Annotated in this window: 221 protein-coding genes and 4 tRNA genes (1 of these 225 cut by a window edge); 86 read left to right on the top strand and 139 right to left on the bottom strand. The window is 58.7% G+C overall.

Going from position 1 to position 218,623, the window contains the following annotated elements; all coding sequences use genetic code 11:
- The first annotated feature begins 98 nt into the window (after positions 1-98).
- Positions 99-1,013 carry an ankyrin repeat domain-containing protein gene (locus tag ACR0ER_RS03735; RefSeq protein ID WP_480767777.1) on the top strand — a complete coding sequence of 305 codons (915 nt, stop codon included), beginning with the start codon at positions 99-101 and terminating at the stop codon, positions 1,011-1,013.
- A 255-nt stretch (positions 1,014-1,268) separates the two neighbouring features.
- Here the strand turns inward: ACR0ER_RS03735 and ACR0ER_RS03730 are convergent, their stop codons facing one another.
- From ACR0ER_RS03730 to ACR0ER_RS03715, 4 genes are all read right to left on the bottom strand, one after another.
- On the bottom strand, positions 1,269-2,408 hold the full coding sequence (locus ACR0ER_RS03730; RefSeq protein WP_480767776.1) for a hypothetical protein: 1,140 nt from the start codon (positions 2,406-2,408) through the stop codon (positions 1,269-1,271).
- Positions 2,392-2,706: a hypothetical protein gene (locus ACR0ER_RS03725; RefSeq protein WP_480767775.1), complete on the bottom strand. Its 315-nt coding sequence runs from the start codon at positions 2,704-2,706 to the stop codon at positions 2,392-2,394. Before ACR0ER_RS03725 ends, ACR0ER_RS03730 begins: the two co-directional genes overlap by 17 nt.
- 510 nt (positions 2,707-3,216) lie before the next feature.
- A complete protein-coding gene (locus ACR0ER_RS03720) occupies positions 3,217-3,567 on the bottom strand; it encodes a cupin domain-containing protein (protein ID WP_480767774.1) in 351 nt (116 codons plus the stop codon).
- 230 nt (positions 3,568-3,797) lie between these two features.
- Entirely contained in the window at positions 3,798-4,214 is a 417-nt protein-coding gene (locus ACR0ER_RS03715) for a MerR family transcriptional regulator (RefSeq protein WP_480767773.1), read from the bottom strand.
- 74 nt (positions 4,215-4,288) lie between these two features.
- Between ACR0ER_RS03715 and ACR0ER_RS03710 the strand changes: the two genes are divergently transcribed.
- A complete protein-coding gene (locus tag ACR0ER_RS03710) occupies positions 4,289-4,933 on the top strand; it encodes a cation efflux transmembrane domain-containing protein (RefSeq protein ID WP_480767772.1) in 645 nt (214 codons plus the stop codon).
- Between the two features lie 249 nt (positions 4,934-5,182).
- On the opposite strand, the gene ACR0ER_RS03705 is transcribed toward ACR0ER_RS03710, so the two are convergent.
- The 3 genes from ACR0ER_RS03705 to ACR0ER_RS03695 form a co-directional block, all read right to left on the bottom strand.
- Positions 5,183-6,535 carry a leishmanolysin-related zinc metalloendopeptidase gene (locus ACR0ER_RS03705; protein WP_480767771.1) on the bottom strand — a complete coding sequence of 451 codons (1,353 nt, stop codon included), beginning with the start codon at positions 6,533-6,535 and terminating at the stop codon, positions 5,183-5,185.
- A 275-nt stretch (positions 6,536-6,810) separates the two neighbouring features.
- A complete protein-coding gene (locus ACR0ER_RS03700) occupies positions 6,811-7,518 on the bottom strand; it encodes an IS6 family transposase (RefSeq protein ID WP_480767770.1) in 708 nt (235 codons plus the stop codon).
- A gap of 130 nt (positions 7,519-7,648) precedes the next feature.
- Complete coding sequence (locus ACR0ER_RS03695) at positions 7,649-8,539, bottom strand: LysR family transcriptional regulator (RefSeq protein WP_480767769.1); 891 nt, start codon at positions 8,537-8,539, stop codon at positions 7,649-7,651.
- 109 nt (positions 8,540-8,648) lie between these two features.
- Here ACR0ER_RS03695 and gstA point away from each other — a divergent pair, with 109 nt between their 5' ends.
- Genes gstA through ACR0ER_RS03675 form a run of 4 tightly spaced genes read left to right on the top strand, consistent with a single transcriptional unit; the run spans position 8,649 to position 10,818 of the window.
- On the top strand, positions 8,649-9,260 hold the full coding sequence (gene gstA, locus ACR0ER_RS03690) for a glutathione transferase GstA (RefSeq protein WP_170335053.1): 612 nt from the start codon (positions 8,649-8,651) through the stop codon (positions 9,258-9,260).
- On the top strand, positions 9,257-9,637 hold the full coding sequence (locus ACR0ER_RS03685; protein WP_480767768.1) for a nuclear transport factor 2 family protein: 381 nt from the start codon (positions 9,257-9,259) through the stop codon (positions 9,635-9,637). The genes gstA and ACR0ER_RS03685 overlap by 4 nt, the downstream gene beginning before the upstream one ends.
- Positions 9,638-9,640: 3 nt before the next feature.
- Positions 9,641-9,862: a tautomerase family protein gene (locus tag ACR0ER_RS03680; protein WP_170335057.1), complete on the top strand. Its 222-nt coding sequence runs from the start codon at positions 9,641-9,643 to the stop codon at positions 9,860-9,862.
- Entirely contained in the window at positions 9,859-10,818 is a 960-nt protein-coding gene (locus ACR0ER_RS03675; protein WP_480767767.1) for an NAD(P)H-dependent flavin oxidoreductase, read from the top strand. The genes ACR0ER_RS03680 and ACR0ER_RS03675 overlap by 4 nt, the downstream gene beginning before the upstream one ends.
- 90 nt (positions 10,819-10,908) lie before the next feature.
- Here the strand turns inward: ACR0ER_RS03675 and ACR0ER_RS03670 are convergent, their stop codons facing one another.
- On the bottom strand, positions 10,909-11,616 hold the full coding sequence (locus tag ACR0ER_RS03670) for an IS6 family transposase (RefSeq protein WP_480767766.1): 708 nt from the start codon (positions 11,614-11,616) through the stop codon (positions 10,909-10,911).
- On the opposite strand from ACR0ER_RS03670, the gene ACR0ER_RS03665 reads away from it, so the two are divergent.
- On the top strand, positions 11,615-11,932 hold the full coding sequence (locus ACR0ER_RS03665) for a DUF3604 domain-containing protein (protein WP_480767765.1): 318 nt from the start codon (positions 11,615-11,617) through the stop codon (positions 11,930-11,932). The two genes, ACR0ER_RS03670 and ACR0ER_RS03665, sit on opposite strands and share 2 nt — an antisense overlap.
- Before the next feature lie 258 nt (positions 11,933-12,190).
- Positions 12,191-13,528, top strand: a complete 1,338-nt coding sequence (locus ACR0ER_RS03660) for an alpha/beta fold hydrolase (RefSeq protein WP_480767764.1) — start codon at positions 12,191-12,193, stop codon at positions 13,526-13,528.
- A gap of 202 nt (positions 13,529-13,730) precedes the next feature.
- Here ACR0ER_RS03660 and terL read toward each other — a convergent pair whose 3' ends face one another.
- The 3 genes from terL to ACR0ER_RS03645 are packed head-to-tail and all read right to left on the bottom strand — an operon-like array spanning position 13,731 to position 17,014.
- Positions 13,731-15,209 carry a phage terminase large subunit gene (terL, locus tag ACR0ER_RS03655; RefSeq protein WP_480767763.1) on the bottom strand — a complete coding sequence of 493 codons (1,479 nt, stop codon included), beginning with the start codon at positions 15,207-15,209 and terminating at the stop codon, positions 13,731-13,733.
- Entirely contained in the window at positions 15,196-15,627 is a 432-nt protein-coding gene (locus ACR0ER_RS03650; RefSeq protein WP_480767762.1) for a DUF5681 domain-containing protein, read from the bottom strand. Before ACR0ER_RS03650 ends, terL begins: the two co-directional genes overlap by 14 nt.
- Positions 15,620-17,014, bottom strand: coding sequence for a site-specific DNA-methyltransferase (locus tag ACR0ER_RS03645; RefSeq protein WP_480767761.1), 1,395 nt, complete (start codon positions 17,012-17,014; stop codon positions 15,620-15,622). Before ACR0ER_RS03645 ends, ACR0ER_RS03650 begins: the two co-directional genes overlap by 8 nt.
- 458 nt (positions 17,015-17,472) lie before the next feature.
- Between ACR0ER_RS03645 and ACR0ER_RS03640 the strand changes: the two genes are divergently transcribed.
- The 3 genes from ACR0ER_RS03640 to ACR0ER_RS03630 are packed head-to-tail and all read left to right on the top strand — an operon-like array spanning position 17,473 to position 19,792.
- Positions 17,473-17,703: a DUF3489 domain-containing protein gene (locus ACR0ER_RS03640; protein WP_480767760.1), complete on the top strand. Its 231-nt coding sequence runs from the start codon at positions 17,473-17,475 to the stop codon at positions 17,701-17,703.
- Positions 17,700-18,116: a DUF2924 domain-containing protein gene (locus tag ACR0ER_RS03635; RefSeq protein WP_480767759.1), complete on the top strand. Its 417-nt coding sequence runs from the start codon at positions 17,700-17,702 to the stop codon at positions 18,114-18,116. The genes ACR0ER_RS03640 and ACR0ER_RS03635 overlap by 4 nt, the downstream gene beginning before the upstream one ends.
- Complete coding sequence (locus tag ACR0ER_RS03630) at positions 18,113-19,792, top strand: recombinase family protein (protein WP_480767758.1); 1,680 nt, start codon at positions 18,113-18,115, stop codon at positions 19,790-19,792. The genes ACR0ER_RS03635 and ACR0ER_RS03630 overlap by 4 nt, the downstream gene beginning before the upstream one ends.
- 375 nt (positions 19,793-20,167) lie before the next feature.
- Here ACR0ER_RS03630 and ACR0ER_RS03625 read toward each other — a convergent pair.
- Positions 20,168-20,257: transfer RNA gene (locus tag ACR0ER_RS03625), tRNA-Ser, on the bottom strand.
- A gap of 200 nt (positions 20,258-20,457) precedes the next feature.
- Between ACR0ER_RS03625 and ACR0ER_RS03620 the strand changes: the two genes are divergently transcribed.
- From ACR0ER_RS03620 to ACR0ER_RS03585, 8 genes are all read left to right on the top strand, one after another.
- Positions 20,458-21,816, top strand: a complete 1,359-nt coding sequence (locus ACR0ER_RS03620; RefSeq protein WP_480767757.1) for an SPOR domain-containing protein — start codon at positions 20,458-20,460, stop codon at positions 21,814-21,816.
- 17 nt (positions 21,817-21,833) lie between these two features.
- A complete protein-coding gene (locus ACR0ER_RS03615) occupies positions 21,834-23,000 on the top strand; it encodes a D-alanyl-D-alanine carboxypeptidase family protein (protein WP_480767756.1) in 1,167 nt (388 codons plus the stop codon).
- Positions 22,997-23,620: a dTMP kinase gene (tmk, locus tag ACR0ER_RS03610; protein ID WP_480767755.1), complete on the top strand. Its 624-nt coding sequence runs from the start codon at positions 22,997-22,999 to the stop codon at positions 23,618-23,620. The genes ACR0ER_RS03615 and tmk overlap by 4 nt, the downstream gene beginning before the upstream one ends.
- A 10-nt stretch (positions 23,621-23,630) precedes the next feature.
- Complete coding sequence (locus tag ACR0ER_RS03605; RefSeq protein WP_480767754.1) at positions 23,631-24,752, top strand: DNA polymerase III subunit delta'; 1,122 nt, start codon at positions 23,631-23,633, stop codon at positions 24,750-24,752.
- On the top strand, positions 24,749-25,555 hold the full coding sequence (locus ACR0ER_RS03600; RefSeq protein WP_480767753.1) for a TatD family hydrolase: 807 nt from the start codon (positions 24,749-24,751) through the stop codon (positions 25,553-25,555). The genes ACR0ER_RS03605 and ACR0ER_RS03600 overlap by 4 nt, the downstream gene beginning before the upstream one ends.
- The gene (locus ACR0ER_RS03595; protein ID WP_480767752.1) at positions 25,552-26,349 is read left to right on the top strand and encodes an MBL fold metallo-hydrolase; all 798 of its coding nucleotides are present in this window, start codon (positions 25,552-25,554) and stop codon (positions 26,347-26,349) included. The genes ACR0ER_RS03600 and ACR0ER_RS03595 overlap by 4 nt, the downstream gene beginning before the upstream one ends.
- Before the next feature lie 42 nt (positions 26,350-26,391).
- A complete protein-coding gene (locus ACR0ER_RS03590; RefSeq protein ID WP_480767751.1) occupies positions 26,392-27,324 on the top strand; it encodes an AEC family transporter in 933 nt (310 codons plus the stop codon).
- Between the two features lie 71 nt (positions 27,325-27,395).
- Complete coding sequence (locus tag ACR0ER_RS03585) at positions 27,396-28,094, top strand: CbiX/SirB N-terminal domain-containing protein (RefSeq protein WP_480767750.1); 699 nt, start codon at positions 27,396-27,398, stop codon at positions 28,092-28,094.
- A 66-nt stretch (positions 28,095-28,160) separates the two neighbouring features.
- Here the strand turns inward: ACR0ER_RS03585 and ACR0ER_RS03580 are convergent, their stop codons facing one another.
- The 5 genes from ACR0ER_RS03580 to ACR0ER_RS03560 all read right to left on the bottom strand — a co-directional run bounded on the left by ACR0ER_RS03580 (position 28,161) and on the right by ACR0ER_RS03560 (position 32,538).
- A complete protein-coding gene (locus ACR0ER_RS03580; protein ID WP_480767749.1) occupies positions 28,161-29,150 on the bottom strand; it encodes a GGDEF domain-containing protein in 990 nt (329 codons plus the stop codon).
- Positions 29,147-29,734 carry a heme NO-binding domain-containing protein gene (locus ACR0ER_RS03575; protein WP_480767748.1) on the bottom strand — a complete coding sequence of 196 codons (588 nt, stop codon included), beginning with the start codon at positions 29,732-29,734 and terminating at the stop codon, positions 29,147-29,149. Before ACR0ER_RS03575 ends, ACR0ER_RS03580 begins: the two co-directional genes overlap by 4 nt.
- Positions 29,735-29,855: 121 nt before the next feature.
- Positions 29,856-31,415, bottom strand: coding sequence for a trimethylamine methyltransferase family protein (locus ACR0ER_RS03570; protein ID WP_480767747.1), 1,560 nt, complete (start codon positions 31,413-31,415; stop codon positions 29,856-29,858).
- Between the two features lie 120 nt (positions 31,416-31,535).
- Positions 31,536-32,228 (bottom strand): HAD family hydrolase, encoded by a 693-nt coding sequence (locus ACR0ER_RS03565; protein ID WP_480767746.1) that lies wholly within the window; start codon positions 32,226-32,228, stop codon positions 31,536-31,538.
- A gap of 25 nt (positions 32,229-32,253) precedes the next feature.
- Positions 32,254-32,538 carry a DUF3572 domain-containing protein gene (locus ACR0ER_RS03560; protein WP_480767745.1) on the bottom strand — a complete coding sequence of 95 codons (285 nt, stop codon included), beginning with the start codon at positions 32,536-32,538 and terminating at the stop codon, positions 32,254-32,256.
- An 87-nt stretch (positions 32,539-32,625) separates the two neighbouring features.
- Here ACR0ER_RS03560 and ACR0ER_RS03555 point away from each other — a divergent pair, with 87 nt between their 5' ends.
- Positions 32,626-34,035 (top strand): diguanylate cyclase, encoded by a 1,410-nt coding sequence (locus ACR0ER_RS03555; RefSeq protein ID WP_480767744.1) that lies wholly within the window; start codon positions 32,626-32,628, stop codon positions 34,033-34,035.
- Here ACR0ER_RS03555 and ACR0ER_RS03550 read toward each other — a convergent pair.
- Genes ACR0ER_RS03550 through ACR0ER_RS03535 form a run of 4 tightly spaced genes read right to left on the bottom strand, consistent with a single transcriptional unit; the run spans position 34,032 to position 35,930 of the window.
- Positions 34,032-34,505, bottom strand: a complete 474-nt coding sequence (locus ACR0ER_RS03550; RefSeq protein ID WP_480767743.1) for a periplasmic heavy metal sensor — start codon at positions 34,503-34,505, stop codon at positions 34,032-34,034. The two genes, ACR0ER_RS03555 and ACR0ER_RS03550, sit on opposite strands and share 4 nt — an antisense overlap.
- Positions 34,502-34,852: a hypothetical protein gene (locus ACR0ER_RS03545; protein ID WP_480767742.1), complete on the bottom strand. Its 351-nt coding sequence runs from the start codon at positions 34,850-34,852 to the stop codon at positions 34,502-34,504. The genes ACR0ER_RS03550 and ACR0ER_RS03545 overlap by 4 nt, the downstream gene beginning before the upstream one ends.
- The gene (locus tag ACR0ER_RS03540) at positions 34,845-35,456 is read right to left on the bottom strand and encodes an RNA polymerase sigma factor (protein ID WP_480767741.1); all 612 of its coding nucleotides are present in this window, start codon (positions 35,454-35,456) and stop codon (positions 34,845-34,847) included. The genes ACR0ER_RS03545 and ACR0ER_RS03540 overlap by 8 nt, the downstream gene beginning before the upstream one ends.
- Before the next feature lie 6 nt (positions 35,457-35,462).
- Complete coding sequence (locus ACR0ER_RS03535; protein ID WP_480767740.1) at positions 35,463-35,930, bottom strand: EF-hand domain-containing protein; 468 nt, start codon at positions 35,928-35,930, stop codon at positions 35,463-35,465.
- A 201-nt stretch (positions 35,931-36,131) separates the two neighbouring features.
- Between ACR0ER_RS03535 and ACR0ER_RS03530 the strand changes: the two genes are divergently transcribed.
- Both ACR0ER_RS03530 and ACR0ER_RS03525 read left to right on the top strand, forming a co-directional pair.
- A complete protein-coding gene (locus ACR0ER_RS03530) occupies positions 36,132-36,527 on the top strand; it encodes a DUF983 domain-containing protein (protein ID WP_480767739.1) in 396 nt (131 codons plus the stop codon).
- A gap of 28 nt (positions 36,528-36,555) precedes the next feature.
- Positions 36,556-37,257, top strand: a complete 702-nt coding sequence (locus tag ACR0ER_RS03525; RefSeq protein WP_170331419.1) for an NUDIX hydrolase — start codon at positions 36,556-36,558, stop codon at positions 37,255-37,257.
- 3 nt (positions 37,258-37,260) lie between these two features.
- Here ACR0ER_RS03525 and ACR0ER_RS03520 read toward each other — a convergent pair whose 3' ends face one another.
- The 30 genes from ACR0ER_RS03520 to ACR0ER_RS03375 form a co-directional block, all read right to left on the bottom strand.
- Positions 37,261-38,928, bottom strand: a complete 1,668-nt coding sequence (locus tag ACR0ER_RS03520) for a ribonuclease J (protein WP_480767738.1) — start codon at positions 38,926-38,928, stop codon at positions 37,261-37,263.
- Positions 38,925-39,704, bottom strand: coding sequence for a type III pantothenate kinase (locus tag ACR0ER_RS03515; RefSeq protein ID WP_170331423.1), 780 nt, complete (start codon positions 39,702-39,704; stop codon positions 38,925-38,927). The genes ACR0ER_RS03520 and ACR0ER_RS03515 overlap by 4 nt, the downstream gene beginning before the upstream one ends.
- Positions 39,705-39,715: 11 nt before the next feature.
- Positions 39,716-40,465, bottom strand: coding sequence for a biotin--[acetyl-CoA-carboxylase] ligase (locus ACR0ER_RS03510; protein ID WP_170325661.1), 750 nt, complete (start codon positions 40,463-40,465; stop codon positions 39,716-39,718).
- 54 nt (positions 40,466-40,519) lie between these two features.
- A complete protein-coding gene (gene nuoN, locus ACR0ER_RS03505; RefSeq protein WP_480767737.1) occupies positions 40,520-41,962 on the bottom strand; it encodes an NADH-quinone oxidoreductase subunit NuoN in 1,443 nt (480 codons plus the stop codon).
- Positions 41,963-41,977: 15 nt separating this feature from the next.
- Positions 41,978-43,522 carry an NADH-quinone oxidoreductase subunit M gene (locus tag ACR0ER_RS03500; RefSeq protein WP_170331431.1) on the bottom strand — a complete coding sequence of 515 codons (1,545 nt, stop codon included), beginning with the start codon at positions 43,520-43,522 and terminating at the stop codon, positions 41,978-41,980.
- Positions 43,522-45,693, bottom strand: coding sequence for an NADH-quinone oxidoreductase subunit L (gene nuoL, locus ACR0ER_RS03495; protein ID WP_480767736.1), 2,172 nt, complete (start codon positions 45,691-45,693; stop codon positions 43,522-43,524). Before nuoL ends, ACR0ER_RS03500 begins: the two co-directional genes overlap by 1 nt.
- A gap of 6 nt (positions 45,694-45,699) precedes the next feature.
- Positions 45,700-46,005 (bottom strand): NADH-quinone oxidoreductase subunit NuoK, encoded by a 306-nt coding sequence (nuoK, locus tag ACR0ER_RS03490; RefSeq protein ID WP_005984024.1) that lies wholly within the window; start codon positions 46,003-46,005, stop codon positions 45,700-45,702.
- Between the two features lie 4 nt (positions 46,006-46,009).
- Entirely contained in the window at positions 46,010-46,612 is a 603-nt protein-coding gene (locus ACR0ER_RS03485) for an NADH-quinone oxidoreductase subunit J (RefSeq protein WP_480767735.1), read from the bottom strand.
- Complete coding sequence (locus ACR0ER_RS03480; protein WP_170331437.1) at positions 46,609-47,019, bottom strand: carboxymuconolactone decarboxylase family protein; 411 nt, start codon at positions 47,017-47,019, stop codon at positions 46,609-46,611. The genes ACR0ER_RS03485 and ACR0ER_RS03480 overlap by 4 nt, the downstream gene beginning before the upstream one ends.
- Positions 47,016-47,510: an NADH-quinone oxidoreductase subunit NuoI gene (nuoI, locus tag ACR0ER_RS03475; RefSeq protein WP_170331439.1), complete on the bottom strand. Its 495-nt coding sequence runs from the start codon at positions 47,508-47,510 to the stop codon at positions 47,016-47,018. Before nuoI ends, ACR0ER_RS03480 begins: the two co-directional genes overlap by 4 nt.
- Positions 47,511-47,512: 2 nt before the next feature.
- On the bottom strand, positions 47,513-48,550 hold the full coding sequence (gene nuoH, locus ACR0ER_RS03470; protein WP_170325669.1) for an NADH-quinone oxidoreductase subunit NuoH: 1,038 nt from the start codon (positions 48,548-48,550) through the stop codon (positions 47,513-47,515).
- A gap of 204 nt (positions 48,551-48,754) precedes the next feature.
- Complete coding sequence (gene nuoG, locus ACR0ER_RS03465; protein WP_480767734.1) at positions 48,755-50,776, bottom strand: NADH-quinone oxidoreductase subunit NuoG; 2,022 nt, start codon at positions 50,774-50,776, stop codon at positions 48,755-48,757.
- A 3-nt stretch (positions 50,777-50,779) separates the two neighbouring features.
- Positions 50,780-51,184 carry a DUF5333 domain-containing protein gene (locus ACR0ER_RS03460; protein ID WP_480767733.1) on the bottom strand — a complete coding sequence of 135 codons (405 nt, stop codon included), beginning with the start codon at positions 51,182-51,184 and terminating at the stop codon, positions 50,780-50,782.
- A gap of 493 nt (positions 51,185-51,677) precedes the next feature.
- Positions 51,678-52,094, bottom strand: coding sequence for an MAPEG family protein (locus ACR0ER_RS03455; protein ID WP_480767732.1), 417 nt, complete (start codon positions 52,092-52,094; stop codon positions 51,678-51,680).
- A 5-nt stretch (positions 52,095-52,099) separates the two neighbouring features.
- On the bottom strand, positions 52,100-53,398 hold the full coding sequence (gene nuoF / locus ACR0ER_RS03450; RefSeq protein WP_321254057.1) for an NADH-quinone oxidoreductase subunit NuoF: 1,299 nt from the start codon (positions 53,396-53,398) through the stop codon (positions 52,100-52,102).
- 12 nt (positions 53,399-53,410) lie between these two features.
- Positions 53,411-53,632, bottom strand: a complete 222-nt coding sequence (locus tag ACR0ER_RS03445) for a DUF5337 domain-containing protein (RefSeq protein ID WP_170331956.1) — start codon at positions 53,630-53,632, stop codon at positions 53,411-53,413.
- A 33-nt stretch (positions 53,633-53,665) separates the two neighbouring features.
- The gene (nuoE, locus tag ACR0ER_RS03440) at positions 53,666-54,784 is read right to left on the bottom strand and encodes an NADH-quinone oxidoreductase subunit NuoE (RefSeq protein ID WP_480767731.1); all 1,119 of its coding nucleotides are present in this window, start codon (positions 54,782-54,784) and stop codon (positions 53,666-53,668) included.
- Positions 54,784-56,007 carry an NADH-quinone oxidoreductase subunit D gene (locus ACR0ER_RS03435; protein WP_480767730.1) on the bottom strand — a complete coding sequence of 408 codons (1,224 nt, stop codon included), beginning with the start codon at positions 56,005-56,007 and terminating at the stop codon, positions 54,784-54,786. Before ACR0ER_RS03435 ends, nuoE begins: the two co-directional genes overlap by 1 nt.
- On the bottom strand, positions 56,007-56,132 hold the full coding sequence (locus ACR0ER_RS03430) for a hypothetical protein (RefSeq protein ID WP_302479620.1): 126 nt from the start codon (positions 56,130-56,132) through the stop codon (positions 56,007-56,009). The genes ACR0ER_RS03435 and ACR0ER_RS03430 overlap by 1 nt, the downstream gene beginning before the upstream one ends.
- A 1-nt stretch (position 56,133) precedes the next feature.
- Positions 56,134-56,310, bottom strand: a complete 177-nt coding sequence (locus ACR0ER_RS03425) for a hypothetical protein (protein ID WP_170325676.1) — start codon at positions 56,308-56,310, stop codon at positions 56,134-56,136.
- Between the two features lie 5 nt (positions 56,311-56,315).
- Positions 56,316-56,915 carry an NADH-quinone oxidoreductase subunit C gene (locus ACR0ER_RS03420; RefSeq protein ID WP_170325677.1) on the bottom strand — a complete coding sequence of 200 codons (600 nt, stop codon included), beginning with the start codon at positions 56,913-56,915 and terminating at the stop codon, positions 56,316-56,318.
- A gap of 11 nt (positions 56,916-56,926) precedes the next feature.
- Positions 56,927-57,460: a NuoB/complex I 20 kDa subunit family protein gene (locus ACR0ER_RS03415; protein ID WP_480767729.1), complete on the bottom strand. Its 534-nt coding sequence runs from the start codon at positions 57,458-57,460 to the stop codon at positions 56,927-56,929.
- Entirely contained in the window at positions 57,451-57,816 is a 366-nt protein-coding gene (locus ACR0ER_RS03410) for an NADH-quinone oxidoreductase subunit A (protein WP_170331458.1), read from the bottom strand. The genes ACR0ER_RS03415 and ACR0ER_RS03410 overlap by 10 nt, the downstream gene beginning before the upstream one ends.
- Before the next feature lie 188 nt (positions 57,817-58,004).
- The gene (locus ACR0ER_RS03405) at positions 58,005-58,793 is read right to left on the bottom strand and encodes a crotonase/enoyl-CoA hydratase family protein (protein WP_480767728.1); all 789 of its coding nucleotides are present in this window, start codon (positions 58,791-58,793) and stop codon (positions 58,005-58,007) included.
- Positions 58,794-58,799: 6 nt separating this feature from the next.
- Positions 58,800-59,654, bottom strand: coding sequence for a hydroxymethylglutaryl-CoA lyase (locus ACR0ER_RS03400; RefSeq protein ID WP_480767727.1), 855 nt, complete (start codon positions 59,652-59,654; stop codon positions 58,800-58,802).
- Positions 59,655-59,726: 72 nt separating this feature from the next.
- Positions 59,727-61,655: an acetyl/propionyl/methylcrotonyl-CoA carboxylase subunit alpha gene (locus ACR0ER_RS03395; RefSeq protein ID WP_480767726.1), complete on the bottom strand. Its 1,929-nt coding sequence runs from the start codon at positions 61,653-61,655 to the stop codon at positions 59,727-59,729.
- A gap of 3 nt (positions 61,656-61,658) precedes the next feature.
- The gene (locus ACR0ER_RS03390; protein ID WP_480767725.1) at positions 61,659-62,084 is read right to left on the bottom strand and encodes an ASCH domain-containing protein; all 426 of its coding nucleotides are present in this window, start codon (positions 62,082-62,084) and stop codon (positions 61,659-61,661) included.
- Positions 62,084-63,688: a carboxyl transferase domain-containing protein gene (locus tag ACR0ER_RS03385; RefSeq protein ID WP_480767724.1), complete on the bottom strand. Its 1,605-nt coding sequence runs from the start codon at positions 63,686-63,688 to the stop codon at positions 62,084-62,086. Before ACR0ER_RS03385 ends, ACR0ER_RS03390 begins: the two co-directional genes overlap by 1 nt.
- Positions 63,685-64,263: a hypothetical protein gene (locus ACR0ER_RS03380; RefSeq protein ID WP_480767723.1), complete on the bottom strand. Its 579-nt coding sequence runs from the start codon at positions 64,261-64,263 to the stop codon at positions 63,685-63,687. The genes ACR0ER_RS03385 and ACR0ER_RS03380 overlap by 4 nt, the downstream gene beginning before the upstream one ends.
- Positions 64,260-65,786, bottom strand: a complete 1,527-nt coding sequence (locus ACR0ER_RS03375) for an AMP-binding protein (protein WP_480767722.1) — start codon at positions 65,784-65,786, stop codon at positions 64,260-64,262. The genes ACR0ER_RS03380 and ACR0ER_RS03375 overlap by 4 nt, the downstream gene beginning before the upstream one ends.
- Positions 65,787-65,922: 136 nt before the next feature.
- On the opposite strand from ACR0ER_RS03375, the gene ACR0ER_RS03370 reads away from it, so the two are divergent.
- The gene (locus tag ACR0ER_RS03370; protein WP_480767783.1) at positions 65,923-66,522 is read left to right on the top strand and encodes an OmpW/AlkL family protein; all 600 of its coding nucleotides are present in this window, start codon (positions 65,923-65,925) and stop codon (positions 66,520-66,522) included.
- Positions 66,523-66,572: 50 nt separating this feature from the next.
- Here the strand turns inward: ACR0ER_RS03370 and ACR0ER_RS03365 are convergent, their stop codons facing one another.
- From ACR0ER_RS03365 to ACR0ER_RS03355, 3 genes are all read right to left on the bottom strand, one after another.
- Positions 66,573-67,736 carry an isovaleryl-CoA dehydrogenase gene (locus ACR0ER_RS03365; protein WP_480767721.1) on the bottom strand — a complete coding sequence of 388 codons (1,164 nt, stop codon included), beginning with the start codon at positions 67,734-67,736 and terminating at the stop codon, positions 66,573-66,575.
- Between the two features lie 165 nt (positions 67,737-67,901).
- Positions 67,902-69,092 carry a DegT/DnrJ/EryC1/StrS family aminotransferase gene (locus ACR0ER_RS03360; protein WP_480767720.1) on the bottom strand — a complete coding sequence of 397 codons (1,191 nt, stop codon included), beginning with the start codon at positions 69,090-69,092 and terminating at the stop codon, positions 67,902-67,904.
- A 39-nt stretch (positions 69,093-69,131) separates the two neighbouring features.
- Positions 69,132-69,803 (bottom strand): HAD-IA family hydrolase, encoded by a 672-nt coding sequence (locus ACR0ER_RS03355; RefSeq protein WP_480767719.1) that lies wholly within the window; start codon positions 69,801-69,803, stop codon positions 69,132-69,134.
- A gap of 134 nt (positions 69,804-69,937) precedes the next feature.
- On the opposite strand from ACR0ER_RS03355, the gene glmU reads away from it, so the two are divergent.
- Genes glmU through ACR0ER_RS03335 form a run of 4 tightly spaced genes read left to right on the top strand, consistent with a single transcriptional unit; the run spans position 69,938 to position 74,351 of the window.
- Positions 69,938-71,293, top strand: coding sequence for a bifunctional UDP-N-acetylglucosamine diphosphorylase/glucosamine-1-phosphate N-acetyltransferase GlmU (gene glmU / locus ACR0ER_RS03350; protein WP_480767718.1), 1,356 nt, complete (start codon positions 69,938-69,940; stop codon positions 71,291-71,293).
- A 3-nt stretch (positions 71,294-71,296) separates the two neighbouring features.
- Entirely contained in the window at positions 71,297-73,117 is a 1,821-nt protein-coding gene (gene glmS / locus ACR0ER_RS03345) for a glutamine--fructose-6-phosphate transaminase (isomerizing) (protein ID WP_480767717.1), read from the top strand.
- A 3-nt stretch (positions 73,118-73,120) separates the two neighbouring features.
- Complete coding sequence (locus ACR0ER_RS03340) at positions 73,121-73,660, top strand: pyridoxamine 5'-phosphate oxidase family protein (protein WP_480767716.1); 540 nt, start codon at positions 73,121-73,123, stop codon at positions 73,658-73,660.
- Positions 73,661-73,664: 4 nt separating this feature from the next.
- On the top strand, positions 73,665-74,351 hold the full coding sequence (locus ACR0ER_RS03335) for a DNA alkylation repair protein (RefSeq protein WP_480767715.1): 687 nt from the start codon (positions 73,665-73,667) through the stop codon (positions 74,349-74,351).
- On the opposite strand, the gene ACR0ER_RS03330 is transcribed toward ACR0ER_RS03335, so the two are convergent.
- Positions 74,339-74,755, bottom strand: coding sequence for a hypothetical protein (locus tag ACR0ER_RS03330; protein WP_480767714.1), 417 nt, complete (start codon positions 74,753-74,755; stop codon positions 74,339-74,341). The two genes, ACR0ER_RS03335 and ACR0ER_RS03330, sit on opposite strands and share 13 nt — an antisense overlap.
- A gap of 90 nt (positions 74,756-74,845) precedes the next feature.
- Here ACR0ER_RS03330 and moaA point away from each other — a divergent pair, with 90 nt between their 5' ends.
- On the top strand, positions 74,846-75,853 hold the full coding sequence (gene moaA, locus ACR0ER_RS03325; RefSeq protein WP_480767782.1) for a GTP 3',8-cyclase MoaA: 1,008 nt from the start codon (positions 74,846-74,848) through the stop codon (positions 75,851-75,853).
- Position 75,854: 1 nt separating this feature from the next.
- Positions 75,855-77,177, top strand: coding sequence for a 3-deoxy-D-manno-octulosonic acid transferase (locus ACR0ER_RS03320; RefSeq protein WP_480767713.1), 1,323 nt, complete (start codon positions 75,855-75,857; stop codon positions 77,175-77,177).
- A gap of 42 nt (positions 77,178-77,219) precedes the next feature.
- Here the strand turns inward: ACR0ER_RS03320 and ACR0ER_RS03315 are convergent, their stop codons facing one another.
- The 7 genes from ACR0ER_RS03315 to ACR0ER_RS03285 all read right to left on the bottom strand — a co-directional run bounded on the left by ACR0ER_RS03315 (position 77,220) and on the right by ACR0ER_RS03285 (position 85,096).
- The gene (locus ACR0ER_RS03315) at positions 77,220-78,383 is read right to left on the bottom strand and encodes a M20 aminoacylase family protein (RefSeq protein WP_480767712.1); all 1,164 of its coding nucleotides are present in this window, start codon (positions 78,381-78,383) and stop codon (positions 77,220-77,222) included.
- A gap of 57 nt (positions 78,384-78,440) precedes the next feature.
- Positions 78,441-79,583 (bottom strand): MFS transporter, encoded by a 1,143-nt coding sequence (locus tag ACR0ER_RS03310; RefSeq protein WP_480767711.1) that lies wholly within the window; start codon positions 79,581-79,583, stop codon positions 78,441-78,443.
- Positions 79,584-79,652: 69 nt separating this feature from the next.
- Positions 79,653-80,930 carry a DUF3422 family protein gene (locus ACR0ER_RS03305; protein ID WP_480767710.1) on the bottom strand — a complete coding sequence of 426 codons (1,278 nt, stop codon included), beginning with the start codon at positions 80,928-80,930 and terminating at the stop codon, positions 79,653-79,655.
- A gap of 106 nt (positions 80,931-81,036) precedes the next feature.
- Positions 81,037-81,393 (bottom strand): VOC family protein, encoded by a 357-nt coding sequence (locus ACR0ER_RS03300; protein WP_480767709.1) that lies wholly within the window; start codon positions 81,391-81,393, stop codon positions 81,037-81,039.
- A gap of 84 nt (positions 81,394-81,477) precedes the next feature.
- Positions 81,478-82,932, bottom strand: a complete 1,455-nt coding sequence (locus ACR0ER_RS03295; RefSeq protein ID WP_480767708.1) for an NAD(P)(+) transhydrogenase (Re/Si-specific) subunit beta — start codon at positions 82,930-82,932, stop codon at positions 81,478-81,480.
- A gap of 13 nt (positions 82,933-82,945) precedes the next feature.
- Positions 82,946-84,517 carry a Re/Si-specific NAD(P)(+) transhydrogenase subunit alpha gene (locus ACR0ER_RS03290; protein ID WP_480767707.1) on the bottom strand — a complete coding sequence of 524 codons (1,572 nt, stop codon included), beginning with the start codon at positions 84,515-84,517 and terminating at the stop codon, positions 82,946-82,948.
- A gap of 129 nt (positions 84,518-84,646) precedes the next feature.
- Entirely contained in the window at positions 84,647-85,096 is a 450-nt protein-coding gene (locus tag ACR0ER_RS03285) for a methyltransferase family protein (protein ID WP_480767706.1), read from the bottom strand.
- Between the two features lie 172 nt (positions 85,097-85,268).
- Here ACR0ER_RS03285 and kynU point away from each other — a divergent pair, with 172 nt between their 5' ends.
- Positions 85,269-86,462, top strand: coding sequence for a kynureninase (gene kynU / locus ACR0ER_RS03280; protein ID WP_480767705.1), 1,194 nt, complete (start codon positions 85,269-85,271; stop codon positions 86,460-86,462).
- Here the strand turns inward: kynU and ACR0ER_RS03275 are convergent.
- Positions 86,455-87,033, bottom strand: coding sequence for a TetR/AcrR family transcriptional regulator (locus ACR0ER_RS03275; protein ID WP_480767704.1), 579 nt, complete (start codon positions 87,031-87,033; stop codon positions 86,455-86,457). The two genes, kynU and ACR0ER_RS03275, sit on opposite strands and share 8 nt — an antisense overlap.
- 99 nt (positions 87,034-87,132) lie before the next feature.
- On the opposite strand from ACR0ER_RS03275, the gene ACR0ER_RS03270 reads away from it, so the two are divergent.
- On the top strand, positions 87,133-87,597 hold the full coding sequence (locus tag ACR0ER_RS03270) for a (2Fe-2S)-binding protein (RefSeq protein WP_480767703.1): 465 nt from the start codon (positions 87,133-87,135) through the stop codon (positions 87,595-87,597).
- A 3-nt stretch (positions 87,598-87,600) separates the two neighbouring features.
- Positions 87,601-89,841, top strand: a complete 2,241-nt coding sequence (locus tag ACR0ER_RS03265) for a xanthine dehydrogenase family protein molybdopterin-binding subunit (protein ID WP_480767702.1) — start codon at positions 87,601-87,603, stop codon at positions 89,839-89,841.
- A 45-nt stretch (positions 89,842-89,886) separates the two neighbouring features.
- Here the strand turns inward: ACR0ER_RS03265 and ACR0ER_RS03260 are convergent, their stop codons facing one another.
- From ACR0ER_RS03260 to ACR0ER_RS03250, 3 genes are all read right to left on the bottom strand, one after another.
- Entirely contained in the window at positions 89,887-90,666 is a 780-nt protein-coding gene (locus ACR0ER_RS03260; protein WP_170331510.1) for a gamma-glutamyl-gamma-aminobutyrate hydrolase family protein, read from the bottom strand.
- Positions 90,667-90,884: 218 nt separating this feature from the next.
- Positions 90,885-91,310: a GlcG/HbpS family heme-binding protein gene (locus ACR0ER_RS03255; RefSeq protein ID WP_480767701.1), complete on the bottom strand. Its 426-nt coding sequence runs from the start codon at positions 91,308-91,310 to the stop codon at positions 90,885-90,887.
- 24 nt (positions 91,311-91,334) lie between these two features.
- Entirely contained in the window at positions 91,335-93,467 is a 2,133-nt protein-coding gene (locus ACR0ER_RS03250; protein WP_480767700.1) for a malate synthase G, read from the bottom strand.
- A gap of 204 nt (positions 93,468-93,671) precedes the next feature.
- On the opposite strand from ACR0ER_RS03250, the gene pepN reads away from it, so the two are divergent.
- The 5 genes from pepN to ACR0ER_RS03225 all read left to right on the top strand — a co-directional run bounded on the left by pepN (position 93,672) and on the right by ACR0ER_RS03225 (position 100,169).
- Positions 93,672-96,224 (top strand): aminopeptidase N, encoded by a 2,553-nt coding sequence (gene pepN, locus ACR0ER_RS03245; RefSeq protein ID WP_480767699.1) that lies wholly within the window; start codon positions 93,672-93,674, stop codon positions 96,222-96,224.
- Positions 96,221-96,649 carry a hypothetical protein gene (locus ACR0ER_RS03240; protein WP_480767698.1) on the top strand — a complete coding sequence of 143 codons (429 nt, stop codon included), beginning with the start codon at positions 96,221-96,223 and terminating at the stop codon, positions 96,647-96,649. The genes pepN and ACR0ER_RS03240 overlap by 4 nt, the downstream gene beginning before the upstream one ends.
- A 197-nt stretch (positions 96,650-96,846) precedes the next feature.
- Positions 96,847-98,040, top strand: a complete 1,194-nt coding sequence (locus ACR0ER_RS03235) for a hypothetical protein (RefSeq protein ID WP_480767697.1) — start codon at positions 96,847-96,849, stop codon at positions 98,038-98,040.
- A gap of 70 nt (positions 98,041-98,110) precedes the next feature.
- The gene (gene gatB / locus ACR0ER_RS03230) at positions 98,111-99,622 is read left to right on the top strand and encodes an Asp-tRNA(Asn)/Glu-tRNA(Gln) amidotransferase subunit GatB (RefSeq protein WP_480767696.1); all 1,512 of its coding nucleotides are present in this window, start codon (positions 98,111-98,113) and stop codon (positions 99,620-99,622) included.
- 142 nt (positions 99,623-99,764) lie between these two features.
- Positions 99,765-100,169 (top strand): DUF4177 domain-containing protein, encoded by a 405-nt coding sequence (locus tag ACR0ER_RS03225; RefSeq protein WP_480767695.1) that lies wholly within the window; start codon positions 99,765-99,767, stop codon positions 100,167-100,169.
- A 156-nt stretch (positions 100,170-100,325) separates the two neighbouring features.
- Here ACR0ER_RS03225 and ACR0ER_RS03220 read toward each other — a convergent pair whose 3' ends face one another.
- Positions 100,326-100,580: a BolA family protein gene (locus ACR0ER_RS03220; protein ID WP_480767694.1), complete on the bottom strand. Its 255-nt coding sequence runs from the start codon at positions 100,578-100,580 to the stop codon at positions 100,326-100,328.
- Between the two features lie 107 nt (positions 100,581-100,687).
- Between ACR0ER_RS03220 and ACR0ER_RS03215 the strand changes: the two genes are divergently transcribed.
- The 4 genes from ACR0ER_RS03215 to cobS all read left to right on the top strand — a co-directional run bounded on the left by ACR0ER_RS03215 (position 100,688) and on the right by cobS (position 104,042).
- Complete coding sequence (locus tag ACR0ER_RS03215; protein WP_170331529.1) at positions 100,688-101,314, top strand: J domain-containing protein; 627 nt, start codon at positions 100,688-100,690, stop codon at positions 101,312-101,314.
- A gap of 85 nt (positions 101,315-101,399) precedes the next feature.
- Positions 101,400-102,176, top strand: a complete 777-nt coding sequence (locus ACR0ER_RS03210) for a hypothetical protein (RefSeq protein ID WP_480767693.1) — start codon at positions 101,400-101,402, stop codon at positions 102,174-102,176.
- Between the two features lie 128 nt (positions 102,177-102,304).
- Entirely contained in the window at positions 102,305-102,910 is a 606-nt protein-coding gene (locus ACR0ER_RS03205) for a methyltransferase family protein (protein WP_480767692.1), read from the top strand.
- Positions 102,911-103,055: 145 nt separating this feature from the next.
- Positions 103,056-104,042 (top strand): cobaltochelatase subunit CobS, encoded by a 987-nt coding sequence (cobS, locus tag ACR0ER_RS03200; RefSeq protein WP_170331535.1) that lies wholly within the window; start codon positions 103,056-103,058, stop codon positions 104,040-104,042.
- Between the two features lie 395 nt (positions 104,043-104,437).
- Here the strand turns inward: cobS and ACR0ER_RS03195 are convergent, their stop codons facing one another.
- A complete protein-coding gene (locus ACR0ER_RS03195) occupies positions 104,438-105,211 on the bottom strand; it encodes a DUF2272 domain-containing protein (protein WP_480767691.1) in 774 nt (257 codons plus the stop codon).
- Positions 105,212-105,359: 148 nt separating this feature from the next.
- On the opposite strand from ACR0ER_RS03195, the gene cobT reads away from it, so the two are divergent.
- The 5 genes from cobT (at position 105,360) to ACR0ER_RS03170 (ending at position 111,983) form a co-directional block, all read left to right on the top strand.
- Positions 105,360-107,237, top strand: a complete 1,878-nt coding sequence (gene cobT, locus ACR0ER_RS03190; protein WP_480767690.1) for a cobaltochelatase subunit CobT — start codon at positions 105,360-105,362, stop codon at positions 107,235-107,237.
- Positions 107,238-107,310: 73 nt separating this feature from the next.
- A complete protein-coding gene (locus ACR0ER_RS03185; RefSeq protein WP_480767689.1) occupies positions 107,311-109,092 on the top strand; it encodes an aminopeptidase P family protein in 1,782 nt (593 codons plus the stop codon).
- A gap of 59 nt (positions 109,093-109,151) precedes the next feature.
- The gene (locus tag ACR0ER_RS03180) at positions 109,152-109,493 is read left to right on the top strand and encodes a DUF427 domain-containing protein (protein ID WP_480767688.1); all 342 of its coding nucleotides are present in this window, start codon (positions 109,152-109,154) and stop codon (positions 109,491-109,493) included.
- A 274-nt stretch (positions 109,494-109,767) separates the two neighbouring features.
- Positions 109,768-110,247 carry a DUF995 domain-containing protein gene (locus ACR0ER_RS03175; protein ID WP_480767687.1) on the top strand — a complete coding sequence of 160 codons (480 nt, stop codon included), beginning with the start codon at positions 109,768-109,770 and terminating at the stop codon, positions 110,245-110,247.
- Between the two features lie 368 nt (positions 110,248-110,615).
- Positions 110,616-111,983 carry a DUF3179 domain-containing protein gene (locus ACR0ER_RS03170; RefSeq protein ID WP_480767686.1) on the top strand — a complete coding sequence of 456 codons (1,368 nt, stop codon included), beginning with the start codon at positions 110,616-110,618 and terminating at the stop codon, positions 111,981-111,983.
- Here the strand turns inward: ACR0ER_RS03170 and ACR0ER_RS03165 are convergent.
- From ACR0ER_RS03165 to ACR0ER_RS03085, 17 genes are all read right to left on the bottom strand, one after another.
- Positions 111,980-113,665 (bottom strand): chloride channel protein, encoded by a 1,686-nt coding sequence (locus ACR0ER_RS03165; RefSeq protein WP_480767685.1) that lies wholly within the window; start codon positions 113,663-113,665, stop codon positions 111,980-111,982. The two genes, ACR0ER_RS03170 and ACR0ER_RS03165, sit on opposite strands and share 4 nt — an antisense overlap.
- Before the next feature lie 89 nt (positions 113,666-113,754).
- On the bottom strand, positions 113,755-115,404 hold the full coding sequence (gene recN / locus ACR0ER_RS03160) for a DNA repair protein RecN (RefSeq protein WP_480767684.1): 1,650 nt from the start codon (positions 115,402-115,404) through the stop codon (positions 113,755-113,757).
- Positions 115,405-115,439: 35 nt separating this feature from the next.
- Positions 115,440-116,282 (bottom strand): outer membrane protein assembly factor BamD, encoded by an 843-nt coding sequence (locus ACR0ER_RS03155; RefSeq protein WP_170331552.1) that lies wholly within the window; start codon positions 116,280-116,282, stop codon positions 115,440-115,442.
- Positions 116,283-116,409: 127 nt separating this feature from the next.
- On the bottom strand, positions 116,410-117,330 hold the full coding sequence (gene lpxC / locus ACR0ER_RS03150; protein ID WP_480767683.1) for a UDP-3-O-acyl-N-acetylglucosamine deacetylase: 921 nt from the start codon (positions 117,328-117,330) through the stop codon (positions 116,410-116,412).
- Between the two features lie 213 nt (positions 117,331-117,543).
- Positions 117,544-119,166 (bottom strand): cell division protein FtsZ, encoded by a 1,623-nt coding sequence (gene ftsZ / locus ACR0ER_RS03145; RefSeq protein ID WP_480767682.1) that lies wholly within the window; start codon positions 119,164-119,166, stop codon positions 117,544-117,546.
- Between the two features lie 349 nt (positions 119,167-119,515).
- Complete coding sequence (locus tag ACR0ER_RS03140; protein WP_480767681.1) at positions 119,516-119,932, bottom strand: hypothetical protein; 417 nt, start codon at positions 119,930-119,932, stop codon at positions 119,516-119,518.
- The gene (ftsA, locus tag ACR0ER_RS03135) at positions 119,919-121,253 is read right to left on the bottom strand and encodes a cell division protein FtsA (protein ID WP_480767680.1); all 1,335 of its coding nucleotides are present in this window, start codon (positions 121,251-121,253) and stop codon (positions 119,919-119,921) included. The genes ACR0ER_RS03140 and ftsA overlap by 14 nt, the downstream gene beginning before the upstream one ends.
- Positions 121,254-121,261: 8 nt before the next feature.
- Entirely contained in the window at positions 121,262-122,263 is a 1,002-nt protein-coding gene (locus tag ACR0ER_RS03130) for a cell division protein FtsQ/DivIB (RefSeq protein ID WP_480767679.1), read from the bottom strand.
- The gene (locus tag ACR0ER_RS03125; RefSeq protein ID WP_480767678.1) at positions 122,251-123,168 is read right to left on the bottom strand and encodes a D-alanine--D-alanine ligase; all 918 of its coding nucleotides are present in this window, start codon (positions 123,166-123,168) and stop codon (positions 122,251-122,253) included. The genes ACR0ER_RS03130 and ACR0ER_RS03125 overlap by 13 nt, the downstream gene beginning before the upstream one ends.
- A 107-nt stretch (positions 123,169-123,275) precedes the next feature.
- Entirely contained in the window at positions 123,276-124,202 is a 927-nt protein-coding gene (gene murB, locus ACR0ER_RS03120; RefSeq protein ID WP_480767677.1) for a UDP-N-acetylmuramate dehydrogenase, read from the bottom strand.
- Positions 124,199-124,492 carry a hypothetical protein gene (locus ACR0ER_RS03115; protein WP_480767676.1) on the bottom strand — a complete coding sequence of 98 codons (294 nt, stop codon included), beginning with the start codon at positions 124,490-124,492 and terminating at the stop codon, positions 124,199-124,201. The genes murB and ACR0ER_RS03115 overlap by 4 nt, the downstream gene beginning before the upstream one ends.
- 24 nt (positions 124,493-124,516) lie before the next feature.
- Positions 124,517-124,783: a DUF2484 family protein gene (locus ACR0ER_RS03110; protein WP_170331566.1), complete on the bottom strand. Its 267-nt coding sequence runs from the start codon at positions 124,781-124,783 to the stop codon at positions 124,517-124,519.
- Positions 124,780-125,013 carry a DUF2484 family protein gene (locus ACR0ER_RS03105; RefSeq protein WP_480767675.1) on the bottom strand — a complete coding sequence of 78 codons (234 nt, stop codon included), beginning with the start codon at positions 125,011-125,013 and terminating at the stop codon, positions 124,780-124,782. The genes ACR0ER_RS03110 and ACR0ER_RS03105 overlap by 4 nt, the downstream gene beginning before the upstream one ends.
- 79 nt (positions 125,014-125,092) lie before the next feature.
- Positions 125,093-126,502 carry a UDP-N-acetylmuramate--L-alanine ligase gene (gene murC / locus ACR0ER_RS03100; RefSeq protein ID WP_480767674.1) on the bottom strand — a complete coding sequence of 470 codons (1,410 nt, stop codon included), beginning with the start codon at positions 126,500-126,502 and terminating at the stop codon, positions 125,093-125,095.
- Positions 126,499-127,596, bottom strand: coding sequence for a UDP-N-acetylglucosamine--N-acetylmuramyl-(pentapeptide) pyrophosphoryl-undecaprenol N-acetylglucosamine transferase (locus ACR0ER_RS03095; RefSeq protein ID WP_480767673.1), 1,098 nt, complete (start codon positions 127,594-127,596; stop codon positions 126,499-126,501). Before ACR0ER_RS03095 ends, murC begins: the two co-directional genes overlap by 4 nt.
- Positions 127,596-128,759, bottom strand: a complete 1,164-nt coding sequence (gene ftsW, locus ACR0ER_RS03090) for a putative lipid II flippase FtsW (RefSeq protein WP_170325742.1) — start codon at positions 128,757-128,759, stop codon at positions 127,596-127,598. Before ftsW ends, ACR0ER_RS03095 begins: the two co-directional genes overlap by 1 nt.
- 168 nt (positions 128,760-128,927) lie before the next feature.
- On the bottom strand, positions 128,928-129,221 hold the full coding sequence (locus ACR0ER_RS03085; RefSeq protein ID WP_170331574.1) for an antibiotic biosynthesis monooxygenase family protein: 294 nt from the start codon (positions 129,219-129,221) through the stop codon (positions 128,928-128,930).
- A gap of 124 nt (positions 129,222-129,345) precedes the next feature.
- Here ACR0ER_RS03085 and ACR0ER_RS03080 point away from each other — a divergent pair, with 124 nt between their 5' ends.
- The gene (locus ACR0ER_RS03080) at positions 129,346-130,524 is read left to right on the top strand and encodes a BaiN/RdsA family NAD(P)/FAD-dependent oxidoreductase (protein ID WP_480767781.1); all 1,179 of its coding nucleotides are present in this window, start codon (positions 129,346-129,348) and stop codon (positions 130,522-130,524) included.
- On the opposite strand, the gene ACR0ER_RS03075 is transcribed toward ACR0ER_RS03080, so the two are convergent.
- The 9 genes from ACR0ER_RS03075 to mraZ all read right to left on the bottom strand — a co-directional run bounded on the left by ACR0ER_RS03075 (position 130,521) and on the right by mraZ (position 140,203).
- On the bottom strand, positions 130,521-130,895 hold the full coding sequence (locus ACR0ER_RS03075; RefSeq protein WP_480767672.1) for a glycine zipper family protein: 375 nt from the start codon (positions 130,893-130,895) through the stop codon (positions 130,521-130,523). The two genes, ACR0ER_RS03080 and ACR0ER_RS03075, sit on opposite strands and share 4 nt — an antisense overlap.
- Positions 130,896-131,000: 105 nt before the next feature.
- Positions 131,001-132,401 (bottom strand): UDP-N-acetylmuramoyl-L-alanine--D-glutamate ligase, encoded by a 1,401-nt coding sequence (murD, locus tag ACR0ER_RS03070; RefSeq protein ID WP_480767671.1) that lies wholly within the window; start codon positions 132,399-132,401, stop codon positions 131,001-131,003.
- A 150-nt stretch (positions 132,402-132,551) separates the two neighbouring features.
- A complete protein-coding gene (gene mraY, locus ACR0ER_RS03065; RefSeq protein WP_480767670.1) occupies positions 132,552-133,634 on the bottom strand; it encodes a phospho-N-acetylmuramoyl-pentapeptide-transferase in 1,083 nt (360 codons plus the stop codon).
- Between the two features lie 24 nt (positions 133,635-133,658).
- Positions 133,659-135,053, bottom strand: a complete 1,395-nt coding sequence (locus ACR0ER_RS03060) for a UDP-N-acetylmuramoyl-tripeptide--D-alanyl-D-alanine ligase (protein WP_480767669.1) — start codon at positions 135,051-135,053, stop codon at positions 133,659-133,661.
- The gene (locus ACR0ER_RS03055; RefSeq protein WP_480767668.1) at positions 135,050-136,531 is read right to left on the bottom strand and encodes a UDP-N-acetylmuramoyl-L-alanyl-D-glutamate--2,6-diaminopimelate ligase; all 1,482 of its coding nucleotides are present in this window, start codon (positions 136,529-136,531) and stop codon (positions 135,050-135,052) included. The genes ACR0ER_RS03060 and ACR0ER_RS03055 overlap by 4 nt, the downstream gene beginning before the upstream one ends.
- A gap of 22 nt (positions 136,532-136,553) precedes the next feature.
- Positions 136,554-138,341: a peptidoglycan D,D-transpeptidase FtsI family protein gene (locus ACR0ER_RS03050; RefSeq protein WP_480767667.1), complete on the bottom strand. Its 1,788-nt coding sequence runs from the start codon at positions 138,339-138,341 to the stop codon at positions 136,554-136,556.
- A complete protein-coding gene (ftsL, locus tag ACR0ER_RS03045) occupies positions 138,338-138,706 on the bottom strand; it encodes a cell division protein FtsL (RefSeq protein WP_170331589.1) in 369 nt (122 codons plus the stop codon). Before ftsL ends, ACR0ER_RS03050 begins: the two co-directional genes overlap by 4 nt.
- Positions 138,703-139,695 carry a 16S rRNA (cytosine(1402)-N(4))-methyltransferase RsmH gene (gene rsmH / locus ACR0ER_RS03040; protein WP_480767666.1) on the bottom strand — a complete coding sequence of 331 codons (993 nt, stop codon included), beginning with the start codon at positions 139,693-139,695 and terminating at the stop codon, positions 138,703-138,705. The genes ftsL and rsmH overlap by 4 nt, the downstream gene beginning before the upstream one ends.
- 4 nt (positions 139,696-139,699) lie before the next feature.
- Complete coding sequence (gene mraZ / locus ACR0ER_RS03035) at positions 139,700-140,203, bottom strand: division/cell wall cluster transcriptional repressor MraZ (protein WP_170331592.1); 504 nt, start codon at positions 140,201-140,203, stop codon at positions 139,700-139,702.
- Between the two features lie 907 nt (positions 140,204-141,110).
- Here mraZ and ACR0ER_RS03030 point away from each other — a divergent pair.
- A complete protein-coding gene (locus tag ACR0ER_RS03030; RefSeq protein ID WP_480767665.1) occupies positions 141,111-141,335 on the top strand; it encodes a DUF1127 domain-containing protein in 225 nt (74 codons plus the stop codon).
- Positions 141,336-141,714: 379 nt separating this feature from the next.
- Positions 141,715-142,005, top strand: a complete 291-nt coding sequence (locus ACR0ER_RS03025; protein ID WP_170331595.1) for a DUF1330 domain-containing protein — start codon at positions 141,715-141,717, stop codon at positions 142,003-142,005.
- Here ACR0ER_RS03025 and ACR0ER_RS03020 read toward each other — a convergent pair.
- Positions 142,002-144,620 (bottom strand): ATP-dependent helicase, encoded by a 2,619-nt coding sequence (locus ACR0ER_RS03020; RefSeq protein WP_480767664.1) that lies wholly within the window; start codon positions 144,618-144,620, stop codon positions 142,002-142,004. The genes ACR0ER_RS03025 and ACR0ER_RS03020 overlap by 4 nt on opposite strands.
- A 265-nt stretch (positions 144,621-144,885) precedes the next feature.
- Here ACR0ER_RS03020 and ACR0ER_RS03015 point away from each other — a divergent pair, with 265 nt between their 5' ends.
- The 3 genes from ACR0ER_RS03015 (at position 144,886) to ACR0ER_RS03005 (ending at position 150,067) form a co-directional block, all read left to right on the top strand.
- Positions 144,886-146,043, top strand: coding sequence for an alpha-hydroxy acid oxidase (locus ACR0ER_RS03015; protein WP_480767663.1), 1,158 nt, complete (start codon positions 144,886-144,888; stop codon positions 146,041-146,043).
- Positions 146,044-146,168: 125 nt separating this feature from the next.
- Positions 146,169-149,606: a pyruvate carboxylase gene (locus ACR0ER_RS03010; protein WP_480767662.1), complete on the top strand. Its 3,438-nt coding sequence runs from the start codon at positions 146,169-146,171 to the stop codon at positions 149,604-149,606.
- Between the two features lie 77 nt (positions 149,607-149,683).
- Positions 149,684-150,067, top strand: a complete 384-nt coding sequence (locus ACR0ER_RS03005; protein WP_480767661.1) for an MAPEG family protein — start codon at positions 149,684-149,686, stop codon at positions 150,065-150,067.
- Between the two features lie 14 nt (positions 150,068-150,081).
- On the opposite strand, the gene ACR0ER_RS03000 is transcribed toward ACR0ER_RS03005, so the two are convergent.
- Entirely contained in the window at positions 150,082-150,234 is a 153-nt protein-coding gene (locus ACR0ER_RS03000; RefSeq protein ID WP_480767660.1) for a hypothetical protein, read from the bottom strand.
- A 148-nt stretch (positions 150,235-150,382) separates the two neighbouring features.
- Between ACR0ER_RS03000 and ACR0ER_RS02995 the strand changes: the two genes are divergently transcribed.
- From ACR0ER_RS02995 to ACR0ER_RS02980, 4 genes are all read left to right on the top strand, one after another.
- A tRNA-Gly gene (locus ACR0ER_RS02995) sits at positions 150,383-150,457 on the top strand.
- A 34-nt stretch (positions 150,458-150,491) separates the two neighbouring features.
- Positions 150,492-150,566 (top strand) — tRNA-Gly (locus tag ACR0ER_RS02990).
- 81 nt (positions 150,567-150,647) lie between these two features.
- A complete protein-coding gene (locus ACR0ER_RS02985; RefSeq protein ID WP_480767659.1) occupies positions 150,648-151,508 on the top strand; it encodes a GNAT family N-acetyltransferase in 861 nt (286 codons plus the stop codon).
- 64 nt (positions 151,509-151,572) lie between these two features.
- Positions 151,573-152,172, top strand: coding sequence for a hypothetical protein (locus ACR0ER_RS02980; protein ID WP_480767658.1), 600 nt, complete (start codon positions 151,573-151,575; stop codon positions 152,170-152,172).
- Position 152,173: 1 nt separating this feature from the next.
- Here ACR0ER_RS02980 and ACR0ER_RS02975 read toward each other — a convergent pair whose 3' ends face one another.
- Positions 152,174-152,413, bottom strand: a complete 240-nt coding sequence (locus ACR0ER_RS02975; RefSeq protein ID WP_170331970.1) for an Lrp/AsnC family transcriptional regulator — start codon at positions 152,411-152,413, stop codon at positions 152,174-152,176.
- Positions 152,414-152,567: 154 nt separating this feature from the next.
- On the opposite strand from ACR0ER_RS02975, the gene hisB reads away from it, so the two are divergent.
- Positions 152,568-153,155 carry an imidazoleglycerol-phosphate dehydratase HisB gene (gene hisB, locus ACR0ER_RS02970; protein ID WP_480767657.1) on the top strand — a complete coding sequence of 196 codons (588 nt, stop codon included), beginning with the start codon at positions 152,568-152,570 and terminating at the stop codon, positions 153,153-153,155.
- The gene (hisH, locus tag ACR0ER_RS02965) at positions 153,156-153,794 is read left to right on the top strand and encodes an imidazole glycerol phosphate synthase subunit HisH (protein WP_480767656.1); all 639 of its coding nucleotides are present in this window, start codon (positions 153,156-153,158) and stop codon (positions 153,792-153,794) included.
- A 3-nt stretch (positions 153,795-153,797) separates the two neighbouring features.
- On the opposite strand, the gene ACR0ER_RS02960 is transcribed toward hisH, so the two are convergent.
- A complete protein-coding gene (locus tag ACR0ER_RS02960) occupies positions 153,798-154,196 on the bottom strand; it encodes a DUF2147 domain-containing protein (protein ID WP_480767655.1) in 399 nt (132 codons plus the stop codon).
- Between the two features lie 134 nt (positions 154,197-154,330).
- On the opposite strand from ACR0ER_RS02960, the gene hisA reads away from it, so the two are divergent.
- A complete protein-coding gene (gene hisA / locus ACR0ER_RS02955; protein WP_480767654.1) occupies positions 154,331-155,053 on the top strand; it encodes a 1-(5-phosphoribosyl)-5-[(5-phosphoribosylamino)methylideneamino]imidazole-4-carboxamide isomerase in 723 nt (240 codons plus the stop codon).
- Between the two features lie 3 nt (positions 155,054-155,056).
- Here the strand turns inward: hisA and ACR0ER_RS02950 are convergent, their stop codons facing one another.
- Complete coding sequence (locus tag ACR0ER_RS02950; protein ID WP_170331608.1) at positions 155,057-155,428, bottom strand: hypothetical protein; 372 nt, start codon at positions 155,426-155,428, stop codon at positions 155,057-155,059.
- A 105-nt stretch (positions 155,429-155,533) separates the two neighbouring features.
- Positions 155,534-155,980 (bottom strand): DUF302 domain-containing protein, encoded by a 447-nt coding sequence (locus tag ACR0ER_RS02945; RefSeq protein ID WP_480767653.1) that lies wholly within the window; start codon positions 155,978-155,980, stop codon positions 155,534-155,536.
- A gap of 243 nt (positions 155,981-156,223) precedes the next feature.
- Between ACR0ER_RS02945 and ACR0ER_RS02940 the strand changes: the two genes are divergently transcribed.
- The 5 genes from ACR0ER_RS02940 to ACR0ER_RS02920 all read left to right on the top strand — a co-directional run bounded on the left by ACR0ER_RS02940 (position 156,224) and on the right by ACR0ER_RS02920 (position 160,259).
- Positions 156,224-157,687 carry a hypothetical protein gene (locus tag ACR0ER_RS02940; protein WP_480767652.1) on the top strand — a complete coding sequence of 488 codons (1,464 nt, stop codon included), beginning with the start codon at positions 156,224-156,226 and terminating at the stop codon, positions 157,685-157,687.
- A 112-nt stretch (positions 157,688-157,799) separates the two neighbouring features.
- The gene (locus ACR0ER_RS02935; protein ID WP_480767651.1) at positions 157,800-158,441 is read left to right on the top strand and encodes a spermidine synthase; all 642 of its coding nucleotides are present in this window, start codon (positions 157,800-157,802) and stop codon (positions 158,439-158,441) included.
- Positions 158,442-158,544: 103 nt separating this feature from the next.
- Positions 158,545-159,306 carry an imidazole glycerol phosphate synthase subunit HisF gene (gene hisF, locus ACR0ER_RS02930; RefSeq protein WP_480767650.1) on the top strand — a complete coding sequence of 254 codons (762 nt, stop codon included), beginning with the start codon at positions 158,545-158,547 and terminating at the stop codon, positions 159,304-159,306.
- A complete protein-coding gene (locus tag ACR0ER_RS02925; RefSeq protein WP_480767649.1) occupies positions 159,303-159,620 on the top strand; it encodes a phosphoribosyl-ATP diphosphatase in 318 nt (105 codons plus the stop codon). Before hisF ends, ACR0ER_RS02925 begins: the two co-directional genes overlap by 4 nt.
- A gap of 72 nt (positions 159,621-159,692) precedes the next feature.
- On the top strand, positions 159,693-160,259 hold the full coding sequence (locus ACR0ER_RS02920; RefSeq protein WP_480767648.1) for a hypothetical protein: 567 nt from the start codon (positions 159,693-159,695) through the stop codon (positions 160,257-160,259).
- Here ACR0ER_RS02920 and ACR0ER_RS02915 read toward each other — a convergent pair.
- The 4 genes from ACR0ER_RS02915 to rlmB all read right to left on the bottom strand — a co-directional run bounded on the left by ACR0ER_RS02915 (position 160,256) and on the right by rlmB (position 162,549).
- Entirely contained in the window at positions 160,256-160,726 is a 471-nt protein-coding gene (locus tag ACR0ER_RS02915) for a CoA-binding protein (RefSeq protein ID WP_480767647.1), read from the bottom strand. The genes ACR0ER_RS02920 and ACR0ER_RS02915 overlap by 4 nt on opposite strands.
- 198 nt (positions 160,727-160,924) lie before the next feature.
- A complete protein-coding gene (locus ACR0ER_RS02910; protein ID WP_480767646.1) occupies positions 160,925-161,377 on the bottom strand; it encodes a YHS domain-containing (seleno)protein in 453 nt (150 codons plus the stop codon).
- Positions 161,378-161,483: 106 nt separating this feature from the next.
- The gene (locus tag ACR0ER_RS02905) at positions 161,484-161,795 is read right to left on the bottom strand and encodes a hypothetical protein (protein WP_480767645.1); all 312 of its coding nucleotides are present in this window, start codon (positions 161,793-161,795) and stop codon (positions 161,484-161,486) included.
- Positions 161,776-162,549: a 23S rRNA (guanosine(2251)-2'-O)-methyltransferase RlmB gene (rlmB, locus tag ACR0ER_RS02900; protein ID WP_480767644.1), complete on the bottom strand. Its 774-nt coding sequence runs from the start codon at positions 162,547-162,549 to the stop codon at positions 161,776-161,778. Before rlmB ends, ACR0ER_RS02905 begins: the two co-directional genes overlap by 20 nt.
- 116 nt (positions 162,550-162,665) lie before the next feature.
- Here rlmB and ACR0ER_RS02895 point away from each other — a divergent pair.
- Positions 162,666-162,749: transfer RNA gene (locus tag ACR0ER_RS02895), tRNA-Tyr, on the top strand.
- A 34-nt stretch (positions 162,750-162,783) separates the two neighbouring features.
- Here ACR0ER_RS02895 and ACR0ER_RS02890 read toward each other — a convergent pair.
- From ACR0ER_RS02890 to ACR0ER_RS02875, 4 genes are all read right to left on the bottom strand, one after another.
- Positions 162,784-163,902 (bottom strand): alanine racemase, encoded by a 1,119-nt coding sequence (locus ACR0ER_RS02890; protein WP_480767643.1) that lies wholly within the window; start codon positions 163,900-163,902, stop codon positions 162,784-162,786.
- Positions 163,899-165,146: a D-arabinono-1,4-lactone oxidase gene (locus ACR0ER_RS02885; RefSeq protein WP_480767642.1), complete on the bottom strand. Its 1,248-nt coding sequence runs from the start codon at positions 165,144-165,146 to the stop codon at positions 163,899-163,901. The genes ACR0ER_RS02890 and ACR0ER_RS02885 overlap by 4 nt, the downstream gene beginning before the upstream one ends.
- An 87-nt stretch (positions 165,147-165,233) precedes the next feature.
- Positions 165,234-165,755, bottom strand: coding sequence for a DUF2478 domain-containing protein (locus ACR0ER_RS02880; RefSeq protein WP_480767641.1), 522 nt, complete (start codon positions 165,753-165,755; stop codon positions 165,234-165,236).
- A gap of 71 nt (positions 165,756-165,826) precedes the next feature.
- Positions 165,827-166,492, bottom strand: coding sequence for an NnrU family protein (locus ACR0ER_RS02875; RefSeq protein WP_480767640.1), 666 nt, complete (start codon positions 166,490-166,492; stop codon positions 165,827-165,829).
- Between the two features lie 150 nt (positions 166,493-166,642).
- Between ACR0ER_RS02875 and ACR0ER_RS02870 the strand changes: the two genes are divergently transcribed.
- A complete protein-coding gene (locus ACR0ER_RS02870) occupies positions 166,643-167,305 on the top strand; it encodes a DNA-3-methyladenine glycosylase I (protein WP_480767639.1) in 663 nt (220 codons plus the stop codon).
- 58 nt (positions 167,306-167,363) lie between these two features.
- Entirely contained in the window at positions 167,364-168,032 is a 669-nt protein-coding gene (locus tag ACR0ER_RS02865; RefSeq protein ID WP_480767638.1) for a hypothetical protein, read from the top strand.
- 3 nt (positions 168,033-168,035) lie between these two features.
- Here the strand turns inward: ACR0ER_RS02865 and ACR0ER_RS02860 are convergent, their stop codons facing one another.
- The gene (locus ACR0ER_RS02860; RefSeq protein ID WP_170331637.1) at positions 168,036-168,440 is read right to left on the bottom strand and encodes a c-type cytochrome; all 405 of its coding nucleotides are present in this window, start codon (positions 168,438-168,440) and stop codon (positions 168,036-168,038) included.
- Positions 168,441-168,532: 92 nt separating this feature from the next.
- On the opposite strand from ACR0ER_RS02860, the gene ACR0ER_RS02855 reads away from it, so the two are divergent.
- Positions 168,533-168,970 carry a DMT family transporter gene (locus tag ACR0ER_RS02855; protein WP_170331639.1) on the top strand — a complete coding sequence of 146 codons (438 nt, stop codon included), beginning with the start codon at positions 168,533-168,535 and terminating at the stop codon, positions 168,968-168,970.
- Here the strand turns inward: ACR0ER_RS02855 and ACR0ER_RS02850 are convergent.
- Together ACR0ER_RS02850 and ACR0ER_RS02845 are read right to left on the bottom strand one after the other, a co-directional pair.
- Positions 168,954-169,640 (bottom strand): ABC transporter ATP-binding protein, encoded by a 687-nt coding sequence (locus ACR0ER_RS02850; RefSeq protein ID WP_480767637.1) that lies wholly within the window; start codon positions 169,638-169,640, stop codon positions 168,954-168,956. The two genes, ACR0ER_RS02855 and ACR0ER_RS02850, sit on opposite strands and share 17 nt — an antisense overlap.
- Positions 169,633-170,928 (bottom strand): lipoprotein-releasing ABC transporter permease subunit, encoded by a 1,296-nt coding sequence (locus tag ACR0ER_RS02845; protein WP_480767636.1) that lies wholly within the window; start codon positions 170,926-170,928, stop codon positions 169,633-169,635. Before ACR0ER_RS02845 ends, ACR0ER_RS02850 begins: the two co-directional genes overlap by 8 nt.
- Positions 170,929-171,312: 384 nt before the next feature.
- On the opposite strand from ACR0ER_RS02845, the gene ACR0ER_RS02840 reads away from it, so the two are divergent.
- Positions 171,313-171,672: a hypothetical protein gene (locus ACR0ER_RS02840; protein ID WP_480767635.1), complete on the top strand. Its 360-nt coding sequence runs from the start codon at positions 171,313-171,315 to the stop codon at positions 171,670-171,672.
- Positions 171,673-172,532: 860 nt separating this feature from the next.
- Here the strand turns inward: ACR0ER_RS02840 and proS are convergent.
- Positions 172,533-173,879 (bottom strand): proline--tRNA ligase, encoded by a 1,347-nt coding sequence (gene proS, locus ACR0ER_RS02835; RefSeq protein WP_170331647.1) that lies wholly within the window; start codon positions 173,877-173,879, stop codon positions 172,533-172,535.
- A gap of 169 nt (positions 173,880-174,048) precedes the next feature.
- On the opposite strand from proS, the gene ACR0ER_RS02830 reads away from it, so the two are divergent.
- The 5 genes from ACR0ER_RS02830 to ACR0ER_RS02810 all read left to right on the top strand — a co-directional run bounded on the left by ACR0ER_RS02830 (position 174,049) and on the right by ACR0ER_RS02810 (position 179,835).
- Positions 174,049-175,413, top strand: a complete 1,365-nt coding sequence (locus tag ACR0ER_RS02830; RefSeq protein ID WP_480767634.1) for an FAD-dependent oxidoreductase — start codon at positions 174,049-174,051, stop codon at positions 175,411-175,413.
- Positions 175,413-176,387 carry an isopenicillin N synthase family dioxygenase gene (locus ACR0ER_RS02825; RefSeq protein ID WP_480767633.1) on the top strand — a complete coding sequence of 325 codons (975 nt, stop codon included), beginning with the start codon at positions 175,413-175,415 and terminating at the stop codon, positions 176,385-176,387. Before ACR0ER_RS02830 ends, ACR0ER_RS02825 begins: the two co-directional genes overlap by 1 nt.
- A gap of 90 nt (positions 176,388-176,477) precedes the next feature.
- Positions 176,478-177,551, top strand: a complete 1,074-nt coding sequence (locus tag ACR0ER_RS02820; RefSeq protein ID WP_170331653.1) for an AI-2E family transporter — start codon at positions 176,478-176,480, stop codon at positions 177,549-177,551.
- Positions 177,552-178,241, top strand: coding sequence for an HdaA/DnaA family protein (locus tag ACR0ER_RS02815; RefSeq protein WP_480767632.1), 690 nt, complete (start codon positions 177,552-177,554; stop codon positions 178,239-178,241).
- Positions 178,242-178,290: 49 nt separating this feature from the next.
- Positions 178,291-179,835 (top strand): Ppx/GppA family phosphatase, encoded by a 1,545-nt coding sequence (locus ACR0ER_RS02810; RefSeq protein ID WP_480767780.1) that lies wholly within the window; start codon positions 178,291-178,293, stop codon positions 179,833-179,835.
- A 3-nt stretch (positions 179,836-179,838) separates the two neighbouring features.
- Here ACR0ER_RS02810 and ACR0ER_RS02805 read toward each other — a convergent pair whose 3' ends face one another.
- The 7 genes from ACR0ER_RS02805 to ACR0ER_RS02775 all read right to left on the bottom strand — a co-directional run bounded on the left by ACR0ER_RS02805 (position 179,839) and on the right by ACR0ER_RS02775 (position 186,087).
- Entirely contained in the window at positions 179,839-180,213 is a 375-nt protein-coding gene (locus ACR0ER_RS02805; RefSeq protein WP_480767631.1) for a hypothetical protein, read from the bottom strand.
- A 37-nt stretch (positions 180,214-180,250) separates the two neighbouring features.
- On the bottom strand, positions 180,251-181,228 hold the full coding sequence (locus tag ACR0ER_RS02800; protein WP_480767630.1) for an endonuclease/exonuclease/phosphatase family protein: 978 nt from the start codon (positions 181,226-181,228) through the stop codon (positions 180,251-180,253).
- A 4-nt stretch (positions 181,229-181,232) separates the two neighbouring features.
- Positions 181,233-181,913 (bottom strand): TerB family tellurite resistance protein, encoded by a 681-nt coding sequence (locus ACR0ER_RS02795; RefSeq protein ID WP_480767629.1) that lies wholly within the window; start codon positions 181,911-181,913, stop codon positions 181,233-181,235.
- Positions 181,914-181,955: 42 nt separating this feature from the next.
- Positions 181,956-182,447 (bottom strand): N-acetyltransferase family protein, encoded by a 492-nt coding sequence (locus ACR0ER_RS02790; RefSeq protein ID WP_480767628.1) that lies wholly within the window; start codon positions 182,445-182,447, stop codon positions 181,956-181,958.
- Positions 182,444-183,046, bottom strand: a complete 603-nt coding sequence (locus tag ACR0ER_RS02785) for a VOC family protein (protein WP_480767627.1) — start codon at positions 183,044-183,046, stop codon at positions 182,444-182,446. Before ACR0ER_RS02785 ends, ACR0ER_RS02790 begins: the two co-directional genes overlap by 4 nt.
- Before the next feature lie 102 nt (positions 183,047-183,148).
- Entirely contained in the window at positions 183,149-185,275 is a 2,127-nt protein-coding gene (gene scpA / locus ACR0ER_RS02780; protein WP_170331666.1) for a methylmalonyl-CoA mutase, read from the bottom strand.
- 26 nt (positions 185,276-185,301) lie between these two features.
- The gene (locus ACR0ER_RS02775) at positions 185,302-186,087 is read right to left on the bottom strand and encodes a hypothetical protein (RefSeq protein WP_480767626.1); all 786 of its coding nucleotides are present in this window, start codon (positions 186,085-186,087) and stop codon (positions 185,302-185,304) included.
- A gap of 131 nt (positions 186,088-186,218) precedes the next feature.
- Here ACR0ER_RS02775 and ACR0ER_RS02770 point away from each other — a divergent pair, with 131 nt between their 5' ends.
- The gene (locus tag ACR0ER_RS02770; protein WP_480767625.1) at positions 186,219-186,665 is read left to right on the top strand and encodes a DUF4174 domain-containing protein; all 447 of its coding nucleotides are present in this window, start codon (positions 186,219-186,221) and stop codon (positions 186,663-186,665) included.
- Positions 186,666-186,741: 76 nt separating this feature from the next.
- On the opposite strand, the gene ACR0ER_RS02765 is transcribed toward ACR0ER_RS02770, so the two are convergent.
- Both ACR0ER_RS02765 and ACR0ER_RS02760 read right to left on the bottom strand, forming a co-directional pair.
- Positions 186,742-188,787: an acetyl-CoA carboxylase biotin carboxylase subunit gene (locus ACR0ER_RS02765; protein WP_480767624.1), complete on the bottom strand. Its 2,046-nt coding sequence runs from the start codon at positions 188,785-188,787 to the stop codon at positions 186,742-186,744.
- Between the two features lie 114 nt (positions 188,788-188,901).
- Positions 188,902-189,105 carry a hypothetical protein gene (locus tag ACR0ER_RS02760; protein WP_480767623.1) on the bottom strand — a complete coding sequence of 68 codons (204 nt, stop codon included), beginning with the start codon at positions 189,103-189,105 and terminating at the stop codon, positions 188,902-188,904.
- Positions 189,106-189,308: 203 nt separating this feature from the next.
- Between ACR0ER_RS02760 and ACR0ER_RS02755 the strand changes: the two genes are divergently transcribed.
- Together ACR0ER_RS02755 and ACR0ER_RS02750 are read left to right on the top strand one after the other, a co-directional pair.
- Positions 189,309-189,659, top strand: a complete 351-nt coding sequence (locus ACR0ER_RS02755) for a hypothetical protein (protein ID WP_480767622.1) — start codon at positions 189,309-189,311, stop codon at positions 189,657-189,659.
- Positions 189,660-189,755: 96 nt separating this feature from the next.
- Positions 189,756-190,907: a DcaP family trimeric outer membrane transporter gene (locus ACR0ER_RS02750; protein WP_480767621.1), complete on the top strand. Its 1,152-nt coding sequence runs from the start codon at positions 189,756-189,758 to the stop codon at positions 190,905-190,907.
- Positions 190,908-190,994: 87 nt separating this feature from the next.
- Here the strand turns inward: ACR0ER_RS02750 and ACR0ER_RS02745 are convergent, their stop codons facing one another.
- From ACR0ER_RS02745 to ACR0ER_RS02735, 3 genes are all read right to left on the bottom strand, one after another.
- Positions 190,995-191,348 (bottom strand): alpha-amylase family protein, encoded by a 354-nt coding sequence (locus ACR0ER_RS02745; RefSeq protein WP_170325801.1) that lies wholly within the window; start codon positions 191,346-191,348, stop codon positions 190,995-190,997.
- Between the two features lie 133 nt (positions 191,349-191,481).
- A complete protein-coding gene (locus tag ACR0ER_RS02740) occupies positions 191,482-191,967 on the bottom strand; it encodes a DUF6497 family protein (RefSeq protein ID WP_480767620.1) in 486 nt (161 codons plus the stop codon).
- 98 nt (positions 191,968-192,065) lie between these two features.
- Positions 192,066-193,598, bottom strand: a complete 1,533-nt coding sequence (locus tag ACR0ER_RS02735) for an acyl-CoA carboxylase subunit beta (RefSeq protein WP_480767619.1) — start codon at positions 193,596-193,598, stop codon at positions 192,066-192,068.
- 183 nt (positions 193,599-193,781) lie between these two features.
- On the opposite strand from ACR0ER_RS02735, the gene ACR0ER_RS02730 reads away from it, so the two are divergent.
- Together ACR0ER_RS02730 and ACR0ER_RS02725 are read left to right on the top strand one after the other, a co-directional pair.
- Positions 193,782-194,987 (top strand): multidrug effflux MFS transporter, encoded by a 1,206-nt coding sequence (locus ACR0ER_RS02730; RefSeq protein ID WP_480767618.1) that lies wholly within the window; start codon positions 193,782-193,784, stop codon positions 194,985-194,987.
- A gap of 65 nt (positions 194,988-195,052) precedes the next feature.
- Positions 195,053-196,450 carry a helix-turn-helix domain-containing protein gene (locus ACR0ER_RS02725; RefSeq protein ID WP_480767617.1) on the top strand — a complete coding sequence of 466 codons (1,398 nt, stop codon included), beginning with the start codon at positions 195,053-195,055 and terminating at the stop codon, positions 196,448-196,450.
- Positions 196,451-196,505: 55 nt separating this feature from the next.
- On the opposite strand, the gene ACR0ER_RS02720 is transcribed toward ACR0ER_RS02725, so the two are convergent.
- The 6 genes from ACR0ER_RS02720 to ACR0ER_RS02695 all read right to left on the bottom strand — a co-directional run bounded on the left by ACR0ER_RS02720 (position 196,506) and on the right by ACR0ER_RS02695 (position 202,273).
- Positions 196,506-196,745, bottom strand: a complete 240-nt coding sequence (locus ACR0ER_RS02720) for an HP1242/YdcH family protein (RefSeq protein WP_170325806.1) — start codon at positions 196,743-196,745, stop codon at positions 196,506-196,508.
- Between the two features lie 78 nt (positions 196,746-196,823).
- Entirely contained in the window at positions 196,824-198,482 is a 1,659-nt protein-coding gene (betA, locus tag ACR0ER_RS02715; protein WP_480767616.1) for a choline dehydrogenase, read from the bottom strand.
- 74 nt (positions 198,483-198,556) lie between these two features.
- Positions 198,557-200,065 carry a choline-sulfatase gene (gene betC / locus ACR0ER_RS02710; protein ID WP_480767615.1) on the bottom strand — a complete coding sequence of 503 codons (1,509 nt, stop codon included), beginning with the start codon at positions 200,063-200,065 and terminating at the stop codon, positions 198,557-198,559.
- On the bottom strand, positions 200,062-200,634 hold the full coding sequence (betI, locus tag ACR0ER_RS02705; RefSeq protein ID WP_480767614.1) for a choline-binding transcriptional repressor BetI: 573 nt from the start codon (positions 200,632-200,634) through the stop codon (positions 200,062-200,064). The genes betC and betI overlap by 4 nt, the downstream gene beginning before the upstream one ends.
- A 90-nt stretch (positions 200,635-200,724) precedes the next feature.
- The gene (locus ACR0ER_RS02700; RefSeq protein WP_480767613.1) at positions 200,725-201,633 is read right to left on the bottom strand and encodes a DMT family transporter; all 909 of its coding nucleotides are present in this window, start codon (positions 201,631-201,633) and stop codon (positions 200,725-200,727) included.
- Positions 201,634-201,673: 40 nt separating this feature from the next.
- Positions 201,674-202,273 carry a LysE/ArgO family amino acid transporter gene (locus ACR0ER_RS02695; protein WP_480767612.1) on the bottom strand — a complete coding sequence of 200 codons (600 nt, stop codon included), beginning with the start codon at positions 202,271-202,273 and terminating at the stop codon, positions 201,674-201,676.
- A gap of 87 nt (positions 202,274-202,360) precedes the next feature.
- Here ACR0ER_RS02695 and ACR0ER_RS02690 point away from each other — a divergent pair, with 87 nt between their 5' ends.
- Positions 202,361-203,245, top strand: coding sequence for a LysR family transcriptional regulator ArgP (locus ACR0ER_RS02690; protein ID WP_480767611.1), 885 nt, complete (start codon positions 202,361-202,363; stop codon positions 203,243-203,245).
- 15 nt (positions 203,246-203,260) lie between these two features.
- On the opposite strand, the gene ACR0ER_RS02685 is transcribed toward ACR0ER_RS02690, so the two are convergent.
- Together ACR0ER_RS02685 and ACR0ER_RS02680 are read right to left on the bottom strand one after the other, a co-directional pair.
- Complete coding sequence (locus ACR0ER_RS02685) at positions 203,261-204,535, bottom strand: permease (RefSeq protein WP_480767610.1); 1,275 nt, start codon at positions 204,533-204,535, stop codon at positions 203,261-203,263.
- Positions 204,536-204,660: 125 nt separating this feature from the next.
- Positions 204,661-205,401 carry a YebC/PmpR family DNA-binding transcriptional regulator gene (locus ACR0ER_RS02680; protein WP_480767609.1) on the bottom strand — a complete coding sequence of 247 codons (741 nt, stop codon included), beginning with the start codon at positions 205,399-205,401 and terminating at the stop codon, positions 204,661-204,663.
- A 110-nt stretch (positions 205,402-205,511) separates the two neighbouring features.
- On the opposite strand from ACR0ER_RS02680, the gene ACR0ER_RS02675 reads away from it, so the two are divergent.
- The 4 genes from ACR0ER_RS02675 to ACR0ER_RS02660 all read left to right on the top strand — a co-directional run bounded on the left by ACR0ER_RS02675 (position 205,512) and on the right by ACR0ER_RS02660 (position 210,638).
- Positions 205,512-207,284: an SLC13 family permease gene (locus tag ACR0ER_RS02675; RefSeq protein ID WP_170331704.1), complete on the top strand. Its 1,773-nt coding sequence runs from the start codon at positions 205,512-205,514 to the stop codon at positions 207,282-207,284.
- A 16-nt stretch (positions 207,285-207,300) separates the two neighbouring features.
- A complete protein-coding gene (locus ACR0ER_RS02670; RefSeq protein WP_480767608.1) occupies positions 207,301-208,035 on the top strand; it encodes a glutamine amidotransferase in 735 nt (244 codons plus the stop codon).
- A gap of 72 nt (positions 208,036-208,107) precedes the next feature.
- Positions 208,108-208,965 (top strand): bile acid:sodium symporter family protein, encoded by an 858-nt coding sequence (locus ACR0ER_RS02665; protein ID WP_480767607.1) that lies wholly within the window; start codon positions 208,108-208,110, stop codon positions 208,963-208,965.
- 11 nt (positions 208,966-208,976) lie between these two features.
- Positions 208,977-210,638, top strand: coding sequence for an FAD-binding dehydrogenase (locus tag ACR0ER_RS02660; protein WP_480767606.1), 1,662 nt, complete (start codon positions 208,977-208,979; stop codon positions 210,636-210,638).
- A 10-nt stretch (positions 210,639-210,648) separates the two neighbouring features.
- Here the strand turns inward: ACR0ER_RS02660 and ACR0ER_RS02655 are convergent, their stop codons facing one another.
- The 3 genes from ACR0ER_RS02655 to ACR0ER_RS02645 form a co-directional block, all read right to left on the bottom strand.
- Complete coding sequence (locus tag ACR0ER_RS02655) at positions 210,649-211,389, bottom strand: YbaY family lipoprotein (RefSeq protein WP_480767605.1); 741 nt, start codon at positions 211,387-211,389, stop codon at positions 210,649-210,651.
- Between the two features lie 95 nt (positions 211,390-211,484).
- Complete coding sequence (locus ACR0ER_RS02650) at positions 211,485-213,263, bottom strand: SLC13 family permease (RefSeq protein ID WP_480767604.1); 1,779 nt, start codon at positions 213,261-213,263, stop codon at positions 211,485-211,487.
- Positions 213,264-213,343: 80 nt separating this feature from the next.
- Positions 213,344-214,159 (bottom strand): TIGR00282 family metallophosphoesterase, encoded by an 816-nt coding sequence (locus ACR0ER_RS02645; RefSeq protein WP_480767603.1) that lies wholly within the window; start codon positions 214,157-214,159, stop codon positions 213,344-213,346.
- Between the two features lie 89 nt (positions 214,160-214,248).
- On the opposite strand from ACR0ER_RS02645, the gene ACR0ER_RS02640 reads away from it, so the two are divergent.
- The gene (locus ACR0ER_RS02640; protein ID WP_480767602.1) at positions 214,249-214,482 is read left to right on the top strand and encodes a putative hemolysin; all 234 of its coding nucleotides are present in this window, start codon (positions 214,249-214,251) and stop codon (positions 214,480-214,482) included.
- Between the two features lie 5 nt (positions 214,483-214,487).
- Here ACR0ER_RS02640 and ACR0ER_RS02635 read toward each other — a convergent pair whose 3' ends face one another.
- Positions 214,488-215,051 (bottom strand): 5-formyltetrahydrofolate cyclo-ligase, encoded by a 564-nt coding sequence (locus tag ACR0ER_RS02635; RefSeq protein ID WP_480767601.1) that lies wholly within the window; start codon positions 215,049-215,051, stop codon positions 214,488-214,490.
- Positions 215,048-216,442: a magnesium transporter gene (gene mgtE, locus ACR0ER_RS02630; protein ID WP_480767600.1), complete on the bottom strand. Its 1,395-nt coding sequence runs from the start codon at positions 216,440-216,442 to the stop codon at positions 215,048-215,050. The genes ACR0ER_RS02635 and mgtE overlap by 4 nt, the downstream gene beginning before the upstream one ends.
- Before the next feature lie 140 nt (positions 216,443-216,582).
- Between mgtE and guaD the strand changes: the two genes are divergently transcribed.
- The gene (guaD, locus tag ACR0ER_RS02625) at positions 216,583-217,872 is read left to right on the top strand and encodes a guanine deaminase (RefSeq protein ID WP_480767599.1); all 1,290 of its coding nucleotides are present in this window, start codon (positions 216,583-216,585) and stop codon (positions 217,870-217,872) included.
- 88 nt (positions 217,873-217,960) lie between these two features.
- Here the strand turns inward: guaD and ACR0ER_RS02620 are convergent, their stop codons facing one another.
- Positions 217,961-218,443 (bottom strand): DUF995 domain-containing protein, encoded by a 483-nt coding sequence (locus tag ACR0ER_RS02620; protein WP_480767598.1) that lies wholly within the window; start codon positions 218,441-218,443, stop codon positions 217,961-217,963.
- A gap of 143 nt (positions 218,444-218,586) precedes the next feature.
- Positions 218,587-218,623 carry the 3' portion of an 8-oxoguanine deaminase gene (locus tag ACR0ER_RS02615; protein ID WP_480767597.1) on the bottom strand. It continues 1,298 nt past the right edge of the window, so 37 of the gene's 1,335 nt are visible here — the last part of the coding sequence; its start codon lies off the right edge, out of view; it ends in the stop codon at positions 218,587-218,589.

Raw genomic sequence — 218,623 nt, 5'->3', positions numbered from 1 at the left:
CACTTGAACTTAGACGCCTGTCCAGCACCAAAAATCGACTAATATAGGCAATTATGGTAGGCTGTTGTCATTCATTCTAAGTCACCGGGAGAAGCAACATGTCTTGCAATCCTTTGTGCAGTGCCGCTGTAGCACTAGTTTTTTTGGCTACCTTTTGTGAACCCGCGAATGCATCTCCACTTATCGACGCGGCTCTCGACGGCGATTTGGCCAAAGTTGAAAGCCTGTTGAACGAGGGCTCAGATGTAAACGTGAAAACGGTTGCTACCCCGCTATACTTTGCGTCTCAAAGAGGCCACTTCGATGTCGTCAAATTGCTCGTAGATAGTGGTGCGGACGTCGATATCGTAACTGATTTTGGAACAGCCCTACAAATCGCCGCTCGAGGCAACAAAATCGAAATAGTTGAACTTCTTCTAAAGAGCGGGGCGGACCCTAATATCTCTGGTGGTGCAAAACACTTCACACCTCTTCATGACGCCGCTGAACGGGGTGCACTGGAAGCCGCACAATTGCTTCTAGCGAATGGCGCGGACATCAACAGTCGTGCTCAATGGGACCAACCACCGATACACTTGGCTGCATTCAAAGAGCGCACTGAAATGGTTTCTTTCCTTCAGGAACACGGAGCAGCGCCACTTTCAGTTGAACCTCTAAAGGACGGCGAACTCGCCACCGCAGATATTGAACAAGGCCGTGCTCGGGTGCTTGCATGTAAATACTGTCATGCAGTCGAAAAAGAAGAAGAAACCAAAGGCCCCGCTCCCGGACCGCATCTATGGAATATTGTTGGCCGGGAAAGAGGCGGTGTTCCGGGCTATCCCTATTCTGAAGCGATGAAAGCCCTAGACGGAACATGGACGTTTGAAGAGTTAAATCGGTTTTTGGCAGATCCAACGGGTAACGTGCCCGGTACGAATATGGGGCATGGACACGAGAACGACAGAAATATGAGGGTGGCTGTCATTGCCTATCTGCGCACTCAAAGCGACGACCCATTGCCCTTGGAATAATCGCTAACGTTGTTAGAAATCGAATGTCTGTTTCGTCCCGCTTAGCTGTCATAAACCATTGAGAATCGCGCGCCGCAGCGCCGCAAATCCGCTCTGAGCCCAAAGCAGACATGTTAGTCCCGCGTAAGCTTTGTTTTGGTGACCCCCAAAGAGGTGATAGTGCCATCCAACTAGTGGGTCAGTTTCAATCCAACGGGAGACCGGTACTGTCGAAATAGCGTCTAAATCCTTGCCTTCGGGCCTCTAACTTTACGTTCAGCCGTTACTTGCAAATTCGTCTTCCGCCTCTCCACCGGGGGTTTGATCTAATTCTTCCGGTTCTCCATCAACATCATCGTCCTCCTGGCCGTCGGCATAAACGCTTCCGTCATCCGAAATGCCAAGTGTGGATTTTACCGATTCTTCATCGGGATTGGAGGCACGGACCGCGCCGAGGACGCGGTCTTGCTGTTCCTCCGCGACGATTTTGTCCTCAGAAAAGTCGCCTTTGTAATGTCCCAACAAACTGACTTCCGCGTCATGCACCGCCTCCGCAGCCGCCAACTGATCGTCCGTCGGTTGCCCTATCGTATTTCCGTCCTCATCTGTTGTTAAGTCGTGCGCATCTTTCACCGCTTGTGCGGTTTCCAAGTCTTCAGGCGCAATCGTACCGGGAGTGGACGCCTCATCGGCAAGAACCTGTTCAGCTTCCTCCAGCGTCATTGGAGCCGTGTCCAAATAATCATACGCAGCAGTAATTTCCTTCACTTCTTCAGGGCTCAAGTCGTAATCTTCACCCATGACATGATTGAAATTTGCGTCGGCCGCGGCAAGGCCAGCGGCCAGGCTCACCGGCCCTGTACCTTTCGCATACTGTCCGTTCGCGATATGCGCGAGTTTTGCATTTACACTGGAGTTAATGGCACCATTCAGTTTGCCGAGGTTACGCGGGGCAAGCGTGCCATCATCAAGGAGTTTTGCTTTTCTGCTTGGTGGTCTCGGGGATTGCGCGACACTCGCTTTACTTGTTCGTGTCGTGGTGGTCCGTGCCTTGTTCCCTTTGAATAGACCTTTGACACCGTTTTGCTTCAGGTTACGGCCCAAGGCCTGAAAGTCTTCCTTCACTGCCCGACCCAAACGACTGCCGCTCTTTGACTTATGACTTTTGCTGGCAGACTTCGTTCTTGTCCCGTTTAGCGTTTTGTCGGAACCCCATCCCTTTTTGGCACCTTTATCACCGCCGTTGGCGTCCTTTCCGCCGCCGTTACCTCCACCTTTTCCGCCGCCGTTACCTCCACCTTTTCCGTTACCATTTTTTGCGTATGCGTAATCGGTGGCGAAAACGGTCACGATTGGCGCGACTACAAATGCAGACAATACGAGTGCGGAGACGCTCACTTTAAGGAAGTTCAACACGGCAGAAATCCTTTTCACTTAGAGAAATACGGGTCAGCAGTGGTGTACAAATGCTGTCCTTAAGAATTTTGCTCAAACAGGGCCAGAATGTGGCAGATTCCCGACTTTCAGGAGTTGTTATTTTTAATCTAACATTAACAGCTTTGCCTTTGCCTTTGCCTTTGCCTTTGCCTTTGCCTTTGCCTTTGCCTTTGCCTTTGCCTTTGCCTTTGCCTTTGCCTTTAAAAGAATCACCTGGAAACATAAGACTGTTAACAATAGTAATAATTTTAATGCTTTTGTCTCCAGAAGAGATCAAAAAAACCGCTAAAACGGAAATTATTGGAGCGTTAACATTCGGTTAATGTGAGATCTGAAAAAGAATAAGTAGTTTTTTTTACGAGTTGACTATGGTTAAGCTAAGCAAAAGGGAGCTATTCCCGCCTTTAAACGACACCGAGGCCGAAACACTTGCCCCGGACAAGAATAGCTCCCTAAAACCCACGATAAGAAGGGCTATATTTGCTGCCCCAATATTGTTGTATTTTCTTCTAATGGCCTTTTTTCTAAATAGAGCGTCTTCCGAAAGCTATATATCGATCCCGTGGTAGATGAAGGCTTTTGCCCTGGGATAGACAATGAGGGTCCGCGCTATCAGACGAGACGGAGAAAGATAGTTCTGTTCGTCCACTCCGCCTGCTGAGCAATCATTCAATTGGTTCCGGAGCTCTGCGCCGCAGCAAACGGCAGCTTTGTCCACAAAGTGGACATTCAAGCAAATTGCAACGAACGTCTGCTACGCGAACTTTCCTGCCGTTGGCTCTTTGGGTTACTCGGCGATCATGAAGTATTTGTGCAACGTATCCGTAATCTCCCAGATACATTTTGCTCCCTTGGAGATAAAAAACGTATCCCCGGCAGAAAATGTGTGCGGTGTACCTTCATCATCGGTGATTGTTACAGAGCCAGAAATAACCGTCATAAGCTCGTTCACCGGATAAGCATCAATTTCTTCACGGCACGGGGCGCATTTCCAAACCCCTGACGAAATTCCCGAATTTTCATCCAGATGGGCGTAGCGGATAAGTTCCGTCGTGTCGCTTGTTGTAAACGCCTCTTTCGGCACAAGATCAGAAGGTTCAAGCCGATCTACCGCAGGATTTAATCTGTGAATACCCATGGAACTTTTCCCCCGCATTTTTCTGATGTTGAATCCAATAAATCGTTAGTAGTGTAACCGCCGCGTTATTTTGGTCAATTCGAGCTCTGCACCTAGCCAGAAAACAATGTCCGTAACTGGGCTCAGAGCGGACCTGCGGCGCTGCAGCGCCCGATTTTCAATAGTTTATGACCGCTAAGCGGGACAAAGCTACCGCTCGGAATTACTGAATGGGTTTCAGCTTTCGAGGGTCAGTGATCTCGACCACACAGATCATGGTCTGCTAGCGAAGCCAGGACGTAACAGTCTTCTGCCACACCACGGCCGTCACATCCCTGTGCGATACGCTTCAGCTCTTTCTCTAGCGCCCTCAGTCGTTTGATCTTTGCCCGCACATCGGACAACTGACCTTCGGCGATCTGGGTGGCGGCTTCGCACGACCGATCCGGGTGGTTTTGTAACTCGATCAGTAATGAGATCGCTTCGATAGAGAAGCCAAGATCACGCGCGTGACGGATGAAGCTGAGGCGTTCCAGTCCCTCGCGCGTGTAACGCCTCTGGTTGCCAGTTGTGCGTTCCGGTGCAGCCAGAAGACCCATTTCTTCGTAGTAGCGAATGGTGGGCACCTTGACCTTAGTCCGCTTTGAAAGCTCGCCAATTGAGAACATGAAAAACACCTCTTGAATCTCTAGTCACTAGAGACACTACATTAGAACTGAAGCGATTCTGAAGAGGTTTCGAGATGGTAGGATGTTGCGGCAACGACGTGAAATTCGACGGGATGTCGAACGAGTACAAACGTCGGCTTTGGATCGTCATTGCGTTGAACGCGACGATGTTTGTCGTCGAAATGACCGCCGGACACTACGCGAAGTCTCAGGCACTTCAAGCCGACGCGCTCGACTTCCTTGGGGACGCACTGACTTATGGTATTTCCCTCGCTGTAATCGGTGCGTCTATCCGCGCTCGAACGAATGCAGCTTTTGCAAAGGGGATCAGCCTCTTTCTGATGGGCGCGTGGGTGTTCGGCTCCACTGTCTACCGTGTTTTCTATGTTGGTGTTCCAGAAGCCGAGATCATGGGGATCATCGGCGCACTCGCTCTCGTTACAAACCTTGCGAGCGTGTTCTTGCTTGTCAGCTATAAGGATGGAGACGCCAACGTGCGATCAGTCTGGCTATGCTCGCGGAACGATGCCATCGGCAACGTCGCTGTCATGATTGCCGCGTTGGGCGTCTGGGGTACCGCAACGGGCTGGCCCGACCTCATTGTCGCTGCGATCATGGCGAGCCTGTTCTTGTCATCTTCTTACCAGATTATCCGACAGGCACTTGAGGAACGGCGCGAGGACGCTGTGCATGAAAATGGGACAGCACCGACAAGCTGACATTCGCTGTGGGGAGCGCACCGCGTAGATTTGGGCTCAGAGCGGACTTGTGGCGCTGCAGCGCCCGATTTTCAATGGTTTATGACCGCTAAGCGGACAAAGCAACCATTAGTAACATTTACGCAGCTAAACGGATAAGGGGCTGTATACTAACCAGCTTTGGCTATCACAATGTGCTGCGAACTTGGCTTCCAAGAAAACAGAAGCACCAGAACTAACTGGCACCGCTGTGAATTAACTTGATGCTGTTCAAGCTGTAAGAAAACCGTCGTACCAGGACATCAGATCGATTCCGTCGCCCGTAGCGTTTGAGCCATTCAGAGCAGCCAGTTCGCCTTCCCATCCGGCAGCGAGTTCATAGATCCCAAGGTCTTCTAGAGACGCGAGCGAAAAGTCTGCCAGATACATGGTGTCGGTCTGTTCAACGATCCCGGTCATTAGCTCGGCATCCAGGGCTGCCTCGTCCCAATGACCTCCGGAAGTGCCGCGCCCGCCACCGCCTTCCACCGGAATATTATCTCCATACAAAGTCGTAGCTTCTGTACCAGTGTATACAAGATTGCCCTTCGACTTAGTTGTCAAATCGTTGCCCGCAACATCCCAAAGGGTACCAAATCCCAGCGCATGGATCATCTCGTGAAGTATCGTGTCATCAAGCACGCCGAGTGCATCGAGAGAGGCCGCATCGGCAAGGTCGATGGAAAGGGTGGCGCCAGCCGGTGTTTCAGCCGTACCATTGCCGTCCCAGTCGTTTGCTGCGTAAATATTTGCCGATGCAACCTCTCCACCCAGCGCACCGGTTTCAAGTTTGACTTCGACATAGAGGTCATCAAGCACAAACTCCGTACCATCTGATTTCAAGCCGTTGTCATCGTCCGTAAAGCCATATGCGATGACAGAAGAAAGAAATTCCGCTGCCGCTTCGACATAGCCTTGTATGTTTGTCGCAATCGAAGTGTTCCAATCCGACCCGTTTCCCACAAATTCGATCTGAAAATTAAACGGATCACTTGTGCCGCGATTGGTATCTACAGTGATTGTATCGTCGAACCCAGTATCGAGAGTGCCCGAAGTGTAGGCAGCTTCTACAGTGCTGCCGCCGCCGCCTCCATCACCACCACCATCATCGCCGCCGCCGCCGCCCGGTCGACCACCACCGCCACCGCCGCTGCCACCACCGCCGAAGGGATTGCCCATGTTGAACTCTTGGTAGTCAACGAAGGTTGCGTCGGAGCCTACACTGGTTTGGCTTTCGAAGGCAGTGGGCTGAAGGAGTGCGCGCAACGCCTGACCATCTGCCGGCGTAACCGGTTCAAGCCCTTTGCGAGCATCAGCCTGCTCAAAGATATCAAGGCCATCTCTGCCTTCACCATCAGAGCTGCCGACTGGATTGCCCGTGTCGAACACTTGGTTGTCATCGATGGAGTTCTCACTAGCATGATTTTCAGCGGCGGTGGGCTGAAGGAGTGCGCGCAACGTCTGGCCGTCTGCCGGCGTAACCGGCTCGGGTCCGTCGGGAGCGTCAGTCTGCTCCAAGATAAATTGATCAATGGCATTAAAGAAGTCGTCAAACAGAATTCGATCAGAACGTTTTGCGTGCATATTGGCTATCTCCGAATTGAAGCCCCCACCAATACATCTGATTATTAGAATAAAATAACGTGCTTTAATGTGTGTTTAATATGCCGTTAATGTCTAGTTTATGTATTGAACGGTAGCTCTTTAACCAAGCCGTCGCACAATCCTACCCCTGTAAAGGCATAAAATGGGCTCGGTGCGGACATACGAAGTTCACGACAAGGAGCGAATGCCGGCTGTGCGGACGGTGCTGTCAGACGAATTCGAACCAGTCTCTGGTGGGCCAGTGACGCTGTCCTTTATCCCATGCCAAGTTCGCGCCACTCGGCGAGAGCGGCGCTACGTGTCAGCTTGAAGGTGTCTCGGCTAGTGAGAGATCGTTCCTGGTTGAAGTGGTTGTAAATGGAGGAATGAACGGCGGCAAACTTCTGCAAACTTCGCATGCGCCTGAAACGCTGCATGGCGCGTTCGCGTCGTCGGAAAGGAAGGTGCGAATTCTCAACCCGATTGTTGAGCCACCTGCCCGTCTGCTGCTTTTCGGTAGCACCAAGCTCTCTGAGAGCGGCCCGATACGATGCGAAGCGGTCCGTGACGACGTTTTCCGCGTTACCGTGCCGCTTCATCAATTTTTTGAGGAATTTCAGTGCTGCAACTTTGTTTCGTCGCTTGGTGACAACTGCTTCCAGCACTTCACCTTCGTGATCTACTGCACGCCACAGATAATGTCGCTTGCCATTCACCTTCACAAAGACCTCGTCGACGTGCCACTTCCATTTCGAGTATGCACGAAGTTGCTGAACACGTTTCCGTCTAATCTCAGCGGCAAACATCGGGCCAAACCTGTTCCACCAAAAGCGGACAGTTTCGTGGCTCACGTCGATGCCGCGCTCGTGCAGCAGATCTTCGACATTCCGAAGCGAGAGTGGAAACCGAATATACAGCATCACCGCAAGGCGGATGATCTCGGGGCTGGTTTTAAAGTATTTGAAAGAGGCAGGATTGGTCATGGGCAAAAGCTACGCACACCCCTGCCCCGCTCAAGCAAAGTTCTTCTGACAAGACCTCTGGGGAAGCGTCTTTTGCCTCAATATGATAGCGGATGACCTCAGTTGAAGAGGATCAGCTGTCCTAGGCAACTCATGCCTCAGGCCGACTTGGTAGCCCGATTTTGTTCCAAAGCTCATCGGCAACAACGCCTATTGCCTGGTCCCTGCGCCTCATCTTGAAGATCATGGTCCGGCGCAGTGGGAACCCTTCCAAGTTCAGGGAAAGCAAAATCCCCGACCGCCGCTCCTCCTCCGTCATATGATCGGGCAAGCCGCCCCAGCCAAGGCCGGCGAGGATCACTTTTTTCTTGGCCGTGAGGTCCGAGACCGTCCATTTCAGGCCCCCTGACAGCAGATCGCGGCTCTGTTCATGCGCGGTGCCGCCTGTGCCCGCCGTAATCACCTGCACATGGCTTTGCATCTCAGTTGTCGATATTGCGCGGGAACCGGTCGGTAGGTTCAGATCGGGGCTGGCCACTGGCCGGATTGTCACCTCCGCGACCGGTACCGCCTCCACGTCGTTCAGTGGCACCCCTTCAAGCGATGCAAGCGCGATATCCGCTTTACCCTCCATTAGCCGTGCGATCGGGCCGCCCATCATCTCCATACGCAGCCGAAGGTGAGTTGCGGGATGACGCCGACCGGTGTCGGCAAGCGCTGGTAGAAAAGTATCCAAATCCATTGTTGCGCTGACGGCAATTGTCAGTTCAGGCTCTTCTCGGGCGCGCAACCGAGCAGCGGTGCTTCTGAGCCCCTGCATCTGCCGCAACACCCGAGAGGCTTCTCGGTAGAAGACCTCGCCGGCCGGTGTGAGCGAAGGCCGGTAAGCTTCGCGGCTGAACAGTTCCAGCTCCAACTCCTCTTCCAATTGGCGGATGGTGTGGCTTATGGCGGATTGTGATTTGTGGAGGCGCTCAGCCGCACCGCGGAAGGTGCCGGTTGAGACTATGGCCTCCAGTGCAATGAGTTGGTCGTGTTTCATAGGCTCTCAACATGATCGATTTTTTTGATCATAATAGTGAAAAGACAATATTATCAATCAATCGTATCACCGGGTAGTCAGATGGCATCGCTCAACAAAGGAGACTGTCATGAAACTCTACTACAAGCCCGGCGCGTGCCCGCTGGCCAGCCATATCGCCCTATATGAAACCGGTCGCCCGTTTGAAATCGAAGCCGTGGACACTGCGGCAGGCCAAACTGAAAGCGGTGCTGACTATCATACGATCAACCCCAAAGGATACGTTCCGGCTCTGGGGTTGGACGACGGTAGCGTCCTCACCGAAGGAGCGGCTGTTCTTCAATATATCGCGGACAGATATCCCGAAGCGGGTCTGGCGCCGGTAGCCGGCACCTTGGCCCGAGCCCGGATGCAGGAACAGCTCAACTGGATTGGCTCCGAGTTGCACAAGGCCTTCGGCCCGCTGTTCCGCGATGGCACGTCCGAGGCTGACAAAGATGCGGCGCGCACCGCTGTTGCGGGCAAGTTCGACCTGATCGAAGCGCAGCTGGAGGATGGCCGAGAGTGGCTGGTTTCGAACCAGTTCTCGGTAGCTGACGCATACCTTTTCGTGGTCGCGAACTGGGCGAATTTCACCGGCATCGACCTGTCTCGTTGGTCCCGGCTGGCGGCGTTTGTAAGTCGCGGTGCTGCCCGTCCGTCTGCTCAGGCCGCGATGCGTGCCGAGGGGTTGATCCAATGACGCCCGCCGACCACAAAAAGGTCGGCGAACTGATGGAGGTCTATTTCGAAGGCCTCCATCAGGCCGATAGCACCATGTTGCGCAGAGTGTTCCATCCGCAGTTGGCTTATGTCTGTGCCACAGAAGGCGATGAACTGAATCTGGATCTCGAGACTTATATGGGCCGCGTGGACGGGCGTGAACCGCCAGCCAGGCGTGGTGACCCGCGCGAGGAGAAGGTTCTGGAGATCGCATTTGCCAGCGACAGGTTAGCCCGTGTCAGCGCCCGGATGACCATGATGGGGCGGGATTTCCATGACCTGCTGACCCTTGTTCGCTACGGCACAGAATGGCGCATCGTAGCAAAAGTGTTTTCCTATGTTCCGCGAAAGGACTGACCGATGCCATATGTGAATATCAAAGTCACCCGCGAAGGCGGCCCTGACGGCACCGGCCCGAGTGCCGATCAAAAAGCGCAGCTGATAATTGGGGTCACAGACCTTCTGCAAAACGTACTGGACAAGAACCCGGCCACAACCTTTGTGGTAATTGACGAGGTCCCGTTGGAAGACTGGGGCGTTGGCGGCCTGCCAGTGCAAGAGTATCGAAAGCAGACGCAATGAAGACGCGGCTGACAAAGGCGCTGGGGATCACCTGCCCGGTGATCCAGGCACCAATGGCATTTGCTGCGGGCGGCGCACTGGCCAGCGCCGTCTCCCGCGCAGGCGGTTTGGGCATGATTGGGGGCGCCTACGGTGATGCCGTCTGGATCGGCCAACAGTTCGATATCGCTGCGGATGCCCGCGTGGGCTGTGGGCTGATTACATGGAAGCTCGCGGAGCGGCCGCACCTGCTCGGCCGGGTGCTGGCGCGTAATCCAGCTGCGCTGTTTCTGTCATTTGGCAATCCGGCACCATTCGCTCCGGCGATCAAGGACGCCGGTGTGCCGCTGATCTGCCAGGTCCAGACCCTGCGCGATGCGCGGCAGGCGCTGGATTGCGGCGCGGACATCATTGTCGCCCAGGGGGCGGAAGCTGGCGGCCATGGCGAGGCACGCGGCACATTTGCTCTGGTTCCCGAGATCGCCGATGAGATCGCGCGCCAAAACAGCGAGGCGCTGCTCTGTGCTGCTGGCGGTATCACGGACGGGCGTGGCCTGGCGGCGGCCCTTATGCTTGGGGCAGATGGAGCGGTGATCGGTACGCGGTTCTGGGCCTCGAACGAAGCGCTGGTGCATCCGCATATTCTTAAACGAGCGATGGCCGCGACAGGTGACGACACGATCCGCACGCGGGTGGTGGACGTGATCCGTGGTTACGACTGGCCCGGCCGGTACAATGGCCGCGTTCTGCGCAACCCGTTCATTCAGAAATGGTACGGCTCAGAAGACGCCTTGAAGATGGAAGCGGGCGTTGAAGCGGCAGTATGGGCGGCAGCTCAGGAAACCGGGGATATTGATGTTGCAACCGCCTTTGCAGGCGAGGGCATCGGTCTGATCAGTTCCGCGGCACCCGCCGGCGATATTCTGGCGAATCTCATGGCGGACGCGCATCGGTGTCTGGCTGGGGCGGCTGCATAGCATGGGGATCTGGGAAGAGCCAGAAACACTTGAGCTGGGTGCTGTCAGACGAATTCGAGCCAGTCTCTGGTAGGCCAGTGAAGCTGTCCTTTATCCCATGCCAAGTTCGCGCCACTCGGCGAGAGCGGCGCTACGTGTCAGCTTGAAGGTGTCTCGGCTAGTGAGAGATCGTTCCTGGTTGAAGTGGTTGTAAATGGAGGAATGAACGGCGGCAAACTTCTGCAAACTTCGCATGCGCCTGAAACGCTGCATGGCGCGTTCGCGTCGTCGGAAAGGAAGGTGCGAATTCTCAACCCGATTGTTGAGCCACCTGCCCGTCTGCTGCTTTTCGGTAGCACCAAGCTCTCTGAGAGCGGCCCGATACGATGCGAAGCGGTCCGTGACGACGTTTTCCGCGTTACCGTGTCGGTTCATCAATTTCTTGAGGAATTTCAGTGCTGCAACTTTGTTTCGTCGCTTGGTGACAACTGCTTCCAGCACTTCACCTTCGTGATCTACTGCACGCCACAGATAATGTCGCTTGCCATTCACCTTCACAAAGACCTCGTCGACGTGCCACTTCCATTTCGAGTATGCACGAAGTTGCTGAACACGTTTCCGTCTAATCTCAGCGGCAAACATCGGGCCAAACCTGTTCCACCAAAAGCGGACAGTTTCGTGGCTCACGTCGATGCCGCGCTCGTGCAGCAGATCTTCGACATTCCGAAGCGAGAGTGGAAACCGAATATACAGCATCACCGCAAGGCGGATGATCTCGGGGCTGGTTTTAAAGTATTTGAAAGAGGCAGGATTGGTCATGGGCAAAAGCTACGCACACCCTGCCCCGCTCAAGCAAAGTTCTTCTGACAAGACCTCCGTAGGAACCACCGTCGACCTCTCGATCCCATCTTGGACCAACACAATTGGAGCCTCTGAGCTGGGAACCGTGTGGGAAGACCCAGATTTCGATCCTTCGGAAAGCGCATTTTATTATGCCCGGGTTATAGAAATTCCGACCCCTCGCTGGACGGCGTATGATGCAGTGAAGTTCGGAATAGACATGCCGGATGGCGTCCAATTAATAACGCAGGAACGCGCCTACACTTCGCCGATTTGGTACTCGCCACAACAATAGTTCGATTTACGATGTCCATCCGGTATGGGCTCGATGCGGTCATTGACTGCACTCGGCATGAGCGGCTGCTTCGCCGGAAATGCAGACCTCCGGTTTTTACCTGATTATTACAATCCTTGCATGACGCACGTTGCGCTCAACTAAAGAGATCATTGACCGATAGGCCAATCGAACTTCAATATGATCATGCGCTGGCTCCGTCGGAACCACATTGAAAACACGGCGGAGTATTGGCCAGAGAACGACTGGGAGGGGCGCATGACTGCCAATGTGGAGACCCTTTTCACCGAAAGCGACGGGCTATCCATCGCCTATCAAGTTTGGGGCGATGGGCCGCGCAATCTTGTGTTGGTCCCCGGAATGATTTCGCATCTGGAAGCGTCCATGGAAAATCCGGGCTACCTGCAGTGGATGTCAGCTCTCAGCTCGGTGGGAAGATTGGTGACCTTCGACAAACGCGGCAACGGCATGTCAGACCGCATTCAGGGGACACCAACCCTTGAAGAGCGCGTCATGGATATAGAGGCTGTGATGGATGTCACTGAAATGACCTCAGCCACGGTCATTGCTTTCTCCGAGGGGGCTTCACTTGCCTGTGTCTATGCCGCGATGCGCCCCGAGCGCGTTGAACGTCTGGCTTTGTGCGGCGGGTACGCTCAAGGTCGTCTTACTCGCGGTTACCTGACCCCTGAAAGCCTTAAAATCGCGTTGAAGCAGTTTCGCGAGAATTGGGGGAAGCTTTATAAACCTCACCCATTCTCGGCTTTTGGCCCAAGTGAGGACGATGCTGAAGCTCAGGAAGCATGGGCGCATTTCCAAAGGATGAGCGCGACCCCTATTACAGTCGCCAACCTGTTCGAATTGGCTACCCGGATAGATATCCGGGAATTGCTGCCTTCTATTTCACAACCCACTTTGGTCATACATCGCGAATTTGAAGAACCCAACGGGGCTGATTGCGCCAAGGATTTTCTGCGTTTGATGCCATCCACCGAATACAAAACCATACCCGGCCACGAGCATGTGCCATGGGAAGGCGACGTGGACAGCTATGCGGCTGCAATCGTCGAGTTTGTCACCGGCGAAGCATCGGCGACGATCCAACCCAAGCGCACCCTTGCTACCGTTCTGTTCTCAGATCTCGTCGCGTCCACCTCACAACAAGCACGTATCGGTGATGAGAATTGGCGCGACCTTATGAACCGCCACGATGACGTCTGCGCAAACCAGATCTCTCGATACGGTGGTCATCTGGTGAAATTCACCGGCGACGGCGTGCTGGCGACGTTCAGTTCTCCTACAAGTGCGCTGGCCTGCGCTGGTTCTTTACGTGAAGCATTGTCTGCAATCGACCTTAACGCACGCTTCGGCGCTCACACAGGTGAGATTGAAATTCGCGGCGAGGATATCAGCGGCCTTGGCGTGGTCATAGCCGCTCGGGTGATGGGCCAAGCCGAGGAAGGACAGGTTTTGGCCTCCGATCTCACGCGGCAACTGATGCTTGGTGCGCCGTTCGAGTTTCAAGACTGCGGTGAGCACGAGTTGAAAGGCGTTCCAAATTCTTGGAGACTGCACGCGGTCAGCCCTACGAACTAAACAACTCGGAACGCTGGCCTTGCCTACTGGTCTTTACCACGGAATCCGATTGTCGGCTTAGGGCTCGAAGCAGTCATCCGACAGCTATAGCCAAAAGACTGGTTTGCGGATGCGAGCAGTCATTGAGGCCGCTCGCAGGATAGATAGAGGTGACCACCTTTGAAGCACGGCTCGATACGTCCTCAAGCTTTACTAAGAGACTCTACCGTCGCCTAACCCTCTCTCGATTACGCTCCCGACGATCGATGTTGATCTGGTGATCACGACCAAGGGCCCGGTAGAAGCCCAGACCTTTGGACCAGTTCAGGAATTGCGAGACGCTGTCGACCTGATCATCGTTGCGCCCACGCGGAAAGGATTGCAGCTCGCGTTTGAATGCCACCAGCCAGGGCGCATCAATTGGCAACTTTACCTTGCCCTCCTCTACCGGTGCACATGCTGACTGGAACCGGGTTTCCTTATCCTTGTCAGGCTTAATGCGTTCGTACCGGCGACGATCGTCAAAGAACAACTCGTCAAAGAGTGGTTTTCCACTTGCCGCATCTTCGATAAGAACGCGGTCGGGATCCCAGCGGTCGACAAGGTTCAATGCCCTGGACTTCAGGTCCGTGTAGTCCACCTGCCCTCGCCAAACGTCAAGAAGGAACCACGCGTTTTCGCGGAAGCCCCAGGTCGTACAGACCGAGAAGTCGGACCGGGGATCCGCAGACATGCCCGTATCCCAGCTCTGAACGACCAGTTGGAACCAGCGACGATCATCGATGGTTTCGTAAGTACCGAACCACTCCCAGCGCAAGGGTGATCCATCCGGTGCAATTGGGTTCTGCTGATACTGGCAATTGAACACGGCCGCGCCCATTTCGCGACGCTTGGTATCCAACGTTTGCTGATCCAGGCGCGACGGACACAGAAGATCACCCGGTTTGCGGCGCATGACATTTCCGCGCCCAAGAGGCACCGTCTCATGTTCTTCAGCGATGGCGGGCAAGTTCAGATGCCGATAGGTTCCGCGTTCGAGCAGGTAACCCGGCGGATCCATCTCGTGCAACCGCTGCGCAACCATGACGACGCGCCCTTCGGCCGGGTTGTCAAAGCGCGACAACAAGGTTCCCTCAATGAACTCCTGCGCCTTGACCAGTTCGGCTTCGGAGCCGGCATCACCCGCCTTCAGCAGATCATCAATGATGATGTAATCAGCGCCATGACCGGTGACAGAACTGCCGATGGAGACAGCCTTACGGCTGCCTCCCTTTGTGGTTCGGATTTCTTCTGAGGTGTTGCCCTTTTTAGCCAAAACCGTTTCAGGGAACATTTCCCGGTACCAGCGTGCGGACATGACCCGTCGACAATCTTCGGAATGTTTGCGCGCCAGATCCAGCCCATAGCTGGCAACGATGATCTTGGCGCTGGGGTTATGACCGAGAAGATGGGCAACATATGCGACGGCAACGGTGACAGATTTCAGGCACCGGGGCGGGATGTTGATGATCAACCGCTTGTTTTCGCCTTGGCGAACGTTGTCCAACTCATGGCACATGGCCCGCACATGCCAAGCCGGATCAAAGCTGCGGTCATTCCCCTGGTGCAGCGTGTCAAACACACGCCAAACAAAGGGAAAGAAGTTGTCCCGGCAAACCTCGCGAGCGGCTTGCAGGACCATTTTAGGATCAGGAGCCGTCATCTTCCACCTCCCCATCTTCGGGATCACCATCACCGTGCAGTTGGCTGGAAAAGAAGTCCCGGAGGATATCGAAGTCGACACCGTCCGGCTCAAGCGCACGGGCGCTTTCTTGCGCGTCCATTTCACTTGTGTCGAACAGATCTGCGTCCAGCTTCAGCAGCGCCATCAACATTTTCGTGTCGCCCTTCAACGCGCTGGCCGTGACCCGCTTGGCAATCGCCTCCGCCTTGGAGATCCGAGTTTCGTGGTCGCCTTCGCGGACCGTAATCTTGGCTTCCAATTCGCGTTTCAGGCTGGCATTCACGCCCTTAGCACCTTTCGGCCGCCCTTTTGGATTGCCAGAACGGCCTTTCTTGAACTGGGTCGCTTTGGGCGGCTTGCCGTAGCCCACCTCGTAGTCCTTCGTATCGTCAGACATGATCCGCCTCCTGCTCTGAGGTGGCGTCTACGACTGCAGAGCGCGCATCGAACGTTTGCCCCGAGACAGCATGCAGCGCTCTTTCACCAGTCATGTCTTGCCAACGACGGATGGCGACATCGACATAAGCCGGGTCGAGCTCAACCAGCCGCGCCTGGCGCCCGGTTTTCTCTGCCGCCAGCAACGTCGCGCCGGAACCGCCAAAGGCGTCCAGCACGACATCGCCGCGATGGCTCACATCCATGATGGCATCTGCCACCAAAGCTGTTGGCTTCACCGTGGGATGATCAGCAAGATCCGCTTCGCGCCCTGCCCCAAAGCTGTTCACCCCTGCGCAATCCCAAACATTGGTCCGGTTGCGCCCATGTTTGCCCAGTTCGACATTGTTGATATGCGGCGCGCCCGGTTTCTTGAAGATCGGCACCAGTTCGTGCTTGGAGCGGTAAAGGCTGCCCATCCCTCCGTTGGTCTTGTTCCAGACGCAGAGATTGATGAGATCAAATCCGCATGTCTTGCCGGCGGCAATCAACTCTTCAATATGACGCCAGTCCATGCAAATCATTGCGATGCCCCCGTTCGGCAGGCAGTCGAACAAATGGTTGATCGCGTCTGTGAGGAAGCCTCGGAAATCGCTGTCCGACATTTCTCCTGACGCCATGGCAAACTCGCGGTGATCGTTACCGGCACCACAGCGGACATGCCCATTGACCGGCACGTTATATGGGGGATCGGTGAAGACCATCTGCGGGGTCTCGCCTTTCAGCAAGGTGTCGTAGCTCTGGGCTTGCAGGGCATCCCCGCAGAAGATGCGATGATCTCCGAGAATCCAGAGGTCGCCTGGCTGCGCAATTGCAGGTGCCGCAGGGTCCGGGGTGTCGACAGTTTCTGCTTCAGTCTCCGCAGCCCCGCCCGCGCCGTTGATTATAATGTCGATTTCGGGTGTTTCGAACCCGGTGATGTCCAGATCAAAGTCCAGCTCGCCATCAAGGCTGAGATCCATCAGCTCGGCAAACTCAATCTGGAGAGCCGCTTCGTTCCAGTCGGACAATTCCGCCAGCTTGTTATCCGCAATGCGCAGAGCCCGCACTTCTGCGTCTGACAGATGATCGGCCACAACGGTCGGTACGGTCTTCAATCCAAGAGCCTTGGCGGCCTCATAGCGGCCATGACCGGCGATGATTGTGCCCGCAACATCCACAAGGATCGGAGTGACAAAGCCAAACTGAGCCACCGAAGCCTTCAGCTTGTCGATATTCTTGGCCGCGTGCACCCGATTGTTATTGGCGTAGGGCTTGATCTGGCTGATCCGGGATTGGACGACTTTGTCCGCCATCCAGATCGGCGTATTGGACGCCTGAAGGTCGCTGTGTGTTTTCTTGGCAGGCATAACCGCCTCCTTTTGCGTGACGCCGCGAGGACGTCGAGATGGAGGGATCGCGCTGGAAAATCGGAGAGAGCACAAATCGCAACTCCCCGGACCAATCGATCCGAGACGTTGCTCCTTTGAATGCTCTCTGCGGAAACCTGTGTTTCCAATGAGTGCTGCCTGCGGGAGCAGTTTCCCGCCCTGATAGTCTGGGCGATTGAGCCAAATGTAGGTGTCATCAATACGAGACGCAACCCCTAAACCAAAAGTAACCAAATCGTAACCAATTAAGATTGTTGACGAATAATCGGGTGTGCGGCAGCATCGCTCCGCAAAACATACCCCTCCTGGGATTGCCCCAGAAAGAGCTGGACTGTTGTTGCCAACCACGCATCACTGGACCCACGCCCGAGCCATTCGGGCGCTCCTCAGTACCGGGGTTCGGCATCTCGTTGACCCAAGATCAGAGGAGACAGTTCATGGCCAAGCGGAAGCAAACCAAAATTGACAAGGTGCAAGCATTGTTGCGCCGACCGGGTGGCGCAAGTCTTGAGGCGCTCTGCAAAACAACAGGTTGGCAATCTCATTCGGTCCGAGCGGCTCTAAGCGGTCTGCGGAAGAAAGGCGTCGCAATTGAACGACGCGCATCCGACAAACCAGATGGTTCTTCCACCTATCACCTGACGGTGGGAGCAGGAGAAGAGTCATGACGAAGACTGGCGATGTCGCAGATCTGGCCGCCATGGGTCGATCGGATCTGGTCACGCTTTGGCAGCAACTGTTTGATCAACCCACACCCGCCATGCTCAGCCAACCCTTCCTGCGCCGTTTTATCGCCTTTGAGATGCAGTCCCGCCGTCATGGCGGGTTGTCTCGACAAGTCAAAGCCAAGCTGGAAAAAGGGTCTGAGAAGAAGTCCCGGCCTTCCCGCCCTGCCCTTAAACCCGGGGGACGCCTGCTGCGCGAGTGGAACGGCGTGACCCATATGGTCGATGTGACAGGGGATGGTTTTACCTGGAACGGTCGGTCCTATCGCTCGCTCTCGGCCATCGCCAGGGAGATTACCGGCGCGCATTGGTCGGGGCCGCGTTTCTTCGGACTCACCGGCAAGGGGGCCAAATGAACCCGCGCCGCAAAATCCGATGCGCGATCTACACACGCAAGTCGTCAGAAGATGGGTTGGATCAAGACTTCAATTCCTTGGACGCGCAATATGAGGCCTGCGTGGCTTATGTCGCCAGCCAGCGACACGAAGGTTGGACCCTGCTGCCCGAGCGCTACGACGACGGTGGGCTGTCCGGTGGCACACTCGAGCGCCCCGCCCTGCAACGCCTGCTGGAAGAGATAGATGCAGGTCGCATCGACATGGTTGTGGTCTACAAGATCGACCGGCTGACCCGCTCGCTCGCCGACTTCTCCAAGCTCGTCGAACGGCTGGAACAGGCGAACTGTTCTTTTGTGTCCGTCACACAAGCATTCAACACCTCCTCATCCATGGGTCGATTGACCCTGAATGTGCTGTTGTCCTTTGCTCAGTTTGAACGGGAAGTCACCGCCGAACGTATTCGCGACAAGATTGCAGCGTCGAAGAAAAAGGGGCTTTGGATGGGTGGCAACCTGCCTCTGGGCTATGATCGCCATCCCGATCCAAAAGCAAGAACGCTGGTGGTGAATGAAGAGGAGGCCAGAACGGTCCGGCATCTCTTTGGGCTTTATGACGAGCTGGGTTGCCTGCGCAAAGTAGAAGAACGGGCAACGGCAGAAGGGCTGCGGTCAAAACGGGTTGTTCGGGCGGATGGCAGCGTGAAAGGGGATTGTCCGCTGTCACGCGGTCAGATCTATTATCTGCTGAGCAACCAGGTTTATCTCGGCAAAATCCGCCACAAGGATAAGATCTGGGACGGACAACATCCGGCGATCATCGACCAGGGCATCTGGGACCGGGTGCAGGAAAAAATGCGACAGGCCTCCAACCGCTCGCGGGCACGCGGCGGCTCCGATGCGCGCCAACACTCCACTGCCCCCGGGTCCTGGCTCACCGGTTTGCTGCAGGACGAAACTGGTGATCGGTTGACGCCAACCCACACCACGCGCAAAGGCCGACGGTTGCGCTATTACGTCTCCAATCGCCTAATTTCGGGCGGCAAGGATACCTCCGGCTGGCGACTGCCCGGCCTCGCGCTAGAAAATGCTGTCATTGATGTCATCGTCAGACATCTGCAAGACGCCGCAATCACACATCGAGTTCTGGCGCAGCCGGAGGCCGGGTCAGCGGAGGCGGTTCAGGCTTCGGTTGCGGATTTAGTGACCCGGCTTCAACGCCAAGCCGGTCAGGTCGGCGCTGCTCTTCTGGCTAAAGGCAAAATTGCACGAGGACAGATCGACCTCGAATTTAACCCCAAAACTCTGGCAAGCGCACTTGGCATTGCTGCTGACCATCTGCACCCGGATCTCACTCACGTCACCGCATCCTTCGATCTACGCCGCCGCGGCGTCGAGGCCAAGGTCATCGCCGGAGATATGGCACCCCAACCTGATCCCCACCTCCGGTCCATGCTGATCCGCGCCTATGGCTGGGCCCGAGATCTGAAAGCCGGGGTTCAACTGATGGAAATTGCGCGGCGGGAAAGCGTCCCCGGCGCCTTCATCCGCACCCGTGCTCAGCTCGCCTTTCTCTCCCCGAAGATTCAGGCAGCGATTCTCGACGGCACCCAGCCGCCCGAACTCACGCTCAAGCGTCTGGTCAGTGTGACCCACCCCCTTGACTGGGCTGAACAGGAATGCCTGTTCGGCTTTTGATAGCTCCAGATCCTGCGTCCCTGATACAAGGCTCGCCCTCCCTGATCTGGCGGAACAATTCCCTGTTCCCACGTGAAAATTCCCTGTTCCACCTTTTAGGGAATTTGCATCATAAGCCTCTGAAAAACATGCAGTTCTGGCATGAGACATGAGGGAACTCAGACCCGTTTTGCGAAAATTCCCTGTAAATTGCCGCTTATCAGGGAAATCCAATCCAAAGCGACCCCGCCAAAGTGCGGCACTGAGATTGCGACCGGAATTGCGCTCTGAGTGTACGATCTGCTCCGTCTCTGATTGAAAGCGCACGCGTCAACGCGCGGGAATTGCGGCACAATTCCGGGTCAGAAAACACAACTGAAGTGAGACAGGTATGAGTGGCGGGGAGACAGGGATTCGAACCCTGGGGACGCTCTCACGCCCAACGGTTTTCAAGACCGCCGCATTCGACCACTCTGCCACCTCCCCGCGTGAGGCCGGGTCTAAGGCCAACGCGAACTGGTGGCAAGAGCAAATAGGGAAATCTTGCCGAAGCGCGTGCGGCGGTCTTTCCATGACACTTTGCCCACGTTATGCTTTGCGAGAAAGACCGCAGCAGGCCGGCAACACAGAACCGGCGATCGGCAGCGGGGCCCAGAAAAAAGCCCCATCAGGCAAGGGACGATAAAATGAAACGAGCGACTGAGACACGCGCAAAAACGCGATCGGTGGCGGTGCTGGCCGTGGCATTGGCGGCCTTGGCCGGTTGTGAGGAAGGTTTGTCCCCTGACAAAGCTTCGGAAGACGCCCAAAGTGGTGACACCCAAGCCGATGACAAAGTTGAACTGTTCCCAGACTACACAGACAATTCAGGTGATTCCGTCGAAGCGCCTGACGCTTTTAACGTGGTTGAAGCCGGTCTATGGGACGGTCGTCCATCCTTGGGTGGTATCTGGGTTGCCCACCCAGACGTAACCCAGCCTGAGCGTGTAGTGATCAAAAACACAACCAACAACAAGACCATCACTGGCGCCCTGTTCCGACGGGAAAGAAATCTGCCAGGGCCAGCGTTGCAGCTTTCCTCGGCAGCCGCCGAGAAACTGGGCATCCTGGCTGGTGCCCCTACGAAAGTCGAAGTTACCGCCCTGCGGCGTAAACCGGTTGAGGAAAAAGAACCGGCAGAAACTGGGGAAGTTGAAACCGCAGACAACGCGCCTTCAGATGACAACACCAAGTCGCAAGAGACCGCCGACAATGCCTCAGCGGATGGTGAAGAGAAACCTGCGAAGCGAAAGTGGTGGCAAAAGAAAGAAACAGTTGCAGCCGCGGGTGTAGCTACCGCGGCCACTGCAGCAACGGCAGATACTGCAACTGAGGCGGCGGAAGAAACCGTCGAAGCAACGCCTCAGGCAACCACTTCCCCATCCCTGTCTGATGCAGAAGTGACGCAGCCCAAGGAAAAGCCGGCCAAGCGAAAATGGTGGCAGAAAAAAGAACCTGTCGCGGCAGCAGGCGTAACTGGTGCTGCAGTTGCGGCAACATCAGATACTACCGCTGAAGCGACGGCTGAGGCCGCGGAAGAAGTCGTTGAATCGACAACTCTGACGACACCGTCCCCAACTCTGTCGGATCCGGAGGTTGCGCCACCCAAGGAAAAACCCGCCAAGCGGAAATGGTGGCAAAAGAAAGACCCCGACGCCATTACCGAAACGCCGCTGGAGCCCGTCGCAGGCGCAACCGCAGCCATTGACGCTGCAGACCCCACCCCAGTCGTTGCAACCGCCGCAGCGTCTCAGGAAAAAGCCCCGCGCTCTCTGACTAAGCCGTATGTTCAGGTCGGAACTTTCAATGTCCAAGCCAACGCAAAGAGCGCGGTCTCAAAGATTGAACGGAACGGAATGGCCGCTGATATTCGTGAACTGAACACTGGCGACAAAACGGTTTGGCGCGTACTGGTTGGCCCGGCAGCAACTCGTTCTGAACGCAAAGCAATTCAAAGCGACGTTAAGGACCTTGGCTTTACCGACGCGTTTACCGTCAAAAACTGAAACAACGGAGGCCTTTAATGCTGTCCTCACTGCGATCATCTGTTTTGACCCTCGGGCTTGCGCTTTTTGCCCTGCCCGCCCATGCCTTTGATACACAGGCCCGCGCGGCCTATGTGATGGATCAGACGACTGGAACGATCCTTTTATCCAAAGAGGCGGATCAACCGCTTCCGCCCGCGTCGATGTCCAAGTTGATGACGCTCTATGTGGCGTTCGAGGCATTGCGCGATGGCCGGTTGACACTGGACGAAACACTACCGGTTTCGGAACACGCGATGAGCTATGGCGGCTCGACCATGTTTCTGAACACGCAGGACCGGGTCCGAGTCGAGGATCTGCTGCGCGGCATCATCGTTTTGTCAGGCAACGACGCTTGCGTGGTGATCGCCGAAGCGCTCAGCCCCGACGGGACCGAGGCTGGATTTGCCCGCTACATGACCCAGCGTGCCAAACAGATGGGCATGGACAACTCGAACTTCGCGAATTCCAATGGCTGGCCTGCAGCGGGTCACATGATGTCGGTACATGACCTTGCGGTATTGGCGGACCGGCTAATTTCCGATTTTCCGGAATATTATCCTCTGTTCGCCGAGGAAGTTTTTGAATTCGATGGCCGCGCACCGTCGAACAAACGTAACCGCAACCCGCTGCTAAAATTGGGCATCGGTGCTGATGGATTGAAAACCGGCCACACGCAAGAGGCCGGGTATGGCCTTGTCGGCTCGGCCAAGCAAGGCGACCGCCGGGTGATCTTTGTTCTAACAGGCCTCGACAGCACCGCCCGCCGCGCAGAGGAGGCTGAGGCCGTGGTTAACTGGTCGTTTCGAAATTTTGTCGAGAGGACAGTTGCCAACGCGGACACGCCGATAGCACAGGCCAAGATCTGGATGGGGGCAAAAAAGACAGTAGATCTGGTTCCTGAAGAGGATCTGACCCTGCTGTTCCCTGTGCTGGGCGACAAGAATATCGAGGCCGAAGTTGTTTACGAAGGTCCTGTCAACGCACCAGTTGAAAAGGGTCAGCAATTAGCTGAGCTGGTTATCAAGCCAGAAGGTCTGCCGGAAATCCGTCGCCCTTTGGTTGCCGCTGAAGCCGTTCCGAGCGGGGGGTTCGTTGTCCGAATGCTGACAGTGGGCGGTATCGTTGTGACCGATGTGATCGGCAATCCCTTGGACGCGTTTTGACGAGCCCCGGGTTGTTTCTGACCTTTGAAGGCATTGACGGATCGGGCAAATCCTCGCAGGCGAGAATGCTTGCGGATCGCTTGCGGGATCTGGGCCGTGAAGTCGTTCTGACGCGTGAACCCGGCGGATCGGTTGGGGCTGAGGAAATCCGTCGTCTGGTTTTGGAAGGCGACCCCGATCGTTGGTCGGCCGAAACGGAACTGCTGCTGTTCACCGCCGCCCGGCGCGACCATCTGGAACGCACCATCGAACCGGCCCTGGCTGCGGGCAAAGTGGTGATCTGCGACCGTTTCGCCGACAGCACCCGCATGTATCAGGGTCTGTCGCGCGGCAACCTGCGCGCAGTGGTTGACCAGTTGCATAGTCTGATGATTGGGCGCGAACCTGACCTGACCCTGCTGATCGACATGGACCCACAAACCGGCCTGACCCGCGCCAAGGGGCGGCAAGGCACTGAGGAACGGTTCGAGGATTTCGGTGTAGATCTGCAGGAGAAGATGCGCGCAGGCTTTCTGGCGCTGGCCGATGAGTTCGCGGACCGTTTCCGGGTGATCGACGGCAACCGGGACATGGACAGCGTTGCACAGGATGTGACAGAAATCGTCCTGCAAGCACTGTGACAGGCAATAGATGAGCGACGACACCCCAATCCCGGATCAGGCCCCCGGAGCCCCGCATCCGCGTGAAACCCAGCACCTGTTCGGACAGGCTGAGGCCGAGCACGCGTTTCTGAGCGCCTATACCTCGGACCGGCTGCACCATGGCTGGCTTCTGATCGGCCCGCGCGGGGTGGGTAAGGCAACGCTGGCCTGGCGGATCGCCCGGTTCTTGCTGGCAACGCCTCCGGTCGAAGAGGATGGGTTGTTCGGCGCCCCGCCGCCGCCCGAGTCGCTGGAGATTGATCCCGACCATCCCGTCGCCCACCGTATTCTGGCCGGGGCCGAGCCGGGCCTTGCCGCCATCACCCGCTCACTCAACGATCAGGGGCGGTTGCGCAACGAAATCGTTGTTGATGACATCCGCAAGCTTGGGAAATTCTTCGGCCTGTCCTCGGCTGATGGCGGGCGTCGGGTGGTCATCGTGGATTCCGCGGATGAAATGAATGTCAGCGCGGCCAACGCCCTGTTGAAAATGCTCGAAGAACCACCCGCGCGTACGACGTTGCTGCTGATCTCGCACCAACCGTCGCGCCTGTTGCCGACGATCCGGTCGCGCTGTCGTACTTTGCGCCTGTCTCCCCTCGGCCCCGAGGATATGCAAGCTGCGCTCTCGCAAACCGGTGCGGAATTGACCGGAAAAACAGACCACCTAGCCGCACTGGCCGCCGGGTCCGTGGGCAATGCGGTTCGACTAATCAATCTGGGCGGGCTGGAGATTTACGCCGAACTGATCGCAATTCTGGGTACCCTGCCCCGCATGGATCGCCAACGTGCGTTGAAGCTGGCCGAGGCCGCCGCTCAGCGCGGTGCAGCCGACCGGTTTGAATTGTTGCTCACGCTGATCGATGTCGCTTTGTCCCGCCTCGCCCTGACCGGTGCTACCGGCACACCACCATCGCCAGAGGCCGCCCCGAAGGAAGCCGAAACGCTGGTGCGCCTGTCCTCATCTCAGCATCAAGCCCGCCAATGGGCCGAGGTCGCGGCGACAATCACAGCCCGCGCGCGACATGGTCAGGCGGTGAACCTTGACCCTGCCGCTCTGGTCCTAGATACGGTGTTCAAGATACAGGAAACCGCCGGTCAGAGCAGATGAGCGACACGCCCCAGATTACCGACAGCCATTGCCATCTGGACTTCCCCGATTTCGAGGGGCAACTGGACCAGATCGTCGCCAACGCCGCCGAGGCGGGCGTGACCCGTATGGTCACGATCTGCACGCGCCTGCGCAACGAACCCACCGTCCGCGCCATTGCCGAAGCCCACTCGCCCGTCTTCTATGCCGCCGGCACCCACCCCATGAGCGCAGCGGATGAACCGATGGCGACCGCCGACGAACTGGTCGCTCTGGCACAGCATCCCAAGTTCGTGGGCATCGGCGAAACCGGGCTGGATTACCACTACACCGCCGACAGCGCCGACGTGCAGAAGCAATCGCTGCGCGTCCATATCGAGGCCGCGCAACGCACCGGCCTGCCTCTGATCATCCACGCCCGCGCGGCAGATGATGACATGGCGCGCATACTGGCCGAAGAACACCGCAACGCGCCTTACTCCTGCGTCATGCATTGCTTTTCGTCCTCGGCGGAACTGGCCAAAGCCGCACTGGATCTGGGTTTTTACCTGTCCATGTCCGGCATTGCCGCTTTCCCCAAAAGCCAAGAGTTGCGCGATATCTTCGCCGCCGCTCCGGTTGACCGCGTGCTGGTGGAAACCGACGCACCCTATCTGGCGCCACCGCCCTATCGCGGCAAACGCAACGAACCGGCCTATACCGCCCACACCGCCCGCAAGGGGGCCGAGGTGTTCGGCATGGACTACGCCGATTTCGCCGCCCAGACCCAGGCCAATTTCGACCGGCTGTTCACCAAAGCCGCGACCTACAAGGCGGCCGCATGACCGAGCTGCGCTGCACCATCCTAGGCTGCGGCTCTTCCGGCGGCGTGCCACGGCTGGGCGGGCATTGGGGCGAGTGTGACCCGAACAACCCCCGAAACGTCCGCCGCCGGTGTTCGATGCTGGTGGAACGCGACGGGCCCGAGGGCACCACATCCGTCCTGATCGACACCACGCCAGACATGCGTAGCCAATTGCTAAGCACCGGAACCGGGCGGCTGGACGGAGTGGTCTATACGCACAGCCACGCGGACCACGTGCACGGCATCGACGATCTGCGCATGATCGTCTTTAATATGAAGGCGCGTGTTCCCGTTTGGGCCGATGGCGACACCCAAAATGATCTGTTGGGGCGGTTCGGATATGCGTTCATTCAGCCCGACAGCTCTCCGTACCCGCCGATCTTGGACCTGAAAACCATCGACCGCCCGTTCGAAATCGACGGCCCTGGTGGCCCGATCCCGCTTCATCCGTTCAAGGTCAACCACGGGTCAATCGACTCTCTGGGGTTCAAGATGGGCAAGCTGGTCTATCTGCCGGATGTGGCCGAATTCTACGACGGCTCCTGGGCCCTGATGGAAGGACTGGATTGTCTGATCATCGACGCCCTGCGCAGATCGCCGCACCCCACCCATGCGCATCTGGAAAAGACGCTGGGTTGGATTGACCAGTTGAAACCCAAACGCGCGGTGCTGACCAACATGCATATCGACCTCGACTATGCCACGGTCGAGGCTGAAACTCCCGACTACGTCACTCCTGCCTATGATGGCATGGTGATCCGTCAGGCTTTGTAAGACGCTGCGGACGCGGCCTGCGATATCCCTCAGGGTGGCAAGATGCTGCAAAGCCTGATCGACGTCATTCTGCCGGTTTTTCTGGTTATCGGAGCGGGATACGCCGCGACATCATTGGGGTATTTCAAAGAGGTCCATGTGGACGGGCTGATGAAGTTCACCCAAGGCTTCGCGATCCCCTGCTTGCTGTTTCTCGCCATCGCGCATCTGGACCTGAGCAGCAGTTTCGACCCCCGACTTCTGGCCAGTTTTTATACAGCCGCGGCGCTTTGTTTCACCGCTGGCCTGTTCGGCGCCCGCCTGATCTTTCGCCGCGACTGGGAGGATTGCGTCGCCATAGGGTTCTGTTGCCTGTTCTCGAACTCGGTCCTGCTGGGCCTGCCGATTACTGAACGCGCCTACGGGCCCGGAAACCTGTCCGGCAACTATGCGATCATCGCCTTCCACGCGCCGTTTTGCTATGCCGTCGGCATCACCGTGATGGAGGTGGTCCGCAACCGTGGCAATGGCGGCGGGCTTATGGTGCGGTCGGTTCTAACAGCGATGTTCCGCAACGCCCTGATCCTTGGTATCGCGCTAGGTTTTGTCGTCAACTTGTCCGGGGTCGGCGTGCCCTCGGTAGTGGACGAGGCGCTTGGCCTCATAACCCGCGCCGCTCTGCCCGGCGCCCTGTTTGCACTGGGCGGCGTGCTGGTCAAATACAAGCCCGAAGGTGACTTGCGCGCGATTGCCTATGTCTGCGCCATTTCGCTGATGCTGCACCCCAGCCTCGTTTGGTTTTTCGGATCGTCGGTTGGTCTGCCGCAGGACCTGTTCCGCTCGGGCGTGCTGAACGCAGCAATGGCGCCGGGGTTTAACGCCTATATCTTCGCCAACATGTATGGCCGGGCCAAACGGGTTGCGGCCTCATCTGTGTTGGTCGGGACAGCGGTTTCCATCCTGTCAGTCTGGTTCTGGCTGACACTTTTAGGCTGACCTCGGAACGGTTTGGATTGACTTTGTTGCGACAGGGAACACCTATCGGGAAAGCAGACAGGATCAAGTAAATGCCCCACGCCCTAATCGTCGCCCATGGCCAGCCGTCCGCCCCGATCCCGGCTGATCAAGCGTTGGCCGCTTATGCCGCCGAGGTGGCTGCCTTGTGTGATGGCGTGACTGTGCGTTCTGCCACGCTGGCTGCTCCGGGCGTTTTCGAAAAGCGCGTGGCAGAGCTGACCGATGACGCCGTGATCTATCCGCTTTTCATGGCCAAGGGCTGGTTTGTCACCAGCGCCCTGCCCAAGCGTCTGTCCGGGCGAAACCTGCGCATTCTGGATCCGTTGGGTGTTGACCCGGACCTGCCGAGACTGGTTGCAGCGGCACTGCGTGACACGTTGAACGAAAACCAATGGACCGCAGGGGAGACCGATCTGGTGCTGGCCGCCCATGGATCCGGCCGCAGCCGTAACCCCTCAGTCGTGGCCCGCGCCTTTGCAACTGATCTGGCGCAGCACCTGGCTTTCAAATCGACGCGTCTGGGGTTCGTCGAAGAGCCCCCCTCTATTGCCGAAGCCGCCGCGGGCCTGTCTGATCAGGCCTTGTGCCTGCCGTATTTTGCCTGCCATGGCGGCCATGTGATTGATGATGTTCCGCAAGAACTGAACGCGGCTGCGTTCCAAGGCCATGTGATGCCCGTGGTTGGAGAATTGCCCCGGATCAAGCAGCATATTGCAACCACCCTGTCCCGCCTATTCCACGAGACCTGATCGTCCGGGCATCCGCGGATTTTGACATAGCCGGAGTTAGATCGATCACCCCGGAAGAGGCACTTCCTAGCGCTGCCCCACAAGCGCAGAATAGAGGCAGTGACGGGACCTGCCTTTCCTTTTGGCCTCGTACAAGGCCAAGTCCGCCGCATTCAGGATTTCGGCGACTTTGGGGGGCTTGAACTGAGTGGACAATGCGGTTCCGATGCTGGCGGAAATCCGGCAGGTGTTCTTCTCGAACACCATCGGCGTTTGCAATCGGTCGATCAGACGCGCCGCAATTGCGGAAAGAATAACTTCGTCCGACAGATCTTTGAATATAATCACAAACTCATCCCCGCCGATGCGCGCCACCGTGTCGTCATTGCGGGTTTCCTCAACCATGATACGGGCGGCCTGCTGCAGCACATAGTCCCCCGCAGCGTGCCCATACTGATCATTGACCGACTTGAAGAAGTCCAGATCCAGATGCATCAGCGCAAACGGTGAACTCCCGGAAACCAAATGCCCCAGCAACACGTCCATCGCCCGCCGGTTCTTCAACCCGGTCAACATGTCGGTAAAGGCTTGCTCCTCAGCCGCCAGCATAGCCCCCTGCAGCCGCAGGTTCAACGACCGCGAGGCCTCCATCGCGGCGGACTTGGCCTCAACCAGATACAGCAGCTCGATGGCAAGATCGGTGCCCGAGAAATCCGCGCTGGTCAGGGCATAGTCGCGCACCGCATCCAGAATCGAGATGCCAAAGGACAGGTTGATAACCGTGCCGTTTCCCTGCGGCAGAGGGGCGATCAGCCCTTTCAACGCTGTGCGCGGGGTGTCGTGAAGCTTGAGGTGCAGCTTGGCTCCGGCCAGCGTCATAAGCCCCAACAACGTCGTCACGGCACGTGGCCGCACCAGTTCAAAGACGTCCAGAAAACCTTTCCCGGCCATCGGCTGATCGGGGCGCAATTTCTGCAATGTCGGTCCTACACGTTTTATCTGCCCGTCTTCGTCCACTAGAACAAACATCGGGCATAGCGTTTCCAGAAGCGCCGACAGATCACTGGTATCCATCATGTTTTTCGCGCCCCCAGATCGAAATGACGCCCCTCGGCAAATGCGCTTTCGACAAGAACAATCGAAATGACCTCAGCCTCGCCCTCCTGCCCGTCATGCGACAGCATCGCCAAAGCTCCGTAATCATCGGCCATTGCACGCAGGACACCGACCATCACGCTGGAATAGCCGGGCAGACCTGGATGGCAGAACAGCTTATATTCCGTTGGCACCTTCTCTCTCAGCTCAAGTGCGGGCAGGTTGAGGTCGGAAACGGCCAGCAGCACCCGATCGGACAGATCGTCCAGCGAGTGCAGGAATTCGACATAACTGACACCGCCAAAGCGCAGCAGCCGCCGCAGATCCTCCATGTTCGGTTGAGAAACCAGATAGGTTCCCAGATCCTCAAGGATTTCGGCGCGCGGGCGGTTCAGGTCTGCACAAAGCGCGTTCAGAACCCGAACGGTCATGTCATCGTCGTAGACCAGCATGGCCTCGAACTCGACAAAGCCGAGTTCGGCGGCCTCGGTCACGCGCAGCCAGCAAGATTGCCCGTAAGTCGCGCAAACAAAAGACTGTACCGCCCGATTGATCAGACCATGCATGAGATGTCCCAGATTGGTTTCTGTGCCAATCTGACCTGACAATCCTTAACAAAACCCCAAGATAGCTGGTGAGATACCGACAATCCGTTGGAGTCTCACGGCGGAAACCATTGACCAAAACCTAGAAATCGGTGGGTGCCCCACCTTCGGCCTTTCGTCGTGCAACAAACTCAGCAAGCTCTTCACGGATGCCTTCATCCATTGGCGGAGGCTCAAAGCTGGTGATGATTTCCTTGAACATGTGATGCGCCCGTTCAGCGGTCCAGATACCGCCCGCTACGTTCCATCCTTCGTAGTTTCTCCAATCGCTGAGGAAGGGTTGGTAAAACGCCGTGGTGTAACGGTCCTGCGTGTGCTGAACGCCGAAGAAATGGCCGTCATTGCCAACCGCGCGGATCGCCTCAAGGGCAATCTCGTCTGGCCCTGTCGCAGTGACTTCCGGCTGCATATAGCGTTGGATTTGCTGTAGGATTTCGCAGTCCATGATGAACTTCTCGGGGCTGGCGATCAGCCCGCCCTCTAGCCAGCCCGCCGCATGATAGACCATGTTGGTGCCCGACTGAACGGCAGCCCAAAGAGAGTTCGACGTCTCCCACACCGACTGCCCGTCAGGTACGTTGGCGGCACACACTCCCGACGACCGCATCGGCAGGCCGTAGTACCGCGCCATCTGCCCGGTCATCTGGGTCGACCGCATATATTCCGGCGTGCCAAAGGCCGGAGCCCCGGACTTCATGTCCACATTCGACGTAAACGTCCCGATCACGCAGGGAATCCCCGGGCGGACATATTGGAATAGGGCAATCGCACACAGTGCCTCGGCCAGAGATTGCGCAACGGCCCCGGCCATCGTCACCGGCGCCATCGCCCCAGCCAAGGTGAACGGAGTCACCACGATCGCCTGCCCCCGTCGTGCCAGACGCAGACAGCCGTCGATCATCGGATGATCGTGCTTCAGCGGTGAGGTCGAGTTGATGTTGGTGTACATCCGCGGTGTGGCCTCGAACTCTTCATGGCTCAGGCCGCCCGCGATTCTGACCATCTCCATCACGTCTTCGACGCGTTCCTTGCCTAGCGAATAGGCGTGCATCGCCTTGTCTGTCAGGGTCAGCTTGTCATAGAGGACGTCCAGATGCCGGATGCTGGCGTGGATATCGACCGGCTCGACCGGATAGCCCCCGGCAAAGTGGATACAATTGAAATACTGCGTCAGTTTCAGCAGATTCCGACACCTCTCACGATTGCCGGGAACCTTGGTGCCGATTTCCATGTCCCAGTAGTTCGGCGGAGACGACACGTTGCCGAACACCATGGTCCGACCTCCGATTTCAATCGTCCGGTCGGGGTTGCGCGGCGTGATGGTAAAACGTGACGGTGCCTTGGCCACCATCTCCATGACGAACTCGCGGCCCATGCGGACATTGTCGCCATCGATGGTGCACCCAGCCTGGCGCAGGATGCCGATGGCCTCTTCGTTGTAGAACTCGATCCCGATCTCTTCGAGGATACGCATGGCCCCTTCATGGATCGCGTCGATTCCGGCCTGATCCAGTGGTTCGGTCGGTTTGTCGACATTGACTGGAGGGTTCCACGGCATCTGGTCGATGACCGCGCTGCCTCTGCGCTCGGCGGCACCGGCCCGTCCCCCACTGCGACGTCTGCGCGTTTTCGTGTCAGCCATTTGATCCTCCGGAACTTGCTTAATCCTATGCAAGCCCCGAAGGAGGGTGTCTGGCCGCTCTGTCTGCGACAGTCTATGTCGGTTTCTTATCCCGTATCGCCGAAATTGACCGACGTGCGATCAGTTTTTGGACAGCCAGTCAGGAATGTGCCCGATATCAGGCAGCACCACATCCGCCATCGGCGCCAGCGCTTCGGCCGGAGCCAGCCCTGTCAGAACACCGATCGTGGTCATCCCCGCGGCCCGTCCGGCTTGTAGATCATGCAGGCTGTCACCGACCATGGCCACCTGTTCCGGGTCCACACCCACATGAGCCGCAAAGGCCAGCAATTGACCGGGACCGGGCTTGAACCCGTGGCCACTGTCATAACCTGCGACAAAATCGAAATGATCGCGAATCCCGACTGAGGCCAGATGCTGCAGCGCAGGCATCTCTCCGTCATTCGTTGCCACGCCCAGCTTCAGACCAGCCTGCCGCAATTTGTCGAGAAAAGGGTCCAACGGAACCGCCTGCGCCTGTGGGGCCGCGGCCGATTCGGCGTTCAACACATCGATCAACTCGTCCTGCGTCATGTCCGGCAGATGCGGGGCGAGGACCTCGGCGATTTCCTCAACGGTGCCCGCGATGACGATGCTGTCTTCGGAATAGGTTACCTGCTCCAGATCGAACCCGATAAGCCGACCCAGTTCGGCGGCGCGTGCGTGGTCACCTCCGGCCAGACGCAGCACGATGTTGCGCCCGAACGCGCCCCAGGTATTGGCAAAATCAAACAAAGTTCCGTCCTTGTCGAACAGGATCGCGTCGATGGGCATTGAATGCTCCTGCAAGGTTGTTGGATCAGGTCCAGTGAACGTCGGCACCACCGGACAACACCGCACGGGCCTGACCGGGGTGATCATAGGGCACGGAGTTGGCGTCACAGAAAGCGATCACCCACGAATCGTCAAGCATAAGAAATTCCAGTATCGATCCCAAAAACTCCGGTTCGCCTGCCCGGTCGCGCAGGTCCTGCACCGAAGCACCGGTAGACCCCAGAAAAACCGGCAGTAATTCGTCGTTACCCACCAGCCAGCCCAACACCTTGAGCGCCAGTGTTTCTGCAGACTGGGCGGAGAGTGACATAAAATTGCCCCGGATCAGGTCACGGAAAGGGTTTGTTAACCAGACTCATAAACACTTTGGCAACGCATGCAATCAATGGTGACTGATATGTCCGTGCAGGGAACCATCCTTGTCCTCGACGGGACCTCGACCAATCGCATCATGCTGAAAGTCCAACTGACGGCAGCATGGTACCACGTCGTACAGGGCGAACGGCTGCAGGGCCTTGCCGGCCTGTTGCGGCGCGCCAAGCCCGATCTGGTGCTGACGTCTCAGGCCTTGCCGGATGGGACGGCGGTGGATGTCAAAAGGCTGGTTCAGGCAGATCCGGACCTGATCGGAGTGCCGGTGGTTGCGATCGCGCCGCAAAACGACAAGGCCGCCCGGTTGCAAGCCCTGGCGGATGGGTTAGACGATGTTCTGGTGCACCCGTTCAAAGACACGTTCCTGCTGGCGAGGGTGCGCAGCCTGTTGCGCGCGCGGGCCGAGACGCAGGATCTGCACGTCGAATCCGGCTCGCATCCCATGGGCTTTGCGGAACCCGGTGCCGCGCCCTTCATGCCCCCGAAAGCGGCCCGTGTGGCCATTCTGACGCAGACTGCACGGACCGGAGCGTTGTGGCAAAACGCCCTGTCGAAACGCACCCGGCACAGCCTGTCGGCGCACACCTCGACAAACCTGCAGGGCGTTTTGTCCGGGCCTGTGCCGGATGCCATCATCTTTGAAATCAGCGCAAATCCCTCGGGCCTGAATCTGCTGGCTGATCTGAAATCCCGCAGCACCACCCGACATACGGTTCTGATCGGCGTTCTTGCTGAGGACAATGCCGCACTGGCGTCAGAGGCGTTGGACCGTGGTGCCGATGCGATCTGCTTGGACGGATTCTGCACGGAAGAGGCGTTGTTGCGTCTGGAGAGCCAGATCAAGCGCAAAACCCAGCTGGACCAGATGCGTGCCTCGTTGCGCCGCGGGCTAGTCGAGTCCTGGGTGGACCCCCTGACAGGGTTGCACAATCGCCGCTATGCGATGCGTGCAATGGATCAGATCGCTCATCAGTCCACGCGCACCGGAAAAGGCTTTGCAGTGATGCTGGCCGATCTGGACCACTTCAAGACCATTAACGATAAATTCGGCCATACAAGCGGAGATCTGGTGCTAATCAAAGCGGCCAAACGGTTGAAACAGACCTTCGGTGCCGCCGGTTTCATTGCCCGGATCGGTGGGGAAGAGTTCATGATCGGCCTGTCGGAAACCACGCAGGCCCATGCCCTCAAACTGGCCCGTAGTCTGTGTGATTGCATCCGTGATAGGCCTTTCGACCTCCCGGACAGCGCTGTCCCCATCCCGGTCACGATCAGCATCGGGCTGATCGCAACCCAGCCTAATGGAACCTCACCGCCGCATCAGCCAGCGGGGCTGGAAGGGTTGATCAAATCGGCTGACACAGCCCTTTACGCTGCCAAGACCGCCGGACGTAATCAGGTTCGAGTCCGGCAAATCGCAGCCTGCGGCGATTAGTCCTTGTGCTTACGACCGTGGCGTTTGCGCTGCACCACTTCTTGCAGACGGTCCGCGTAATCCTGACGTTCGGCATCAGTCATCGCGGTGATGCGATCCAGCCATTCCTCCTGCAACGCGCCTTGTAACTCAGCCATGGCCTGCGCCTGTTGCTGCAGCAACGCCTGCACAACCGCGGGATCAAATGGCTCCGCCCGTAATGCGGCCTCAAGCGCGGCGAAGTCCTGCGACCGGAGTTTCGCGCCTTTCACATGCCGTTCGGACAACTCTCCGCGCAAGGCTTTCCGATCTTCTTTGGGCAGCGCTCGATAAATCGCGGGGCCAAACCCCGGAGGTGCCTTGCCGTGATCCCCGCCCTTGACCCGGTACACCGTACCCAAGGCAACCCCGGCCACCAACAGGTTCAGCGCCAGCGATACGGTCAACAGGACCGTTACCCATCGTCTTTTGGGCTTGGCATTATCGCTCATTCGGCGTCCTCCAGAAATGTTGTGTCCAGGCCGAGGTCGGCGACTACAAAGCTGGTCTCTTGCGGGTAGATGATCGTCGCCGGGTCGGGCAGAAAACCCGGTGCCGACAGACCGATCCAAACACCCGCCGCGCTGGCGGCAACCAGCCCACCCATGCTCTGCCAACCTCCAATCCCATCCAGTATCCGCGCCCAGATCGAACGCGGCGGTGCTGCGGGTTTCAGCCGGGCCAGACGCACTTCTTCGGCGTCCGTAAGAATGCGAACCGCCAGATCGTCGGGCAGTTCGGGTCGGGTTTGCCGTGCTTGGGCAAACAACTGATTCAGGTCCATGTCGTTGTCAGCCATCTTCGTACCCCAGCTCATCCTGTCGCTCGACCATTATCGCCATCAGAACACGTTTTCCGCGCGCGATCAGGCTTTCCACCGCTTCTGTCGAAACACCCATGATCCCGGCAATTTCGGGGTTGGGCAATTCCTCGATATGCCGCAAGATCACCGCCTGCCGCTGACGATCCGGCAATTGCGCCAGCGCAGCCTGCAGCGCGTCTTTGCGCGCCGCGTCCTGCAATCGATCCACCGCGCTGAGTTCGCCGTCTTCGGGTTCGGGCACATCGTCCAAACTGTCCGGGCGTTTTTTGCGCTTTATGTCCACACACAGGTTCAGCGTCACGCGGTAAAGCCAGGTTGACACCTTGGCCTGCCCCGGTACCCAGTTCGGTGCCATCTGCCACAGCCGCATCATCGCATCCTGAGTCACGTCTTCGGCTTCGGCCCGGTTGCCCAGCATCCGCATAGCCACCGACAAACACCGCGGAGCCAGCCGATCCGTCAATTCGCGGGCTGCGACAGCATCGCCCTTGGCAAACTGCCGCAGCAAAACATCGTCCGAATATTCCACGGTGCCAGACGCGCCGCGGAGTTCGTGCGGTGGGGAGGTCAGGTCCTCCATCCTTCATCAGCTGTCGTCAGAGCCCGCCTTGCCGTGCTTTTTGTGCTTTCGGCCCATCCGCTCTTTTGCATCAGCATATTCCTGTTCCGAAATCGTACCGCTGTTATCCGCGTCGATATGGTCAAACATCTTGCCAGCGCGACGCGGTTTGGGCAACTCGTCCTCGCTCAGAAAACCATCCTTGTTGGCGTCATGTCTTTCGAACATGTTGGTCACGCGGTCATTGGTTTTCTTTTGCGCCGCAGCCTGCATTTCTTCGACGCTCAACTGACCATCGCCATCCGAGTCGGCCTCGGTGAATCGCTGCGTTCGATGGGCCTCCATCTCTTCCTTGGTCAGTTGGCCGTCACCATTTGCGTCCAACTCCTGAAAGCTCACAGGTTCGCGATCTTTCGGCCCAGCCGCCAGAACCGAGGTGCCTGTGACTGCAACGGCCGTGATCAGGATGGCCGGAATGAATTTCGCGCTTTTCATATCGTTTTCCCTTTGTTTTGCGGCCCCATCGCCGCTGCTCACATAGGTTCAAACGGAATGGCACGCGGGTTCCGTCGCGAAAAAATCAAAAATTTTGGATGGCACATCGCCGTCGCCCTAAGTCACAAAGCGCCGCACCCCCCTTTTCTGCGAAGCAAAACAAGCGCATTATCCTGCGCAATCGAACGCGCGAGTTTCAAAATGACAGATCAGACGATCAACACCACGACCGAGGATGACCGTCCAACACGTCCTGCTTTGATCAAAGGGTTTCGTGGCCGTTGCCCGAAATGCGGCGAGGGCAAGCTGTTGCACGGCTACCTTAAGGTCAACGATAGCTGCAGCAATTGCGGGCAAGAGCTGTTTCACCATCGGGCAGATGACGGCCCGGCCTACCTGACCATTCTGCTGGTCGGGCACCTGCTGGCCCCGGCGCTGCATGTGACATATGTCGAGTTCCGCCCCGAGCCTCTGACCATGTTCCTGATCTTTGCCATCGGATGTACGGCCCTGTCGCTGTTCCTGCTGCCCCGGTTGAAAGGCGCTATGATCGCCTATCAGTGGGCGCGTCGGATGCACGGGTTCGAAAAAGCGTAATGACCCGCGCGTACAGGCAAATCATCTTATGACAGAAGACAAATCAGCAATACGAAACGCAGCGACGGTCATCGTCCTGCGGGACCGTTTGACCGAGCCATCGATCTTGATGGGGCAGCGCGGCGCAAAAGCCGTGTTCATGCCCAACAAATTCGTGTTCCCCGGCGGTGCTGTTGATGCGGCGGATCGGGACATTCGCCTGGCCGCACCCATGCCCGAGCTTTGCCGCGAACGGCTGGACGAAAAGTCCGAACCTGGGCTTCAGACTGCGCTGGCAGCGGCGGCGATCCGCGAGTTGTGGGAAGAAACCGGGCTGATACTGGGTGAGCCCGGCACTTGGGGCAGTTTGGTGCCTGAGGACTGGCAGGGCTTTGCCTCCATGGGCTACCGTCCTTCGGCTGACGCTCTGCAATTCGTTTTCCGCGCAGTGACACCGCCGGGCCGCCCGCGCCGGTTCGACGCGAGGTTCTTTTTGGTCGATGCCAGCGCGATTCAAGGCGATTTGGACGATTTCAGCCGCGCCTCGGATGAGCTATCCCACTTGCAATGGGTCCCGCTCGACCGCGCACGCGATCTGGACTTGCCGTTTATCACAGAGGTGGTTCTGGCCGAAATAGCGGCCCGGGTGTCAAACCCCGAGCCGCCTGCGACCGTGCCCCTCTACCTGCACACCGAGGAACAAAGCCTGTTCCTGCAGCTCAAAGGCTATCCGATGCCAGACGCGGACTAGGCGTCACTTCATCCGGCTGATCACCGTCGTTACTTCGGGCTTTTTGCCAATCTCGGCCTTGGCCGTCTGACGCACGATGCGGCGCATGGCTTCTTCCAGCTTGTCATCGTCGCGCAGAGTTTTGGCATCGGCGCGCATCAGAAACTGGTTCAGGTCCTCTTCCAACACCTCGACCAGCGCGGCCTTCGAAGTTCCGATCTCGGGCAAACCCATCGTGTCGCACCACGGCTCACCCAGCGGCTCGTCTTCTTCGTCCAGTATGACAGTGACCGTCACGTGCCCATTCAGGGCCATACGAATACGATCCCGTACGATTCCGTCCAGCGCGCCAACCTTGACGGTCCCGTCCAGATAAGTGCGCCCGGTTTCGATATAATCTACCACTTTGGGTTCGTTGCCAGTCAGGTCCAGCATCGTGCCGTTCACGGCCAGAATGCCGGTCCGACCACGAGCTTCGGCCAGCTTGGCATGCTCGCGCAGATGACGGTGTTCCCCATGCATCGGGATCACCATCTGCGGGTCGATCAGCGCGTGAACCCTCTCAAGATCAGGACGGTTGGCGTGTCCGGACACGTGGTACAGGCCCGAACTGTCGTCAACGACGTCCACGCCCTTTTCGCTGAGCTGGTTGATTATGAAGATCACACCGCGTTCGTTGCCAGGGATGGTTTTGGACGAAAACAGGAACAGATCGCCCTCTTTCAGTTCAATCCCGCGATATTTGCCGCGTGCCAGTTGCGCGCTGGCGGCACGGCGCTCGCCCTGACTGCCAGTCACGATCAGCATAAGGTTCTGGCGCGGCAGCTCTACCGCCTCTTCAGCGCTGACTACTTTGGGAAAATCCGAAAGGATACCGGTTTCGGTGGCCGCTTCGATCATCCGCCGCATGGCACGACCCAACAACACAACCGAACGCCCAGCCCGCGCGCCCGCCTCGGCCAGTGTCTTCACACGTGCCACATTCGAAGCAAAGGTGGTCGCGACCACCATGCCCTCGGCGCTTTCGACCAGCTTAGTAATCTCGGGGCCAACCTCGGATTCCGAGCGGCCCGCGTGGGGCGAAAACACGTTGGTGCTGTCACAGACCAGCGCCTTGACGCCAGATTTGGCAATCTCCGCCCACAGATCAGGATCGAACGGTTCACCGACCACCGGGTTCGTGTCCAATTTGAAGTCCCCGGAATGCACAATCCGGCCTTCGGGCGTGTCGATCACAAGCGCGGCACTTTCGGGAATGGAATGCGAAACCGGCAGAAAACCCACTTTAAAGGGGCCAACCGAAATCTGCTCGGGCCAAGCTGAAACCGTCTGAACCGCGTCCTCGGGGTGGCCATGTTCTTCCATCTTGCGGCGCGCGATATTGGCTGTGAAGGCGCGCGCAAAAACCTGCGCGCCCAAGGCCTCATAGCAATGCGCAACCGCGCCCACGTGGTCCTCATGCGCGTGGGTGACGAACACGGCCTCCAACCGGTCTGCGCGTTCTTGCAGCCACGAGATATCGGCATGGATCAGATCAACACCGGGCGTTGTATCCATGTCCGGAAAAGTCACCCCGAGATCGACGAGGATCAGCCGTTCCTGCCCCGGCTTGCCGTAACCATAAACATAGGCGTTCATGCCAATTTCGCCGGCACCGCCCAGCGGCAGATAGATCAGTCGTTCACTGCTCATGTCGAGCCATTTTCCTTGTTATAGCGATGGATCACGGTCAGACCGTGCATCGTCAGATCGTCTTCGATCGCGTCAAACCCGACATCCGCCTGATCGAACAAAGGCGCAAGCCCGCCGGTGCCGACAACTTTCATCGGCATCCCGTATTCCTCTTTGATCCGGGCAATCAGCCCCTCGATCAAGCCGGAGTAGCCCCAATACACGCCAGATTGAATGCAGCCAACCGTGTTTGTGCCGATCACCTTTTCCGGGCGGGTGATGTCGATATGCGGCAAGGCCGCCGCACCTTGGTGCAGCGCCTCGAGGCTGAGGTTCACGCCCGGCGCGATGATGCCGCCGACATAGGCCCCATCCGAGGCGACCACGTCAAAGTTAGTCGCTGTCCCGAAATCGACAACCACAACGTCACCGCCGTGGCGGTCAAACGCGCCAACGGCGTTGGCCAAACGATCGGGTCCGGGAATGGTCCCCTCGTCAATGCGCGGTGCCACGGGCAGCAGACATTCCGGCTTGCCAACAACCAGCGGGCGGCAACCAAAGAAGCGGTCGGCAAAGATACGCAAGTTGAAGACTACGCGCGGCACAGTCGAGGCGATCACGACATCGGTGATGTCCGCGTCAATTCCGTAGTGTTTCACCAGCGTCGAATACCAGGTGAAATAGGCGTCCGCCGTGCGGGAATGGTGGGTCGAGGTGCGCAGCGTGCACAGGAACTGCTCGCCATCCCAGATCGAGAAAACGGTGTTGGTGTTGCCGCAGTCAATTGCCAGAAGCATCTGCGCCTCCTTCAGAAAAACACGTCCGCCGCGGGAATGCTGACGCGGCCCTTGGCGGTCTTTAGGACAAGGTTGCCGTTCGAGTCCACGGTTTCAAAGGTTCCCACCGTCTCTGAGGTTGAGGTGCGGGCGGTGATCACCTCGCCCAACTTGGCGGCGCGGGACAGCCATGCGGTGCGGATCGGCTCGAACCCGTAGGTGACGAATTGAGTTTCATACCTTGCATAGGCTGCGGCCAGTTCGGTCAGAAAATCCTCGGGGATAACGGCCGCACCAGTTTCCGACAGCAGAGACACAGGACGCACGGCGCTTTGTTCTACCGCATAGGCCGGGGGCGCCTCAGAGAGGTTCACGCCGATGCCAATGGCCAGATGGGACAGCTCTCTCCCCTGACCGGTGCTTTCCAGCAGGATACCGGCCAGCTTGCCGCCGTTCAGTAGCACATCATTTGGCCATTTCAGGGACAGCCCCGCCGCCCGCCCTGTGACCGCAACGCAGGCGTCAAACAACGCCAGCGCCGCTACAAAACTGCGCAGCGCCGCCTGTTCCGGATTCCCCTGCGGGCGCATCAACAGGGTCGCTGCCAAATTACCTTTAGGATTGGCCCATGCCCTGCCCCGCCGACCGCGTGCCGCGGTCTGGTGGTGCGCCATGATCCAGACCGGACCCGGCGCCGTTGGGGCAAGCCGGGCGGCCTCGTTCAGGGTGCTGTCGACCTCCTGCACGATGTGCAGTCCGTATCCTTGGGGCCAATCGGTCATGGCAAAAAGGCCCGGTCCGTTGACCGAGCCTCCTGCGATTGGATGTCCGACACGTCAGTTGACAAGCGTTGCCGCCGCGGCTGCTGCCGCGCCTTCGATGCCGAACTGATAGAACACGCCAACCAGCATCAGCGCGGCCGACCCCATCAGGGCGACCCACAGTACCGGCGTGGAACGTGTTTCGATCGGATCTTCGTTCTCTTCCCCGAAATACATGTAGAACACGATCCGCAGGTAATAGAACGCACCGATCACAGACGCGATGGCCGAGACGATGACCAGTCCGGTCAGCCCCGCGCCGATACCGGCCTGCCAGACGCCGAACTTGGCGAAAAAGCCCAGCATAGGCGGTACGCCCGCAAGGCTGAACATCAGAATCAGCACAGCCAGCGCCTTGCCGGGATCGCGCTTGGAATACTGTCGCAGCGCGTCGATATCAGTGACGGGTTTGCCGTCACGCTCCATCATCAGGATGAAGGCGAAGGTGCCGATATTCATGGTCACGTAGATCGCCAGATACATAAGCATCGCCTTGATGCCCAGCTCCGTACCCGCCGCTAGGCCAATCAGCGCATAGCCCATATGGGCAATCGACGAAAATGCCATCAGCCGCTTGATGTTGCGCTGGCCAATCGCGGCAACCGCGCCCAGCAGCATCGACAACACGGACAGCAGCACGATCACCTGCTGCCAGTCCTTGATCACGCCGCCAAAGGCGTCGTGCATCAGACGGGCGAACAGGGCCATCGCCGCCACTTTTGGGGCGGTGGCAAAGAAGGCGGTGATCGGCGTGGGCGAGCCTTCGTAGACGTCCGGCGTCCACATGTGGAACGGCACAGCCGAGACCTTGAACGCCAGACCCGAGATCAGGAAGATCAGGCCGAACAGCAGGCCAACCGAAATCTCTCCGTGATGAACGGTCTGGATGATGCCCGAGAACAGTGTGGTTCCGGTAAAGCCATAGACCAGCGACGCGCCATACAGCAGCAGACCCGAGCTGAGTGCGCCCAGCACAAAGTACTTCAGACCGGCTTCGGTCGATTTCGCGCTGTCGCGGCGCAGGGCGGCCACGACGTAAAGGGACAGCGACTGCAGTTCCAACCCCATATACAGCGACATCAGGTCACCGGCGCTGACCATCATCATCATGCCCACGGCGGCCAGAGCCACCAGCAGCGGGTATTCGAACCGCAGCAAACCGCGACGCGACATGTAGTCTTGGCTCATCACCAGAACGGCTGCAGCGGACAGCAGGATCGCAACCTTGGCAAAGCGCGAGAACCCGTCGTCGATGAACATGCCGTTGAAGGCCACGTTGACGCCGTCGCCATTGGTGGCAATCCAGATGGCCAGCAGTGCCATCAGGCCAGCGGTCGACCACACAAGGATCGGCGCCAGCCCGTCTTTCACCGTATAGACAGCCCCGATCAGAGCGGCCATCGCATATACGGCAAGAACGATCTCTGGCAGGATTATTGTCAGATCAGCCTGGATCATGTCTCCAAAGCCCCCTTAATGCGAAGCGGCCGTCTGGGTCACGGCTTCAGCCGCGGCCAGAGCCGTGTCATAGTTCGAAATCAGTGCAGCGGTCGAGTTGCCGATCACATCCGTTACCAGCGACGGATAGACGCCCAGCAGGATCGTCATCACGATCAGCGGTGCGAAAATCAGCCGCTCGCGCGAGCTCATGTCCGTCATCGCCTTGAGGCTTTCCTTGATCAGGTCGCCGAATACCACGCGGCGGTACAGCCACAGCGCGTAAGCCGCCGAGAAGATCACACCAGTCGCCGCCACTGCAGTCACCCAGGTGTTGACCTGGAACGCGCCCATCAGGGTCAGGAATTCACCAATAAAGCCAGAGGTGCCCGGCAGGCCAACATTGGCCATGGTAAACAGCATGAAGACCAGCGCGTATGCGGGCATTCGGATCACCAGACCACCGTATGCGTCGATATCCCGGGTGTGCATCCGGTCATAGATCACACCGACACACAGGAAGAGCGCGGCCGAAATGAACCCGTGGCTGAGCATCTGGAAGATCGCGCCATCGATACCCTGCTGGTTCGCCGCAAAGATACCCATCGTCACAAAGCCCATATGCGCGACCGAGGAATATGCGATCAGCTTTTTCATATCTTCCTGCACCAGCGCCACCAGCGAGGTGTAGACCACGGCGATGGCCGACATCCACAACACCAGATCGGTCATCACCGCCGAGCCCACAGGGAACATCGGCAGGCTGAACCGCAGGAAGCCATAGCCGCCCATCTTCAACAGGATCGCCGCCAGCACAACCGAACCCGCAGTCGGCGCCTGCACGTGCGCATCGGGCAACCAAGTGTGCACCGGCCACATCGGCATCTTCACCGCAAACGAGGCAAAGAATGCCAAGAACATCAGCGTCTGCATCCCGCCGACGATATAGAAGCCAAGAACACTGAAACCTTCGGACGAGAAATGGTGGCTCATCAGAGCTTCGATGTCAGTAGTGCCCGCGTCCGCATACATGGCAACCATCGCCACCAGCATCAGCACCGAGCCGAGGAAGGTGTAGAGGAAGAACTTGAAGCTGGCGTAGATGCGATCCTTGCCGCCCCAGATGCCGATGATCAGGAACATCGGGATCAGGCCTGCCTCGAAGAACAGGTAGAACAGCACCAGATCCAACGCCATGAACACGCCCAGCATCAGCGTTTCCAGCAGCAGGAAGGCGATCATGTATTCCTTGACGCGGTCGGTGACCTGCCAGCTGGCCAGAATGGTCAGGGGCATGATGAAGGTGGTCAGCAGCACGAACAGAACGCTGATGCCGTCTACGCCCATCTTGTATTTCAGGCCCAGCAGCCACTCACCTTCTTCCACCATCTGGAAGCCGGTATTGGACGGATCAAAGCCCGTATAGATGCCGATCGAGACCAGGAACGTCACCGTTGTTGCCACCAGCGCGACCCATTTCGCATTGCGCTGCGCGGCCACGTCATCTCCATGCAGGAACAGGGCAAGAATGCCTGCCGCCACTGCGGGGATGAAGGTGACGATGGAGAGGATATTATCCATTAGTGTGCGCCTCCGCCGATCGACATCCAGGTGACAAGGGCGGCGATGCCCAGAACCATCCAGAAGGCGTAAGTAAAGATGTAGCCCGTCTGCGCCTTGCCTGCGAGGCGGGTGAAGAAGGGAACAACGCCCATGGCGACACCGTTCAGGAAGCCGTCGATAGTGTTTCCATCGCCGCGTTTCCACAGGAATCGGCCAAGCGCCACAGTGGGTTTGACGAAAATCGCGTCATAGATTTCGTCAAAGTACCACTTGTTCAGCAGGAACAGGTAAAGCGGTCGCTGGTTCTGCGCCAGACGTCCCGGCAGAGACGGGTTCACGATATAGAACCAGTAGGCCATGACGAAACCCAGCACCATCGCCACGAAGGGCGAGACCTTGACCCACTTCGGAGCCGCGTGTGCATCATCCAGAATGTGGTTGTCAGGTGCGATATAGAGCGCTCCCTCGCCCGGCTTGCCTGCGAAGGCGTAGTGATGATCGCCACCATGCGCGGCCTTGTCGCCATGCGCGTCATCCTCACCATGGGCAGCGTCAGCATGTGCTGCGTCATCAGCATGAGTAGCCGACGCGTGGTCGTCCTCTGCATGGGCCGTATCCGCCTGACCGTGATCACCGGCCTCTGCGTGCTCGGACGCTTCGGCAACTGGAATGCCATAGAACTTGCCGACCTTGTCCGCATGGCCAAAGAAGTTGCCGTACCAGATCATGCCAGCAAAGACCGCACCCAGAGACAGAACGCCCAGCGGCACGAGCATCACCATCGGGCTTTCCTGCGCGTGGTCATGCGTATGCTGATCGCCACGCGGCTTACCGTAGAAGGTCAGGAAGATCAGACGCCAGCTGTAGAACGAGGTGAACGCAGCCGCGATCACCAGCAGCCAGAAGCCATAGGCCGAGCCGCCCGCATAAGCGCTCTCGATGATGGCGTCCTTAGACAGGAACCCGGCGAACCCGATAGTCGTCAGCGGAATGCCGACACCGGTGATCGCCAGCGTACCAATCATCATCGCCCAGAAGGTATAGGGGATTTTCTTCCGCAGACCGCCGTATTCGGTCATCTCCTGCTCGTGGTGCATGGCGTGGATCACCGAGCCGGCGCCAAGGAACAGCAGCGCCTTGAAGAACGCGTGCGTGAACAGGTGGAACATCGCGGCCGAGTACATGCCAACACCCGCAGCAACGAACATATAGCCCAGCTGCGAACAGGTCGAATAAGCAATGACGCGCTTGATGTCGGTCTGAACCAGACCCACGGTCGCGGCAAAGAATGCAGTCGAGGCACCCAGCACTGTGATGAACCCGGTCGCGCCCGGCGCGAACTCCATCAGCGGCGACATGCGGCAGACCAGGAATACACCTGCGGTCACCATGGTCGCAGCGTGGATCAAGGCGGACACAGGCGTCGGACCTTCCATCGCGTCGGGCAACCATGTGTGCAGGATCAGCTGCGCCGACTTACCCATCGCGCCGATGAACAGCAGCACACAGATCACCTCGATGGCGGTCCACTCACCCCACAGGAAGTGCAGCTGCGTATCCGCCAACTGCGGCGCCGAGGCAAAGATATCTGAGAAGTTGATGCTGTCGGTCAGGAAGAACAGCGCAAAAATGCCCAGAGCAAACCCAAAGTCGCCAACCCGGTTTACTACGAATGCTTTGATCGCAGCGGCGTTGGCCGATGGTTTGCGATAGTAGAAACCGATCAGCAGATAGGACGCGACGCCCACGCCCTCCCAGCCAAAGAACATCTGCACCAAGTTGTCCGCTGTCACCAGCATCAGCATGGCGAATGTGAAGAAGGACAAATAGGCAAAGAAGCGCGGCTTATAGCTTTCGCCTTCGCGCCATTGCGGATCATGATCCATATAGCCAAAGGAATACAGGTGTACGAGTGCGGAAACGGTCGTCACCACGATCAGCATGATCGCGGTCAGCCGGTCCAGGCGCACGGCCCAGCTTGTCGACAACGAGCCGCTCTCGATCCAGCGCATGATCTCTACTTGCTGGGTCACCCCGTCAAAGGTGAAGAACACAATCCACGATAGCAGACATGCCAGAAACAGCAGGCCTGTGGCGGTCCACATTGCGGCCTTTTCACCGATGAAGCGCCAGCCAAAGCCGCAGATCAGTGCGCCCACAAGCGGGGCAAAGAGGATGGTGGTTTCCATATTCCCTTACCCCTTCATCATGTTGACGTCTTCAACCGCGATGGTGCCACGGTTGCGGAAGAAACAGACCAGAATGGCCAGCCCGATCGCCGCCTCGGCCGCTGCAACGGTCAGCACGAACAGCGTAAACACCTGACCGACCAGATCGCCGAGGAAGCTTGAAAACGCCACGAGGTTAATATTCACCGCCAACAGCATCAGTTCGATGCTCATCAGCAGGATGATGACGTTCTTGCGGTTCAGGAAGAGACCGAAGATGCCGATGACGAACAGCGTCGCCGCGACCGTAAGATAGTGTTCAAGTCCGATCATCGTCTCAAAGTCCCTGCCCCGGTTTTACGTCCTTCAGTTCCATCGCCTTGGCCGGGTCGCGCATCATCTGGCCGACGATGTCCTGACGCTTAATGTCACGACGGTGGCGCAGGGTCAGCACGATGGCTCCGATCATCGCCACCAGCAGGATCAGGCCCGCCAGTTGGAACAGAAGGAAGTATTGATCATAAAGAATGACGCCGAGCGCCTCGGTGTTGTGGCGATCCGCTGGAACCGGCTGTGCCAGATTGGCTGCCGCTCCCTGCGCGCTGTCCCAGGCCCCGAAGGCCATGACGAACTGCATCAGGATGACCAGACCGATCAGCAGGGCTAGCGGCATATAGCGCGCCATCTCAGCCTTGAGCTCAGCAAAATCCACATCCAGCATCATCACGACAAAGAGGAACAGAACCGCGACCGCGCCCACGTAGACGATGATCAGCAGCATCGCCACGAACTCGGCCCCCAGCAACACGAACAGCCCTGCCGAGGACAGGAACGACAAGATCAGCCACAGCACCGAGTGCACCGGCTGGCGGCTGATCACCGTGAACAGCCCGCCAGTGATGGCGCTGATGGCAAACAGATAGAAGGCAAAGACGGTCATTGATCCTCATCCTCGTTGTCGCCCATGACCTCTTGCGCCAGATCCAGCGCACGGGTCATGGCCGGGATGCCGGCAAAGACCGACATCTGACCGATCGTTTCCACGATCTCTTGTTTCTTTGCGCCAGCTTCCAGCGCGTGACGCACGGTCTGACGAACCGCCGAGTCCGCTTGCGCGCCCTGGCAGGTCAGACCGGCCAACGTCAGCAGCAAGCGGGTTTTGGCATCCAGACCGTCCTTGTTGACGGCGTTGCCGAACATCATCTCCATGACCTCTTTGGGCATGGTCGGCCATAGCGCCTCGAACCCTTTGGGCGAGAAGCTTTCCATCGCCGGGTTCATCGCCTTGGCCATGTCCTGAGCTTGCTTCATCATCAGCTCGAACGGATTTGTCGGCGTGTCACTCATCGGTACGGCGCGTCCATTTCCAGATTGCGGGCGATTTCGGCTTCCCAGCGTTCGCCGTTGTCCAGCAGTTTTTCCTTGTCATAGAACAACTCTTCGCGGGTTTCAGTGGCGAATTCGAAGTTCGGTCCTTCGACGATGGCATCGACCGGGCAAGCCTCTTGGCAGAAGCCGCAATAGATGCACTTGGTCATGTCGATGTCATAGCGCGTGGTGCGGCGGCTGCCATCTTCGCGTGGTTCAGCGTCGATGGTGATCGCTTGCGCCGGGCAGACCGCTTCGCACAGTTTGCAGGCGATGCAGCGTTCTTCTCCGTTCGGGTAACGGCGAAGAGCATGTTCGCCCCGGAAACGCGGGGAAAGAGGGCCCTTTTCGTGCGGGTAGTTCACAGTGGCCTTGGGCGCGAAGAAATACTTCAGCCCCAGCTTCATGCCGACCCAGAAGTCCTGCAGAAGGAAGTACTTGGCAGCGCGGGTATAGTCGATTTGCGTCATGATCAGCCTCCTACGCTCCAACGCGCGAACGCGCCCCAGAACCAGTCGAATTTCGCCGCAAAGGCCACGAAGACCACCCAGACCAGTGAGAACGGCAGGAACACTTTCCAACCCAGCCGCATCAGCTGGTCATAGCGGTAACGGGGCGTGATTGCCTTGACCATCGCGAAGATGAAGAAGAAGAAAGCCATCTTCGCGACCATCCACAGCACGCCATCAGGCAGGCCCGGGATCGGCGACAGCCAGCCGCCAAAGAACAGCAGCGAGGTCAGCGCGCACATCAGGAAGATGGCGATGTATTCACCGGCCATGAACAGCAGGAAAGGTGTGGCCGAGTATTCGACCTGATACCCGGCAACCAGTTCCGATTCCGCTTCGGGCAAGTCAAACGGAGGCCGGTTGGTTTCGGCCAGCGCCGAGATGAAGAACAGGAACACCATCGGAAAATGCGGCAGCCAGTACCAGCTGAAGAAGCCGAACGACCCATCCTGCGCACGGACGATGTCACCAAAATTCATCGAACCGGTTGAGATGATCACACCAATGATGATCAGGCCGATCGAGACCTCATAGGAAATCATCTGTGCCGCAGACCGCAGCGAGCCGAGGAACGGGTACTTTGAGTTCGACGCCCAACCGCCCATAATCACGCCATAAACTTCCAATGAAGACACGGCGAAGACATAGAGAATAGCGACGTTGATATCCGACAGCACCCAGCCATCGTTGAACGGGATCACCGCCCAAGCGATCATCGCCAGCACGAAGGAAGTTAACGGCGCCAGCATAAAGACCGTGCGGTCTGCACCGGCCGGGATCACAACCTCTTTGACCACGTATTTCAGCGCATCCGCCACCGATTGCAGCAGGCCATAGACGCCAACCACGTTGGGTCCGCGGCGCATCTGAACAGCCGCCCAGATCTTGCGGTCGCCATAAACAAGGAACAACAGCGAGATCATCACAAACGCAACGACAGCAAGCACTTGCGCCAGAATGATGATGGCTATTCCGCCTGGGGTGTTAAAGAAATCAGCCATTGGTCCTCACACCGTGGGTATTCCGTTTTCCGCGAGCGAAGCAAAGGCCTTGTGCCTGCGCAAACTGCGGCTGGGTCGGCGCGTTGGTGTAAACAGCATCTGCTGCCATTGCGCCACCCTTAATCTTGGGTTTCACACACAAATCAGGCGCGGCGAACTGCCACCCGGCAGCCGCTTTTACCTGCGATATGAAACAGCTCTGGTTCATTCCGCTGCAATCTTCTCGGATTTGCGGGCCTGTGCCTGCGCCGATAGCTCGGCCATCAGCTGCGAAGCCCGCGCAATCGGGTTGGTCAGATAGAAATCCTTGACCGTGTTTCGGAAGGTCGCTTTGCCCAGAGGGCCTGCGTCCAGCGCCTGAAACTCGTTCTGGGCCACTTCGTCAATGCGAGCCAGATGCGGAACTGCCTCGATCAATGCAGTGCGCAGTTGCGCAAGCGAGTCGAAGGGCAGTGTTGCGCCCAGTTCAGCTGAAAGCGCCCGCAGGATGGCCCAGTTTTCCTTGGCCTCACCCGGTGCAAACCCGGCGCGCATCGCCAGTTGCGGGCGGCCTTCTGTGTTCACAAACAGGCCGTTTTCTTCGGTATATGCCGCACCCGGCAGGATCACATCGGCGCGGTGTGCGCCCCGGTCGCCGTGGCTGCCCTGATAGATCACAAAGGCACCCTCGCCGATTTCGACCTCATCCGCGCCGAGGTTATAGATCACGTCCGCCGCGCTGACGGCGTCCATGCCGCCTTCGTTGGTGGCATCCACATCCATTGCACCAACGCGTGAAGCAGCAGTATGCAAAACGATCAGACCACTTTCGGTATTGGTCGCAATGGTTTGCGCAGCAGCCAGAACCGCAGCGCCATCCGCCTCTTGCAATGCGCCCTGCCCGACGATGACCAGTGAGCGTTTGCCCTTGATCTCATCATCGCCGCCCATGTCGACAACCTTCTGCAGCGCCGCGCGGTCGTCACCCATGTGGTGGTATTCGTAGGTCAGATCCACCACCGGACCGACCAGAGCGACCTCGGCCCCATGTGCCCAAGCCTTGCGGATACGGGCGTTCAGAACCGGTGCTTCGTTGCGCGGGTTGGTTCCGATCAGCAGGATAAGCTCGGCGCCATCGATGTCCTCAATGGCGGCGGTCCCGGCATAGGCACCTCGATTGCCAGTAGGCAGCTTGGCACCATCGGTACGGCATTCGACAACACCACCCTGCCCTTCGATCATCTGTTTCAGCGCAAACGCGGCTTCAACCGGGGCCAGATCGCCCACAATCCCGGCAGGCTTCTCAGCGCCTTTCAGCGCCTCGGCGGCTTTGGTCAACGCCTCGGGCCACGAAGCCGGGCGCAGTTTGCCGTTTTCGCGGACATAAGGCTTGTCCAGACGCTGACGACGCAGGCCGTCCCAGACAAAGCGGGTCTTGTCGCTGATCCACTCTTCGTTCACGCCGTCATGGTTGCGCGGCAGGAACCGCATCACTTCGCGCCCCTTGGTATCCACGCGGATGTTCGATCCCAGAGCATCCATCACATCGATGCTCTCGGTCTTGGTCAGTTCCCACGGGCGCGCGGTGAAGGCGTACGGCTTCGAGGTCAGCGCGCCAACCGGACACAGGTCGATGATGTTGCCCTGCATGTTCGAGTCGAGCGTCTGGTTCAGATACGAGGTGATCTCGGCATCCTCACCACGCCCGGTCTGGCCCATCTGGGTGATCCCGGCGACCTCGGTGGTAAAGCGTACACAGCGGGTGCAGCTGATGCAGCGGGTCATTGCGGTGCCGACCAGCGGCCCCAGATCAAGATCGTCCACCGCGCGCTTTGCTTCCTTGAAGCGCGAGCCCGACAGACCATAAGCCATTGCCTGATCCTGCAGGTCACACTCGCCACCCTGATCACAGATCGGGCAGTCCAGCGGGTGGTTGATGAGCAGGAACTCCATCACCCCTTCGCGGGCCTTCTTGACCATGGGCGAGTTTGTCTTGACCACCGGGGCCTGCCCCTCCGGCCCCGGACGCAGATCACGCACCTGCATGGCGCAAGAGGCCGCGGGTTTCGGCGGGCCGCCCACAACCTCAACCAGACACATCCGGCAGTTGCCAGCAATCGACAGACGTTCGTGATAGCAGAAGCGCGGGACTTCGACGCCGGCCTCTTCACAGGCCTGGATCAGGGTCATCGCACCATCGACTTCAATTTCCTGCCCGTCGATATTCACTTTGCGGAGGTCAGACATGGTCTAGTTCGCCCTCAAATACACGCCAATGGCGCTGTTTCTTTCGATTTCCTTCCGCCCCAACGTGCAGAAAGAGTTCGGATTTTCATAAGTGACACCGTTTTGCGCCAGATACGCTTCGCCCTTGGCGCGCATCCGGTCCTTTTCGGTATCGGAATCCACGTAGGCCCGGATTTCAGTGTCCGAGTACCCCAGATTGTTCGCCTTGGATTTCAGGCCCCACATCACACCAATCGCTTTCAGGCGCCGTCCACTGATCGACGGGCAATACTCTGAGATCTCGTTTGCGATAGCGATGTAGTAGAGTTCGTCGTCGATCTCTTTGACTTCGCGCAAGGGCGGTTTTGCCTCGGCGATGGTTGGCAGGGTCAGACCCAACATCAGGGCGAGCGTTTTCATACCAGACATGACAATTCCTTTCGTCTTGGGTTTCCCAAGACGAAGGTTGGCCGGGGTGCTATGCAATAACATCCCCTGCGTCACGGCTTGATATGCAAAAACATTCGTCATGGCCGTTGGCAGGTTCCCACAAATGTCAGTTTGTCGTCGCTGATACGCAAGTTCTGTGGCTCGGTATCCGGACCAACTTTCCAAACGATTCTGGAAGAGCCAAAATTCTTGATGCAGAATTTGGTGCCCTCAAACCGCCCGGCTTCCCGCGCGCCGTCCAACGAAGCAGAGACACCATTCACAACGACTGTGAAGTCAGCGGGTGATACTTTTTTATCGACAGGTTTTGCCTTTGCGCGAAACGACTGACCGTCAAACTGAACCCGATTTTCGGACGGAGTGGCAATCCCGCAGGCCGAAACCGCCGCAAGCCCGAAAACTGCACTCAGGAAGGCAACACGGCTGTTAAGGTGCCTGAGGCCGAACGTCCTATATTTTCCCCACGCCATCATCAGAACGCCGCCACCAGTGCCATAAGGCCCATGACAAACATGTTGGCCCAGCCAACGACATAAAGAACCGACCGCAAACCACTGTGAGGTTGACCGATACCGCGAATATGCACGAACAGCATTACCAGACGCGCCAACAACGCGATCGAGGCTAGCAGGTTCACCCAAAACGGGCTAACACCTATCAGGATCGCCGCGACTGTCACCGTCAGGTAAGCCGGTAGCGTCTCGGTTCCGTTCAAGTAGGCCCGGTTCAAACGATAGGCCCTGTCGGAATAATCCTGCTCGGGCGTGGCCCCTGGGGCCAATCCCTTACCCTGCTTGGCCAGAGCCGAAAACGGGGCCAAGAACAGCACGACGAGGGTGAATACCACCACCGACGCGACTGCATGGCTGTATTCTGCGAAAACCTCCATCTGGCTCACTCCGCCGCCATTGCGCCCATGCGACCCGACTTCTGCGCCTTGATGCGATCTTCGATCTCTTCACGGAAGTTGCGGATCAGGCCCTGGATCGGCCAGGCAGCTGCATCGCCGAGCGCGCAGATCGTGTGGCCTTCGACCTGTTTGGTCACGTCGAACAGCATGTCGATCTCTTCCAGCTCAGCTTCACCGCGCACGAGGCGATCCATCACACGCATCATCCAGCCGGTGCCTTCGCGGCATGGTGTGCACTGACCGCAGCTTTCGTGCTTGTAGAACTTCGACAGACGCCAGATCGCCTTGATGATGTCAGTGGATTTGTCCATCACAATCACTGCAGCCGTACCCAGACCCGAGCCCAAATCGTTGCGTAAATGGTCGAAGTCCATGATCGCGTCGCGCATGTTTTCTCCGCGCACACACGGCACCGACGAGCCGCCCGGGATCACCGCCAGAAGATTGTCCCAGCCACCACGAATGCCGCCGCAATGGGTCTCGATCAGTTGCTCAAAGGGGATCGACATCGCCTCTTCAACGACGCAGGGGTTGTTCACGTGGCCAGAGATTGCAAACAGCTTGGTGCCTGCGTTGTTCTGGCGACCAAAGCCCGCGAACCAATCGGCGCCACGGCGCAGGATGGTGGGTACAACGGCGATGGATTCAACGTTGTTCACTGTGGTCGGGCAACCATAAAGCCCTGCGCCCGCCGGGAACGGAGGCTTCATCCGCGGCATACCCTTCTTGCCTTCAAGGCTTTCGATCAGGGCGGTTTCCTCACCGCAGATATAAGCTCCAGCACCGTGATGCAGGAACAGATCGAAATCCCATCCCGAACCAGCAGCGTTCTTGCCCAAAAGACCTGCGTCATAGGCTTCATCAATCGCAGCCTGAAGTGCTTCACGCTCGCGGATGTATTCACCGCGCAAGTAAATATAGCAGGTATGCGCATTCATCGCGAAAGAGGCGATCAGGCAGCCTTCGATCAGCGTATGCGGGTCATGGCGCATGATCTCCCGGTCTTTACAAGTGCCGGGCTCGGATTCATCCGCGTTCACAACCAAGTAAGCCGGACGACCGTCGCTTTCCTTCGGCATGAACGACCATTTCAGACCGGTTGGAAAGCCCGCACCACCGCGGCCCCGCAGACCGGAGTCCTTCATCGTTTGGATGATCCAGTCACGGCCCTTTTCGATCAGGCCAGCAGTGCCGTCCCAATGCCCCCGGGCCTGCGCGCCCTTCAGCGTGCGCTCGTGCATCCCGTAGATGTTGGTAAAGATCCGGTCCTGATCCTTCAGCATCGCGTGTTACCTTCAGCTGTCCTGACGCATGCGCCAGAGTTGAAATATGTTGACGCCCGCATAGATAAATCCTGCCAGAGCGGCGAGATCGAAAAACAGCGCATGGCGCGCCGTCAGTCCCATTGCGGGGCCGATGAACATGTTCATGGCAAGCCAGATCACCATCGTCACAGCGATGACGATGCCGATATGTCGTCCCTTTCGGGCTATGGCCTGTTCCTTGTCCTTGTCCATCTCACCTTGGATGCCCCGGATGGGCACCGTCGTTTAGTCTTCGTATGTGCCGTCTTCCTTGGCGCGTTTGGCGAATTCGGTTTCTTGACCCGCCGCAAGCTTGGCCGCTTGTTCGATCCAGCCATCGCGTTCGATGCGACCTTTGAACTTCAGACGTGCATCTACCCACGCCACCTGCTCGGGCGTCCATGCCGCGATCTGGTCATAGTGGTAGAAACCCAGTTCGTTCAGCGTTTCTTCCAGCTTCGGCCCCACGCCTTTCAGCATCTTGAGGTCATCCGGCTTGCCATCCCGCGCCTCGGTCAGCGTTTCAGGCTGGTCTTCCTTGGCCTCTTCCGGTTCCGGTTTGGCTTTGGCCTCTGCGGCCTGCTTCACAGCCGGTTTCGGCGTTTCTGGCGCTTTCGGAGGTTTCGCCGCGGTCGAGGCACCGGCCTGCTTGCCATCCTTGCCCAGCCAAGGGGTCAGGATCGGAACCTCGGTTCCGTCAATCCGCTTGACCGTGTCGCTCAGATCCGTCGCCAGTTCGACGCTTGCGTTGTACTGAGGCTTCCCGGCTTCGTATTCAGCAAGACTGCTCAGACCTTTCAGCGGTTCCGCCGCATAGCGCCCGTTCTGCGGACCCGGCGTCGGCACTTTGCCCGCCGCCAGATCGTCGACAATCTTGCCAAAACTCTCGGCGGTCAGGTCTTCGTAATAGTCCTTTCCGATCTGCGCCATCGGAGCATTGGTGCAGGAGCCGAGGCATTCCACCTCTTCCCAGCTCAGCTTGCCATCAGCGGACAATTCATGCGGCTTGGTCGCAATCTTTTCCTTGCAGACTGCGATCAGGTCTTCTGCCCCGCAGATCATGCAGGACGTGGTGCCACAAACCTGAATATGCGCCACCGAACCAACCGGCTGCAGTTGGAACATGAAGTAGAACGACGCAACTTCAAGCACGCGGATATAGGCCATGCCCAGCATGTCGGCGACAGATTCAATCGCCGGACGGCTTAGCCAGCCCTCTTGTTCCTGCGCGCGCCACAGCAGCGGGATAACCGCGCTGGCCTGACGGCCCTCGGGGTATTTGGTAATCTGCGCTTCGGCCCATTGCTGGTTGGCAGCAGTAAAGGCAAAGCTTTCGGGTTGTTCGGGATGAAGACGGCGGAGCATTAGCGGTCAATCTCTCCAAATACGACGTCCATGGTGCCGATGATGGCGGCGACGTCGGCCAGTTGGTGCCCTCCGGCGACGTGGTCCATGGCTTGCAGGTGCAGGAACCCCGGCGCGCGCAGTTTGGCACGGTAGGGTTTGTTGGTACCGTCGGCGACCAGATAGACGCCGAACTCGCCCTTGGGGGCCTCGACGGCGGCATAGACTTCGCCAGCGGGCACATGGAAGCCTTCGGTATACAGTTTGAAGTGATGGATCAGGCTTTCCATCGAGGTCTTCATGTCCGAGCGTTTTGGCGGGGTGATCTTGCCACGAGCCAGAACATCGCCGGGGCAGTCGCGCAGCTTGGCGATGGCCTGACGGATGATGTGCAGCGACTGGCGCATTTCTTCCATGCGGACGAGGTAACGGTCATAGCAGTCGCCGTTCTTACCAACCGGGATCTGGAATTCGAATTCGTCATAGCATTCATAGGGCTGAGCGCGGCGCAGGTCCCATGCCAGACCCGATCCGCGCACCATCACGCCCGAGAAGCCGTATTTCTGGATATCATCCTCGGTCACAACGCCAATATCGGCGTTACGCTGTTTGAAGATGCGGTTTTCGGTCAGCAGGCCGTCGATATCATCCAGAACGGCAGGGAACTCGTGGCTCCACGATTCAATATCGTCCAGTAGTTCCGGCGGCAGGTCCTGATGCACACCACCGGGGCGGAAATAGGCGGCGTGCAGACGCGCACCACAGGCACGCTCATAGAACACCATCAGTTTTTCGCGTTCCTCGAAGCCCCAAAGCGGCGGGGTAAGCGCGCCCACGTCCATCGCCTGCGTCGTTACGTTCAGCAAGTGGTTCAGGATGCGGCCGATCTCGGAATACAAAACCCGGATCAGCGAGCCCCGGCGCGGCACCTCAACCCCGGTCAGCTTTTCGATGGCCAGACACCAGGCATGTTCCTGGTTCATCGGCGCCACGTAATCCAGACGGTCGAAATACGGCAGGTTCTGCAGATACGTCCGGCTTTCCATCAGCTTTTCGGTGCCACGGTGCAGCAGGCCGATATGCGGATCGCAACGCTCGACGATTTCACCGTCCAACTCAAGCACAAGGCGCAAAACTCCGTGCGCCGCAGGGTGTTGCGGGCCGAAGTTGATGTTGAAGTTGCGGATCTTCTGTTCTCCGCTCAGCGCGTCCGTGCTGCCGTCATCGTATCTTGAGCCGTCCATCAACGCCCTCGTTTGTTCTTTTTCGCCTCGGCCCGGACCCGGACCTTTTCGGCTTCGGCCGCCTTGGCAGCGGCCCCTGCAAGCAAGACGCCCAATGCGCCCAGAATGATCAGTTCGCCCATCATGTCAGCGTCGCTCCATCTCTTGCAGCTTCATCGCCATCATCCATAACAGGACAATCACGACCGGAGAGATGATGCATGCAAACGCCCAGTTCTTGTTGATCCCGAAATGCGGCAGCAGCTTGGTCATCGGTACGACCGTCGCCACCACCAGAACAATCCAGATCAGGAACTCAAACATGATGACTACTCCTGTTTTTCATCCCCCGGCAGAATGTAATTCGCACCTTCCCATGGGGACATGAAATCGAATTGCCGGTATTCCTGCACCAGGCTGACCGGCTCGTAGACCACGCGCTTTTGCGCCTCGTCATAACGCACTTCGGTATAGCCGGTGGTTGGGAAATCCTTGCGCAACGGATGGCCGCGGAAACCATAGTCGGTCAGGATGCGCCGCAGGTCGGGGTGGCCCGAGAACAGGATGCCGAACATATCGAACACCTCACGCTCGAACCAGTTGGCCGAGGGGTGTACATCCACGATCGACGGCACCATGTCTTCCTCGCGGATCGACACACGCAGGCGGATACGCTGGTTCTGGTACATTGACAGGAAATGGTAAACCACATCGAACCGCTTGGCGCGTTCGGGGTAATCCACACCGGTGATGTCCACCAGGGTCGAGAACTTGCAGTTTTGATCAGACCGCAGAAATTCCACGAATTCCACGATGTTCGAAGGGGCCACATCGACGTTCAGCTCACCATGGGTCACATCCCAGGACAGAACACAATCGGCCCGTTTCAGTTCCAGCTGGGCGCCGAGTTCCTTGAGTGCTTCGCTCATCTGCCCTCTCCTCAGCGTACAATGGTGCCGGTGCGGCGGATTTTGCGTTGCAGCTGCATCAGGCCATACAGCAACGCCTCAGCCGTCGGAGGGCAACCGGGCACGTAGATATCCACCGGAACAACCCGGTCACAGCCGCGCACCACAGAATAGGAATAGTGATAGTAGCCACCGCCATTTGCGCAGGACCCCATCGAGATCACATAGCGCGGCTCGGGCATCTGGTCGTAAACCTTGCGCAGCGCCGGGGCCATCTTGTTGGTCAGCGTGCCGGCCACAATCATCACGTCCGACTGACGCGGGGACGCCCGCGGGGCGATGCCAAACCGTTCCGCGTCGTAACGCGGCATCGAGGTGTGCATCATCTCAACCGCGCAGCAGGCCAGACCGAAGGTCATCCAGTGCAGCGAACCGGTACGCGCCCAGTTGATGATGTCCTCGGTCGAGGTCAGCAGGAAGCCTTTGTCCTGCAGCTCGGCATTCAGGGCCTGGGTGGCGACTTCGTTATCGACGCCAGCGGTGTTTGCACCCGTCATCACTCCCATTCCAAGGCCCCTTTCTTCCATTCATAGGCAAAGCCGATGGTCAGCACCGCCAGGAACACCATCATGGACCAGAAACCCACGTCGCTGATGTCCTTGAAGCCGACGGCCCACGGGAACAGGAATGCGATTTCCAGATCGAAGATGATGAAGAGAATCGAAACCAGATAGAATCGGACGTCGAATTTCATCCGCGCATCGTCGAAGGCGTTGAATCCGCACTCATATGCGCTGACCTTTTCAGGGTCGGGATTGCGGACGGCTACTACCACAGCAGCCAGAATCAGTACGATTCCAAGGCCCACGGCAACGGCCAGAAACACCAGAATCGGGAGGTACTCCCGCAGCAGGTCTTCCACGAATAGCTCCTTTCCTGCGCATACCCCCCAGGGACGCGCCGTCAATTGGCGTGTTGACTGGACATTCTCTATCCGCGCCGGGTCAGAGGGTCAACCGAACACAAACGCGCAGGGGCTTAATATTCCACTTGCTTCCACAAATGGAAAAAATGGCCTTTTAGCGAATCTGTTTTTGCGCTGGCGAGGCGCTAAACCTGAGTTTTCCATGCAGGTTTTCGTTTGTCGAAAAAGGCGCCGATGCCTTCGCGTGCCTCTTCGGTTTCCCATCTTTCGACCAGCGCCCGGATCGTTTGGTCAATCACGGCGTCGTCAATGCGCGGGCCCAGCGCCTGTACAAGATCCTTGGCTGAGGCCACGGCCCCCGGCGCGCAGGACAGGTAGGGCTGGACTTCGGCCTCAACGGCATCGCCAAGACCGGCAGCAGGAACGGCTTTCGCCAATAGTCCGAGGTCCACGGCCTCAGCCGCGTCGAACACCCGGGCCGACATGAACACGCGCCGCGCCCTGGCCTCGCCCATGCGGGCAATGACATAGGGGCCAATGGTTGCCGGAATCAGACCCAGCCTTGTTTCGGTTAGCGCCATCTTTATCCCGTCTGCACCAATCGCCACATCACAAACCGCCGTCAGTCCGATCCCGCCGCCGAAGGCATTGCCTTGAAGCGCCCCAATCAAAGGTTTGGGCATCGTATTTAGAGCCTGCAGCATCTCGGCCAGCTTGCGGGCCTCGACAAAGCGGGTTTCTGGGTCCGCGGCCATCTGGGCCTGCATCCAGCCAAGATCGGCTCCGGCACAAAAGCTTTTACCTGCACCGGTCAGAACCACGACCCGGACCGTCTCGTCCGCCCCCAACTGCGTCGCCGCCTCTGTCAGCTCGGAAATCATCTGCGCCGACATCGCGTTGTGTTTTTCCGGACGGTTGAGCGTCAGTGTCGCCACACCGCGTGCATCCCGCGTCACCGAGATTGTTTCGAACATCGCCCTTTACTCCGCTCGCATTGCTCGGGCCATCTGTGCGGCCTCTTCGACAACTGCCAGATCAATCCCAGTCTGATATCCAAGCCGCTCAAGATGCGCGATAACGGCCTCGGTCGCGACATTGCCAGAGGCACCCGGCGCGTAAGGACAGCCGCCCAACCCACCAACAGCCGAGTCGAAGGTCCGGACGCCCAACGCAAGCGCCGCATCGATATTGTCGATGGCGCGGCCATTGGTGTCATGGAAGTGGCCCGCCAACCGAGTGACCGGCACCCGCTCGCGCACGGCCAGAAGCATATGCGCGATAGTATCCGGCGTTCCCTGCCCGATAGTGTCGCCCAGTGAGACCTCATAGCAGCCCAGCGCGAACAGCCGGTCCGCAACCTCGGCCACCTTCTCGGGCGAGGTCGGGCCGTCATAGGGGCAATCGGTCACGCAAGAGACATACCCGCGCACGGGCAGATCAATATGGCGGGCAGCCTCGAGGATCGGAGTGAACCGATCGATGGATTCTTCAATCGTGGCGTTAATATTAGCCTTCGAAAACCCCTCAGAGGCCGAGGCAAATACCGCAATCTCATCTGCCTTGGCAGCCAGCGCGTCTTCATACCCGCGCATGTTCGGCGTCAGCGCAGCGTAGCGCACCCCGTCCGCCCGGTTGATCCCAGCCAGAACCTCAGCACTGCCCGCCATCTGCGGGACCCATTTGGGAGAGACGAAACTGGCCACTTCGATCCGATTGAACCCGGTGCGGCTGAGGCAGTCGATCAGGGCCACCTTCTCGGCCACAGGAATTTCACGCTGTTCGTTTTGCAGGCCATCGCGTGGACCTACCTCGAAAATCTCGACCCGCTCATCCATTACAGCGTTCCTCCCGGTTTCGTTTCCAACATGTTGACCCGACTGTGCCACGCGAAGTGGCGCAGGAACAGGCTACTCCTCTTCCAACCGGACCAAGGCGGCGCCAGCCTCAACCTGCGCACCGTCGTCAGTCAGCACCTCGGCCACTATCCCATCACGGGCAGCCAGCAGCGAATGCTCCATCTTCATGGCCTCCAAGATGGCCAATCGATCCCCTTCTTTCACCACCTGCCCAACCGCGGCAAACACCGCTTTCACCAGCCCCGGCATGGGGGCTTCGATCACATTGGTATCGCCAGCGGCGCTGGTGTCACGGTCCAGAGGGTCGACGACATCGAAAGCTCGCCCATAGTTCTCAAACACGGTGATCCGTGCCCCAGACACCGAGACGCGCGGCATGGGCACTCCCCCGATTGACCAGTCCCCACCGCTGCGTTCCGCGATCACCGTTTCCTCACCGACCTGCCATACCTGCCGGTTTGGACCTTCAACCTGCACATCCAGATCAATCATCTCGTCGGCCATCAACTGCACGGCACGATGCAATGGTGCCCACAGAGAGAACCCTGTCTCATCAGAAGTCTCGACCAGCCCCAGCGCGGTCATCGCGGCGGCCACGCATGTTGCGGCAGGGGCTGGTGCGTCCTGTGACAGCCCGTCCAAGTCCCGGCCGATCAGTCCGGTATCCACATCCCCTGCAGCAAATCCCTGATGCCTGGTCAGCGCGCCAAGAAAAGCCAGATTGGTCACAGTGCCCGCCACTTCGGTCTGTTGCAGGGCGCGGTGAAGCTGCTCCAACGCAACTGCGCGTGTCGGACCGTGGACGATGACCTTTGCAATCATCGGGTCATACCACGGGCTGATCGTGTCACCGGCGCGCACGCCGCTGTCAGCCCGGCAGGCGCGCGGGAACTGCAGATGCGTCAGGGTGCCGGTCGCAGGCAGGAATCCCTTTGGCACGTCCTCAGCATAAAGCCGGGCCTCAAAAGCATGGCCATTGATTACCAAGTTGTCCTGCGATTTCGGCAACGTCTCACCCGAGGCGACCCGCAATTGCCATTCAACCAGATCAACGCCAGTGATTGCCTCAGTGACCGGATGTTCGACCTGCAAGCGGGTATTCATCTCCATGAACCAGAAACGATCCGGGCGCAGCCCGTCCGAAGCATCTACGATGAATTCAACCGTCCCTGCCCCTTTGTAGCCAATCGCCTCAGCCGCGCGTACGCCCGCCTGCCCCATCGCCTCGCGCATCTCGGGCGTCATGCCGGGGGCCGGAGCTTCTTCGATCACTTTTTGGTGCCGCCGTTGCAGCGAGCAGTCGCGTTCGAACAGATGTACGGCATGGGTGCCGTCGCCAAATACCTGCACCTCGATATGGCGGGGTTTGGCGACGAATTTCTCGACCAAGACTGCGTCGTTGCCAAAGGCAGTGCGAGCCTCGCTGCGTGCGCTGTCCAGAGCCGAGGCAAAATCCTCGGGACGTTCGACCAGACGCATCCCCTTGCCGCCACCTCCAGCCACGGCCTTGATCAGGACCGGATAGCCGATCGTGTCCGCCGCCCCGGCCAGATGCTCGGGGTCCTGATTGTCTCCGTGATAACCGGGCACGACGGGCACGCCCGCCTGCTCCATCACCACCTTGGCTGCGTCCTTAAGGCCCATCTGACGGATCGCATCCGCAGAGGGGCCGATAAAGGTCAGACCCGCAGACTCCACCGCGTCCACGAATTCGGGGTTTTCGGACAGAAAACCGTAACCCGGATGGATCGCCTGCGCGCCCGTTTCCAGCGCGGCTTGAATGATCACGTCACCTTTCAGGTAACTCTCTGCAGGGGCCGCCGCACCGATAGGCACGGCCTCATCCGCCATCTGCACATGCTTAGCCGTAGCATCCGCGTCCGAGCAAACCGCAACACAGGCCACCCCCATCTTTTGAGCGGTTTCCATCACGCGACAGGCGATCTCACCCCGGTTGGCAATCAGGATTTTGTTAAACATGTCTTACCCCTCAACTGCCAAATCTTCGACAAGATGGAACCGCTCGCATAGCAGCTCCATCTCAGGATCAAACCCGCCATTGCGTTCGAAATACCTGCGGTGATCCTCGCGCCATCCTTCAAGGGTTTCATTCTCGCCCTCCGCCAGAGCAAAATCCTCAGTTATATCGCAGAACCGGCAGATCGTGACCTCGAGTGTTTCGATCACCACAGCCGGACTGTCGTCCCATTCCAAAGCGATATCGCGCCGTCCGACAACCGGTGTTTCGGGGCTCCCTTCAGGATAATCGCGCAGCGCACCACAAGTTGCTGTTTTCTTACGCGAGCGAACCAACCCGAGCAGTTCGGCGCTCATCTTCGCACTGTCACCAAATTTGAAGGTTTGCGCGCCGGGGTAGCGGTCTAGCACATCTTTCAAAACCATGCTCATTACATCCTGAACACGCCGAAGCGTGTCTCCTCAATCGGGGCGTTCAGCGCTGCGCTCAGCGATAGCGCCAGCACATCGCGGCTTTTGCGCGGATCGATGATGCCATCGTCCCACAACCGGGCTGAGGCATAGAGCGGATGGGACTGCTCCTCGAACGTCTCCAGCGTCGGGCGCTTGAACTCAGCCTCTTCTTCGGCGGACCACGTGCCGCCTTGCCGTTCGATCCCGTCACGTTTGACGGTGGCCAGAACGCCCGCAGCCTGTTCACCACCCATCACGGAAATCCGCGAGTTCGGCCAGGTCCATAAGAACCGCGGCTGATAAGCCCGCCCCGACATGCCGTAGTTACCGGCCCCGAAGGAGCCGCCGACCAGCATGGTAACCTTCGGCACATTTGTCGTCGCGACAGCCGTCACCATCTTGGCCCCATGCCGCGCGATACCTTCGTTTTCGTATTTCCGACCGACCATGAAACCCGTGATGTTCTGCAGAAAAACGAGCGGGATTCGACGCTGAGAACACAGCTCGACAAAATGCGCGCCCTTCTGCGCCGACTCGGAAAACAACACGCCATTGTTCGCGATGAATCCGATCGGGCAACCTTTAACATGGGCGAAACCAGTTACCAGTGTCTCGCCGAACCGAGGCTTGAATTCGTCAAAACGGGAGCCATCGACCAGGCGCGCGATCACCTCGCGAATATCATAGGGCGTGCGCAGATCGGCAGGAACCACACCAAGGATTTCATCGGGATCATAAGCCGGATCTTCGGGGCTAGCCCAATCGACCGTCTGCGGTTTGCGCAGGTTCAGCGACCCGACCGCCCGGCGTGCCAAGGCTAGCGCGTGGGCGTCATCCTCGGCCAGATAATCCGCCACGCCGGACAGGCGGGTATGGACATCGCCGCCCCCCAGATCCTCGGCGCTGACGACCTCACCCGTCGCGGCCTTGACCAGAGGCGGCCCGGCCAGAAAGATCGTGCCCTGTTCTTTCACGATGATCGTCACGTCCGACATCGCGGGCACATAAGCCCCGCCCGCCGTACAGGACCCCATCACCACCGCGATCTGAGCAATCCCCTTCGCGCTCATCCGCGCCTGATTATAGAAGATGCGGCCAAAGTGGTCGCGGTCGGGGAAGACCTCGTCCTGATTGGGCAGGTTCGCGCCGCCGCTGTCGACCAGATAGATGCAGGGCAGATGGTTTTCCTCGGCAATCTCCTGCGCGCGGAGGTGTTTCTTGACGGTCATCGGATAGTAAGTGCCGCCCTTCACGGTAGCGTCGTTGCACACCACCATGACCTCACGCCCCTGCACCCGGCCAATGCCCGCGATGACCCCGGCACAGGGGGCGACATCGCCATACATCCCATGCGCCGCCGTCGCGCCGATTTCGAGAAACGGAGACCCCGGATCGAGCAGGTTCGCCACCCTACGGCGCGGCAGCATCTTGCCCCGAGATTCATGCCGCGCGCGGGATTTCTCGCCACCGCCCATACGAGCCGCTTCGGCAGCGGCTGAGATTCGAGCAAGCGCATCGAGATGGGCGGTTCGGTTTGCCTTGAAGCCCTCGGAGGTAGATATGGCTTTAGATGTGAGTTTCATGCGCGCAGCATCCTTTTCAGTCTCGCGGGCAATTGTCGGCGTGTTCGGGTGGTTTTGAAAACCGTCGGCAGCTTCCTGTCGAACCAATGGCGCCAAGGGTGAGTTGCTGGGGTTCTTCCGCCCAGCACCTCAAGCATCGCCACGACATGTTCGCGGTCATAAAACCAAAGCAATCGACCAGAATAACTAAGTTGAAAATATGCGTCCTGAGGCCAACGGATCTTGGTTTTTCTGGGCGTATGGCAGCTGTCGCAGATTGAAGTTCCAAACAAAGAATTGAGGAGATGCCGATAAATTCCTATGGGATAAAGAGAATTCGACGAATGAACGTCATAACCGCCGAGGCCAATGTAAGTAAGGGTGTGTTCGCGATGCCAGTTCGCGTATTTGCGATTGGGCCGATCAGCTTTCACGACCATGACGTCTTTACCCAGCGTTTCACCAGAAGACTTCTTTGTCATGACATCCAACTCTGCTGGTACAAAGCGCGCAGGTGTTTGGCAGTTCGGGCATCCGATTATCACGGTCTTGGGGAAGTTCGCCGTATCGCGCGCAAAATCAAAGGAAGACGTCATTTTGCAACCTCTCTCGCCGCACGCACCTTCAGTTCCTTCCGGATCACTTTCCCGGTCACCGTCATCGGCAACTCCTCCAAGAATGCCACCTCACGAGGATAGGAATACTGCGCCAGACGGTCCTTGACCCAGTCCTGCAGTTCCTGCCCCGTGGCCTCGGCCCCCGACTTCAGCACCACATAGGCCTTCACAATCTCGGTCCTCAGCGGATCGGGTTTGCCGACCACGCCCACCGTTGCCACTGCCGGGTGGGTCAGCAGGCAATCCTCAATCTCGGCGGGGCCGATGCGGTATCCGGCTGAGGTGATCACGTCATCATCGCGACCGACAAAGCGCAGATAGTCGCCCTCCCACACGCCGCGGTCTCCGGTGATCAGCCAGTCGCCGCGGAACTTCTCGGCCGTTGCCTCGGGCCGGCTCCAGTATTCCAGCAGCATCGAGGCCGATCCGCGTCGGATGGCAACGTCGCCCTCCTCGTTGGTCGGCTGGCCGTCTTCGTCGATCACCGCCACCTCATGTCCGGGCACCGGTTTGCCGATACAGCCGGGCCGCACCGGGAAATCCTCAGCGCAGGACGACACGACCATGTTGCATTCGGTTTGGCCGTAGAACTCGTTGATTGTCAGGCCAAACGCCTTTTTTCCCCATGCCAGCATTTCGGCCCCCAATGGTTCGCCACCAGAGGCGACGGACCGCAGGCCGGTGATGTTCTGATCCGCCGCCTTCAGCATTCGAAGGGCCGTAGGCGGGAAGAACACGTTGCGCACCCCGCCGCGCGCAATCACATCGGCGCAGGCTTCGGGCGTGAACTTCTCAAGCCGCGCCGCGACCACGGGGATGCCCAGCGCCAGGCCTGGCATCAGCACGTCAAACAGCCCTCCGATCCAGGCCCAATCAGCTGGTGTCCACAGGCAGTCACCGTCCCGCAAATGATTATGGCTGATCGAAACACCCGGCAGGTGCCCGGTCAAAACCCGGTGCCCATGCAATGCACCCTTCGGGCTGCCGGTCGTACCCGAGGTATAAATCAAGACCGCCGGGTCCTCGGGACCGGTATCGGCAAAGGGTAGCGGATTATCGGACGGTGCAATCTGATCGACCCGTATCGGTTCCGCCAGATCGCCCAGCAATGCTGCGCCTTCCTCATCCGTCAGCACCACCTCTGCCCCCGCATCCCCAACACGAGAAGCCAGCGCATCGCGCTTAAACAGCTTGAATAGTGGCACCGAAATTGCACCAAGCTTCCAGATCGCCAGATGGGCTGCGGCGCACCACGGCGACTGACTGAGCAAAACCCCCACACGGACTTGTGGCCGAACCTGTTTTTGCAACGCCCGCGCTATCCCGTCGGTCATGCGCCCAAGCTGGCCGTATGTGACCACATCGTTGGAACCTGCAGTCAGGTCAAAGATGGCGATAGTATCGCTGGGATGCGCCAGGCATTGACGCGCCATGTTGAGCCGGCTGGGGATCTCCCAGCCCCCCGATTCCCGCATACCCGGTATGTCACCAACGGGACGCATGCGCAAAACCCCCTGTTTTCATGACATTTTTCGACCGGCCACACTTTGTCAGGCTCGCAGGAATTTGATGCAGATCAGAGTTGACGGCGCCGTTGTCCGGCAAAACCGCCCCATCAACAAACCCAAAGGCCATAATATGACCAAAACACTCGCCGCTTTGACGCTCTCCACCGCGCTTGTCGCGCTTTCCGCCCCCGCAATGGCCCAGAACAAAGGTGACTGGACCCTTGGTATTGGTGTTGGCTACCTTGATCCGAAATCCGACAATGGCACTGCCCTTGGCCTGGATGTCGATGTCGATGCGGACACTCGCCCGATCTTTACGGCTGAGTATTTCATCCAAGACAACCTGGGTATCGAACTGCTCGCTGCCACACCGTTTAAACATGACATTACCTTGGGCGGAAGCCTCGACATTGGTAGCGTCAAGCATCTGCCGCCCACCTTGTCTCTGAACTACCATTTCCCAACCAACAGCGTCTGGAAACCTTATGTTGGTGCGGGCTTGAACTACACCATCTTCTTCGATGAAGACTTGCCCGGGCTTGAAATCGAAAACTCCCTCGGTGTCGCCGTACAAGCTGGTTTGGACTACATGGTCACCGAAAACGGCGCCATCCGTCTGAACGTGCGCTGGTTCGATATCGACTCTGATGTCAAGCTGAACGGGACCAAGATCGGCGAGGCCGAGATCGACCCTTGGCTGGTTGGCGTATCCTACGTTCATCGCTTCTGATCCTTTGAAAGAACGCCCCGCGGCTCCCTCGTCTGCGGGGCGTTTTTCCGTCACAGCATTTCGCTCATTAGTTCCCGGCCGATCAGCATCCGGCGAATTTCGCTGGTTCCCGCACCGATCTCCATCAGCTTGGCATCTCGGAAAATCCGGCTGACCGCGGAATCCGACAGGAACCCGGCCCCACCCATCGCCTGCACCGCCTGATGCGCTTGTGTCATCGCCTGTTCCGAGGCGTAAAGACAGCACGCCGCCGCGTCCTGACGGGTCACGTCCCCCCTATCACAGGCCTTGGCAACCTCGTACACATAGGCGCGCGCGGAATTCATCGCGGTGTACATGTCTGCGATCTTGCCCTGCATCAGTTGAAAGCTGCCGATCGGCTTGCCGAATTGCTTGCGTTCGGCGAGATAGGGCATGATCTCATCCAGGCAGGCCGCCATGATGCCCGTTCCGATCCCGGCCAACACGACGCGTTCATAGTCCAGCCCCGACATCAGCACCGCCACGCCCTTGCCCTCTTCGCCCAGCACGTTTTCGAACGGCACTTCGACGTCTTCGAAAATCAATTCAGCCGTGTTCGATCCGCGCATCCCCAGCTTGTCGAAATGAGGCGAGGTCGAGAATCCCTTCATCTCTTTCTCGATCAGAAAGGCCGTGATTCCTTTTGATCCCGCCTCCGGGTCCGTCTTGGCATAGACGACCAAAGTATCCGCGTCCGGCCCGTTGGTGATCCAGTACTTGTTGCCGTTCAGCCGGTAATGATCGTTGCGCTTTTCCGCGCGCAGTTTCATCGACACCACGTCAGATCCCGCTGATGCCTCGGACATCGCCAAAGCACCCACATGATCGCCTGAGATCAGGCGCGGCAGATACTTCGCCTTCTGCTCATCGGTTCCATTCAGCTTGATCTGGTTGACGCACAGATTCGAATGCGCCCCGTAAGACAGCGAAACCGAGGCAGAGGCCCGCGCCACCTCCTCGACCGCAACAGTATGGGCCAGGTATGACATCCCCGCCCCGCCGTATTCCTCAGACACCGTGATCCCAAGCAACCCGAGATCACCCATCTCTTTCCACAACTCATTGGGAAAAGTGTTGGATTTGTCGACCTCGGCCGCCATCGGCCTGACCCGATCCTGCGCCCAGCGATGCACCATCTCACGCAGGGCATTCACGTCTTCGCCCAGATCAAATTGCATTGTGGCCGTGAACATACGCGATCTCCTCCTTCGCATAAATGAACACATGTTCAATAAACTGATATCAGCCGGATTGCATCTGGTCAACGACCCTGATCGACTCGACCACCCAAAATGCGGACAGCCGCCCCAAAGGGCGGCTGTCAAAAAGAGCGTGCACCGCAGGTGCACTCAATTGGATTAGGATTGATAGACCGCGCCAACCTCGGACCGGATGATGCGCGCAATCAGGTGGCAATCCTCCAACGAAAAAGTCAGTGGCACACGCATGTCTATAATACCGGCCAGAATGCGATCACTGGCTGGCATAGGCACACTGTCTGCATAGCGCCAACTGTCATAGCGGGACGTAAAACCGGTTGGCTCTGCTCTGCCAAACCATTTGAGCTCCACCCCACGCACGGCACAACGTCGGATCACCTCGGCAATGCGCTCCGGCGACCAGTCAAGCAACAGAAATTGGATCGACGACCCTACATAGGTTTCTTCCTCGGGGCGCTCGACAATGGTCAGGCCCGGCGTTCCGCACAATCCTGCCGCAATCTCATCGTATCGCTCATTCCAGCGCTGAACCTGCCGATCCAAATCCCTCAGTTGCGGACGCAGAATAGCAGCACGCAGGTTGTCCATGCGACCAGACACATTCGGAGTGGTATACTTGATGCGTTCAAACACCTCCGGTCCCGGCGCAGCCAAGTGGCGTTCATACAGCATGTAAGACCCCGATAGCATCGTCGCCTTGGCCGCCAATTCTTCGTCGTCGGTGATCAGCAAACCGCCCTCACCGGAATTGACGTGCTTGTAGGTCTGACAGGAATAACACCCGATTGCCCCCTGCCGACCGGAAAGCTGCCCGCGCCACTCTGCACCCATCGTATGGGCGCAATCCTCGATCACCATGACACCTGCGGCATCGCACATCTGCATCAGCCGATCCATGTCACACAGATGCCCGCGCATATGGCTGAGCATCAGCACCCGCGCCTGATCCAGCTTGGCCTCGAGATCGTCCAGATCAATGGTTAGGCTCTCGGTCACGCCCACAAAGATCGGGCGCGCACCGACCGAGGCAATCGCCCCTGGGACCGGTGCCAGCGTGAAGGCGTTCGTCAGCACCGGATCGCCGGGCTGCACCCCGACCGCCCGCAACGCCGTCGCCAGTGCATAGCCCCCAGACGACACCGCCAGACAGTATTTTGCCCCCATCTGCGCCGCGAATTCTTGCTCCAACAGAGCGGTCTCCCCCAGCTCTCCGTGGGCGACGTTGTAACGATGTAGTCGCCCGTGGCGCAGCACGGCCATCGCCGCCTCAATCGCCTCTTCGGGGATGGGTTCCTGCTGGGTGAAGCTGCCAGTAAATGTCTCGGTCATAAGCTTGTTCTGACGCTGCACGGGTCGAGGGTCAAGGGATCACGCCGCCGCACCGATCAGCTCTTCAACCACCGAATGCAGATCATCGAAGTGATGCAGCAAGGCTTCGGGCTCCAACGCGGCCATGTCATCGCCGGACGGGCCGAATGTTACCAGAACCGAGGGAACACCTGCCGCACGCGCCGTGTTACGGTCGGTATCGGAATCTCCGATCAGCACACACAGATCCGGATGCCCACCCGCCCGGCGCGCGGCTTCACGCAAAGGCTCCGGGTCCGGCTTGCGCACCGGAAGCGAGTCTGCGCCGATCAGAGAGGCAAACGCATCCCGCACCCCCATCTGGGTCAGCAACTGATGGGCCAGTGCCTCGGGCTTGTTGGTGCAGATGCCAACGCCATAACCGGCAGATCGCAAAACCTCGACCGCGTCCAGTGCGCCGGGATAGAACTGCGTATGGGTGTCGATGGCCTGCGAATACGCATCGAGCAGTGTCGGGTAATAGGCGTGGACAGTCTCTTCGTCATAAGCACCGACCCGCTTCAACCCATGCGTCAGCATCATCCGACCGCCCCGCAACGCAACCGCCGCGTCCTGCCCATCCACCAACACATCTCCGTGCCCCATCTGCCGAAAACAGTGGTTCGCCGCGGCCAGCAAATCACCAGACGTATCGGCCAGAGTTCCGTCCAGATCGAAGATTACCGTGCGCATTGTGCCTCCTGCCTCGGCGGGTTTTTGCCGTGTCGTGTTGCAAACGGCAATCTTGTTTGATGGCTGAACCGCTTGCGCCTTTGACCTCAGCGGATAAAACGGACGGCAACAAAACACAAAGAGAAATCGATTTCATGAGCATTGCCCTTGTCATCCTTGCCGCCGGAAAAGGCACCAGGATGCATTCGGATATCCCCAAAGTTCTGCACCCTATTGCCCAAACCCCCATGCTGGTTCACGCCATGCGCGCCGGGGCTAGCCTATTACCGGAACGCACTGTGATTGTAGCCGGGCACGGTGCGGAAGCAGTTGAGAAAGTCGCAATCGCAGAGGACGAATCCGCAATCGTTGTCCGCCAGGAAGAACAACTGGGCACCGCCCATGCTGTCATGCAGGCATGCGATGCTCTGTCCGATTTCGAAGGCAACGTCATCGTTTTGTATGGCGACACACCTTTTATCGAACCCGATACCCTACAACGCATGATCGAAGCCCGCGCTTCACACGATCTGGTGATGCTGGGGTTCGACATTGCCCAAGTGCAACCCCGGTACGGCCGTCTAATTATGGATGGTGACAAGTTGGTAAAGGTCGTCGAATATAAGGAAGCCGATGAAGAACAGCGGGCTATTCGCTTCACCAACAGCGGTCTGCTGACTTGTGATGCCAAGCTGTTGTTCGATCTTATTGACCAGGTCAGCAATGAAAATGCGTCAGGTGAATTTTATCTCACTGAAATTGTAGCCATAGCCAATGCAAGAGGCCTGACAGCAACTGCTATCAAATGCGACGAATCCGAAACTCTTGGCGTGGACTCGCGGGCTGATCTGGCTGCAGCGGATGCCGAATTTCAGAGCCGCGCCCGCGCCAATCTTTTGGAGCTTGGTGTCACACTTATGGCCCCCGAAACCGTTTATCTGGCAGCCGACACTGTCATTGGTAGAGATACGGTAATTGAACCCAATGTTGTCTTTGGCCCCGGCGTTACAATCGAAAGCGGCGCAACGATCCGGTCTTTTTCTTATTTTGAAGACTGCCACGTCAGTCGCGGTGCGATCGTAGGTCCCTTTGCCCGCCTGCGCCCCGGTGCCGAACTGGGTGAAAACACGCGCATAGGGAATTTTGTCGAGATCAAAAACTCAGAAATCGGCGAAGGTGCCAAGGTCAATCATCTCAGCTATGTCGGTGATGCCTCGGTAGGTGCAACCTCGAATATTGGCGCAGGCACAATTACCTGCAATTACGACGGCGTATTGAAGCACCGTACGGTCATTGGAGAGAATGTCTTTGTTGGATCAAATACCTTGATGGTGGCACCAGTTTCTCTGGGCAATGGTGCGATGACGGCGGCGGGAACTGTTGTGACGCGCGACGTTGAACCCAATGCATTGGCCATGGGTCGTGCACGGCAAGAGAACAAGCCGGGTTATGCAAAAAAATTGGTTGAAATGTTGAAGGCGAAAAAAGCGCGCAAAGATAAAGGAGCTTAATTCATGTGTGGTATTGTAGGTGTACTGGGACAGCATGAAGCCGCCCCAATTCTGGTCGAGGCTTTGAAACGACTGGAATATCGCGGGTATGACAGCGCTGGCATCGCGACCATTGACAATGGTGCTCTAGGGCGACGCCGGGCCGTAGGCAAACTGGTGAATCTAAGCGATCTTCTGGTACATAACCCGCTGCGCGGAAAGTCCGGGATCGGGCACACTCGTTGGGCAACCCACGGCGCACCCTCGGTCACGAACGCACACCCTCACAAAGCTGGCCCTGTGGCAGTCGTACATAACGGCATCGTCGAGAATTACCGCGAGTTGCGGGCGGAACTAGCTGAACACGGCGTTGATTTCGTTACTGAAACGGACACCGAAACCGTGGCTTTGATGGCCGAGCACTACCTTAACAGTGGATTTTCAGCTGTAGACGCAGCTTTTAAGACAATCGACCGCCTCCAGGGCGCCTTTGCGCTTGCCTTTCTTTTCGATGGGCAGGACGACCTGATTGTTGCTGCCCGCAAAGGCTCACCTCTCGCCATCGGGCATGGGGATGGCGAAATGTTCGTGGGCTCGGACGCGATTGCTCTGGCACCGCTGACCGACCGCATAACCTATCTTGAAGAAGGCGACCGGGCGGTGCTGACCCGCACATCGCTGGAAATCCGCAACGAGGCCGGAGAGTTGGCCAACCGCGAAACCCGCAAAATCAAACTGGATCAGACGCGGGCCGACAAGGGCGGTCACAAGCACTTCATGGCCAAGGAGATTGCCGAGCAACCCGTGGTGGTGGCCGAAGCGATCCGGTCCTACCTGCCCACCGGTGCGAGCAAAGTCGTCCTGCCCGGTGAGTTGGACTTCGCCAAGCTTGACCGCCTGACCATGGTTGCCTGTGGCACCGCCTTTTATGCCTGTCTGACCGCAAAATACTGGTTCGAACAACTGGCTAAGATTCCCGTCGAAGTCGATATCGCCAGCGAGTTCCGCTATCGCGAACCTCCGATCCCCGACCGCACGGCAGCATTGTTCGTCAGCCAGTCGGGCGAAACCGCGGATACGCTGGCCGCTCTGCGCTATTGCGAAGGCAAAGCTGACAAAATCGTATCAGTTGTCAATGTTCCTGAAAGCTCGATCGCGCGGGAAAGCGATCTGGCTCTGCCGATCCACGCTGGGGTTGAGATCGGTGTGGCTTCGACTAAGGCCTTCACCTGCCAGCTGAGCGTTTTGCTGATGCTGGCACTCAAGGCCGCAGCGGACCGGGGAACCATGACCGACGAAGAACTGGCTGATCACTCAGCTGCGCTGCGCGGGCTGCCGACGGCCCTCAACGCTGCGCTAGATCAGAACCGGGCCATCAAGAAATCCGCCCAACGCCTGTCTGAGGCGCGCGACGTGCTGTTTCTGGGCCGCGGCCTGATGTACCCGCTGGCCATGGAAGGCGCGCTGAAACTCAAGGAAATCAGCTATATCCACGCCGAAGGTTATGCATCAGGCGAACTAAAACACGGCCCCATAGCCTTGATCGACAAGCATATGCCCGTGATCGTCATGGCCCCACGCGATGCGGTTTTCGACAAGACCGTTTCGAACATGCAAGAGGTGATGGCACGCAAGGGCAAGGTCATTCTGATCTCGGACGATGAAGGCATTGCCGACGCCAAAGACGGTGTTTGGAGCACGATCCGAATGCCCCACATCCACGCAAGCCTTGCCCCGATCCTTTATTCGGTTCCAGCGCAGTTGCTGGCCTATCATACGGCGGTGGCCAAGGGCACGGATGTGGACCAGCCACGCAATCTGGCGAAATCCGTCACGGTGGAGTGAAGCATGGCCAAGCAATTCCCGGAACTGGATGAAACCCAGCGCAAGTTCATCGCAGATCAGCACATCTTTTTCGTCGGCACCGCAGCGCTTGACGGGCGGGTGAACATCTCACCCAAGGGGATGGATTCGCTGCGTGTTCTGGGGTCGAACCGGATTGTCTGGATGAACCTGACCGGCAGCGGCAATGAAACCGCCGGGCACTTGCTGGAAACCAATCGCATGACGCTGATGTGGTGCTCCTTCACCATCCGCCCTCTGATCCTGCGCACCTATGGAACCGCGCGCACCTTGCACGTGGGGGACGCGGGCTGGGATGAGCTGGCCGATCTATTCCCAGACCACCGCAGCGCGCGGCAGATCTATGATCTGCAGATCGATCTGGTTCAGACTTCTTGCGGCTATGCGGTGCCATTCATGGAGTATCAGTCCGATCGGGACACTATGCAGAAATGGGTGGACGGCAAGTCGGACGACGATATCCGCGCCTATTGGGTGGAAAAGAATCAGCAGACCATCGACGGCAAACCGACCCGCGCCGAATAGTTCGATGCTTGACGCCTATCTCGATCAGATCAAGGCCCATGCGGATGCCGAGCGCGCCGAGCAGATGGCGGCCTATCACAAGGCAGATCGTCCTTATCTGGGCGTCGGAAACCCGGTGCTGAATGACCTCACCAAAGCGTGGCGTCAGGAACTGGACGTGGCTGCGCGCGTGGAACTTGCAGATGCACTCTGGCAGACCAACATCCACGAGGGCCGTCTGGCCGCCGCCAAACTTCTGACGCAGGCCCGCATTCGCCCAGATGACGCGGTCTGGGAGCTTTTGCAAAGCTGGCTGCCTGATTTCGATGCCTGGGCGGTGGCCGATCACGCCTGCATGGCTATGCAGAAACGCCTGTCAGCCGATCCGTCCCGGCTGGATCAGGTCGAACTCTGGACGACGTCCGATCACATGTGGACGCGGCGCGCGGCACTGGTGGCCACACTACCGTGGACGAAGCAGAACCACCCCAAACCCGACGATCTGGCGCGGCGCGACCGTATCCTTGGCTGGGCGGCGGGCTATGTCCCTGACCGTGATTGGTTCATCCAGAAGGCCATTGCATGGTGGCTGCGTGAATTGTCGAAACACGACCCGGATCGCGTGATTGCCTTTCTGGCCTCACATGGCGAGGTAATGAAACCATTTGCTCGCCGCGAGGCCGGAAAGTTCCTGAAAGATCAGTTGGAATAGACCTCAAGCTCAACCAACTCATCGAACGGCAGCAACAAGGCCCGCATCGCGTCCAGTGACAACCTGCTGCCGCCACCCTCCGGCCCCGGCGCGGGAACCAGCGTGATATAGGCCTGCGACCCGGTCTTCGGGACGACCACGCGGCCGGTGAACTCGGTATCGACCAGCGGCGTTTGCAGCCAACGGCCCGGCGTCGTCGGGTCACCCAACCCGGCAATGGTGGTCTTTGCCCCGACCCAACCGGCGGCAGTGGCCGGCAAGGGTTCCGGCTCAACTGATGTTTCGACCACAACCTCTTCGGCCTCAGCGGATTTTTCTTCACCCCCGAAAACACGGTCTGTCGTAGATCGCACGGTGTCGCATCCCGCGACCAGAACGCACAAAGTCAAAAGCTCATATCTCATGCCGACAGCCTACCGCCCTGCGCGCATCTGTACCAGCGCAAAGGAAACTTCGCCCTTGTCGCAGACATGTCCCGGCTTTACCTATATCGCATGACTGCTCCGCTTATCGACCCGTTCGCCCGTGCGATTACCTATCTCCGCGTCTCCGTCACGGACCGCTGCGATTTCCGCTGTGTGTACTGCATGTCCGAGGACATGAAGTTCCTGCCGAAGAAAGACCTGCTGACGCTGGAAGAGCTGGACCGGATGTGCACCACCTTCGTGAAAATGGGTGTTGAGAAACTGCGCATCACCGGTGGCGAACCCCTTGTACGCCGCAATATCATGACTTTTTTCAATAGCATGACCCGGCATCTGGACAGCGGCGCGTTGAAAGAACTGACGCTGACCACCAATGGGTCACAGCTGCACCGCTTTGCCGAGGATCTCTATGCAGCGGGCGTGCGGCGGGTGAATATCTCGCTGGATACGCTGGACGAAGACAAATTTGCCCAGATCACCCGCTGGGGTCGCTTGAAGCAGGTGTTGAACGGTATCGACGCGGCGCAAAAGGCCGGGTTGCGGATCAAGATCAACGCGGTGGCTCTGAAGGGCTTCAACGAAGAAGAACTGCCCGCCATCACGAAATGGTGTGCCGAACGTGACATGGATCTGACTTGGATCGAGGTCATGCCCATGGGCGATATCGGCAACGAGGATCGGTTGGACCAATACTGGTCACTGAAAGACGTGCGCAAGGAATACGAAAACCACTATTCCGTGACCGATCTGGCCGAACGCACCGGTGGCCCAGCGCGCTATGTACGGCTGGAGGAGACCGGCCAAAAAATCGGTTTCATCACGCCGCTGTCGCATAACTTCTGCGAAAGCTGCAACCGCGTGCGCCTGACCTGCACCGGTGAGTTGTTCATGTGCCTCGGCCAAGAGGATATGGCCGACTTGCGCGGAGCTCTGCGTGATCATCCCGACACCGAGCAACCGCTTGAGGATGCGATCCGCGCCGCGATCACCCTCAAGCCCAAGGGCCACGATTTCGACTATTCCCGTCAGGCGGTTGATGGCCAGATGAGCCGTCACATGAGCCACACAGGCGGCTGACGTGCCGGATCAACCGGGTCGGTCGACGCTGCTCTATCACCTGTATTGCGGCCTGACCTCTGTTGCAGGCCCACTGGTCTGGCGCACGGTGCGAAAAAAGCTGCGGGCCGCCGATGTTCCCGCAATCCGACAGCAAGAACGCCTGGGCCACGCCAGCCTGCCCCGCCCCGACGGGCGTCTGATCTGGTTCCACGCGGCCAGTGTCGGCGAAACCTTGTCGGTGATCAGCCTGATCAAACGGCTAGGTGAGCGTCTACCCGATGCCGAGTTTCTGATCACCTCGGGCACGCCCACTTCGGCCGCACTGATCGAAAAACGTATGCCGCCCCGCGCGCGCCACCAATACCCGCCCCTTGATATGCCCGGCCCTGTCCGGCGCTTTCTGGATCATTGGCGCCCCGATGCCGGTATCTTTGTCGAAAGCGAAATCTGGCCGCGCCTGATCGTCGAAGGCGCGACACGCGGCATCCCTTTGGCCCTGCTGAACGCGCGACTATCGGACAAATCCGTCGAGGGCTGGAAGAAACGCCACGAAACGGCCCGCTTCATTCTCGACCATTTCCGCTTGTTCCTGACCCAGAATGACAAGACCGCAGCAAACCTGATCGACATGGGCGCACGCGCGGAACGCGTTCAGCCCGGCACGAACCTCAAGGCAATGTCCGACCCGCTGCCCGTGGATGAACCCACGCTATCGGACATCCGCGCACAGATCGGGGACCGCCCCGTCTGGATCGCAAGTTCCACCCATGCGGGGGAAGAGGGGATCGTTCTGGCCGCCCATGCGGAACTACTCAAACGCTGGCCCGATCTGCTGTTGCTTCTGATTCCGCGCCACCCCGAGCGCCGCAACGACGTGGCCGCGCTGATTGAGCAAGCTGGACAAAACACAGCGCTCCGATCAGCCGGAGATCAGATCACCGAGGAAACGCAAGTCTACGTAGCTGACACTCTGGGCGAGACCGGCACATGGTACGCTCTCTGCCCTATCGTGTTTCTGGGCGGATCCCTGAAAGAGATCGGCGGTCACAACCCGTTCGAGCCTGCCCAAGCCGGAGCCGCCGTGATCACCGGCCCGGGCTATTTCAACTTTGCTGAAACCTTTGCGCCCCTCATCGAAACCGGAGGAGCGCTGCAAGTCCAATCCGTCACAGACCTAGCCGCCGCCGTAGCAACCTGGCTGTCGGACCAAAACGCCTTGGATACGGCACGCAACGCTGCAAAGTCCTGCGTAAACACTCAAAAATCCGCTTTGGATGCAATCGTCGAAACGCTCTGCACCCAACTCAGCCTGTCTGACCGGGATCCATCTTCATCTGGCTAAAAATATCCCGGGGGTTCGGGGGCAGAGCCCCCGTCCTGCCCTTCAAGCAGCAGGCATCCGCTGTTCCACGATCCCGGCCCACCAACTGCACCCGGCCGGAATAGCCTCATCGTTGAAATTGTATTCAGGGTGATGCACCGCCGCCGTGTCGCCATTGCCGACCAGAATATACGCCCCCGGGCGCTCCTCGAGCATGAAGGCAAAATCCTCGCCCCCCATGATCAACGGTGCCTCATCACAGTTACCCGATACGGACCGCGCGACATCTGCGGCGAAATCGGTCTGCTCATCGCTGTTCACCATCACCGGATAGCCTCGGTAATATGTCACCTCCGCAGCCCCACCAAAGGTCGCGGCCACACCGTTGCAGATTTCTTTTATGCGCTTTTCAGCCAGATCGCGCATCTCTCGGCTCATCGTGCGAACAGTCCCTTTCAAATGCACCGTTTGCGGGATCACGTTGAAGGCGGTGGACGAGGTCTCAAACGACGTCACTGAAACCACAACCTGATCCACCGGATCTGCATTGCGCGCGGCAACCGTCTGCAGCGCCAGCACCGCCTGTGCGGCCATCACTGTGGTATCGACAGTCTCATGAGGCTTGGCTGCGTGACCACCCTTGCCTTCGAAGGTAATGTCGAACTGATCGGTGGCAGCAAAAAACGCGCCCGGACGAATGGCAAAACTGCCCACGGGCCGACCGGGCCAGTTATGCATACCGTAAACTTCCTGAATGCCCCAGCGGTCCATCATGCCATCTTCACACATCTCACGACCACCGCCGCCGCCCTCTTCCGCTGGCTGGAAGATTACCACAACCGTCCCATCGAAATTCCGCGTCTCCGAGAGGTATTTCGCCGCCCCCAGCAACATCGCCGTATGCCCATCATGGCCACAAGCGTGCATCGCACCCTCGGTCTTTGAGGCATAGTCCAGCCCCGTCGCCTCAAGGATCGGCAGCGCATCCATATCCGCCCGCAATCCGATCACCTTGCCGCTGGTATCAACCTTGCCCTTGATGACACCGACAACACCGGTGCGGCCAATGCCCGTTACAACCTCGTCACAGCCGAACTCCTTCAGCTTGTCTGCGACCAGCGCACTTGTGCGATGCGTTTCAAACAGGATTTCGGGGTTTGCATGAATGTCGCGGCGCCATTCGGTGATTTCGCCCTGCAACTCGGCGAAGCGATTTTTGATCGGCATGGTCATCTCCCATTTTGTTCTTGTGACCGAGGTTCACCCCGGCGTGCATTTTTGGCGTCAATCCAAAGGCGCAGGCCGCAGCGCGCCTGCTAAGAGGACAATCAGAATGGCCAAAGGCAGCAAAGCCGTGAACGCCAGTCGTAATGTAAGCATCTCTGCCAGAAACCCAATAAGCGGCGGGCCAATCAGCAGCCCTCCGTAACCGAGTGTCGCCACACTGGCGATGGCCTGCCCAGGCGGTACGTGCGGATCACTGGCGGCCCGGCTAAAGGCCAGCGGCATGATTACGGCATAACCAACGCCCATCAGGGCAAAGCCTGCTAGCGCCAGCCCAGAGCTCGCCGCCGACACAACGCCAAACACACCCAACGCCGCGCAAACGCCTCCGAAACGGGCGGTGGCAACGGGGCCAAAGCGCGCAATGACAAAGCCCCCGGCCAACCGGAATGCCACCATTGTCACCGAAAACACAGCATACCCAAGGGCTGCGACGCTTTCCGCCGCTCCGGTCACATCGCGCAGGAAAATCGCGCTCCAATCTGCCACGGCGCCTTCACCCAGCGCCCCACACAGGGCGGTAAAGCCCACAAGGATCAGCGCGCCAGAGGGCAAGGCAAAAACAGCGCCCCCGTGGTGCGTTGCCTTGCGGGACGACCAGCGTACCCAGGACAGGGCCAGCGCCAGAGCCACAACGACACCACCGGCCAGCAAGAAGTGCTGCATCACCGTCAGCCCCATCTGCACCGCACCATATCCGCTGAGCGCGCCCAGCCCGGCCCCAAGGCTCCACATCGCGTGGAACGAGGACATGACGGGCTTGCGGTAGGCCTGTTCCACCTCGGCAGCCCAGGCGTTCATCGCCACGTCCATCGAGCCATGAAAGGCCCCGAAAACAAACAGGAACGTCGCCAGCGTCCAGAACCCACCCGCCATGGCCAGCAGGATCAGCGACAGCGTATAGAGAACCGCAATGACCCGCGTCAGCGCAACGGCACCAAACCGGTCGGTTAACCGCCCTGTCACCGGAAAGGAACACACTGCCCCCGCGGCCATAAACAACAGGCCATAGCCCAGCGCCTCATGCGTCAGGTCCAATCGGTCGCGCACGGCGGGGATACGAGACGCCCAGATGCCGAAAAGCGCACCGTTGAGGATGAACATGGCAGCCACGGCCCGCCACGCGGCCACAAGTCCGATCACCGGGTTTCCTTCGCAGACAGCGTCACTCGCCCCTGTTCTACAGGCTGCGTGCAGATTGGCAAATGCAGATCATTCCAGCCGTTTGCGGATTTGTCGGACCGCGAGCCAAACCGCCAGAACTACCGGGATCGTCACCGCGGCAGTCAACATCCCCTTACTGATCCCAGCTTTGGTCAACGGGTACAGCACATAACTGGCCAGCGAGACCGCATAATAACTGATTGCCACGACCGAGAGCCCCTCGACCGTGTGCTGCAAACGCAGAGCCAGATCGGCGCGGCGATCCATGCTTTCCAACAGCGCCTGATTCTGCGCGCTACGTTCCACGTCTACCCGCGTTCGCAACAGTTCCCCGGCCCGAATGGCCCGGTCGGACAGTGCCTGCAGGCGACGTTCCGTGGCCTTCACTGTGCGCATGGCAGGATCGTAACGGCGCATCATGAAATCGGCAAAGCTCTGACGCCCCTCGAACCTCTCTTCCCTAAGCACCTCGATCCGCTGGTTCACAATCGCTTCATATGCACCCGTAGCCCCAAAACGGAACGAGCACTGGGCCGAGAGGGTTTCAAGCTCGGTCGAGGTAGACAGAAGATCGGGCAGCAATTGATCCGGATGGGCCGAGTTGTCGGTCATCTGCCCCATCAACCCGGTTAGCCTGCTGTCCAACTCGCCGATGCGGGGCGTCAGTTGTTTGACCCGCGCGAACCCCAGCATTGACATCGCCTTGTAGGTCTCGATCTCACACAGGCGCTGAATAATACGCCCGGTCCTGCGCCGCCCAGAACCCTTGGTCACAAACAGCGCAAACCGCATGTGACCAGCCGGATCGATGCGGAAGTCGCAAGCGCAAATAGCCGCGTCGTCCAGAACGCGCGCCACAGCCAGGCTTTCGGGCTCGAACCAATCCGCCAAAGCCGCCTGAACCGAGTCATCCTCTCGCCGTTCGACCACTCGGATCATCGCCGAGGTCACTCTCTGGCCGGGGCTGGCCATCAACCAATCAGGCGGAAACACCTCGAAATCAGCCGGGTTAAAAGGCCGGTCACTGACGTTTTGCGTGATCGCGGTGTAGGTCACGAACTCGGTATGCTGTTCCCATTTCAACCAATGGCGACCGATCTGTCCTGCGTAGTGAGTGGCCTGAGGTTGAGGGTGTTGCGCGCCATGCCGATCCAACAGGTTGATCAGATGGGCCAGATCCTCATCCCGATCCCGTGCTGCCGCGGCCTCGGGCTTTTTGATTGCCAGAAAGGCCACGGTGCACGGCGTTCCTGCGACTGGAAAAGGGCGCGCGTGCAGCTCATTGGCCAAAGCATAGCGCAGGGGATGGTCGTCGATGGGCGTCATACAGGGCTCCGATTCATCCCGGCACTATACGGGACATCGGAAATACATCAATTCTCTTTTTATTTCATATACTTACATGAATACAAAAGTATACACTTCTGCTATGTCATTGATTTGGCTGCCACAGCTCGATCGGATTGCCCTCAGGGTCGTGAATGCGGGCGAACTTTCCAACCTCACTGTCCCATTCCTCTCGGGTTTCAACCGTGATCCCGGCGGCCTGCAATTGTGTGATCATGGCGACCAGATCATCGACACGGAAATTGATCATCCATTGTTGCTCGGCTCGTCCAAAATACTCGGTATCCTGCGCGAATGGGGCAAAAACCGTGTACCCCTCACGCTGTTTCCAGGGCACCGGGTCGTAGTGATTGACGCCAAGGTGCGTTTCGTACCACTTGCTCAACGCCTCAGGATCACGGGCGCGAAAAAACACGCCGCCTATGCCGTTCACTTTCTCCATAATTCACCTCCTGCACCCACAGCCTACAGCAAAACGAAAAAAGGCGCCCGGGTGGGGCGCCTTTGATGTTGGTTGCAGCCTTGATCAGTCGATCATCGGTAGCAGCTTGTCCAGCGATTGCTTGGCATCGCCGTAGAACATGCGGGTGTTCTCTTTGAAGAACAGCGGGTTTTCGATGCCCGAATACCCGGTGCCCTGACCACGTTTCGATACAAACACCTGCTTGGCCTTCCAGCATTCCAGAACCGGCATGCCGGCGATGGGGCTGTTGGGGTCTTCCTGTGCTGCAGGGTTCACGATGTCGTTCGACCCGATCACGATAGCCACATCCGTATCCGGGAAGTCGTCGTTGATCTCGTCCATTTCCAGAACAATGTCGTACGGCACCTTCGCCTCGGCCAGCAGCACGTTCATGTGACCCGGCAGACGACCGGCAACAGGGTGGATCGCAAAGCGCACCTCTTTGCCCTTGGCACGCAGTTTGCGGACCAGTTCACTGACCGATTGCTGTGCCTGCGCCACCGCCATGCCGTAGCCCGGGATGATGATCACGCTGTCGGCGTCGTTCAAAGCTGCGGCAACGCCGTCGGCGTCGATGGCAACCTGCTCACCTTCCACGGCCATCTGCTCACCCTGTGGGCCACCAAAGCCGCCCAGGATCACGCTGACAAAGTGACGGTTCATCGCTTTACACATGATGTAGGACAGGATGGCACCGGACGAGCCCACCAGCGCACCAACCACGATCAGCAGGTCGTTGCCCAGCGAGAAGCCGATAGCCGCCGCGGCCCAGCCCGAGTAGCTGTTCAGCATCGACACAACCACCGGCATGTCGGCACCACCGATGCCCATGATCAGGTGATAACCGATGAAAAGCGCGGCCAGCGTCATCAGGAACAGCGGGAAGAAGCCGCCCGATGCGGTGTACCAGATCAGGCAAATCAGCGAGAGACCAGCCGCCGCTGCATTCAGCGCATGGCCGCCCGGCAGCTTGGTCGCCGCCGAGGTCACCTTACCGGCCAGCTTGCCATAAGCCACGACCGACCCGGTAAAGGTAATCGCACCGATGAAGATGCCCAGGAACAGTTCGACATGCAGGATCGCCAGTTCGGCGGATGTCTTCTTGGCGATCAGCTTGGCGAAAGCGCCCAGATCGCTCAGGTTCGCCTCTTTCGCGCTGTCGGCAATAGCCATGACCTGCGCCACGTTGCCGATTTCAAAATGTGCGTTGAAGCCCACGAATACAGCCGCCAGACCGACCAGCGAGTGCATCGCGGCCACAAGCTGCGGCATCTCGGTCATCTGCACGCGTTGCGCAACATATTGACCGATCAGACCGCCGCCGATGATCAGCAGCAGCGACAGCAGCCACAGGCCCGAACCCGGACCAACCAGCGTGGCAAAGACCGCCAGCGCCATACCGACGATGCCATACCAGACCGCACGCTTGGCGCTTTCCTGGTTCGACAGACCGCCGAGCGAAAGGATGAACAGAACAGCCGCAACAACATAGGCGGCAGTAGTGAAGCCAAATTCCATGTGCCCGGCCTCCTTAAGATTTCTGGAACATGGCGAGCATGCGCCGGGTTACGAGGAAGCCGCCGAAGATGTTGATCCCGGCCATGAAGACAGACAGCGCCGCCAGCAGAATGACCAGGAACGATCCCGACCCGATCTGCATCAAAGCCCCAACGATAATGATCGACGAGATCGCGTTGGTGATCGCCATCAGCGGAGTGTGCAAGCTGTGCGAGACGTTCCAGATCACCTGGAAGCCCACAAAGATCGCCAGCACGAAAACGATGAAGTGCTGCATGAAGCTAGCCGGAGCGATCAGCCCCACCAACAGCATCAGCGCGCCACCTACACCCAGCAGGGTGAACTGCTGCTTGGTCTGCGCTTTGAAGGCCGCGATTTCTTGCGCCTTTTTCTCTTCTGGGGTCAGTTCTTTGACTTCCGGTTTTTTCTGCGCCGCGATTGCCTGCACTTTCGGCGGCGGCGGCGGGAAGGTGATCTCGCCCTCATGGGTCACGGTCGCGCCGCGGATCACGTCATCTTCCATGTCGTGATTGATCTGACCATCTTTGTCTGGGGTCAGGTCAGTCATCATGTGGCGGATGTTGGTCGCGTACAAAGACGAAGACTGCGCCGCCATCCGGCTGGGGAAGTCGGTATAGCCGATGATGGTCACGCCATTGTCGGTCACGATCTTCTCATCAGGTACGGTCAGCTTGCAGTTGCCGCCTTTTTCCGCCGCAAGATCCACGATGACCGAGCCGGGCTTCATGCTTTCGACCATGTCCTTGGTCCAAAGCTCGGGCGCTTCGCGGTTGGGGATCAGCGCGGTGGTGATGACGATGTCCATCTCGGGCGCCAATTCACGGAACTTGGCCAGCTGCGCATTGCGGAATTCTTCGGACTGAACCGAGGCGTAACCGCCGGTCGCTGCGCCATCCTGCTGGTCTTCTTCAAAGTCCAGATAGACGAACTCAGCCCCCATGGATTCGACCTGCTCGGCCACCTCCGGGCGCACGTCGAAGGCGTAGGTGATCGCACCCAGCGAAGTCGAGGTCCCGATCGCTGCCAGGCCAGCCACACCGGCGCCGACGATCAACACCTTGGCGGGCGGCACCTTACCGGCCGCCGTCACCTGACCCGTGAAGAACCGACCAAAGTTATTACCTGCCTCGATCACCGCGCGGTAACCGGCGATGTTGGCCATCGAGGACAGAGCGTCCATCTTCTGGGCACGCGAAATCCGCGGCACCATCTCCATCGCGATGACGTTTGCACCCTTGGACTTCGCCAGTTCCATCCCTTCTTCATTGCCCGCCGGGTTGAAGAATGAAATCAAGGTCTTGCCTTTGGTCAGACGCTTCAGCTCGGTCTCAGTCGGGATCCGAACTTTGGCGATGATGTCAGAGTTTTTCCACAGCGACGCAGCGGTTTTTACGATCTCGACGCCTGCGGCCTCATAGGCCTCGTCCGAGAAGCCAGCAGCAGCACCAGCCCCTTTTTCGATGGCGCATTCATAGCCCAGTTTCTGCAACTGCACGGCCGAATCCGGGGTCATCGCGACCCGGTTTTCACCGTCCAGTATTTCCTTTGGTGTGCCTATCTTCACTGGCAGTCCCCCTAATTCTCACTCGATCCGAGCGCGTGGTCGGTTATGTTCGTTCAGCAAACATGTATCCTGCGCAACATTATTTCGCAAGCGCAGCAATCGTTACGTGGTGTCATGATCTTGGCCATTCTAAATCCACCGGCGAGTCTTACGTTCGTACCGGGCGAAATCCGCGCGAAACGTACGGCGCAGGCGGTCTTCTTCCGGCAGGATGAAGCGGCGTTCCAACACCCATACGAAGACGGGAACCAAAACCAGAGACAGCACTGCATCAAACCGCAGAACCAGACCGGCCAGGATCAGAACATCACCCACGTAGATCGGGTTGCGACTGCGGGTGTAGATGCCTGATTGCACCAGCGACGAAGGCGTTTCGTGTGGAATGACCGTTGTTTTGTGGCGGCGAAATTCGACAATTGCCAGCACCGCAAACAGGATACCGCCCCCGATCAGGATGCCGCTCAGCAGGTCTGTCAGGCTGCTGTCCAAGGACAGCCCCAGTGAAAAATGGCGCGCCTGAAGCCAGGCCAGCAAAGCAAACCCAACAAGCCAGACAGGCGGTATGTCGATCCGGCGCATGTTCCTTCCCCGCAGTTGACGAAACGTAAAGCTGTGTCGCTTCTGGGCGCTTTCCTATCGCTTTCGGAACAGATTGGCAAAAGCTCAGTATGTCGCATCAATGGACAGGCAATTGCGGATCGGATAGGCCGAAGACAACCACCGCACCGTGACACAAACGGATGAGCTCCAGATGACCGATTTTGCCGCGACCAAAGCCATGTTCGATTTGCCCGAGGGCGTCATTTACCTTGACGGTAACTCGTTGGGTCCGCTACCACGCGCCGCCAGCGACCGGGTGAATGACATGCTGGTAAAGGAATGGGGTCAGATGCTGATCACCGGCTGGAACAAGGCCGGGTGGATGGCGCTGCCGACCGGGTTGGGCGACCGTATCGGTCGGTTGATCGGCGCAGAGCCCGGCACGGTCGTGACCGGCGACACGCTGTCGATCAAAGTGTATCAAGCCGTGGCCTCGGCCCTGGAACTGTGCCCGGATCGCAAGGTCGTACTGTCGGACAGTGGCAACTTCCCGTCCGACCTGTATATGGTGGATGGCCTGTTGCGCTCGCTTGGGCCGGATTACGAGTTGCGGGTTGTCGCACCCGAGGACGTGGCCGCTCACATCACCGAAGACGTAGCCGTCCTGATGCTGACTGAGGTCGATTACCGCAGCGGCCGGATGCACGGCATGAAAGCGCTGACCGAACTGGCCCATGCCAACGGGACGGTGACCGTCTGGGATCTGGCCCATTCCGCAGGCGCAATTCCGGTGGACTTGTCCGGTTGTAATGTCGATTTCGCCGTCGGCTGCACGTACAAGTACCTTAACGGAGGCCCCGGCGCGCCTGCCTTCATCTACATAGCCCCGCGTTTGGCGGACCGCGTACGCCCCGCCCTGTCCGGCTGGTTGGGGCACGAAGCCCCCTTCGCCTTTGATCTGGACTATCGCCCCGGCAGCGGGATCGAGCGGATGCGGGTCGGAACCCCTCCGATCATCCAAATGACCGCTTTTTCAGCAGCAATGGATATCTGGGACATGGCCGACATGGCGGATGTGCGCGCCAAGTCTATCGACCTGACCGAGTTGTTCATCGCCCGCGTCGAAGCCTCCTGCCCCGAGCTGGAACTGGCCAGCCCGCGCGACCCGAACCAGCGTGGCAGTCAGGTGTCTTTTCGTTTCCCCGACGGATACGCCGCCATGCAGGCCTTGATTGCCCGCGGCGTGATCGGAGATTTTCGCGCACCCGATATCATGCGGTTTGGCTTCACGCCGCTTTATATAGACGAACAGGATGTGGAACGCGCCGTCGAAATCCTGACTGACATCATGCAGAACCGTTTGTGGGACGCACCGGAATACAAGGTGCGCCAGCGGGTTACTTGACCTCCAACCCCGCTCCGATCAGCGCCGCAACCTGCGCGACTTGCTGTTCATAGACTTCAGCCCCCGCGCCGATCAGCTTGAGCCCCTTGAGCGTTGCGGTAATCGTGCGCCCGGTCTCAGCCGCATCGGCCAACAGACGCACCCGTCCAGCTTGCGCCTGTTGCGTCAACCAATCGGCATAAAGGCCCGCCAGCCTCGCCTCACCTTCCGAGATGATCTCGACCGCCATGGACTTGGTATTGTCCAGAATCTCAAGCCCATGAGGCGAAGCCAAAATCGCCGCCATCCCCTCGGTCTGGGCCTGTATCGCGCGGGTTAAAACCTCGGGCACCGATCCCGGTGTCGCCAGAGCCTCGGCGACTGCCACGCTTTTTTCAGCGTAGTAAAATTCGGTCAGTTTGCTGACGATCGCCTCTTTGTTCTTAAAGTGCAGATACACAGCTGGCCGGGACATTCCCGCCCCGCGCGCTATGTCATCCATTGAGGTTTTTCGAAATCCATAAGTGGCAAAGGCCTGGAAAGCGGAGTTCAGGATCGCCTTTTGCCGTGAATCGTCAACTGTTTCCGTCATGCCTGAAGTGGTGACAGTTTTTGTTTATTTTGTCAATTGACATACTGACACTTTGCGACAATTATGTCAGAAACCAGCCACAGCTAGATGAGGTGCGCCATGGCGACCGCCCTGAAGATCAACGGAAAGCAACATCAAGTTGACCTGCCCGAAGACGTTCCCCTGCTATGGGTGCTGCGGGATGAGGTCGGCCTGACCGGAACTAAGTTCGGCTGCGGCGTCGCTGCCTGCGGTGCATGTACCGTGCATATCGATGGTGAGGCCGTGCGGTCCTGCCAGGTGGCGCTTTCGGATGTCTGGGGCGATGTGACCACGATCGAGGGGATGGGATCGCCCGACGCTATGACGACGCTCCAACAGGCTTGGGTCGATCATCAGGTGGCGCAATGCGGCTACTGTCAATCGGGTCAGATCATGCAGGCCGCTGCGTTGCTGGCGGAAAACCCTGCCCCTTCGGACGAAGAAATCGACGAGGCCATGCAAGGCAATCTGTGCCGCTGTGGCACCTACCCCCGTATCCGTGCTGCGATCCATGACGGGGCTGGCAAGCTGAAGGAGGCATAACCGATGGCTTCTGTTGGAAAAATCCTCCGCCGCACCTTCCTGATCGGCTCCGCCGCGATTGTCGGCGGCGTGGCGTTCGGTGCCTATTACGTCAACCGCCCCGCCGCGAACCCGCTGAAACCCGACGAGGGTCAGGCGGCGCTGAGCCCGTTTGTTCTGATAGACCAGAACGGCGTGACCCTCTTTGCCCCGCGCGCTGAGATGGGACAGGGAGTCAAAACCACTTGGGCCGCGCTGATCGCCGAGGAATTGGATGTGGATCTGGATCAGATCACCGTTCTGCACGGCCCTGCGGCAGCGGCCTACTACAACACAGCCCTGATGGGGGAAAGCCTGCCCAACAAGGGTTACGACATCTCAGACTTTCAGCACAATCTGGGAGAGGCGTTAGGTGTGATCGGCAAGGTGTTGAGCCTACAGGTCACCGGTGGGTCGACCTCAATGAAAGACGGATTCGAGCGGATGCGTCAGGCCGGAGCTTCGGCCCGCGAGACGTTGAAACAGGCTGCGGCAGACCGGTTGGGTGTTGATCGCAGCGAATTGAAAACGGCCTCGGGCCATGTCATTGCCCCGAACGGCGACCAGATCCCTTATACCGAACTGGCCACTGACGTTGCCAAGCTTGAGCCGATCGAAGCCCCTTTGCGTGACCCGTCCGAGTGGCGCTATCTGGGCCAGACCCAACCGCGACTGGACATGGTCGAAAAGGTGACAGGAACGGCTGAATTCGGTGTCGATGTTCGCCTGCCCGGCATGAAATTCGCTGCCGTACGCATGAACCCCAAGCTGGGCGGCGCGATGAACGGCTTTGACGACAGCACTGCAAAGTCCATGCCGGGGGTCGAGAAGATCGTCGATCTGGGCACCGGCGTTGCGGTCATCGCCAACAACACATGGCTGGCCAATCAGGCGGTTGAGGCCATCGACGTGGATTGGGGTGACGCTCCCTATCCACCAGAAACTGCCGGCATCTTCGCCAAGATTGCCGAAGCCTTTGATGACGCCCCAAATACAACCATGCGGGATGACGGCGATGTCACTGTCGTGCCCGAGGGGGCGACCGAGATCACTGCGGAATACAAAGTGCCCTATCTGGCCCATGCCACGATGGAGCCGATGAACGCCACCGCGCTATTCACAGGGGACGCGCTGGAACTCTGGTGCGGCAATCAGGCCCCGACCCTGATCCGCTTCCGCGCCGCGAATACTGCAGGTTTGGACACCGAAGCCGTGCAGATCCACACCACCTATCTGGGCGGTGGATTTGGTCGTCGGGGAGAGTTGGACTTTGGCGAAATTGCCACCAAGGTTGCCATGGCGATGCCCGGCACTCCGGTGCAGACCACATGGAGCCGCGAAGAAGACATGCGCCATGACTATTTCCGTCCCGGCGCAATTGCGCGGATGCGCGGCGCAATTCAGAACGGCAAGGCGGTTCTGATCGACGGCAAGGTTGCGTCGCAATCCCCGACACAACAGGCGGTCGGTCGCTACACGGGTATGCCCGGCGCTGGCCCGGACAAAGTGCTGGTCGAAGGCTTCTTTAACCAACCCTACGCGGTACCGAACTATCGCATGAGCGGCCACATCGCGAAGCTGGACGTCCCCGTCGGGTTCTGGCGCTCGGTCGGGAACAGCCACAACGGGTTCTTCCACGAAACCTTCATTGACGAGATGGCCCACGCCGCCGGTCAGGACCCGTTGGAATTCCGGCTGGAACTAATGAAACCCGAACACGCACCTTCGGCGGGTTGTCTGGAAGCTGTGAAAGAGATGTCAGGCTGGACCGGTCAGACGCCGGATGGCGTTGGCCGAGGCGTGGCCTTCACCTACAGCTTCGGCACCCCGGTCGCTCAGGTGATCGAAGTGGTCGACGAAGACGGCACCATCCGCATCAACAAGGCATGGATTGCCTGTGACATGGGGCTGGCCTTGGACCCGGAAAACGTCAAGGCACAGATGTTCGGCGGCTTGATGTATGGCCTGTCAGCAGCCTGCTACGGCGAGATCACCTTCGCTGAGGGCGAGGTCGAGCAGTTCAACTTCCCCGACTATGACGCGCTGCGTATGCACACGGCACCGCAAGTTGAAGTGCGCGTTCTGGAAACCAACCGCCATATGGGTGGTGCCGGTGAACCCGGGACGCCGCCATCGATGCCCGCCCTTGGCAATGCGCTGTTCGACTTGACCGGTGAACGTGCCCGCAGCCTACCGCTGATCAACCAGTTCAACCTGCTAGCCTGATCGCAATGCGCCGGTCCGGTCCCCCCTCTCGGGCCGGCGCCAAATTCACGCTGTTTGCTTTATCAAATCCGCGTCCGATCCCGTTGCCCAAGCACGTACGGCTGCACCGAACGCCTCGAACAGAGGTCGGGAAACAGGATCGTTGATCGCGTCCCATTCAGGGTGCCATTGCACCGACAATGTAAATCCGGGGGCATCCTTGATATAGATCGCCTCGGGCGTGCCGTCAGGCGCGTGCCCGTCGATTACCACGCGTTGCCCAACAGTTTTGATACCCTGACCATGCAGCGTGTTGGTCATCACCTCGGGCGCGCCGAAAAGACGGTGAAATACGCCACCTTCGTCTAGGGACACCACGTGGCGTAGGGCGAATTTCTCTTCCAGCGTCCCGTCCGGTGGCATCCGGTGATTCATCCGGCCCGGCAGATCGCGGATTTCGGGATAAAGCGTCCCGCCCATCGCCACGTTGACCTCTTGGAACCCTCGGCAAATGCCCATGAACGGCTGACCGCGTTCCACGCAGGCCCGAACCAGAGGCAAGGTGATCGCATCACGTGCCCGATCAAACTCACCATGCGCTTCAGTAGCATCCTCGCCATATTCCTCGGGGTGCACATTCGGGCGCCCACCGGTCAGAAGGAAGCCGTCACAGACCTCAAGCAATTCCTCGACCGTGACATAGCGCGGATCAGAGGGGATCAGCAGCGGAAGACAATGCGAAACGTTGGCCACTGCCTCGGAATTCATCGTACCACCCGCATGCGTCGGGTATTCATCGTTCATGAGGTAAGAGTTGCCGATGATACCGACGACAGGTCGAGACATTCCGTATTCCTTGCTGTTTTTTGTTAACAAGAAAGCTATCCGCAGCGAGGAAAACGTGCAACAGAACACGCCCTGCATTACAGCGCAAGGACGTGTTCAATCACGCACATATCGTTCTGATTTTTAGTGAAAATCCGGAACTTTATTTCGGCAATCAAGAAAAACTCAGGAAATTCATCCTGAATTCGCCATTTCTCATCAGCAAAAACCGGTCGAGATCAGATTTCTCCGGTCAGACCCGCTGCATCAATTCCGGTCAATCCTGCGGTCGCATCATTGTCCGAGGTATCGCCGGTTACACCAACCGCCCCGATGATCGCTCCCTTGCGGTCCCGAAGAAGAATGCCGCCCGGAACCGGAACGACTTGTCCGTCATAGACGCCGTTCACAGCGGCCATGAAATAGGCCTGCGACTCGGCCCGCTGCATTTGCGCCGTGCCTGCCATGCCCAGCATGACCGAGCCGTAGGCCTTGCCATGCGCAATCGCGAAACGGCCGGGGGCCGCGCCGTCTTCGCGCTCGAACGCGATCACGTGACCGCCTGCGTCCAGAACGACAACGGATAGAGGCTTCAGATCCATCTCGCGGCCTTTTTCCAAAGTTTTACGAATGATCGTGCGGGCTTTGCGCAGAGTAATTGCCATGATGTGTCCTCTCGTTTTTTGAGATTAAAGGCTGGCTTTCAATTCCAAACGGCGGGCGTGCAGAACCGGCTCGGTATAGCCCGAGGGCTGAATGCGCCCTTTGAATACCAGATCGCAGGCGGCCTGAAAGGCGATACCGTCGAAACCCGGAGCCATCGGTGAATACGACGTGTCGTTTTCATTCTGACGATCCACCACTGCAGCCATCTTGCGCATCGCCGCCATCACCTGCTCTTCCGAGACAATGTCATGGTGCAGCCAGTTGGCCAACGCCTGACTGGAAATCCGGCAGGTCGCGCGGTCTTCCATCAGTCCGATATCGTTGATGTCGGGTACTTTCGAGCAGCCCACGCCCTGATCAACCCAGCGCACGACATAGCCCAGAATGCCCTGCGCATTATTCTCGATCTCACGCGTGATCTCTTCATCGCCAAGGTTACGCCCCCCCAGCAGCGGCATGGTCAGCAGGTCGTCCAGCGTGCCACGGGCACCACCGGTGGCCAGCTCGTCCTGACGCGCCAGAACGTCGATCTTGTGATAATGCGTCGCGTGCAACGTCGCAGCGGTCGGTGACGGCACCCAGGCGCAGGTGGCACCAGATTGCGGGTGGCCGATCTTTGCGTCCAGCATATCGCCCATCCGGTCGGGCATCGCCCACATACCCTTGCCGATCTGCGCTTTGCCCTTCAGGCCACAGGCCAGACCAATATCGACGTTGCGATCTTCATAAGACGCAATCCACGGAGTGTTCTTGATGTCGCCCTTTGGCAGCATCGGACCCGCCTCCATCGAGGTGTGAATCTCATCCCCCGTCCGATCCAGAAAACCGGTATTGATGAATGCCACACGCGATTTCGCGGCGCGGATACACTCCTTAAGGTTGGCCGAAGTGCGGCGTTCCTCATCCATGATGCCCAGCTTCACGGTGTTGCGCGGCAGGCCGAGGATATCTTCGACCATGTCGAAAATCTCGACTGAGAACGCCACTTCTTCCGGCCCATGCATCTTGGGCTTCACCACGTAGACCGATCCGGTGACCGAGTTGCCGCCTTCGCGCTGCAGGTCATGCAAGGCGATCAGAGTAGTGCAGAGCGCATCCATCAGGCCTTCGCCGATTTCATTGCCCTCACTGTCCAGAACGGCCGGGTTGGTCATCAGGTGGCCCACATTCCGCACCAGCATCAGCGAGCGACCTTTCAGGGTGGCCTGCTCACCATTGGCGGTGGTGTAGTCAACGTCACTCGCCAGATTTCGGGTGAAGGTGTTGCCGCCCTTGGTGACTTCTTCGGTCAGGTCGCCTTTCATCAGGCCCAGCCAGTTGCCGTATGCCACCACCTTGTCTTCGGCATCGACACAGGCGACCGAATCCTCGCAGTCCATGATGGTGGACAGAGCGGATTCCAGATGAACATCCGCGATACCCGCCGGGTCGGATGCTCCAATTTCGCTGGAGGGGTCAATCACGATTTTGACGTGCAAGCCATTGTTCTTCAGCAGCACAAATTCCGGCTGCTCCGCCGCCCCGCCAAAGCCAACAAAACGTGTGGCATCCGCCAGCGCAGGCACAAGGACACCATTCTCAACCCGAACCTCGGATACATCCGCCCAAGACCCGGTGGCCAGCGGCACAGCATCGTCCAGAAACCCTTTGGCCCACGCAATCACACGTGCGCCGCGCTCTGCGTCATAGCCTTTGCCCGCAGGCAGATCGCCCATCGCATCGGTGCCATAAAGAGCATCATACAGGCTACCCCAACGCGCGTTGGCCGCGTTCAGCGCAAAGCGAGCGTTGGTAATCGGCACGACCAATTGCGGACCGGGCGTCAGCGCGATCTCAGGGTCAACGTCGGCGGTTTCGATCTGAAAGTCCGCGCCTTCATCAACCAGATATCCAATCTCGCGCAGGAAGGCCTGATAGGCGGCTGGGTCATGCGCCTGCCCCTTACGCTCCAGATGCCAGGCATCGACCTGTCCCTGGATATTTTCCCGCTTGGTCAGCAAGGCGCGGTTCTTCGGACCGAGCTCGGCAACCATCCGCGACAGGCCATCCCAGAACGTATCGACTGTAACACCGGTTCCCGGCAGGGCCTTGCCTTCGATAAACTCGGCCAGAACCGTATCGACCTGAAGCCCGCTGCGTACCTGTCTGCTGCTCATTTGGTGTCTCTCCGCCATTGTGCGCCGTTGTATGCCGTCAGCATTTAGGCTGAATGTTTCCGATAAGCAACTTTCGACGCCACGTTCAAACCCTTTGGCTTTGTGAGAAGCTGCTTCAAAAACGACAAGGCAATGAAGCCGCGGTTGCAGCCCCGTGGCGAAGCCCCTAACGTCGCGCCCGAACCAACTGATGCGAGGTCCCCGATGCGCGACGCTGCCCCCACGACGATCTACCTGAAAGACTACACGCCGTTCGGCTATCTCGTGGACAGCGTGCATCTGACCTTTGATCTGGCCGCAAATGCCACACGCGTGACCTCGCGCATTGCCTTCCGGCCAAACCCCGAGGCCACGGATCGCACCTTTTTCCTGCACGGCGAAGACCTGATCCTGGTCCGTGCAGTTATTGACGGGGTGGAAATCACACCCGAGGTCACCGACAAGGGTTTGACAGCAAGCGTCCCCGATGCACCCTTTGTCTGGGAAGCCGTGGTCGAGATCGACCCTGCCAACAACACCGCGCTTGAGGGATTGTATATGTCGAAGGGCATGTACTGCACCCAATGCGAGGCCGAAGGGTTCCGCAAGATCACCTATTACCCCGATCGCCCTGACGTGATGTCTACCTTCACCGTGCGCATCAACGGAGACCTTCCGGTGCTGCTGTCCAACGGCAACCCCACAGGCAAGGGCGAAGGCTGGGCCGAATGGACCGACCCGTGGCCCAAGCCGGCCTACCTGTTTGCACTGGTGGCGGGTGACCTCATCGCCCATCCCGGTCAGTTCACCACCATGTCTGGCCGCGACGTAGAACTGAACCTCTGGGTGCGCCCCGGCGACGAGGGCAAATGTGTCTTCGGCATGGAGGCGTTGAAGAAATCGATGAAATGGGACGAGGACGTCTATGGACGTGAATACGATCTGGACGTGTTCAACATCGTTGCCGTCGATGACTTCAACATGGGCGCAATGGAGAACAAGGGGCTGAACATCTTCAACTCCTCTGCCGTTCTAGCCAGCCCCGAAACCTCGACCGATGCCAATTTCGAACGGATCGAGGCGATCATCGCGCATGAGTATTTCCACAACTGGACCGGAAACCGCATTACTTGCCGCGACTGGTTCCAGCTGTGTCTGAAAGAGGGCCTGACAGTCTTCCGCGATGCGCAGTTCACGTCCGACATGCGCTCGGCCCCGGTCAAACGCATTCAAGATGCCATCGACCTGCGTGCACGCCAGTTCCCCGAGGATAACGGCCCCCTTTCACACCCTGTCCGGCCTGAGAGTTTTCAAGAGATCAACAACTTCTACACAGCGACAGTGTACGAAAAGGGTGCCGAGGTAATCGGCATGCTGAAACGGCTGGTCGGGGATGAGGCTTATGCGCAGGCGCTCGACCTCTATTTCGAGCGCCATGATGGGCAGGCCTGCACCATCGAGGATTGGCTGAAAGTGTTCGAAGACACCACAGGTCGCGACCTGAAGCAGTTCAAGCGCTGGTACAGTCAATCGGGCACGCCGCGCGTGGCAATAGCCGAGGATTATGAGGATGGAACTTACACTCTGACCTTGTCCCAGCGCACCGACCCGACCCCCGGCCAGTCTGAGAAGTTGCCGCAGGTCATCCCGGTCGCGGTCGGTCTGCTGAGTCCTAACGGGGATGAGGTACACGCGACCCAAGTTCTGGAACTGACCGAGGCCGAACAGAGCTTCAAGTTCTCTGGGCTGGCAGCCAAGCCTGTGGCCTCAATCCTGCGCGACTTCTCAGCTCCGGTCATCCTAGAGCACGATCACACGGATGCCGAACGGGCTTTTCTGCTGTCACACGACACCGACCCGTTCAACCGCTGGCAGGCCGGGCGTTCGCTGGCGCAGGACACGCTGCTGCGCATGATCCGGGACGACAGCGCACCCGGCAACGACTATCTGGATGGCATTCTGGCTGTTCTGCGCGACGGCGATCTGGACCCGGCCTATCGCGCACTGATGCTTGGGCTACCCTCGCAGTCTGAACTGGCAGCGGCGTTGTTTGAAAGCAACGAAACCCCTGACCCGAGGGCGATCTGGAGGGCGGTGGAAACCTTGCGGCAGGCAACCGCGCAGCATGTTCAGGACCTGTTGCCGCGCCTGCTCTGTGAAACCCTGATCGATGCGCCGTTCAGCCCCGATGCCGATCAGGCGGGCAAGCGCGCGCTTGGCGGCGCAGCGCTGCACCTGACGTCTCGGCTGGATGGCGGCGCGCAAGCAGCAGAAGATTTCGCTGCAGCGGACAACATGACACTCCAACTGACAGCTCTGTCCTGCCTGCTGCGCGCCGGCACAGGCCAGCAGGAGCTGAGTGCGTTCTACGATCAGTGGCAAAATGATCGGCTGGTGATGGACAAATGGTTCAGCCTGCAGGTGACTACGGCGGCCCCCGAGACCACGGCGAAGATCACACAAGCCCTAACAGAGCACGCCGATTTCAACTGGAAGAACCCGAACCGGTTCCGCGCGGTTATGGGGGCTTTGGCAATGAACCACGCCGGTTTCCATCACGCGGACGGCGAAAGCTACACCTTGCTGGCAGACTGGCTGATCCGGCTGGATCCGATCAATCCACAAACAACGGCGCGGATGTGCACGGCATTCCAGACATGGAAGCGCTATGACGCTGACCGACAGAACCTGATCCGGACCCAGTTGACCCGTATCGCCAACACCCCGGATTTGTCCCGCGACACTACGGAGATGGTGACACGTATCCTCGGCGCATGACCCCGTTCACTTTCACGCGCCACAATCGAACGCCGCGCACGGTGCTGATCCTGATTTGCGTCTACGCGGCACTTGCGGCACTGTTGATCTTTTTTGACGCGGCGTGGTGGCTGGTCGGGCTTCTCGGCTTGTCCACCTTGCCCGCCTTGTGGGACGTCGTGCAAGCTACGCGCGCTGGGATGACATTGGATCACGACCGGATACAGTGGTTCTCGGGCAGTCGCGAGGCCGAGATCGCTCTGTCCGACATCGACTATTTCCGGTTCGACACCCGCTGGGATTTCTCGGTGCGCATCTCACTGGTATTAAAGTCCGGCAAGCGGATTCGACTGCCGGATGAGGCTACACCACCCCACAACGAGCTCGAAACCGTCTTCCAAAACGCCGGTTTCCGGGTCGAGCGGCATCATTTCCGCGTTTTCTGAAACAATGAGCTTTTAAGGGCACCATTCACGCGTCCTCTGCCTGTGCACAGCGCAAAAAACTTGAATTTGAGATGAATCTCCGTAAAAATCTCAAGTCAGCCTAGTTGTTTGTTACGGTTTCGAGTTTTGCCATGTTTCGGTTTTTTAGGGCACGAAAAGCCCGTTCTTCTTTGCCTTCCCGTCAATTCACGCAGGACATGCGTGCAAACGATTGCGCCGCGACGGCTGCAATTCCCGACAAGGGGCAGCTGAACATTCCGCTGGCAAACACCTGCGCCGGGGACGTGATTGGCCGTGATACCATTGAACAAGGGCGTACGCTGGCCAGACAGGACCGTTGGGCCGAATTGTCCCGACAGATGCGCGTTGCAGACAAGTCCCGGGCGACCGCACCTGATGGCATGCCCGTCGCGGACTTACTTGCATTTGGTGCCCGATCAGATGTGGTTCTGGCAGTGGAACACGCCCTGTCAGACGGGAAAGCGCTGTCCGAATATGACCTGCTGGGCGGTATTTCCGAACTGGAAGACGAAATGCGTGCGCAGCCCAATGACCCGATGATCACGCTTGTGGTCGCGCTGGCGCACATTGACCTGGCTTGGGCGTGGCGCGGAACAGCGACGGATGCGACGCTACCTCCGCTACACCGGTCGCGCTGTGCCGCACACTTTGACCGGGCCTCTGCGCTATTGCCCAAATGTCGCAAAGCCCTGCCTGACAGTCCCGTAGTGGCGGCAGCCAGTTGTGCCCTGCTGGCCGGTCAGCGAAAAGCCAACATTCGCGTGGCGGATGAATACGAACGGCTGATCTCTTTGGACCCACACAATCAGCGGCACATGCGTGCAATGGGCTCGCATCTACTGCCGCGCTGGTTCGGCAGCTATGAGGAGCTTGAGGTTCAGGCTCTGCGCAATGCTGCCCGCACTCAAGACATCTGGGGGGCTGGCGGATACACTTGGGTGCAGTTTGACGCCATCGCGCTGGATGAAGAGGCCTGCGCGCGGCTGGACGTCGAGTATTTCTTGGAAGGCCTGCATGACATCCTGCACCGCCGCCCGGATCAGCAGACAGTCAACATGCTGTCCGCCTATTGCGCAATAACGATCCAGAACGGGTTGGGTCTGAACGACAAGGCCGACCTGGTCCGCTCGCAGATTCACGAAGCCGCGCAATGGCTGATCCGAGACCACATGACCGAGTTGCATCCCCTGATCTGGGCGCATGCCGCGAGCGGGTTCAACAATTCGGTCCGTATCAACTCGGCCGAACGGTTTGCAGCCCGTGGCCAACGACAAGCCCTGCGCGCCATTGGTGATCTGTTCCGCGAGGAACTGCGCAGCGGTATCGACGTGACCTTCACGCCATCCGGCCTGCGCCTGTCCGAGAACTGATTCCCCCTTGCCCCTCGCCCCAGCCGGGCCTAATACGCAGGCTTAGACTTCTGCGGAAATGAGGCGCGCCATGCTCGACCTGACATACGAAATGCCCAAACCCAAAACCATTGCCGGGGCCAAGCACGACTGGGAACTGGTGATCGGGATGGAGGTGCACGCTCAGGTCTCGTCCAACGCCAAGCTGTTTTCGGGTGCATCAACCCAATTCGGGGCCGAGCCGAACTCGAACGTGGCCTTCGTGGACGCGGCGATGCCGGGGATGCTGCCGGTCATCAACGAATATTGCGTGGAACAGGCGGTGCGCACCGGGCTGGGCCTGAAGGCGGATATCAACCTGAAGTCGGCATTCGACCGCAAGAACTATTTCTACCCTGACCTGCCGCAGGGCTATCAGATCTCCCAGCTGTACCACCCCATCGTGGGCGAAGGCGAAGTGCTGGTCGAGATGGGCGATGGCACCGCGCGCATGGTCCGCATCGAACGCATCCACATGGAGCAGGATGCCGGTAAGTCGATCCACGACATGGACCCGCATATGTCCTTTGTCGACCTGAACCGAACCGGCGTTTGCCTGATGGAGATCGTCAGCCGCCCCGATATCCGTGGCCCCGAAGAGGCCGCCGCCTATATCGCCAAGCTGCGCCAGATCATGCGCTATCTGGGTACTTGTGACGGCAACATGCAGAACGGCAACTTGCGGGCGGACGTGAACGTCTCGATCTGCCTGCCCGGCGCCTATGAGAAGTACCAGGAGACGCAGGATTTCTCGCATCTGGGCACCCGTTGTGAGATCAAGAATATGAACTCGATGCGCTTTATTCAGCAAGCGATCGAAGTCGAAGCCCGCCGTCAGATCGCCATCGTCGAAGGTGGCGGTAAGGTCGATCAGGAAACCCGCCTGTACGACCCGGACAAGGGTGAGACCCGCTCGATGCGATCCAAAGAAGAAGCGCATGACTATCGCTATTTCCCTGACCCCGACCTGTTGCCGCTGGAGATTGAGCAGGCATGGATTGATGACATCGCTGCCAAGCTGCCCGAACTGCCTGACGACAAAAAGGCGCGGTTCATCAGCGAGTTCGGCCTGACCGATTATGACGCCTCGGTCCTGACCGCCGAGGTGGAGTCAGCTGCGTATTTTGAAGAGGTCGCCAAGGGCCGAAACGGCAAACTGGCCGCCAACTGGGTGATCAACGAGTTGTTCGGTCGGTTGAAGAAAGAAGACCACGATATCACCGAGTCGCCGGTCTCACCTTCGCAGCTAGGCGCAATTATCGACCTGATCTCCTCTGACGCCATCTCGGGCAAGATCGCCAAAGATCTGTTTGAAATCGTCTATACCGAAGGCGGCGACCCGGCGCAGATCGTCGAAGAGCGTGGCATGAAACAGGTCACCGACACTGGCGCCATCGAGGCTGCGTTGGACGAGATCATCGCCGCCAACCCGGCACAGGTCGAAAAAGCCAAGGTGAACCCGAAGCTGGCGGGCTGGTTCGTCGGTCAGGTGATGAAAGCCACCGGCGGCAAGGCCAACCCGAAGGCCGTAAACGAACTGGTCAGCCAAAAGCTGGGGTCGTAATCCGATCAGGATTTGTATAACGAACGGCGGGGTTTGGGCAAAACCCCGCCGTTTTTCTTTTCGCGCGCTTTCCGCACAATGATGACTTTCCCAAAATCACCAGCATGTTAGATTGCCGAGAACCGACACCCAGGAAGGTCCGATGCAGCGCTACGAATACAAAGTTGTCCCCGCCCCTCAAAAAGGCATCAAAGCCAAGGGCGAGAAAACCGCAGAAGGCCGGTTTGCCGTATCGATCGAACAGGTGCTGAACCAGCTGGCTCAGGACGGCTGGGAATACCAGCGCGCCGAGCTGCTGCCCAGCGAGGAACGCGCGGGCCTGACCAGTTCGACCGTGAACTGGCGCAATGTTCTGGTTTTCCGGCGGCCGGTTGAGGTGGATGAAGCACTGAATATTGCGGAAACACCTACGGAGGCAGCTCAGGCGCGCCCGGTCCCAGGGCCCGATGCAGTCATCGCGCCCGCCCCTATCGCAGAAGAGGCGAAAGACCCGCCCATGTCACTGAAAGGGGCAGAAGTCGAAAAACCGGACACGCGTTCAGAATAAGTGGCCAATACTGGCCACCAATGCGTGCGCAACCCGACATTCCAAAGCACCAAAAAATGCGCGTGACCTAAGACAGTTTCCGAACCAGAAAGTCTCGGCGACCGCTCAAAGAACAACAGAAGTTACTGCCTTTATTCAATCGGCGCACCGCGGCGCCTAAACCCCGATATCCAGCGCCAGCGCATGAATGCGCGGCACGATGTCGCCCAGCGCCTTATGCACAGCGCGGTGACGGGCGACTCGGGACTGGCCTTCAAACGCTTTGGCGCGGATGCGGACGTTAAAGTGGCTCTCGCCCCCGTCCTGATAGCCCGCGTGGCCACGGTGGCTTTCGCTGTCATCGACAACCTCAAGCTCGCGCGGATCAAAGGCAGACTGCAGGCAGGTTCGGATTTCGTCGGTCACGCTCATTTTTTCGCTCAACGGCAAAATTTTTGCCGTCCCCCTCTTCTACTTTCGGCTGCTTAGATTAAACTGCTGCCTCCGAGTCGAGAAGATGCGTTCTTAAGGATCACAGCATGACGAAATCAGACCCTTTCGGATTCGATATGTCCGTCTCCAGCGCCAAGAAAAAGAACCCGCGCGGGCGTCGGGGGATGTCGGGCGCGTCTGAAACCTCGGTCCGAATCTGTGACCATGAGGGCTGTAACGAGCCGGGCAAGTTCCGCGCACCGAAAGCGCCGGATGTTCTGGATGATTTCTTCTGGTTCTGCCAGCAGCACGTGCGCGAATATAACCAGAAGTGGAACTTCTTTGACGGCACGACTGAGGCCGAACTGAACGCGCAGCGCTCCAAGGACAAAGTGTGGGAGCGTGAAACCAAACCCATGGGTGACCCCGAGGCCCGCGCGTGGGCGCGTCTGGGCATTGAGGACCCGCATCAGGTTCTGGGTGCAAACAGCACGCAGAACAAGGGCCGCACCTCGGGTGGTGGTGGCCGTCGTCTACCCCCCACCGAACGCCGTGCGATCGAAATTCTTGAGGCCAACGACAGCTGGACCAAAGCCGAGGTTCGTAAGGCCTACAAGAAACTGATCAAGGTGCTGCACCCGGATATGAACGGCGGCGACCGATCGCAGGAAGAACAGCTGCAAGAGGTTGTCTGGGCCTGGGATCAGATAAAGGACAGCCGGAACTTTAAGTAAATCCGGCAAGTCTTTACGCAACAAAATGGATTTCGTACCGTGCGGGGTGAAACAAGCGGTATCGCCCCCTTTGGATGCGAAAGCCATGGCACGCAAACAGCAAAAACCGCTGAAGGCAAAGATACCGCCGGATCATCCGCTTTTTGACATCATCAGCGATGCGTACAGGGTTTTTGCCTATCCGAAACCGACCAACATTGAAGTTTGCGAAGGCTGCTGCATGGAAGCGGATATCGAGGCCAACTTTTTCATCCCGTCGATTGCCGAACTTCCTCTTCATTACCTGCAGGACTGGTTTTTCGCCGCGTATGATCCGAAGGGTATTTCCAAGGCGACATGGGGTTACCTCCTGCCGCGGATACTCGAAGTTTTGGCCGTGGACGGAGACCTTGCCAGTGTCGGGCTGGAGGTCAGCCTGAACCGGTTTGAAACCGGCAACCCGAACAACTGGTCCCACGATGAATGGCAGCTTTTGGATCGGTTTCAGCGCGCCTATCTCAAACGTGAGATTGAGCGAGACAATTGCTATCTCGACGACACTCTTTGCATGTTTGGCCTGGCCGGGTGGCCCGTAGAGGCGCTGTTCGAACAGGTTGCCGAGACACCGGACGCAGTATTGGTACAGCGTTTTTGGCACGACTGGTGCGCAAATTGCATTCCGGGTCGCGAATCCGTCTGGATCACTGCGTTTTGGGAAAGCCCGGGTAATTCGAAAGCCTTTGCGTTCTATACATCCAAAGCGTTGTACGACAGGGTCACCCGCATAGCGTTTGGCGTAAACACCCCGAAGGACCTGTCAGAGAAGGCATTGGCTGTGGCCAGCGTTATAGAAAACAACGCCGACTGGACCGCGGAACAGTAAGCTCGGCACTTTAGCCCCCCCTCTGTACCGTCCTCACCTTGTTACAAACCCTTGTTACGGCCTCTCTCATGGGCCGATGTGGCGGCCCATATCGGAACCGTACCTGACCTGCCCCAATGGAACGTGATATGGAACATCTCATTTCCCTCGTACATGCGATTTCTCTTATGATTGCTATCGTTTCGGCCCTGTTGCTGAGCGGATACCTCGCCCTGAACCTGCGCCTGCCGCATCTGGGTCTGTGGCCCAGCGCCAGTGGCTGGCGGCATCACACGGCCTTTGGTCTATTTCGGCTATTTTGCGGAGCCACTGTTGTTTTTGCCTTGTCCGAGGTCTGGATGAATGGCTGGGGTCACTGGCTGCGGTATGTGATCGGCGTGCCGGTTATGCTGCTGTCTTTCGGGATCACGCTGTGGGGCTATCGCTTTCTGGGTCTCGACAACACCTATTGCGAAAGCGACGGGTTGGTGACCGGCGGGATGTATGCCTATTCGCGCAATCCGCAATATGTGACCTCGGTGCTGGCCACGGTGGGGCTGGGTATCGCCAGCGGATCGTGGATGACGTTGGGTTTGGCGGCGACGCTGTTCGTGATCTACTTCCTTTTCGTTCTGAACGAGGAACGCTGGTTACTTCAGGGTTATGGGCAGGCATTCCGGGATTACATGCAATCCACCCCACGCTTTGTGGACGAACGCAGCCTGATCCGGGTACGGGACGCGATTCTCGACTGATCAAAGCGCACCGATAAGGCCAGTTTCAAAGAAAGATTTGCCTAAGCCGCGGCACGCGCGGCTTTCCCTTGCCCTTGCCCGCAATATGTTGCACCACACACGGGTTCAAACCCGGCGAGCGGGGCAAAGGATAAGGACAAGGCGCATGGCTGACGGATCAATCGACATCAACGCAAAACCCACCGAAGATATCTCGGTTCGGGACGTGTTCGGTATTGATACCGATATGGCGGTCAAAGGCTTCGCTGACCGCAGCGACCGTGTTCCTGCGATCGACCCGACCTATAAGTTCGACCCCGAGACCACATTGGCGATTCTCGCAGGATTTTCGCACAACCGCCGCGTGATGATCCAAGGCTATCATGGCACAGGTAAATCGACCCATATCGAACAGGTGGCCGCCCGCCTGAACTGGCCCGCAGTGCGCGTGAACCTCGACAGCCACATCAGCCGGATCGACCTGATCGGTAAAGACGCCATCAAACTGCGCGACGGCAAACAGGTCACCGAGTTCCATGAAGGCATCCTGCCCTGGGCTTTGCGTAACCCCGTCGCCATCGTGTTCGACGAATACGACGCTGGCCGCGCCGACGTTATGTTCGTGATCCAGCGTGTGCTGGAACATGACGGCAAACTGACCTTGCTGGACCAGAACGAGATCATCACACCGAACCCGAATTTCCGCCTGTTCGCTACCGCCAACACCGTGGGTCTGGGCGATACGACTGGCCTCTATCACGGCACCCAGCAGATCAACCAGGCCCAGATGGACCGCTGGTCGCTGGTGTCGACGCTGAACTACCTCAGCCACGATGCCGAGACGATGATCGTGCTGTCGAAGGCTCCGCATTACAACACTGCCGAAGGCCGCAAGAAAGTCAGCCAGATGGTGACAGTCGCCGACCTGACCCGGACCGCCTTCATGAACGGCGACCTGTCGACCGTCATGAGCCCCCGGACCGTGATCAACTGGGCCCAAAACGCCGAGATATTCCGCGACGTAGGCTATGCCTTCCGCCTGTCCTTCCTGAACAAATGTGACGAGCTGGAGCGTCAGACCGTGGCAGAGTTCTATCAGCGCTGTTTTGACGAAGAACTGCCGGAAAGCGCGGCGAGCGTGAGCTTGGGTTAACAATTGCTCTGACCATCCCAGCGCAGGCTAACCCGCTGCAAAGCCAACTTCGATTTGCCGAACCCAACCTGACTGACAGCGTTGGGGCAACGCATTTTGACCTGAACTACGCTCTTTGCATTCTTTATCGTCCATCGGTGCAACAACTCCGTACCACTCCGATGTCTGATCACAGAGGTACAAAACCTCTCCCGGCTCTAATGTGGTTAATCGACGAGAATAACCTGTTGGCCGGGCGCGCAGTGCCACAGCTTTTTGACCGACGATTAGAACACCAGGGCAAGGCTCTTCATCGGGCTTTGCTGTGCGTGTCACTTCGCGAGGAACAGCATAAAAAACCACGGCCAATAGAAGTGCCAGAGCTGCGATCGTTGCCCGCGCTCTTACACTTGAACTCACAAATTATTCCTCATTATTGCATACAGCCGCTGCTCTGGTCGCAAGAAACCGCTTGAGTTTGTTCGAAACGTTTTGCGTTTGACCGTGTGACCTACATTACCTCCCAGGGTCGAAACATGGTCAGCGCGTACCGCGATCACAAAATCACAGTGACTGGCAAAACGGTCGTGGACTTTTGCATGATCGTAAGTCGCGCTGAAACTACCACGTGCCATACAGACAAGATCCCCGATCTGCGGCTTGTGCTCATTTAAGCGGAATCCCCAGAAAGAGCCATTTTCGTTGTTTTCCCGCCGACGGATTGCCTGATGCACATAGCGTGAATGTGCGGCAGCTTGCTTAAAGTCGCCGTAGTCACCTGTTTGCTGGATACACCACGAAATGAAAGCGGCGGACCAAGGCCAACCTCGGTCCAAACCGTCAAAATCCATGTTTAAGTTGTCCCAATACTCGCCGACGAACTTAAAAAAAGGTGTTTGGAATTCTTTTCCTTTGCCCCGGTCAAATCGCAACCACTCTACCACTGCGGTGCGTACCAGCTTTTCTCGTGGGGCTGAAACTGAAGCTCGCAAAACGTTTTTGGAAACAAATCCGTCTTTCACGACACTGTCCACCTCAGCTTTACAGGGTGTCCAGCGGTCACCCTGCTGAGGGCCGGTTTGGGTTACCGGCGTTGCTTCCGGTAAAAATCCTATAATGTTGTTTCCGAAGCCAGCGGAACTTCTCATATTTGCGCCATACGCGAGTGACGATACAGCAAAATTGGCCATCTATCCCTCCATTAAAAAATGATCAAAAAAGAGTATTCCTTAATTCTATCACACGTTGGAAATCACCCCAAAACGTACCTGTACCCGCACGCCTTTACCGAGGCTGATCTTGCTTGCAAAAGTGAAGACGAATGTGATTTATCAAAGCATGACCAAACCCAACGACAACCCCGCCGATCCGTTCAAAAAGGCTCTGGCCGAAGCCACCAAGGTTATGGCTGACGATCCCGAGTTGAACGTCTCATACACGGTCGATCCGTCAGGCCTTTCGGGCGAGTCGATGCGTCTGCCGCAGGTCAGCCGTCGGATGACCCGCGAAGAGGTTTTGCTGGCGCGCGGGACGGCGGACGCCTTGGCGTTGCAGCGCAAATACCACGACGATGCTACGCACCTGCGCTATGCGCCTCCGGGTGATATGGCACGCGACCTTTACGAAGCGATGGAGGTCGCCCGGTGCGAAGCGATGGGCGCGCGGGACATGCCCGGTACGGCCAGCAATATAGATGTCAAAATCGGGCATGAAGCGCTGCGCCGCGGCTATGACCAATGCAAACAGCCCGCAGATGCGCCCTTGGCGGTTGCGGCGGGCTATCTGATCCGCCATCTGGCGACCGGACGAGATTTGCCGCCTGCGGCCGAGAATATCATGAACCTTTGGCGGGGGTTCATCGAGGAACAGGCTGGCGGGACGCTTGAAAACCTCGACGATATCCTCTCGGATCAGGCAGAATTCGCGAAGTTCGCCCGTCAGATGATCAAGGATCTGGGCTATGGCGACCAGTTGGGGGATGACCCCGACGAGTTGGATGACGAGCAGGAAGAGCAGGCCGAAGACGACGCCGAGGAACAGCCCGATCCTGATAGCACCGGTCAGGACGATCAGGACGAACAGGACGCAGATGCGACCCCTGAGCAAACTCAGGAAGAGCAGCAGGATCAATCTCAAGCCCAGGTCTCGATGGACGAGATGGCCGAAGATGAGATGGGGGAAGAGGCCGAAATGCCGGAAGGCGAGGCTCCGCTGGAACCGCCTGCCCCTCCGCCTGCGTCCGAGGCCGATCCGGACTATAAGATGTATCTGAGCACCTATGACGAAGAGATTGCTGCCGAGGATTTGGCAGAACCAGCCGAGCTGGAACGGCTGCGCGCCTATTTGGATCAGCAGTTGGAACCGTTGAAAGGCGCGGTGAGCCGTCTGGCGAACAAACTGCAGCGCCGCCTGCAGGCGCAGCAAAACCGGTCTTGGGAGTTCGACCGCGAGGAAGGCATACTGGATGCTGGTCGTTTGGCGCGTGTTGTCGCGAACCCCACTACTCCGCTCAGCTTCAAAGTCGAGAAGGACACGGAGTTCCGCGATACGGTGGTGACGCTGTTGCTCGACAACTCCGGTTCGATGCGGGGTCGTCCGATTTCGATTGCTGCGATCTGTGCAGACGTTCTGGCCCGGACGCTGGAACGTTGCAATGTGAAAGTCGAGATTCTGGGCTTTACCACCCGTGCATGGAAAGGCGGTCAGGCGCGTGAGGCATGGCTGAATGACGGCCGTCCGCAGCAGCCCGGGCGTCTGAACGACCTGCGCCACATCATCTACAAGGGCGCCGATGCACCTTGGCGGCGCGCGCGGCCAAATTTGGGCCTGATGATGAAAGAAGGTCTGCTGAAGGAAAACATCGACGGCGAAGCGCTTGAATGGGCACATCGCCGGATGATGGCGCGGCGCGAACAGCGCAAGATTTTGATGGTGATCTCGGATGGTGCGCCGGTTGATGATTCAACACTCAGCGTCAACCCCGCGAATTATCTGGAAAAACACCTGCGCGATGTGATTGCCATGGTTGAAAAGCGCAAGATGGTGGAACTGCTGGCGATCGGGATCGGCCATGACGTGACCCGTTACTATGACCGCGCCGTGACGATCACGGATGTGGAACAGTTGGCGGGTGCGATGACCGAGCAACTAGCGGCGCTGTTCGACAGCGACCCGCGGGCGCGGGCTCGGGTGATGGGAATGAAGAGGGCCAGCTAAAGCTGGCCTTGCCTCCGGCGGGAGTATTTTCCAAAAAGATGAAGGGGTAAGCCCGGATTGGGAGAATTAGGAAATGTTTCAGTCCTTTGAGGTAACCGCGCGGCCGGAACAGGGGCCGCCACGGTTGGCTGCGTTGCGTAAAGAGATCGCGCGCGAGGGGTTGGATGGGTTTCTGATCCCACGCGCGGATGCGCATCAGGGCGAATACGTGACTCCGCGGGACGAGCGGTTGGCTTGGTTGACCGGCTTCACCGGATCGGCAGGGTTTTGCGCCGCTTTGACGGACATCGCAGGGGTGTTTGTAGACGGGCGGTACCGGACTCAGGTCAAGGCACAGGTCGCAGCCGATTTCACTCCCGTACCGTGGCCCGAAGTTAGTCTGAGCGCGTGGCTGAAAGAGCAACTGCCCGATGGCGGCAAAGTTGGATTTGACCCTTGGCTTCATGCCGCAGGTCAGATCACCAGCACACAGAAGGACCTGACCGGCAGTGGCATCGAACTGGTCCGCTGTGACAATCTGGTGGATCGGGTGTGGGAAGATCAACCCGCCCCACCTATGAACCCAATCAAGGCGCATCCGATCGAATTCGCCGGGGAAACCGCAGACAGCAAGATCGCCCGTCTATCAGAGGCTCTACGTGAGGCCGACTGCACTGCGGCAGTGATTACGCTGCCAGACTCGATCATGTGGCTGCTGAATAGTCGCGGCTCGGATATCGGTTACAACCCGGTGGCGCACGGTTTTGCCATATTGCATGCGGACGGGCAGGTAAATTTGTTCATGGCCAAGGAAAAGGTGGCTGTGCCTCTGGACAAGCAAGTTCATGTTCACGCGCCAGATGGATTTCTGGATGCGATCGCTGAGTTGGACGGTCAGGTACAGGTCGATCTGAGCACCCTGCCCCAGGCCGTAGCTGATGTGCTGCAGGACAGGATGGTAGATGGCGGCGATCCTTGTGCCCTGCCCAAAGCCTGTAAGAACGCAGCCGAGATAGCCGGCAGCGCCGAAGCGCATTTGCGGGACGCGGTGGCCGTTATCGAAACCCTGTGTTGGCTGGACGCACAGACGCCGGGAACCCTGACAGAGACGCAGGTGGTGACCCGTCTGGAAGAGAACCGCCGCAAGGACAACGCGCTGCAGGATATCTCTTTCGATACCATAGCGGGCACCGGACCCAATGGTGCTATCATGCATTACCGCGTGACCGAAGAGACCGACAGCCTTCTTGAAGACGGGCATATACTCGTGCTCGACAGCGGTGGGCAATATCTGGACGGCACCACTGACATCACCCGCACCATTGCCATCGGTAAGGTGGGTGACGAGGAAAAAGCCTGTTTCACCCGCGTGCTCAAAGGCATGATTAACCTGTCCATGCTGCGTTGGCCGGTCGGCTTGGCCGGGCGTGATATCGAAGGTATCGCACGTGCGCCGCTTTGGGCGGCGGGACAAGACTTCAACCATGGTGTCGGCCATGGTGTAGGTGCATATCTGAGCGTCCACGAAGGACCACAGCGGTTGTCGAAAGTGAGCCACGTACCCTTGCAACCCGGCATGATCCTGTCGAATGAACCGGGGTACTATCGTGAGGGCGCGTTTGGCATCCGCATCGAAAACCTTGTAGTCGTACAAGAGGCGCCAGCATTGCCCGGAGGTGACGAGGAACGCGCAATGTTAAACTGGCGCACCCTGACCTATGTACCTATCGACCGGCGGTTGATAACGGCCGAGATCCTGACAAAGGCAGAGCGCGACTGGCTGAACGCCTATCACCGCGACGTTGCGGAAAAGATCAGGCCAAGGCTGGGCGATGACGCTCAACTGTGGTTGGATGCCGCAACCGCGCCGCTCTGACACCGGACTGTTACATATACAGGGCAGAGGAGTGGCCCAGAAGAAACGAGGAAAGAGAAATGGTTGAGATCACAATCCGCAAGGCGCCGGGCAAATGGAGCGTTCGTTCAGGTGGTGCCATTCTGGGCGAAAGTATTGGCGCACTGGAACTGACCGAAGGTGATCTGACCCCGGTAATCTATTTTCCCCGCTCGGACATCGCGATGGCGTTTCTGGACGCAACCGACAAGGTTACGAATTGCCCGCATAAAGGGGACGCAACACATTTCTCGATCGTCAACAAATCTTCGGTAACCGAGAACGCGGCTTGGAGTTATGAGGATCCGATCCCGAACATGGCCGAAATCAAAGGCTATGTGGCATTTTACCCGATCGAATCCGTGAAGATTGAGCAACTTTAGGGTTGAAGTCCGATGCTAGCAGTCGTTTCTACGACAGCGTTTGGACGTTTAGGCCAGCCTTCAGACGACCATAAAAGTCCTTGTTCTCAGCACTTTGACGGCGCACTTTCTCTTGTCTTACGGTCTGTGTAAGCATGGCAGTTTGGAAATTCCTTTCCACACCGAACAAGGCGAGGAAGATGCAACCGGGGCACCTCGGTTCTCTTCTGAAGCTTGATCAGATTTGAATCACTTGCAATAGTTATGCATTTATTTCGTTTTGAAAGGTATGACTATGAAACTCAACTCATTACTGGTCACCGCACTTGGTGCAACCCTGCTCGCAACTTCTGCATTCAGCGAAAGTAAGCCAAGCGGTGCAAAAAACGCAGATCCTCAACAGGTTATCGACATTTACCTGGGCAAGACCTGGAATTGGAGCAAAGGAGGTTCTTATTGGGGTTCAGGCGGCCAGTTTCAGGCTGTTTGGGACGACGACCCAAGCGATCCCGCGGTCAGTTATACAGATGGAAAGTGGTACGTAACTTCAAAAGGTACTCTGTGTTACGAGACCGTTTGGCATTGGACTGGCAAAGATAAAGCAGACGAAGTTCTTAAAAACTGCTGGCGGCATGTGATTGATAAAGACGGGCAGGTGTGGCGCAGCGACCACCGCGACCAGAATGACTTTCATAAACTTGATCTGGGCAAGATCGCGAACGGTAACAAAATTAAACCCACGTACAACAAGTACAAGAAGATGGTGAATAGCTAGTTCATCCTAATTGTGAGTCCGGGATAAGCCTATCGCAAAGAACCAAGTTTCTTAACGCTGCCAGTAAATGCGCCGCAGCAACAGTAGAAGCAGCCAATTGGTTCTTCCAATAGCGCTTAATTAGACTCCGCTTCCGTTAGCTTTTCCGTACGGTTTGCTCTTTGATGAGTGACACACAGAACCCCTCAACTTCAACTCGCTGTTTGTTTTTGGGCGAGATAGGTAGGTTGTGAAAACGAAAAGAGTCAGACGTGGCGTTGTAAAAGAGGCACTCAAAACGTGAACGTTGGGCGGAACCTCACGCACCTGTTTCATGCAAGTGATCGGCAGCCGGTGCACACTGGAAATGGATACCACCGGAGGATGCCATGTCGATCACACGCCGCAGTTTCACTGGAATGCTGGGTGTCGGGGCCGTTTTTCCCAGCATACTTTCAGCGCAAAAGGACCCTGTACTTGAGGCCGTCAGGTCAACGCTGTTTGGCAGCAACGCCGAGTTTGAACAAGGCATGGCTTTTCTTGTTCAACGCGGCAATCCAGATGTGATTCCGGCCCTGATCACTGGCATGCGCTTTGGTCGGCGGCGTAGCGATGAAATCGTCGAGGTTATGCAATCCCTGACTGGTGAAAACATCGGAACAGATTGGTTTGACTGGATGCTGTGGCAGGAAAGGAATCCGCAACTGGTTCCCCACCCTTCGCTGATCCCGTTCAAGCGCGAAGTGCTGCTGGGGATCGACCAGAATTTCGACGATTTCCTGCGCCCCGAATACCTGCAGCGGGACAAGATGAAAATCCGGCTGGAAGAAATCGCTTGGGGCGGCGTGCGCAAAGACGGCATTCCGTCACTGGACAACCCGACCCTGATACCGGCAGCACGGGCCGAGTACCTGAAAGACGGCGATCTAGTCTTTGGTGTTTCAATCAACGGGGACGAACGGGCCTATCCGCTGCGCATCATGGGCTGGCACGAGATGTTCAACGAGGTGATTGGCGGCGTGCCGGTCGCGTTAGCTTATTGTACGCTTTGCGGCTCGGGCATTTTGTTCGAAACGCAGGTTAAGGGGCGGCGCAAGCCACTGGTTTTCGGTTCCTCTGGGTTCCTGTACCGCTCGAACAAGCTGATGTTCGACCGCGAGACCCATTCGCTTTGGAACCAGTACACCGGCAAGCCCGTTGTGGGGCCACTGGTGGGCAGCGGGATCGAGTTGAAACAACGCCCCGTGGTGATCACCACATGGCAAAGCTGGAAGGCCTCGCACCCCGAAACCCGTGTCCTGTCGCTGAACACCGGGCACCGGCGCAACTATGGATCAGGGGTGGTTTACAATGAGTACTTTGCCTCGCCGGTTTTGATGTTCCCGGCGCTGGTCGATCAATCCGATCATCGACAGAAAGACTACGTCTTTGCCATCCGTCAATTCGGCGCGGCGCGGGCCTGGCCTTTGAGGGCGTTCAGCAAAACCCGCGTGATCAACGACGCGATTGCCAATCGTCCCCTGGTCCTGATCGGAAATTCCGACAAACGCACCGTCCGCGCCTATGAGAGGAAATCGCACCAGTTCAAAGCCGCGGACGGCGGGCTGGTGGATCAGAATGGCCAAAAATGGTCCCTGACCGAGGAGGCATTGATTGGGCCGGACGGAACCCGGCTTCCGCGGGTTGCAGGCCACATCTCCTACTGGTTCGCGTGGGACAATTATCTTGGCGACGCGGCGACGGTGTATCGCGGCTAGGAATGCTCTTCGGCCGCAGTGGCCGCCAGCGCGCGGTTATAGGCCTTCAGAGCATCAATGTGATACAGCGCGCCCACCGGATTTTCGCTGCCATCCTTTTCGATGGTGACGACGGGAATGCATGGAATGTCATCGCGGTCGAAATAGGGCATCGCCGCTTCCAGCGTGGCATTGGCCTGCACGCAGAGGCCTTGTTCAATCAGCTCAAGCGCCTCGTCCCGGGTGATCGACTTCGCATCGCCGATGGGCCGCATCACCGCCCCGGCGCGCAGCATCGCCAGCAGATAGGCTTGTGGTCCTGCGGCCAGATGCACGTCGCGGCGTTCCAGCTGTGTCAGGAAGAACGACCTATCTACAAGGCGCGAGGCCAGCGCCGTGGACATTGAAACCGCAACCATCACGGCAAGCCCGATCTGCCAATCACCGGTCAGTTCAAAAACGATCATGGTGGTGGAAATCGGAGCGCCCAACACGGCGGCGGCCACGGCGCCCATTCCGGCAAAGGCATAAAGCGTGTGGGTTCCGGAGACATCCGGCAACAGCCCGGTGGCGATAAGGCCAAAGGCCAATCCGGTTAGTGCCCCGATCATCAACGAAGGTGAAAACACCCCGCCTCCCATGCGCCCGCCCATGGTAATCGCCAGCGCCACCGTCTTGATTACCGCAAAGAGGATCGCAACCGTCAAGGTCAGGTCTCCGGTCAGTGCCCGGATCGTGGTTTCGTACCCGACACCGATGATATGCGGGAACCAGATCGCCAGCAGCCCCAGCATCGCGCCGGAAACAGCCGGACGTAGCCAGCGCGGCAGGGACAGACGGCTTTGGATATGGTTGCCGATATCCTCGGCAAAGAAGATCGAGCGCATCAAAAGCAGCGACACCAGCCCACAGATCAGGCCGAGGATCAGGAATGCGGGCAGTTCCACATAGAATTGCAGCGATCCCGGCGTTTCCAGAATGAATTCGGTTACGTCGCCATATTCCAGCCGGTTGATCACCGTTCCGGCGACCGAGGCAATGACGATCGGCGCAAAGGCGTGTACGGCAAAGTGGCGCAACACGACCTCAAGCGCGAATAACGCACCGGCAATGGGCGAGTTAAAGCTGGCCGAAACCGCCGCTGCCACCGCGCAGCCCAGCAGGTCGCGCCCTGTAATGCCATCGGCGTGGATGCGGTCGCTAACCCAGGTCGAGATCACCCCGGCCATATGCACGACCGGCCCCTCTCGCCCTGACGACCCGCCGGTGCTGAGCGTGATCAGCGAGGCAAAGAAGGACGCAATCCCCGCCTTACCCTCGACCCGGCCATCTGTCAGCGCGGCGCCCTCGATCACATCCGCAACCGAGCGTACACGCCCATCATCGGTGAATTTGTGCAGGATCACACCCACGATCAGGCCGCCGATGATCGGTGTGATCAGGATTAGAAACCAAGGCAGTTTCTCGGCATGGCTGTGCAGCAGCAGGATGTCCTCGGTATCATAGACATAGGCCTGCAGCGCCCGGATCGCCTTGCGGAACCCAAGCGCCATGAACCCCGCCGCGACCCCGATGGCCAGCGCAATGAACCAGAACTGGATCTGACTGGGACCGCGCCGCCGCATCACCCGCCACGCGTCCTTCATCGCGGCCAAAGCCTGATTAAGCTGGTTGCGCAGAACGGTGCGGGTCGATTGGGTCATTGGCCCTCGGGGATCAAGTCTTTTCCCTTAGTAAGCCACGGAGCCTCCTGATAAAAGTGGGATCGCGACGGTTTGCGCACCCGAAAGCGTCAGGCGTCCAGCAAAGCACGGGCGGCGGCGCGGGCCTCGTCAGTGATGGTATCCCCTGCGACCATACGGGCGATTTCGTCCACGCGGTCGGGGTCGGCCAGCGGGATCACGGTGGACAATGTCCGACCCTCCGTAACCTGTTTCTGTACCCTCCAATGGTGCGCTGCACGGGCGGCTACCTGCGGCGAATGCGTTACCACCAGAACCTGCCCCCCCTGCGCCAGCGACGCCAAACGACGCCCCACCGCATCAGCAGTGGCACCACCAACACCACGGTCGATTTCGTCAAAGATCATCGTGCGGTCACTGTCGTCGCCGGTCAGGCAAACCTTGAGTGCCAGCAAAAAGCGACTAAGTTCACCGCCTGAAGCGATCTTGTTCAGCGGGCCGGACGGTGCACCGGGGTTGGTGGCGACGGTAAAGGCCACAGCATCAGTGCCTTCAGGGCCAGGATCAGAGGCGGTGATTTCAGTCTGAAACACCGCGCGCTCCATTTTCAACGGCGCGAGTTCTGCCATCACCGCAGCATCCAGCTGTCCGGCAGCCTGCCGACGTGCGGCGCTGAGCGCGGCGGCTGCACTATCGTAAGTCGCCTGAGCGGCCTCAACCGCGGCTCGCTGATCGGCCAGATCCGCATCTCCCGCGTCCAATCGGTTCAGGCGGTCGCGCAAAGTATCGGCAAACGTCCCCAGATCATCCGGGGCTACGTCATGTTTGCGTGCAAGCGCGCGGATGGCAAACAGGCGCTCCTCAGCGGCCTCAAGTTCTGCCGGGTTGAAATCCAGCGCCTGAAGGCACGCGTTCACGCCTTCCTGCGCCTCTCCCAATTCGATCAGGGCGCGGCCTAATGCTGCGATAGGTTCCTCTAGCTGCCCACCCGCGTTGTCGGACACACCTTCCAGCCAACGCACGGCGTCGGACATGGCCCCCTCGGCCCCGTTCCCGCCCAGCAGATCAAAGGCGCGCGCCACGTCGTCACGGATACGTTCGGCCCCCTGCATCATCCGGCGGCGCGCATCCAGTTCGGCATCTTCGCCGGGTTGCGGATCCAATTTGTCCAGTTCCGCAACGGCGTGGCGCAGGAATTCCTCTTCTGCGCGCATGGAGGCAAGCGTCGCCTCGGTCTCAGCCAGAGCCTTTCGTACGCGGGACATCTCAGTCCACGCAACACGTACAGCGGCAAGATGATTCCCCACCCCGGCATAGTCATCCAGCATCGCCCGGTGACCGCGCGGATTCAGCAACCCGCGATCATCATGCTGGCCGTGCAGTTCAATCAACGTCTCGGACAGCGCCCGCAGCACCTCGCCCGAGCAGCGCCGGTCGTTGACCCACGCGGTCTTGCGACCCTCGGCGGTGTTGACACGGCGCAGGATCAGTTCCTCGCCACCGGGAAGGCCAGCCTCGGCCAGAACCGCATGGGCGGCGTGATCGGGGCCCAGCTCGAACTCGGCGACCACCTCACCTTGGGCCGCCCCCTGACGGACCAGTTCGGCCCGTCCACGCCAGCCCAGCACGAAGCCCAACGAATCCAGCAGGATCGACTTGCCCGCGCCGGTTTCCCCAGTCAACGCGTTCAGGCCCGGTTGGAACGTAAGCTCCAGCCGGTCAATGATCAGCATGTCGCGGATATCAAGGGCGCGCAGCATCGGGTCTCAGCGTCCCACGCCTGTAACCATGGCGATTACAACCACTCACCTTTGATCGTCTGGCGGTAGATCTGGCTGAGCCAGTTGTTGCCGCGGCTCTTAAGCTCCAACCCACGCGAGGTCAGCAGCGTGTAGCCCGCGTCATACCATTCCGACGATTGGTAGTTGTAGCCCAGAATGGCACCGGCTGATTGCGCCTCATCCACCAGACCCAATGACAGATACGCCTCGATCAGACGATAGAGCGCCTCGGCGGTGTGGGTGGTGGTCTGGAAGTCCTCGACCACGACGCGGAACCGGTTGATGGCCGCGGTATAGTGATCCTGACGCAAATAATAACGTCCGATCTCCATCTCTTTGCCAGCCAGATGGTCAAAGGCCAGGTCGAATTTCAGCACGGCCGAGGTGGCATATTCACTGTCGGGATAGACCTCGATCACTGTCCGCAAGGATTGCAACGCCTGAAAGGTCAGGCCCTGATCGCGACCAACTTCGTCAATCTGGTCATAGTAGCTGAGCGCCAGAAGGTACTGGGCATAGGCTGCGTCTTCGTCCGTCGGGTAGAAGTCGATATAGCGCTGCGCGGCAGCGCGGCTTTCTTCGTAGTTCTTGTCCGTGTGGAACGAAAACGCCTGCATGATCAACGCGCGCTTTGCCCAGTCTGAATAGGGATACAGTCGCTCCACTTCCGAGAAGTACCACGCTGCATCATCCGAGCGATTCTGCGACAGCTCGTACTCACCACGTGTGTAAATCTGTTCTGGCGTAAAGCCTTCCAGGTTCTGATTGCGGTCTGCGCCTCTGTTGCCGCAAGCCGTCAAAACTGCTGCCAGAACAATCGCGCCTGCGATTCTGACTGCCGCTTTGGTGCCAACCATTCCGCCTATCCTTGTCGTATTGCTTATCGGGGTAAGCCCCGGATTGGGCTTCGGTTTAGCATATAAAATTCCGAGGCAAAACGCCTTAGTAGGCCTGTTGGCGGAATTGTCGGCAGAGTTGATCTAATCAGGCAACTTCAGGGATTTCGTCCCAAACAAGCCCTTGCCCCGGCAAGCGCGCGGCTTGTTCCGGGGTGCACAGCACAGGGCGTACAGCGCCGGGAGTCTCAAACAGCTTGCGCAGCAGCGTGTTAGTCATGGCATGGCCAGATTTGTCGCCGGTGAAGTGACCCAGAATCGGCCCTCCCGCCAGATAGAGGTCACCCAGAGCGTCCAGCATCTTGTGACGTACGGCCTCATCCGCGTGACGGAAACCGCCTGGGGTCAGTACGTCGTCACCTTGTACGACAACGGCGTTTTCCAGCGTACCGCCCAAGGCAAGGCCGTTTTCACGCATCGCTTCAACGTCGGTGCGGCGGCAGAAGGTGCGGCAATCGCTGAGCTCACGCGCGAATGAACCATTGCGCATGTCCAGTCTCTTTGTCTGGCTGCCAATCGCGCCGTCTTCAAATTCAATGTGGAAATCGATGATCAACCCGTCAGCCGGCGCAATCGACGCGCTGGCACCTTCCCGCGACGCGGTCACTGGCTTGAGAACTTCGAAGGCCAGAACCGGGCTGGCCTGACGGCGCACGCCCTTGGCCATGATGCCGCGTACGAAATCGATCGACGAACCGTCCATAATCGGAACTTCGGGACCATCGATCTCGATCAGCGCGTTATGCACGCCACAACCCGCCAGCGCAGCCATGATATGCTCGACAGTCGAAACCGAGACACTTGCTTCGTTCACCAAACGGGTGCAAAGCGGCGTCCGCTCAACTACGTCATAGATCGCAGGGATCAGTGCATTGCCCAGCTCAATATCCGTCCGTTTGAACCAGATGCCGTGACCGGCGGCTGCCGGCTTCAGGACCATCGTCGCAGGCTTGCCGCTGTGCAGCCCGACGCCTGTAAACGTGATCGGAGATTTGAGCGTATGTTGCAAGGTGAACCTCGGTGAGTGGTTTCCGGCCTTTTCGGTCCGTGTTGGTCACTCAACTAAGGAAGGTAGAGAAAAGGCTCAACTCACTCTTTGTAACTGAATGAAACATGAATGTAACAGATCGGCAAAAGGCTGCTTACATGCTGTTAAGATTTTGTAATTAAAAAGAAAAGGGCCACCAAATGGTGGCCCTCTTTCATATTATTGTTACCGTAATCAGTTGGCTTGACGGCGCAGGAAGGCCGGAATTTCGATGCGGTCCTGCTCGGGATCAGCCTCATCATGCGCGGGTGCCGTAGCGTCAGCTTGGCGCATTGGAGGCTGTTGGCGCGCCGGTTGAGCCGGGGTATCTGCGGCGTGACCAGTCATCCGGTCGATAAGGCGGTTAAAGCCAAACCGGGGACGATCCTGCGCATCTGCCTGCGGTGCAGGGGCCGGTTGATGGGCCTGCGGGCGAGGCGCGGGATGGCCACGCTCGGCTGCCGGAATGTTCTGAACGGCGGCCTGCAGACGCTGCAGCGCCTCAGGCGACGGAGTACCTGCCGCGGCTTGCGGCTGCGGTGCAACAAAGCTCTCGGGCGCGGGTTCAACCGGTTCCGGGGTTGGCTCGAATTCGGCCACACGCGGCTGGTATGCCGGGGGCGGCAGACCGTCATCGTCCCGTTCGACCCGAGGCTGAAACTGCGGCTGCGCAGGTTCCTCGGCGGTCTCGAACAGCGAGGGTTCGCGGTTGACTTCAGGCTGCGGTGTGGGCTCGGCAACTTCGGCCGCAACGGCAGGGGTCTCTTCCTGCTGTGGTTCTTCTGCCGAAACGGTGCGTGTCAACGGTGCCGACATGGGGCGACGCGCAACAGGTACGTCTTCGATTTTCTCGCTGGCGTCGATGCCGGTGGCAACAACCGAAACGCGCATACCGCCTTCCATCGCGGTATCCAGGGTCGAACCAACGATGATGTTGGCCTCGGGGTCCACTTCCTCGCGGATACGGTTGGCGGCCTCGTCCAGTTCGAACAGGGTCAAGTCGTGCGAACCGGTGATGTTGATCAACACGCCCTTGGCACCCTTGAGGCTGATTTCGTCCAGCAGCGGGTTGGCGATTGCCTTCTCGGCTGCCTGAACCGCACGATCTTCACCGGTGGCCTCACCGGTGCCCATCATCGCCTTGCCCATTTCGTCCATCACGGCACGAACATCGGCAAAGTCGAGGTTGATCAGGCCCGGACGCACCATCAGGTCGGTCACGCCCTTAACGCCCTGATACAGAACGTCATCCGCCATCGAGAACGCCTCGGTGAAAGTCGTCTTCTCGTTGGCCAACCGGAAAAGGTTCTGGTTCGGGATAATGATCAGCGTATCCACGACCTTTTGCAGCGATTCAACACCGTCTTCGGCCTGACGCATCCGCTTGGCACCTTCAAACTGGAAGGGTTTGGTAACAACGCCCACGGTCAGCACGCCCAATTCACGGGCCGCCTGCGCGATGATCGGAGCCGCGCCCGTACCGGTGCCGCCGCCCATGCCGGCGGTGATAAAGCACATATGTGCGCCTGCCAGGTGATCGACGATCTGTTCGATGCTTTCTTCGGCAGCTGCGGCACCTACGGTGGGTCGTGCACCGGCGCCCAGACCTTCGGTGACTTTCACACCCAGCTGCACCCGCGCGGACGACTGGCTTTGCTGCAGTGCCTGCGCGTCAGTGTTGGCGACCACAAAATCGACGCCATCCAGTTGTTTCTCAATCATGTTGTTGACAGCGTTGCCGCCTGCACCGCCAACGCCAAATACTGTAATCCGAGGCTTCAGTTCGTCGTGCCCGGGCATCGAAAGATTCAATGTCATGCTCTGTCCGCCTGTTTTTTTGACCCGCCAAAGCGGTGTTTTTCTTACCTATCCGCTTACAATTCTATCGACCCAAACCGCAAAGGTCACGCCAAAAATCGTCAAATTCCACAAAATATGGAGGAAATAAGGCAGTCACCAACGGCATTTCGCGCTGAACGCCAGATGTTGCGGAATAAACTCAGCCCACCACAAAGCAAGCAACACATGCGGCGTAGCCAACATGCACGTCACTTGGAGAGTCCATCGATTTTCAAGATGCGGAAAACTGCTCAGGTCCTGCCGCGGGGCCTCTGACGGGCCTTGTGGATATCTTGCGGGATAAAACGACGGGCTGCAACCCGTTTCTTTAGCTAATTGGGGTACTTGGACAATTCAAACCGTCCTCGGTGATGCTGCGCACCTCTTGAATTTCGCGGCGACTGAAACTGGCCAGTCGCACCATCAGGCGATCTTCGTGCAGAAAGGGCCACCAGCAGACCGGCACGCCATCCGCATCATCATCGTACAAAAAGCAGATCTGGCCGTTCGGCGTGGTGATTTGTCCGTAGACACAGCCCCGACCTTCCATACGCCACACGGATAAAGTTGGGCTGAGGAACTCCTCGGTACCCACCAGAAAGCCGCTGGGGTAGTCATGGAATGTGACTGTCTTACCTTGCACAGCGGTCAGAAATGCCTCGGGTGTGATCCGGGTTTGGGCTTGTACGGCGAATGGGGTCAGGGCAATCAGTGCCGCGACCCCTGCCCGCTTACCAATTGTCACGGAACCAGCGCATCGCGCGTTTGAAAGGCCGTGCTGCATAGGTATCGACCGGAATTTCGAAATCCCACCACTCGTCCTGCGGATGCGCCGCAAACAGGCTGAGCCCCACGGCCGACGAGAACCCCGGTCCGGTCGCCGATTGCGGCAGGCCGTGAACGCGCAGCGGACGACCCAGACGGACACGCTGACCCAGAATACGGGTCGCAAGGCCATCCAGCCCCATGATCTGACTGCCGCCACCGGTCAGTACGATCTGCTGGCTGGGCATATGCTCGAACCCGGCAGCGTCCAGACGCACGCGCACCTCTTCGAGAATTTCCTCGACGCGCGGGCGCATGATGCCGATCAACTCGGCCCGGCTGACGGTGCGGCGGTCGTGCTCCCAATCGCCGGTGTCGCCACCAATGTCGATCAGGTCGCGGTCATCAGCTCCGGTGGCGTGCACGCCGCCGTTGAAGGTCTTGATCCGCTCAGCAACCGCCGCCGGCACGCCCAAACCCATCGAGATATCAGCGGTCACGTGATCGCCACCCATGCGGACGCAATCGGCATAGATCATGTGTTTCTTCATGAAGATCGACACGCTGGTGGTGCCGCCCCCCATATCAATACAGGCCGCGCCCAGCTCCTGCTCATCCTCGACCAGCGCAGAAATCCCCGACACGTAGGCCGAGTTCGCAATCCCCGCCAGCTCCAGATCGCAGCGTTTGGTACAGCGCACGATGTTCTGGATCGCCACCGCATCGACGGTCAGCATATGCATGTCCACGGCCAGTGATTGCCCCATCTGTCCACGCGGATCGATCAGGCCCGAGCGGTTATCCAGCGCAAAATTCACCGGCTGTGCGTGCAGCACTTCGCGACCCGCTCCGTAATCCGGCACGTCACAGGCGTTCAGCACGCGGCCGACCTCGGCTTCGGAAACCACCTGACCTTCCAAATCAACCTGCGCATCCAAACCGTACGAACGCGGATTCGCGCCCGAGAAGCTGGCGATCACGTGATCCACCCGGATATCGGCCATCTTCTGCGCCGCTTGCAGAGCTGTTCGGATCGCGCGCTCGGTCTCTTGCATGGCGGTGACTTCGCCAAACTGTACGCCGCGTGACCGCGTGGTTGCCGCTCCGATCACTCGGAACCCGGTCTGACCAGCCAGTGAACCGATGCTGTTATCCTCGCTCAGCCGACCCGTGCCGTCGAACCGCAGCACAAGGCAAGCAATCTTGGAACTGCCTACATCCAGAATGGCGACAACACCACGTTGCATCGCCTGTCTGCGCATCTGCCGCATGGCCCGTTGGGACTGATAAAGATCGGTCATCATGGTCGTTACTGCCCGTTACCCACTGTCACTTTTGTATTCCACCAGTCTTCGCTGGCGGCTTTGGTCATTCTGATGGTCGGGCGCTGGCCTAGGCGCATATCCACCACCGCCACGTCGCGTTCCAAAAGGTCCTGCACTTCGTTCACCGCCAGCACGCGCTCAAGCGCACGCACGGGCTTCTCGGTCGGCAGCATGATGCGCTGGCCACGATCCAGAACCAGATCCCAGCGGCGTTCACCTATCCGCACTAAGCCACGCACCCGCGTGCCCAGGCTGCGCGCGGTTGTCACCAGTTGCAGCGCTTCGCCCACATACGCATCAGCCCCCTTGCCCGCGATCAGCGGCAGTTGAGAGTGATCCTTGCGCGACGCGATCCGTTCGACATGGGCGCCGGTTTCATCCAGCAATTCGATCCCGCTGCGCGTGCGCCAGACGATGACCGGCTTTCGCTCGACCACATCGACCTGCAGAACACCGCCGGGGCGAACGCGGACCGTTGCGGATTTCACCGGGTCCAGCCCGGTGATCGTATCGCGGATCTGCTCGACATCCAGATCCCAGGAACTCATCGGGAAATCCAGCGGCACAACTTCGCGTATATCCTCGGACAGGTTGGTCCCTGCGCCATCGATCGCCATCAGGTTGACCATGAATTCCGGGCGCTGCTGGATCGAGGTCTTGATGTCACTGACATAAGCCACCACGGCCTCGCGCCGGTCTTCCGCGCTGAAGTACAGCCCGATGGCAGCGCAGACCGCCGCAATCGGCAGACCGACCTTCAGCCCACGCCGAACCCCCGGCGTCAGCATCCAGCGCTGCAGGCGATAGCTCATCCGCGATGGGGCCGGATCGAACCGTTGTGATTTGCGTCCGAACAGCTTTGTGCCGCGCAGGCGCAGTTTCGGCTCAGCCTCGTGGCGGTCGCCCGACGCGAAATCGGCATCCGGCCCGGCCAATGGTTTCGAGCGGTGGATCACCGGCGCGCGGGTGGCTCTCAGCGGTTGCATGAGGCGTCCTCCACCATCCACGCGCAGAGCTGGCCAAACGTCATGCCGCGATGCTCGGCCTGTTCCGGCACCAGCGAGGTCGGTGTCATGCCGGGCTGGGTGTTGGTTTCCAGCAGAAACAGCCCATCGGCCCCCTTGCTGTCATCCCAGCGGAAATCGGTGCGGCTGACGCCCTTGCACCCAAGCGCATTGTGGGCCCGCAAGGCGTAATCCATGCAGAGGTCAAAGATGTCCTGCGGCACATCAGCGGGCAGTACATGCCACGAACCACCGGGCTTGTACTTGGCGTCATAGTCGTACCAGCCGCCATCGGTCATGATCTCAGTCACGGTCAGGGCACGGTCGCCCATCACGGTTACGGTCAACTCGCGGCCCGCAATATACTTCTCGATCATTACATGCTCGGGCATCTCATCCGACAATTGCGGCGGCCCGTTCGAGCCTTCGTGCACGATATAGATGCCGACGCTGGACCCTTCGTTGTTGGGCTTGGCCACGTAAGGCGGTTCCATAACGTGGACCTCAATCACCTCGACCTTGGGCACGATCACGCTGGGAACAACGGGCAGGCCTTCGACCTGAAACACTTCTTTGCTGCGCTGCTTGTCCATCGCCAAAGCCGAGGCCAGAACGCCGGAATGCGTATAGGGAATGCCCATCCATTCCAGCAGCCCCTGCACGCAGCCGTCTTCACCCCAGCGGCCATGCAGGGCGTTGAAAACCACATCCGGCTTGATCTCCAAAAGGCGCGCGTAGAGGTCGGGACCTGCGTCCAGCTCAACCACTTCAAAGCCTTCTCCCCGTAGGGCGGCTGCGCATTCGCGCCCAGAGCTGAGAGACACCTCGCGTTCCGCCGAGGGGCCACCCATCAATACCGCCACTTTGGGGTTTGTCCTGCTCGACATACCCAACGTGCGCCTCAATGTCCCCGGACCTTTTGTGGTGGTCCGTACTGTGTTATGCCTTTGATCCGTCGCCGTTAATTGCCTGTTATGGTCTGACGGTTGGGGCTTTATTCTTTCAGCGGATCACCGACCCGCATGATTTCCCACTCTAACGTTATGCCGCTTGTTTCGTAAACCTTTTTTCGCACCTCTTCGCCCAGACCTTCGAGGTCCGCGGCAGAGGCATCACCGGTATTGATCAGAAAGTTCGAGTGCTTTGGACTCATCTGCGCGCCGCCTTTGGTTGCACCACGCATTCCTGCATCATCAATGACCTTCCAGGCCTTCAGGTCGTGCACGTCATCCGCCCGCCCGGTCGAAGAAAACCCCGCCGGATTGCGGAAGGTAGACCCGGCGCTGCGATCTTTGGTCGGCTGGGTTTCGTCGCGCTTTCGCAATTGCGCCGACATCCGGGCATGCAACTCGCCCGGATCGCCCGCAGGTCCTTCGAACGTGGCCGAGATCAACACCGCACCTTCGGGTAGATCGGACTGGCGGTAGCGGAAATTGAGGTCCTCGGGGGTCAGGTCCACCACCTCTCCCTGCCGGGTGACGATGGTCGCCTTGCGCAACACGTCAGCGGTGTAACTGCCATAGCAACCTGCGTTCATCCGCACCGCTCCGCCGATTGAGCCTGGAATGGTACGCAGAAAGGTCAGGTCCACACCCGCATCCGCCGCCTTGCGCGCCACATGCGCGTCCAGCGCGGCGGCACCTGCAGTGACAGTGTTGCCCTCAACCGAAATGCCATTGAACCCACGCCCCAGACGGATCACCACGGCGCGCAGCCCTCCGTCCCGCACGATCAGGTTCGATCCGACACCCATCGGAAAGACCGGAACCTCAGCGGGCAGGTCGCGCAGAAAACCTTGCAGGTCTTCGATATCGGCAGGTTGAAACAGGTAATCCGCCGGACCTCCGACGCGCAGCCAGGTCAGGTCGTTTAGCGCTCGGGCCTGCGTCAGGCGTCCGCGAACATTGGGCAGATCGATCATGTGTTTGCTCTTGCAGCCAGACTGCGTCCACCAACACCACCGACGATAACCGCCAAAAGGAAGGGCAGCACCGCTCCGGTCAGCCAGATGAAGGGGCCAAAGGCCTTTTCCTCCTCACCGGTGCCAACGCTTGCAAGTGCCACGATAAGCGCAAGCGAGACGGCAGAGGTCAGCCCAATCAGCCACAGCAGACCTTTGACGCCGATCCAGCGCCCGGCAACAAAGCCTGCCAAGGCCCCGAGGATCAGCGTGATGAGTGGCAAATACGCGAAAGTGGCGACGTCGACCATGGCAGTGACTCCTGAATGCGGCCGTTACTTGTTGGTCGCCTTCATGCCCTGCATTTTCGCCTTTGTCCAACGGGTCAGGTAAATTACCGGCCAGCGCAGCACCGACATGCCCATCGCAAGAACCAGCAACCCGATCCACGGACCGTTCTGCAAGGTGACATAGCCCAAAATCGGAATACCGACCGCGATCAGAAAATAGGCGCGCGTCCAGTGGTGGTCTTTACTGGGCAGCATAGCCAGCACGTTTGCGGCAATCCCCCACAAGGCAGCAAGGGCGATGGACCAGTTCATTCTTCGACCTCCCTGCCCGTCCAGCGGCGCCAGTAGTATTGGATCGGTTTGCGGAACATCGACGCGAACCCCGCAAAAGCCAGCACCGAGAGGAACCAGCCGTAATCATACCCCAGCCAGACGATCAGCACCGGTGCAGAGATCAGCAGCAAAATGCCCGGAGGAAACTGCAACCGCATCGGCAGCATCGCCACGATTGTCGCAGCCACGACCCATAGGGATGCGAACACTACTGAATACACCTGCTGCCCCTTCCAAGGACGTTGCGACGCCACACTTTAAAGTTGCGTCACCGGAAAGTCTATTACGTCAAACGGCCTGTTTGTGCTGCAACCGCGCGGGCAAGCCATTTGCCCAGGCGCTGATCGTACCCGCGCCCAGACACACAACCATGTCACCGGGGCGGGCCTGCTCGCGGACCAACCGTTCCAAATCGTTTTCGTCTAATAACGCGCGCGCGTGGCGGTGGCCGTGGCGGATCAGCCCCTGCACCAGATCGTCGCGGGACGCGCCCTCGATCGGGTCTTCTCCGGCGGCAAAGATATCGGCGATGGCCACCACATCTGCGTCGTTGAAACAGGTGCAAAAATCATCGAACAGGTTTGACAGGCGAGAATAGCGGTGCGGTTGATGCACGGCGATCACGCGGCCCTCGGTCGCCTGACGCGCGGCTTTCAGCACGGCGTTGATTTCAACCGGATGGTGGCCGTAGTCGTCGATGATGGTGACTCCGTCCACTTCACCCACCTTGGTGAAGCGGCGATTGACGCCACCGAAATTGGCCAGCGCATCGCGAATTTCCGAGGCTTTCATCCCCAGATGACGCGCTACCGCAGCCGCGGACAGCGCGTTCGAGACGTTGTGGTCCCCAGGCATCGGCAGAGTACAATCCTCGATCACGGTGTCTTCGTATTGCAGGTGGATGTCGAAATGGGCAACGCCGCCCTTGTAGGTCAGGTTCACCGCCCGCACATCAGCCTGCGCGTTAAAGCCATAGGTACGCACCCGGCGGTCGGTGATGCGGCCCACCAGCGTCTGCACTTCGGCATGGTCGGTGCAGCATACAGCCAGACCGTAGAATGGCAGGTTCGAGACGAACTCGTAGAACCCGTCGCGCAACCTGTCGAAATCGCCCCAATGCTCCATATGCTCGGGGTCGATATTGGTGACGATGGCAATGGTCGCAGGCAGACGATTGAACGAGCCGTCGGATTCGTCGGCCTCAACCACCATCCATTCACCCTGCCCCATCCGCGCGTTCGAGCCATAGGCGTGGATGATACCGCCATTGATCACGGTCGGGTCGAAATCACCCGCCACCATCAGTTCGGCCATCATCGTGGTCGTCGTGGTCTTACCATGCGTTCCGGCGATGGCGATGTTGGATTTCAGCCGCATCAACTCAGCCAGCATGTCGGCGCGGCGCACCACCGGCAGGCCTTGCGCGCGGGCACCGTCCAGTTCCGGATTGCCGGGTTTGATCGCGGTCGACACTACGACAACGGCAGCGTTTTCCAGATTTTCAGCGCGCTGGCCAACAAAGATTTCAGCCCCCAAACCGGCCAGACGGTCGGTGATTTTCGAGGCCTTCAGGTCAGACCCCTGCACCCGGTACCCCAGGTTCAGCAGCACCTCGGCAATCCCCGACATCCCGATCCCACCGATACCAACGAAGTGGATCGGCCCTACGTCTTGCGGCAGTTTGGTTGCGGGATTCATGCGGTCTCCTTCTGCGCCAGATCTTCGACGAGATGCACCAGACGCTCAGTCGCATCCGGCGCGCCGGTCGAGAGGGCGGCATGGGCCATCTTTTGTGCGGCTTCGGGGTTTGTCAGAACTGCGGTGATTTGGTCGGTCAGCGCGGAAACGTCAAGCAGGTTTTCCGGAATCATGATCGCCCCACCCGCCTGCACCAGCCCGCGCGCATTGGCGGTTTGGTGGTCGCCTGCGGCGGCGGCAAACGGGACCAGGATAGAAGGCCGCCCGATCACCGAGATATCGGCGACGCTCGACGCGCCTGAACGCGAAATGACCAATTGCGCGTCAGACATTCGGCGCGGGACGTCCTGAAAGAACGGTTTGACCTCGGCGCGAATACCGTGATCGGCGTAAAAGGCAGTGACCCGCTCTCCGTCCTCGTCGCGGGCTTGATGGGCGACGCGGATATGATCGCGCAGCAATTCGGGCAAAGCAGCAATCGCGCCCGGCACTATATCGCTGAGGATGCGCGCGCCCTGCGAGCCGCCCATCACAAGGATCGACATCGGATAGTCACCGGGCGGGATATACCCGGCCGCTGCGCGTTCCAGCACGGCGGCGCGAACTGGGTTACCAGTATGCACGCCCTTTGCCCCCTCGGGCAGGTCGGTGGGCCAGATACCGCAGGCCACCTGTGACACGCGGGTCGCAAACAGCTGGTTCACCCGACCCAGAATGCCGTTTTGTTCATGGATCATGCGCGGGATTTTCAGCATCGTCGCCGCGCCCAGCGCCGGGATCGACGGATAGCCACCAAAGCCCACCACAACGTCCGGCCGGTCGCGCATCATCTGAAATGCCATGCTGGTGACGCCACCGGCAATCTTGGGTCCAACCAGCGCTTTGGCGGCCAGACCGCCGCGCGCGAAGGTGGCCGAGGACGCCTCGACAATCTCGGTCGAATGCGGAAAGCCGCTGGTGTAACGCGCGCCGCGCGCATCAGTGGACAGGCGCACATGCCAGCCTTTTTGCAGCATCGCTTCGGTCAGGGCCTGCGCCGGGAACATGTGGCCCCCGGTGCCACCCGCCGCAATCAGTAGATAGGGTTTGGTCATCAACCTCGTCCGCGCAGAATGTCACCAAGCTCGCCCTGTGGGCGGGTGCGGGTAAACGCCAAAAGCATCCCGACCGCAATGCCACCCGCAATCAGCGACGACCCGCCATAGCTGACGAACGGCAACGTCATGCCCTTGGCGGGCAGCAGGCGCACTGCGACGCCCATGTTGATCATCGCCTGAACGCCAAACATGCAAGCCAGTCCTGTGCCCGCCAGACGGATGAACATGTCGCGTTCCTTCATCAGCCGCAGCAAAGAACGCACCACGATTATCGAATAAAGCGCGATAATGATCAGCACCAGGATCAGGCCGAACTCCTCGGCCGCAACGGCGATGATGAAATCCGTATGCGCATCGGGCAGAGACCACTTCACCTGCCCCTCACCCACGCCAACGCCGAACAGGCCGCCTTCGCGGATGGCGTTGGTGGCATAACCGATCTGAGTGGTTGGATCGACTTCTTGGTTGAGAAAGCCATCGATCCGGCGGGCGAAGTGTTCCGAGTTTGAATAGGCAAACATACCGCCCAGCACCACTGCACCGGCCATGCCAACCAGCAACAGCATCGGCGCACCGGCCACGAAGTACATAACGCCCCAGCCAAACAGGATCAGACAGGCCTGACCGAAATCGGGTTGCAGCACCAGCATCCCGACGATGGCCATGCACAACGCAAAAGACCACAACCGGCCCGGAGGGCCATTGATCTCCTGCGACGCGGCCAACAGCCATGCGGCAACGACGACAAAGCCGGGCTTCAGAAACTCGGAGGGTTGCAGCGAAGCAAAGCCCAGCGAATACCACCGCACCGCGCCTTTCCCGAAATCAGTGCCAAAGACCGGCAGAAAAGCCAGCGCCACAAACGCGCCCAAAAAGCCCAGTACCGCAAGACGCCGCACCAGCGTCGGCGACATCATCGAGGTCAGCAGCATCGCAATCAGCGCCAGTCCACCGAACAGCGCCTGACGCTCGACATAGTGGAACGGATCGAACCCGTTTCGGCCTGCCAGCGGTGGTGATGAGGCCAGCCCCAGCAATAACCCGATGACAAACAGGATCAGCACGCAGGACATCGTCCAGCGATCAATTGTCCGCCACCACTTTGGTAGAATCGGTTCACCGCGCTGGTCCTGGACCGCGCCATACACCATCTCAGTCATGAGATACCGCCACTCTCTGCCTCGTTAACGCCCCGTTTTCGGGGTCTGATTGAGACTCTACAGGGATTTTGGCGTTTGGGCTAGCAGAATGACGGGCAGGTCGCGGAAATTAGCGCCCTGTGGGCAACGGTTTGAATTCAAAGCTCCGTTCCCGGAATTTCGGATCACCTAGGCAACAAGATCATAGTGTTTGATCGTTCTGGATTCGACCAGTTCAGCCTCGGCCGGATCAATGTGCGGGCTTTGATAATCGTCACCGACAAAGGCTTTCAGCGCGTCCAGGCTGTTCCAGATCATCACAAAGCTGAACTCGCGCGGTGTATCGGACCGCGGTGCGCCCGGCAGAACCTGAACGATGCCATCGGTGTTTTGCATCAACGGGATCGCGGTCTCGTGGAAAAACTTCGAAAATTCAGCCTCTTTGCCGGGGCGCACTGTGACTTGGAATATTCGCATGATCATCGGGGAACCCTCCTTTGCACGGGTGAGATTTCAATTCCTTATGAACGATTTTAACACAAATTCCGTGCGCCCGTTGAAACGGCTACCACTTGCCATCCCCGCCATTTCGCGCCATGCGCTGCGCATGACCTACGACACGATCATCCTAGGTGCCGGTGCAGCCGGTATGATGTGCGCCGCCCATTGCGGTGGGCGCGTATTGGTGATCGATCACGCCAAAGCTCCGGGTGAGAAAATCCGCATCTCGGGCGGCGGGCGCTGCAACTTCACCAACATGTATGCGGGACCTGGCAACTTCCTGTCGCGGAACCCGCATTTCTGCAAATCCGCGTTGGCACGCTATACGCAGTGGGATTTCGTCGATCTGGCCGGGCGTCACGGCATCGCGTGGCATGAGAAAACACTGGGGCAGTTGTTCTGCGACGGGTCCTCGAAACAGGTCATCCAGATGCTTCTGGATGAGATGGAACAAGCCGGAGCCGAGTTGTGGGTGCGGACCGAGGTGAAAGACCTGCGCAAGATCGAGGCCGGATTCGCGCTGGAGGTTGACCGCGAGGGCCAGCGCCTTAGCCTGAGCTGTCACAATCTGGTACTGGCCACGGGTGGTAAGTCGATCCCCAAAATGGGTGCAACCGGGCTGGCCTATGACATCGCCCAACAGTTCGGCTTACGGATGACCGAGACGCGCGCGGCGCTGGTGCCCTTCACGTTTTCGGATGGAAAGTTCAAGGAACTCTCGGGTGTTTCTCTGCCCGCACGCCTGTCGAACGACCGCACCAGCTTTGACGAAGCGCTGCTGTTCACTCATCGCGGCCTCAGCGGGCCGTCCGTGCTGCAATTGTCGTCCTATTGGCATGAGGGTGAGACGATCCGCGTAAATCTGATCCCCGACCTGCACCTGTTCGACCTGCTGCGCGATCAGCGGCAAAGCAGTGGCCGCAAGGCACTGACCACCGAACTGGCCCGTCACCTGCCCGCTCGGCTGGTGGATTATCTGAGCCAGCACATTTCGATGCAGGGAAATCTGGCAGACCAGTCCGACACCGCGCTGACCGAGTTGATCTCGGCCCTGTCAAACTGGCAGCTAACACCCTCGGGCACCGAAGGTTATCGCACTGCCGAGGTCACGCTGGGCGGGATCGACACGGACGACCTGTGGTCAAAAACAATGGAGGCCAGGGATGTCCCCGGCCTCTATGCGATTGGTGAAGCAGTGGATGTCACCGGCTGGCTTGGCGGCTACAATTTCCAGTGGGCGTGGTCCTCGGGCCACGCCGCAGGAACTGCAATCGCCGGGCGTTAGCCGACGACGTTGTAGCCGCGTCCACGCATGCAGTTACGCACGATGACTTCTTTGTTCTGGTTCTTGTTGATCACGTCCGCTCCGGCACCAACCAAGGCGCCCGCGACAGCCGCACGACCCAGGTTGTCACTGCTGTCCTGAACAATCCCGGTTACAGCGGCAGCACCTGCTGCGCCAATTGCCGCATTCCCTGCGGTCGATCCATCAACGCTGGACTGTGATGCGGCAAGCTGTTGGCACTGCTGCAGATCGAAGTTGTAGTTCGGACCAACCGGTCCATCGACAACAGGCTGGTAGTTGGCACCAGTATTGGTGCAGGCGCCAGCAACCAGAATGGCAGGCAGGATCAAAGAAAACTTACGGAATGGCATAGTCATGACCTCATTTTGATTTTGCCCGGAGCCAAACGTAATTGTCTTGGCCCGTCAAGCAAATAGCACCACAGCGTGGCCCGACCGGCGATCTATTGCAAACGACTAATCCGACAGCCGCTTTAGGACCTGTTCCGCGAAATCATCTCCACGCTGCTCGAAGTTGTCGTACTGATCGAAACTCGCCGCCGCCGGAGCTAACAATACGGTCTCACCCGGCTGGGCATCTGCCATGGCCTGAGCGACAGCCTCTTCCATAGTGGTGCAGACCTGCGCCTCGGCCTCAAGCTGCAAAGCGAATTTCGCGGCTTCGCGCCCGATCACATAGGCCCTAAGCACCTGATCCGCCGCGCCGTTCAGCGCCGCCAAACCACCTTCTTTCTCAAGCCCACCGCAAATCCAGCGAATCTTTTTGAACGCCGTCAGCGCCTTCAGCGCACTATCCACATTGGTTGCCTTGGAATCATTCACATAGGTCACACCATCCGCTTCAGCGATGATCTGGCTACGGTGCGGCAGCCCCGGATAGCTGTGCAGCGCATCCTCAATCACGCGCGGCGCCAACCCCAGCGCACGACAGGCGGCATAGGCCGCACATGCGTTCTGGTGATTGTGCGCCCCTGGCAATCCCTTGATCTGGCGCAGGTCAATCGACCCGGCCTGCCGCCCCTTGCGGTATTCGGACAAAAACCCCTTGCGCGCGAAGACCTGCCAGCCCGGCCCTGTTAGTTTGCGCGCTACTGAAACGCGGATCACCCGGTCATCCGCCGGACCTTCGGCCAGTTGCCCCGCCAAAAACGCGCCTTCCTTTTCGTCAATCCCGATAACCGCACGGTCCGGACCACCTTCGGCAAACAGGCGCCGTTTGGCTGCGAAATAGCCGCCCATCCCGCCGTGGCGGTCCAGATGATCCGGCGACAGGTTGGTAAATACCGCCACATCCGGCGTCAGTGACCGGGCTAGTTCGGTCTGATAACTGCTCAATTCCAGCACCACGACCGAGCCATCGCCACCCGGGTCAATATCCAACACACCACGCCCAATATTCCCCGCCAGTTGCGCCTCGCGCCCAGCCTCAGTCAGGATGTGATGGATCAAGGCAGCAGTGGTCGACTTGCCGTTCGACCCGGTCACCGCGATCACCCGCGGAGGCGTGTCGTAATTGTTCCATTCCGGGCCTGCAAAGGACCGGAAAAACAGGCCTATGTCATTATCCACAGGCACCCCGGCCGCAAGCGCTGCAGTTACAACCGGGTTCGGTTCCGGGTAATGATGAGGGATACCGGGTGAAACGATCAACGACGCGATATCATCAAACGCCCCGTGACGGTGCAGATCAAGGCATACAAACCCCTCGACTTCAGCCTTTTCACGCGCGGCCGGGTTGTCATCCCAACAGACCGGCTCGGCCTTGCCCGCTCGCAACGCACGCGCCGTGGCCAGCCCCGACCGACCAAGCCCCAGAACCGCAACCTTCTGCCCTGAAAACCCTTTGACCGGGATCATACTGCCCACCTTCTTTTGACGTCTAATTGGCGGCCACACTGCACAGAAGAAATCTCCGATGGCAAGAGCGGCAAAAAGCTCGCGCGTCGGCGCGAGCCGGGCCCAACAGGTGGCAGGTGGACCGCAGGTCCGCCGAACCTGGCGGGAGCGTTACCGGACCTTCAAAGTCGCCAGACCGATCATCGCCAGGATCAGCGAGATGATCCAGAACCGGATCACGATGGTCGGCTCGGCCCAGCCCTTTTTCTCATAATGATGGTGGATCGGCGCCATCAGAAACACCCGCCGACCGGTACGTTTGAAGTAAAGCACCTGAATAATCACACTCAGCGCCTCGACTACGAACAATCCGCCGACCACAGCCAGAACCAACTCGTGCTTGGTGGCCACTGCAATCGCGCCCAGCGCACCGCCCAAAGCCAGCGATCCGGTATCGCCCATGAACACGGCAGCGGGCGGGGCATTGTACCAAAGAAAGCCCAACCCGCCTCCGAACAAAGCTGCGGTAAAGATGAGGATTTCCCCAGTTCCAGGCACGTAGTGCACGTCCAGATATTCGGTAAAGTCAACACGACCAACCGCGTAAGCAATGATCCCTAGGGTCGTAGCTGCAATCATCGCTGGCATGATCGCCAACCCGTCCAACCCGTCCGTCAGGTTCACCGCATTGGCCGCGCCCACGATTACGACGATCGAGAAGGGAATATAGAAAATCCCCAGGTTGACCAGCGTATCCTTGAATACCGGTACAGCCAGTTGATTTTGCAACATTTCAGGATGATGCAAGGATGCCCAAAGCGAAGCCAACGCTGCGATAACCACTCCCAGCGCCATCCGCGTCCTGCCAGACACACCTTTGGTGTTCTGCTTGGAAACCTTGGCATAGTCGTCCGCAAAGCCAATTGCCGCATAGGCCAGCGTCACGAACAGCACCATCCAGACATAAGGGTTATCCAAACGCGCCCAGACCAACGTCGATGTCACCAAGGCTCCTACGATCAGCAAACCGCCCATGGTCGGCGTTCCGGCCTTGGAAAAATGGCCTTCGGGACCGTCATCCCGGATCGGCTGGCCCTTGCCTTGTTTGCGACGCAGCACATTGATCAGAGGTTTGCCGAAAATGAAACCAAAGATCAGCGCCGTCAGAAAGGCCCCGCCCGCACGGAAGGTGATGTAGCGGAAGAGGTTGAAAAAATCCCCTCCATCCGACAGGGCGGTTAACCAATATAGCATTACAATACCTTTCCTAGGCGGCAATCATGGTTCAAGCGCGCTCCCTTGCCCCATTTTCCGCAAACCGTCAACAATCTGAGCCAGCGCCATGCTGAGCGAGCCCTTGGCCAGCACCGTGTCGCCTGCGCGGATCAATTCCGGCAGGTGTTCGGACATCTCGGCACTGGTCTCGAACCAGAGCCCGCGTTTTTCTTCGGGCAACGCGTCATGCAAGGCTTTCATCAGCGGGCCGATGCAATGAACCTGATCCACATGCGCCATCGCCGCGATGTCGGCCATCCCGGCGTGCATGGGAACTTCCTGCCCGCCCAACTCTTTCATATCACCTAGAAAAGCGATCCGGCGCGTACCTTGTGATGCGGCCAGCACGTCCAGCGCGGCCTCCATCGAGGTCGGGTTGGCATTGTAGCTGTCGTCCAGCAACTCGATCTGTCCGCCCGCCGCCAATGGCAGCGTTTCGCGCACGCCCCGCCCCTTGACCGGAGACCATTGGCGCAGCCCGGCGATGGCCTCATCCAGATCGACGCCCATCTCGACACAGGCCGCCAGAGCCCCCAACGCATTCATGGCAAAATGTGTCCCAGCGGATTGCACGTCGTAAGCAATGACCGCATCGCCAACAGTCGCCCCGGCATGAACCGAGTCGGCGCTTTGCGTCACATCGGTCAGATTATAGTCCACAGCTTTGCGACCAAAATCCACGATCCCGGCTCCATGGTCCTGCGCGGTCTGGCGCAGAATGTCCGCGTGATCGATATCGGCATTCACAATCGCCGCGCCCCCGGTTTCAAGCCCTTCGAAAATAGCGGCCTTTTCATGGGCGATGCCCGCAACCGACTCGAACGCCTCAAGATGCACAGCCGCCACGGTCGTCACCAGCGCCACATGCGGACGGGCCTGCCGCGCCAGCGGAGCAATCTCTCCGGGGTGGTTCATGCCGATCTCAATCACCGCGAATTCGGTGTCTCGCGGCATCCGCGCCAACGTCAGGGGCACGCCCCAATGGTTGTTGTAGCTGGCCACGCTGGCATGTGTTTTTCCCTGTGTTTCCAGAATGCAGGCCAACATTTCCTTGGTCGAGGTTTTGCCAACACTACCAGTTACCCCCACAACACGGGCATCCGTCCGGGCGCGGCCCGCGATACCCAATGCTTCCAGCCCTGTCTGGACGTCATCGACAATCAGCAAAGGCGCGTCTGCAGAAACGCCCTCGGGCACGCGCGACACCAGCGCGGCACCGGCACCTTTTTCCAACGCTTGCGCCACGAAATCATGCCCGTCCCTCGCGGCCTTGAGCGCCACAAACAGGTCTCCGGGCTGGAGGGTTCTGGTGTCGATCGAGACGCCGTTCACCGCCCAATCTGAGGTGGCACGCCCACCGGTGGCTTCGGCAGCCTCAGCCGCAGTCCAGAGCGTCATGCCACCCTCCCGTCCAGCGCCGCGACGCTGATGCTGGCCTGTTCCACATCGTCGAAGGGAAGAACCTGATCGCCGACGATCTGGCCGGTCTCATGGCCCTTGCCCGCTATTAACAAGGCGTCGCCCGGTTGCAGAGCATCAATTCCACGCAAGATGGCCTCTGCCCGGTCGCCCACTTCGGTGGCTTCTGGCGCGCCCAAAAGGACGGCGGCGCGGATGGTGGCCGGGTCTTCGCTACGCGGGTTGTCGTCAGTGACAAATACTACGTCTGCATTCTCAGCGGCGGCCTGCCCCATCAACGGGCGCTTGGTGGCATCGCGATCGCCACCAGCGCCAACGATAGCAATCAAACGGCCCATGACATGCGGGCGCATCGCCTTGAGCGCGGTTGCCACTGCATCCGGGGTATGGGCGTAATCGACAAAAACCGCAGCCCCGTTTTCGCGCGTGGCAGCCAATTGCATACGCCCCCTCACGGTTGTCAGATGCGGCAGGGTTTCGAACACGCGTTCGGGATCCTCACCGGCGGCAATCACCAGACCGCAGGCCAGCAGGATGTTCTCGGCCTGAAACCCTCCGATCAGGTTGAGACGCGTCTGGAACACCTTGCCCTGCCATGAAAAGCGTAGGTCCTGCCCGGTCGAGTCGAACCGCTGATTCATCAGACAAAGGTCAACATCACCTGATCCGACGGTCAGAACCGACTGACCACGCGCCTCCGAGATCTTGCAGATCTCGGCACCCTTTGGGTCATCCATATTGATAACCACGGTGCCGTCCTGCGGCAGAACCCGGTCGAACAACCCAGCCTTGGCGGCGAAATATGCCTCGAAGGTTTCGTGATAGTCCAGATGGTCCTGCGTGAAGTTGGAAAACCCCGCGGCGGCCAGATGCACCCCATCCAGACGGCGCTGTTCCAACCCGTGCGAGGAGGCCTCCATCGCGGCGTGGGTAACGCCGTTCTCCGCCGCTTCGGCCAGACAGCGGTGCAGAGTGATCGGCTCGGGCGTGGTATGCGCCAGCGGGGCGGTCCAGGCGCCTTCGACACCCGTAGTACCAAGGTTCACTGCCGCGTGACCAAGCTCCATCCAAATCTGACGCACAAAGGTCGAGACCGAGGTTTTTCCGTTCGTCCCGGTGACAGCCACTACCGTCTGCGGTTGGGCGCCGAACCACAACGCCGCGCATCCGGCCAGTGCCTGACGCGGGTCTTCAACCACGATCAGCGCAGCGTCGGATGCGGCCAGTTCCCCGGCAGCGATCTCGGCACCTTCGGCATCGGTCAAAATCGCCGCAGCGCCCATGCGCAGGGCGAACTGGATGAACTCACCGCCATGAACGCGGGTGCCGGGAAGGGCTGCGAACAGGTAACCGTCCTTGACCTGACGACTGTCAACAGCCAGCCCGGTGATCTCAGGGTTTGCACCGCCCCGTGCGGTCAGGGCCAGTTGGCTGAGTGTTTTCGTCCTTGTGCCCATGACCCACCTTTTGTTGGACAGCCTAATTTGAGGTCAGGGTTATAGCAGCGCGCGCCTCAGGCTCAAGCCGGGGACGCAAGCCCAGCAATGGGGCAATGCGGCCGATCAGTTCTGCGGCCACAGGAACTGCCGTCCACCCCGCTGTGCGGCGCTTTTCGCCGTAGGCCAAGATGGACGGTTCATCCAGCGTGACGATCAACACATATTTAGGATCATAAGCCGGGAAGATCGTGGCAAAAGTCGCGATCACCTTGTCGTCGTAGTAGCCACCGCGCGGCTTGGGTTTATCCGCCGTACCTGTCTTGCCTGCCACGTCGTAACCGGCCACGTCGCCAAAGCTGGCGGTGCCGTCTGTCACCACCTTGCGCAACATTTTCTGCGCCTGTGTGGCTGCGCTGTCCGACAAGACGCGCGGGCCGTACTGGGGGCCGTTCTTTCGCAAGATCGTCGGGCTGACGTAGTGCCCACCATTGGCAATCGCTGCATAACCGGCGGCCAGATGCATCGGGCTGGTCGACAGCCCGTGACCATAGGAAATCGTCACCGTGCTCAGCTCGCCCCATTTCTTGGGCTTGAGCGGTTCGCCGCCTTTTGCCTCAACAATCTCGAACGGGGTCGGATCGAACATGCCCAGCGATTTTAAGAAGTTCTGCTGTCGCTTCGCACCGATCTGCAGCGCCAGCCGACCCGTCCCCCGGTTTGAACTGTGAACAATCACGTCCGCCACGCTGATTTTCCCGTAGTTCTTGCCGTTAAACTCGCCAATGGGAAAGCGACCGATTTTCATCGGACCCGAAGTGTCGATGATGGTTTCAGAGTTCACCAACCCCAGTTGTACAGCCTGCGCAGCGGTAAAGATTTTGAATACTGAACCAAGCTCATAGACACCCTGCACATAGCGGTTGAACAAGGGGCTATCCGACGGATCAAACCCCGAAGTTGGCGGACGGGGCCGGTCATTCGGATCAAAAGACGGTAGCGATGCGGCCGAGACCACCTCACCCGTATGCGCGTTCATCAAAACCGCCGAGGCCCCCTTGGCGTTCATGATCTTCATGCCGCCGTAAAGCACCTGCTCGACCGCTGCCTGGACGGTCAGGTCCAGCGACAGTTGCAGCGGTTTGTTGCCGTTGGCCGGGTCACGCAGGTAGTCGTCGAACTGCTTTTCAACACCGGCCACGCCGATGACCTCGGCAGCGCTGACGCCTTCACGCCCAAAGCCGGAGCCGCCCAGAATATGCGCGGCCAGACGGCCGTTCGGGTACAGCCGCATCTCACGCGGGCCGAACAGAATGCCGGGATCACCGATATCATGCACCGCCTGCTTCTGTTCGGGCGAGATACGTTTCTTGATCCACAGGAACTTGCGGTTGCCGGTGAAGTCCTTGACCAGTCGTTCTTTTTCCAGATCGGGGAAGATTGCCACCAACTGATCGGCGGCGGCAACGGGATCAATCATCAGAGGCGGCTGAGCATAAACCGAATAGGTATCCAGATTGGTCGCCAGAATGCGCCCTTCCCGGTCAACAATATTGGCCCGCTGCATGGCAATCGCGGCTCCGGGGGCGCTGGCCAGCGGCTCTTGCGCCTCGGACGTGGCCAGCATACCCATCCGGACGCCCACGACTGAGAAAGCGCAGAAGAAGAACAGGCCCAAAACCAAAAGACGCCCCTCGGCGCGGGCGCGGGCGCGGTCTTTCATATCTTCGTGGCGCTGTCGGATATTCTCGCGCTCAATCGCCTTGGGGTTCTCGCCCCGAGCGCGGGCGTCGAGGATTCGGGCCAAAGGCCGCAGGGGCGTGCGGGTCATGGGATTTGGACCTCCCCCAACGCCTGAGTGCTGGTGATGGCCTGCAGCTCAATCGGGTCGACGATGGGCAGGTCCGGGTCCTCGGCGTAAGAAATCTGATCGGCTCGACCGAACTGCTCGGCGCGCAGCGGCAACAGGCCCAGACGTTCGAAATTCAGGTCGGCCAGTTCACGCAGCCTGTCGGGGCGGTTCAGATAGGCCCACTCTGCATTCAGAACAGCCAGCCGCACCTGCGCCATGCCAATCTCGCGCTGCAGCTTCTGCGTTTCTTTCACAACCTGCTGGGTCCGGTAATTCTCCTGATACGCCCAAAGCGCCAATCCGAACACACACAGAGCGGTCAACACATACAAAACACTCTTCATTTCGCCCTTCCCCCAAGTTGCGGCATCCCAATGGCGCGGGCATCAATTTCCCCCGCCGGAGCCTCGGTCCGCACCGCCACGCGCAGCTTGGCCGAACGAGCGCGTGGGTTTTCCTGCAATTCTTGTTCGTCCGGACCCACGGCCTTGCGTGTCTTAAGCGTGAATTGCGGCAGTTCCTGTTCCACCTCGGGCGCATAGCGATTGGCGCGCCCGGTCTTGCCGGCACGGGATTGAAAGAACCGTTTGACCATGCGGTCTTCGATGGAATGAAAGGTCACTACGGCCAGTTGCCCACCCGGCTTTAGCGCCCGCTCGGCAGCCATAAGTCCCTGAAACAGCTCTTCATATTCCGCATTCACCGCAATCCGCAGCCCCTGAAAGCTGCGAGTCGCGGGGTGCGATTGGCCCGGCTTGGGGCGCGGCAGGCAGGATTCGATGATCTCGACCAGACGCAAGGTCGTGGTGATCGGCTCTTCCGCCCTTGCCTTGACGATGGCCCTGGCGATGCGGCGGCTGGCGCGTTCCTCACCGTAATGAAACAGGATATCGGCCAACTGCGCTTCGGTCGCCGTATTGACCAGATCAGCGGCGCTTTCACCCTCTTGGCTCATGCGCATGTCCAGCGGACCGTCCTTCATGAAGGAAAAGCCTCGCTCGGCCTGATCCAACTGCATCGAGGACACGCCGAGATCCAGCACCACTCCATCCAGACCCTGCGCGTATTCATCCAAACGCGAGAACACTCCGGGCTGCATCACCAGCCGGTCGCCATACTCACCCGCCCAATCGGCGGCCATATCAAAGGCCAGCGGATCGCGGTCCACGCCGATGACCTTGTCGGCCCCGGCATCCAACAGCCCGCGCGTATAACCGCCTGCGCCAAAGGTGCCATCCAGCCAGACACCAGAGACCGGTGCCACGGCGGCCAGCAACGGGCGCAACAGAACAGGGATATGAGGTTTGTCGGAAGGGGTCTCAGCGCCGGCCATGCCGCTACGCCTCCCCGACGCCGTCTAGATACACCAGAGGATCAAAGTCCTCAGGCTGTTCGTCCAGCCAATCCTCTGCAGCGGCGAGTTCTTCAGATTCGTAAGTCTCAGGCTTCCATATCTGGAACGTGTCACCAGCGGCGATAAAGAATGCCTCGCCCTCAAGCCCGATCTTGTTGCGCAGCTTCGCGGGCAATACCAGACGCCCCGTCTCGTCCACGGTGGTCGGGAAGGACTGACCATGGAACATGCGCTGCAGCATCTTCCGCTGCATCGAGCCGCGCGGCAGCGCGTCAATCTTGCCGTCGACCTCTTCGATCGCCTGCATGGTATAGCATTCCAGGAATTTGCGACGGTGGTCGCCGTAGACAATTACCAGTTCAGGCGTGTCACCCGGCTGCCAGTTTGGATCAGAGGCTTCAAGCACACGGCGAAACGAGGCCGGGATCGACACCCTGCCCTTCGTATCCACCTTGTGGTGGCTTTCACCTCTAAACCTGCGCGCCAAGACGACTGTCCCTTTCGCTTGCGCCCCACCTAAAATTCACGTTCCCCCCGGATGAAAAACGGCGGGTTGATCTGCTGCCACTGATCAACCCGCCGCATTGGCCCGCTTTGCGGGATGTCCAGCTGCGCGCGCCACCTGGGGGGATGTCTGCTCGCCCGCGCGCCGGATCTCTAGAGTGATGAAAGCGAGATGCCTGTATGAAACCTGTTTTTATTGGTTCGGGGTCGTTTGGCGCCCCATGTACCTCGTCCTCATCGGATGTATAAGGGATGCCATGGGAATTCATGGAAATCAACAGGAATTTTTAACGGCAGATCGGCGAGTCAGTAGAATACTCAAAGTGAAAACAAATGAAAACAATCAAAGAGCACTACAAATACCGCATGCGATTAAACACAACACTACATATGGTAAAAATGCTTACCACCCACCTTGTCCCATGTTTTCCCAGAAATTTTGGAGTAAGTTGCAATTTCTTACCCCGTGACGTCGATTCTTCCTGAATCAATACACGAATCGCTCGGCCGCACGCACATCGAAGCCTCGATTCCAGACCCGCCCACCCCGCACCCATGAATTCCCATACAGCGCTGTGACGCCCGTCGATAAGGAACTCCGCCCACCAGCGATTTCAAAACGCACAGATCTTACAAAAGATGCACAAAGAAGAAGCGATACCGCGCAAGCCTTGCCACCCAGGCACAGGCAGAAGCATTCAACACTATAGTAAAATCCTTATTTTAAAGGCTTTTAACCTATCAGACATCCAACTTATTGATATCTATGCAATTGCCGCATAGCAGCATTGACGACATGGGCTATTGTGCATCTGCAGCATTAGCCTATTTTCAATCTCAAGCAACCGCCGGGTTACACCGGCAACAACAAGAAAAATCGAGTAACCCAGATGGCTGCAGCAACACAACAGACCGCGCTGAAGGGCGCTCCGGCGACCGGCTTGGCTTCTTTGATTGAGGCTGTAAAGGCCCGTTTTGTTCGCCATCGCGTCTATCGCCAGACAGTGAACGAACTGTCCGGGCTGACAAATCGCGAACTGGCCGATCTGGGCCTGCACCGCTCGATGATCCGCCGTCTGGCGATGCAAGCGGCCGAAGAACACGTCGCGCACTAAGCGCGCAATGACATAACCGAGATCAGGTCCTTCCTCCTCCCTTTAGGACCTGTATATCAGCGGCGACATCTCTCCTCCTCCCTGATGTCGCCGCACCTTATACCGGCCCTGAACGCCGGAAACTGACACACCGGGTATTTCTCCTCCCTTTCCCGGTGTTGAAAGTGCGCGGCGACGTCTCTCCTCCTCCCTGACGTCGCCGCGTCTTCCTCATACCGGGATCAAACCCGGGTTCGGATACATCGGGGCTCTCCTCCTCCCTGCCTTGATGTTAAAAAGAACGGCGGTTCCCTCTCCTCCTCCCTGGGAACCGCCGTTTTTTTCTTTTTTTGGGGCTGTATGTAGAATGGAGCCCCAAACGAGTTGTGAGGAGCTCCCAATGGCCGCTTATTTCATTGCGCAGATTTCGATCCACGACCCGGAGGGCTATCAGGCGTACCTTGAGGGCTTCATGCCGATCTTTGACCGCCACGGCGGTCGTCTACTGACAGTTTCATCCAAACCCATCGACGTGATCGAAGGCAATTGGGCCGAGAACGGAATAGTCCTGATGGAGTTTCCATCCCTTGAGGCCGCAAAGGCATGGAAGGACGACCCGGACTATATCGAACTGGCCAAAATCCGACATCGCACAGCAACAACGAACATGGTTCTGGTTGAAGGGCTTTAGAACGGCACGTCGTCCTTGGCCGACAAAAATCGCGAGACCACCTTTTTCGTGCCCGCCTTGTCAAAATCCACCTCGACCTTGTCGCCTTCGACACCAATCACCGCGCCATAACCAAATTTCTGGTGGAACACGCGTTCGCCCTGGGTGAAGCTGGCTATTGCGGTAGCGTCGATCACCGTATTGCGGCTTTCGCGCGGCTGCGACGTGCCGTATTGCCCCTGCCGCGCCTGCATCCGTTTCCATCCGGGTGAGTTATAGACATTCGCCTCGGCCGCTCGGGATTCGATGCTAGCCGTTGGTTGCCCGCCGCCATAAAGACCCGGAGGCGTCAGCACCTCGACATGGTCCTCGGGCAATTCGTCGATGAATCGCGACGGCATCGCGTTCTGCCACTGCCCAAATACCCGCCGGTTGGCGGCAAAGGAGATCGTGCAGACCTCTTCGGCGCGGGTGATACCGACATATGCCAACCGCCTCTCTTCCTCGAGACCCTTGAGTCCCGATTCGTCCATCGACCGTTGCGAGGGGAACAACCCATCCTCCCATCCCGGCAGGAAGACCGCGGGAAACTCCAGCCCCTTGGCCGCGTGCAGGGTCATGATCGAGACCATGGCCCCATCGCCCTCCTGCTCATTGTCCATAACCAGACTGACATGCTCCAGGAATCCTTGAAGATTCTCGAAATTGTCGAGTTGGTTGACCAGTTCCTTGAGGTTTTCCAACCGGCCCGGCGCCTCGGGCGTCTTTTCGTTCTGCCAGTGGGCGGTATAGCCGGATTCGTCCAGAATGATCTGCGCCAACTCGATATGCGAGACCTCGGGCTCTCCGAACCGCATCGGCGCGCCATCATCAATCACCGACTCGTCTTCTACCTCGATCCGCGGGCCGCGCGTCATCGCATTCCAACGTGCCAGCCCGTCGATCAACTCGCGCAGCGCTTTGCCGCCTTTACCTTTAATCAGGCCATTGTCGACCGCAATCCGCGCCCCATCGATGAGCGAAACGCCGTTTTCCCGAGCCGTTATCTGAATCGTTTGTTGGGCCTTGTCGCCCAAACCGCGTTTTGGCGTGTTCACGATCCGCTCGAACGCCAGATCGTCGCCGGGGCTGACCACCAGCCGGAAATAGGCCATGGCATCACGGATCTCCATCCGCTCATAGAATCGCGGGCCACCGATCACCTTGTAGGGCAGACCAATGGTCAGGAACCGATCCTCGAACGCACGCATCTGGTGCGAGGCCCGGACCAGAATCACGATGTCATCGAAGCTAAACTTCTCTGCTCGGCCGGCCAGAACAGATTGAAGCATATTGGACGATTTTTCGTCTGCAGATAACAGCTCAATAACTAGATTCTGTGTTTTGATATCTGAATAAACACTGCCGGATTCGAACGCCTCTTTGATGTAAGTTTGTTTATCAATCGGACCCAAGCCAACCTTTGCCCGTCGATCCAGTTCTTGCTCGAAGCTTTTCAGTCTAGGATTAAACCTATTCTGTGCTTCAACAGCCCTTCCACTTACTAGATCGTCGATTTTCTCTCCGATCCAACGCGCCTCTTCTTCACCATCCCAATGACCTATCAATCGAACTTTGTGACCTTCTTTCTCCGCGTCTGTCCAAAGCTCTTTGCCAAGTCGGTCTGCATTTCCACAAATTACATTTGTCGCTGACTCCAAAATATGAAGTGTAGAACGATAGTTCTGCTCCAGCCGCACCACATATGCACCGGGAAAGTCCTTTTCGAACCGCAGGATGTTACCCACTTCGGCCCCGCGCCAGCCATAGATCGACTGGTCGTCATCGCCGACGCAGCAGATATTCTTATGTGCCCCGGCCAGCAGACGCAGCCAGAGGTATTGAGCGACGTTGGTGTCCTGATACTCGTCCACCAGAATGTAACGAAACCAGCGCTGGTATTGCTCCAACACGTCCTGATGAGATTGGAAGATCGTGACCATGTGCAGCAGCAAGTCGCCAAAATCCACCGCGTTTAACTCGCGCAGGCGGATTTGGTATTGGGCGTAAAGCTCAATACCCTTGTTGTTGTAGGCGCCGGCATCCGCCGCAGGCACCTTGTCGGGTGTCAGTGCGCGGTTTTTCCAGTCGTCGATGATCCCGGACAACATCCGCGCGGGCCAACGTTTGTCGTCGATATTCGCAACTTGAATCAGCTGCTTGAGCAGGCGCAACTGATCATCTGTGTCCAAAATGGTGAAGTTCGATTTCAGATCGACCAATTCCGCATGGCGGCGCAGCAGCTTGACGCAGATCGAGTGGAAAGTGCCCAGCCAAGGCATCCCTTCAGCGGGTTGCCCCAACAGGCGGCCCACACGAATTTTCATCTCGCGTGCTGCCTTATTGGTGAAGGTGACCGACAGAATCTCGTTCGGGCGCGCACGCCCGGTGCTCAGCAGATGGGCGATGCGCGCGGTTAGGGCCTTGGTCTTACCCGTCCCTGCCCCGGCCAGCATCAGGACCGGACCGTCCAGCCGCTCCACCGCCTCGCGTTGGGCCGGGTTCAGTTCATCCAGATAGGGCGTGGGGCGGACGGCCATAGCCCGCGCGGACAGTGATGCGCCCTCAAAGGCGTCCATTTCGTCGAAACTGCTCATGTACTCAAACTACGCTGTCTATGCGTCGAGGGAAAGGGTTTGTTCACCCCTTGTTCGCGTAGATTTTAACTCTTTTTCCACCTGCTCCACCTGCTACGCAGCAACGCGCCGTGCTAAATTTTTGGATAAGTTGCGTTCGTATCAGCCGAAGCCACCATGCCAGCGCAACACTGGCGCGAAGCTCAGGCAGCCCTGAAAACCAGCCTCACTCGCCTCAGTCGCTTGGAAAGCTTGCAGAATCGCTCGGCAGGTCGGATCAATTCGTATGGATTTACACAGCTCATTTCCCGGCATTGCCGACCTGAAACGTCGCGCGCGGCGAAGAGTACCGTTTTTTGTCTGGGAATACCTGGCGAGCGGTACAGGAACCGAAACCACATTACATAAAAACCGGGCCGCGCTGGATCAGGTGGAAATGCTGCCCTCCATCCTGCATGGCCCGATAGAGTGTGATACCAGCACGAGTTTTCTGGGGCAGGACTTCCCCTTACCCTTCGGCATCGCGCCGATCGGGATGTCCGGGCTGGTCTGGCCAAACGCTGAACAGCTGTTGGCGTGTACAGCCGCCGATGCGGGGCTGCCCTATACTTTGTCCACCGTCGCTAGTCAGAGCCCCGAGGACCTGGCCCCTTATTTGGGGAATAACGCCTGGTTTCAACTATATCCGCCGAAAGACCCGGATATTCGCACCGATATTCTGAATCGCGTCAAATCGGCTGGGTTCTCGACACTTGTTCTGACCGTTGATGTTCCTGTCGCTTCGCGGCGGGAACGGCAAACACGGTCGGGCCTGACTCAACCACCCAGACTGAACCCGCGCCTGCTGGCACAGATCGCCCTGCGTCCAACTTGGGCTTTGGGCATGGCCCAGAAGGGAATGCCCAGAATGCGGACGTTGGACAAGTATATAGATGGGCACAGCGCCCTTCCGCCAACGGCTCATGTTGGTTACCTGCTGCGCACCTCTCCCGACATGGACTATGTCAAATGGCTGCGGGACGCGTGGGACGGGCCATTCATCGTGAAAGGCGTCATGCGGTCTGACGATGCCCAGAAACTGCAACATGCCGGGGTTGATGCCATTTGGGTCTCGAATCACGGAGGCCGCCAGTTTGACGGCGCGCCGGCCAGTATCAATGTGCTTCCGGCGATCCGCGACGCGACTGACCTGCCGCTGATCTTTGACAGTGGCATCGAGGGCGGCTTGGACATTCTGCGCGCGATGGCTTTGGGCGCGGATTTTGTCATGCTTGGGCGGGGATTTTTGTATGGTCTCAGTGCCTTGGGCGCGCGTGGCCCTGCGCATGTCATCGACATCCTGCGCCAGGACATGATTGCCAATATGGGCCAAATGGGCCTTCCAAACCTGCAGGAAATCCCGTCGGCAATCCCAAAAGTTGATGCTGCAACGCAGCGTGTGTAAGACAATCTCGTCAAAAAGGCGGCGTTTGCGAGCGATAACATGCCGGTTCTACCCAGAAGGACTGATATACGAGCGCGTATTGTCCGCCTATGAACACGGCCAAACCACCAAGACCGGGACCTGATATGACCGACTTCAACAAAATCCTGATCGCCAACCGCGGCGAGATAGCCATCCGCGTCATGCGGGCAGCCAACGAGATGGGCAAGCGCACCGTCGCGGTCTTCGCCGAGGAAGACAAGTTGGGCTTGCATCGTTTCAAAGCGGACGAGGCGTATCGCATTGGCGAAGGCATGGGACCTGTTGCGGCTTATCTAAGCATTGATGAGATCATCCGCGTGGCCAAGGAGTGCGGCGCTGATGCGATTCACCCCGGCTACGGCCTGCTGTCCGAAAACCCTGATTTCGTGGATGCCTGTGTGCAGAACGGCATCACCTTTATCGGCCCCAAGGCGGAAACTATGCGCGCCCTTGGCGACAAGGCCAGTGCCCGTAAGGTCGCGATCGCCGCTGACGTGCCGGTCATCCCGGCAACCGAAGTTCTGGGCGATGACATGGCCGCCATCAAGGCCGAGGCCGCCGAAATCGGTTATCCGCTGATGCTGAAGGCCAGTTGGGGCGGCGGCGGGCGCGGCATGCGCCCGATCCTGTCCGAGGACGAGCTTGAAGAAAAAGTGCTGGAAGGCCGCCGCGAAGCCGAAGCCGCCTTTGGTAACGGCGAAGGTTATCTGGAAAAGATGATCACCCGCGCCCGCCACGTCGAGGTTCAGATCCTCGGCGACAAGCATGGTGAGATTTACCATCTGTATGAACGGGACTGCTCGGTCCAGCGCCGGAACCAGAAGGTCGTGGAACGCGCCCCTGCCCCGTATCTGACGGAAGAGCAGCGCGCCGAGATTTGTGATCTGGGCCGCCGTATCTGCGCCCATGTGAACTACGAATGCGCCGGTACTGTCGAATTCCTGATGGATATGAACACCGGCAAGTTCTACTTCATTGAGGTGAACCCCCGCGTACAGGTGGAACACACAGTCACCGAAGAAGTGACCGGCATCGACATCGTTCAGGCTCAGATCCTGATTGCTGAAGGCAAAACGCTGGCCGAGGCTACTGGCAAAGCCAGCCAGGACGAGATTCGCCTGAACGGCCACGCGCTGCAGACGCGCGTGACAACCGAGGACCCGCTGAACAACTTCATTCCGGACTATGGCCGCATCACTGCTTATCGCTCGGCCACGGGTATGGGTATCCGTCTGGACGGCGGTACCGCCTATGCAGGTGGGGTGATTACTCGCTATTACGACTCGCTGCTGACCAAGGTCACCGCTTGGGCACCGACACCCGAGAAGGCAATTGCCCGGATGGACCGCGCCCTGCGCGAATTCCGTGTTCGCGGCGTTTCCACCAACATCGCTTTTGTTGAGAACCTGCTAAAACACCCGACCTTCCTGTCGAATGAATACACCACCAAATTCATCGACGAGACACCGGACCTGTTCCAGTTCAAGAAACGCCGCGACCGTGGCACCAAGGTTCTGACCTACATCGCGGACATCACCGTCAACGGCCACCCTGAAACCAAGGATCGTCCCGAGCCGCGGGCCGACCTGAAGGAAGCTAAGCCCCCTGCGATGAAGGGTGAGCCCAAAATGGGCACCCGCAATCTGCTGGAGCAAAAAGGCCCGCAGGCTGTGGCCGACTGGATGAAAGCGCAGCGGCAACTGCTGATCACCGACACCACCATGCGGGATGGTCACCAGTCGCTGTTGGCGACCCGGATGCGCTCGATCGACATGATCAAAGTGGCTCCGACCTACGCCGCGAACCTGCCGCAACTGTTCTCGGTCGAATGCTGGGGCGGCGCGACCTTCGACGTGGCCTATCGTTTCCTGCAGGAATGCCCGTGGCAGCGTCTGCGCGACCTGCGCGAGGCGATGCCGAACCTGATGACCCAGATGCTGCTGCGCGGGGCCAATGGTGTTGGCTACACCAACTACCCGGACAACGTAGTGCAGGAATTCGTGCGTCAGGCGTCGCAGAATATCGATGTGTTCCGCGTGTTCGACTCGCTCAACTGGGTTGAAAACATGCGCGTCGCCATGGATGCGGTGATCGAGAACGGCAAGATCTGCGAAGGCACTGTCTGCTACACCGGTGACATTCTGGACCCGGACCGCGCTAAGTATGACCTGAAATACTATGTCGGCATGGCGAAAGAGCTGCGCGACGCGGGCGCGCATGTTCTCGGCCTGAAAGACATGGCCGGTCTGCTGAAACCGGCCTCGGCCAAGATCCTGATCCGCGCGCTGAAGGAAGAGGTTGGCCTGCCGATTCACTTCCACACGCATGACACTGCCGGTATCGCCAGCGCCACCATCCTAGCCGCCTCCGAGGCGGGCGTGGACGCAGTGGATTGCGCGATGGACAGCTTCTCGGGCAACACATCGCAGGCAACACTGGGCACCGTGGTTGAAGCCCTGCGTCACACCGAGCGTGACACTGGTCTGGACATCAAGGCGATCCGCGAGATCAGCGACTACTTCGAAGCGGTGCGCGGTCAGTACGCGGCGTTCGAATCCAGCCTGCAGGCCCCGGCATCCGAGGTTTACCTGCACGAGATGCCCGGTGGTCAGTTCACCAATCTCAAGGCGCAAGCGCGTTCCTTGGGTCTGGAAGAACGCTGGCACGAGGTCGCTCAGATGTATGCCGACGTGAACCAGATGTTCGGCGACATCGTAAAGGTGACGCCTTCATCCAAGGTTGTTGGTGACATGGCGCTGATGATGGTCAGCCAGGGCCTGACCCGCGACGATGTGGAAAGCCCGGATACAGACGTGGCCTTCCCCGACTCGGTCGTGGACATGATGCGCGGCAACCTGGGTCAGCCTCCGGGCGGCTTCCCCGACACCATCATCCAAAAGGTGCTGAAGGACGAGGCCCCCAACACCGAACGCCCGGGCAAGGACGTTCCTGCAGTTGATCTGGAAGCCACCCGCGCCGAACTGTCCAAGCAATTGGAAGGCAAAGAGGTCGATGACGAGGACCTTAACGGTTACCTGATGTATCCCAAGGTCTTCCTGGACTACATGGGTCGCCACCGCACCTATGGTCCGGTCCGCGCACTGCCGACGCGTACCTTCTTCTACGGAATGGAGCCGGGCGAAGAGATCACAGCCGAAATCGATCCGGGCAAGATACTGGAAATCCGCTGCCAGGCTATCGGTGAAACCGACGAGAAAGGCGAGGTCAAAGTCTTCTTCGAACTCAACGGTCAGCCGCGCGTGATCCGGGTTCCGAACCGTCTGGTGACAGCAACCACACAAGCGCGTCCGAAAGCTGAGGTAGGCAACGCCAACCATGTCGGCGCACCGATGCCGGGTGTCGTGGCGACTATTGCTGTGACTGCGGGCCAAGAAGTCAAGGAAGGCGACATGCTTCTGACCATCGAAGCGATGAAGATGGAAACCGGCATCCACGCCGAACGCGACGCGGTGGTCAAAGCTGTCCACATCCAGCCCGGCGGTCAAATTGACGCCAAGGACTTGTTGATCGAACTGGAATAAAACAAAAATCCAGTTAATCTTTGAAGGGCCGTGCAGGAAACTGTGCGGCCTTTTCTTTGATCCGCCGGAGGCCCCTCATGCTTGCAATTACCCCGATCTACGCTGCCCTGATTGCCATTCTTTATATTGTGCTCAGCCTCAACGTTATTGCCGTCCGTCGCAGCGCAAAAATATCGGTCGGGGATGCCGGTGACAAAACGATGCTCAAGGCGATGCGGACGCACTCAAATTGCGCCGAATATGCCCCCTTTGCCTTGCTGTTAATCGCCATGGTCGAACTGCAAGGGGCCAGTGGGCTGATGGTAAATCTGTTGGGACTAATGTTGCTGGCGGGCCGTTTGCTGCACGCATATGGGTTTGGTCGCACCCCTCAGATCATTGTACTGCGCCAAATCGGGATGCTGCTGACATTCGCTGCCATTCTGGTGGCGGCCATTGCGAATCTCATGATGGCGCTGTGATCCGGGTGGCGGGGTCAACCCGCCAAAACCCGCGTTTCAATCAGCGGAGCTTTCATAAGAACCGGCTCAACTTCGCTCAACCTGTCCTCGTCCGGCGCACAAAGCACTGACGTCAATACGATCAGTGCAGCAAGCAGAGCCATTTTCATATCTGCAATCCGTGTCATTTCCTCTCCTCGAACCCTCTTGTTTTGTAATGCTCTCAGTCTTGAACGGACGGCGCGCGGGATTCCGTCGAAAGATTTTTCCGTCATTTTGTATTTTTCCGCTTGCAGCCCCGCCTGGGAATTAATACATCCCTCCTCACTCAACGGCGCGGGCGTAGCTCAGGGGTAGAGCATAACCTTGCCAAGGTTAGGGTCGGGCGTTCGAATCGCCTCGCCCGCTCCATTGAGAGGTCTTCGGACCAACACATGTATCTGATGCGGGCGTAGCTCAGGGGTAGAGCATAACCTTGCCAAGGTTAGGGTCGGGCGTTCGAATCGCCTCGCCCGCTCCAGATACCAACCTCTCCAAACCTACTGGTTCTTTCGCAGGCTTTGCACCATTCTGGTTGTATTCCGCAACACAGGACGCTCCGATGTCTGCTTACGTGATACGCCCCCTTACCGCAGAAGAGTTGCAGGAGGCTGTGGATTGGGCCGGACACGAGGGATGGAACCCCGGCCATCATGACGCAACGTGTTTTCATGGCACAGCTACAGAAGGGTTTTGGGGCGGGTTTCTGAATGGTGAGATGATCGCCTCTATCTCGGTCGTCCAATACGACGACGCGTTTGCGTTCCTAGGGTTCTATATCGTTCGGCCCGAGTACCGTGGCTCTGGCCACGGGCTTGCTATCTGGCAGCATGCGCTGGAAAATTGCGCCGAACACAACATTGGGCTGGATGGAGTCGTCGACCAGCAACACAACTATCGCAAGTCGGGCTTCACCTTCGCCTACAACAATCACCGCTTCGCGGGGACCGTTGTGGGAATTCAGCGGGCACTAGCGCCATCAACCGGTGTTGATTCCATCGCTGCCGCTTCCAACGCGTTAATTGCTTATGACCGCCAACACTTCCCTGCCCAACGCGACGCGTTTCTGCAAAGTTGGATTAGCGCGCCAACCCATATTTCGCGCGTGTATTCCGAGAATGGTCAAATCAAGGGCTATGCAACGATGCGCCCGTGTAAGACCGGCTACAAAGTCGGCCCCCTGTTCGCGGACCGCGCGGACATAGCCGAAAACCTGCTGGCCAGTCTGTTAGAACCTTTGCCCGCGAAACACAGCGGGCACGAGGTCTTCATCGACATACCGCAACCCAACGAAGCTGCTTTTGCACTGGCCACGAAGCTTGAGCTGGAGAAAGTATTTGAAACGGCCCGGATGTATTCCAATCACGAGCCGGATATCGACCTGAGCCGCATTTTCGGCGTAACGACGTTTGAGCTGGGCTAGAGGGCCAGCTTATTATTCAAAGTAAGTACTCAATACATCTAAGAAATTCAGGGACGTCTTTCGAATGATAGGGAACCAACAAAAGCGCCTCCTGCTCGATGTTTTCGAAAACCTGCCAGGTTTGAGCTTTCTGGTACTGTCCCGCGTCACGGATGACTTGCGTATGACAGGATGGGTCGGGACTGTATTGGCGGCGGTCGTTTGTGTTGCGTATCTGAAAAAACTGATGAGTCCGCACCCCATTTTGCTGGGCATCAATCTCTTCATGGTCGCGATCACGCCGCTGATTGAAGTGCTGTTTCTGGCTGGCAACAGCCATGCCGCAGACATGATGATCGCAAACATCGATTCTCTTGTTCTGGGCAGCGTGTTTGCGACCGGTCTTTGCCTGACCTTGTTTTCTCGCAACGGGTTTCTGACCTACAAACCCGAAAATGCCCAACAGATGCGCAGGCACTCTGCGGTTTTACTGACGATCAGCGCAGCCGGTATCGCTTGGTCACTGCTAGCGGGTGGAAATCACCTGGTGACTCTCGCTTTTCCGCTGATGCTGCTGTTTGGCCTGCTACAGTTGCTTCGCGCTGGCGCGGCGGACAGGCAATCGAACAGCGGCGCTGCACTGGTCGTGGCCCAACACCCCCCTGCTTCGGAAACGGTGATCTGACTCAGAACGCCTTGAAGGTCATCGTGGTCAGGGACCGCTCAATGTTGGGAATCACCAGAAGGTTTTCGTTGATAAAATGGCCAACATCCTCGGTTTCCGGGATGTAGAGTTTCAGCAGCAGGTCAAATTCACCACTGGTCGAATACAGCTCGGAGTGGATTTCGCGCAGGGCGATTTCCTCGGCCACCTTGTAAGTGGTGCCGGGTTTGCAACGGATCTGGATGAAAACGCAGGTGGACATGGGCCGGGCCTTGTTGGTTGACTTGCCCGCAGGCTGACACGGGCCGCGTCCGGGCGCAATCCCCTGCAACAGTTTGCGTTGAATGCGACGGGCGGTCTGGAAATGCCCGCCCATCCCCGTCTATAAGCGCGCCTGTAGCAAAAGGAATTCGCCCATGCGCAGCGCAAAGATCAGCCGTCAGACCGCCGAAACCGAGATCACGGTCGAGGTCAATTTGGACGGCACCGGCCAGTACGACAACCAGACCGGCGTTGGCTTCTTTGACCATATGCTGGACCAGCTTGCGCGCCATTCTCTGATCGACATGACGATCCGCGCCAAGGGCGATTATCACATCGACGACCACCACACGGTCGAGGACACCGGCATCGCGCTGGGTCAGGCTTTGACGCAGGCTTTGGGCGACAAAAAGGGCATCCGTCGCTATGGCGAGTGCCACCTGCCCATGGACGACGCGCAGGTACGGTGCGCGCTGGATCTGTCGGCGCGCCCGTTCCTGATCTGGAATGTGGACCTGCCTACCCAGAAGATCGGCACATTCGACACCGAGTTGGTGCGCGAGTTCTTTCAGGCGCTCAGCACCCATGGCGGTATAACGTTGCATATCGACCAGTTGCACGGGTTCAACAGCCACCACATCGCCGAGGCGGCTTTTAAGGCCGTTGCCCGCGCCCTGCGGCTGGCAGTGGAAACAGACCCACGCAAGGCGGATGCGATTCCGTCCACCAAGGGTGCGTTGTAAATGCTGACCGCCATCATCGACTACGAGAGCGGCAACCTGCACTCGGCCGAAAAGGCGTTTCAGCGCATGGCACGCGAGGTTGATGCGGGCGAAGTCGTCGTGACCTCGGACGCAGATGTCGTCGCGCGGGCGGATCGGTTGGTTCTGCCCGGCGACGGAGCTTTTCCCGCCTGCGCCGCCGAACTGCGCGGGCACAAAGGCATCTATGACGCGATGGTCGAGGCGGTCGAACAGAAAGGCCGTCCGTTTCTGGGCATCTGCGTCGGGATGCAACTGATGGCCTCAAAGGGTCACGAGTACACCGACACGGACGGTCTGGGCTGGGTTGCCGGTGACGTGGTGCGGATCGAGCCGGCAGACGCCGCGCTGAAAGTCCCGCATATGGGCTGGAACGATCTGGTTCTGGAATGCGAACATCCCGTGTTTGACGGGGTGCAATCCGGCGATCACGTCTATTTTGTCCACTCCTACCATTTCCGCGTCACCGATCCGGCGCAGCGGCTGGCCTATGTGGATTATAGGCAAGAGGTCACGGCCGTGATTGGCCGCGACACGATGGTTGGGATGCAGTTCCACCCGGAAAAAAGCCAGGATGTAGGCCTGCGGATGATCGGGAACTTCCTGACCTGGGCCCCGTAAAGCTTACTGAATGCGCGTCCAGGTCTGTCCACGGCAGACCAGACCACCCGCAACGCAACCTTTGACAGTCAGTTCGTTCTGGCTGTCTAGGGTCATTTTCGAATTGTAGGTCTTGTCCCGGTCCGGCGCCCAGATTTTGCCATTGGCATAGGTACCGTCGCCCTCTGGCTCCATGTCCCAGATGATCTGTTTGCCCAAATTCTCGTAGGCCAGCTGCTGATTTCCGGATTTATCAAAGGCACTGTCGATGGTGCCGCAGATCGCGCTGCCGCACGGAGCGATGGTGACATGCAGATAGCCGCCTTCGTCGCCCGGCTGTGTCTTCCACAGACCATCGGCCGGATCAGCCAAAGACGCCGTTGCCAGAACTGCAAAGCCTGCCGCAAGGGTAATATTCTTCATGATTTCCTCCCTGATTTGTCGTCAGTCTGACGAGCGATGCGCGCACGGGCAAGAATGACTTAGCGTCGCGTTGCATCCCCTGCCCTGCTTGTGCGATATCCCGCGCGTGTAACACTGATATAGGGCCGCCGATCATGATCCTTTACCCCGCCATCGACCTCAAAGACGGCCAGGCCGTGCGCCTGCTGCGCGGAGAAATGGACAAGGCCACCGTATTCAACGAAGACCCGGCCGCTCAGGCCCGCGCCTTTGTTGAAGCGGGCTGCGAATGGTTGCACCTGGTGGACCTGAACGGAGCCTTCGCCGGTGAGCCGGTGAACGCAGCCCCGGTCGAGGCCATTCTGAAAGCTTGTGACGTGCCCGCTCAGTTGGGCGGAGGCATCCGCGATATGGCCACGATCGAAACCTGGATCGACAAAGGACTAGCCCGCGTGATTCTGGGCACGGTCGCGGTGGAAAATCCCGATCTGGTACGCGAGGCGGCCAAAGCCTTCCCCGGCAAAGTCGCCGTGGGCATCGACGCCCGAAACGGCATGGTCGCCACCAAAGGCTGGGCCGAAGAAACTGACGTGCAGGTTACCGATCTGGCCCGCAGCTTCGAGGACGCAGGCGTCGCCGCCATAATCTATACCGACATCAACCGCGACGGCGCGATGCAGGGCCCGAATATCGAAGCCACCGCCGACCTGGCCCGCGCCGTGTCGATCCCGGTGATTGCCTCAGGCGGCGTCAGCTCACTGGACGACCTGATCGCGCTGCGCGATTGCGGTGTGGACCTGAACGGCGCGATCTCCGGCCGGGCGCTCTATGATGGCGCGATTGACCTGAAAGAGGCGCTGGTTACACTAAGCACGTAACAGCTATTCCAGCTTCCAGGTGTGTTTTCGGGGCCGCCCATCCTTGTACGGTTGCAGCTCTTTTTCACTTATTCTTACAAACTGAAAACACCCGGTCCAGTCACCGGTCTTCTCGCACCAGGCATCCCCATCAACGTACCATTCTCCGTCATAGGTATCGCCACCGAAGTTGCCGGCCAGCTTACCCTTCTTGCGCCCGGAGCTATACGCCTGCACCCACGGTGTCTTGTTGTCCTGATTTGAAACTGACCGGACCGTTGCACCCGGAATGGTCGCCAGCAGTTCTTTTTGAGACATGAAGTCCTGGGCTTGTGCCCCGCTGGCAACTACGAGAACACACGCTACCGCGCCGATCTTCTTTGCCGCAATTTTCATGAGCTGTCCTCCAAATTTGTGTATTTTGAAATGCACCAACCTTATCACAGATTGGTGCGGCCCCAAAATCACTGAGGACACCCCGCGCCAGAGTAGCTGCAGAACTTACTGTGCGGCGACCGAGGTCAGCTTAGCCAACGCGCCGCGCATCTTTTCGATGACGGGGGATTTTTCGACAGCGTCCAGCTCGTCCATGGTCTCTTTCGGGTCTTCATAGGCCAGCCAGACCTGACCGTTTTCGTCCTCGTAAGCCTGCACTTTCAGCGGCAGGAACAAACCGGCACGCGCGTCGATCTGCATCGCAGGTGTGCCCAGCGCCGGGTTGCCGAAGATCAGAACCTGATTTGCCGGAATAGTCAGACCAACCTTTTCGGCCCCAGCCGCGTGGTCAATACGAGCGAACACGGTCGCGCCCGCGTTGCCGACAGCAGCCTCAAGCGCATCCAGCGCCTCGGATACCGATTTGTCGGTATTCACCTTGATAATATCGTCTGCCATTGCGGTGACAGCTCCTCCAATTACAATAGCGGTTGTCAGAATGAGTTTGCGCATCTCATTGATCTCCTGATGAATTTGGGGACAGTTTTCACAGGTTTGAGAGATGTGGCAATCACAACTCCGGCATCGGCGGGCTATTGCCGGTTACCTCGATCCTTATTGCTCATTCCATGCCCGACAATTGATCGCAAATCGTGAACAATTCCACATATTCGCAATGAGTTTGCGCAGATCAGCCGCAAAAAGGTCAGAATTCACCAATACGGCTGAAGCGAAATCTTATTCCGGAGTTTCATTGTGTCCTTTTCACACGTATCGCAACCCACTGAAAATTGGCGCAACTATGCCCCGGTCATCATTTTTTGCGCGTCAATTTTTGTCAGCGCCAATCTTCTGTTTTTTGTACAACCGCTGTTTGCCAAACTCGTTTTACCCAAAATCGGCGGAACCCCGGCGGTCTGGACAACCGCAATGCTGTTTTTTCAATTGATGCTGATCCTCGGGTATCTGTATGCCCATATGCTGAGCCGCTGGTTTACCCTGCGCTGGCAACTCGTGACGCATCTAACCCTGTGGCTACTGGCGCTCAGCTTCCTTCCTTTGGCAACGCAAGAGGGATGGAGGTTCGACTCCTCGCAATCCATTGCTTTGCAAACACTCATTTTGTTTGCAGTGGGCGTAGGTGTTCCCTTTGCCGTGCTGTCTGCGAACGCGCCGTTGCTGCAGGCATGGTATTCGCGGTCGGGCGGGCCTTCGGCCAATGACCCGTATTTTCTATATGCAGCAAGCAACGTCGAATCACTACTAGCTCTGCTGTCTTTTCCACTGCTTGCCGATCCTTTCTTCGGCGCACGTGAAATCAGCGTGTTCTGGTCGGTCGGTTTTGTTGTTTTCGGCATTCTCCTGGCAATCAGCGGCATGATCGCCCTGCGCGGCCCCGCCGAAACCGTCACCAAGGAAACATCACACGAGGCGGGCAAGGCCCTGAGCGCCAGAACGATTGCCGCCTGGGTGTTCATCGCCTTCATCCCTTCGTCCTTGATGCTGGCCACCACAACCAAGCTTAGCACCGACCTTGGTGCGATCCCATTAATCTGGGTTGTACCGCTGGCCACCTATATCCTGACGTTCATTATTGCCTTCGCAAAGTGGCGCCGGCTCACCCTGAGCGGCCTCAGAATTCCGGTGCTGCTGATGATGGCATTTGGCGTCGCGATGTTGTCCATAATCGGATCATCGCAACAGCCTCTGACCGCTATGCTGGTGTATATTCCGCTGCTGTTTTTTGTCGCCCTGTATGCCCACAGGCTTCTTTATGAACTCCGGCCTCCTGCGGAACACCTCACAACCTTTTACCTTGCACTTTCCGTCGGAGGTGCTTGCGGCGGGCTATTCAACTCGATTATTGCGCCTGCTGTTTTTAATCAGGAAATTGAATTTGCCCTAACACTTGCTGCGGCGGGCGGTTTGTTTCTGCTTCACGCCAGATCATTCAATATGCGCGATGCTCTGATTGGGATTGCCGTTGCCGCCCCGATTTCCGTTGCGATCAGCATGTTCAAGGACGGGGAGCACAGCGGATGCAGAAACAGTCCTCATGATCGCAACCGCCGCTCTGGTTGCCATGTTTGTAATGGCGTTCCGGAATGCACCGGCCCGCATAGCAGGGGTGCTGGTTATCTTTCTTCTGCCAACCATGCTCCCAAAGCAAGATTTGCATTTCAGCGATCGCAGCTTTTTCGGCACCCACTCTGTCTATGATCTCGGCGAGTTCCGGGTATACAGGAACGGCACCACTACGCACGGTCTGCAGAGGCACACCCCGCCCGGCACGCGACCCGTGGCTGCTTCGTACTACCACCCTGACGGACCAATGGCCGAAATCCTGACTTCGGACTACGGTTTGAACTCTGACAATATCGGCATTGTTGGCCTTGGGACCGGTGCGCTGGCTTGTTACGGGCAGCCCCATCAGACTTGGGACTTTTTCGAGATCGACGAGACAGTGGATCGCATTGCCCGCAATCCGGAGTTGTTCACGTATATGACCGAATGCGCTCCGGATTCGAAAACTCATCTGGGCGACGCGCGGATTGTGTTGGAGCACCAAAAGTTTTCTTTTGATATCATGGTGCTCGATGCCTATAGCTCGGATGCAATTCCACTGCACCTTATAACGCAGGAAGCGATCGAAGCCTATTTGCGCCAGCTGAACCAAGGCGGCACGTTGGTCTTCCACATTTCCAATAAGTTCTACGATCTGGCGCCGCAGTTGGCACGGGCTTCTGAAACGCTTGGGCTACACGCGGCGGTTCAGGCGGACAAAGTGGACGCCGAAGCGCAAGAACAAGGAGCTTTGAGCACCTATGTCGTGATCCTAAGCCGCGACAAAGATCGTATCGATGTGTTTGCCAGTGCCGGGAATTGGCAGTTGCTGACCACCGATGGTCGGGCTCCCTGGACAGACGACAAAGCCAACCTGCTGTCAGCCCTAAGAATACTCGCAAAACACTGACACCGCGCCGCGCTGCACAACCTGCGGCGCGGCATTATCCAGTTTTCGGCTCTGGCTTCGGCGCAGCTTTGCCGGTAGAGGTGCGGCAACAAAGGACGCCGACATGCTGAAAACCCGCATCATTCCCTGTCTAGATGTCGCCGATGGCCGCGTGGTCAAGGGCGTGAATTTTGTTGGTCTGCGCGATGCCGGCGACCCGGTGGAATCCGCAAAGGCCTATGACGCGGCAGGCGCAGATGAAATCTGTTTTCTCGACATTCACGCTACCCATGAGAACCGCGGCACCATGTTCGATGTGGTTCAGCGCACAGCGGAACAGTGTTTTGTGCCGCTGACGGTGGGGGGCGGTGTGCGCACCAAGGATGACGTCCGCGCCCTGCTGCTGGCGGGCGCCGACAAGGTCAGCTTCAACTCAGCCGCCGTGGCCAACCCGGATGTGATCGCGGAATCGGCGGATCAGTTCGGCAGCCAGTGCATTGTCTGTGCCATCGACGCCAAAACAGTCAGTCCCGGCAAGTGGGAGATCTTTACCCATGGCGGTCGTAAACCCACCGGCATCGACGCGGTAGAATTCGCCAAAACCGTCGTTTCTAAAGGCGCGGGTGAGATTCTGCTGACTTCGATGGATCGCGACGGTACCAAGGCTGGGTTCAATCTGCCTCTGACGCGTGCGATTTCCGATGCTGTAGATGTGCCGGTGATCGCCTCAGGCGGTGTCGGCAATCTGGACCATCTGGTCGAAGGCGTGACCGAAGGCGGAGCAAGTGCCGTGCTTGCCGCCTCGATCTTCCATTTCGGCGAATACACGATCCGCGAGGCCAAGGAACACATGGCCGCAGCGGGTATCCCCATGAGGCTGACATGAGCATTCTGCACGATCTGGCCGCTACTATTGAGGCGCGGAAAGGGGCTGACCCGGATTCCAGCTGGACCGCCAAGCTGTTGGCCAAAGGCCCTGAGAAATGCGCCGAGAAATTCGGGGAAGAGGCCGTTGAAGCCATCATCGAAGCCGTCAAGAACGACAAGGCCGGTCTGACGACCGAGGCTGCGGATGTGCTCTATCACCTGCTTGTCATGCTGGCCGCTCGTGACGTGGCACTCGACGATGTTCTCACCGAATTGGCACGGCGTCAGGGCATCAGCGGCATCGCTGAAAAAGCCGCGCGCCCCAAGGGTTAAGCACGGGGTTCCGTCCCCCTGCCTGACCCATTATGATCGGGCTTCACGATCCACTGATCAAAGGGCATTAGGATGATCAGAGCTTTGGCCATTGTTCTGGCCCTAGTGACGCTGGGCGCGTGTTCGACGCCTCCACCCTCCACCGGGGATGAGGTGCAACGGCTGTCGAGCGAAATCCGCAGCCTTGGCCCCGATATCGACCCGGAAGAAGCCGACCGCGCCGCCCGTATCGCCTATTCCTACACCGCGCAATTGGTGCAGGAGTATGAGATTACCGACGCACCGCTGATCCACAACGCCAAGGTCAACAAAGGGCTGCGCCCGCGTGGGCTGTGCTGGCATTGGGCCGAAGATATCGAACGTCGGTTGAAGCAAGAGAACTTCCAGACGCTGGAACTGCACCGCGCCATTGCAAATGCAGACAACCCGTTCAGGATCGACCACAGCACCGCCATCATCAGCCGCAAGGGTGAGACGATGTATGACGGCGTGGTGCTGGATCCGTGGCGTTACGGTGGCGTTTTGTTCTGGTCTCCGCTGGTCGAAGACACGAAGTACGAGTGGGTGCCGCGCGGGGTCGTGCTGCAAAAGCGTCAGCAGGAACAATACGGTGAATTGTTACCCTATGTAAGCGGCTAGATTTTAGACGAGATCACACCGGTGGCAAATCCACCCATTCGCAGTTCTCCGAACAGGCGCTGATATTCGATCTTGGGGCAACGGTTCATGATCACGTCCACGCCGCGCGCCTGTGCTAAGGCGGCAGCTTCAGGATGCTCGACTCCGATTTGCATCCAGACCGTGCCCAGGTTTGGGAAAGCAGCCAACGCCTCATCCACAATCGGCGGCACGGCCTCGGACCGGCGGAAGATATCGACCATGTCCACTGGTTCGGAAATCTCGGTCAGTGAGGCCCTGACGGTCTGACCAAACAGCTCTGTCCCGGCATGGCCCGGGTTGACCGGGATGACCGTATACCCTTTCAGCGAAAGATAACGCGCCACGTAATAGCTGGGCCGGACAGGGTTCATTGACACACCGACAACAGCAATAACCTTGGTGCGCTTCAGGATGTCTTTCAGAAAATCGTTGGAATGCTCGCTCATGCAGGCACCCTAATCCGGGTGCTCAAAAGAAAAAAGCGCCCAGGTCGAACCTGAGCGCCAGTTGTTGGAACGAGGGACAGTGAAATGACCCGCGGCAGTTCCGTTCCGCGGTCACTGTGACATTTAGGCATAAGTTGAGAGAAAAAAAGAGGGGATGCGCATTTTTGTGATGACACGTCACAAAAAGCGGATCTCCGCTCATTGCTCGTACAGAACAACGGGCCAGTGCGCCTCGGCCATTCGGATATACTCAGCCGTCGCTTCGCGCCACATCTGTTCAATCTCAGGCGAGTGGGTCAGGTACAGACGACCATCGACCACCTGCCAAGCCAGCGGGTCGGTACTGACCAGAATCCCCTTCGCCATGGCATATGCGCAATACCCACCGAACTGAGGCGCAAAGGCACGTGGATCGCGCTCGAATGCCTCTTGGTTCTCAGCCGAGGCAAAATGCCATTCGGCCCCTTTCCAGACCACCGCGTATTTTGGCTGCCCCTGAACTGGTGCGTCGCTCTTGAAATACGAAACCGGGTCATACCCGGCCAAGGCTGCTCCATCCGCCTCAAAATACACGGGCATCTCCTGCGCCGTCGCGGCAGGAGCGATCAAAGCGGCGAACATCGCGCCAAGAAGGAAACGTCGGATCAGCATTACGGTATTCGGATTTCAGACATCAGGGTCTCAAGATGCAATTTTTACCGCCCAGTGGAACCCCATTTAACGGGGTTGTGATCACCTGTGTCGCACCTGCGCCACGTCAGTCAAAGATATCCTCGATCACATCCCACGCTTCATCCAGTACCCGCGAGAACACACCCTTGTTCTTTTTCTTCTTTTTCTTATGCGATCCCGCAAATTTTCCCATATCGCGCTTTGTCTGCTTTTCGACCAGTTTGCGCTTGGGCACCATCTTGAGGTCATGCAACGGCGCACCGCAGCTTGAACAGCTTAACTCGTGACGTTGCTTTCCCTTCAGGACAAGCGCAGCACGGGTCCCGCAATAGCAGCAGGTGGCGATTTTCGACGGGCTGGAAATGAGACTCTCCTGTCTATCTGTGCCTTGAGGCATATAGGGCGATCGCGGCAGCATTTGAGACGTTGAGGGAACCAAACCCGCCCGCTGCGTCGATTTTCACCAGAAAGTCCACAGTTTCCTTGGTTTTTTGCCGCAGACCCGGCCCTTCAGCCCCCAGCACCAACGCGACAGGCTGGTCCAGTTTTCCGCCCAGTGCCATTTCGATGGTGGAATCCGCTTCACCATCCAGACCCAGCACCAGAAATCCCATATTCTGCAGTTCGACGATGGCATCGGCCAGATTGCGGACCCTCAGGTAGGGCTGACGCTCCAGCGCGCCACTGGCGGTCTTAGCCAGCGCACCGGTTTCCGGTGCCGAATGGTGCCGCGTGCCGATCACCGCACTGGCCCCCAGAACTTCGGCCGAGCGCAGAATCGCACCGACATTGTGCGGGTCGGTCACACGATCCAACAGAATCACGCGGGGGTGTTCGCGCCCGATGCAATTCTCGGCCAGCCCGCCCCAGTCCAGCGGTTTGACCTCAAGAGCTGCACCCTGATGCACGGACCCCGGATCAATCGGCGCGGTGAATTTGCGCGGGTCGACCATTTCGGCCTCGATCCCAGCGAATTCAATCGCTTCGGCCAGCTTGTCTTGCGCATTTCGCGTCACAATCAAGCGCAGTTTCTGCCGCTTGGGGTTCATCAAAGCATCGCGCACGGCGTGCAGACCAAACAGCCAGACGGTTTCCGCAGCAGCCGCTTTGCGCGCCTGTTCCTTTTCAACGACCCACTTGGGTTTCTTCATTTCTTGGGCCTCCTGGCCGGGAATTCGGTTTCCTGCGTCAAAGCGGTATTTTCCTGTTGACGCTCCTTTAAGGCGCTAGTAATCACGCCTCCACGTCAGGTGCAACGCCTGACAGTGGGCGACAGGCCGCAAGGTGTGGCAGGGGACTGTAACTCCCTCGCGGAGACGCACGCCTGGTTCGATTCCAGGGTCGCCCACCATCTTTCTCAGATGGTGACAAAGTGCAACCGGCCGTTAATTCGGCAGGCATTCCCATTCTGCGACCACCTGATTGCCCCGGACCGCCAGAATGACCCCGAACTGGTTCAGCACCGCCTCGCTTTGGCTTGGGCGCAACAGGGCTATGTCACCGGGCTTGACGGTAGCGGCTGGAGGACCTGTCCAGACCTCCTGATTGCTCGACCGCCCGAACACCGGCGAATAGCCAAATCCGTTGGGGAATACAGGCTTGGCCGGGAAATATCCTCCGAAAATCGCAAGATCGGTTTTTCGCCGGGCCAGAAAATCAAACCCAGGCAGCGAGTTATCCGGCATGGCTTTCAGAATCGGCGTCGCGATGAACGCCGCGGGTTGAAAGCCTTGAGTTGTGGCGTGGCCGAAATCCGTGGGTTTTACCAATACCGAACCGAAAGCAATTTCGGTAGCGTTATCCCCTGCGCGATAGGACTGAAACGTCAGGCTGCCACCGGTGTTCAGGCATAGCCCCTTGCCCCTGTTCGGCAAACCAGAAACGGCGAGATCGAACGCGTCTGCACAGGCCCGAACGGCACGCTTGCGCAGGAAACCCGGCAGTTTGGCCAAATGCGCCTCGTACCCCATTACACCGGACAGTCGCGCATTGGGGTTGGCGTCGATTTTCTGCGCAATTTCTGCCACGTGCTCGGGCTGGAATCCGCCCCGATGCAGGCCGATATCAACTTCCAGTGACAGATGCAGGACCGCCTGCCGATCCGCTGCAAGGGCCAGATATGCATGCAGCCGTTCCGGAGAATCGATCAACCACTGAACGCGTGCGGAGGCATCTGGACATTCCGACAAAACCCGCGCGACTGAGTTGACGGGGAGCGGCTTGCCGATCAAGTGATCCGTCATAGGCTCGGCCTGCAAAAGAGCCCGCAGCATCGGTTCGGAAAAGGTCATCAGGCCCGAGATCGATATCTGCCCCCGTATGTGATTCAACAGCGGCAGACAGGGCAAAGACTTGGCGACCAGACGGCGATCCAACCCGGCATCTGAACCGTTGACGGTAAGGGCGCAGTTCGCCTCAAGCCGATCCAGATCGACCACGGCGACCGGTTTGTCCACACCATAGGCGCGCAGGGCTTCGGACAGGGTTTGCAGATACTCACTCATGGCCGAAACAGCTTGGCCAAAGCGGGGGTCAGGAACTTGCCGCCAGGATCCAGCTGTTCTCGCCGCGCGCAGAAGAGGTCGAAATCCGGATATATTCCCGAGAGCTCCTTGTGGGTCAGACTGTGCATCTTGCCCCAGTGTGGACGCCCTCCTGCCTCCACAAACAACGACTCCAGCGCGTCGAAATACCTGCGGTGATCTTCCCTCGCGTCCGTATGAACGGCAATCGAAGTCCGCGGACCGCCCTGAAATGGAGATAGACAGGCCGTGTCCCCAGCGGTCTGGCGCACCTCAATCGGGAAATAGATATCCTTGTGATCGCGGTGCAGACGGGTGATGACCTCTTGCAGCACATCCCCGGCCACGTCTGGCGGCAGGTGATATTCCATCTCGTTGAAGCGAATGTGACGGTCGCTGCACAGAACTCGCCAGCTTTCGCCTACATAGTCTTCGTCCGATTGCGCCAGGGTCAGCAGCTTCAGCAGCATACTACGGAGCCCGCCGCTGAACTTGCCTGCATTCCGCGCCAGTTTCAGCACTTTGACGGCGATCATGTCCAGATCACGCGGCGCCGTACTTTCGGGCGCATCGGACAGGTCGTGGCGGATTTCAACGGCCTTGCCGGTGAAAGGGATGTAGAAAAACTCGAAATTCCGGTTCTCGGCCCAGTTCTGATGCATATTAGCCAGGCTGTCCTGCAGATCGGCCAACCGCACCCGGCGGCGCAAATTGTATTTCGGCACGACCGAGATTTGCGTCTCGGTCAGAACGCCCAGCATCCCCAGCGTGACCTGTGCCATCTCAAGCGGGACGTCGTCGGTGGACAGGACATCCCCACCCGCGGTGATCAGCTTCGCGGCGGTAATCTCTGCCGAAAGACAGGGCAGCGTGCGCCCGGTCCCGTGCGTCGCGGTCGAAGCCGCCCCGGCCAGCGATTGCGCGTTGATGTCGCCAAGATTGCGAAAGGCCAGCCCTTGCGCGGCCAGCGCCGGAGACAGATCCCTCAGCCGCGCATTTGCATTGACCCAGATGCGGTCACCAACCCCGTCGCCCAAAGTCGGTAAATCCAGCTTGGACAGGTCCAAAATCCGGTCCCCGCCCGCAACGATGGGTGTAAAGGAATGCCCTGCCCCGACGACGCGCAGGCTGGACGATTCCGCCATCGCCTGTTGCAATTCGGAAATCGTGCTGGGGCGCGTGATCGCCGTATCCGCGCTCTGGTTTCCGGCCCAGTTGGTCCACATGTGCTGCCTCCTCCGAGGTCAGAGGATTGCAGTACATGCAGGCTGAAACAAGTCAGGTTTACAGTGCGTTACCCAACGAAACTTACGTCAGGCTGCAGCTACACGCTGCGCCGTAACGCGATCGAACCATTCGGTAACGGCCTCGACGCTGGGGCTGATTTGTTCAGCCGCACCTCCGGTGAACTCCTGAAACTTTTCAGTATTCAGACCATTCACGCCAACCAAAACAGGGATATCCTGCGCCAGCGCCTCGGCGATCACCGGGCGAAACCCACGCCCGTCAGCCTCGTGCTTGCCGAACTTATTGATGATCAGCAGCTGCGGTGCATCTTCGAGCGAGTTGGTGACATATCCCACCGCCTGCTCCAACGCCGCAGGGTCCAGACGGCAGCCGCGCGCATGTTCACCCAAGGATTGCGAGATACGGATGGTCTCTCCGTCCGGCAGAACGCGCACGTCCATGTCGCATTTGCTGCTGTCGGCGCATTCGGTGTTGGTTTGAACCACACCGGCCAGATGGGCTCCGGCGGCCTGCAGATGCTCGGCAACGGCGCTCAGCAAGCGGTCGGTGGCGCCCCGTTCGGTGGTGGTGACATAGGCCAGATACATTGAAAGACCCTCTCAGTCCAAAGTGTGACATTCCAGATAGCACGCAAGACCCTGTACGGCCACTCCCCGCGTTACGGTAACGGGGATAGGCCGATCACAGGCGCGTGCAGATGAAGCAGAGCCGCAAAGGCGGCAAGTGAAACCAGCCAAACCCACAGGCTGGGCCAGGGGCGCGGAGCCCGCAGCGAAAATCGCGCGGTATTGCGGGACAAGCGTGTCCATTCGATCCCCATCTCACGCTCTTTACGACGGTCGATCAAGGCCATGCCCAGCGCGGCGAATCCAGCGAACAGACCGAACAGAATGACATGAGACAGGCTGCCATTGGCCAGCAAATGCGCCAGCGCCCACAGCATCAGCGCCGCCAGCAAAGGGTGGCGCGTCACACGCAGGATGCCGGGGTTTTCCGGATCGAATGGGCGGTGCCCCAAGCCGCCGAAGGAAAACGGGTTCTGGATCGACATCCCGGCTACGGCCAGCCAGCACACCACCGGCATCACCAGTAGTGGCACCCAGCGCAGTACGGGGAACGGCGGGATAACCTCGACATAAGGCGCCTGTGCGGCGGCGACGATCAACCAGCCGAGCACAAGCAGCGACAACACAGAATACGCCGCGAAATACGTCCTACGCCCCATCACCTCGATCAATCGGCCGCGCATCGCGGGCCGCGCCGGAATCATGTGCGTCAGCAGAAATGTAACAAGCGCAGCAAGGAAAAGGCCCCAACCCAGCATTTCAATCTCCGTAAGTGGTGCCTTGGTTTACGCCCCTGATACGGGTTGGTCTTTGTCCGAAATCAAGTCGGACGCTCAAGCAGTATTCGGACAAGAACCAGAGCTTGCAACCCGGCGACGAACACGCGACCCTGCCGTCGGAGGACTCCGATGCACCATTTCGATGAAATTTTTACCATGGCTGCCGACCGCCACGGCGGGCCTGACGCTTTGGAGGCAAAGCTAAGCAAACCCAAAACTGCAGCCGAGCTTGCCGCTATGCCGGATGATCGCTGGCTTTCGGTCATCACAAAATGCATCTTCCAGGCTGGGTTCAACTGGAAGGTCATAGAAAACAAGTGGGATGGGTTTGAGACCGCCTTTGACGGCTTTGACGTTGGTCGCTGCGCTTTTATGGATGATGAGAAGTTCGACTCGCTGTTGCAGGACACCCGCATCGTTCGCAACGGCACCAAGATAGCAACCGTCCGGGACAATGCCGCGTTTCTGCTGGAGTTGAGACAGGAAGGCGGGGTCGGTCAAATTCTGGGTGGCTGGCCTTCGACCGACTATATCGGCCTGTTGGCCATGCTGGGCAAACGCGGGTCACGCCTGGGCGGGGCCTCGGCCCAATATGCCATGCGCTTTGTCGGGCGCGATAGTTTCATCCTGTCGCGCGATGTCACAGCACGGTTGGTTGCCGAAGGTGTGGTCGATAAGGCGCCCGGTTCAAAAAAGGCGATGGCGGCGGTGCAGGATGCCTTTAACACATGGATGAACCAATCCGGTCGCTCCCTGACGGAAATAAGCCGGGTATTGGCGATGAGCCTGTAAAACCGGTTGCAGCGAGAGCGCTTCACATTAGGCTTTGAATATGGCTTGGCGCATTTTGATGACGTTTCTTTTCCTGCTCACCTCCTGCGGGCGACCGCTGACGGATCAGGAACGCGCCTTTGCCGGTGCTGTTCAGGGAGAGACGTTGAATCTCGACCGTGTGCGTCTGGTCGAAGGTGCCCCGGTTGCGCCAATCACTTTCTACCGCAAGGAACGCCCGCGCCTCGCCTGCCGGGAACGTATCCTGCCACCCCCGACCGAGGGCGTCGTAACTGCAAAACCCGCCGCCGTTGCCCTGTTCAACAAGGTCTATTTCACGCGCGACTGGTATCTTGAGGACTACATGTCCGACTTCCCCCAGCAGATGAATCTGATTGCCGCGATGTTGCTGGCGCATGAATTAACCCACGTCTGGCAATGGCAGAACCGTAAAACCACCGGCTATCACCCGTTGCGGGCCGCGGCCGAACATGGCGGCAACAAGGACCCATATCTCTTTGATCTGAACACGTCGTCCGATTTTCTGACCTACGGGTTCGAGCAACAGGGCGCGATTGTCGAAGAATATGTCTGTTGCAGGGCGCTGGACCCAAAGGCCCCGCGCACTCAGCGTCTGCATGACATGCTAGGTGCGCATTTCGATCTCTCAGCACTGCCAGACCAACCGCGCGAGCGTGACATCGTAATTCCCTGGAGTGGTGCGGAAATCGACGGGATTTGCCACTAACGCCTACTGCTTCTGCAGTGTCTCCAGATAAGCGACCAGATCAACGATCGGTTGGCTGGTCAGGATCGGTTGCCCCTCGGGCGTTTTCATCGAGGTGTCCTGACCGTCGAAGTAAGGCCCATAGACCGGCATCGGGCTGCCGTGGCTGACCAGCGGGTCGCGCCCGTCGATCCGCCCTACGACGCGGGCGGTTGGAAACACGCCGTCTTCCCCGGTCAGTTTGGTCAGGTCGACTGGTTGAATAACCAGCACACCTGCCATCGGGCCATGCCCGGTGGCATCAATCCCATGACACGTCGCGCAGTAGTGCCGATACAGCTCGGCACCCGTCTCGACATCCTGAGCATTGGCTTGCGTCGCCAGAGCCAGCAGTCCTATTGAAACTGCATTCCGTATCGGTCCGATCATCATATCCTCCTGCCCCGATTGACATTTACAGGCTTGCCCGAGGGCCAGCTTGCCGCAATGATCCAGATCAACGCAGCAGGAGGATACAGGCAATGACACAATACGCAGCCATCATGCTGGCCGCCGGGATTGGCGTGCCGATCCTTGCGGCGTTGAACGCGGCTTTGGGTCGGCTGATTGAGTCACCAACCACCGCTGCCGTTGTCCTGTTCGCAATCGCTTTCGGCGCTTCCGCGCTGGTGATGGTTCTGTTTCCAGGCTTCGGGGCGCTGTCCAAAATCGCGCAAGCCCCGAAACATCTGCTGCTGGCTGGCGTCCTGATTGCCTTCTACGTGCTTTCGATAACCCATGTCGCACCGCATTTCGGCGTCGGAAACGCGGTGTTCTTTGTCCTGTTGGGGCAGTTGATCAGCACCGCCGCAATCGACCATTTCGGCCTGTTCGGGGCACAGGTCACCCCGCTGACATGGATACGCGCTGGCGGCATCGCCGTTATGGCTGCAGGGGTCGCCATTACTCAACTGGCTTGAGCACACCCCCGTCCAGCCGCAATTTGCGATCCATCCGGGCCGCAAGTTCAATGTTATGAGTCGCAATCAACGCTGAAAGCCCCTCGTCCCGGACCAGCGCCATCAGCGCGTCGAATACTTGATCTGAAGTTTCTGGGTCCAAGTTCCCTGTTGGTTCATCCGCCAGCAGGACGCGCGGTTTGTTGGCCAGCGCTCGGCAGAAGGCCACACGCTGTTGCTCGCCCCCGGACAAGGCCGCAGGGCGGTGGTCCGCACGCGCCGCGACGCCGACACGGTCCAGCAGAGACATCGCCCTGTCTTGCGCCGCTTTTTCCGAAACACCATTGGCCAGTTGCGGCAGGGTGATGTTTTCCAACGCGGTGAATTCCGGCAGCAAATGGTGGAACTGATAAACAAACCCCACATCCCGCCGCCGTAGAGCAGTGCGGGTCCGGTCGCCCTTGCCCGTCGCACTCTGCCCAGCGATCTCAACCGAGCCATGATCGGGCGTGTCCAGCAGACCAGCGATGTGCAGCAGTGTCGATTTACCTGCGCCAGAGGGCGCAACCAGCGCGACCGCCTCACCCGCGCACAGTTCTAAATCGGCACCACGCAGCACCTGAACCTCGCCTGGCGTGCCTTTCAGATAGGTCTTGGTCAGACCATCCAGCCGCATCGTCACATCATTCATAGCGCAGCGCCTCAACCGGGTTCAGCCGCGCCGCGCGGCGGGCGGGGAAATAGGTGACAAAAAAGGACAGGCCCAGAGAAAGCCCAATAGCCTTGAGCACATCTGACAGGTGCAACTCAGCGGGCAAAGCGTAAATTCCACGGATGGAGGGGTCCCAGACACCGCCGCCCATGACAAAGTTCACGAAGCTGAAAATCGGGTCGATATAGATCGCGAACAGACACCCCAGAACCACGCCCATCACCGTGCCAATAATCCCCGTGAATGCTCCGCAGATAAAGAACACTCGCAGGACCGACCCTTCGCTCAGGCCGATAGTGCGCAAGATGCCTATATCGCGCCCCTTGTTCTTCACCAGCATTATGAGGCCCGAGACAATGTTCATCGCCGCGATCAGAACGAGGATCGACAGGATGATGAACATCACGTTGTCTTCTACTTCCAACGCCCGCAGGAACCCGCCCGAAGCGTCCTGCCATGTCCAGATCTGACTGCGCTCGCCAGCGGCCTCAAGTATCGGAATCACGATCGGATTCAGTTCTTCGGGGCGTTCGACCATGACCTCAATCTCATCAGCCACGCCTTCGCGATTGAAAAAGCTCTGCGCCTGCTCGAACGGCATGTAGACGCGCGTGCGGTCGATGTCGTAGCGCCCGGCAGAGAACACATAGACCACCCGATAGGCGCTGACTCGCGGTGAGGTGCCAAAGGCGGTCTTTACACCGTTGGGCGAGGTCAGCTTGACCGTATCCCCCACCGTGGCACCAATGCTGCGCGCAACGCCCGAACCGATGGCAATGACGAACTCCTCATTCTGGAATTCGGACAGATCACCCGCCGCCTGTTCGCTTTCGGCAATACCCGGCAGGTCCAACAGATCGTCAGGTTGGATGCCAAATACCTCGACCCCACTGCTGCGTTCGCGATTAGTGATCAGCACCTGCCCCTTGACCAGCGGCGCCGCACGAACCACGCCCGGCACCTGCGCAATCCGGTCGGCCACACTGTCAAAATCTTCGATCGTGCGGTCCAGACGCCCCTGCGCATCCAAGCTCCCCGCCGAGTAGACCGTGACATGCGCATTGGCCCCCAGGATCGTACCCACGAATTCAGACCGGAACCCCGACCGCACCGCCAGCGTGGCAATCAGCGCGAACACGGCCAGTGTGATCCCGATCAGCGAAATCCACGTCATCACGCTGACGCCACCTTCGGCGCGGCGCGCGCGCAGGTACCGCCAGGCGATCTTCCATTCGAATGGGGCAAAGGGCGGGGGCGTTTTGGCCATGTCTGCTCCGGTGTTTTCGTTTGGCGCGACCCTTTCGGCATTTCGCCAGATGGTCAAGCTGGTTATGCCCATCGTTTACTAGGACGAGCGACCTTACGACCTGTGCGGAACCCAAGACACAGCGAATCACACCCGAAACGAACCCGCACGCTCTGGCAAAAGGAGATAGCGATTCCAAAGGTTACACCTTTGGTTGTGACACCGTTCACAGACAAGCCCCAATTGTTTCAGCTATGAAGTCAATATGGTCGTTGCACGAGAAAATGAACTCAAAATGCAACATTAATTAAGCAATATTATTTCATCTTTTGCTTATTTTGTGAAACTTTGTCACCCTAGGAGAAGGGGGACAGTATTTAACCAATTTAAGAGCGGGGGTCGCTCATGTTTGTAAAGAGTAATACCGAAATGTTGGACCCGATTTTGGTCCCAAACGCATCTTCAGAACTGGATTGCGAAACTGCTGCGCTTTTGCGTGCAACAATGCGCCCACTTTTTGCCACAGCGCCAAGTTGGGCAAGTTTGACCGATATCCTGAAAAACAAAGGCTATCGCTTGGCTTTCCGTCAGGGGCGATTGTGCGTCACAGATCGCGCAACCGACGCACGGGTCTGTGGTTTGCGTTTTCTGGGCTTTGAATTCAGGGACTTGGTCAGACGTCTTGGACGTCCGATCGTGGTACCACGCGGCAACGGTGCGGATGGAGATATTCTGGCAGAACGGCCAGAACCGCACCGCACCTAAAAGGCCCGGAAGAACTGCACCTTTCAGTGCAAGAACTTCGGTTATCCGAGGCACGTGGCGTGGTGAATTTAGATCATGCACTCGGGTAGTTGTTTCGAACATCAAATGACCGCAGATTGCCTAACCCACAAAGTGGTTCCACGCGCCACGTCTGTAGTTCTACCCGCAACGTTACTTTCAGACTATAACAAGTAGACTTTCCACGGTTGCGCTGGTTCCGAGACCATTACAACAAATTTTCCCGAAACCTAAGGCAACGGACCTATTGGGAACCGGTTCAACCTGCCGGCTGCGAAGTGTGTTATTCCACCAAAATCGGCGGGGACTTCTATCGCACCTTATCGGGATTTCGAGAGCAGTCTTAGTCGGATCAGTTCGGAATCTTTAAAAACGGAACGCGAAACAAAATCAAATGGACTTCGTACTCCAACGAGAAGAGGCTTCTTCCGCCCCTTCTGCCGAAAACACTATTTCCAAAGCAAATACCCGGGTCGATCCGAACCAATCTCGTCACGGTTAATTTGCAAACCGTCAGAAAAAGGCAGTTCTTCTTCTGAGAAAACACTGCATATCCCGAGGGCAAATCTCTGCCGCGCGGTTCATGACGTCATGATGACTTTTTGCCCCTTAAACCGTCTGTAGCCGAGATGGGGCCCATCTCAAATTCAGCTATCGGTTCTTTCGACGACACAATCTTTCCATTGGTCGGTGCCCCGCCCCGAAAAACACGGCCAATGACTTCGTTGCTTTTGGGCGGCTACAAGCGCCGCCCATTTAGCCTCGACAACTCCTCGGTCACTGAGGCTGCGCGGTAGCGCAGCAAGAAAAACCGGAATCCATTGAAGACTGGAACAACCTTTTCAAGCGTTGTTTGCGCGTTGATAAATCTCGGCGATCTTGGTCACAGCCGCCTCGGGGCTCAGTTCTTCGCTTTCACCGGTGCGGCGGCTGGTCAGTTCGACCACGCCGTTTTTAAGGCCGCGCGGGCCAACGGTGATGCGCCACGGCAGGCCGATCAAATCCATGGTGGCGAACTTGCCCCCTGCCCGCTCGTTGCGGTCGTCATACAGCGGCTCCAGCCCCAGCGCGGTCAGCGCGCCATAGAGTTTCTCGCACGCCGCATCCGCTTCTTCGTCACCTTGCTTGAGGTTGACGATACCGCAATGGAACGGCGTCACTCCCTCGGGCCAGATGATGCCTTTGTCGTCATGGCTGGCCTCGATGATCGCGCCGATCAGGCGGCTGACGCCGATGCCGTGGCTACCCATATGGACGGGCGTTGGTTTGCCATCGGGGCCTTGCACGGTCGCGCCCATCGCCTCGGAATACTTGGTGCCGAAGTAGAAGATCTGGCCTACTTCGATCCCGCGCGCCACGCGGCGACGCTCTTCGGGGACCTGGTTGAACAGCGCCTCGTCATGGGTTTCGTCCGTGCGAGCGTATTTCGAGGTGAACTCTTCCAGAATGGCCTGGCACTGTTCACGGCTGTCATAGTCGATCTGACGGTCGCCAAAGGTCAGGTCGGTGACGGCGCTGTCATAGAACACCTCGGACTCGCCGGTATCGGCCAGCACCAGGAATTCATGCGTGTCATCGCCACCGATGGGGCCGGAATCGGCGCGCATCGGAATGGCCTGCAGGCCCATCCGCTCATAGGTGCGCAGATAGCTGACCAGATGGCGGTTATAGGCGTGCAGCGCGTCTTCTTTGGTCAGGTCGAAGTTGTAGCCGTCCTTCATGTAGAACTCGCGGCCCCGCATCACGCCGAAGCGCGGGCGGATTTCATCGCGGAATTTCCACTGGATTTGATACAGGGTCAGCGGCAGATCCTTGTAGCTGCTGACATGGCCGCGGAAGATATCGGTGACCAGTTCTTCGGCAGTAGGAGTGAAAAGCATATCACGGTCATGCCGATCCTTCATGCGCAGCATTTCCTGACCATAATCGTCATACCGCCCGGATTCACGCCACAGGTCCGCCGACTGGATAATGGGCATCTGGATCGCAATATGGCCCGCGCGCGCCTGCTCTTCGTGGATGATGTTTTCCAGCTTGCGCAGAACCTTGAAGCCTAGCGGAAGCCACGAATAGATCCCGGCAGAAGCTTGCTTGATCATTCCGGCACGCAGCATCAGCCGGTGGCTGACGATCTGGGCCTCGGAGGGGTTTTCCTTGAGAACGGGCAGAAAGTAACGGCTGAGGCGCATTGTTTGACCTTCAAAGGTGAGAATTCGACTTCAAAGTTGCTTATGCCAAAGCCCCGCCGGGGGCAATCGTGCTTTGGTGATTTTGCGACCTCAGGTCAGTCGGTTTTTTGATTGACCCGCCAGTTAGGGTTTCCAATTGTAGCGGGAAAGTGAATCCCATGAGGCGCCGATGCAGACCATTCAGGAACCCGCCCGTCAGATCCCTGTTGTCCACCAAACCGACGTACTGGTCGTTGGCTCAGGCCCCGCCGGCCTTGCCGCCGCGTTGGCCGCAGCGCGTGCCGGGGCCGAGGTGTCTCTGGTTGACCGTTTCGGCTGCATGGGCGGCAACATCACCGCCGTGGGCGTCGAGGGGTTCGCATGGTATCGCCACGAACAAACGGTTGAGGCTGGCGGTATCGGCATGGAGTTCGAGACACGCGCCAAGGATATGGGCGCGGCAGTGCCGGAAAGCCAATCCCTCAGCTATGAGCTGGACAGCGAAGGGTTCAAGCTGGTCGCCGACAAGCTGGTTGAAGAGGCTGGTGTGCATCCGATGCTGCATCGCCAGTTCGTCGCTCCGATTATGGAGGGCGACCGGATCACCGGCATCATCACCGAATCCAAAGCCGGGCGTGAGGCGATCCTGGCCAAGGTTGTCATCGACGCCACCGGAGACGCAGATGTGGCCCATCGGGCCGGTGCGCCCACCCACAAAACCGCACGTGAAGACATGATGGCCGCCTCGGTCATGTTCCATTTGGCAGGCGTCGACAAGCGCGCCTTTATGGAGGGCGTCAAGGCCGACCCGCAAACCTACAAGGACTGGGGCGGCGGCGGTGAATGGAACATCGAGACCAGCGGCAAAGAGGACGACATGTTCTCACCCTTCGTCAAGAAACCCTTCCAGCAGGCCATCGAAGAGGGTCTGATCCCGCCGCATCTGAATACCATCGCGGGTACGTGGGGTGCGATGCATGACACGGGTGAGCTGACCTATATGAACCTCATCCATCTGGCCGAGATCGACGGCACCGATCCTGACAGCCTGACAAAGGGTGAGATCGAGGGCCGTCGTCAGTCGATGCTGGCCATCGAAGCGCTGCGTCGCTACATGCCCGGGTGTGAAAACGCACGGCTGCGGAATTTCGGGATGACCATCGGAGTCCGCGACACCCGCAAGATCGACGCGGTGTACAACATGACCGAAAACGACGCCCGCCATCAGGGCCGGTTCGAGGACACGATCGGCATCTACCCCGAATTCATCGACGGCTATGGCATCCTGATCCTGCCCACGACCGGGCGGTATATGCAGGTGCCCTACCGCTCGATGCTACCCAAAGGGATCAAGGGCCTGCTGGTCGCGGGGCGTTCGCACGGGGCGGACAAGGTGGCCCATGCCGCCACCCGCAACATGGCGTGCTGTGCTGTCATGGGTCAAGGCGCCGGGATCGCGGCGGCATTGTCGCTGAAAAGCAACCAAGATGTGCACGAATTGAACCTTGCCCCGGTCCATGCTGAGCTAGACCGTCAGGGTGTGAGGATTCACTGATGGACCGCATCCCTACAATCGACATCGCCCCGCTGCATGATCCCGACCATGCCGACTATGACAGCACCGTCCAGCAGGTGATGGACGCCTGCACTGAGATCGGCTTTCTGTCGATAACAGGGACAGGCATTCCACAGGAAACGGTCGCCGACGTGCGCACTTGTGTGCAGGCCATCTTTGGCATCGACGAAAGCGCCAAATGGGATCAGGCTATCACCCGTGAGAACTATCGCGGGTTTATTCCGATGGGGTTCTTCACTCCCAATGACGGCTCGGGCAAGGCCGACAAGTACGAAGGATATAAGCTGCATTGCGAAACGGCTGCGGATTCGCCCATTCGCAAGGATTGCGCGCTCTACGGTCCGAATATCTGGCCGCGCGAGGTGCCCAAGGCGGGCGAGGTTATCCTTGGCTATTGGGCACAGCTGGATCGTGTGGCGGACATGCTGCTTGGCGCGCTGGAGTCCGGATTGGGATTGCCAGAACGCCAACTGCGCGATGCGTTCCTCCAGCCGATGACCAACATGACGCTGCTGCATTATCCCCCTCAGTCACCAGATGAGGGCGGCTATGGCATCCACCCGCACAAGGACACCGACGCGCTGACGATCATTGCCCCCGATCCGGTCGGTGGGCTCGAGGTTCAGACCCGCAACGGAGGCTGGATCACCCCCGACTGTCCGCCGGGCGGTTTCATCGTCAACATTGGCGACATGCTGGAGCTGTGGTCGGGCGGTCGCCTGAAATCCACGCCACACCGGGTAGTCAACCGCTCGGGCCGGGAACGCTATTCTTTTCCCTATTTCGCCGTGCCCCGTCATGATGTGGTCGTCGCGCCATTGCTGGACCCCCTGCCCGGCTTTGACCGTCCGTCCGTGCATTGCGGCCACTGGTCGGCTGAGATCTGGCGCACCAACTGGCCCGACGAAGAAGCACACGATGCGACCCCCGAACTGGGCACGCTCAGCGACTGAATCGACGGTTTCCTCGGGTCATGAAGCGCTTGCATCACGACGCTGCATAAGCGAAGAACACCAGCAAGAGCCGACAACAAGGGGACAGCCATGGCTTTGCCGGTGAAGGATCAGCTCAGGTACTGGGGCGTTGCCGCTGTGGTATTTGTGCTGCTGATGTGGGCACTTGGCGACGTTCTGCTGCCCTTCGTTATCGGCGGGGCGATTGCCTATTTCCTTGATCCAATCGCAGACCGGTTGGAAAATCTGGGCCTGTCGCGCATGGCGGCCACCGGGATCATCACCATCGTCGGTGTTCTGGGCTTTGTTCTGATGATCCTGATGGTCGTACCAGCGCTGATCACCCAGCTGATCGATCTGGTCGAGGTCCTGCCCAGCCTGTTCAAAGAACTACGCGGCTTTATTGAGAAACGATTCCCGTCTCTGCTGGACACCAATTCCAGCTCGCATCAGGCGCTGGTCTCAATCGGCGAAACGCTGCAATCGAAAACCGGCGATTTGTTGCAATCGGTCGTCGCATCGCTTGGCTCTGCCATAAACGTCGCCGTTCTGCTGGTGATCGCGCCCGTTGTGGCGGTTTACCTGCTGATGGACTGGGACCGTATGATCGCCCGCATCGGAGAGCTTCTGCCCCGCGACCACGCCCCCACGATCAAACGTCTGGCGGGTGAGATTGATGACGTGCTGGCCTCGTTCGTGCGCGGCATGGGGACCGTCTGTCTGATCCTTGGAACCTACTACGCGGTTGCGCTGATGATCGTCGGCCTGCAATTCGGCCTGATCGTCGGGTTCATTGCCGGGCTGGTCACATTCATCCCTTATCTGGGTGCCCTGATCGGCGGCACGTTGGCCATCGGTCTTGCGCTGTTTCAGTTCTGGGGGGACTGGGTTCATATCGGTTTGGTCGCTGGTATCTTTGCTTTGGGTCAGGTGACCGAGGGCAACTTTCTTACCCCCAAACTGGTCGGCAGTTCGGTGGGTCTGCACCCCGTCTGGCTGCTGCTGGCATTGTCAGTGTTTGGCGCTTTGTTCGGTTTTGTGGGTATGCTGGTCGCAGTACCTGTTGCAGCGGCGCTGGGTGTCGTGGCCCGGTTCCTGACCTCGCTCTATCTGGAAAGCCCTCTGTATACCGGCCTTGAAGGGCTGAAGCAGGACGACGAATAAATGCACCGACAACTGAGCTTTGATCTGCCGGCCAAAACCGCTCTGGGCCGCGAGGATTTCTTTGTCTCGCCTGCCAACGCACTGGCCGTTGCGATGATTTCAGCCACTTCCTGGCCCGGTAACAAGCTGGTGCTCAGCGGCCCTGCCGGGGCTGGCAAAACCCATCTGGCTCATGTCTGGGCGGCGGAAACCGGGGGGCGGATCATTCAAGCCCGCGACCTGCGCTATGACGACGTGCCTGCGCTGGCCCGAACCGCAGTTGCGGTCGAAGATGTGCCGATGATCGCGGATGACCTCGAGCAGCAAAAAACCTTGTTCCATCTGCACAATCTTGTTCTGGCCGAGGGGCATGCCCTGCTGATGACCGGACGGCTGGTCCCGAAACTGTGGCAGTTGCCGTTGCCCGATCTGCAAAGCCGCATCGAAGGCGCGCATCATGTCGCGCTCGATCCGCCCGACGACGCACTGTTGGGGGCGGTTCTGGCCAAGCTGTTTATCGACCGCCAACTGAACCCCGGCCCCGAAGTGATTGCTTATCTGGTCAAACACATGGACCGCCGCTTTGAAACCGCAGCCGAGGTCGTTGCGCGGCTGGATCAAATTGCCCTCTCGGAAAAGCGTGAAATAACGCGCACTCTGGCAGTCAGAGTATTGAATTCGGACGGAATAGATGTCGAACCAGACAATTGACCCAATCCCGGTGATTTCGCAAAGTGTTATCGGATCATCTGGAAAAGACATGGATCAGAGCGTCGAAACCGACATTCCGGACTGGGGGCCTTTCGGAAAGCCGCTGTTTGACAACCCCGAGGCGCGCGCGCTGTCGCGTGTCGGCGTTGTCGATGTCGGGTCGAACTCAGTCCGGATGGTAATCTTTGACGGGGCCGCGCGGTCTCCGGCCTATTTCTACAACGAAAAGGTGATGTGCGAATTGGGAGCGGGCCTGTCCGAGAGCGGTCGTCTGAACCCCCGAGGGCGGGTGCGCGCGTTGGCCGCGCTGCGCCGATTCCGTCGCCTTGCTGACGATCTGGGCCTGCCGGGCCTGCATGTCGTCGCCACCGCTGCCGTGCGTGAAGCCAAGGATGGCCCGGATTTTTGCGATGAGGTCAAATCGGAAACCGGTCTGCACGTCTCGGTCATTGATGGCGGGGAAGAGGCGCGGCTGTCCGCGCAGGGCGTGCTGCTGGGATGGCCCGGTGCCTATGGGCTGATCTGCGATATCGGTGGTTCCTCCATGGAACTGGCCGAGATCGGCGACGGTGACGTCGGTCGCCGAGTGACCTCGGCCCTGGGTCCGCTGAAACTGCGTGACATCAAAGGCGGACGGCGGGCGCGCAAGGCCCACATCAAAGCCACCATGGAAGAGCTGCGCGACCAGATGGGCAAGCAACGCGACCGTCTGTTTCTTGTCGGCGGCAGTTGGCGTGCCTTTGCCCGGCTGGACATGCTGCGCCGGGGTTACCCTCTGAACGTGCTGCATGAATACCGCATGACCACCAAGCAGGTTCACGAGACCATCAAGTTCATCGAAAAGGGTGACCCGGACGAACTACGCAGTATGGCTGGCGTTTCCAGCTCGCGCATGGCGCTGATCCCCTACGCGATGGATGTGCTGGCGCGTCTGATCCGGACGTTCAAACCCAAGGATATTGCGATCTCAAGCTATGGCATTCGCGAAGGTTTGCTGTACGAACAGATGCCGCAATCCCTGCGCGACTGCGACCCGCTGATCGAGGCCAGCCGGTTCTCTGAGGCAAAAGACGCCCGCTTGCCGGGGTTCGGCAAACACCTGTTCGATTTCGTCATGCCACTGTTCAAATCAGCCCCCGAGGCGCGCGTTCGCCTGATCAAGGCCGCCTGTCTGCTGCATGACGTCAGTTGGCGCGCCCATCCCGATTATCGGGCCGAGGTCTGTTTTGACTATGTCACCCGCGCCAATCTGGGCGGGTTGAAGCACTCGGAACGGATTTTCATCGGCCTCGCCCTGCAGCACCGGTATCGCAACAAACGCGAGGGCAACAGGTTCGAACCGCTTTACAAGCTATTGGACGAGAAGGATCAGCGACAGGCGGAAATTTTAGGCAAGGCCATGCGGTTCGGCGCCATGCTCTGGATGCAGAATGACGCCCCTATGGGGACCTTGCGCCTATACCCCAAGAAGCACCAGCTTGACCTACTGCTGCCGACCGCAGCAAGACCGTTGTTCAACGAAGTGGCCGAAGCACGATTTACGTCGCTGGCGAACGCTCTCAAGGCAGACACCCGCGTGATCATCCGGGACTGAACGTCAGATTTCCGTTCCTTCATCCGTTTCTTTTTCGGTTTTCTCGGGGGTTTCCGGTTGGTCCTGCAGCGTTTTTTTGCGGATGATGATATCGCCGTTGGGCAGTATCTCGGGCGGCTCATAGGCGCTCCAATCCTCGATCTCACCTGCTAGCTCAGCCAATGCAGGCCCCATCTGTTCAAAAAACGATTGCATTGCCGGACCGAACTGGCTGACTAGGCCTTGCAGGTCCTCGAGCGTGGGCTCCATTTCCTGCCGCAACCCTTTAAAGAACAACTCGGCTCCCTGCTCCATCAGGGATTTGCCGGTTTCTTCCTCGGCTTGGGCGGGCAACGTCAGAGCCGCTGTTACAGCGCAGATCGGAAGGAAATGTTTCATAACGCAAATATAGACCCTGACGCCCCATGATGAAAGGTCAGAGGTCGATATCCAGCGTAACCGGGAAATGATCGGATGCGGTCAACAGCGCCTGTTGCAAGTCTGGCAGAGCCCACAGATTGGCATCCTTCAACGGGTGCCAGATCCGCCAGGCCGGGCGCAGGGCGCGCAGGTTTTCACTGATCATGATGTAGTCTAGCAGCGCCTCGAGGTGGTGCCCGTCCTGACGGGCAAACCGGGCTGTGGACGGTGCCGGGTCGGCCCCTTTTGCATGCGGGTCGAACAAGCCGGCCTGCAGTAGAATTTCGACTGAGGAGCGCCCGAACAGATGCTCAAACTCATCCAGCCCCGGTCCGTCGTTCAAATCACCCAGCAGAATGACATGCTCGTCGTCAACGATATGCGCCCTGACGCGACGCGACAGCCAAACGGCCTGAGCCAGCTGTTTGCGCCGGTTTGCGATCGAGATCCGGATCGCTTCGTCTCGCGACCCGGCGCCGTGCGGGGCCTTGGATTTCAGGTGTGCCCCGATCAGACGCACCTGCGCCCCGGCCTTGGTTTGCACCGCCAATTCCATCGGCGGTTTGGAAAAACGCACATGATCTTCGGTCGAGTCGATATCGAGATCGATATGAAACACCTCGTCAAAACGCGGGGCTGCCCTGTCGCCCGGATTCGGATCGTGCCGCACCATCAGCGCGTCAGGATCGTACAGCAAGGCAAGTTCCTGGTGGGTATCGTTGGCAAATCCCATCACCGCGTGCGAGGTGCGCAGATCAAAGGCATCGGCAAAACTCTGCAACGCGCGGATGGTGTTTTGTGATTTGCCCGAGTTCGGCGCTTCGACAATCAGGATCGCATCAGCATCGACCGCCGTGAGTACCTTGGCGATGGCCTCAACCTGCTGTGCTTTTGTGACGTTGTGGCGACCGGACCAGCTGTCATCCACGACCAGATTGTCGTTGCGATCAAACAGGTTGGCGAACCATTCGATATTGTAGGTCGCCAGCCGCATCGGTTCAGGCCCGCGCGCCGTTGATCTCGTCCCACGCGCGGTTGATGTCGATCATCTTCTTTTCGGCCAGACGAATGGCCTCTTCGGGAACGCCACGGGCCATCATCGCATCGGGATGCGTGTCGCGCACCAATTGTCGCCAGACCTTGCGGATATCGGGCAACGGCATGTCACGCGGCACGCCCAGAACCGTGTAAGGGTCCTTGGGCGCGTCTGGCACAAAGCGCGCGCGCAAGGCCATGAATTGAGCGTCGCTTTGGCCGAAAATCCGGCTGACCTGTTCCAGAAACTCGTTTTCGTTCGGGTGATAGAACCCGTCGGCCATGGCGATGTGAAACAGCCCCTCCATCAGGTCGCAGAGCGTGGTGCTGTCATCGGCAAACATGCTCGCGATCTTGCGGGCATAGTCCTGATAGCCGGCAACATCTGTCCGAGCCATGTCAAACACGCGGGCCGCGCCGGCCTCATCCTCTCGCGCGATCTGGAAGACATCGCGAAAGGCCGTGACCTCGTCCCGCGTCACCTGACCGTCTGCCTTGGCCATCTTTGCGCCCAGCGCAATCACAGCAATCGCAAACGCGACCGAGCGTTCGGGCGGTGTGCGCAGTTTCTCGAAAACGGCCGTCAGGCTTTCGCCCTGGGCAAGCGCGCTCAGCGCATCGGATATACGGGTCCAGATCGACATGAGCGCACCCTAGCGCCCCAAATCGCAACTGTCAGGTGCAACCTATTCGTCAGGCGCAAGAATTTTCTGCATCAGAACAAGATCCAGCCGCTTGCCCCATTTGAAACCGACCTCGGGCATGAGACCGACCTGCGTGTACCCAAGCGCCGTGTGAAAAGCGACCGCCCCCGGATTGGCCGAGGAAATGCCGGCAATCAGCACATGCACACCCTCTGTCCGCGCCGCGTTTTCAAGCGCGGATATCAAAGCCCGCCCAGCGCCCTGCCCGCGCGCCTCTGGGGCCAACTGGATCGTGTGTTCGCGGCATTGCGCATAGCCCGGGCCGTTGCGAAATGCGGCGTAAGTAGCAAAGCCCAGAATCCGCCCGTCCTTTTCGGCCACCAGATAGGCAGGGCCGCGGGTTTTGATATCCTCAGCAATGGCATCTACGCTGCGGTCGTCGGTGGTGAAGGTCACCAGCGTATCGCGAATGATTGCGTTGGTGATTGCAGCGACTGAGGGGGCGTCTGAAACCTGCGCCGGTCTGATGATCATTCCAACACGCGCGGGCCGTGCGGCGTTTCAAACTCGGCCCGCAGCGCTGCGGGGCCGGTGTCGAATTCGACCGCCTCCAACACTCCCAACAACCGCGCCATGTCCAAGGCATCAGGGTGAAAGACAATCAGGCGCTTCAGTCGGCAGCCGCTGTTCTGCAGCATTCGCGCCGGGTGTAAATCGCCATGCCATTGGATCAGCGCAGGGAACAGGTTGTCGAAGGGCAACCGCCCGTTGGGCGGGACGGCCATCTGCCAGCGCAGCGCACCTCGGGCCAGATCAATCGGCTGGCCAACGCCATCGGGGAAAACGGACAAAGACGCCTCGATATCCTCAACCCGGCAGATCCAGTTGGTCAGGCGGGGTGAGCCTGCAAACTGGTCAAGATCGAACCACCGCGTGCGCTCGACCTTCGGCGCCTGTGGATCGATGGCGATCGCCTCCAGATACAGACCATCCTGCAGGCCCAACAATCGGTTATGGGTGCCGAAGGCCTCGTGCTTGCCGCCATCTTGCAGCGGCATACCCAAGGCTTGTTCGATATGGGCCGAGGCTTCCTCAAGTGTTTCGCCCGCTACGGCCAGATGATCCAGTAACATATACGCCCTCCAAACACAGCGACCAGACCCCGCAGGATCTGGCCGCATGTTTTCGCCAAATGGGCAGATTCACAAGGTTTTTCGTTGAGAACCCTTGCAGCCTTAGCCCTTGGCCTCACCGATCAAACGCAGGATGTCCTGCGCAGCCTCGGGGATGTTGGTGCCCGGCCCAAAGATCGCCTTGACGCCGTGGTCATAGAGGAACTGGTAATCCTGCTGCGGGATCACACCGCCACAGATCACGATGATGTCCTCGGCTCCCGCTTTCTTGAGTTCCTCGACCAACTGCGGCGCTAGTGTCTTGTGCCCAGCTGCCTGCGAAGAAATCCCTATCACGTGCACATCGTTATCGACCGCATCCTGCGCGGCCTCGGCAGGGGTCTGGAACAGAGGGCCAACGTCCACGTCAAAGCCGATATCGGCAAAGGCGGTTGCAATCACCTTAGCGCCCCGGTCATGGCCATCCTGCCCCATCTTGACGACCAGCAGGCGGGGACGACGGCCTTCGGCCTCGGCGAAGTCCTCAATGGATTTCTGGATCGCGGCAAAGCCTTCGTCACCTTCGTAGGCCGCGCCATAGACACCGGCCAGTGTCTTTACCTCGGCGCGGTGACGGCCGAACTCTTTTTCCATTGCCATGCTGATCTCTCCTACGGATGCGCGGGCACGGGCGGCCTCAACCGCGGCAGCCAGCAGGTTTCCGCCCTCTTGGGCGGTCTTGGTCAGGGCGTCCAACGCCTGTTGGCAGGCGGCCTCATCACGCGTTGCACGGATACGTTCCAGTCGCGCAACCTGAGCCTCGCGTACGGCGACATTGTCAACGTCCAGAATGTCGATCGGATCTTCCTGTTCCTTGCGGTATTTGTTGACGCCGACAATCACTTCGTCGCCCCGGTCGATCATGGCCTGACGGCGGGCCGCACTTTCCTCGATCCGCAGCTTGGGCATACCCGAGGCCACCGCTTTGGTCATACCGCCCATCTCCTCGACCTCTTCCATCAGGGCCCAGGCTTTTTCGATCAGTTCATTGGTCAGGCTTTCGACATAGTAAGAGCCCGCCAGCGGATCGACCACATCGGTCACGCCGGTTTCTTCTTGCAGCACTAGCTGCGTGTTCCGCGCAATGCGGGCCGAGAAATCGGTGGGTAGTGCGATCGCCTCGTCCAGAGCGTTGGTGTGCAGCGACTGGGTGCCGCCCAGAACCGCGCTCATCGCTTCATAGGCTGTACGGATCACGTTGTTATAGGGGTCCTGTTCCTGCAACGACACACCCGAAGTCTGGCAGTGGGTGCGGAGCATCTTGGACCGTTCTGATTTAGCACCGAACTCGGTCATCACCCGGTGCCACAAAGTGCGCGCGGCGCGCAGCTTGGCGATCTCCATGAAGAAATTCATGCCGATGGCAAAGAAGAAGGACAGACGACCCGCGAACTTGTCGACGTCCATGCCTGCTTCAGTCGCGGCGCGGACGTATTCGCGCCCGTCGGCCAGCGTATAGGCAAGCTCCTGAACCAGGTTCGCACCGGCCTCTTGCATGTGATAGCCCGAGATCGAGATCGAGTTGAATTTCGGCATCTCGTTCGACGTGAATTCGATGATGTCCGAGATGATCTTCATCGAGGGTTCAGGCGGATAGATATAGGTGTTGCGCACCATGAATTCTTTCAGAATGTCATTCTGAATGGTGCCGGACAGCACGGATTTGTCGTGCCCCTGCTCTTCGCCCGCAACGATAAAACTCGCCAGAATCGGGATCACCGCGCCGTTCATGGTCATTGAGACCGAGACCTTGTCGAGCGGGATACCGTCGAACAGAATCTTCATGTCCTCGACGCTGTCGATGGCCACGCCCGCCTTGCCGACGTCACCAACCACGCGCGGGTGATCACTATCGTAGCCACGATGCGTCGCCAGATCGAAAGCCACCGAAACACCCTGCTGACCGGCGGCCAGATTGCGGCGGTAGAAAGCGTTCGATTCCTCGGCAGTCGAGAATCCCGCATACTGACGGATCGTCCACGGACGCCCGGCATACATCGTCGCCTTCACCCCGCGCGTGAACGGCCCGACCCCTGGCAAAGACCCCATATGCGGAAGATCGGCCGTGTCTTCCTGTGTATAGAGCGGTTTGACGTCGATGCCTTCCAGCGTTTCCTTCGTCAGGTCTTCCAGCGGACGACCGCGCAGCTCTTTCTCAGCCAGCGCTTTCCAGTCCTTTGTATCGGTCATTTCGATTTCCTCTCGTCCATTCGTTCTTAAGCGGGCGCAACGTCGCCGCGCTCTGTTTCCTGCAGCAGGCACAGTTGGGCCAAACCATCAGCCCCCGAAGCCAGCCACGATAAATCCTCTGCAAATTTCGTCATCAAACCCAGTTCCTGTGCCCCATTGGGCACCTGCAGTTCGTCATCCTGGTCCTTGTTGAACCACAAGTCCGTCGCCTCGGTTGGCGCGACAATATCCATCAGACTGGCAAGTTGCTCATCAGGCCGACCGGCGAATTCCTCAAACGGCAACACCAACAGTGGGACCTGTGGAAAAGCGTCGGCCAAATCTGTGATTACGTCCTGCCAACTACGTGGGTGCTGCGCAACTTTACTCCACCGCATCGGTGTTCCGAATCTTGTCTTGTTCCGAACAGCGTAGGCTGCCAGCGAAGACCAATAGGTATTCAGCGCTCGGATATTGAGCGCCAACTTGGTCACGCGCCCTTTAAAGGCCTCAGCTACAAGCTGCGCGCGCAGTGCAACTTCGGGATAAAGCTCACCCTTCTGGAAGTTCTGCGGCATCATCCCCAGAAAGTTCTCTTCACTGACCAAGAGGTGTCGAACACCCTTTTCCTGACACTGGTCCAGATCATGCTGTAACGCTGCCTGAGATTCGGATGTCATGGATCTGAGAGCGCACAGGCCTGTTTCACGAACAAAATCCGGTCCCCAGACAGCAACACCCTGTTGTTCAAGCGTCGCAGCGTTGTGGCGTAAATACTCTTGAAAACTGGTGGTTGCACAGCGATGGGCGCCGAAATGCACGATGATTTCCATTCGCCTAACCCACCACGCCTACTTGCGCCGAACCGGGTTCCGACGATTTCAACACTTTTTTGAACCCCTCGTGCATTCCAACGGTCGCTTTCCCATGCAGAGAGGCTATATTCGATGGAACAGGAGGCCTTATGACACGTACGCTTGCCCTTGTTTTATCGGCACTATTCCCGTTGGCCGCATTGGCCGCTGACGGATCTGCTCCGGCAGAGGACGAATTTGTTCGCCCCGCTGGCGACAGCGAACTCAGTGAGTTTCTCTGGGTCAACCGGCCCATAGTCGTATTCGCCGACACACCTGCCGACCCGCGATTCCAGCAGCAGATCGACATGCTGGTCGAGGGCGAAGCAGCCATGCGCGACCGCGATGTGGTTGTGCTGACCGACACCGATCCGGCGGTAAGGTCGCCGATCCGGTCGCAGTTGCGGCCACGCGGGTTCCAGATGGTGTTTGTCGACAAGGACGGCGTCGTCAAACTGCGCAAACCGTCCCCATGGAGTGTGCGCGAAATCGGCCGGTCCATCGACAAGACGCCTCTGCGACAACGCGAGATTCGCGAACGACGCGAAGGCGGCTGAACGCCTTCGCCACGCCCCAAGCTCCCGGCGCAGAACGCCGGGGACTCAGTGCGATATGGCAAAAGCGAAGTCATGATCACTCGAACTCGATGATCACGTCGTCCACGGCAAGGCTGTCGCCGGGTCCTGCGTTGATCTTGGCGACAGTGCCCTTTTTCTCGGCGCGCAGGATGTTTTCCATCTTCATCGCCTCGACAGTGCACAGCGCCTGACCTTCCTGTACTTCCTGCCCCACTTCGACATCGATCTTCACGATCAGACCAGGCATCGGGCAGAGCAGCATTTTCGAGGTATCAGGCGGCAGTTTCTCGGGCATCAGCTTGGCCAGAGCGGCCTGATGCGGACGGCGCACATGCGCTTTTAGGTCCGCACCCCGGTTGCGGATACGGAATCCGCCCGAGATTTTGCCGACCTTCATGACCAACGGACTTCCGTCCACGTCAACGACGGCCAATTGATCGCCCGGCGTCCAATCCGAAGTCACGCGCAGGGTTTCTCCGTCAGCGAACTTGACGGTTGCGCCTTCCTTGTCAGCCTTGACCTTGACGTCGAACTCCTGCCCTTGCAGGGCCACGTTCCAGCGCTTGCCAACCTTGCGTTCGTGGTTGTCCATACGGCCCGAAACGCGGGTGCGGCGGATCTCGGCCACACGGTACATCGCCGCGCAGGACGCCGCGATCCGGCGCAGATCAACTGCGGAAAGCTCAACACCTTCGAACCCATCCGGGTACTCCTCGGCGATGAACGCCGTCGTCATATCGCCGCTGACGAATTTCGGATGATCCATCACGGCGGACAGGAACGGCAGGTTGTGACCGATGCCTTCAACCTCAAAGCTATCCAGCGCCACGCGCATCGCCTCAATCGCCTGTTCGCGGGTCGGGGCCCAGGTGCAAAGCTTGGCAATCATCGGGTCGTAGTACATGCTGATCTCGCCGCCCTCATAGACGCCGGTATCGTTACGCACTGCAGCATCACCTTCAGGCGCGTCGCCTTGCCATTTGCCGTTCACCAGCATCGGGCCAGCAGCCGTTTCCTGCGGCGGGCGATAACGGGTCAGGCGACCAATCGACGGCAGGAAGTTGCGATACGGGTCCTCGGCATACAGACGGTTTTCGATGGCCCAGCCGGTCAGGGTGACGTCATCCTGCGTGATCGTCAGTTCCTCACCCGCTGCCACACGGATCATCTGTTCGACCAGATCAACGCCGGTGATCAGCTCGGTTACCGGGTGTTCCACCTGCAGGCGGGTGTTCATTTCGAGGAAGTAGAAATTTTTCTCACCATCGACGATGAATTCCACCGTGCCCGCGCTGGCATAGTTCACGGCTTTGGCCAGAGCCACGGCCTGTTCCCCCATCGCCTTGCGGGTTTCGGGATCGAGGAATGGCGATGGCGCCTCTTCCACCACTTTCTGGTTCCGGCGCTGGATCGAACACTCGCGCTCACCCAGATAGATGCCGTTGCCGTGGCTGTCACACAGGACCTGAATTTCGATGTGACGCGGCTGGGTTACGAATTTCTCGATAAAGATCCGGTCGTCACCAAACGAATTCGCAGCCTCGTTCTTGGAGGATTGGAAGCCTTCGCGCGCTTCTTCGTCATTCCATGCGATCCGCATACCCTTACCACCGCCGCCGGCGCTGGCCTTGATCATCACGGGATAGCCAATCTGTTGGCTGATCTTGACCGCCTCATCCGCGTCTTCGATCAGGCCCATGTAACCCGGAACCGTCGAAACCCCCGCATCCTGAGCGATCTTTTTCGAGGTGATCTTGTCACCCATGCTTTCAATCGCACCAACCGGGGGGCCGACGAACGCCACGCCTTCGGCCTCAAGCGCCTCGGCGAATTTCGAGTTTTCGGACAGGAAACCGTAACCGGGGTGCACCGCCTGCGCGCCGCTTTGGCGGATGGCGTCCATCACCTTGTCGATCACGATATAAGACTGGTTCGCGGGCGGGGGACCGATGTGAACGGCCTCATCCGCCATCGACACGTGCAACGCGTTTCTGTCCGCGTCCGAGTAAATGGCAACGGTGCCGATGCCCATCTTACGGGCGGTCTTGATGACCCGGCAGGCGATCTCGCCCCTGTTGGCGATCAGGATCTTGTTGAACATGGAACGTCCTTTGTCTTGGTGTTCTGGAAACGCAAAACGCCGCCGCAGGGCTTGAACCCCACGACGGCGTGTTGCGCGATGACGGTCTGGGCGACGGGCGCCCCGAAGTTTACATTACCTGCAGTTGTTCTGCGTCTTGCAGTAGAGCACGTTGCCCGCGGCACCAACTGCAGCACCGACGAACGGGTCGGCGCTGAGAACCGCCGCGCCCAACGCGCCTGCGCCACCGCCAAGCAGTGCCTGTTCACCAAACGAGTCCCCGCATGCCGCGAGGCCTGCACAGGTCGCCACGGAAAGGATGAATTTTGAGATTCGCATACGCTCTGCCCCTTTAGGTTTATTGATGCATCTGGGCGCAGATGCCGGAAACGGGGGCTGTTATTCAATAACACGCGCTGTAAATCGGCGTTTTGCGCAGAATTATGCCGCCTTAAGCGCGAAGCACGCTCAAAGAAAAACGCGGGCGAGGTATTGTGAGTTTCACAAACCTGCCCGCGGTAGGAAGGGGTACGGAATAGTAGGTGCTTGTGCGGCGCAGGCAAAGTAGAGCCGCACGGCTCAATCACTTTGCACGGCACAATCAGGGCCGCAAACACAGTATTGTTTCCCAGCGGAATTCCGGCTGGAATTCGCCCATTCGGCAAATTTCCGCGCAGATTTGCGCCGACACCGCGCAGCTTCAAACGCTCTTCTTCAGCCGTTTGCGCCGTCACATCGGCGTTACAAACCACAACGCCGGCGTGCGCTTCTGCACCCGCAACATCACAGTCCGACAAGGGTTGGGTTCGCAAAAAGACATTGCCAAACGAAAGGTTAACCGATCTGTTCACCCTGATGTGAAACTTACCTGCTCTCCGCGCACTTTTGCTTGAGAAACTGGGCGCTTTCTGTCCCGTTCTCGTGATTTCCCACACAGAAACTTGCGTGAAACCTTGCTCGTGCACTTCTGCACACAAGGGAGCACCCAAATGATTATAAAGAGAAAAAAGGCATTCCTGCTTGCTGCCTCTGCCCTTAGCGCCACCAGCACGCTGGCCTTTGCCCAAGATGCCGAGACCCAGGCTGAATTGGATGCATTGCGCGCCCGGATCGAAGCTCTGGAGTCCACAGGGCCGAACACTACCCCAGGGGAATTCAGAATCGGCAACACTACTCTGGACGTTTACGGTTATGTCAAAGCCGACTTCTTTTACGACTTCGAGTTTGACCAAGGTGACACAGCATTTGTGAATGTCATAGGTGAACCCTCGGCTGCCACTGACGGCACCTTTGGAGCGACCCTTCGCCAGTCTCGGATCGGCCTGCTGACCAGCACGCCCAGTGCGATTGGCGAAATTGGAGGTCAACTGGAGGTCGATTTGTTCGCCTCTAACGGTACCGCCGAGTTCCGTTTGCGCCACGCCAATATCCGAATCGGGGACAATTGGTTGATCGGCCAGTACTGGACCAACTTTCAACCGCTGGACACCTACCCAACCTCGGTTGAGTTCAATGGTCCCGTCGGCATTGCCTTCGCGCGTCAGCCGCAGGTCCGGTATACCAACAGCTTTGCGACCAACACGTCCTTCGCCGTTTCGGTCGAAGAAAACGTCAGCGGATCGGATTCGGACGACCCGGTGCTGACCGCCTCGGCAGAATACAATGACGGAACCTACATCGCCCGTGCTGCGGCGTTGTACGGCAAGGCCGAAGGTGGTGGCGTTGAGGTGGATCAGACCGGCTTTACCCTGTCTGGTTCGGTGCGTCCGTGGGCAGGCGGCCTGTTTCAGGTCAACTACGTTACCGGCGAAGCGCTTGGCCCCTACCTGATCGGGCTTGGTGATCCGGTCGTTGGCGGCGTCGCCAACGACGTGGACGGATACACCATCGAACTGCGACAAGATCTGGGTGAAAAGTGGAATGTCGGCATCGCTTACGGCAAGGAAGACTACGACCTGCCGACCTCGACCGGCACGTTGTCCTTTACCGAGCTGGAGACGATCCACGTCAACGCCTTCTATCAGGCCACTGAAAATCTGACGCTGAGCGCCGAATACATCTATGGCGAGCGGAACGATGCGACCACTGGCCGGACCTTCGACGGCAACCGTGTTCAGGTCGCCGCGCAGCTGAATTTCTGAACGCACAGAACCGCCCTGCCCGCGACCGGGCAGGGTTTTTTCCGAAGGTTTCCCCGGATGGATATGTGCGACAGCGGTTCGCAAGGCTCAGCGCACCCCGTCGAAGATATCAGGAAACGACATCCGCGCCGCGTCCACGTCGATCACCAGCAACGCGTCATAGCTGGCCGGATCAAATGGGTCTTCAGCCGCGATGACTTCGCGCTCGAACAGCCAGCTCAGGCGACCGGCATCCAGATTACCACGCTCGAAGGGCTGATCTCCGAAGTTCTGCCACAGGGCCTCCATGAACGCGGCGTCCGCACGACGGTCGGCCGGCTTGCGATCGCGAAACCGCTCGCGCCGCGTGATCGGCGTGACCCCTTTGGGGTTGGCCCGGCGTATGGTGAACTGGAAATCCGTGCCCGGAAGACGTCCTGGAAAACCGCGGTGCTTCAGCATTCCGGCACCTCGCTGTTCACGGAAATCAGGGAAACAGAGTAACCCCTCAAAACAGACGGGATCATATCGCGCACCTCCAAAGTCGCATTGATATTCAGATACGCTCTGAGGTGGTGAAAATTGGGTTTCATGGTCAGAGCCCCTCCCAGATACATTGGGATTGCTCCAGCCGGTAGGCTTCAAAAAACTGCGTGGCGTCAGGCGCAGATCGACCGAATTCGACAGGCCGGTCAGACAGCGAGATCACGACACGCGCCGGATCAAGCTCATGACGCGCTACATAAGCAACCGCAAGTGTCTGGCACAGGTGTTCCATGTCATTCGAGGCGACGTCATAGCCGATCCGCCCGGCGGTATAGCCGATCTTTGGTGCCACAAAACGGAACCTGACCCACAACTCGCCCGGGTTGTTGTCCAGCAGCACATCGCTCAGATGCACGGGTTGTCCCGAAGGGACCGGCAACAGATTTTCGGCTTGCGCAACAGAGGTAGATGACCATCCCAGAAACATCAGAATAAAGGCGCGACCCCAGCCCCGGTTGACGCGGGCTCCTCTCTCCGGGGTCGCGCGCGCATGGCTTGTGGCCCGCGCTATTCTATGTCTGATGGAGTCAGTCATCTATCAACTTAAGTCTCAAAGTCAAACTTCATTCCGACCGTTGGGCCATGATCCGCCTACAGAGAAGTCACGGGTAAGCGGATCCTTCGGCATATCCCTTACAGCGGGATATTGTCGTGCTTTTTCCACGGGTTCTTCAGCTTCTTGTTCCGCAAGCTGGCAAACGCACGGGACACACGGCGGCGGGTCGATTGCGGCATGATCACCTCATCGATGAAGCCACGTTCAGCGGCGACGAAGGGGTTGGCGAACCGGTCTTCGTAGTCCTGCGTGTGCTGTGCGATCTTTTCCGCATCGCCCAGATCGGCGCGGTGGATGATCTCGGTCGCGCCCTTGGCGCCCATCACCGCGATCTCGGCCGTGGGCCAGGCATAGTTGAAATCACCGCGCAGGTGCTTGGAAGCCATAACGTCATAGGCGCCACCATAGGCTTTACGAGTGATCACGGTGACTTTGGGAACGGTCGCTTCACCGTAGGCGAACAGCAGCTTGGCACCGTGCTTGATCACCCCGCCATATTCCTGCGAAGTCCCCGGCAAGAAGCCCGGCACGTCCACCAGCGTCAGGATCGGAATTTCGAAACAGTCGCAGAAGCGCACAAACCGCGCGGCCTTGCGCGAGCTGTCGATATCCAGACACCCGGCCAGAACCATCGGCTGGTTGGCCACAACGCCCACGGTCTGCCCTTCCAGTCGGATGAAGCCGGTGATGATGTTCTTGGCGTAATCTTCTTGGATTTCGTAGAAATCGCCCTCATCCGCCACTTTGGTGATGAGCTCTTTCATGTCATAGGGCGTGTTCGGGTTGTCAGGGATTAGCGTATCCAGCGACGTCTCGATCCGCTCCGGGCTGTCAAAGAACGGACGCACTGGGGGTTTCTCGCGGTTGTTCAACGGCAGGAAGTCGACCAGACGACGCACTTCGGCCATCGCCTCGACATCGTTTTCAAACGCTCCATCCGCGACCGAGGATTTCTTGGTGTGGGTCGAGGCCCCGCCCAGTTCCTCGGCTGTGACGACCTCGTTGGTGACGGTTTTTACAACGTCAGGGCCGGTCACGAACATGTAAGAGGTGTCTTTGACCATGAAGATAAAGTCGGTCATCGCCGGACTGTACACCGCGCCACCGGCACAGGGGCCCATGATCACGCTGATCTGCGGCACCACGCCCGAAGCCATGATGTTGCGCTGGAACACCTCGGCATAGCCCGCCAGCGAAGCCACACCTTCCTGGATTCGCGCACCACCCGAGTCGTTGATTCCAATGACCGGCGCGCCATTCTGGATTGCCATATCCATGATCTTGCAGATCTTCTGAGCGTGGGTTTCCGACAGCGAGCCGCCAAACACGGTGAAGTCCTGGCTGAACACATAGACCATCCGGCCGTTGATCGCGCCCCATCCGGTAACCACGCCATCGCCCGCAGTCTTTTGTTTTTCCATCCCGAAATCGGTGCAGCGATGGCTGACGAACATGTCGAACTCTTCAAAGCTGCCTTCGTCCAGCAGCAGCTCGATCCGCTCGCGCGCGGTCAGCTTGCCACGCCCATGCTGCGCGTCGATACGCTTTTGCCCACCGCCCAGCCGGGCATCGTTGCGGCGGTCTTCAAGCTCGGTAAGGATATCTTTCATGGCGCTCATTCCCTGTGAGATTTCGCGCGACACTATACGTATACGCATCAGGGCCAAAGCATCTTTCGGCAAATTTGCAAACCAACCGCAACAAACTTCTGGAAAACTGTAAATTTGCTAAGTATCACAGTGAAACGCAGTCAGGCATAGCAATCCCTGAAACGGTCACTATACCTGTGAACCATGCAGTTCAGTTCACCCCGGGTGCACCGCTCACCCCCCACGATATCGACGTTGGTTTTGCTGTCTGGGCTGTCCGCGCTCAGCCTAAACCTGTTCCTGCCCAGCCTACCAAACATGGCGCTGCACTTTCAGGCCGACTACAAGGTGATGCAGCTTTCGATTGCGCTGTATCTGCTGGTCAATGCAGTGCTGCAGATCTTGATCGGTCCGATCGCAGACAAGGCCGGGCGTCGCCCCGTAATGCTGTGGGGACTGGCGCTGTTCCTCGTCGCCACTCTGGGCTGCATCTACGCCCCGAACATCGAGGTGTTTCTGGTCTTTCGGATGTGTCAGGCCGTTGTGGTTGTGGGCATGGTGCTCAGCCGGGCTGCGGTACGCGATCTGTATGATCAGGATCAGGCGGCCTCAATGATCGGATATGTCACGATGGGTATGGCCGTTGTCCCCATGATCGGCCCGGCAATTGGTGGCGTTTTGGAAGAGAGCTTTGGCTGGAAGGCCAATTTCTGGCTGCCCTTTGCACTGGGCGTCATGACGCTGGCCCTGACCTATGTTGACTTTGGCGAAACCTCGGCCAAAAGCGGCAAGACGCTGATACAGCAGTTCCGCGAATACCCTGAATTGCTGCGCTCACCCCGGTTCTGGGGCTATTCGCTGTCATCTGCTTTGTCCTCAGGCTCCTTCTTTGCCTATCTGGGCGGAGCACCCTTTATCGGCACCGAACTCTTTGGCCTTAGCGCCGCGCAAGTCGGCATCTATTTTGGCGCACCAGCTGTCGGGTATTTCTTTGGGAACTTCTTCAGCGGGCGGTATTCGGTTCGGTTTGGTGTGAACCGGATGGTGTTCTGGGGCTGCTGGCTGAACGCAATCGGCGTCGCCCTGTCGGCCATTCTGTTTCTCGCGGGCTTCGGCACCGCGCTCAGCTTCTTCGGCTTCATGACCTTTGTGGGGATCGGCAACGGCATGACAATCCCCAATGCCACTTCGGGCGCCCTGTCCGTACGCCCCCACCTTGCCGCCACCGCCTCAGGCCTGAGTGGCGCGATCATGCTGGGCGGCGGCGCTGGCCTCAGCGCCCTTGCCGGTGCTCTGCTGACCCATGAAACCGGCGCGATGCCGCTGCTATGGCTGATGCTGGCAACATCCGTTCTGGCAATCTGCGCCATTGTTTCAGTCATAAGGCGCGAAAGGCAATTGGGCCTGTAACACAGCTTGCGCCGAACGGTTTGCAAAGTTAGCTTGCCACAACAGAAAAGTTGCAAAGGCTCGCGATGGCTACCCAAAAACTTTACGCCGGTGCGAAACTGCGCGAAATGCGCACGCGCCTGACCCTGACGCAAAAGGAATTCGCCACGAAACTGGGTGTTTCGCTGCCCTACCTGAACCAGATGGAGAACAACAACCGGCCGATCTCGACCACGGTTGTTCTGGCGCTGGCGCAGGAATTCGGCATGGATGTGACCGAGTTGAGTACCGGCGACAGTGAACGTCTGGTCTCAGACATGCGCGAGGCGCTGGCGGATCCCGTCTTCGACGACATGCCGCCGCTGGCCGATCTGCGCCTGACCGCTTCGAACGCGCCCGCACTGGCCCGCGCGTTCATCGCATTGCACCGCACGTACCGCCAAACGCACGAACGGCTGGCCTCGCTGGACGAGGCCCTGGGTCGTGAAGACGCGCAGATTCAGGCCAGCCCGTGGGAGGAAGTACGCGACTTCTTCCACTATTGCGACAACTACATCGACGCGGTCGACCGCGCGGCAGAGCGGTTTTCGCAACGCGCCGAAGAGGCCGGAGGAATCCGCGCGGCAGCCATCAGCAGCTTGGGCGAGCGCGGCATTCGTGTGCAATTCGTGGACATTCCCGAAACCCGGAAATACGACGCTGACAGCAAAACGCTGAAACTTTCGTCGCGCACAGCACCGCCGACACAGGTGTTTCAACTGCTGCTGCAAGTGGCGCTGATCAGTCAGGACAAGCTGCTCGACGCGACGCTGGACTTCGCCAAGTTCCAAAGCGACGAGGCCCGCGCCATCGCCAAGATCGGTCTGGCCAACTATTTCGCCGGGGCATCACTGATGCCCTATGATGCCTTTCTGTCTGCCGCGCAGGACTACCGCCACGATCTTGAACTTCTCAGCAACCGGTTCGGAGCGTCCATTGAACAGGTGGCGCACCGGCTCTCGACACTGCAGCGCCCCGGCGCCAAGGGAATCCCGTTCTTCTTCGTGCGCGTCGATCAGGCCGGGACCATAACCAAGCGCCATTCGGCCACGCGCCTGCAATTCGCCCGCTTTGGCGGCGCCTGCCCCCTGTGGAACGTTCATCGCGCCTTTGAAACCCCGGGCCATTTCCTGCGCCAACTGGCGGAAACGCCGGATGGCGTTCGCTATATCTCTCTGGCAAGGGATGTATCGAAATCGGGCGGCTCTTACGGCGCGCCCGTGCGCCGCTATGCCATCGCCCTTGGGTGCGAGACTCGTCACGCCGAGGCGCTGGTCTATGCCGACAACCTAGATATTAATAACGCAAGCGCCTACGAACCCATCGGCATTTCCTGCCGCATCTGCGAGCGGCAAAACTGCCACCAACGCTCGGTCCCGCCTCTGGAACGCCGCCTGTCCATCAACGCCCATACCCGCGGCACCCTGCCCTATGAGGTCACCTGAACTTCGGAGGTTTCGCGGACTGGCACGACGGGGGCATAGCCCCCGCCCTTGGATCTTAAGCCTTAGACAGGATCGACCAGATCTCATCTTTCAGCGCAGCGCGCTTCTTGCGCAGCTCGCCTTCGGCCAAGTCTTCCATCGGCTCAATGTTGGTTTCCGCGCGGTGCACGACGCGGTTGACCTCGTGATACTCATCCGCCAGCCGGGCGAAATGCGCATCCGATTGCTTGAGCTGGCTCATCAGTTCGACTTTGTCCGGAAACTCTTCGGCCAGTTCATGCGGGGTGTGGGACATTCCTGTTCGCTCCTAAAATATGTCGTTGCGATTCAGGTCTATAGATATTTCTCACACCCCGCTTTGACGCGGATCAAATCACCGCTGCGCAGTCGCCCATGCCGGGTGAATCCACGGGCGGTCGTTGGCCTTTGGCAAGGCCTCTTTACCCAGCAGATGATCCGACATCTTCTCGCCCACCATGATCGACGGTGCGTTGAGGTTGCCGTTGGTGATCTGCGGGAAGATCGAGCTGTCGGCGACCCGCAGCCCGTCGACACCGATAACTCGACCCTCAGGATCAACAACCGCGTTCTTGTCGTCGGCCCGGCCCATCCGGCAGGTACCGCAGGGGTGATAGGCGCTTTCGGCATGTTCAGCGATGAAGCCGTTCAGCTCTTCATCGGTCTGCACGTCGGCGCCCGGCTGGATTTCCTTGCCTGCAAAGGGTTTGAACGCGTCCTGCCCGAAAATCTCACGGGTCAGGCGGATACATTTGCGGAAGTCTTCCCAGTCCTTTTCATGGCTCATGTAGTTGAACCGGATCACCGGGGCGTCTTCGGGTCGGTCTGAACGCAACGTGACCGCCCCGCGTGACGGAGACCGCATTGGCCCCACATGTGCCTGGAAGCCGTGCCCTTCCGCTGCAGCCTGACCATCGTAACGCACGGCAATTGGCAGGAAGTGGTACTGGATGTCCGGATACTCGACCCCCGGGTTCGAACGGATAAAGGCCGCGCTTTCGAACTGGTTCGACGCGCCAAGACCGGTTTTCGTGAACAGCCACTGCGCCCCGATCAGACCTTTGCTGACAAGGTTCCAGTGCTTATACAGCGTAATCGGCTGCAACGAGGCCTGCTGGATGTACAGTTCCAGATGGTCTTGCAGGTTTGCGCCCACCCCAGGACGATCTGCAACAACCTCGATCCCGTGCTCGGCCAGATGGGCCGCCGGACCGACCCCCGACAGCATCAGCAACTTGGGTGAGTTGATCGAGGACGCAGCCAGAACCACCTCGCGCCGGGCGCGTATGATTTCTTTTTTGCCGCCGCGCATCAGTTCTACGCCGGTCGCACGGCCGTTTTCCATGACCACGCGCGACGCCAGTCCACGTACGATTTCGCAATTGTCGCGCTTGAGCGCAGGTTTCAGATAGGCATTTGCCGCCGACCAGCGCCGTCCTTTCCAGACGGTCTGCTCCATTGGGCCAAAGCCTTCCTGCTTTTCGCCATTATAGTCGCCGGTGACCTCGTACCCCGCCTGCTGACCGGCATCGACAAAGGCCTGGAACAGAGGGTTCTCACGCGGGCCGCGCGACACGTGCAGGGGACCATCTTTGCCCCGCCATTCGGGATCGCCACCATGGCCGCCATCGTGCCATGTTTCCATACGCTTATAGTACGGAAGCACATCCGCATAAGACCAGCCATCCGCGCCCATGTCGGACCAAGTGTCGAAGTCGCGCGCGTGGCCGCGCACATAGACCATCCCGTTGATCGAGGACGATCCGCCGATCACCTTGCCGCGCGGGCAGGCCAAACGGCGATTCTTCAGGTGCGGCTCGGGCTCGGACTGATAACCCCAGTCATAACGCGCCATGTTCATCGGATAGCTCAGCGCCGCCGGCATCTGGATGAACGGCCCGGCATCGGTGCCGCCATGTTCGATCACCAGAACCGAGGCCCCTGCCTCGCTCAGGCGATAAGCCATCGCGCAGCCCGCGGACCCTGCGCCAACGATGACGAAATCTGCTTCCATTTTTCAGGTCTCCATAACCTGCCGAACCGCGTTTGGAACCGTTCGGCAGGAGTATTTATCAAAAGATGAAGAGGTTACTCGCCGCGCGGGAAACGCTGGCTTTCCTCAACGGTGTTCAGATCCATGTGGTTGCGCATGTAGCGTTCGGACGCTTTCTGCAGGGGCTGGTAATCCCAAGGGTAGTAACCACCCTGCCGCAGCGCCTCATAGACGACCCAGCGGCGGGCCTGGCTGGCGCGCACTTCTGCGTCGAACTGGTCCAGATCCCAGCGGGCCTCGGATTTCGCGCGCAGAGATTCCAGCGTTCCGGCATGGGCGCGATCTTCAGCAAGGTTTACCTGCTCGTGCGGGTCAGCCTCAACGTCGAACAACTGATCTGGGTCCAGCGCGCAGCGGTTGTATTTCCACTTGCCATAGCGCAGCGAGACCAGCGGAGCGTAAGACGCCTCAGCCGCGTATTCCATCGCCACCGGCGCGGTCCGCTCGCCGCTTTGCGCCAAAGGCACGAGGTCTTCGCCATCGGTCCATGGTGCGATCTCGGCCATGTCGACGCCCGCCAGCGTACCCAACGTGGGCGTCACGTCGATTGTCGAAACCGGCGTATCAATCCGGCCGGCAGGCAGGTCCGGCGCCGAGATCATCAGCGGCACGCGCGACGAGCCTTCGAAGAAGGTCATCTTGAACCACAGGCCGCGCTCGCCCAGCATATCGCCGTGATCCGAGACGAAGAGGATGATCGCCTCTTGCCGCGTGGTTTCCAGAACCTCGAGAATCTCACCGATCTTGTCGTCAAGATACGAGATATTGGCGAAATACGCGCGGCGGGATTTGCGGATGTCTTCCTCGGTGATGTCAAAGCTGCGCCAGTCGTTGGCGTCAAAGATACGCTTGGAATGCGGGTCCTGATTGTCGTAACCCAGATCCGGAACCTCGGGCAGCAGGTGTTCGCAATCCTCGTAGAGGTCCCAGTATTTCCGGCGCGCCACATACGGGTCGTGCGGATGGGTAAAGCTGACGGTCACACACCAGGGGCGGTCATCGTTGCCGCGCGCCAGATCATAGAGCTTGGCCTTGGCGTTGTAGGCGACCTCGTCGTCGTATTCCATTTGGTTCGAGATTTCGGCCACACCTGCGCCGGTCACCGAACCCATGTTGTGATACCACCAATCAATCCGCTCACCCGGCTTGCGATAGTCCGGCGTCCAGCCAAAATCGGCGGGGTAGATGTCGGTGGTCAGACGGTCTTCGAACCCGTGCAGCTGATCGGGGCCAACAAAATGCATCTTGCCCGACAGGCAGGTGTAATAGCCCGCACGGCGCAAGTGATGCGCATAGGTGGGGATGTCACTGCTGAATTCGGCCGCGTTGTCATAGACCCCCGTGCGCGAAGGCAACTGGCCGGACATGAAGCTGGCCCGCCCCGGCGCGCACAGCGGCGAGGCCGTGTAGGCATTGGCAAACCGCGTCGATCGTTCCGCCAGCTTCCTCAGGTTCGGAGCATGAAGCCATTCGGCGGGACCGTCGGGAAAGAGGGTACCGTTAAGCTGATCCACCATCAGGATCAGAATGTTTGGTTTTGTCATTTTTCAGCCTCGAGCAGAGTATTGAGAACACGCATCGCGTGGTTCACGGCCAGTTGGGGTTCTTCCGGAGCGCTGAGGGCAGCGCGAATATACAGCCCGTCGATCAGGGCAATCATGTTCTCGGCCGCTTCGACCGGGTCCCTCATTAACGGGCGCAGGGCGTCGATCAGGTTGGATCGGATACGCGACTGATAAATCTGCCACAGGCGCAGGGCTTCGTCGTTTGTCTGGGCCAGAACGTAAAACGTCATCCATGCCGCGATGACATCAGGCGTAAAGCAAGAAGGTGCAAAGCAGGCACGGATGATAGCCTGCGCCCTCTCCTTCGGAGGCGCGGTTTTCAGTTCCCCACGCGCCTCGGCACCAAAATCGGACAGGATACGTCGCATCGCGGCCAGAAAAATCTGATCTTTGCCGCCAAAATAGTGATGCGCCAGGGCACTGGACATTCCGGCCCGCTTGGCGATCTGGCTGACAGTCACGTCGAGGGACTTTTTCGACCCAAGCTCGGCGATCGTCGCGCGTACGATCGCGTCGCGACGGATTGGCTCCATTCCGAGTTTCGGCATAGCTGTCCTCTCCCAACGTTAAGTGGGAAAAACGCTACGGGGTTTTTATTGACTCGTCAATCAATAACCTTTTTCACGCGCTGAATGCCGCTAAATCTTGGGCGCAATACTGGGTGTGGTCAGGTTGCTGCGGTTCAATATCGCCTCACGCCAGGCGATGAAGCTGACAGCCGACAGGATCAGCGAACCGCCCGCGACAACCCAAACATCGACGCTTTCGTGAAAAACCAACGCGCCGACTAGTGTGGCCCAGATCAGCTGCAGGAAGGTCACCGGCTGCGTGACCGCCACAGGTGCGGCTTTCAGCGCAATCGTCATGAAGTAGTGACCGGCGGTGGCAAAGCTGGCGACCAGAAACAGAACGCCCAGATCGCGCAAGGTGGGCGGGGTCCAGACGGCCACTGCAAATGGGATCAGGGCAAGCGTCACCCAGATCGACATATGCGCCACCACGACCGACGGCGGCAGGTCTCGCACAAGCGCCTTTGCGATCAGATAAGACGCACCAAGCGCCAAAGACGTGCCCAGCATCGTCAGGTGGCCTGCTGAAACCTCGCGGAACCCGGGCCGGAGAATGATGATGACGCCGATCACCGCCACACAGATCGCGGCAATCCGGCGAAAGGCCAGTTTCTCACCCAGAAACAGCGCCGCGCCCAAGGTGACATACACGGGCGTCATGTAATTCATCGCCGTGACCTCGGCCAAGGGAATCTGCGTCATCGAAAAGAACCACAGCATCACGGCCACAGCGTGCACGATCCCGCGCGCCCCAAACAGGGTCAGGTGTCGGCGCGTCAGGTGCGTCGTCAGGACCAGTTTCAGGGCGGGCAACAGAAAGACCAGCCCAAAGACGAACCGAATAAACGCCGCCTGAATCGGGTCCATCGTCGAGCCTAGCGACTTGACCAGCGCGGTCATGACCACAAAGGACACCCCGGCGGCAAACATCCAGAACATGCCCACCAGCGGGCGGTATGTGGGCGCAAGAGTTGTCATGTTAACGGTTGAACACCGAAACCCCTGCAGGGGCAACCCTTCACATCGCCACAAGTTTGTAAGCGATTCCCAGCATGACCACGCCGATCACCACATCCAGAACCTGCCATGCCCGAGGTTTGGCAAAGACAGGGGACAGAACTCCTGCCCCGTAACCCAGTGAAAAGAAGAACACGAAACTGGATAGCATCGCGCCCAGCGCAAAGGCCAATCGGTCATCATATTGGGCCGAGATCGACCCGATCAGCACCACCGTATCCAGATAGACATGCGGGTTCAGCCAGGTGAAAGCCAGTACGGTCAACAAAACCGACCTCAGGCTGGCGCGCTGCCCCTCGGCCACGTCCATCACCGCACCGCCGCGCCAGGCCGATTGCAGGCTGCGCAAGCCGTACCATGTCAGAAAGATCGCGCCCCCGTAGCGCATGACCGTTTCGAACCAAGGCGCTGCCGCGGCCAGCGCGCCGAAGCCCGCGACACCTGCTGCGATCAGAATGGCGTCCGACACTGCACAGGTCAGGCACAAGGGCAGCACATGCTCGCGTCGCAGCCCCTGACGCAGCACAAAAGCGTTCTGCGCACCGATGGCGAGGATAAGGCTGAAGCCCAAAGCAAAGCCTGCGATCAGGGATGTAGACATGTGACCTCCTATGGTTCCGAGGCATTGACTACGGGTATTGCGGCCCTCTATCAAATTAAAGATGTTGACCTCAGTTAAGTTTGGCTAATGCTGCTTGATCCCAATCACCTGTCTGCGCTGTCTTCAATCTTGCGACACGGCAGCTTTGAGGCCGCAGCTGCCGAGTTGGCCGTCACACCCTCAGCCATATCGCAACGGATCAAAGCGCTGGAGGATCGCGTCGGCGCGGCCCTGATCCAACGCGGCACGCCATGCACGGGTACTCCGGCAGGGTTGAGAATTGCGCAACATGCCGAGGATATTGGATTGCTCGAGGCCAAACTGGCCCGGGAACTAACTCTGGATCAGGCCAGCGGTCCGGCCCGCGTCCGCGTGGCCGTTCCCGCCGACGTATTGGCGACGTGGTTCATCGACGCCATGGCTCAGATCGATGGCTTACTGTTCGATCTAGTGGTCGATGATCAGGACCATTCGGCGGAATGGTTGCGACGTGGAGAGGTCAGTGCCGCCATCACGGTGGGCAGTCAGCTGGTGGCCGGTTGCGATGCTTTGGATTTGGGGGCGCTGCGCTATATCGCGACCGCAAGCCCGAGCTACATGCGCCAGTGGTTTGCCGATGGGGTGAACGCAACCACGTTGGCACGGGCGCCCTGTTTGACCTTCAACCGCAAGGACAGTCTGCAAAAATCGTGGATCATCGAACAGACCGGTCAGAGGATTGCGCCGCCCTCGCATTTCCTGCCCTCACCGCAGGGTTTCGTGGACGCGGCAATGGCGGGGATGGGTTGGGGTATGAACCCAATCGGGCTGGCGCAACATGCATTGGATGACGGGCGATTGGTTCCGTTGCTGCCCGATGCGCCCCTGGACGTACCGCTGACATGGCAAGTGGGCCGCGTATTGTCCTCTGCGCTGGCACCACTGACCGCTTCGGTCAAACAAGTTGCGGCACGCGCGTTACTATCCACTTAGCGCTGATGCGCCGTGTCACGCCACCTCGGACTTCTTTGTGTTCGGCAAAACCACCCGATAGCAGGTGATGGCGGCAAACAGGCTGACGAGAACGATGAAGAATACTGCCCAGGCGACTTCGTGTATGTGTGCGACCGCCGCCAGTGCAGCCGACAGGATGACCGCTGTGATCCGGCAAATGCTTTTGATCGCTGCCGCCCCTTTTACGCGCTGATCCTTGGGGGCCACGTCAAGGAAATACAGTTTTCTCGCCCCGCTGATGCCCGTCACGGCCACCGTCACGATAAACAACGCTACCGCGTGAAGATGCACCGCATGATCGACCCCCAAGAAATGCACTGCCAACAACCCACCCCCGGTGAAAGCCACCATCAGGTTGCCCACCACCATTACGGCGCGGTGCGATTTCATGTTCACCAACTGCCACAAAGGGGCTGAGACCAGATACCCCGACGCCGATGAGATGATCATTGCGGTCAAACCCTTGGCTGATGCGTGATGCGCCTCGGCCGCGATCAGTGCAAAGAACGGCACCGACAGGGACACCACGACCAAGGGTATGCGCATGACCATGTAGTGGCGAAACCAGGCCTGATCGAACATGGCAATGATGTCGGTGAAGTTCTCCGAGAACTTCCGTTTCCGCGCAGGCAGCGCGTCACCCTTGGTCTCAGTCTTCTTGGCAATCTCGGACATCGCCAAAATGGACAGGCCCGACAGAACGAAAAAAGTGACCGAGACGGCAATCACTGCCGAATGGCGCGAAAAAGGTGGGTTTTCCTTGGTTATCTCATGCACCAGCAGAGCCAGCCCGATGGCGCCCAATCCGCCGATGCCAAGTTGCAGGTAATGCAAAACCATTCGCGATTTGGAATGCACGTGATCGCCAATGAGGTCGGTATACATCAGCGACTGAATCTCTTCTATCAGACCAATCAGAAAAAACGCTGCAACGAAGGCCACGCCGATGGCTGGAACCACTCCGGTCGAAGCCACCACCACCGCCATGATAAGACAAGCGCCGATGGCAATTTCGGTCAGGGCAATCCCGCGTTTCTTTTGTGGCCGCGCCGCAATCGGCTGCGCCAGAAACACGTCCGAGATCATGCTGCCCGCCATCCGGATCGACACCAGAGCCCCGGCAATGAACATCGGCAACTCCAGCGACACGGCCAGAAACGGCAGCACTACGGACGGGCTACCCAGCGTCCACGCGACCTGAGACAGGATGCTCTGCCCGGCTAGAACCGGGATATTCCGTTTAGGTGTGGTTGCCGGGCTGTCCGTCATTCTCTCATTGATTTCAAATGCCCTACGGACACAATGCTTAGCTTTCAGCCTATAAGGTTCCGGCGAACAGACAAAGAAAAACCCGACCAACGGCCGGGTTTCCAAAGACTGCTGTTTGACGCGGATCAGAGCTGCGCCATGACCTCATCCGTGGCCTCGAAATTGGTGGTGACGCGCTGCACGTCATCATCGTCTTCCAGCGCATCAATCAGCTTCATCAGCTTTTGCATGTCGTCCAGACCCAGCTCGGTCGTTGTGGTCGGCTTCCAGACCAGCTTGGTCGACTCGGTCTCGCCCAACGCGGCTTCCAGCGCGTTCGACACATCGTTCAAATCGGTATCGGCGCACCAGATGATGTGCCCTTCGTCCGAGCTTTCGACGTCTTCAGCGCCTGCTTCGATGGCTGCTTCGAACACGGTGTCGGCATCTCCGACAGAGGCTGAGTAAACAACCTCACCCTTGCGTTCGAACATGAACCCGACCGATCCGGTCTCGCCCAGGTTGCCGCCGTTCTTCGAGAAGGTCGAACGCACGGTCGAGGCCGTCCGGTTGCGGTTGTCCGTCATCGTTTCGACGATCACAGCGACACCGTTGGGGCCATAGCCCTCGTACCGGATTTCTTCGTATTCGTCGCCTTCGCCTGCAACCGATTTCTTGATTGCGCGGTCGATCACGTCCTTGGGGACTGAGTTCGACTTGGCCTCTTTAACGGCCAGACGCAGGCGCGGGTTCTTGTCGGGATCGGGGTCGCCCATCTTGGCGGCTACGGTGATCTCTTTCGACAGCTTGGAAAACAGCTTGGACCGCGCGGCGTCCTGACGTCCCTTGCGGTGCTGGATGTTGGCCCATTTGGAATGGCCTGCCATGGTGCGTCCTCGTGATAGTGATTGCGTGTTCGGCGCTCATATAGACGTTTGCAGGCCATGGGATCAAGAGAGCGGCTTGTCCAAGACCGTCTTGCGGGTATGGTGACGGCATGACGACAGATCAGATTATTCTTTTTGCCCTTTTCGCAACTGTATTCGGAATGCTTCTGTGGGGGCGTTTCCGCTATGATCTTGTGGCGTTTTCCGCGTTGTTGATCGGAGTCGTGCTGGGTGTTGTGCCCGTAGACGACGCCTTTGCCGGGTTTGGCCATCCCGCGACCATCATCGTCGCGCTTGTTCTCGTCGTGTCGGCCGGCTTAGTCCGATCCGGCGCTGTGTTTCTGATCACCCGCACCTTGGTTGATGCCTCGCGGGGCCTTGGCGCACATATCGCACTGATGGGTGGAATCGGCGCGGTTCTGTCAGCCTTCATGAACAACGTCGCCGCTCTGGCTCTGCTGATGCCCGTCGATATCCAAACAGCACGCAAGGCTGGGCGGTCGGTCGGCCTGACGCTGATGCCGCTGAGCTTTGCTACCATTCTGGGCGGCATGGCGACGCTGATCGGCACGCCTCCGAACATCATCATCGCCTCAATCCGGCAGGAGACGCTGGGCGAGCCGTTCAAGATGTTCGACTTCGCCCCTGTCGGCGGGGTGGCGGCCATTGCCGGGCTGGCCTTTGTCTCTCTGATCGGATGGCGGCTTATTCCGAACCGTGGACCGCAGGAGGAATCCTCCGAGGCACTGGCCGAATACATCGCAGAGCTGACCGTCCCGCCCGAATCCGCGCATATCGGCAAGCGGGTCAGCGAACTTTACGAGGCCGCCGAGAAGTCGGACGTGGCCATTATCGGCCTGATCCGCGACGGCAAGCGGCGCTATGGCCGCTCCGCCCATACCACGCTGAAACAGGGCGATGCGCTGGTGCTTGAGGCCCGGCCAGAGGCGCTGGATGAGTTTCGTGCGGCGCTGAACCTCGATTTCTCGGACACCCGGCGGCAGGAGTTGCTGACCGCCGAGGGCGACGGGCTGGAAGTGATCGAGGTTGTTGCCCCCGAAAGTTCCCGCATCACCGGTCGCACCGCGCAGGGGCTTGGGCTGGCGTGGCGGCAAAGCACCGTGCTGATGGGCATCTCGCGCCAAGGCCGCCGCATCACCGAACAGGTCCGCAAGACCAAGGTTGAGGCAGGAGACATCCTGTTGCTGCTCTGCCCGCGCGACCGCAGTGCGGATGTCACCGAATGGCTGCGCTGCCTTCCGCTGGCCGAGCGTGGCCTGAACGTCACCGCCAATGACAAGGCTTGGCTGGCCATCGGCCTGTTCGCCGCCGCAGTTTTGGCCGCCAGTGTCGGGCTGATCTATCTGCCGATTGCACTGGGGCTGGTCGTGGTCGCTTATGTGCTGACCAAGATCATGCCGATTGCCGATATCTACAACCACATCGAATGGCCTGTGGTCGTGTTGCTGGGGTCAATGATCCCGCTGGGCAGCGCGTTGGAGACCTCGGGCGGGACCGAACTGATCGCCAATGCGCTGGTGCAATTGACCGACGGCCTACCCGCATGGGCCATTCTGACGGTTCTGATGATCGTCACGATGACCTTGTCCGATGTGCTGAACAACACTGCCACCGCTATCGTCGCTGCCCCCGTCGGCATCCAGATGGCGCGCACGCTTGAGGTCTCACCCGACCCTTTTCTGATGACGGTCGCCGTAGCGGCCTCGGCCGCGTTCCTCACGCCCATAGGGCACAAGAACAATACGCTGGTTCTTGGCCCCGGCGGTTATCGCTTTGGTGACTACTGGCGCATGGGCCTGCCGCTGGAAATCCTCATCGTCGCGGTTTCCATTCCCGCCATTCTTGTCTTCTGGCCGCTTTGATGGGTAAAGGCAGCGCATGAAACGATTTCTGATCCTGCAACTGCGCCCCGAAACCGAAGCCTCGGATGCCGAGTACGCCTCGATCCTGGACAAGACCGGCCTGTCGCCGAACCAGACCCATCGCATCCGTCTGGATTGCGAGGACTTGCCTGCAGGGTTGAATGTCACCGACTATGCCGGCGTGATTGTTGGTGGCGGCCCAGGCTGTGTCAGTGACGATCCGGCTACAAAGTCCCCGATGGATGCGCGTATCGAAGCCGCCATCATGGGCCTGATGCCGCAGATTACCGCGAAGGATCATCCGTTCATGGGGTGCTGCTATGGCCTCGGCATTCTGGCCGCGCATCTGGATGGGGATGTCAGCAAGGACCAGTACGGAGAACCCGTCGGCCCCTCGACCTGCCACCTGACCGATGACGGTGCACGCGATCCGCTGACCGCCGGGTTGGACCAGACCTTCGACGCATTTGTCGGCCATAAAGAGGCCGTGCAGACCCTGCCCGACGGGTGCGTTCACCTTGTCGCCTCGGACCCCTGCCCGTTTCAGATGATCCGCTGGGGCCAGAACGTCTATGCCACACAATTCCACCCCGAGGCCGACGCGCGCGACTTTGAAGAGCGTATCAATATCTACAAGCACCACGGCTATTTCCCGCCCGAAGACGCCCAGCGCCTGATCGATATCTGCCACGCAGCCGACGTCACCCAACCCGGCGAAATCCTGCACCGTTTTGCCAAGCGCTATATGTGACCCAACGGCGCGGTTGCCTGCAACTTCACCCCTCGCATAGGCTGATCCGAACGGCTTTGGGAGGAGTTGTTCTTGGATCTGCTTATCAATGTCGGCCTGCCGCTGTCGCTGGCCATAATCATGCTGTCTCTGGGCATCGGGCTGCACGTCGCTGATTTTCGGCGCGTTCTGACCCGGGGCTACCCGTTTGCTATCGGCGCCTTGAGTCAGGTGGTGCTGCTGCCAATCGCGGCCGTCATCACCGTCAAGCTGTTCGCCCTGCCGCCCGAGATCGCGGTTGGCTTCATGCTGCTCAGCTTTTGCCCGGGCGGCGTGACCAGCAATATCCTGTCGAAACTGGCTAAAGGCGATGTTGCACTGTCGGTTAGCCTGACTGCGGTGATCAGCCTGTTATCGATGGTGACCGTGCCCATTCTGGCCGCCTGGTCGATCAATCACTTCATGGGCGAAGACGCCCCCGAGGTCTCAATCACCGGACTGGCCATCGCCCTGTTCCTGATCACCACCCTGCCCGTGGCCATCGGCGTCAGCTTGCGCCATTTCGCACCCACTTTTGCAGAACGGATCGACGCGCCATTGTCCAAAGTGGCGACCGCCCTTTTTGTCTTAATTGTCCTCGCCGCGCTGGCCGGAAACTGGCAGCTTTTCATTGACAACCTTGGGATCATGGGCGCTGGGCTGGTCACTTTGAACATCGCGCTGCTGGCCATCGGGCTGGGGCTGGCGCGTGCCGCGAAACTGTCGTGGAATGAGAGTAAAACCATTTCAATCGAAACCGGCATTCAGAATTCGACGCTGGGGATCACTCTGGCGGCGCTGATCACGGGGACTGAGACTGGGTTTAGCCCGCTGGCCCTGCCCTCAGCCGTTTACGGGATCATGATGTATGTCGTGGCCCTGCCCTATATCGCCTGGCTCCGCAGCCGCTGAAAGGACAAGACATGACCAACAACACTGCTGATGCCATCGTCGTGGGGGCCGGATTGGCCGGGCTGGCCGCCGCGGCCGAGCTTGGGGATCGCGGCAAGAAGGTGATCGTTCTGGATCAGGAGCCCGCGCGTTTTCTGGGTGGGCAAGCGTTCTGGAGCCTCGGCGGGCTGTTCATGGTCGACACACCGGAACAGCGGCGCATGGGGATCAAAGACAGTCACGATTTAGCCTTACGCGACTGGATGGGCAGCGCGCAATTCGACCGCGATGAAGACGCCTGGCCGCGCAAATGGGCCGAAGCTTACGTGGAATTCGCCGCCGGAGAGATGCGTCCTTGGCTATACGAGATGGGTCTGCGCTGGTTCCCTATCGTCGGATGGGCCGAGCGTGGTGGATCCTATGCGGATGGCCACGGCAACTCAGTCCCGCGGTTTCACATCACATGGGGCACTGGGCCGGGCGTTCTGAAACACTTCATCCGTCGTGTACAGGAACACGTCAGCGCCGGTTTGATCGAGTTGAAATTCCGTCATCAGGTCAGCCATATCATCATGCAGAACGGCGGCACCAAGGGGGTTTCGGGCGAGGTACTGGCCGATGACACTGCCGCGCACGGCGCCAAGACCAACCGCGATGAGGTGGGTGAGTTCGAGGTCTATGCGCCCTCGGTTATCGTCACTTCGGGCGGGATCGGTGGCAATTTCGAGATGGTGCGCAAGAACTGGCCCCGCGACCGGTTGGGCGAGCCGCCAAAAGACATGGTCGCAGGCGTGCCCTTTCACGTCGATGGCCGCATGATCGGCATCAGTGAAAAAGCTGGCGGCCATGTGATCAACGGCGATCGGATGTGGCATTACACTGAAGGCGTCCGCAACTGGAACCCGATCTGGCCCTCGCATGGTATCCGCATCCTACCCGGACCAAGCTCCATGTGGTTCGACGCGCATGGCAATCGGCTGAAACCGCCCTGCATGCCGGGGTTCGATACACTGGGTACTCTGGAAGAAATCCTGAAAACCGGCCACGAATACAGTTGGTTCGTGCTGACCCAGAAGGTGATTAAAAAGGAATTCGCCCTGTCGGGTTCCGAACAGAACCCCGACATGACCGATGGCGGCTGGCGCGAGGTGCTGTTTCAACGCGTCCTGACCGGCTCAAAAGCCACCGCGCCGGTTGAGGCGTTCAAAGAACACGGAGAGGATTTCATCGTTGCCAATACGCTGACCGAACTGGTCAGCGGCATGAACCAATTGGGCGGCGGCCTGATCGACGAGGCCCATCTGCGCGCCCAGATCGAGGCGCGGGACAGTCAGGTCGACAACCCCTTTACCAAGGACGCGCAGATGGCGGCCATTCTGGCCGCGCGCAACTATCGAGGCGACAAACTGATCCGCACTGCCAAGCCGCACAAATTCCTTGATCCGGCCAACGGCCCACTGATCGCGGTGAAGCTGCACGTGCTGACACGCAAAACTCTGGGCGGGCTGCAGACCAATCTCGACAGTCAGATGATCGGCGCGGATGGTCAGGTCGTCCCCGGCCTGTTCGCTGCCGGAGAGGTCGCGGGGTTCGGAGGCGGTGGTTACCACGGCTACAACGCGCTCGAAGGCTCGTTTCTGGGCGGCTGCATCTTCTCAGGCCGCAATGCCGGGCGGTCAAGGGCCGTCGCGTGACGGCCCTAACCTATTGGGTACGCACGAATTTGATGATCGGCTCGCCTGCAGCATTCAGAAAAGCCAGAGCATCCCCTTCCATCGCGTAGGTGGTTGCGCCTTGCAGGGCTTTGAAAAACTGCCGTTCAACCTCTTCCAATGCCGGTGGGCAAGCCATCAACGTCGCAGCCATATTGTCGGGGAATGAGATGCTCGCTCCGGATATCTCGGCCTGACCGTTGAAACGGTTGCACCCTCCACTGCCGGAAAAGGCTCCGCCCTGTGCGAAGGTAATTTCAGGACGACGCTCTGCTTCAATCGGAGCACCGTTCAAAACGGCAGCCGTCCACTGAGTGTTGTCCAGCATTGCGCCTCCCTGAACCTGAACCAGCATCAAATCGGCGGAATCCCCTGCCCCATCGGTCAAAACCGGGTAGGCCGTGTCGGTGGTAAACAGCAGATCTTGCCCCTGATTGATTGAGGCACGCACCACGTATCGGTGGCCGTCCTTGATCAGGGCATCATCAAAGGTTAGCTCAAACTGCGCGGGCACGCTGTCCATTGCATACCGTTTCGCAGCAAGGGGTATCGCAGGCGCATCGGCCAGCGAGACATCCTGAAGCTCGACATACAGTGTGGCGTCTGGCGGTACTGCGATGCGTTCGCGGTAAGTGGCTGTTCCCGTGACCATCCCTGCATGGCCCTGGCTGACCAGAACTGTAAGCGCAATTGCACTCACGACGATGGCTTGACCGAGTTTTGGAAATGGCATGATCCAATCCTTTTACTGCCGCTTTGGTAAAAAGATCGTGGCCTAATCGGTATTTACAAGACCCCTGCCTGTGGATCGGCGATTCCGCGCCAGATTTACAGCGGCCAGATAAACGGAATCAGCAACGACGCCAGCAAGCCGACCGTCAGGTTCAGCGGCACACCAACCTTGAGGAAATCGGTGAACCGGTAGCCCCCGGGGCCGTAAACCATCATGTTGGTCTGATACCCAATCGGCGTCGCGAACGAGGCCGAGGCCGCCACCATCACCGCTACTACCAGCGGACGCGGGTCGATCCCGACCGCCTGCGCCAGACCGATGGCAATCGGCGTCACCACTACGGCCACCGCGTTGTTCGACACCAGTTCGGTCAGCACCGAGGTCAGCAGATAGACAGCCCATATGATCAGGAAGGGCGGCAGCGCGCTCAGGCCCGGAGCGATCGCCTCGACAATCAGCGAAACGGCACCGGATTTATCCAGCGCCGCGCCAATGGCCAGCATCGCAAAGATCAAAGCCAGCAAGCGGCCCTCGACAAAGGAAAACGCCTCATCCGCATCGATACAGCGGGTCACCAGCACCACTGCGACTGCCAGAACTGAAAGCAGCAGGATCGGCGCCACCCCCAATGCGGCCAGCACGACAATCCCGATTAGCGCGCCGATGGCAATCGGTGCATGACTGCGCCGGAAGGCACGGGCAGAGGGCTGCGTGACGTCGACCATGTCCATGTCAGACGCCAGCTTTTGGATATCTGCCGGGGATCCTTCCAACAGCAGAGTGTCGCCGACCCGCACCACCAGATCATCCAGCTGGCGCCCGATATTCTGGTTCCGCCGATGTACTGCCAGCACATAGACACCATACCGGCGGCGTAAACGCAGCGTGCCGAGCGTCCGCCCCACCATGCGACAACCCGGGGTGATCAGAACCTCAACCGTTTTGGTTTCAACCGCCGATACCTGATCGACGCGCTTGAGTTCCTTGTTGCTTTGCAGGCTCAGCAACTCGGTCATTTCTGTGCGCAGAACCACACGGTCACCGAGTTTCAGTTCAACCCCTTTCAGATTGCGCCGCAGCGACTCGTCGCCCCGTATAACGTCAATCAGACGCACGCCAGGACGTTTGAACAGCTGTACCCCTATCACCTCGCGCCCAATCAGGTTGCTTTCTGGAGGGATGACGGCCTCGGTAAAAAACTTCATCTTGGACCGGTCGGACAGCAGTGAGGCCATGCTGTCCCGGTCTGGCAACAGGCGCGGCGCGATGAAACGCAAGTAGATCATGCCATAGATCACCAGCACGATGCCCAACGGCGTGACTTCTAAGATCGAGAACGCCTTCATCCCTTGAGCCCGAGCCACACCATCCACCAGCAGGTTGGTCGAGGTTCCAATCAACGTCAACGTGCCGCCCAGAATAGCCGCATAACTCAACGGGATCAGCAATTTTGAGGCCGGAACATTCAGCGTGCGCGCAATCTGCACAAAGACCGGGATCATTACGACCACCACCGGCGTGTTCGACACCACCGCCGAAGCCAGCACAACAAACGCCATCAACAGCCCAATGGCGAAGCGCGGGTTCACCTGCGCCTGCTTCTGCGCGGTCGAGGTAAACGCATCAAGCGCTCCGGTCCGCACCAAAGCCCCCATGATGATAAACATCGCCGCAATGGTCCAGGGCGCGGGGTTGGACAGCACGGCCAGCGCGCTTTGATACGGCAAAATGCCGGTGACCAGCATCACCGCTACTCCGCCGATGGCAACGACCTCTGTCGGGTAGGTTTCGCGCAAGAACATGACGAACATGCCTGCAACCACCAATAGCGCCACAATTGCGCTGCCCATTTCTGTCAGTTGAAGGAATTGCATTCTTGGTTTTGTGTCCGAACCTTGGCTTGGCTTGCGCGCCCGCCGGTCAGTTTCCCGCATTGCGCGCGGCAGAGCAAGCCTTACTGCGGCCCAGCTTGTTGCAGACGCCCGCCTACGCGCACCATCTGCACCGATTTCGCCTGCCCGTCGCGGTCATCGGTCTCGACGAAAACACCACTCAGCGTTGCCTCACCATTGGCCGGTGTGAACCGCGCCTTGGGCATACCGGTGATGAAACGGCGCATCGGTTCAACCTTGTCCATGCCGATCACCGAGTCATAATCCCCGCACATCCCTGCATCGGTAAGGTAGGCCGTGCCGCCCGGCAGGATCTGAGCATCCGCGGTCGGCACGTGGGTATGCGTCCCGACCACAAGGCTGGCGCGTTTGTCGCAATAGTGACCCATCGCCATCTTTTCAGACGTCGCCTCGCAATGCATATCTACGATGATGGCCTGCGCCTGACCACCGCGTGGGTGCGACTTCAGGACCGGTTCAATGGCCGAGAACGGATCATCAAAGGGCCGTTTCATGAACACCTGCCCCAGCACCTGCACCACCAGCACCTTGCGGCCTCCGGGTGCGGTGAACAAGCGATGGCCCCGCCCCGGCGCGCCTTTGGCGAAGTTCACCGGACGCACGATGCGCGGTTCTTTCTCGATGAATTGCAGCATATCCTTCTGGTCGAACGCGTGATCACCCAGAGTCAGGCAGTCGGCACCGGCGTCCAGCAGCAATTTCGCGTGATCACCGGTCAACCCCATCCCGTTCGAGGCGTTCTCACCATTGACCACAACAAAATCCAACCGCCATTCGTCACGCAGACGCGGCAGATGTTGCTGAATGGCCGTGCGTCCCGCGCGGCCCATGACGTCACCCAGAAAAAGTATCCTCATCCAACCTGTCCTAAGTGTGGTAATGGTCAAGCACAAGTGGTTAAGCTGCCAGCATAAACTGCCAAAGCCCTTTAGACAGGAGAATCTTAATGACTCGCACCTTTTTGGCTGCCATTGGCCTGACCACACTAGCCGCCTGCGAAGAGGCACCGACTTCAGATTCAGACACTCAACTGGCAAACCCTGCGGCCACGTTCTGTGTAGAAAGCGGTGCGAAATACGAAATCCGCGACGGCGACGAAGGGCAGACCGGCGTCTGCATTCTGCCGGACGGGCGCGAAGTTGATGCTTGGGAATACTTCCGCGAAAATAGCCCGACCTGAGGCGATCAGGCCGAAAACGTCAGCACGCGGCTTTCCGTGACCACCATATCCAACGGCTGATCGGTGGGCTCCAGCGGTAGCCCTTCGGCCTCTTGCGCGTCAAAGGCAAATCCGATGGCCAGTGTCGGGCGTTTGGCGCGCAACCCTTGCAGCGTGCGGTCATAAAAGCCGCCGCCATAGCCCAAGCGTCCGCCCTGCGCATCAAATGCGACCAGCGGAACAAGCAGGATCTCGGGGTCGAAGTAGTCATCGACCTCGGGCACCTTGGCCCCGAAGGGTCCGTCTTTCAGTGCGCCCTCTGGCGTCCAGCGTGAAAACTTCAGTGGTTGTCCGGCGGCCTGAATCACCGGCACACCGACCGGGCCATAGGCAGAGGCCTCGGCCATCGCAGCCAGCGGATCTATCTCGGTGCGGATCGGCATGTAGCCTGAAATTGGCACGCCCCGGTGCCCGGCCAGAACCTCGGATAAACGCCCGGCGGCTCCGGGCAAACGGGTGTCAAACGCAGCCTTGCGGCGCGCAAAAGCCGCCTTGCGCGCGGCAGCTTTGATTTCGGTCAGATCGGTCACAGTAGCACCACGCTGGCAAGCCCAAGAAAGATGAAGAACCCCATGACATCCGTTGTGGTCGTTACAAAGGTTCCCGACGCCAGCGCAGGGTCAACACCCATACGGTCCAGCACCACCGGTACTACCGTACCTGCAAAGCCTGCGATGATCATATTCACGACCAAGGCCGATCCGATCACGACACCCAGCATCGGAGAATCAAACCACATCATCCCAACGGTGCCCAGCACGATGGCAAAACACAGCCCGTTCAGCATCCCCACCAACAACTCGCGCCGGATTACGCGCATGACGTTGGCGTTGGTCAGGTCGCGCGTTGCTAGCGCCCGCACCGCAACCGTCAGCGACTGCGTCCCGGCATTGCCGCCCATCGACGCCACGATCGGCATCAGAATCGCCAGCGCCACCAATTGATCAATCGCCGCCTCGAACTGTGAGATCACCAGCGAGGCACAGATCGCCGTACACAGGTTCACGGCCAGCCACGGCAGACGCCGCCGACTGGTCGCGGCCACACTGTCCGAGATCGAGCTTTCGTCGCTAACCCCTGCAAGACGCAGAATATCTTCTTCGTGTTCTTCATCCAGAACGACCATCGCGTCGTCGATGGTGATCACACCGACCAACCGCCCATCCGCATCCACTACCGGGGCCGAAATCAGGTGGTATTGGTTGAAGGCATAAGCCACATCTTCCTCGTCTTGATCGACGGGGATCGAGTGGAACTCCTCTTCGGCGATGTCATGCAGTGGCACCTCGCGCCGTGTGGCCATCAGCTTGCCCAGAGTGACCTGCGCCACGGGCTTCAGCCGCGGATCGACCAGCACCACGTGATAGAATTGTTCAGGCAGATCGTCATTGGCGCGCATGAAGTCGATGGCCTGCCCAACCGACCAATGCTCGGGCGCCATGACCACCTCGCGCTGCATAAGACGACCGGCAGAGTTTTCCGGGTAGGACAACGCCTGTTCAGCCGCGATCCGCTCGGAATCCTCAAGCGCGTCAAGGATCGCCTCCTGCTGCGGCTCTTCGAGGTCTTCCAACAGGTCAACAACGTCGTCGCTTTCCATGTCACGCACGGCGTCGGCCAGAACGTCCGGGCGCAGCACGTTAATGACCTCTTCACGCACCGCCTCATCAAGTTCCGAGAGGATATCGCCGTCAAACTCTTTGTCATACAGACGGATCAGACGCGCCCGATCATAAGGGTTGATCTGTTCCAGAAGGTCAGCGATGTCGGCCGGGTGTAGCGGATCCATCAGCTCGATCAGCTTGTCGCGGTCGTCCACGTCGACTGCGTACAGAATGGCGGCTACGGTCTTGCGATCCAGCGCATAGACATCTTCGTCGCTGGTCGCATCGGTTACGGGTTCATCAAAGCCTGTCGTCATATCTGCCCCCGTATCATTCGGTCATTGGCCTCTAATTAGAAGAAGCTGCTACCGGAAAACAATGACAATGCGGCGATTTACCGACAAGTTTCACCCGCCTATGCTGTTTCGCAGTCCCATACAGGCGGAGATGAAGAAAAATGGCGCAAAAAACGCTGCTGAAAGGGCGTGTTCTGAGTTTCACCGGTTCCCCGTTCGAGGGTGAACCGACCGAAGCCGTCAAAATCAGCGAGGCCGTTCTGGTCGAAGACGGCCGCATTTCCGCTGTTGCGGATGCCGACAACCTGCGCGCCGCCCATCCGGACGCAACCGTCGTGGATCACGGCCAGCACGTCATCATGGCCGGGTTTGTGGACGCCCATGTGCACTATCCGCAGACCGCCATGATCGCCAGTTGGGGCAAACGCCTGATCGACTGGCTGAACACATATACCTTCCCCGAAGAGATGAAGTTCGGCGACCCCGCCTATGCGTCCGAGATCGCCAACCGCTATCTGGACCTGACGGCGGCGCATGGCACGACTACCATGTGCAGTTTCTGCACCATCCACCCCGAAAGCGTGGATGCCTTCTTCACAGCTGCGCGGCAGCGTAATCAGCGTGTGGTCGCTGGTAAAACTTGCATGGATCGCAACGCGCCCGAGGGACTGCGGGACACGGCGCAGACGGCCTACGACCAGTCCGATGCGTTGCTCGCGAAATGGCACGGAATCGACCGGCTGTCCTATGCAATCACCCCGCGCTTTTCCCCCACCTCCACGCCCGAACAGCTTGAGGCGATGGGCGCGCTCTGGGCCGAACATCCGCATTGCCTGATGCAAACGCACCTGAGCGAGCAAACCGACGAAATCGCCTGGGTCCGCGAGTTGTTCCCCGAGGCGCGCGATTATCTGGATACCTATGAGAAGTTCGGCCTGCTGGGCGCGCATGGCGTCTACGGCCACGTCATCCATCTGGAAGCCCGCGAACGCGACCGGCTGCGTGAGGTCGACGCGGCGCTGATACACTGCCCGACCTCGAACACCTTCATCGGCTCGGGGCTGTTCGACATGACCGGACTGATGACCGACGGCCACCGGGTTGGCCTGGCAACAGATACTGGCGGCGGGTCCAGCTTTTCGATGCTGCGCACGATGGCCGCGGCCTATGAGATCGGGCAGCTGAGGGGTGCGCCTTTGCACGCCGCTCAGCTGCTGTGGCTGGGCACCGTCGGTTCGGCGCGTACATTGCGGATGGACGACTGCATCGGCAACGTCGCTCCGGGGATGGAGGCCGATCTGGTCGTCCTCGACCTCGCCTCGACCCCGGCCATCGCCCAGCGCGAGGCCTGCGCCGACGATCTGTGGGAGGCCATCTTCCCCACCATCATGATGGGCGACGACCGGGCGATTTCCGAGGTTTGGATCGCCGGGCGGCGAGCTATCAGCTAGACAAAGGATCACCCAGGTCAAACACGAAACCGGGCAGCCAAAAACTTAGCTGCCCAGAATTAAATTGGATCATCTGACTGTTTGAAATCTACAGCCCTAGGCTTTTCGAATTCTTTCTTTTCTTTGATTTAAATTTGTCACCCTTCACAAGGCTTTCGTCACCAGTCATTGACCACCACTCATTTTCGTTCGGCCAACTGCGCCAGATCGAACCGTCCGGAGCAACCACGTGTTCGATACACCCCAGTGCGTCTTCCTTGGACCCTCTGGCATCACCTTCGGGCCAATACCAAACCAAGTCGCGACACACCCGCGCTTTGCCATCAACCTTCCAAGTCCCAACGCCCACATTATCGCTGTGTTTCTTACACCAGGCACTGGCTTGCCAACCGGAACCAAAGTAAATTCCCCCTTCGCAACTTTTCCATATCTGGGTTTTTCCTGCGTAGAGTTGAGCGATTGTGTTCGGATCCGCAGGTTTAGAACCCTGCGGCTTCGGGTCGGCCCAAGCTGCTCCAACATTCAAAACAGTGAAGATTGCAGCGCCAAACGAAAGTACTCGCAAATTCATCTATCTACTCCTTAAAATAGACGGAAAACATAGCACAACCGGGGAAAAACTCAAAAAACGACCGAGACACGGCTGGAGCGCTTCGAAGCCATAAGGTCACTTCACAGTGGCGACAGCGACGACGATCACCTGTGCTTTTCAACCTAGTATTGCAGAGCGTGGACCAGCTGGTTCTGCTGC

Source organism: Ruegeria sp. CH8 (assembly GCF_056536985.1).
Note: the sequence above shows the minus strand (reverse complement) of the source record. Positions and strands in the feature narration are given on the sequence as shown.

What these genes read in the sequence shown, in the direction of transcription:
- betC (WP_480767615.1), bottom strand. Translation starts at nt 200,065, where the DNA reads ATGACAAAACCAAACATTCTGATCCTGATGGTGGATCAGCTTAACGGT.
- ACR0ER_RS02640 (WP_480767602.1), top strand. Translation starts at nt 214,249, where the DNA reads ATGACTCGCACCTTTTTGGCTGCCATTGGCCTGACCACACTAGCCGCC.
- ACR0ER_RS03255 (WP_480767701.1), bottom strand. Translation starts at nt 91,310, where the DNA reads ATGGCAATTACTCTGCGCAAAGCCCGCACGATCATTCGTAAAACTTTG.
- ACR0ER_RS03685 (WP_480767768.1), top strand. Translation starts at nt 9,257, where the DNA reads ATGACGCCCGCCGACCACAAAAAGGTCGGCGAACTGATGGAGGTCTAT.
- ACR0ER_RS03500 (WP_170331431.1), bottom strand. Translation starts at nt 43,522, where the DNA reads ATGGATAATATCCTCTCCATCGTCACCTTCATCCCCGCAGTGGCGGCA.
- ACR0ER_RS02770 (WP_480767625.1), top strand. Translation starts at nt 186,219, where the DNA reads ATGACACGTACGCTTGCCCTTGTTTTATCGGCACTATTCCCGTTGGCC.
- ACR0ER_RS02975 (WP_170331970.1), bottom strand. Translation starts at nt 152,413, where the DNA reads ATGTCCACCTGCGTTTTCATCCAGATCCGTTGCAAACCCGGCACCACT.
- ACR0ER_RS03695 (WP_480767769.1), bottom strand. Translation starts at nt 8,539, where the DNA reads ATGAAACACGACCAACTCATTGCACTGGAGGCCATAGTCTCAACCGGC.
- ACR0ER_RS02800 (WP_480767630.1), bottom strand. Translation starts at nt 181,228, where the DNA reads ATGCGGCTGGCGACCTACAATATCGAATGGTTCGCCAACCTGTTTGAT.
- ACR0ER_RS03600 (WP_480767753.1), top strand. Translation starts at nt 24,749, where the DNA reads ATGAGCGACACGCCCCAGATTACCGACAGCCATTGCCATCTGGACTTC.
- ACR0ER_RS03680 (WP_170335057.1), top strand. Translation starts at nt 9,641, where the DNA reads ATGCCATATGTGAATATCAAAGTCACCCGCGAAGGCGGCCCTGACGGC.
- hisH (WP_480767656.1), top strand. Translation starts at nt 153,156, where the DNA reads ATGCTGACCGCCATCATCGACTACGAGAGCGGCAACCTGCACTCGGCC.
- ACR0ER_RS02820 (WP_170331653.1), top strand. Translation starts at nt 176,478, where the DNA reads ATGGCTTTGCCGGTGAAGGATCAGCTCAGGTACTGGGGCGTTGCCGCT.
- nuoK (WP_005984024.1), bottom strand. Translation starts at nt 46,005, where the DNA reads ATGATCGGACTTGAACACTATCTTACGGTCGCGGCGACGCTGTTCGTC.
- ACR0ER_RS02845 (WP_480767636.1), bottom strand. Translation starts at nt 170,928, where the DNA reads ATGGCCAAAACGCCCCCGCCCTTTGCCCCATTCGAATGGAAGATCGCC.
- murB (WP_480767677.1), bottom strand. Translation starts at nt 124,202, where the DNA reads ATGATCGATCTGCCCAATGTTCGCGGACGCCTGACGCAGGCCCGAGCG.
- ACR0ER_RS03520 (WP_480767738.1), bottom strand. Translation starts at nt 38,928, where the DNA reads ATGAGCAGTGAACGACTGATCTATCTGCCGCTGGGCGGTGCCGGCGAA.
- ACR0ER_RS02985 (WP_480767659.1), top strand. Translation starts at nt 150,648, where the DNA reads ATGTCTGCTTACGTGATACGCCCCCTTACCGCAGAAGAGTTGCAGGAG.
- ACR0ER_RS03205 (WP_480767692.1), top strand. Translation starts at nt 102,305, where the DNA reads ATGGAACATCTCATTTCCCTCGTACATGCGATTTCTCTTATGATTGCT.
- ACR0ER_RS03650 (WP_480767762.1), bottom strand. Translation starts at nt 15,627, where the DNA reads ATGTCTGACGATACGAAGGACTACGAGGTGGGCTACGGCAAGCCGCCC.
- ACR0ER_RS03155 (WP_170331552.1), bottom strand. Translation starts at nt 116,282, where the DNA reads ATGGTTGGCACCAAAGCGGCAGTCAGAATCGCAGGCGCGATTGTTCTG.
- ACR0ER_RS02875 (WP_480767640.1), bottom strand. Translation starts at nt 166,492, where the DNA reads ATGCTGGGTTGGGGCCTTTTCCTTGCTGCGCTTGTTACATTTCTGCTG.
- ACR0ER_RS02885 (WP_480767642.1), bottom strand. Translation starts at nt 165,146, where the DNA reads ATGTGGACCAACTGGGCCGGAAACCAGAGCGCGGATACGGCGATCACG.
- ACR0ER_RS03455 (WP_480767732.1), bottom strand. Translation starts at nt 52,094, where the DNA reads ATGGAGGTTTTCGCAGAATACAGCCATGCAGTCGCGTCGGTGGTGGTA.
- ACR0ER_RS03275 (WP_480767704.1), bottom strand. Translation starts at nt 87,033, where the DNA reads ATGACGGAAACAGTTGACGATTCACGGCAAAAGGCGATCCTGAACTCC.
- proS (WP_170331647.1), bottom strand. Translation starts at nt 173,879, where the DNA reads ATGCGCCTCAGCCGTTACTTTCTGCCCGTTCTCAAGGAAAACCCCTCC.
- ACR0ER_RS03390 (WP_480767725.1), bottom strand. Translation starts at nt 62,084, where the DNA reads ATGAGCATGGTTTTGAAAGATGTGCTAGACCGCTACCCCGGCGCGCAA.
- ACR0ER_RS03080 (WP_480767781.1), top strand. Translation starts at nt 129,346, where the DNA reads ATGACCTACGACACGATCATCCTAGGTGCCGGTGCAGCCGGTATGATG.
- ACR0ER_RS03050 (WP_480767667.1), bottom strand. Translation starts at nt 138,341, where the DNA reads ATGACCCGCACGCCCCTGCGGCCTTTGGCCCGAATCCTCGACGCCCGC.
- ACR0ER_RS03705 (WP_480767771.1), bottom strand. Translation starts at nt 6,535, where the DNA reads ATGCACGCAAAACGTTCTGATCGAATTCTGTTTGACGACTTCTTTAAT.
- ACR0ER_RS02790 (WP_480767628.1), bottom strand. Translation starts at nt 182,447, where the DNA reads ATGATCATCAGACCGGCGCAGGTTTCAGACGCCCCCTCAGTCGCTGCA.
- murD (WP_480767671.1), bottom strand. Translation starts at nt 132,401, where the DNA reads ATGATCCCGGTCAAAGGGTTTTCAGGGCAGAAGGTTGCGGTTCTGGGG.
- ACR0ER_RS02670 (WP_480767608.1), top strand. Translation starts at nt 207,301, where the DNA reads ATGAAACGATTTCTGATCCTGCAACTGCGCCCCGAAACCGAAGCCTCG.
- ACR0ER_RS03525 (WP_170331419.1), top strand. Translation starts at nt 36,556, where the DNA reads ATGACAGAAGACAAATCAGCAATACGAAACGCAGCGACGGTCATCGTC.
- hisB (WP_480767657.1), top strand. Translation starts at nt 152,568, where the DNA reads ATGCGCAGCGCAAAGATCAGCCGTCAGACCGCCGAAACCGAGATCACG.
- ACR0ER_RS02695 (WP_480767612.1), bottom strand. Translation starts at nt 202,273, where the DNA reads ATGTCTACATCCCTGATCGCAGGCTTTGCTTTGGGCTTCAGCCTTATC.
- ACR0ER_RS03010 (WP_480767662.1), top strand. Translation starts at nt 146,169, where the DNA reads ATGACCGACTTCAACAAAATCCTGATCGCCAACCGCGGCGAGATAGCC.
- ACR0ER_RS03170 (WP_480767686.1), top strand. Translation starts at nt 110,616, where the DNA reads ATGTCGATCACACGCCGCAGTTTCACTGGAATGCTGGGTGTCGGGGCC.
- hisF (WP_480767650.1), top strand. Translation starts at nt 158,545, where the DNA reads ATGCTGAAAACCCGCATCATTCCCTGTCTAGATGTCGCCGATGGCCGC.
- ACR0ER_RS03375 (WP_480767722.1), bottom strand. Translation starts at nt 65,786, where the DNA reads ATGCGTCCCGTTGGTGACATACCGGGTATGCGGGAATCGGGGGGCTGG.
- ACR0ER_RS03735 (WP_480767777.1), top strand. Translation starts at nt 99, where the DNA reads ATGTCTTGCAATCCTTTGTGCAGTGCCGCTGTAGCACTAGTTTTTTTG.
- ACR0ER_RS03175 (WP_480767687.1), top strand. Translation starts at nt 109,768, where the DNA reads ATGAAACTCAACTCATTACTGGTCACCGCACTTGGTGCAACCCTGCTC.
- nuoI (WP_170331439.1), bottom strand. Translation starts at nt 47,510, where the DNA reads ATGACGCAAATCGACTATACCCGCGCTGCCAAGTACTTCCTTCTGCAG.
- cobT (WP_480767690.1), top strand. Translation starts at nt 105,360, where the DNA reads ATGACCAAACCCAACGACAACCCCGCCGATCCGTTCAAAAAGGCTCTG.
- ACR0ER_RS02740 (WP_480767620.1), bottom strand. Translation starts at nt 191,967, where the DNA reads ATGACTGACTCCATCAGACATAGAATAGCGCGGGCCACAAGCCATGCG.
- ftsL (WP_170331589.1), bottom strand. Translation starts at nt 138,706, where the DNA reads ATGAAGAGTGTTTTGTATGTGTTGACCGCTCTGTGTGTGTTCGGATTG.
- ACR0ER_RS02890 (WP_480767643.1), bottom strand. Translation starts at nt 163,902, where the DNA reads ATGAGTGAGTATCTGCAAACCCTGTCCGAAGCCCTGCGCGCCTATGGT.
- ACR0ER_RS03115 (WP_480767676.1), bottom strand. Translation starts at nt 124,492, where the DNA reads ATGGTCGACGTCGCCACTTTCGCGTATTTGCCACTCATCACGCTGATC.
- ACR0ER_RS02760 (WP_480767623.1), bottom strand. Translation starts at nt 189,105, where the DNA reads ATGCGAATCTCAAAATTCATCCTTTCCGTGGCGACCTGTGCAGGCCTC.
- ACR0ER_RS02910 (WP_480767646.1), bottom strand. Translation starts at nt 161,377, where the DNA reads ATGCTGATCCGACGTTTCCTTCTTGGCGCGATGTTCGCCGCTTTGATC.
- ACR0ER_RS03335 (WP_480767715.1), top strand. Translation starts at nt 73,665, where the DNA reads ATGCTTGACGCCTATCTCGATCAGATCAAGGCCCATGCGGATGCCGAG.
- ACR0ER_RS02750 (WP_480767621.1), top strand. Translation starts at nt 189,756, where the DNA reads ATGATTATAAAGAGAAAAAAGGCATTCCTGCTTGCTGCCTCTGCCCTT.
- ACR0ER_RS03400 (WP_480767727.1), bottom strand. Translation starts at nt 59,654, where the DNA reads ATGGATGAGCGGGTCGAGATTTTCGAGGTAGGTCCACGCGATGGCCTG.
- ACR0ER_RS03365 (WP_480767721.1), bottom strand. Translation starts at nt 67,736, where the DNA reads ATGTTCACGGCCACAATGCAATTTGATCTGGGCGAAGACGTGAATGCC.
- nuoE (WP_480767731.1), bottom strand. Translation starts at nt 54,784, where the DNA reads ATGCTCCGCCGTCTTCATCCCGAACAACCCGAAAGCTTTGCCTTTACT.
- terL (WP_480767763.1), bottom strand. Translation starts at nt 15,209, where the DNA reads ATGACGGCTCCTGATCCTAAAATGGTCCTGCAAGCCGCTCGCGAGGTT.
- ACR0ER_RS03095 (WP_480767673.1), bottom strand. Translation starts at nt 127,596, where the DNA reads ATGACCAAACCCTATCTACTGATTGCGGCGGGTGGCACCGGGGGCCAC.
- mraY (WP_480767670.1), bottom strand. Translation starts at nt 133,634, where the DNA reads ATGCTATATTGGTTAACCGCCCTGTCGGATGGAGGGGATTTTTTCAAC.
- ACR0ER_RS03240 (WP_480767698.1), top strand. Translation starts at nt 96,221, where the DNA reads ATGACCCCGTTCACTTTCACGCGCCACAATCGAACGCCGCGCACGGTG.
- ACR0ER_RS03560 (WP_480767745.1), bottom strand. Translation starts at nt 32,538, where the DNA reads ATGTCACTCTCCGCCCAGTCTGCAGAAACACTGGCGCTCAAGGTGTTG.
- ACR0ER_RS03485 (WP_480767735.1), bottom strand. Translation starts at nt 46,612, where the DNA reads ATGACCGTCTTTGCCTTCTATCTGTTTGCCATCAGCGCCATCACTGGC.
- ACR0ER_RS03385 (WP_480767724.1), bottom strand. Translation starts at nt 63,688, where the DNA reads ATGAAACTCACATCTAAAGCCATATCTACCTCCGAGGGCTTCAAGGCA.
- ACR0ER_RS02865 (WP_480767638.1), top strand. Translation starts at nt 167,364, where the DNA reads ATGACGTTTCTTTTCCTGCTCACCTCCTGCGGGCGACCGCTGACGGAT.
- scpA (WP_170331666.1), bottom strand. Translation starts at nt 185,275, where the DNA reads ATGACCGATACAAAGGACTGGAAAGCGCTGGCTGAGAAAGAGCTGCGC.
- ACR0ER_RS03020 (WP_480767664.1), bottom strand. Translation starts at nt 144,620, where the DNA reads ATGAGCAGTTTCGACGAAATGGACGCCTTTGAGGGCGCATCACTGTCC.
- ACR0ER_RS03565 (WP_480767746.1), bottom strand. Translation starts at nt 32,228, where the DNA reads ATGCCCATCGACGCGATCCTGTTCGACAAGGACGGAACTTTGTTTGAT.
- ACR0ER_RS03700 (WP_480767770.1), bottom strand. Translation starts at nt 7,518, where the DNA reads ATGACCAATCCTGCCTCTTTCAAATACTTTAAAACCAGCCCCGAGATC.
- ACR0ER_RS03435 (WP_480767730.1), bottom strand. Translation starts at nt 56,007, where the DNA reads ATGGACGGCTCAAGATACGATGACGGCAGCACGGACGCGCTGAGCGGA.
- ACR0ER_RS03425 (WP_170325676.1), bottom strand. Translation starts at nt 56,310, where the DNA reads ATGTTTGAGTTCCTGATCTGGATTGTTCTGGTGGTGGCGACGGTCGTA.
- ACR0ER_RS03195 (WP_480767691.1), bottom strand. Translation starts at nt 105,211, where the DNA reads ATGGCCAATTTTGCTGTATCGTCACTCGCGTATGGCGCAAATATGAGA.
- glmU (WP_480767718.1), top strand. Translation starts at nt 69,938, where the DNA reads ATGAGCATTGCCCTTGTCATCCTTGCCGCCGGAAAAGGCACCAGGATG.
- ACR0ER_RS02840 (WP_480767635.1), top strand. Translation starts at nt 171,313, where the DNA reads ATGTTTGTAAAGAGTAATACCGAAATGTTGGACCCGATTTTGGTCCCA.
- ACR0ER_RS03055 (WP_480767668.1), bottom strand. Translation starts at nt 136,531, where the DNA reads ATGGGCACAAGGACGAAAACACTCAGCCAACTGGCCCTGACCGCACGG.
- ACR0ER_RS02660 (WP_480767606.1), top strand. Translation starts at nt 208,977, where the DNA reads ATGACCAACAACACTGCTGATGCCATCGTCGTGGGGGCCGGATTGGCC.
- ACR0ER_RS03405 (WP_480767728.1), bottom strand. Translation starts at nt 58,793, where the DNA reads ATGTTCGAAACAATCTCGGTGACGCGGGATGCACGCGGTGTGGCGACA.
- ACR0ER_RS02855 (WP_170331639.1), top strand. Translation starts at nt 168,533, where the DNA reads ATGACACAATACGCAGCCATCATGCTGGCCGCCGGGATTGGCGTGCCG.
- moaA (WP_480767782.1), top strand. Translation starts at nt 74,846, where the DNA reads ATGACTGCTCCGCTTATCGACCCGTTCGCCCGTGCGATTACCTATCTC.
- rsmH (WP_480767666.1), bottom strand. Translation starts at nt 139,695, where the DNA reads ATGGCCGGCGCTGAGACCCCTTCCGACAAACCTCATATCCCTGTTCTG.
- ACR0ER_RS03130 (WP_480767679.1), bottom strand. Translation starts at nt 122,263, where the DNA reads ATGCAACCGCTGAGAGCCACCCGCGCGCCGGTGATCCACCGCTCGAAA.
- ACR0ER_RS03535 (WP_480767740.1), bottom strand. Translation starts at nt 35,930, where the DNA reads ATGAAAAGCGCGAAATTCATTCCGGCCATCCTGATCACGGCCGTTGCA.
- recN (WP_480767684.1), bottom strand. Translation starts at nt 115,404, where the DNA reads ATGCTGCGCGCCCTTGATATCCGCGACATGCTGATCATTGACCGGCTG.
- ACR0ER_RS03640 (WP_480767760.1), top strand. Translation starts at nt 17,473, where the DNA reads ATGGCCAAGCGGAAGCAAACCAAAATTGACAAGGTGCAAGCATTGTTG.
- ACR0ER_RS02675 (WP_170331704.1), top strand. Translation starts at nt 205,512, where the DNA reads ATGACGACAGATCAGATTATTCTTTTTGCCCTTTTCGCAACTGTATTC.
- ACR0ER_RS03590 (WP_480767751.1), top strand. Translation starts at nt 26,392, where the DNA reads ATGCTGCAAAGCCTGATCGACGTCATTCTGCCGGTTTTTCTGGTTATC.
- betI (WP_480767614.1), bottom strand. Translation starts at nt 200,634, where the DNA reads ATGCCGAAACTCGGAATGGAGCCAATCCGTCGCGACGCGATCGTACGC.
- ACR0ER_RS03660 (WP_480767764.1), top strand. Translation starts at nt 12,191, where the DNA reads ATGACTGCCAATGTGGAGACCCTTTTCACCGAAAGCGACGGGCTATCC.
- ACR0ER_RS02690 (WP_480767611.1), top strand. Translation starts at nt 202,361, where the DNA reads ATGCTGCTTGATCCCAATCACCTGTCTGCGCTGTCTTCAATCTTGCGA.
- ACR0ER_RS02915 (WP_480767647.1), bottom strand. Translation starts at nt 160,726, where the DNA reads ATGAGCGAGCATTCCAACGATTTTCTGAAAGACATCCTGAAGCGCACC.
- ACR0ER_RS03710 (WP_480767772.1), top strand. Translation starts at nt 4,289, where the DNA reads ATGGTAGGATGTTGCGGCAACGACGTGAAATTCGACGGGATGTCGAAC.
- ACR0ER_RS02785 (WP_480767627.1), bottom strand. Translation starts at nt 183,046, where the DNA reads ATGTTACTGGATCATCTGGCCGTAGCGGGCGAAACACTTGAGGAAGCC.
- ACR0ER_RS03220 (WP_480767694.1), bottom strand. Translation starts at nt 100,580, where the DNA reads ATGAGCGTGACCGACGAAATCCGAACCTGCCTGCAGTCTGCCTTTGAT.
- ACR0ER_RS03295 (WP_480767708.1), bottom strand. Translation starts at nt 82,932, where the DNA reads ATGGAATTTGGCTTCACTACTGCCGCCTATGTTGTTGCGGCTGTTCTG.
- ACR0ER_RS03415 (WP_480767729.1), bottom strand. Translation starts at nt 57,460, where the DNA reads ATGGGAGTGATGACGGGTGCAAACACCGCTGGCGTCGATAACGAAGTC.
- ACR0ER_RS02680 (WP_480767609.1), bottom strand. Translation starts at nt 205,401, where the DNA reads ATGGCAGGCCATTCCAAATGGGCCAACATCCAGCACCGCAAGGGACGT.
- ACR0ER_RS02725 (WP_480767617.1), top strand. Translation starts at nt 195,053, where the DNA reads ATGGCTACCCAAAAACTTTACGCCGGTGCGAAACTGCGCGAAATGCGC.
- ACR0ER_RS03250 (WP_480767700.1), bottom strand. Translation starts at nt 93,467, where the DNA reads ATGAGCAGCAGACAGGTACGCAGCGGGCTTCAGGTCGATACGGTTCTG.
- ACR0ER_RS03015 (WP_480767663.1), top strand. Translation starts at nt 144,886, where the DNA reads ATGGATTTACACAGCTCATTTCCCGGCATTGCCGACCTGAAACGTCGC.
- ACR0ER_RS03185 (WP_480767689.1), top strand. Translation starts at nt 107,311, where the DNA reads ATGTTTCAGTCCTTTGAGGTAACCGCGCGGCCGGAACAGGGGCCGCCA.
- ACR0ER_RS02810 (WP_480767780.1), top strand. Translation starts at nt 178,291, where the DNA reads ATGGATCAGAGCGTCGAAACCGACATTCCGGACTGGGGGCCTTTCGGA.
- ACR0ER_RS03575 (WP_480767748.1), bottom strand. Translation starts at nt 29,734, where the DNA reads ATGCATGGTCTGATCAATCGGGCGGTACAGTCTTTTGTTTGCGCGACT.
- ACR0ER_RS03380 (WP_480767723.1), bottom strand. Translation starts at nt 64,263, where the DNA reads ATGACGTCTTCCTTTGATTTTGCGCGCGATACGGCGAACTTCCCCAAG.
- gatB (WP_480767696.1), top strand. Translation starts at nt 98,111, where the DNA reads ATGCTCGACCTGACATACGAAATGCCCAAACCCAAAACCATTGCCGGG.
- ACR0ER_RS03510 (WP_170325661.1), bottom strand. Translation starts at nt 40,465, where the DNA reads ATGACCGATTGGCCCCAAGGATACGGACTGCACATCGTGCAGGAGGTC.
- betA (WP_480767616.1), bottom strand. Translation starts at nt 198,482, where the DNA reads ATGGAAGCAGATTTCGTCATCGTTGGCGCAGGGTCCGCGGGCTGCGCG.
- ACR0ER_RS03305 (WP_480767710.1), bottom strand. Translation starts at nt 80,930, where the DNA reads ATGACGCCCATCGACGACCATCCCCTGCGCTATGCTTTGGCCAATGAG.
- ACR0ER_RS03675 (WP_480767767.1), top strand. Translation starts at nt 9,859, where the DNA reads ATGAAGACGCGGCTGACAAAGGCGCTGGGGATCACCTGCCCGGTGATC.
- ACR0ER_RS03165 (WP_480767685.1), bottom strand. Translation starts at nt 113,665, where the DNA reads ATGACCCAATCGACCCGCACCGTTCTGCGCAACCAGCTTAATCAGGCT.
- ftsZ (WP_480767682.1), bottom strand. Translation starts at nt 119,166, where the DNA reads ATGACATTGAATCTTTCGATGCCCGGGCACGACGAACTGAAGCCTCGG.
- ACR0ER_RS02905 (WP_480767645.1), bottom strand. Translation starts at nt 161,795, where the DNA reads ATGCCTCAAGGCACAGATAGACAGGAGAGTCTCATTTCCAGCCCGTCG.
- ACR0ER_RS03225 (WP_480767695.1), top strand. Translation starts at nt 99,765, where the DNA reads ATGCAGCGCTACGAATACAAAGTTGTCCCCGCCCCTCAAAAAGGCATC.
- gstA (WP_170335053.1), top strand. Translation starts at nt 8,649, where the DNA reads ATGAAACTCTACTACAAGCCCGGCGCGTGCCCGCTGGCCAGCCATATC.
- ACR0ER_RS02870 (WP_480767639.1), top strand. Translation starts at nt 166,643, where the DNA reads ATGCACCATTTCGATGAAATTTTTACCATGGCTGCCGACCGCCACGGC.
- ACR0ER_RS02815 (WP_480767632.1), top strand. Translation starts at nt 177,552, where the DNA reads ATGCACCGACAACTGAGCTTTGATCTGCCGGCCAAAACCGCTCTGGGC.
- ACR0ER_RS03570 (WP_480767747.1), bottom strand. Translation starts at nt 31,415, where the DNA reads ATGGCTGACACGAAAACGCGCAGACGTCGCAGTGGGGGACGGGCCGGT.
- ACR0ER_RS03550 (WP_480767743.1), bottom strand. Translation starts at nt 34,505, where the DNA reads ATGAGCGATAATGCCAAGCCCAAAAGACGATGGGTAACGGTCCTGTTG.
- ACR0ER_RS03645 (WP_480767761.1), bottom strand. Translation starts at nt 17,014, where the DNA reads ATGCCTGCCAAGAAAACACACAGCGACCTTCAGGCGTCCAATACGCCG.
- ACR0ER_RS03615 (WP_480767756.1), top strand. Translation starts at nt 21,834, where the DNA reads ATGCTGTCCTCACTGCGATCATCTGTTTTGACCCTCGGGCTTGCGCTT.
- cobS (WP_170331535.1), top strand. Translation starts at nt 103,056, where the DNA reads ATGGCTGACGGATCAATCGACATCAACGCAAAACCCACCGAAGATATC.
- ACR0ER_RS03480 (WP_170331437.1), bottom strand. Translation starts at nt 47,019, where the DNA reads ATGAGTGACACGCCGACAAATCCGTTCGAGCTGATGATGAAGCAAGCT.
- murC (WP_480767674.1), bottom strand. Translation starts at nt 126,502, where the DNA reads ATGAATCCCGCAACCAAACTGCCGCAAGACGTAGGGCCGATCCACTTC.
- ACR0ER_RS03025 (WP_170331595.1), top strand. Translation starts at nt 141,715, where the DNA reads ATGGCCGCTTATTTCATTGCGCAGATTTCGATCCACGACCCGGAGGGC.
- ACR0ER_RS03285 (WP_480767706.1), bottom strand. Translation starts at nt 85,096, where the DNA reads ATGCGCCGGATCGACATACCGCCTGTCTGGCTTGTTGGGTTTGCTTTG.
- ACR0ER_RS03360 (WP_480767720.1), bottom strand. Translation starts at nt 69,092, where the DNA reads ATGACCGAGACATTTACTGGCAGCTTCACCCAGCAGGAACCCATCCCC.
- ACR0ER_RS02700 (WP_480767613.1), bottom strand. Translation starts at nt 201,633, where the DNA reads ATGACAACTCTTGCGCCCACATACCGCCCGCTGGTGGGCATGTTCTGG.
- ACR0ER_RS03605 (WP_480767754.1), top strand. Translation starts at nt 23,631, where the DNA reads ATGAGCGACGACACCCCAATCCCGGATCAGGCCCCCGGAGCCCCGCAT.
- ACR0ER_RS02825 (WP_480767633.1), top strand. Translation starts at nt 175,413, where the DNA reads ATGGACCGCATCCCTACAATCGACATCGCCCCGCTGCATGATCCCGAC.
- ACR0ER_RS03330 (WP_480767714.1), bottom strand. Translation starts at nt 74,755, where the DNA reads ATGAGATATGAGCTTTTGACTTTGTGCGTTCTGGTCGCGGGATGCGAC.
- ACR0ER_RS03370 (WP_480767783.1), top strand. Translation starts at nt 65,923, where the DNA reads ATGACCAAAACACTCGCCGCTTTGACGCTCTCCACCGCGCTTGTCGCG.
- ACR0ER_RS03445 (WP_170331956.1), bottom strand. Translation starts at nt 53,632, where the DNA reads ATGGACAAGGACAAGGAACAGGCCATAGCCCGAAAGGGACGACATATC.
- ACR0ER_RS02805 (WP_480767631.1), bottom strand. Translation starts at nt 180,213, where the DNA reads ATGAAACATTTCCTTCCGATCTGCGCTGTAACAGCGGCTCTGACGTTG.
- ACR0ER_RS03265 (WP_480767702.1), top strand. Translation starts at nt 87,601, where the DNA reads ATGGCTTCTGTTGGAAAAATCCTCCGCCGCACCTTCCTGATCGGCTCC.
- nuoG (WP_480767734.1), bottom strand. Translation starts at nt 50,776, where the DNA reads ATGTCTGACCTCCGCAAAGTGAATATCGACGGGCAGGAAATTGAAGTC.
- rlmB (WP_480767644.1), bottom strand. Translation starts at nt 162,549, where the DNA reads ATGAAGAAACCCAAGTGGGTCGTTGAAAAGGAACAGGCGCGCAAAGCG.
- hisA (WP_480767654.1), top strand. Translation starts at nt 154,331, where the DNA reads ATGATCCTTTACCCCGCCATCGACCTCAAAGACGGCCAGGCCGTGCGC.
- ACR0ER_RS02950 (WP_170331608.1), bottom strand. Translation starts at nt 155,428, where the DNA reads ATGAAAATTGCGGCAAAGAAGATCGGCGCGGTAGCGTGTGTTCTCGTA.
- ftsA (WP_480767680.1), bottom strand. Translation starts at nt 121,253, where the DNA reads ATGACCGATCTTTATCAGTCCCAACGGGCCATGCGGCAGATGCGCAGA.
- glmS (WP_480767717.1), top strand. Translation starts at nt 71,297, where the DNA reads ATGTGTGGTATTGTAGGTGTACTGGGACAGCATGAAGCCGCCCCAATT.
- ACR0ER_RS03545 (WP_480767742.1), bottom strand. Translation starts at nt 34,852, where the DNA reads ATGGCTGACAACGACATGGACCTGAATCAGTTGTTTGCCCAAGCACGG.
- ACR0ER_RS03235 (WP_480767697.1), top strand. Translation starts at nt 96,847, where the DNA reads ATGCGTGCAAACGATTGCGCCGCGACGGCTGCAATTCCCGACAAGGGG.
- ACR0ER_RS03075 (WP_480767672.1), bottom strand. Translation starts at nt 130,895, where the DNA reads ATGCCATTCCGTAAGTTTTCTTTGATCCTGCCTGCCATTCTGGTTGCT.
- ACR0ER_RS03585 (WP_480767750.1), top strand. Translation starts at nt 27,396, where the DNA reads ATGCCCCACGCCCTAATCGTCGCCCATGGCCAGCCGTCCGCCCCGATC.
- ACR0ER_RS03595 (WP_480767752.1), top strand. Translation starts at nt 25,552, where the DNA reads ATGACCGAGCTGCGCTGCACCATCCTAGGCTGCGGCTCTTCCGGCGGC.
- ACR0ER_RS02645 (WP_480767603.1), bottom strand. Translation starts at nt 214,159, where the DNA reads ATGAGGATACTTTTTCTGGGTGACGTCATGGGCCGCGCGGGACGCACG.
- ACR0ER_RS03540 (WP_480767741.1), bottom strand. Translation starts at nt 35,456, where the DNA reads ATGGAGGACCTGACCTCCCCACCGCACGAACTCCGCGGCGCGTCTGGC.
- ACR0ER_RS02620 (WP_480767598.1), bottom strand. Translation starts at nt 218,443, where the DNA reads ATGAATTTGCGAGTACTTTCGTTTGGCGCTGCAATCTTCACTGTTTTG.
- ACR0ER_RS02935 (WP_480767651.1), top strand. Translation starts at nt 157,800, where the DNA reads ATGGCCGAAATCCTGACTTCGGACTACGGTTTGAACTCTGACAATATC.
- ACR0ER_RS02795 (WP_480767629.1), bottom strand. Translation starts at nt 181,913, where the DNA reads ATGTCGATCTGGACCCGTATATCCGATGCGCTGAGCGCGCTTGCCCAG.
- ACR0ER_RS02925 (WP_480767649.1), top strand. Translation starts at nt 159,303, where the DNA reads ATGAGCATTCTGCACGATCTGGCCGCTACTATTGAGGCGCGGAAAGGG.
- ACR0ER_RS03005 (WP_480767661.1), top strand. Translation starts at nt 149,684, where the DNA reads ATGCTTGCAATTACCCCGATCTACGCTGCCCTGATTGCCATTCTTTAT.
- ACR0ER_RS03340 (WP_480767716.1), top strand. Translation starts at nt 73,121, where the DNA reads ATGGCCAAGCAATTCCCGGAACTGGATGAAACCCAGCGCAAGTTCATC.
- ACR0ER_RS03210 (WP_480767693.1), top strand. Translation starts at nt 101,400, where the DNA reads ATGGCACGCAAACAGCAAAAACCGCTGAAGGCAAAGATACCGCCGGAT.
- ACR0ER_RS03180 (WP_480767688.1), top strand. Translation starts at nt 109,152, where the DNA reads ATGGTTGAGATCACAATCCGCAAGGCGCCGGGCAAATGGAGCGTTCGT.
- ACR0ER_RS02650 (WP_480767604.1), bottom strand. Translation starts at nt 213,263, where the DNA reads ATGCAATTCCTTCAACTGACAGAAATGGGCAGCGCAATTGTGGCGCTA.
- ACR0ER_RS02655 (WP_480767605.1), bottom strand. Translation starts at nt 211,389, where the DNA reads ATGCCATTTCCAAAACTCGGTCAAGCCATCGTCGTGAGTGCAATTGCG.
- ACR0ER_RS03085 (WP_170331574.1), bottom strand. Translation starts at nt 129,221, where the DNA reads ATGATCATGCGAATATTCCAAGTCACAGTGCGCCCCGGCAAAGAGGCT.
- ACR0ER_RS03030 (WP_480767665.1), top strand. Translation starts at nt 141,111, where the DNA reads ATGGCTGCAGCAACACAACAGACCGCGCTGAAGGGCGCTCCGGCGACC.
- ACR0ER_RS03060 (WP_480767669.1), bottom strand. Translation starts at nt 135,053, where the DNA reads ATGACGCTCTGGACTGCGGCTGAGGCTGCCGAAGCCACCGGTGGGCGT.
- ACR0ER_RS02850 (WP_480767637.1), bottom strand. Translation starts at nt 169,640, where the DNA reads ATGAATGATGTGACGATGCGGCTGGATGGTCTGACCAAGACCTATCTG.
- ACR0ER_RS02960 (WP_480767655.1), bottom strand. Translation starts at nt 154,196, where the DNA reads ATGAAGAATATTACCCTTGCGGCAGGCTTTGCAGTTCTGGCAACGGCG.
- ACR0ER_RS02945 (WP_480767653.1), bottom strand. Translation starts at nt 155,980, where the DNA reads ATGCGCAAACTCATTCTGACAACCGCTATTGTAATTGGAGGAGCTGTC.
- ACR0ER_RS03515 (WP_170331423.1), bottom strand. Translation starts at nt 39,704, where the DNA reads ATGCTTCTGGCAATTGACTGCGGCAACACCAACACCGTTTTCTCGATC.
- ACR0ER_RS03530 (WP_480767739.1), top strand. Translation starts at nt 36,132, where the DNA reads ATGACAGATCAGACGATCAACACCACGACCGAGGATGACCGTCCAACA.
- ACR0ER_RS03420 (WP_170325677.1), bottom strand. Translation starts at nt 56,915, where the DNA reads ATGAGCGAAGCACTCAAGGAACTCGGCGCCCAGCTGGAACTGAAACGG.
- nuoH (WP_170325669.1), bottom strand. Translation starts at nt 48,550, where the DNA reads ATGGCTGATTTCTTTAACACCCCAGGCGGAATAGCCATCATCATTCTG.
- ACR0ER_RS02730 (WP_480767618.1), top strand. Translation starts at nt 193,782, where the DNA reads ATGCAGTTCAGTTCACCCCGGGTGCACCGCTCACCCCCCACGATATCG.
- ACR0ER_RS02830 (WP_480767634.1), top strand. Translation starts at nt 174,049, where the DNA reads ATGCAGACCATTCAGGAACCCGCCCGTCAGATCCCTGTTGTCCACCAA.
- ACR0ER_RS03460 (WP_480767733.1), bottom strand. Translation starts at nt 51,184, where the DNA reads ATGTCTGGTATGAAAACGCTCGCCCTGATGTTGGGTCTGACCCTGCCA.
- ACR0ER_RS02980 (WP_480767658.1), top strand. Translation starts at nt 151,573, where the DNA reads ATGATAGGGAACCAACAAAAGCGCCTCCTGCTCGATGTTTTCGAAAAC.
- ACR0ER_RS02775 (WP_480767626.1), bottom strand. Translation starts at nt 186,087, where the DNA reads ATGGAAATCATCGTGCATTTCGGCGCCCATCGCTGTGCAACCACCAGT.
- ACR0ER_RS03395 (WP_480767726.1), bottom strand. Translation starts at nt 61,655, where the DNA reads ATGTTTAACAAAATCCTGATTGCCAACCGGGGTGAGATCGCCTGTCGC.
- ACR0ER_RS02765 (WP_480767624.1), bottom strand. Translation starts at nt 188,787, where the DNA reads ATGTTCAACAAGATCCTGATCGCCAACAGGGGCGAGATCGCCTGCCGG.
- nuoN (WP_480767737.1), bottom strand. Translation starts at nt 41,962, where the DNA reads ATGATCCAGGCTGATCTGACAATAATCCTGCCAGAGATCGTTCTTGCC.
- kynU (WP_480767705.1), top strand. Translation starts at nt 85,269, where the DNA reads ATGACCGATTTTGCCGCGACCAAAGCCATGTTCGATTTGCCCGAGGGC.
- ACR0ER_RS03315 (WP_480767712.1), bottom strand. Translation starts at nt 78,383, where the DNA reads ATGCCGATCAAAAATCGCTTCGCCGAGTTGCAGGGCGAAATCACCGAA.
- ACR0ER_RS02720 (WP_170325806.1), bottom strand. Translation starts at nt 196,745, where the DNA reads ATGTCCCACACCCCGCATGAACTGGCCGAAGAGTTTCCGGACAAAGTC.
- ACR0ER_RS03260 (WP_170331510.1), bottom strand. Translation starts at nt 90,666, where the DNA reads ATGTCTCGACCTGTCGTCGGTATCATCGGCAACTCTTACCTCATGAAC.
- ACR0ER_RS03300 (WP_480767709.1), bottom strand. Translation starts at nt 81,393, where the DNA reads ATGGAGAAAGTGAACGGCATAGGCGGCGTGTTTTTTCGCGCCCGTGAT.
- mgtE (WP_480767600.1), bottom strand. Translation starts at nt 216,442, where the DNA reads ATGACGACAGGCTTTGATGAACCCGTAACCGATGCGACCAGCGACGAA.
- pepN (WP_480767699.1), top strand. Translation starts at nt 93,672, where the DNA reads ATGCGCGACGCTGCCCCCACGACGATCTACCTGAAAGACTACACGCCG.
- ACR0ER_RS03270 (WP_480767703.1), top strand. Translation starts at nt 87,133, where the DNA reads ATGGCGACCGCCCTGAAGATCAACGGAAAGCAACATCAAGTTGACCTG.
- nuoL (WP_480767736.1), bottom strand. Translation starts at nt 45,693, where the DNA reads ATGGAAACCACCATCCTCTTTGCCCCGCTTGTGGGCGCACTGATCTGC.
- ACR0ER_RS02685 (WP_480767610.1), bottom strand. Translation starts at nt 204,535, where the DNA reads ATGACGGACAGCCCGGCAACCACACCTAAACGGAATATCCCGGTTCTA.
- ftsW (WP_170325742.1), bottom strand. Translation starts at nt 128,759, where the DNA reads ATGACTGAGATGGTGTATGGCGCGGTCCAGGACCAGCGCGGTGAACCG.
- nuoF (WP_321254057.1), bottom strand. Translation starts at nt 53,398, where the DNA reads ATGCTGAAGGATCAGGACCGGATCTTTACCAACATCTACGGGATGCAC.
- ACR0ER_RS03355 (WP_480767719.1), bottom strand. Translation starts at nt 69,803, where the DNA reads ATGCGCACGGTAATCTTCGATCTGGACGGAACTCTGGCCGATACGTCT.
- ACR0ER_RS03125 (WP_480767678.1), bottom strand. Translation starts at nt 123,168, where the DNA reads ATGTCGAGCAGGACAAACCCCAAAGTGGCGGTATTGATGGGTGGCCCC.
- ACR0ER_RS03635 (WP_480767759.1), top strand. Translation starts at nt 17,700, where the DNA reads ATGACGAAGACTGGCGATGTCGCAGATCTGGCCGCCATGGGTCGATCG.
- ACR0ER_RS03720 (WP_480767774.1), bottom strand. Translation starts at nt 3,567, where the DNA reads ATGGGTATTCACAGATTAAATCCTGCGGTAGATCGGCTTGAACCTTCT.
- ACR0ER_RS02880 (WP_480767641.1), bottom strand. Translation starts at nt 165,755, where the DNA reads ATGTATCTGGCCTATGTCACCACCACCGAACGGGGCGCCACCGACCGC.
- ACR0ER_RS02860 (WP_170331637.1), bottom strand. Translation starts at nt 168,440, where the DNA reads ATGATCGGACCGATACGGAATGCAGTTTCAATAGGACTGCTGGCTCTG.
- ACR0ER_RS03215 (WP_170331529.1), top strand. Translation starts at nt 100,688, where the DNA reads ATGACGAAATCAGACCCTTTCGGATTCGATATGTCCGTCTCCAGCGCC.
- ACR0ER_RS02735 (WP_480767619.1), bottom strand. Translation starts at nt 193,598, where the DNA reads ATGAAAGATATCCTTACCGAGCTTGAAGACCGCCGCAACGATGCCCGG.
- ACR0ER_RS02920 (WP_480767648.1), top strand. Translation starts at nt 159,693, where the DNA reads ATGATCAGAGCTTTGGCCATTGTTCTGGCCCTAGTGACGCTGGGCGCG.
- ACR0ER_RS03620 (WP_480767757.1), top strand. Translation starts at nt 20,458, where the DNA reads ATGAAACGAGCGACTGAGACACGCGCAAAAACGCGATCGGTGGCGGTG.
- ACR0ER_RS03715 (WP_480767773.1), bottom strand. Translation starts at nt 4,214, where the DNA reads ATGTTCTCAATTGGCGAGCTTTCAAAGCGGACTAAGGTCAAGGTGCCC.
- guaD (WP_480767599.1), top strand. Translation starts at nt 216,583, where the DNA reads ATGGCGCAAAAAACGCTGCTGAAAGGGCGTGTTCTGAGTTTCACCGGT.
- ACR0ER_RS03110 (WP_170331566.1), bottom strand. Translation starts at nt 124,783, where the DNA reads ATGAACTGGTCCATCGCCCTTGCTGCCTTGTGGGGGATTGCCGCAAAC.
- ACR0ER_RS03665 (WP_480767765.1), top strand. Translation starts at nt 11,615, where the DNA reads ATGGGCAAAAGCTACGCACACCCTGCCCCGCTCAAGCAAAGTTCTTCT.
- ACR0ER_RS03630 (WP_480767758.1), top strand. Translation starts at nt 18,113, where the DNA reads ATGAACCCGCGCCGCAAAATCCGATGCGCGATCTACACACGCAAGTCG.
- ACR0ER_RS03555 (WP_480767744.1), top strand. Translation starts at nt 32,626, where the DNA reads ATGTCCGTGCAGGGAACCATCCTTGTCCTCGACGGGACCTCGACCAAT.
- ACR0ER_RS03580 (WP_480767749.1), bottom strand. Translation starts at nt 29,150, where the DNA reads ATGATGGATACCAGTGATCTGTCGGCGCTTCTGGAAACGCTATGCCCG.
- ACR0ER_RS03670 (WP_480767766.1), bottom strand. Translation starts at nt 11,616, where the DNA reads ATGACCAATCCTGCCTCTTTCAAATACTTTAAAACCAGCCCCGAGATC.
- ACR0ER_RS02745 (WP_170325801.1), bottom strand. Translation starts at nt 191,348, where the DNA reads ATGCTGAAGCACCGCGGTTTTCCAGGACGTCTTCCGGGCACGGATTTC.
- ACR0ER_RS03430 (WP_302479620.1), bottom strand. Translation starts at nt 56,132, where the DNA reads ATGATGGGCGAACTGATCATTCTGGGCGCATTGGGCGTCTTGCTTGCA.
- ACR0ER_RS03000 (WP_480767660.1), bottom strand. Translation starts at nt 150,234, where the DNA reads ATGACACGGATTGCAGATATGAAAATGGCTCTGCTTGCTGCACTGATC.